193 protein-coding genes, 6 pseudogenes and 2 riboswitches (2 of these 201 running past the window's edge) are annotated in these 227,122 nt (G+C 63.4%); of the genes and pseudogenes, 91 read left to right on the top strand and 108 right to left on the bottom strand.

The window, feature by feature from the left end; all coding sequences use genetic code 11:
- Nucleotides 1-624: the 3' portion of an endonuclease gene (locus ACNQP3_RS12800; RefSeq protein ID WP_012272209.1), read on the top strand. Its footprint begins 342 nt before the window's first position; 624 of the gene's 966 nt are visible here — the last part of the coding sequence; its start codon lies beyond the left edge, outside the window; its stop codon occupies nucleotides 622-624.
- 58 nt (nucleotides 625-682) lie between these two features.
- Here ACNQP3_RS12800 and ACNQP3_RS12795 read toward each other — a convergent pair whose 3' ends face one another.
- The 8 genes from ACNQP3_RS12795 to ACNQP3_RS12760 all read right to left on the bottom strand — a co-directional run bounded on the left by ACNQP3_RS12795 (nucleotide 683) and on the right by ACNQP3_RS12760 (nucleotide 9,831).
- The gene (locus tag ACNQP3_RS12795) at nucleotides 683-1,645 is read right to left on the bottom strand and encodes a 2-hydroxyacid dehydrogenase (RefSeq protein WP_264317116.1); all 963 of its coding nucleotides are present in this window, start codon (nucleotides 1,643-1,645) and stop codon (nucleotides 683-685) included.
- Between the two features lie 10 nt (nucleotides 1,646-1,655).
- Nucleotides 1,656-2,948 (bottom strand): MFS transporter, encoded by a 1,293-nt coding sequence (locus tag ACNQP3_RS12790; RefSeq protein WP_060514756.1) that lies wholly within the window; start codon nucleotides 2,946-2,948, stop codon nucleotides 1,656-1,658.
- A gap of 59 nt (nucleotides 2,949-3,007) precedes the next feature.
- Nucleotides 3,008-3,958 carry a sugar kinase gene (locus tag ACNQP3_RS12785; RefSeq protein WP_060514757.1) on the bottom strand — a complete coding sequence of 317 codons (951 nt, stop codon included), beginning with the start codon at nucleotides 3,956-3,958 and terminating at the stop codon, nucleotides 3,008-3,010.
- Nucleotides 3,951-4,730: a sugar phosphate isomerase/epimerase family protein gene (locus ACNQP3_RS12780; protein WP_264317115.1), complete on the bottom strand. Its 780-nt coding sequence runs from the start codon at nucleotides 4,728-4,730 to the stop codon at nucleotides 3,951-3,953. The genes ACNQP3_RS12785 and ACNQP3_RS12780 overlap by 8 nt, the downstream gene beginning before the upstream one ends.
- 66 nt (nucleotides 4,731-4,796) lie before the next feature.
- Nucleotides 4,797-5,816, bottom strand: a complete 1,020-nt coding sequence (gene ptxS / locus ACNQP3_RS12775) for a transcriptional regulator PtxS (protein WP_264317114.1) — start codon at nucleotides 5,814-5,816, stop codon at nucleotides 4,797-4,799.
- A gap of 220 nt (nucleotides 5,817-6,036) precedes the next feature.
- On the bottom strand, nucleotides 6,037-7,284 hold the full coding sequence (locus tag ACNQP3_RS12770) for a cytochrome c (RefSeq protein WP_264317113.1): 1,248 nt from the start codon (nucleotides 7,282-7,284) through the stop codon (nucleotides 6,037-6,039).
- Between the two features lie 12 nt (nucleotides 7,285-7,296).
- Nucleotides 7,297-9,081, bottom strand: a complete 1,785-nt coding sequence (locus ACNQP3_RS12765) for a GMC family oxidoreductase (RefSeq protein WP_264317112.1) — start codon at nucleotides 9,079-9,081, stop codon at nucleotides 7,297-7,299.
- Nucleotides 9,082-9,084: 3 nt separating this feature from the next.
- Nucleotides 9,085-9,831, bottom strand: a complete 747-nt coding sequence (locus ACNQP3_RS12760; protein ID WP_264317111.1) for a gluconate 2-dehydrogenase subunit 3 family protein — start codon at nucleotides 9,829-9,831, stop codon at nucleotides 9,085-9,087.
- Between the two features lie 273 nt (nucleotides 9,832-10,104).
- Between ACNQP3_RS12760 and ACNQP3_RS12755 the strand changes: the two genes are divergently transcribed.
- The 9 genes from ACNQP3_RS12755 (at nucleotide 10,105) to ACNQP3_RS12715 (ending at nucleotide 19,462) form a co-directional block, all read left to right on the top strand.
- Entirely contained in the window at nucleotides 10,105-10,794 is a 690-nt protein-coding gene (locus tag ACNQP3_RS12755) for a histidine phosphatase family protein (protein ID WP_012272200.1), read from the top strand.
- Between the two features lie 2 nt (nucleotides 10,795-10,796).
- A complete protein-coding gene (locus ACNQP3_RS12750) occupies nucleotides 10,797-11,615 on the top strand; it encodes a phosphatase PAP2 family protein (RefSeq protein WP_060494085.1) in 819 nt (272 codons plus the stop codon).
- A 310-nt stretch (nucleotides 11,616-11,925) separates the two neighbouring features.
- Entirely contained in the window at nucleotides 11,926-13,254 is a 1,329-nt protein-coding gene (locus ACNQP3_RS12745) for a hypothetical protein (RefSeq protein ID WP_012272193.1), read from the top strand.
- A 32-nt stretch (nucleotides 13,255-13,286) separates the two neighbouring features.
- Nucleotides 13,287-15,518, top strand: a complete 2,232-nt coding sequence (locus tag ACNQP3_RS12740; RefSeq protein WP_012272192.1) for an Ig-like domain-containing protein — start codon at nucleotides 13,287-13,289, stop codon at nucleotides 15,516-15,518.
- Nucleotides 15,519-15,534: 16 nt separating this feature from the next.
- The gene (locus ACNQP3_RS12735) at nucleotides 15,535-16,008 is read left to right on the top strand and encodes a curlin (protein WP_060514763.1); all 474 of its coding nucleotides are present in this window, start codon (nucleotides 15,535-15,537) and stop codon (nucleotides 16,006-16,008) included.
- A 16-nt stretch (nucleotides 16,009-16,024) separates the two neighbouring features.
- The gene (locus ACNQP3_RS12730) at nucleotides 16,025-17,470 is read left to right on the top strand and encodes a curlin (RefSeq protein WP_012272190.1); all 1,446 of its coding nucleotides are present in this window, start codon (nucleotides 16,025-16,027) and stop codon (nucleotides 17,468-17,470) included.
- A gap of 188 nt (nucleotides 17,471-17,658) precedes the next feature.
- On the top strand, nucleotides 17,659-18,306 hold the full coding sequence (gene alkB / locus ACNQP3_RS12725; RefSeq protein WP_041166487.1) for a DNA oxidative demethylase AlkB: 648 nt from the start codon (nucleotides 17,659-17,661) through the stop codon (nucleotides 18,304-18,306).
- Nucleotides 18,307-18,473: 167 nt separating this feature from the next.
- Nucleotides 18,474-18,761, top strand: a complete 288-nt coding sequence (locus ACNQP3_RS12720; RefSeq protein WP_012272188.1) for a hypothetical protein — start codon at nucleotides 18,474-18,476, stop codon at nucleotides 18,759-18,761.
- Nucleotides 18,762-18,847: 86 nt separating this feature from the next.
- A complete protein-coding gene (locus ACNQP3_RS12715; protein ID WP_012272187.1) occupies nucleotides 18,848-19,462 on the top strand; it encodes a Yip1 family protein in 615 nt (204 codons plus the stop codon).
- Nucleotides 19,463-19,482: 20 nt separating this feature from the next.
- Here the strand turns inward: ACNQP3_RS12715 and ACNQP3_RS12710 are convergent, their stop codons facing one another.
- From ACNQP3_RS12710 to ACNQP3_RS12685, 6 genes are all read right to left on the bottom strand, one after another.
- A complete protein-coding gene (locus tag ACNQP3_RS12710; RefSeq protein WP_060494088.1) occupies nucleotides 19,483-19,743 on the bottom strand; it encodes a DUF1652 domain-containing protein in 261 nt (86 codons plus the stop codon).
- 186 nt (nucleotides 19,744-19,929) lie between these two features.
- Nucleotides 19,930-20,859 (bottom strand): DNA-3-methyladenine glycosylase family protein, encoded by a 930-nt coding sequence (locus tag ACNQP3_RS12705; RefSeq protein WP_264317110.1) that lies wholly within the window; start codon nucleotides 20,857-20,859, stop codon nucleotides 19,930-19,932.
- 88 nt (nucleotides 20,860-20,947) lie between these two features.
- Nucleotides 20,948-21,835: a pirin family protein gene (locus tag ACNQP3_RS12700; protein WP_071984396.1), complete on the bottom strand. Its 888-nt coding sequence runs from the start codon at nucleotides 21,833-21,835 to the stop codon at nucleotides 20,948-20,950.
- 105 nt (nucleotides 21,836-21,940) lie between these two features.
- A complete protein-coding gene (locus tag ACNQP3_RS12695) occupies nucleotides 21,941-22,915 on the bottom strand; it encodes a nucleotidyltransferase domain-containing protein (RefSeq protein WP_264317109.1) in 975 nt (324 codons plus the stop codon).
- A gap of 62 nt (nucleotides 22,916-22,977) precedes the next feature.
- Entirely contained in the window at nucleotides 22,978-23,862 is an 885-nt protein-coding gene (locus ACNQP3_RS12690) for an alpha/beta fold hydrolase (RefSeq protein ID WP_264317108.1), read from the bottom strand.
- Nucleotides 23,863-23,883: 21 nt separating this feature from the next.
- Nucleotides 23,884-24,513 (bottom strand): LysE family translocator, encoded by a 630-nt coding sequence (locus ACNQP3_RS12685; protein ID WP_012272181.1) that lies wholly within the window; start codon nucleotides 24,511-24,513, stop codon nucleotides 23,884-23,886.
- Nucleotides 24,514-24,637: 124 nt separating this feature from the next.
- Between ACNQP3_RS12685 and ACNQP3_RS12680 the strand changes: the two genes are divergently transcribed.
- The 14 genes from ACNQP3_RS12680 (at nucleotide 24,638) to ACNQP3_RS12615 (ending at nucleotide 38,682) form a co-directional block, all read left to right on the top strand.
- Nucleotides 24,638-25,117, top strand: coding sequence for a GNAT family N-acetyltransferase (locus tag ACNQP3_RS12680; protein WP_012272180.1), 480 nt, complete (start codon nucleotides 24,638-24,640; stop codon nucleotides 25,115-25,117).
- 95 nt (nucleotides 25,118-25,212) lie between these two features.
- Nucleotides 25,213-26,103, top strand: coding sequence for a LysR family transcriptional regulator (locus tag ACNQP3_RS12675; protein WP_012272179.1), 891 nt, complete (start codon nucleotides 25,213-25,215; stop codon nucleotides 26,101-26,103).
- 210 nt (nucleotides 26,104-26,313) lie between these two features.
- Nucleotides 26,314-27,450 carry an acyl-CoA dehydrogenase family protein gene (locus ACNQP3_RS12670; protein ID WP_264317107.1) on the top strand — a complete coding sequence of 379 codons (1,137 nt, stop codon included), beginning with the start codon at nucleotides 26,314-26,316 and terminating at the stop codon, nucleotides 27,448-27,450.
- Nucleotides 27,447-28,391, top strand: a complete 945-nt coding sequence (locus ACNQP3_RS12665; protein WP_264317106.1) for a D-isomer specific 2-hydroxyacid dehydrogenase family protein — start codon at nucleotides 27,447-27,449, stop codon at nucleotides 28,389-28,391. Before ACNQP3_RS12670 ends, ACNQP3_RS12665 begins: the two co-directional genes overlap by 4 nt.
- Before the next feature lie 23 nt (nucleotides 28,392-28,414).
- Complete coding sequence (locus ACNQP3_RS12660) at nucleotides 28,415-29,209, top strand: class II aldolase/adducin family protein (RefSeq protein WP_012272176.1); 795 nt, start codon at nucleotides 28,415-28,417, stop codon at nucleotides 29,207-29,209.
- 90 nt (nucleotides 29,210-29,299) lie between these two features.
- Nucleotides 29,300-30,634 carry an LLM class flavin-dependent oxidoreductase gene (locus ACNQP3_RS12655; RefSeq protein WP_264317105.1) on the top strand — a complete coding sequence of 445 codons (1,335 nt, stop codon included), beginning with the start codon at nucleotides 29,300-29,302 and terminating at the stop codon, nucleotides 30,632-30,634.
- A 27-nt stretch (nucleotides 30,635-30,661) separates the two neighbouring features.
- Nucleotides 30,662-31,762, top strand: coding sequence for an LLM class flavin-dependent oxidoreductase (locus ACNQP3_RS12650; protein ID WP_264317104.1), 1,101 nt, complete (start codon nucleotides 30,662-30,664; stop codon nucleotides 31,760-31,762).
- Nucleotides 31,763-31,875: 113 nt separating this feature from the next.
- Nucleotides 31,876-32,100, top strand: a riboswitch (cobalamin riboswitch).
- Nucleotides 32,101-32,193: 93 nt separating this feature from the next.
- The gene (locus ACNQP3_RS12645) at nucleotides 32,194-32,382 is read left to right on the top strand and encodes a CbtB domain-containing protein (protein WP_012272173.1); all 189 of its coding nucleotides are present in this window, start codon (nucleotides 32,194-32,196) and stop codon (nucleotides 32,380-32,382) included.
- Nucleotides 32,383-32,391: 9 nt separating this feature from the next.
- Nucleotides 32,392-33,078: a CbtA family protein gene (locus tag ACNQP3_RS12640; protein WP_012272172.1), complete on the top strand. Its 687-nt coding sequence runs from the start codon at nucleotides 32,392-32,394 to the stop codon at nucleotides 33,076-33,078.
- The gene (locus ACNQP3_RS12635) at nucleotides 33,078-33,464 is read left to right on the top strand and encodes a cobalamin biosynthesis protein (RefSeq protein WP_060494094.1); all 387 of its coding nucleotides are present in this window, start codon (nucleotides 33,078-33,080) and stop codon (nucleotides 33,462-33,464) included. Before ACNQP3_RS12640 ends, ACNQP3_RS12635 begins: the two co-directional genes overlap by 1 nt.
- Before the next feature lie 33 nt (nucleotides 33,465-33,497).
- Nucleotides 33,498-34,250, top strand: coding sequence for a precorrin-4 C(11)-methyltransferase (gene cobM, locus ACNQP3_RS12630; RefSeq protein ID WP_012272170.1), 753 nt, complete (start codon nucleotides 33,498-33,500; stop codon nucleotides 34,248-34,250).
- 66 nt (nucleotides 34,251-34,316) lie between these two features.
- Nucleotides 34,317-34,559: a DUF1272 domain-containing protein gene (locus ACNQP3_RS12625; RefSeq protein WP_012272169.1), complete on the top strand. Its 243-nt coding sequence runs from the start codon at nucleotides 34,317-34,319 to the stop codon at nucleotides 34,557-34,559.
- A gap of 222 nt (nucleotides 34,560-34,781) precedes the next feature.
- Nucleotides 34,782-35,396: a response regulator transcription factor gene (locus ACNQP3_RS12620; protein ID WP_012272168.1), complete on the top strand. Its 615-nt coding sequence runs from the start codon at nucleotides 34,782-34,784 to the stop codon at nucleotides 35,394-35,396.
- A gap of 13 nt (nucleotides 35,397-35,409) precedes the next feature.
- A complete protein-coding gene (locus tag ACNQP3_RS12615; RefSeq protein WP_264317103.1) occupies nucleotides 35,410-38,682 on the top strand; it encodes a transporter substrate-binding domain-containing protein in 3,273 nt (1,090 codons plus the stop codon).
- On the opposite strand, the pseudogene ACNQP3_RS12610 reads toward ACNQP3_RS12615, so the two are convergent.
- The 3 genes and pseudogenes from ACNQP3_RS12610 to ACNQP3_RS12600 form a co-directional block, all read right to left on the bottom strand.
- Nucleotides 38,657-39,088, bottom strand: a pseudogene (locus ACNQP3_RS12610) (methyl-accepting chemotaxis protein); the annotation flags it as partial. The gene ACNQP3_RS12615 and the pseudogene ACNQP3_RS12610 overlap by 26 nt on opposite strands.
- Nucleotides 39,089-39,193: 105 nt before the next feature.
- A pseudogene (locus tag ACNQP3_RS12605) lies at nucleotides 39,194-39,976 on the bottom strand (PAS domain-containing protein); the annotation flags it as partial.
- 158 nt (nucleotides 39,977-40,134) lie between these two features.
- A complete protein-coding gene (locus ACNQP3_RS12600) occupies nucleotides 40,135-41,154 on the bottom strand; it encodes a LacI family DNA-binding transcriptional regulator (protein WP_012272165.1) in 1,020 nt (339 codons plus the stop codon).
- 207 nt (nucleotides 41,155-41,361) lie between these two features.
- Here ACNQP3_RS12600 and ACNQP3_RS12595 point away from each other — a divergent pair, with 207 nt between their 5' ends.
- The 3 genes from ACNQP3_RS12595 to ACNQP3_RS12585 all read left to right on the top strand — a co-directional run bounded on the left by ACNQP3_RS12595 (nucleotide 41,362) and on the right by ACNQP3_RS12585 (nucleotide 43,752).
- Nucleotides 41,362-41,901 carry a gluconokinase gene (locus ACNQP3_RS12595; RefSeq protein ID WP_264317102.1) on the top strand — a complete coding sequence of 180 codons (540 nt, stop codon included), beginning with the start codon at nucleotides 41,362-41,364 and terminating at the stop codon, nucleotides 41,899-41,901.
- A gap of 111 nt (nucleotides 41,902-42,012) precedes the next feature.
- The gene (locus tag ACNQP3_RS12590; RefSeq protein WP_264317101.1) at nucleotides 42,013-43,365 is read left to right on the top strand and encodes a GntP family permease; all 1,353 of its coding nucleotides are present in this window, start codon (nucleotides 42,013-42,015) and stop codon (nucleotides 43,363-43,365) included.
- A gap of 84 nt (nucleotides 43,366-43,449) precedes the next feature.
- Complete coding sequence (locus tag ACNQP3_RS12585) at nucleotides 43,450-43,752, top strand: hypothetical protein (RefSeq protein ID WP_012272163.1); 303 nt, start codon at nucleotides 43,450-43,452, stop codon at nucleotides 43,750-43,752.
- Nucleotides 43,753-43,836: 84 nt separating this feature from the next.
- Here the strand turns inward: ACNQP3_RS12585 and ACNQP3_RS12580 are convergent.
- The 6 genes and pseudogenes from ACNQP3_RS12580 to ACNQP3_RS12555 all read right to left on the bottom strand — a co-directional run.
- A pseudogene (locus ACNQP3_RS12580) lies at nucleotides 43,837-44,784 on the bottom strand (sigma-54 interaction domain-containing protein); the annotation flags it as partial.
- Nucleotides 44,781-45,500, bottom strand: a complete 720-nt coding sequence (locus tag ACNQP3_RS12575; RefSeq protein ID WP_015877499.1) for an autoinducer binding domain-containing protein — start codon at nucleotides 45,498-45,500, stop codon at nucleotides 44,781-44,783. The pseudogene ACNQP3_RS12580 and the gene ACNQP3_RS12575, both read right to left, overlap by 4 nt.
- Nucleotides 45,451-45,984 (bottom strand): annotated as a pseudogene (locus tag ACNQP3_RS12570) (sigma-54-dependent transcriptional regulator); the annotation flags it as partial. The pseudogene ACNQP3_RS12570 and the gene ACNQP3_RS12575, both read right to left, overlap by 50 nt.
- On the bottom strand, nucleotides 45,953-47,446 hold the full coding sequence (locus tag ACNQP3_RS12565) for a sensor histidine kinase (RefSeq protein ID WP_012272161.1): 1,494 nt from the start codon (nucleotides 47,444-47,446) through the stop codon (nucleotides 45,953-45,955). The pseudogene ACNQP3_RS12570 and the gene ACNQP3_RS12565, both read right to left, overlap by 32 nt.
- Nucleotides 47,447-47,743: 297 nt before the next feature.
- The gene (locus tag ACNQP3_RS12560; protein ID WP_264317100.1) at nucleotides 47,744-49,204 is read right to left on the bottom strand and encodes a sensor histidine kinase; all 1,461 of its coding nucleotides are present in this window, start codon (nucleotides 49,202-49,204) and stop codon (nucleotides 47,744-47,746) included.
- Nucleotides 49,205-49,322: 118 nt separating this feature from the next.
- The gene (locus ACNQP3_RS12555; protein WP_041166486.1) at nucleotides 49,323-49,916 is read right to left on the bottom strand and encodes a lytic transglycosylase domain-containing protein; all 594 of its coding nucleotides are present in this window, start codon (nucleotides 49,914-49,916) and stop codon (nucleotides 49,323-49,325) included.
- Nucleotides 49,917-50,101: 185 nt separating this feature from the next.
- Here ACNQP3_RS12555 and gspG point away from each other — a divergent pair, with 185 nt between their 5' ends.
- Together gspG and ACNQP3_RS12545 are read left to right on the top strand one after the other, a co-directional pair.
- A complete protein-coding gene (gspG, locus tag ACNQP3_RS12550; RefSeq protein ID WP_012272158.1) occupies nucleotides 50,102-50,527 on the top strand; it encodes a type II secretion system major pseudopilin GspG in 426 nt (141 codons plus the stop codon).
- A gap of 11 nt (nucleotides 50,528-50,538) precedes the next feature.
- Nucleotides 50,539-51,729 carry a type II secretion system F family protein gene (locus ACNQP3_RS12545; protein ID WP_264317099.1) on the top strand — a complete coding sequence of 397 codons (1,191 nt, stop codon included), beginning with the start codon at nucleotides 50,539-50,541 and terminating at the stop codon, nucleotides 51,727-51,729.
- On the opposite strand, the gene ACNQP3_RS12540 is transcribed toward ACNQP3_RS12545, so the two are convergent.
- Nucleotides 51,723-53,030, bottom strand: coding sequence for an LLM class flavin-dependent oxidoreductase (locus ACNQP3_RS12540; RefSeq protein WP_060494569.1), 1,308 nt, complete (start codon nucleotides 53,028-53,030; stop codon nucleotides 51,723-51,725). The two genes, ACNQP3_RS12545 and ACNQP3_RS12540, sit on opposite strands and share 7 nt — an antisense overlap.
- A gap of 27 nt (nucleotides 53,031-53,057) precedes the next feature.
- On the bottom strand, nucleotides 53,058-53,993 hold the full coding sequence (locus ACNQP3_RS12535; protein WP_012272155.1) for an ABC transporter substrate-binding protein: 936 nt from the start codon (nucleotides 53,991-53,993) through the stop codon (nucleotides 53,058-53,060).
- Nucleotides 53,994-54,187: 194 nt separating this feature from the next.
- On the opposite strand from ACNQP3_RS12535, the gene ACNQP3_RS12530 reads away from it, so the two are divergent.
- The 5 genes from ACNQP3_RS12530 (at nucleotide 54,188) to ACNQP3_RS12510 (ending at nucleotide 62,382) form a co-directional block, all read left to right on the top strand.
- Nucleotides 54,188-54,796, top strand: coding sequence for a cysteine dioxygenase (locus tag ACNQP3_RS12530; RefSeq protein WP_012272154.1), 609 nt, complete (start codon nucleotides 54,188-54,190; stop codon nucleotides 54,794-54,796).
- Nucleotides 54,793-56,379 carry a rhodanese-related sulfurtransferase gene (locus tag ACNQP3_RS12525; RefSeq protein WP_012272153.1) on the top strand — a complete coding sequence of 529 codons (1,587 nt, stop codon included), beginning with the start codon at nucleotides 54,793-54,795 and terminating at the stop codon, nucleotides 56,377-56,379. Before ACNQP3_RS12530 ends, ACNQP3_RS12525 begins: the two co-directional genes overlap by 4 nt.
- A 157-nt stretch (nucleotides 56,380-56,536) precedes the next feature.
- Nucleotides 56,537-57,778, top strand: coding sequence for a multidrug efflux RND transporter periplasmic adaptor subunit MexE (mexE, locus tag ACNQP3_RS12520; protein WP_012272152.1), 1,242 nt, complete (start codon nucleotides 56,537-56,539; stop codon nucleotides 57,776-57,778).
- Between the two features lie 12 nt (nucleotides 57,779-57,790).
- Nucleotides 57,791-60,970 (top strand): efflux RND transporter permease subunit, encoded by a 3,180-nt coding sequence (locus ACNQP3_RS12515; protein WP_012272151.1) that lies wholly within the window; start codon nucleotides 57,791-57,793, stop codon nucleotides 60,968-60,970.
- Nucleotides 60,967-62,382: an efflux transporter outer membrane subunit gene (locus ACNQP3_RS12510; protein ID WP_264317098.1), complete on the top strand. Its 1,416-nt coding sequence runs from the start codon at nucleotides 60,967-60,969 to the stop codon at nucleotides 62,380-62,382. Before ACNQP3_RS12515 ends, ACNQP3_RS12510 begins: the two co-directional genes overlap by 4 nt.
- A gap of 119 nt (nucleotides 62,383-62,501) precedes the next feature.
- On the opposite strand, the gene ACNQP3_RS12505 is transcribed toward ACNQP3_RS12510, so the two are convergent.
- Entirely contained in the window at nucleotides 62,502-63,089 is a 588-nt protein-coding gene (locus ACNQP3_RS12505; protein ID WP_012272149.1) for a TetR/AcrR family transcriptional regulator, read from the bottom strand.
- A 136-nt stretch (nucleotides 63,090-63,225) separates the two neighbouring features.
- Between ACNQP3_RS12505 and ACNQP3_RS12500 the strand changes: the two genes are divergently transcribed.
- The gene (locus tag ACNQP3_RS12500) at nucleotides 63,226-64,281 is read left to right on the top strand and encodes a HEAT repeat domain-containing protein (RefSeq protein WP_060493474.1); all 1,056 of its coding nucleotides are present in this window, start codon (nucleotides 63,226-63,228) and stop codon (nucleotides 64,279-64,281) included.
- Nucleotides 64,282-64,361: 80 nt separating this feature from the next.
- A complete protein-coding gene (locus ACNQP3_RS12495) occupies nucleotides 64,362-65,978 on the top strand; it encodes a response regulator (protein WP_060493475.1) in 1,617 nt (538 codons plus the stop codon).
- Nucleotides 65,979-65,984: 6 nt separating this feature from the next.
- Here the strand turns inward: ACNQP3_RS12495 and ACNQP3_RS12490 are convergent, their stop codons facing one another.
- Nucleotides 65,985-68,108 carry a hybrid sensor histidine kinase/response regulator gene (locus tag ACNQP3_RS12490; RefSeq protein WP_264317290.1) on the bottom strand — a complete coding sequence of 708 codons (2,124 nt, stop codon included), beginning with the start codon at nucleotides 68,106-68,108 and terminating at the stop codon, nucleotides 65,985-65,987.
- 90 nt (nucleotides 68,109-68,198) lie between these two features.
- On the opposite strand from ACNQP3_RS12490, the gene ACNQP3_RS12485 reads away from it, so the two are divergent.
- Entirely contained in the window at nucleotides 68,199-68,885 is a 687-nt protein-coding gene (locus ACNQP3_RS12485) for a type 1 glutamine amidotransferase domain-containing protein (RefSeq protein ID WP_012272145.1), read from the top strand.
- A gap of 133 nt (nucleotides 68,886-69,018) precedes the next feature.
- A complete protein-coding gene (locus ACNQP3_RS12480) occupies nucleotides 69,019-69,825 on the top strand; it encodes a CSS-motif domain-containing protein (protein ID WP_264317097.1) in 807 nt (268 codons plus the stop codon).
- A 24-nt stretch (nucleotides 69,826-69,849) separates the two neighbouring features.
- On the opposite strand, the gene hppD is transcribed toward ACNQP3_RS12480, so the two are convergent.
- On the bottom strand, nucleotides 69,850-70,926 hold the full coding sequence (gene hppD, locus ACNQP3_RS12475; RefSeq protein ID WP_012272143.1) for a 4-hydroxyphenylpyruvate dioxygenase: 1,077 nt from the start codon (nucleotides 70,924-70,926) through the stop codon (nucleotides 69,850-69,852).
- A gap of 300 nt (nucleotides 70,927-71,226) precedes the next feature.
- On the opposite strand from hppD, the gene ACNQP3_RS12470 reads away from it, so the two are divergent.
- Nucleotides 71,227-72,813: a cyclic diguanylate phosphodiesterase gene (locus tag ACNQP3_RS12470; RefSeq protein ID WP_012272142.1), complete on the top strand. Its 1,587-nt coding sequence runs from the start codon at nucleotides 71,227-71,229 to the stop codon at nucleotides 72,811-72,813.
- Nucleotides 72,814-72,846: 33 nt separating this feature from the next.
- A complete protein-coding gene (rarD, locus tag ACNQP3_RS12465; RefSeq protein ID WP_041166484.1) occupies nucleotides 72,847-73,734 on the top strand; it encodes an EamA family transporter RarD in 888 nt (295 codons plus the stop codon).
- Here rarD and ACNQP3_RS12460 read toward each other — a convergent pair.
- Nucleotides 73,697-75,268 carry a TerC family protein gene (locus ACNQP3_RS12460; protein WP_012272140.1) on the bottom strand — a complete coding sequence of 524 codons (1,572 nt, stop codon included), beginning with the start codon at nucleotides 75,266-75,268 and terminating at the stop codon, nucleotides 73,697-73,699. The two genes, rarD and ACNQP3_RS12460, sit on opposite strands and share 38 nt — an antisense overlap.
- Nucleotides 75,269-75,550: 282 nt before the next feature.
- Between ACNQP3_RS12460 and ACNQP3_RS12455 the strand changes: the two genes are divergently transcribed.
- On the top strand, nucleotides 75,551-76,150 hold the full coding sequence (locus tag ACNQP3_RS12455) for a LysE family translocator (protein ID WP_012272139.1): 600 nt from the start codon (nucleotides 75,551-75,553) through the stop codon (nucleotides 76,148-76,150).
- Here ACNQP3_RS12455 and ACNQP3_RS12450 read toward each other — a convergent pair.
- The 3 genes from ACNQP3_RS12450 to ACNQP3_RS12440 form a co-directional block, all read right to left on the bottom strand.
- Nucleotides 76,129-76,911: an AraC family transcriptional regulator gene (locus ACNQP3_RS12450; RefSeq protein ID WP_060493479.1), complete on the bottom strand. Its 783-nt coding sequence runs from the start codon at nucleotides 76,909-76,911 to the stop codon at nucleotides 76,129-76,131. The two genes, ACNQP3_RS12455 and ACNQP3_RS12450, sit on opposite strands and share 22 nt — an antisense overlap.
- Before the next feature lie 44 nt (nucleotides 76,912-76,955).
- Nucleotides 76,956-78,074: a glycosyltransferase 61 family protein gene (locus ACNQP3_RS12445; protein ID WP_012272137.1), complete on the bottom strand. Its 1,119-nt coding sequence runs from the start codon at nucleotides 78,072-78,074 to the stop codon at nucleotides 76,956-76,958.
- 73 nt (nucleotides 78,075-78,147) lie between these two features.
- The gene (locus tag ACNQP3_RS12440) at nucleotides 78,148-79,302 is read right to left on the bottom strand and encodes a hypothetical protein (RefSeq protein WP_060493481.1); all 1,155 of its coding nucleotides are present in this window, start codon (nucleotides 79,300-79,302) and stop codon (nucleotides 78,148-78,150) included.
- A gap of 323 nt (nucleotides 79,303-79,625) precedes the next feature.
- Between ACNQP3_RS12440 and ACNQP3_RS12435 the strand changes: the two genes are divergently transcribed.
- The 4 genes from ACNQP3_RS12435 to ACNQP3_RS12420 all read left to right on the top strand — a co-directional run bounded on the left by ACNQP3_RS12435 (nucleotide 79,626) and on the right by ACNQP3_RS12420 (nucleotide 87,043).
- On the top strand, nucleotides 79,626-83,453 hold the full coding sequence (locus tag ACNQP3_RS12435; protein WP_264317096.1) for a dermonecrotic toxin domain-containing protein: 3,828 nt from the start codon (nucleotides 79,626-79,628) through the stop codon (nucleotides 83,451-83,453).
- A 147-nt stretch (nucleotides 83,454-83,600) separates the two neighbouring features.
- Nucleotides 83,601-85,220 carry an NADP-dependent glyceraldehyde-3-phosphate dehydrogenase gene (locus ACNQP3_RS12430; RefSeq protein ID WP_264317095.1) on the top strand — a complete coding sequence of 540 codons (1,620 nt, stop codon included), beginning with the start codon at nucleotides 83,601-83,603 and terminating at the stop codon, nucleotides 85,218-85,220.
- A gap of 110 nt (nucleotides 85,221-85,330) precedes the next feature.
- A complete protein-coding gene (locus tag ACNQP3_RS12425) occupies nucleotides 85,331-85,798 on the top strand; it encodes a VOC family protein (RefSeq protein ID WP_012272133.1) in 468 nt (155 codons plus the stop codon).
- 63 nt (nucleotides 85,799-85,861) lie between these two features.
- Nucleotides 85,862-87,043 carry a hypothetical protein gene (locus ACNQP3_RS12420; protein WP_264317094.1) on the top strand — a complete coding sequence of 394 codons (1,182 nt, stop codon included), beginning with the start codon at nucleotides 85,862-85,864 and terminating at the stop codon, nucleotides 87,041-87,043.
- Nucleotides 87,044-87,208: 165 nt separating this feature from the next.
- Here ACNQP3_RS12420 and ilvA read toward each other — a convergent pair whose 3' ends face one another.
- Together ilvA and ACNQP3_RS12410 are read right to left on the bottom strand one after the other, a co-directional pair.
- A complete protein-coding gene (ilvA, locus tag ACNQP3_RS12415; protein WP_081337009.1) occupies nucleotides 87,209-88,768 on the bottom strand; it encodes a threonine ammonia-lyase, biosynthetic in 1,560 nt (519 codons plus the stop codon).
- Between the two features lie 181 nt (nucleotides 88,769-88,949).
- The gene (locus ACNQP3_RS12410; protein ID WP_003253887.1) at nucleotides 88,950-89,381 is read right to left on the bottom strand and encodes a PACE efflux transporter; all 432 of its coding nucleotides are present in this window, start codon (nucleotides 89,379-89,381) and stop codon (nucleotides 88,950-88,952) included.
- 193 nt (nucleotides 89,382-89,574) lie between these two features.
- Between ACNQP3_RS12410 and nrfB the strand changes: the two genes are divergently transcribed.
- The 4 genes from nrfB to ACNQP3_RS12390 are packed head-to-tail and all read left to right on the top strand — an operon-like array spanning nucleotide 89,575 to nucleotide 96,723.
- Nucleotides 89,575-91,749, top strand: a complete 2,175-nt coding sequence (gene nrfB / locus ACNQP3_RS12405; protein WP_012272130.1) for a cyclic di-3',5'-guanylate-activated glycosyltransferase NrfB — start codon at nucleotides 89,575-89,577, stop codon at nucleotides 91,747-91,749.
- Nucleotides 91,746-94,751 (top strand): phage receptor, encoded by a 3,006-nt coding sequence (locus ACNQP3_RS12400; RefSeq protein WP_264317093.1) that lies wholly within the window; start codon nucleotides 91,746-91,748, stop codon nucleotides 94,749-94,751. The genes nrfB and ACNQP3_RS12400 overlap by 4 nt, the downstream gene beginning before the upstream one ends.
- Nucleotides 94,751-95,590, top strand: a complete 840-nt coding sequence (locus ACNQP3_RS12395) for a DUF4434 family protein (protein ID WP_012272128.1) — start codon at nucleotides 94,751-94,753, stop codon at nucleotides 95,588-95,590. Before ACNQP3_RS12400 ends, ACNQP3_RS12395 begins: the two co-directional genes overlap by 1 nt.
- A 41-nt stretch (nucleotides 95,591-95,631) precedes the next feature.
- The gene (locus ACNQP3_RS12390) at nucleotides 95,632-96,723 is read left to right on the top strand and encodes a sensor domain-containing diguanylate cyclase (RefSeq protein WP_012272127.1); all 1,092 of its coding nucleotides are present in this window, start codon (nucleotides 95,632-95,634) and stop codon (nucleotides 96,721-96,723) included.
- Here the strand turns inward: ACNQP3_RS12390 and ACNQP3_RS12385 are convergent.
- Both ACNQP3_RS12385 and ACNQP3_RS12380 read right to left on the bottom strand, forming a co-directional pair.
- Nucleotides 96,698-97,996: an ATP-binding protein gene (locus tag ACNQP3_RS12385; RefSeq protein WP_012272126.1), complete on the bottom strand. Its 1,299-nt coding sequence runs from the start codon at nucleotides 97,994-97,996 to the stop codon at nucleotides 96,698-96,700. The two genes, ACNQP3_RS12390 and ACNQP3_RS12385, sit on opposite strands and share 26 nt — an antisense overlap.
- 6 nt (nucleotides 97,997-98,002) lie before the next feature.
- Nucleotides 98,003-98,704: a response regulator transcription factor gene (locus ACNQP3_RS12380; RefSeq protein WP_012272125.1), complete on the bottom strand. Its 702-nt coding sequence runs from the start codon at nucleotides 98,702-98,704 to the stop codon at nucleotides 98,003-98,005.
- 191 nt (nucleotides 98,705-98,895) lie between these two features.
- Between ACNQP3_RS12380 and ACNQP3_RS12375 the strand changes: the two genes are divergently transcribed.
- The 3 genes from ACNQP3_RS12375 (at nucleotide 98,896) to mobA (ending at nucleotide 103,848) form a co-directional block, all read left to right on the top strand.
- Complete coding sequence (locus ACNQP3_RS12375) at nucleotides 98,896-100,071, top strand: efflux RND transporter periplasmic adaptor subunit (RefSeq protein WP_012272124.1); 1,176 nt, start codon at nucleotides 98,896-98,898, stop codon at nucleotides 100,069-100,071.
- Between the two features lie 11 nt (nucleotides 100,072-100,082).
- Nucleotides 100,083-103,211 (top strand): efflux RND transporter permease subunit, encoded by a 3,129-nt coding sequence (locus tag ACNQP3_RS12370; protein ID WP_069943134.1) that lies wholly within the window; start codon nucleotides 100,083-100,085, stop codon nucleotides 103,209-103,211.
- A gap of 61 nt (nucleotides 103,212-103,272) precedes the next feature.
- Nucleotides 103,273-103,848 carry a molybdenum cofactor guanylyltransferase MobA gene (gene mobA, locus ACNQP3_RS12365; RefSeq protein ID WP_012272122.1) on the top strand — a complete coding sequence of 192 codons (576 nt, stop codon included), beginning with the start codon at nucleotides 103,273-103,275 and terminating at the stop codon, nucleotides 103,846-103,848.
- 30 nt (nucleotides 103,849-103,878) lie between these two features.
- On the opposite strand, the gene ACNQP3_RS12360 is transcribed toward mobA, so the two are convergent.
- From ACNQP3_RS12360 to peaA, 5 genes are all read right to left on the bottom strand, one after another.
- Nucleotides 103,879-105,552 carry a fatty acid CoA ligase family protein gene (locus tag ACNQP3_RS12360; RefSeq protein ID WP_060515635.1) on the bottom strand — a complete coding sequence of 558 codons (1,674 nt, stop codon included), beginning with the start codon at nucleotides 105,550-105,552 and terminating at the stop codon, nucleotides 103,879-103,881.
- A gap of 76 nt (nucleotides 105,553-105,628) precedes the next feature.
- Nucleotides 105,629-106,750, bottom strand: coding sequence for a quinohemoprotein amine dehydrogenase subunit beta (gene peaD / locus ACNQP3_RS12355; protein ID WP_264317092.1), 1,122 nt, complete (start codon nucleotides 106,748-106,750; stop codon nucleotides 105,629-105,631).
- A 31-nt stretch (nucleotides 106,751-106,781) separates the two neighbouring features.
- Entirely contained in the window at nucleotides 106,782-107,105 is a 324-nt protein-coding gene (gene qhpC, locus ACNQP3_RS12350) for a quinohemoprotein amine dehydrogenase subunit gamma (protein ID WP_012272119.1), read from the bottom strand.
- A 1-nt stretch (nucleotide 107,106) separates the two neighbouring features.
- Nucleotides 107,107-108,537 (bottom strand): quinohemoprotein amine dehydrogenase maturation protein, encoded by a 1,431-nt coding sequence (gene peaB, locus ACNQP3_RS12345; protein ID WP_264317091.1) that lies wholly within the window; start codon nucleotides 108,535-108,537, stop codon nucleotides 107,107-107,109.
- A 48-nt stretch (nucleotides 108,538-108,585) separates the two neighbouring features.
- Nucleotides 108,586-110,151, bottom strand: a complete 1,566-nt coding sequence (gene peaA, locus ACNQP3_RS12340; protein ID WP_264317090.1) for a quinohemoprotein amine dehydrogenase subunit alpha — start codon at nucleotides 110,149-110,151, stop codon at nucleotides 108,586-108,588.
- Between the two features lie 412 nt (nucleotides 110,152-110,563).
- On the opposite strand from peaA, the gene ACNQP3_RS12335 reads away from it, so the two are divergent.
- Together ACNQP3_RS12335 and ACNQP3_RS12330 are read left to right on the top strand one after the other, a co-directional pair.
- Nucleotides 110,564-112,057 carry an aldehyde dehydrogenase family protein gene (locus ACNQP3_RS12335; protein ID WP_012272116.1) on the top strand — a complete coding sequence of 498 codons (1,494 nt, stop codon included), beginning with the start codon at nucleotides 110,564-110,566 and terminating at the stop codon, nucleotides 112,055-112,057.
- Between the two features lie 153 nt (nucleotides 112,058-112,210).
- Nucleotides 112,211-113,524 carry an alginate export family protein gene (locus ACNQP3_RS12330; RefSeq protein WP_264317089.1) on the top strand — a complete coding sequence of 438 codons (1,314 nt, stop codon included), beginning with the start codon at nucleotides 112,211-112,213 and terminating at the stop codon, nucleotides 113,522-113,524.
- A 143-nt stretch (nucleotides 113,525-113,667) separates the two neighbouring features.
- Here ACNQP3_RS12330 and ACNQP3_RS12325 read toward each other — a convergent pair whose 3' ends face one another.
- From ACNQP3_RS12325 to mdcA, 35 genes and pseudogenes are all read right to left on the bottom strand, one after another.
- Nucleotides 113,668-114,960: an NAD(P)/FAD-dependent oxidoreductase gene (locus ACNQP3_RS12325; RefSeq protein WP_179027289.1), complete on the bottom strand. Its 1,293-nt coding sequence runs from the start codon at nucleotides 114,958-114,960 to the stop codon at nucleotides 113,668-113,670.
- Complete coding sequence (locus ACNQP3_RS12320) at nucleotides 114,953-115,630, bottom strand: peptidase S8 and S53 subtilisin kexin sedolisin (RefSeq protein ID WP_264317088.1); 678 nt, start codon at nucleotides 115,628-115,630, stop codon at nucleotides 114,953-114,955. Before ACNQP3_RS12320 ends, ACNQP3_RS12325 begins: the two co-directional genes overlap by 8 nt.
- On the bottom strand, nucleotides 115,620-117,353 hold the full coding sequence (locus tag ACNQP3_RS12315; RefSeq protein ID WP_264317087.1) for an ABC transporter ATP-binding protein: 1,734 nt from the start codon (nucleotides 117,351-117,353) through the stop codon (nucleotides 115,620-115,622). Before ACNQP3_RS12315 ends, ACNQP3_RS12320 begins: the two co-directional genes overlap by 11 nt.
- Nucleotides 117,354-117,356: 3 nt before the next feature.
- Nucleotides 117,357-119,267: a sigma-54-dependent Fis family transcriptional regulator gene (locus ACNQP3_RS12310; protein ID WP_264317086.1), complete on the bottom strand. Its 1,911-nt coding sequence runs from the start codon at nucleotides 119,265-119,267 to the stop codon at nucleotides 117,357-117,359.
- A 433-nt stretch (nucleotides 119,268-119,700) separates the two neighbouring features.
- Nucleotides 119,701-119,946 (bottom strand): annotated as a pseudogene (locus tag ACNQP3_RS12305) (hypothetical protein).
- A gap of 356 nt (nucleotides 119,947-120,302) precedes the next feature.
- The gene (locus tag ACNQP3_RS12300; RefSeq protein ID WP_012272109.1) at nucleotides 120,303-120,485 is read right to left on the bottom strand and encodes a hypothetical protein; all 183 of its coding nucleotides are present in this window, start codon (nucleotides 120,483-120,485) and stop codon (nucleotides 120,303-120,305) included.
- Between the two features lie 90 nt (nucleotides 120,486-120,575).
- The gene (locus ACNQP3_RS12295; RefSeq protein ID WP_264317084.1) at nucleotides 120,576-121,451 is read right to left on the bottom strand and encodes an RHS repeat-associated core domain-containing protein; all 876 of its coding nucleotides are present in this window, start codon (nucleotides 121,449-121,451) and stop codon (nucleotides 120,576-120,578) included.
- 192 nt (nucleotides 121,452-121,643) lie between these two features.
- On the bottom strand, nucleotides 121,644-122,495 hold the full coding sequence (locus tag ACNQP3_RS12290) for a CsgG/HfaB family protein (RefSeq protein WP_264317083.1): 852 nt from the start codon (nucleotides 122,493-122,495) through the stop codon (nucleotides 121,644-121,646).
- Between the two features lie 34 nt (nucleotides 122,496-122,529).
- Nucleotides 122,530-122,943 (bottom strand): curli assembly protein CsgF, encoded by a 414-nt coding sequence (locus tag ACNQP3_RS12285; protein ID WP_012272106.1) that lies wholly within the window; start codon nucleotides 122,941-122,943, stop codon nucleotides 122,530-122,532.
- Nucleotides 122,940-123,332: a curli production assembly/transport protein CsgE gene (gene csgE / locus ACNQP3_RS12280; RefSeq protein ID WP_012272105.1), complete on the bottom strand. Its 393-nt coding sequence runs from the start codon at nucleotides 123,330-123,332 to the stop codon at nucleotides 122,940-122,942. The genes ACNQP3_RS12285 and csgE overlap by 4 nt, the downstream gene beginning before the upstream one ends.
- Nucleotides 123,329-123,856 carry a type II secretion system protein gene (locus tag ACNQP3_RS12275; protein WP_012272104.1) on the bottom strand — a complete coding sequence of 176 codons (528 nt, stop codon included), beginning with the start codon at nucleotides 123,854-123,856 and terminating at the stop codon, nucleotides 123,329-123,331. Before ACNQP3_RS12275 ends, csgE begins: the two co-directional genes overlap by 4 nt.
- Nucleotides 123,831-124,205 carry a type II secretion system protein gene (locus tag ACNQP3_RS12270; RefSeq protein ID WP_012272103.1) on the bottom strand — a complete coding sequence of 125 codons (375 nt, stop codon included), beginning with the start codon at nucleotides 124,203-124,205 and terminating at the stop codon, nucleotides 123,831-123,833. Before ACNQP3_RS12270 ends, ACNQP3_RS12275 begins: the two co-directional genes overlap by 26 nt.
- A gap of 5 nt (nucleotides 124,206-124,210) precedes the next feature.
- Entirely contained in the window at nucleotides 124,211-124,690 is a 480-nt protein-coding gene (locus tag ACNQP3_RS12265; RefSeq protein ID WP_012272102.1) for a type II secretion system protein, read from the bottom strand.
- A complete protein-coding gene (locus ACNQP3_RS12260) occupies nucleotides 124,687-126,552 on the bottom strand; it encodes a secretin N-terminal domain-containing protein (protein WP_012272101.1) in 1,866 nt (621 codons plus the stop codon). Before ACNQP3_RS12260 ends, ACNQP3_RS12265 begins: the two co-directional genes overlap by 4 nt.
- A complete protein-coding gene (locus ACNQP3_RS12255) occupies nucleotides 126,549-127,058 on the bottom strand; it encodes a hypothetical protein (RefSeq protein ID WP_012272100.1) in 510 nt (169 codons plus the stop codon). Before ACNQP3_RS12255 ends, ACNQP3_RS12260 begins: the two co-directional genes overlap by 4 nt.
- A complete protein-coding gene (gene pilO / locus ACNQP3_RS12250) occupies nucleotides 127,058-127,621 on the bottom strand; it encodes a type 4a pilus biogenesis protein PilO (protein WP_179027293.1) in 564 nt (187 codons plus the stop codon). The genes ACNQP3_RS12255 and pilO overlap by 1 nt, the downstream gene beginning before the upstream one ends.
- Nucleotides 127,608-128,150, bottom strand: a complete 543-nt coding sequence (locus ACNQP3_RS12245; protein WP_179027294.1) for a pilus assembly protein — start codon at nucleotides 128,148-128,150, stop codon at nucleotides 127,608-127,610. The genes pilO and ACNQP3_RS12245 overlap by 14 nt, the downstream gene beginning before the upstream one ends.
- Before the next feature lies 1 nt (nucleotide 128,151).
- Nucleotides 128,152-128,931: a hypothetical protein gene (locus ACNQP3_RS12240; RefSeq protein WP_012272097.1), complete on the bottom strand. Its 780-nt coding sequence runs from the start codon at nucleotides 128,929-128,931 to the stop codon at nucleotides 128,152-128,154.
- Nucleotides 128,915-130,588 (bottom strand): GspE/PulE family protein, encoded by a 1,674-nt coding sequence (locus ACNQP3_RS12235; protein ID WP_060494026.1) that lies wholly within the window; start codon nucleotides 130,586-130,588, stop codon nucleotides 128,915-128,917. The genes ACNQP3_RS12240 and ACNQP3_RS12235 overlap by 17 nt, the downstream gene beginning before the upstream one ends.
- 60 nt (nucleotides 130,589-130,648) lie before the next feature.
- The gene (locus ACNQP3_RS12230; protein ID WP_041166482.1) at nucleotides 130,649-131,182 is read right to left on the bottom strand and encodes a response regulator; all 534 of its coding nucleotides are present in this window, start codon (nucleotides 131,180-131,182) and stop codon (nucleotides 130,649-130,651) included.
- Nucleotides 131,183-131,431: 249 nt separating this feature from the next.
- Nucleotides 131,432-132,073 carry a SurA N-terminal domain-containing protein gene (locus ACNQP3_RS12225; protein WP_012272094.1) on the bottom strand — a complete coding sequence of 214 codons (642 nt, stop codon included), beginning with the start codon at nucleotides 132,071-132,073 and terminating at the stop codon, nucleotides 131,432-131,434.
- A 12-nt stretch (nucleotides 132,074-132,085) separates the two neighbouring features.
- Entirely contained in the window at nucleotides 132,086-133,570 is a 1,485-nt protein-coding gene (locus ACNQP3_RS12220) for an ABC transporter substrate-binding protein (RefSeq protein ID WP_081337014.1), read from the bottom strand.
- 197 nt (nucleotides 133,571-133,767) lie between these two features.
- A complete protein-coding gene (locus tag ACNQP3_RS12215; protein WP_012272092.1) occupies nucleotides 133,768-134,433 on the bottom strand; it encodes an SCO family protein in 666 nt (221 codons plus the stop codon).
- Complete coding sequence (locus ACNQP3_RS12210; RefSeq protein WP_264317082.1) at nucleotides 134,430-135,086, bottom strand: SCO family protein; 657 nt, start codon at nucleotides 135,084-135,086, stop codon at nucleotides 134,430-134,432. Before ACNQP3_RS12210 ends, ACNQP3_RS12215 begins: the two co-directional genes overlap by 4 nt.
- On the bottom strand, nucleotides 135,083-137,059 hold the full coding sequence (locus tag ACNQP3_RS12205; protein WP_012272090.1) for a cytochrome D1 domain-containing protein: 1,977 nt from the start codon (nucleotides 137,057-137,059) through the stop codon (nucleotides 135,083-135,085). Before ACNQP3_RS12205 ends, ACNQP3_RS12210 begins: the two co-directional genes overlap by 4 nt.
- A gap of 18 nt (nucleotides 137,060-137,077) precedes the next feature.
- Nucleotides 137,078-142,912 (bottom strand): manganese-oxidizing multicopper oxidase MnxG, encoded by a 5,835-nt coding sequence (mnxG, locus tag ACNQP3_RS12200; protein WP_012272089.1) that lies wholly within the window; start codon nucleotides 142,910-142,912, stop codon nucleotides 137,078-137,080.
- 196 nt (nucleotides 142,913-143,108) lie between these two features.
- Nucleotides 143,109-143,873 carry a malonate transporter subunit MadM gene (gene madM, locus ACNQP3_RS12195; protein WP_012272088.1) on the bottom strand — a complete coding sequence of 255 codons (765 nt, stop codon included), beginning with the start codon at nucleotides 143,871-143,873 and terminating at the stop codon, nucleotides 143,109-143,111.
- A gap of 2 nt (nucleotides 143,874-143,875) precedes the next feature.
- A complete protein-coding gene (gene madL / locus ACNQP3_RS12190; RefSeq protein ID WP_012272087.1) occupies nucleotides 143,876-144,298 on the bottom strand; it encodes a malonate transporter subunit MadL in 423 nt (140 codons plus the stop codon).
- Nucleotides 144,299-144,398: 100 nt separating this feature from the next.
- The gene (gene mdcH, locus ACNQP3_RS12185; protein ID WP_264317081.1) at nucleotides 144,399-145,319 is read right to left on the bottom strand and encodes a malonate decarboxylase subunit epsilon; all 921 of its coding nucleotides are present in this window, start codon (nucleotides 145,317-145,319) and stop codon (nucleotides 144,399-144,401) included.
- Nucleotides 145,316-145,930 carry a malonate decarboxylase holo-ACP synthase gene (locus ACNQP3_RS12180; RefSeq protein ID WP_012272085.1) on the bottom strand — a complete coding sequence of 205 codons (615 nt, stop codon included), beginning with the start codon at nucleotides 145,928-145,930 and terminating at the stop codon, nucleotides 145,316-145,318. The genes mdcH and ACNQP3_RS12180 overlap by 4 nt, the downstream gene beginning before the upstream one ends.
- A gap of 1 nt (nucleotide 145,931) precedes the next feature.
- Nucleotides 145,932-146,723 carry a biotin-independent malonate decarboxylase subunit gamma gene (gene mdcE / locus ACNQP3_RS12175; protein ID WP_264317080.1) on the bottom strand — a complete coding sequence of 264 codons (792 nt, stop codon included), beginning with the start codon at nucleotides 146,721-146,723 and terminating at the stop codon, nucleotides 145,932-145,934.
- On the bottom strand, nucleotides 146,720-147,568 hold the full coding sequence (locus ACNQP3_RS12170) for a biotin-independent malonate decarboxylase subunit beta (RefSeq protein WP_060514171.1): 849 nt from the start codon (nucleotides 147,566-147,568) through the stop codon (nucleotides 146,720-146,722). Before ACNQP3_RS12170 ends, mdcE begins: the two co-directional genes overlap by 4 nt.
- Nucleotides 147,561-147,860, bottom strand: coding sequence for a malonate decarboxylase subunit delta (locus ACNQP3_RS12165; protein ID WP_012272082.1), 300 nt, complete (start codon nucleotides 147,858-147,860; stop codon nucleotides 147,561-147,563). The genes ACNQP3_RS12170 and ACNQP3_RS12165 overlap by 8 nt, the downstream gene beginning before the upstream one ends.
- A gap of 1 nt (nucleotide 147,861) precedes the next feature.
- Nucleotides 147,862-148,767, bottom strand: coding sequence for a triphosphoribosyl-dephospho-CoA synthase (locus ACNQP3_RS12160; protein ID WP_060514172.1), 906 nt, complete (start codon nucleotides 148,765-148,767; stop codon nucleotides 147,862-147,864).
- Nucleotides 148,767-150,428, bottom strand: a complete 1,662-nt coding sequence (mdcA, locus tag ACNQP3_RS12155; RefSeq protein WP_012272080.1) for a malonate decarboxylase subunit alpha — start codon at nucleotides 150,426-150,428, stop codon at nucleotides 148,767-148,769. The genes ACNQP3_RS12160 and mdcA overlap by 1 nt, the downstream gene beginning before the upstream one ends.
- A 255-nt stretch (nucleotides 150,429-150,683) precedes the next feature.
- Here mdcA and ACNQP3_RS12150 point away from each other — a divergent pair, with 255 nt between their 5' ends.
- Both ACNQP3_RS12150 and ACNQP3_RS12145 read left to right on the top strand, forming a co-directional pair.
- Nucleotides 150,684-151,754: an enoyl-CoA hydratase/isomerase family protein gene (locus tag ACNQP3_RS12150; protein ID WP_012272079.1), complete on the top strand. Its 1,071-nt coding sequence runs from the start codon at nucleotides 150,684-150,686 to the stop codon at nucleotides 151,752-151,754.
- Between the two features lie 16 nt (nucleotides 151,755-151,770).
- Entirely contained in the window at nucleotides 151,771-152,922 is a 1,152-nt protein-coding gene (locus tag ACNQP3_RS12145) for an acyl-CoA dehydrogenase family protein (RefSeq protein ID WP_012272078.1), read from the top strand.
- A 144-nt stretch (nucleotides 152,923-153,066) separates the two neighbouring features.
- Here ACNQP3_RS12145 and ACNQP3_RS12140 read toward each other — a convergent pair whose 3' ends face one another.
- On the bottom strand, nucleotides 153,067-153,999 hold the full coding sequence (locus ACNQP3_RS12140) for a LysR family transcriptional regulator (protein WP_179027299.1): 933 nt from the start codon (nucleotides 153,997-153,999) through the stop codon (nucleotides 153,067-153,069).
- A gap of 124 nt (nucleotides 154,000-154,123) precedes the next feature.
- On the opposite strand from ACNQP3_RS12140, the gene ACNQP3_RS12135 reads away from it, so the two are divergent.
- Entirely contained in the window at nucleotides 154,124-154,384 is a 261-nt protein-coding gene (locus ACNQP3_RS12135) for a DUF2790 domain-containing protein (RefSeq protein ID WP_012272076.1), read from the top strand.
- Between the two features lies 1 nt (nucleotide 154,385).
- On the opposite strand, the gene ACNQP3_RS12130 is transcribed toward ACNQP3_RS12135, so the two are convergent.
- Nucleotides 154,386-155,078 carry a tRNA (adenine(22)-N(1))-methyltransferase gene (locus tag ACNQP3_RS12130; protein ID WP_041166481.1) on the bottom strand — a complete coding sequence of 231 codons (693 nt, stop codon included), beginning with the start codon at nucleotides 155,076-155,078 and terminating at the stop codon, nucleotides 154,386-154,388.
- 137 nt (nucleotides 155,079-155,215) lie between these two features.
- On the opposite strand from ACNQP3_RS12130, the gene ACNQP3_RS12125 reads away from it, so the two are divergent.
- The 3 genes from ACNQP3_RS12125 (at nucleotide 155,216) to ACNQP3_RS12115 (ending at nucleotide 158,461) form a co-directional block, all read left to right on the top strand.
- Nucleotides 155,216-155,596: a RidA family protein gene (locus ACNQP3_RS12125; protein WP_004577524.1), complete on the top strand. Its 381-nt coding sequence runs from the start codon at nucleotides 155,216-155,218 to the stop codon at nucleotides 155,594-155,596.
- A 127-nt stretch (nucleotides 155,597-155,723) separates the two neighbouring features.
- The gene (locus tag ACNQP3_RS12120) at nucleotides 155,724-157,724 is read left to right on the top strand and encodes a peptidase U32 family protein (protein ID WP_060494046.1); all 2,001 of its coding nucleotides are present in this window, start codon (nucleotides 155,724-155,726) and stop codon (nucleotides 157,722-157,724) included.
- 179 nt (nucleotides 157,725-157,903) lie between these two features.
- Nucleotides 157,904-158,461 carry a TetR/AcrR family transcriptional regulator gene (locus ACNQP3_RS12115; protein WP_012272073.1) on the top strand — a complete coding sequence of 186 codons (558 nt, stop codon included), beginning with the start codon at nucleotides 157,904-157,906 and terminating at the stop codon, nucleotides 158,459-158,461.
- An 88-nt stretch (nucleotides 158,462-158,549) separates the two neighbouring features.
- Here the strand turns inward: ACNQP3_RS12115 and ACNQP3_RS12110 are convergent, their stop codons facing one another.
- The 4 genes from ACNQP3_RS12110 to ACNQP3_RS12095 form a co-directional block, all read right to left on the bottom strand.
- Nucleotides 158,550-159,953 (bottom strand): efflux transporter outer membrane subunit, encoded by a 1,404-nt coding sequence (locus ACNQP3_RS12110; protein ID WP_176729476.1) that lies wholly within the window; start codon nucleotides 159,951-159,953, stop codon nucleotides 158,550-158,552.
- Complete coding sequence (locus ACNQP3_RS12105) at nucleotides 159,953-163,084, bottom strand: efflux RND transporter permease subunit (protein WP_060494047.1); 3,132 nt, start codon at nucleotides 163,082-163,084, stop codon at nucleotides 159,953-159,955. The genes ACNQP3_RS12110 and ACNQP3_RS12105 overlap by 1 nt, the downstream gene beginning before the upstream one ends.
- Nucleotides 163,085-163,099: 15 nt before the next feature.
- The gene (locus tag ACNQP3_RS12100) at nucleotides 163,100-164,242 is read right to left on the bottom strand and encodes a MexC family multidrug efflux RND transporter periplasmic adaptor subunit (RefSeq protein WP_012272070.1); all 1,143 of its coding nucleotides are present in this window, start codon (nucleotides 164,240-164,242) and stop codon (nucleotides 163,100-163,102) included.
- A gap of 156 nt (nucleotides 164,243-164,398) precedes the next feature.
- Nucleotides 164,399-165,724 (bottom strand): sigma-54 dependent transcriptional regulator, encoded by a 1,326-nt coding sequence (locus ACNQP3_RS12095; protein ID WP_012272069.1) that lies wholly within the window; start codon nucleotides 165,722-165,724, stop codon nucleotides 164,399-164,401.
- Nucleotides 165,725-166,066: 342 nt separating this feature from the next.
- On the opposite strand from ACNQP3_RS12095, the gene ACNQP3_RS12090 reads away from it, so the two are divergent.
- The gene (locus ACNQP3_RS12090; RefSeq protein ID WP_003247923.1) at nucleotides 166,067-166,333 is read left to right on the top strand and encodes a hypothetical protein; all 267 of its coding nucleotides are present in this window, start codon (nucleotides 166,067-166,069) and stop codon (nucleotides 166,331-166,333) included.
- Nucleotides 166,334-166,439: 106 nt separating this feature from the next.
- On the opposite strand, the gene ACNQP3_RS12085 is transcribed toward ACNQP3_RS12090, so the two are convergent.
- From ACNQP3_RS12085 to cobW, 4 genes are all read right to left on the bottom strand, one after another.
- Nucleotides 166,440-167,006, bottom strand: a complete 567-nt coding sequence (locus tag ACNQP3_RS12085; protein ID WP_060494048.1) for a vWA domain-containing protein — start codon at nucleotides 167,004-167,006, stop codon at nucleotides 166,440-166,442.
- A 101-nt stretch (nucleotides 167,007-167,107) separates the two neighbouring features.
- Nucleotides 167,108-168,130 carry an ATP-binding protein gene (locus tag ACNQP3_RS12080; RefSeq protein ID WP_264317078.1) on the bottom strand — a complete coding sequence of 341 codons (1,023 nt, stop codon included), beginning with the start codon at nucleotides 168,128-168,130 and terminating at the stop codon, nucleotides 167,108-167,110.
- A gap of 1 nt (nucleotide 168,131) precedes the next feature.
- Nucleotides 168,132-171,893, bottom strand: a complete 3,762-nt coding sequence (cobN, locus tag ACNQP3_RS12075; RefSeq protein WP_264317077.1) for a cobaltochelatase subunit CobN — start codon at nucleotides 171,891-171,893, stop codon at nucleotides 168,132-168,134.
- 3 nt (nucleotides 171,894-171,896) lie between these two features.
- Nucleotides 171,897-172,964, bottom strand: a complete 1,068-nt coding sequence (gene cobW, locus ACNQP3_RS12070) for a cobalamin biosynthesis protein CobW (RefSeq protein WP_012272065.1) — start codon at nucleotides 172,962-172,964, stop codon at nucleotides 171,897-171,899.
- 101 nt (nucleotides 172,965-173,065) lie between these two features.
- Nucleotides 173,066-173,283: riboswitch (cobalamin riboswitch) on the bottom strand.
- Nucleotides 173,284-173,383: 100 nt separating this feature from the next.
- Between cobW and ACNQP3_RS12065 the strand changes: the two genes are divergently transcribed.
- From ACNQP3_RS12065 to ACNQP3_RS12050, 4 genes are all read left to right on the top strand, one after another.
- Nucleotides 173,384-173,761 carry a glyoxalase superfamily protein gene (locus tag ACNQP3_RS12065; RefSeq protein ID WP_012272064.1) on the top strand — a complete coding sequence of 126 codons (378 nt, stop codon included), beginning with the start codon at nucleotides 173,384-173,386 and terminating at the stop codon, nucleotides 173,759-173,761.
- Complete coding sequence (locus tag ACNQP3_RS12060; protein WP_012272063.1) at nucleotides 173,758-174,120, top strand: hypothetical protein; 363 nt, start codon at nucleotides 173,758-173,760, stop codon at nucleotides 174,118-174,120. Before ACNQP3_RS12065 ends, ACNQP3_RS12060 begins: the two co-directional genes overlap by 4 nt.
- A 171-nt stretch (nucleotides 174,121-174,291) precedes the next feature.
- Nucleotides 174,292-175,869 carry an ATP-binding cassette domain-containing protein gene (locus ACNQP3_RS12055; RefSeq protein ID WP_264317076.1) on the top strand — a complete coding sequence of 526 codons (1,578 nt, stop codon included), beginning with the start codon at nucleotides 174,292-174,294 and terminating at the stop codon, nucleotides 175,867-175,869.
- A 146-nt stretch (nucleotides 175,870-176,015) separates the two neighbouring features.
- Nucleotides 176,016-177,035, top strand: a complete 1,020-nt coding sequence (locus ACNQP3_RS12050; RefSeq protein ID WP_060494052.1) for a branched-chain amino acid aminotransferase — start codon at nucleotides 176,016-176,018, stop codon at nucleotides 177,033-177,035.
- 73 nt (nucleotides 177,036-177,108) lie between these two features.
- On the opposite strand, the gene ACNQP3_RS12045 is transcribed toward ACNQP3_RS12050, so the two are convergent.
- Nucleotides 177,109-177,537, bottom strand: a complete 429-nt coding sequence (locus ACNQP3_RS12045; protein WP_012272060.1) for a multidrug/biocide efflux PACE transporter — start codon at nucleotides 177,535-177,537, stop codon at nucleotides 177,109-177,111.
- 92 nt (nucleotides 177,538-177,629) lie between these two features.
- Between ACNQP3_RS12045 and ACNQP3_RS12040 the strand changes: the two genes are divergently transcribed.
- The 4 genes from ACNQP3_RS12040 (at nucleotide 177,630) to ACNQP3_RS12025 (ending at nucleotide 183,622) form a co-directional block, all read left to right on the top strand.
- Nucleotides 177,630-178,484, top strand: a complete 855-nt coding sequence (locus ACNQP3_RS12040; protein WP_060494053.1) for a LysR family transcriptional regulator — start codon at nucleotides 177,630-177,632, stop codon at nucleotides 178,482-178,484.
- Between the two features lie 189 nt (nucleotides 178,485-178,673).
- The gene (locus ACNQP3_RS12035) at nucleotides 178,674-180,419 is read left to right on the top strand and encodes a hydantoinase B/oxoprolinase family protein (RefSeq protein WP_060494054.1); all 1,746 of its coding nucleotides are present in this window, start codon (nucleotides 178,674-178,676) and stop codon (nucleotides 180,417-180,419) included.
- Nucleotides 180,420-180,432: 13 nt separating this feature from the next.
- Entirely contained in the window at nucleotides 180,433-182,517 is a 2,085-nt protein-coding gene (locus ACNQP3_RS12030; RefSeq protein WP_060494055.1) for a hydantoinase/oxoprolinase family protein, read from the top strand.
- Between the two features lie 148 nt (nucleotides 182,518-182,665).
- Entirely contained in the window at nucleotides 182,666-183,622 is a 957-nt protein-coding gene (locus ACNQP3_RS12025; protein ID WP_060494056.1) for a helix-turn-helix domain-containing protein, read from the top strand.
- Between the two features lie 81 nt (nucleotides 183,623-183,703).
- On the opposite strand, the gene ACNQP3_RS12020 is transcribed toward ACNQP3_RS12025, so the two are convergent.
- Nucleotides 183,704-184,597, bottom strand: a complete 894-nt coding sequence (locus tag ACNQP3_RS12020) for a DUF2950 domain-containing protein (protein ID WP_012272055.1) — start codon at nucleotides 184,595-184,597, stop codon at nucleotides 183,704-183,706.
- A pseudogene (locus ACNQP3_RS12015) lies at nucleotides 184,594-186,064 on the bottom strand (DUF3300 domain-containing protein). Before ACNQP3_RS12015 ends, ACNQP3_RS12020 begins: the two are co-directional and overlap by 4 nt.
- Nucleotides 186,065-186,298: 234 nt before the next feature.
- Here ACNQP3_RS12015 and ACNQP3_RS12010 point away from each other — a divergent pair.
- On the top strand, nucleotides 186,299-186,544 hold the full coding sequence (locus tag ACNQP3_RS12010) for a hypothetical protein (protein ID WP_375774315.1): 246 nt from the start codon (nucleotides 186,299-186,301) through the stop codon (nucleotides 186,542-186,544).
- A gap of 11 nt (nucleotides 186,545-186,555) precedes the next feature.
- On the opposite strand, the gene ACNQP3_RS12005 is transcribed toward ACNQP3_RS12010, so the two are convergent.
- Nucleotides 186,556-187,215, bottom strand: coding sequence for a hypothetical protein (locus ACNQP3_RS12005; RefSeq protein WP_264317075.1), 660 nt, complete (start codon nucleotides 187,213-187,215; stop codon nucleotides 186,556-186,558).
- Nucleotides 187,216-187,345: 130 nt separating this feature from the next.
- Here ACNQP3_RS12005 and ACNQP3_RS12000 point away from each other — a divergent pair, with 130 nt between their 5' ends.
- Nucleotides 187,346-187,597 (top strand): hypothetical protein, encoded by a 252-nt coding sequence (locus ACNQP3_RS12000; RefSeq protein WP_264317074.1) that lies wholly within the window; start codon nucleotides 187,346-187,348, stop codon nucleotides 187,595-187,597.
- An 81-nt stretch (nucleotides 187,598-187,678) separates the two neighbouring features.
- The gene (locus ACNQP3_RS11995) at nucleotides 187,679-188,398 is read left to right on the top strand and encodes a TorF family putative porin (protein ID WP_264317073.1); all 720 of its coding nucleotides are present in this window, start codon (nucleotides 187,679-187,681) and stop codon (nucleotides 188,396-188,398) included.
- Here ACNQP3_RS11995 and ACNQP3_RS11990 read toward each other — a convergent pair.
- Together ACNQP3_RS11990 and ACNQP3_RS11985 are read right to left on the bottom strand one after the other, a co-directional pair.
- Entirely contained in the window at nucleotides 188,395-189,267 is an 873-nt protein-coding gene (locus ACNQP3_RS11990) for a DMT family transporter (RefSeq protein WP_012272050.1), read from the bottom strand. The genes ACNQP3_RS11995 and ACNQP3_RS11990 overlap by 4 nt on opposite strands.
- 109 nt (nucleotides 189,268-189,376) lie before the next feature.
- On the bottom strand, nucleotides 189,377-189,787 hold the full coding sequence (locus ACNQP3_RS11985; protein ID WP_060493442.1) for a RidA family protein: 411 nt from the start codon (nucleotides 189,785-189,787) through the stop codon (nucleotides 189,377-189,379).
- A gap of 189 nt (nucleotides 189,788-189,976) precedes the next feature.
- Between ACNQP3_RS11985 and ACNQP3_RS11980 the strand changes: the two genes are divergently transcribed.
- On the top strand, nucleotides 189,977-190,303 hold the full coding sequence (locus tag ACNQP3_RS11980; RefSeq protein WP_012272048.1) for a hypothetical protein: 327 nt from the start codon (nucleotides 189,977-189,979) through the stop codon (nucleotides 190,301-190,303).
- 44 nt (nucleotides 190,304-190,347) lie between these two features.
- Here the strand turns inward: ACNQP3_RS11980 and ACNQP3_RS11975 are convergent, their stop codons facing one another.
- Nucleotides 190,348-190,560, bottom strand: coding sequence for a PLDc N-terminal domain-containing protein (locus tag ACNQP3_RS11975; protein WP_012272047.1), 213 nt, complete (start codon nucleotides 190,558-190,560; stop codon nucleotides 190,348-190,350).
- A 221-nt stretch (nucleotides 190,561-190,781) separates the two neighbouring features.
- Here ACNQP3_RS11975 and ACNQP3_RS11970 point away from each other — a divergent pair, with 221 nt between their 5' ends.
- Nucleotides 190,782-191,789, top strand: coding sequence for a GlxA family transcriptional regulator (locus ACNQP3_RS11970; protein WP_041166479.1), 1,008 nt, complete (start codon nucleotides 190,782-190,784; stop codon nucleotides 191,787-191,789).
- Between the two features lie 7 nt (nucleotides 191,790-191,796).
- Here ACNQP3_RS11970 and ACNQP3_RS11965 read toward each other — a convergent pair whose 3' ends face one another.
- On the bottom strand, nucleotides 191,797-192,468 hold the full coding sequence (locus ACNQP3_RS11965) for a TetR/AcrR family transcriptional regulator (RefSeq protein ID WP_012272045.1): 672 nt from the start codon (nucleotides 192,466-192,468) through the stop codon (nucleotides 191,797-191,799).
- Nucleotides 192,469-192,639: 171 nt separating this feature from the next.
- On the opposite strand from ACNQP3_RS11965, the gene ACNQP3_RS11960 reads away from it, so the two are divergent.
- Entirely contained in the window at nucleotides 192,640-193,524 is an 885-nt protein-coding gene (locus ACNQP3_RS11960) for a DMT family transporter (RefSeq protein ID WP_012272044.1), read from the top strand.
- 7 nt (nucleotides 193,525-193,531) lie between these two features.
- On the opposite strand, the gene ACNQP3_RS11955 is transcribed toward ACNQP3_RS11960, so the two are convergent.
- Nucleotides 193,532-194,416 (bottom strand): hypothetical protein, encoded by an 885-nt coding sequence (locus ACNQP3_RS11955; protein WP_060493443.1) that lies wholly within the window; start codon nucleotides 194,414-194,416, stop codon nucleotides 193,532-193,534.
- Nucleotides 194,417-194,613: 197 nt separating this feature from the next.
- Here ACNQP3_RS11955 and ACNQP3_RS11950 point away from each other — a divergent pair, with 197 nt between their 5' ends.
- The 4 genes from ACNQP3_RS11950 to ACNQP3_RS11935 all read left to right on the top strand — a co-directional run bounded on the left by ACNQP3_RS11950 (nucleotide 194,614) and on the right by ACNQP3_RS11935 (nucleotide 198,635).
- Nucleotides 194,614-195,594 carry an aliphatic sulfonate ABC transporter substrate-binding protein gene (locus tag ACNQP3_RS11950; RefSeq protein WP_012272042.1) on the top strand — a complete coding sequence of 327 codons (981 nt, stop codon included), beginning with the start codon at nucleotides 194,614-194,616 and terminating at the stop codon, nucleotides 195,592-195,594.
- A gap of 16 nt (nucleotides 195,595-195,610) precedes the next feature.
- Nucleotides 195,611-197,002, top strand: coding sequence for an LLM class flavin-dependent oxidoreductase (locus ACNQP3_RS11945; RefSeq protein WP_264317072.1), 1,392 nt, complete (start codon nucleotides 195,611-195,613; stop codon nucleotides 197,000-197,002).
- Between the two features lie 106 nt (nucleotides 197,003-197,108).
- Nucleotides 197,109-197,945 carry a bifunctional allantoicase/(S)-ureidoglycine aminohydrolase gene (locus tag ACNQP3_RS11940; RefSeq protein ID WP_016499386.1) on the top strand — a complete coding sequence of 279 codons (837 nt, stop codon included), beginning with the start codon at nucleotides 197,109-197,111 and terminating at the stop codon, nucleotides 197,943-197,945.
- A 90-nt stretch (nucleotides 197,946-198,035) separates the two neighbouring features.
- Nucleotides 198,036-198,635 (top strand): START domain-containing protein, encoded by a 600-nt coding sequence (locus tag ACNQP3_RS11935; RefSeq protein ID WP_012272039.1) that lies wholly within the window; start codon nucleotides 198,036-198,038, stop codon nucleotides 198,633-198,635.
- Nucleotides 198,636-198,670: 35 nt separating this feature from the next.
- On the opposite strand, the gene ACNQP3_RS11930 is transcribed toward ACNQP3_RS11935, so the two are convergent.
- Nucleotides 198,671-200,089, bottom strand: a complete 1,419-nt coding sequence (locus ACNQP3_RS11930) for an amino acid permease (RefSeq protein ID WP_264317071.1) — start codon at nucleotides 200,087-200,089, stop codon at nucleotides 198,671-198,673.
- Nucleotides 200,090-200,432: 343 nt separating this feature from the next.
- Nucleotides 200,433-200,855: an Lrp/AsnC family transcriptional regulator gene (locus ACNQP3_RS11925; RefSeq protein WP_012272037.1), complete on the bottom strand. Its 423-nt coding sequence runs from the start codon at nucleotides 200,853-200,855 to the stop codon at nucleotides 200,433-200,435.
- Nucleotides 200,856-201,038: 183 nt separating this feature from the next.
- Between ACNQP3_RS11925 and ACNQP3_RS11920 the strand changes: the two genes are divergently transcribed.
- Both ACNQP3_RS11920 and ctlX read left to right on the top strand, forming a co-directional pair.
- Complete coding sequence (locus ACNQP3_RS11920; protein WP_264317070.1) at nucleotides 201,039-202,091, top strand: ornithine cyclodeaminase; 1,053 nt, start codon at nucleotides 201,039-201,041, stop codon at nucleotides 202,089-202,091.
- A 26-nt stretch (nucleotides 202,092-202,117) separates the two neighbouring features.
- Complete coding sequence (gene ctlX / locus ACNQP3_RS11915; RefSeq protein ID WP_171577261.1) at nucleotides 202,118-203,080, top strand: citrulline utilization hydrolase CtlX; 963 nt, start codon at nucleotides 202,118-202,120, stop codon at nucleotides 203,078-203,080.
- A gap of 176 nt (nucleotides 203,081-203,256) precedes the next feature.
- Here ctlX and ACNQP3_RS11910 read toward each other — a convergent pair whose 3' ends face one another.
- Nucleotides 203,257-204,138: a LysR substrate-binding domain-containing protein gene (locus tag ACNQP3_RS11910; protein ID WP_012272034.1), complete on the bottom strand. Its 882-nt coding sequence runs from the start codon at nucleotides 204,136-204,138 to the stop codon at nucleotides 203,257-203,259.
- Between the two features lie 44 nt (nucleotides 204,139-204,182).
- Nucleotides 204,183-205,973: a gamma-glutamyltransferase gene (gene ggt, locus ACNQP3_RS11905; protein ID WP_264317069.1), complete on the bottom strand. Its 1,791-nt coding sequence runs from the start codon at nucleotides 205,971-205,973 to the stop codon at nucleotides 204,183-204,185.
- A gap of 116 nt (nucleotides 205,974-206,089) precedes the next feature.
- On the opposite strand from ggt, the gene ACNQP3_RS11900 reads away from it, so the two are divergent.
- Nucleotides 206,090-206,743, top strand: coding sequence for an ankyrin repeat domain-containing protein (locus ACNQP3_RS11900; protein WP_264317068.1), 654 nt, complete (start codon nucleotides 206,090-206,092; stop codon nucleotides 206,741-206,743).
- A 43-nt stretch (nucleotides 206,744-206,786) separates the two neighbouring features.
- On the opposite strand, the gene pobA is transcribed toward ACNQP3_RS11900, so the two are convergent.
- Entirely contained in the window at nucleotides 206,787-207,974 is a 1,188-nt protein-coding gene (gene pobA, locus ACNQP3_RS11895; protein ID WP_264317067.1) for a 4-hydroxybenzoate 3-monooxygenase, read from the bottom strand.
- A 173-nt stretch (nucleotides 207,975-208,147) separates the two neighbouring features.
- Between pobA and ACNQP3_RS11890 the strand changes: the two genes are divergently transcribed.
- The 3 genes from ACNQP3_RS11890 (at nucleotide 208,148) to ACNQP3_RS11880 (ending at nucleotide 210,417) form a co-directional block, all read left to right on the top strand.
- The gene (locus ACNQP3_RS11890) at nucleotides 208,148-209,026 is read left to right on the top strand and encodes a helix-turn-helix domain-containing protein (protein WP_060493451.1); all 879 of its coding nucleotides are present in this window, start codon (nucleotides 208,148-208,150) and stop codon (nucleotides 209,024-209,026) included.
- 73 nt (nucleotides 209,027-209,099) lie between these two features.
- Entirely contained in the window at nucleotides 209,100-209,498 is a 399-nt protein-coding gene (locus ACNQP3_RS11885; RefSeq protein ID WP_003247847.1) for a MerR family transcriptional regulator, read from the top strand.
- A 19-nt stretch (nucleotides 209,499-209,517) separates the two neighbouring features.
- On the top strand, nucleotides 209,518-210,417 hold the full coding sequence (locus ACNQP3_RS11880; protein ID WP_264317066.1) for a hydroxymethylglutaryl-CoA lyase: 900 nt from the start codon (nucleotides 209,518-209,520) through the stop codon (nucleotides 210,415-210,417).
- Between the two features lie 532 nt (nucleotides 210,418-210,949).
- Here the strand turns inward: ACNQP3_RS11880 and ACNQP3_RS11875 are convergent.
- Nucleotides 210,950-211,468, bottom strand: a complete 519-nt coding sequence (locus ACNQP3_RS11875) for an MgtC/SapB family protein (RefSeq protein ID WP_003247836.1) — start codon at nucleotides 211,466-211,468, stop codon at nucleotides 210,950-210,952.
- Nucleotides 211,469-211,606: 138 nt separating this feature from the next.
- Here ACNQP3_RS11875 and ACNQP3_RS11870 point away from each other — a divergent pair, with 138 nt between their 5' ends.
- From ACNQP3_RS11870 to ACNQP3_RS11850, 5 genes are all read left to right on the top strand, one after another.
- On the top strand, nucleotides 211,607-211,846 hold the full coding sequence (locus ACNQP3_RS11870; RefSeq protein WP_012272027.1) for a DUF3203 family protein: 240 nt from the start codon (nucleotides 211,607-211,609) through the stop codon (nucleotides 211,844-211,846).
- Between the two features lie 121 nt (nucleotides 211,847-211,967).
- On the top strand, nucleotides 211,968-213,371 hold the full coding sequence (gene ccoG, locus ACNQP3_RS11865; protein ID WP_012272026.1) for a cytochrome c oxidase accessory protein CcoG: 1,404 nt from the start codon (nucleotides 211,968-211,970) through the stop codon (nucleotides 213,369-213,371).
- Nucleotides 213,372-213,421: 50 nt separating this feature from the next.
- Nucleotides 213,422-214,831: a GntR family transcriptional regulator MpaR gene (mapR, locus tag ACNQP3_RS11860; RefSeq protein WP_012272025.1), complete on the top strand. Its 1,410-nt coding sequence runs from the start codon at nucleotides 213,422-213,424 to the stop codon at nucleotides 214,829-214,831.
- A gap of 57 nt (nucleotides 214,832-214,888) precedes the next feature.
- Entirely contained in the window at nucleotides 214,889-216,544 is a 1,656-nt protein-coding gene (locus tag ACNQP3_RS11855; protein WP_060514194.1) for a PAS domain-containing sensor histidine kinase, read from the top strand.
- A gap of 64 nt (nucleotides 216,545-216,608) precedes the next feature.
- Entirely contained in the window at nucleotides 216,609-218,675 is a 2,067-nt protein-coding gene (locus ACNQP3_RS11850) for a PAS domain-containing protein (protein ID WP_060493454.1), read from the top strand.
- A 9-nt stretch (nucleotides 218,676-218,684) separates the two neighbouring features.
- On the opposite strand, the gene ACNQP3_RS11845 is transcribed toward ACNQP3_RS11850, so the two are convergent.
- From ACNQP3_RS11845 to ACNQP3_RS11815, 7 genes are all read right to left on the bottom strand, one after another.
- Nucleotides 218,685-219,431 (bottom strand): SDR family oxidoreductase, encoded by a 747-nt coding sequence (locus ACNQP3_RS11845; protein WP_264317065.1) that lies wholly within the window; start codon nucleotides 219,429-219,431, stop codon nucleotides 218,685-218,687.
- A gap of 71 nt (nucleotides 219,432-219,502) precedes the next feature.
- Complete coding sequence (locus ACNQP3_RS11840; RefSeq protein WP_264317064.1) at nucleotides 219,503-219,700, bottom strand: hypothetical protein; 198 nt, start codon at nucleotides 219,698-219,700, stop codon at nucleotides 219,503-219,505.
- 436 nt (nucleotides 219,701-220,136) lie between these two features.
- Nucleotides 220,137-221,672 carry a DHA2 family efflux MFS transporter permease subunit gene (locus tag ACNQP3_RS11835; protein ID WP_012272020.1) on the bottom strand — a complete coding sequence of 512 codons (1,536 nt, stop codon included), beginning with the start codon at nucleotides 221,670-221,672 and terminating at the stop codon, nucleotides 220,137-220,139.
- Nucleotides 221,669-222,856, bottom strand: coding sequence for an HlyD family efflux transporter periplasmic adaptor subunit (locus tag ACNQP3_RS11830; protein ID WP_012272019.1), 1,188 nt, complete (start codon nucleotides 222,854-222,856; stop codon nucleotides 221,669-221,671). The genes ACNQP3_RS11835 and ACNQP3_RS11830 overlap by 4 nt, the downstream gene beginning before the upstream one ends.
- A gap of 30 nt (nucleotides 222,857-222,886) precedes the next feature.
- A complete protein-coding gene (locus ACNQP3_RS11825; protein WP_012272018.1) occupies nucleotides 222,887-223,360 on the bottom strand; it encodes a MarR family winged helix-turn-helix transcriptional regulator in 474 nt (157 codons plus the stop codon).
- Nucleotides 223,361-223,495: 135 nt separating this feature from the next.
- Nucleotides 223,496-224,125, bottom strand: a complete 630-nt coding sequence (locus tag ACNQP3_RS11820; protein ID WP_264317063.1) for a response regulator transcription factor — start codon at nucleotides 224,123-224,125, stop codon at nucleotides 223,496-223,498.
- 12 nt (nucleotides 224,126-224,137) lie between these two features.
- Nucleotides 224,138-225,544: a sensor histidine kinase gene (locus tag ACNQP3_RS11815; RefSeq protein WP_060514198.1), complete on the bottom strand. Its 1,407-nt coding sequence runs from the start codon at nucleotides 225,542-225,544 to the stop codon at nucleotides 224,138-224,140.
- Nucleotides 225,545-225,738: 194 nt separating this feature from the next.
- On the opposite strand from ACNQP3_RS11815, the gene ACNQP3_RS11810 reads away from it, so the two are divergent.
- On the top strand, nucleotides 225,739-227,122 hold the 5' portion of the coding sequence (locus ACNQP3_RS11810; RefSeq protein ID WP_012272015.1) for an acyl-CoA synthetase. Its footprint extends 239 nt past the window's final position; the window shows 1,384 of its 1,623 coding nt (coding positions 1-1,384); its start codon is at nucleotides 225,739-225,741; its stop codon lies off the right edge, out of view.

The following is a 227,122-nucleotide window of genomic DNA, read 5'->3' as shown; positions in this document are numbered from 1 at the left end:
CCGGTATTCCGCGCCATGGAGGCCGACCTGTTCAACCTGTACCCGGCCGTGGGCGAGGTCAACGGTGACCGCAGCAACTTCAACTACGGCATGGTGGCTGGCAATGCTGGTGAATACGGCCAATGCAGCACCAAGGTCGATTTCGTCCAGCGCGCCGCCGAACCGCGCGATGAAGTCAAAGGCCTGGTGGCCCGCACCACGTTCTACATGTTCGACCGCTACCAGCTGAGCATGTCGCGCCAGCAGCAACAGCTGCTGATGGCCTGGGACAAGCAACACCCGGTGTCGGCCTGGGAGAAAGAACGCGACCGGCGCATTGCCGCGATCATGGGGCATGCCAACCCGTTTGTAAGCGGGGAACGCAAGTGGACGGCCGACTACAAGCCGGTTGGCAGTGGCGTGGTGCAAGCGGTGCCGGTAAAAGCCGCCAAGGCAGAGGCCAAACCGAGCCTGGCCAGCGCCGAGTCGGTCGGGGCTGTGCTAGGCAACCGCAACAGCCATGTCTATCACCTGTCGGTTGGCTGCCCGGGCTACAACCAGGTGGCGGCGAAAAACCAGGTTACGTTCGCCACCGAAGGTGAAGCGCAGGCAGCGGGCTACCGCAAGGCGGGTAACTGCCGATGACTTGACTTGCGGGGCCTTCACTTGGGTGAGCGGCCTTGTGCAAGTACCAGGGTTCGCGCTAGCCGTTGACCAGGTTCAACGGCCGCTCACCGGCCAGCGCGCTGAGCAGGTTGTCCACCGCGCAACGCGCCATGGCCTGGCGGGTTTCCTCGGTCGCTGAGCCGATATGCGGGGTCGCTACGACGTTATCGAGCTGCAATAGCGGCGAGTCTGTCGCCAGCGGCTCCTGCACGAACACATCAAGCCCCGCGCCGCGAATGCGCCGGTTCCGCAGCGCTTCGATCAGCGCTTGTTCATCCACCACACGCCCACGCGAGATGTTCACCAGGATTGCTTCGGGCTTCATCAACGCCAGTTCCCGTGTGCCAATCAGGCCTTCGGTGCTGGCGTTCAGCGGCACCGTCAGGCAAACGAAATCCGCCTGCTGCAACAAGGCATCCAGGCTGCATTTGCGTGCGCCATAGCGTGTCTCCACCTCGGGCTTGGGGCGCTGGCTGTGGTACAGCACACGCATGCCAAAGCCGGCGGATGCGCGCCGGGCCAAGGCCTCGCCGATGCGACCCATGCCGACGATGCCCAGCGTCTTGCCGTGCACATCACTGCCAAAATGTGCAGGCCCCAGGTTGGCCTGCCAATGGCCATCACGCACCCAGTTCGCCAGCTCCACCACCCGCCTGGCGGTGGCCAGGAGCAGGGCAAAGCCGGTGTCGGCGGTGGTTTCGGTCAACACGTCGGGCGTGTTGGTCAGCTTCACACCACGGCGGCTGAGTTCGGCAACATCGTAGTTGTCCACGCCCACCGAAACGCTGGACACCACTTCCAGCTGTGGCGCCAGGTCAAGCAGGCTGGCATCCAGGCGCACACTGGCCCCGAGCAACCCGTGCGCGCCCGGCAACGCATCGCGCAAGCGGGCCAGGCCATCGGGCTGGGCCGTATCTACCCAGGTCACCTCAACGCGCGCTTGCAGGCGTGCCATCAAGTCAGCGGGCAGGCGTTTATACAGAACAATTCGCTTCTTCATTGCAAGTGTCCTAAGGGTTCACGGCCAGTTGCGCGCTATCGCGCTTTGCCCGGCCAGACATTTGGGAAGTATTGAGTGCAGCGGTAAGCGCCACTGCGCTCAGCAGCGCACCGCACATGAACAGGTAAGAGGCGCCAGGCCCACCTGTTGCACCATTGAGGTAGCCCACCAGCCACGAGCCACCGAACGAGCCCAGCGCGCCCATGCTGTTGATCAGCGCCATGGCACCGCCTGCGACGTTGGCCGGCAGGATCTCGGGCACGATCGCGAAGAACGGGCCATAGGGTGCGTACATGCAGGCGCCGGCGACCACCAGCAACGTATACGACAGCCAGAAGTGCTCAGTGCCCAAGGCATACGAGCCATAGAACGCCACGGCGGCAATCAGCAGTGGCGGCCAGACGAAACGCTTGCGTTTTTGCAGGCGGTCGGACGCCCAGGACACGCCCACCATCGCCAGCACCGCTGCCAGGTACGGCACCGAGGCCAGCCAGCCGGCCTGCACGATATCGACGTTCGCCGCTTGCTTGAGAATCGACGGCAGCCACAGCACGAAGCCATACACGCCAATACTCCAGCAGAAGTACTGCAGCGCCAGGATGATCACCTGCGGCGAGCGGAACGCCTCGCGGTAGTTTTTCACTGGCTTGATGCCCTGCTGCTCGGCGGCCAGTGCTTGCGCAAGGGCGGCCTTTTCCTGTGCGCTCAGCCAGTTGACCTGGGCCGGGCGGTCATCCACCAGGCGCCACCAGAAGAACGCCCAGATCACAGCTGGCAGGCCTTCGATGATGAACATCCAGCGCCAGTCGTAATGTTTGATCAGGTACCCCGACACCACCGACATCCACAAGATGGTCACCGGGTTGCCGAGCATCAGAAAGGTATTGGCACGCGAGCGCTCAGCACGGGTGAACCAATGGCACAGGTACACCAGCATTGCCGGCATGACCGCCGCCTCCACCACCCCAAGCAGGAAGCGGATTCCGATCAGCATGTAGACGTTGCTGACCATGCCGGTAAGCGTGGCAAGGCCGCCCCAAAGGATCAGGCAGACGAAGATCAGCTTCTTCACACTGCGCTTTTCGGCGTAGATGGCACCGGGTACCTGGAAGAAGAAGTAACCGAGAAAGAACAGCGCACCCAGCAGCGAAGACAGCACGGGAGTGATTTGCAGGTCGTCGGCCATGCCAGAGGCGGCGGCGAAACCGTAATTGGCGCGGTCCAGGTACGCCAGGCTATAAGTGAAGAACACGATTGGGATGATGTACCACCAACGGCGAGGTGCCAGGCTTGGGCTTTGCATGGTTTGTTTCTCCTGAGCTTGTTGTTTTTGTTGCAACAGGTGATTCGGGGTTGGTTGGGTCAAGCGCTTCTGCGCAGGTTGTGGGCCTCCAGCTCGTGGCGCAGCGGCAACCCTTCCATGTCGCCCCGCGATTGCACGGCACGGCTGCCGCACCAGTTACCACGCGCCACGGCCTCAGCCACTGCACGGCCCTCCAGCAGCGCACTGAGCACGCCGACGGCAAAGGCATCGCCGGCACCAACGGTATCCACCACATGGCTGACCGGCACCGCCGCTACCTGCCCTTCTCCCTTGGCGCTGCGAAAGTAGGCGCCGGCCTCGCCCAGTTTGATGACGACCAGCTCAACCCCTTGGTCAAGGTAGAATGCGGCGATGTCCGCCGGTGTTTGCTGGCCAGTCAGCAACCGCCCCTCTTCCAGGCCCGGTAGAACCCAGTCGGCCTTGGTCGCCAGGGCATTGATTTCGCGCACCATGCTGCTTTGATCAGGCCACAGCGAGGGGCGCAGGTTGGGGTCGAACGAAATACTGCGCCCCGCTGCGCGCATGGCGTCCAGCAGCGCGTGGGACAGCGCCCGGCAACTGTCCGACAGCGCCGGCGGAATGCCGGTGGCGTGCAGATGGCGTGCTTGCAGCACGTCTGAATGAATCAGCGCTGGCGACAGCCGACGGGCTGCCGAGCCACGGCGGAAGTACTCCACCGACGGGTCGCTGCCATCATCGCAGCGGGCCTTGAGCTGAAAACCGGTGGGGTAGCTGGCGTCCACCTCCACGCCGGAACAGTCCAGTCCTTCGCGGCGCAAGCTGTCGAGCACGAAACGGCCCAGCGAATCGTCACCTACCCGGCTCAGCCAGCGCACGTTGAAACCCAGCCGCGCCAGGCCGATGGCCACGTTGCTGTCCGCACCGGCGATGCGTTTGCCAAACTGCTCGACACTGGCCAGGTCGCCGGTTTGCTCGGCAACGAACATGGCCATGGTCTCGCCGAAACACAGCACGTCATGCTCATGCATGGGCCACCTCCTGCTCCGCGCCCAGCGCAGACAGGCTACGCACCTGGGCGCGGGTCAGCGCCAGCAGGTCTTCGCCAACCAAGGGGTACTCGACGGCGCGTACCACGCCAGGCGCGAACTCGGCCAGCAGCGTTGCCCACTCGTGTAGGTCCGCCGCCTGGGGCGGTATGGCAACCAGGCGGCCATCGGCCCGGCGCTGCACAGCCTTGCAGTGCACGTACTGCACCCAACGGCCAAGTTGCCGTGCGGCTTGCCCCGCAGCCTCACCCTGCCACTGCCAGTTACCGATATCGAACGTCATCCCCAGGCGCAGCCTTAACTGCTCGGCCCACTGGAAAAACTCCACCAGGGGTTCGATCCTGCCTCCATGGGTGGTCTGATCGTTTTCAACCAGCAGCAGCGGCCCATGTGCCGGCAGCAGTGCCGCCAGGGCCGTCATATCGCAGCGCTCATTGAAATGGCCCAGGGAAACCTTCAGCGCCACCGCGCCAAGCGCTCGGGCGATTTCGAGCTTGTGGACCAGGAGTGGATCGGGCATGCCTTGCGTGGTCCACAGTTCAAGGGGTGTCGAATACAGGCACTCCAGGTGCAATGCGGCAATGACCGCACCCAGGGCGGATGCGTCAGGTGCACTGGCGAACAGTTCTTCGCGCAATTCCACTCGGCTAACGCCAGCGGCTGCCAGCAAGTCCAGGAACTGCTCTTGGCCACGTTGCCGTACAAAGTCGGCACCGTAGCTGGAAAGGCTGATGGAAACGGGGTTCGGGTGCATTGTTCTTATCCTTATGAAACCGGTTTCATTTTTGATCGGCAGCGGCGGACACAGGCCTGCCGTTGCTTACTGGGGTTGGGTTGAGCCGCGGATGATCAGGTCGGCCTTGAAGTCGATGCGCCGCGCTGCCCCGCTGTCGCCGCGAAGGCGGCCGAGCAGGCTTTCGAAAGCCGCCTCACCGATGCGTTCGGTAGGCTGGGCCAGTGCAGTGATGCCTTTGCCAACCAAGGGGTACCAGTCCAGGTCGTCGAGGGCGATCAACCCGACGTCGGCAAACAAGTTGCACCCGGCCTCTTGCAAGGCCCGGGTTACCGCCAAGGTCGCTACGCCGTTGAAGGTGAAGATGGCTTGTGGGCCATGGCTATGGCGGGCGAGAAACGAAGCCAGCTGGCCCTGCAGCCCCGTGCTGGTTTCCAGTACTTGCTGACGCATGCCGGGCCGGCGGCTGACCGACGCGCCGAACGCCTGCACCCGCTCCAGGCGTGAGCTGGTGCCATCGAGGGGTTCACTGACTGCCAGGATATCGCGGTAGCCTTGGGCCTGCAGGTGGTCGAGGGCCTGCTCGACCGCGTCGGCATTGTCCAGGCCGACCAGGTCCACGTTCAGTTCGGGCAACTGGCGGTCGACCAACACCATGGGGATGTCACGCTGCAGGTTGAGCAGTTCACCGGGGTGATGACCCAGGGTGTTCACGATCAACCCTTCGACGTTGTAGCTCTGCAGGGCCTCCAAGTGGTGACGTTCCTGCTCGTCGTCACGGTTGGTGTTGCACACCACCAGGCTGTAACCGTGCTGACGGCAGGCGGTTTCCACACCATGCATCACGGCCACTGAATAGGGGTTGAGAATATCGGCTACCAGCATGCCGATCAGTCGCGTCTGGCCGCGCTTGAGGCCGCGGGCCATCTGGTTGGGGCGGTAGCCGAGGCGTTCGATGACCTCTTCCAGGCGCTTGGCGGTAGCGTCGGCCAGCAATTGACGATCGCCACCGATGTAACGGGAGACGGTGGCTTTGGAAACGCCAGCGACACGCGCTACTTCGCTGATGGTGACCCGTTCGCGGGCATGGGCAGGCGCGTCGGTCATGGGTTGTCCTTGTGATTATTGTGATTGCGATGAAACCGGTTTCAATACAGCAAATCTGTGGCAATTCGTCAACATACCGTTAGTCAGTAATGTTGAAGCCGATATGGTATTCGAGATTATATAAGCTACTTAAGATACTGATATAACAGTAATTTTAAGACGCCGAATAAGGGAGCGGGTTAACCCCGCCCCCCCAATGCATCAGGATGCACGTAAGAGGTCAGCGAAGCGACTTCACATCACTGGCCGTAACGGCGCCGCCCTGGTTACCCCAGCTGCTGCGAATGAAATTCACCACCTCGGCAACCTCCTGGTCACTCAGGCGCCAGCCGAACGCTGGCATGGTGAAGGTCGACGGCGCGGTATGCGTTGCCGGTACCGTGCCCCCCGCCAACACCACATGGATCAACGATGTGGCATCCGTGGTTTGCACCACAGGGTTACCGGCCAGCGCTGGGAACACTCGGGTGTAGCCCCGGCCATCGGTGCGGTGGCAGGCCGCGCAATTGTCGATGTACACCGCCGCCCCAGGCTTGCTGTCATCACCGTTCCACAGCGCCTGCGCCACCTGCTTGTCGTAGACGTGCGGCTGGTCGTCGGGGTTGCTCGGCGGCAAGGTCTTCAGGTAGCGGGCGATCGCGGTCAGGTCGGCATCCGTCATGTGCTGCATGCTGTGCTCGACCACGTCGCTCATGCCGCCGAACACGGCGCTGCGATCGCTGCGCCCAGTCTTGAGGAACTGCACCAGCTGCGCCTCGCTCCAGCTGCCCAGCCCGTCCTGGTGATCGCCACGCAGGTTCTTGGCGATCCAGCCGTCCAGCGGAGCGCTGCCGGCCAGAAACTGCTCGCCATCCGCAGGGCTCAGCGCTTTTTCCTGCATGGTCAGCGCTCGTGGCGTATGGCAGGCGCCACAATGCCCAAGCCCTTCGACCAGGTACGCACCACGGTTGACCACCGGGTCGGCTGCCGCCGAGGCCTGCCAAGGCTTGGCCTCTGGTGCGAACAGGCCACGCCAGATTGCCAGCGGCCAACGCATGCTCAGTGGCCAGGGAATGTCGGTGGCCTTGTTCGGCTGCTCGACCGGCTCCACGCCCTTCATGAAGTAGGCGTACAGCGCCTGCATGTCCTGCTCGCTGACCCGTGCATATGACGGATACGGCATGGCCGGGTACAGGGTGGTGCCGTCCTTGCCGATACCCTTGCGCACCGCCTGGTCGAAGTCCTCGAAGCTGTACTGGCCAATGCCGCTGGCTGCCGGGGTGATGTTGGTGGAATACACCGTGCCGATTGGCGTTTCCATCGGCAAGCCACCGGCAAAAGGCTTGCCGCCCTTGGCGGTGTGGCAGGCCACACAGTCACCGGCGCGGGCCAGGTATGCACCTTGGCGCACCTGCGCATCGTCATGGGTGGCCGCCTGCGCAGCCGTACCGGCACCCAGCAGCAGGGTTGCGATCAACATTGTCTTCATGCTCATCGCTCCTCAGGCCTGAACCAGCGGTCCGGGGGTTTTCAGGTACTGCTCGCGGATGGCGCGGGCCGACCAATAGGTCAGCGCGGCCACCAGCCCGGTCGGGTTGTACCCCAACCCCTGCGGGAACGCCGAAGCGCCCGGGACGAACACGTTGTGCACATCCCAGCTTTGCAGGTAGCGGTTCAGTGCACTGGTTTTCGGGTCGGTGCCCATGATCGCGCCGCCATTCAGGTGGGTGGTCTGGTAACTGGCGGTGTTGAAGTGATCCTTCACCTGCTTGCCCAGCACGGCAATGGCCTTGGGGTTCATCGCCTGGGCGATCTTGCTCAGCTTGCCGACCATGAACTGGTTCATCTTGATGTCGTTCTCCTGCCAGTCGAAGGTCATGCGCAACAGCGGCTGGCCGTAGGCGTCGCGGTACGTGGGGTCGAGGTCCAGGTAGTTGCCACGGTAGGACTGGTGAGCGCCGTGGGCGTCCATCGACACCTGGTGGGTGTAGTAGTCCGCTGTGGCTTTCTTCCAGGCACTGCCCCAGGCCGGCGTGCCCGGCGGGTTGGAGATGCCGGCAATCGGCCGGCTGCCGGCCTGGTTCACCCACATCGGCGAGCCGCCGACAAAGCCGTGCGGGCCATGGTCGAAGTTGTCGGCATTGAAGTCGTCAATGGCAATGCCATTGCCACCCGCGCCGATAAAGTTGTTGGTGTAGGTGCTCTTGTCGAAGAACGCCTTGACCGTCCCCATGTTCTGGTACGCGAAGTTACGCCCGACCACACCTTCGTTCTTCACCGGGTCGTAAGGCTTGCCAATGCCGGAAAGCAGCATCAGGCGAACGTTGTTGAACTGGAACGCCGCCAGGATCACCAGCTCCGCTGGCTGCTCTACCTCGCGCCCCTGGGCATCGATATAGGTCACACCGGTAGCCTTGCGCTTGCTATCGTCCAGGTTCACCCGCAGCACGTGGGCATTGGGCCGCAACTCGAAGTTGGGCACCTGGCGCAGCGCCGGCAGAATGTTCACGTTGGGCGAGGCCTTGGAGTACATGTAGCACACGTAGCCGCTGCAAAAACCACAGAAGTTGCACGGCCCCATTTGCGCACCGTAGGGGTTGGTGTAGGAGCCGGAGGTGTTTGCCGAGGGCAAGTTGTAGGGTTTATAGCCCAGGCCCGTGGCGGCCTTTTCGAACAACCTGGCCGATACAACGTTCTTCTGCGCAGGCAGTGGGAACGGGTTGGAACGGTCCGGTGCATAGGGGTTGCCGCCCTTCCCTTCACCGACCACCTTGCCTTTGACGGTCCACGCCTGGCCTGAAGTGCCGAAAACCTTTTCGGCAAAGTCGAAATACGGCTCCAGTTCTTCGTAACTGACGCCGAAGTCCTGGATGGTCATGCCTTCGGGGATGAACGTGCGCCCGTAGCGCTCTTCGTAGTGGCTGCGCAGGCGCAACTCGACCGGGTCGACCCGAAAGTGCACGCCCGACCAGTGCAGGCCTGCACCGCCAACGCCCTTACCTGGCAGGAAGGCACCGAGCTGGCGGTTGGGCAGCGCCACGTCGTTCACGCTATGGCGGACAGTGACAGTTTCTTTCGATACATCGACGAACAGCTTCTTGCGCACGCTGTAGGTCAGCTCATCGATCACCTGCGGGTAGCTGCCTTCCGGGTAGGTGTCCTGCATCGGCCCACGCTCCAGGGCTACCACGTGCAGACCCGCTTCAGTCAGCTCCTTGGCCATGATCGCGCCGGCCCAGCCGAAGCCGACGATCACGGCATCCACTTTGTTCAACACAGTCGCCATGCTTCAAGCCCTCTTGCCGCGAATCGATACAGCCGGAAACGGGTAAGGCTCGTTGCGCTCGACCCAGTCCATGAAGTCGGCGCGGGCGCCGGGGAAACCAATCTGGGTCCAGCCGACCATGCCTTTGTTGCCACCATGGATCGGGTCGCAGAAGAACCCTTCACGGGTGTTTTGCACCAGCAAGCTGAAGAACACCTTGGCCGGAACGGTATCGAACACCAGCTCACCTGCCTCGACCTTGCTGAGAATACGGTCTCGGGTAGCGCTATCTTGCGCAGCAAAAGGCTGCCCGCCGTTGGTTTTGCACCAGCCGTCCACGGCAGCGATGCCCAGGCGGTAGATCTGTTGTGGGCTGAGCTGTAGCTGATAGCCCAGCTCGGGCGCCGCGTCGGCGTTGAACGGGCCTTGCATGTACCACTGTGCACCCGTCGCATAGGGAGTGTTCATCTGCCGGTCGATGAATTCGGCGGCGCCGGCTTCGAGTGCGCCGGGGCCAAGTTCATCGGCCGGGATGATGCGCGACACGGCAGCTTGGACAAAAGCCCACTCTTCGGCGCTGAAGAACGTCGGCTGATAGTCGCCCGCGGGTGGCGTGGCCGGCACGTTGGGTTGCTGATGCGCTTGCGGGGCCGCAAGCAGCTGGCTGGCGCCCACGCCCAGCCCTGTGCTGGCCACGGTAACGACAGGGATCAGGGTCAAGGTCTTGCGCAGAAAATCCCTGCGCGGGTTGTCTGGGGCATGCTCAGGCATTGGAAGTCCTCATTCGGCTGTGCGGCGGCCTTGGAAAGCGCCATCTGATTTCTTTAGGGGGTGATCTTGATAGGCCATCAAGAAGACAGCCGAATAATCTAGCGCGTTCAGAAATGTTTTGAAACCGGTTTCATACTTGACTTATCACAGCTCAAGCCACCCCCGTACGGCTGTCCGATAAGGCTTTTTTCACACCTGCCTCACTCTCTGCCGACATTCCACCGCCTACAGTGCCGACGCTCTCGTATGGAGCGAGCTGACTGGAGTGGCAATATGCTGCAAGGCGTTATCGACAAATCCCCCGCCTCACGGCTTGCGCAGGTATACCGACTGCCTTGGGGTGCGGCGCAATTGGCAGTCCTGTGCATGCTGTTCGTGCTGGGCGCGGCAGCAGCCTGGGCGCATGCCCACATGGCCATCCCAAACCTGGGCAACCCGCATCACCTGCAACGCAGCGGGCTCGAGGCCGCCTGGGCGAAAGGCTCGGTGATTGTGGTGCTGCGCCATGCTGAACGCTGCGACCGCTCCAGCGGTGCCTGCCTGGGTGACCCCAGCGGTATCACGGTCGCGGGCAGCCAGGTGGCGGCCAATGTAGGCCTCGGCCTGCAACACCTCGGCCTGAGCGCAGCCGATGTCTGGGCCAGCCCGGAGGTGCGCACCCGGCAGACCGCACACGCCATGTTCGGTAAAACCATTGCCACGCAAGACTGGCTTAATCAGTGTGACGGCGACTTTGCCGAAAACGCCCTGGCGCTCAAGCGAAACGGCCACAACCTCGTGCTGGTCAGCCACAGCGGCTGCATGGAGCGGCTGGAACAGGCGCTAGAAGTGCCCTCAAGCGCGATGTCCAACAGCTATGCCAGCGCCCTGTTCATTACCCAGGGCAGCGATGGCAAGGCGAAAATGCTGGGCCAGATAGCAGCCAGTGAATGGCGCAAACTCGTTGAAGCCAAGGAACTCTGAACATGCCCTCCCGCGCCACCTTCTACCGCAACAACCTGCTGCTGCCGCTGTTGCTGGCCGCCATCGTGTTCATGGCATTCGACCTCACGGAGCTCGATCGCTGGATCAGCAACCTGCTGCTCGACCCGGCCACTGGGCAGTTCCCGCTGCTGCACAACCAGTGGTTCGAGAAAGCCACGCACAAATGGCCGCGCATCCTGCCGGACTGGACGGGTGAGCTGGCCGTCATCGGCAGCCTGCTGTCGTTCATCTGGCCGCGCCTGGCCAACCGCCCTCAAGGGGGCCTGACCCGGGTGTTGGAAAAGGCCCGAATCGCCCCGGTGCTGCGTTTTACCACCCAACACCGCCGCGACTTGCTGTTTATTGTGGTGGCGTTTGCGCTGAGCACAACCGTGATTCATTACCTGAAAAGCCACACCAGCGTGTATTGCCCCGTGGAAACCACGCTGTATGGCGGCTCGCACGCCCGGGTCGAATGGTTCGAAAACTTTTCCTTGTGGAGCAAGGCCGGCGATGGCCGTTGCTGGCCGGGTGGCCATGCTTCCAGCGGGTTTACCTTGTTGGCGCTGTATTTCGTTGCACTTCGTCACCGCTGGGCGCATGCACGCAAGTTGCTGGTGGCTATTTTGTTGATCGGGTTCGTGTACGGCACTACCCGGGTGCTGCAGGGTTGGCACTATATGTCCCATACCTTCTGGGCTGGGATCTTTGTCTGGCTGACAACCTGGGCAACGGCATTGTTTTTCTATGGACGCATCGCGTTGCAGGCGCCTGAACACAGTCCTGAAGCCGTTAGTACCCAGACGGCAGACTTCGCGTAGTACCTGTGGCAGCGGCGGGTTTGCACCATCACCCAAGCTAGCCCTGGAGCAGCCTTGTGCTGCTCACACAGGTCCGGTGCTCGCCTTGGCATGGCGGGGGTGCGAAAACTGGGTTGGAATTACTTGCCCCCAATCCCCAACCTTGGGGGAACGCTGCCCACCGCCGGCCGCTTGTGAACCCTCCTGCTGAAAACCTCCACCCCCTGCGCCACAAGGCCTGCAACGCAATATTCAACTGTTGGCACAGCTCTTGCCGATCTCCTCCCAGACGCCCCAAGTCCATGGGCCCGTTTGCAGGAGGAATTGACTCATGCACCGACCGATACCCCACCCGCTGGCAGTGGCGATTTTCGCCGGCATGCTCCAGCTTCCGGCGCAGGCTGCACTGAATGCTGTCGATCCAGGCGCCTACGTCCCCGCCAACGGCGGCTTCCCTGCCTGGTACCAGGACAGCCACGGTCGTACCCTCGACCTGTGTCTGACCAAAGCCGTCAGCTCTCGGGTCGCCGGCGCACCCGGCGCACCGTCGTACATGTGCACGTTGCTGCCTACGCCCGGTGTGTTCGACGATACCCAACCCATCGTCTTCCCCACCAACTTCCCTGACGAGGCATTCTGGTTCACTGCCGACGCCGCCATCGCCGACGCCGCCCGCGGCATCAACCTCAGCTACGGCACGGCAATCGAAGCGGCATTCGCCGCCGAAGAGCCGGTAGAGGGTGACCAAGTCAGCTTCGCCCGGGTGCGTATCCGGGTTGATGTCCCTACCGCCGGCACCTACGTGGTCACCCACCCCTACGGCGTTGAAGTGTTCGATGTCCCCGCCGCAGGGCGCCGTGCGATCAACATGACCCGCGACATCGGCATTGCCGGCGCAGGCGACTTCACCGGTGCGCTGAAGGGCGATGTCGGGCCGTTCCTGCGCAGTGTCAACGGCCCCTACACCGAAGGTAACGAACGCTTCATCGGCGACCCGAACCTGGAAGAACGGGTAACCGGCAGCCCGTTCAACACCAACTTCGTCCGCATCGAAGGCCCTGGCGGCATCGACCTGCGTACCGAACTTTTCGCAATCTCCGGCAAGCTCTCGACTGTCGCCCTGCCTACCCCGCTGATGCCACAGCGCAGCACCTACTCGCGGCATACCGAGAATGGCGACCTGCGTGCCCAGCAGGACATCTTCGTGATGGCCCCGCCGCCGCCTGCCAGCGTAACCCTGACCAGCCAGACCCCCAACCTGAGCCTCACCGAGGCCAACGGCACCGGCGCCTGGTACGCCCAATCGGCGCTGAACCCGGCGGCCGGCACCCTCCTGACACTCACCGCCGACAACAGCGTGGCGATTCCGACCAGCAGCCTGACCACCCATAACGTGCCGCTGACCGACCTGGTCACCATCACCCAGGCCCAGTACCGGCTGTCCACCGGCGAGCTGACCTTGGTGGCCAGCACCAGCGACGAAACCACCCCACCCGTGCTCACCGCCCATACCGGCAACGGTACGTTGATCGGCAACCTTGGCGGCAACGGCGCGGTGAAGACGTTGAGCATGACCGTCTCACCCATCCCGCCGGCCAAGGTGCAGGTCACCAGCGCCAATGGGGGTAGCGATACCGAAGACGTGGTGCTGGTGCCATGAACAGACAAAGGCTCAGCCTTCAAGGAGGCAGCATGAACACTTGGTCGCGCCGTGCGCTGTTCGCCGCCGGTTTTTCCCTCACCGTTACCAGCGCTGCCTTTGCCGCGTTGTCTGAAGTGGACCCAGGGCCCTACACCTTCGCCACCGGTGGCTACCCGATGTGGTACAAGGACGGCCTGAACCAGTCCCTGGAGCTGTGCCAGTCACGTGCCACCAGTACCCGCGTACCCGGCACCCCGGCCGCACCGTCCTACATGTGCACCCTGCTGCCGGAACCCGGCATCTACGACGATGCGCTGCCGCTGGTGTTCCCGGACAACTGGCCGCCTGAGATGTTCTGGTTCCTGGCCGAGGCCACCATCCCTGCCGTGGGTAACAGCGGCTATGAACTGGATGCCTATGTCGCAGGCCTGGAAGCGGCCTTTGCCGCCGAAAACCCGGTGGACGGCGACCAGCAGAGCTTCGCCCGCATCCGTATTCGTGTATCGGTACCCCGCGCAGGTGTGTACACCATTACGCACCCTTACGGTGTCGAAACCGTCAACGTCACCTCGCCCGGTCGGCGAGCGATCAACATTACCCGCGACATCGGTATCGGTGCGCCGGGGAACTTCACCGGGGCGCTCAACGGCGCACTCGGGCCATGGCTGCGAGGGGTTGGCGGGCCTTACACCGAAGTCAACCCGGACACCGGCGCCACCGAAACCTTCATTGGTGACCCGAACCGCCCAGAAGCCGTGGTGGGCAGCCCGTTCAATACCAACTTCATCCGCATCGACGGCCCGCCCGGTCGCATCGAGACTGCGTTGTTCACTGTCTCGGGCAAGGTGCTGGACCAACGCGCGCAAACCCCGGTCACCCTGGAGCGCGCCACCTACTCGCGCAACGGCAGCGGCACCCGCGTGGAAGTGTTCGCCAAGGCCCCGAAAGAGGCCAGCCTGTGCATGCGCAATGGCCTGGCGCTTATCGGCACGCCGCCTTCGCCCTGCCAGTTCAACCTGACGGCGGACAACAATGGCCTGTTCTTCAGCCAGCAGCTCAGCCAGGCCGTGCCGCCGGCGGTAGTGGTGGTCACCGCCAGCAACAGTGCCGCCGGCACCCAGCCGACCGCGCTGTCAAGCAAGCTCACCGACGTGGTCAAGGTCAGCACCGCGCGCTATGACTGGGCCAACAAGCGCCTGCTGATCGAGGCCAGGTCGAGTGACGAGGTCACCATCCCCGACATGCTCGCCCAAGGCTATGGCCGCCTGTCCAAATCGGGCACGCTGCAAAGCCTCACGGTCAACGATGTGGCGCAACCGCCAGCCACCGTTACGGTCAAGTCTGCCCATGGGGGTAGCGACGTGGAGCCGGTGATCGTGGTCGGCAACGCACCGGTCGAGGCGGCCAACCAGCCACCGCTGGCCCAGGCCGACGTTGGCAGCACCAGTGTCGGTGTGCCGATTACCCTGAACCTGCTGCAAAACGACAGCGACCCGGACGGTAACGTTCCGCTGACCATCAGCGACCTGACCCAGCCTGGAACCGGCCTTGGCGGCGTGGTGCTCAACGGTACCACCTCGGTGACCTACACCCCGCCAGCCGGGGCCACGCAACCGCTGGTGGCCACCTTCAGTTACCGGGCGGTGGACGCCAAGGGGCTGAAGTCGGAACCGGCCACGGTCACCATCAACGTCGCGCCTAACCAGGCACCGACTGCCAACCCGGAAACCGTTGCCACCCTGGGCGTGCCATTGACCATCAACGTGCTGGCCAACGACACCGATCCAGAAGGCAACGTACCGCTGGCCGTTGCTGGCGTCACCCAACCGGCTGCCGGCCGAGGCACAGTCAGCACCGACGGCACCACGGTCACCTACACCCCACCGGCCACGGTGACCACGGCCTTCACCACCACCTTCACCTACCAGGCCCGTGACTCTCTGGGGGCGCTGTCTACCCCAGGCACGGTCACCGTCAACGTATCGCCACGGCCTGCCGCCGAAACCTTCGCGGTCACGGCAGCCACCGTCACGGCGCGCTCCAACAACCGGTACAACTGGGATATCAGCGGTACCTCGTCGGTAACCACGGGCAACGTTGTCACCGTCCGGGTCACCACCACCACCGGCGTACAGACGCTGGGTACCGCCACGGTGCCGGTGAACGGCCGCTGGCGTCTGGCAGTGAGCAACAGCACCACGATCATCCCGACCGCCGCGCCGACGGCAACCATCACCACCAGCCCGGGTACCACCCGCACCGTCAACGTGGTTGTGCAGTAAAGGCGGGGGAAACGCCATGAAACGCCTGTATCCACTGCTGTTCAGCCTGGCCCTGGCGGGCCAGGCCAGCTGGGCCGATGACCTGATGGACAATGCCGACCTTGCGCCCGGCAACGACCTAGGTGACCCGGTGATCATCCGCCTGCTACCGGTCGGTGCCGGTCAGGCTGCGGTGATCGAACAGCAAGGGTCGGGCAACCGCGCCGCCCTCGACCAGAACGGTCAGGCCCTGTTGGGCCGCATCGTCCAGGCCGGTGGTGCGCAAGAAGCGTACATCCTGCAAGAAGGTAGTGACCTGATGGCCAGCATCAGCCAACAGGGAAATGGCAACAGCGCGTCGATCCGCCAAAGCGGCAGCAGCAACAGCGCTGCCATCGAGCAGATCGGCAACGACAACAGCGCCAGCATCGTGCAGTCCGGCTCGGGCCTCAACAGCTCCGTGACCCAGGCCGGCAATGGCCAGCATGTTCAGATCACCCAATACCGATAGACCTGGAGGCACCACCATGTACAAGCTCGCTCCGTTAAGTGCCGCTATCGTCCTGGCCCTCGCAGGTCAGGCCATGGCTGCTGACAGCACCTCGTCCCAGACTCAGGACGGCAAGGAAAACATCGCCGAAGTCACCCAGACCCAGGCTTCCTTTGCCTCGGCCACCCAGAACCAGACCGGCAAGGGCCACAACCACCTGGCGGTGCAGACCGAAAGCACCAGCGATATCCAGCAGAGCGCCACTGGCCAGTACAATGCCGGCTACGCCGAGCAGTTGTTCGAAAATGGCAGCCAGATCAAACAGCAGGCTTCAGGCAGCTACAACGACGCCTTCGCCAGCCAGTCGGTTGGGCTGAACAACGAGTCGCTGCAAACCCAGCAAGGCGTAGGCAACAAATCCACGGTGTGGCAGGACAGCCAGGAAGGCAGCAAAGCTACCACCTGGCAATCTGGCCAGCGCAACGAGGCCTTCATCGAGCAAACCTTCGGTGGCCTCAACAACCGCAGCACCGTCAACCAGACCGGCCAGGACAACTACGCCGCCGCCGAGCACCTGAACCATGTCGATGGCGACATTCAGGTCTACCAGGATGGCCACGACAACTGGGCCTATGGCGACCAGCGTGAAGGCACCGGTGGCACCATCGGCATTGGCCAGTACGGTGGCGGCAACTCGGTGGAGGTGTGGCAGGACAACCAGATCGGTAGCCAGGCCTCCGTGACCCAGACCGGCCAGGCGAACGAAGGCTATATCGACCAGAGCTTCGGTACCGGCAACAAGGTCAGCCTGTCGCAGCAAGGCAATGCCAACGCCAGCTGGTCGGATCAGTTCGAGACCAACAACGCGACCGCCACCATCACCCAGACCGGCAACAACAACCTGCACTTCACCTACCAAAATGGTGAAAACCTCAACCTGACCATCAACACCAAAGGCAATGGCAACAGCATCACCGCCAGCAACTGGAAAGGCGCCAAGATGGGCGGCCAGTTCGGCACCAACCAGAACGCCACCATCAACCAGACGGGCAATGGCAACGGCGTCAACCTGACCCAGAAGGGCGCTGACCAAATGGCCACGCTGACCCAGACGGGTAAAGGCAACCAGATGCAGACCAAGCAGGATGACGTCAACAACGAGCTGTACTTCGAGCAGAACGGCACCGACAACATCCTGATCGCCGACCAACGCGGTACCGACAACTATGCCTACGGCAACAGCCAGGGCACCGGCAACTCCATCACCCTCGACCAGTCCGGCTACGCCAACCAAAGCTACACCAACCAGCTGTACGGTAGCGGCAACGAAGCCACCATCAAACAGACTGACAGCATCAACGTCGCCTACGTGACCCAGGGAGGCCAGGGCAACAAGGCGTTCGTCGACCAGAGCGGTATCGCCCAAACCGCCACCATCACCCAGCTGGGCAGCGCGAACCTGGCCACTGTGACCCAGAAGTAAACCTCTCCCCCTTGAACCGCGGTGCTCCTCTCCCTGGTGCCGCGGTTCCTTTTTTGATACCCCAACCCTTGGCATACTTTCGCTCCGCCTGGGGAGCTATGCCGGCCTCTTCGCAGCACAAGGCCGGTCCTACAGCAATTGCATCCATCGGGATACACTGGCTACACATCACACATATGCAGCCCCTCATGATCCAGTCCGACCTCGACCTGTTCGGCCCCCAGCCACAACGCCTGGCCAGCCACACCGTGCTGCTGCCTGGCTTCGCCCTGGCCGAAACCGAGGCGCTGCTCGACGCCCTGCGCCCAGTGCTGCGTGCCGCGCCGTTCCGGCACATGCACACCCCGGGGGGCCTGCGCATGGCGGTAGGCCTGACCAATTGCGGCTCGCTGGGCTGGGTGAGTGACGAAGGCGGCTACCGCTACAGCCCCAGCGACCCACTCAGCGGCAAGCCCTGGCCCGCCCTGCCCCCGGTTTTGCTCGCCCTGGCTGCCCGTGCTGCAGCCTTGGCTGGGTTCGAGGGTTTCGTGCCAGATGCCTGCCTGGTCAACCACTACTTGCCGGGCACCCGCCTGAGCCTGCACCAAGACCGCGATGAGCAGGATTTCGGCCAACCGATCGTGTCGGTGTCACTGGGCTTGCCGGCGGTGTTCCTGTTCGGCGGTCTGCAGCGCGCCGACAAAACCCAGCGCATCCCGCTGAGCCACGGCGATGTGTTGGTGTGGGGGGGCATAGACCGCTTGCGCTTCCATGGTGTGCTACCGATCAAGCCCGGCACGCACCCGCGTCTGGGTGAGCGGCGTATCAACCTGACTTTGCGCAAGGCGGGTGCCTGAAGGGTCTGCCCTCTCTCATCGACGTCGAACAAGATGAACGTACATGAAACACATTGAACATCTTGGCCAGGCAAGCTTCAAACGTTAAGCCGCTCTCTCTTCAGTCTGGAGCTCGCCATGCCCTACCCGCTCAATCCTTCAAGCCTGTGCAACGGAGCCACGCACCCATGAAGATGCCTGGCCGTGCACCCAATGCCTCGCTGCAGCTCGACTACGTACGCGACACCCTGTTCGGCCCGGTGGCGCAGAGCGTGGAATGCCAATGCCAGCTCGCCGCCCTCAACCTGCAAGGCCGCCCTGGGCTGCGCCTGCACATTTGCCCACCGCTGCCTGACAAGGTGGACCGTGCGCATAGCGTGGCCTTCGTCTGGGATGGGCGAAGTTACCGTGGTGTGGTCCGCGACCAGGGCAAATGCGGTGACGGCGGCCTGAACTTGCTGCTGGAATTGCAGTAAGCCGATCAACGGCGGCCAACCCGGCTGAACCGCCTGGCCGCAGCGTGTCTCCATAGCTAAAAGGCCCGTGCCTGCTGGAGAACGCCATGAACAGCCCGTTGCTCAAGCTATTCACCCACCCCGCCGACGCCTGGCTGGATATCCGCCGTGCCGAGGAGGACCACCCACAGCAATACCTGCCGCGCCTGTTGGCCCTGGCACTGGTCCCTGCAGTGTGCCTGTTTGTCGGCACCACCACCTTCGGCTGGAGCCTGGCGGCTGAGGAGCGAGTACGCCTGAGCATGGGCAGCGCCGCGCAACTGGCGGGGCTGCTGTATGCCACCACCGTCGTGGGGGTGATGCTGATGGGGGTGATGATCCGCTGGATGTCGCGCGGGTTCGATGCACAGCCCAGCCTGAACCAGTGCATTGGTTTTGCCGCCTACTGCGCCACGCCGTGGTTCTTTGCCGGGGTGGTCGGCCTGGTGCCTATTCGCTGGCTGGCTTTCGCCGCGCTGCTGGCTGCCTCTGCCTATGCCAGCGTGTTGCTCTATGGCGGGTTGCAGACATTCCTGCGGCTGAAGAAGGAACAGGCGATGCTGTTTGCAACCTGTGTCTGGGGTGTAGGGTTGTTGCTGCTGGTGAGCATGCTGGTGGCGATGATCCTGTTCTGGTTCAACGGCCTGATGCCAGAGTACGTACGCCCGGCCAGCTTGGGCTGACCGGGGCACGGCGGGCGCCCTCAGGCCATCGACCTGAGAGGTGCCGGGTGGTTGTCACGTAGCGCATGAAGCTGCCCCACCAGGTTGACCAGGTCACGGCAACTGTTCAGGTTGTGCAGCGAGACCCCGCTAAGGGTCACACTTTGATCGAGACTCTGGCCCTGACCCAGGCGGATGGTCAGGTGGGCGCCATCCAGGCAGCTGACTTCACAGCGATCCGGCAGGCACGCCTGCTCGATCATCTGCCGCATCTCTAGCATCGAAACTCCTATCAACGACATGGTACGACCCTCTCTGTGCGATGGCCTGTTGTGTGGAATTACGCCTTTGTCGGGCGGGGCGCCAATTGATATTGCGCATGCCCGGGCAGGCGTCCATGCGCCGGGGCAATGATGATGCGGGGAATCCTCTAGCACCTTAGTGGAAGATCCTGCGCATAGGCCGTGCGTTCGAATGCAATGACCGACTTAACGACGAGTGGTCCCTGCCGGCCCCAGCGAGGCCCACAAGTGCTGCGCCGCATAAGCCCGCCACGGGCGCCAGTCCAGTGCCCTTTCGGCCAGTTGCACCTCGTCGCCCTCAAGCAACCGCAACGCCTTGATCAAGGCTACGTCACCCAGCGGCAAGGCATCAGCGGCGCCGGCCTGACGCAGCGCCAGGTAGTGGGCGCTCCACGGCCCGATACCCTTTAGCCGGCACAGGTTGCGCAATAGCTCATCCAGCACTTGCCCGCGACGCAGCAAGCCGGGGTCGGCCAGCAAGGCGTTGGCCAGGGTGGCGAGGGTGGTGGCGCGCGCGCTCGGCATGCCCATGTTTTCGAACTGTGCATTTGCCAATGTCGCTAGAGCCGGGAACAGGTGGCTCAAGCCCGGTGCCGACAGACGCAGCGGGGCGCCGTGGCGTTGCACCAGCCGGCCCGCCAGGGTCATGGCGCCGGCCACGCTGATTTGCTGGCCAAGTACGGTACGCATGGCTTGCTCGCAGGCGTCCCAGCCTTGCGGCACACGCAGCCCCGGGCGCGCCTTGAGCAGGCTTGCCATCAAAGGGTCGCAAGACAGCTCGGCGCTGATGCGTGCAGGGTCGGCGTCAAGGTCGAAAACCCGCCTCAGCCTGGCGATCAGGCCGGGCAGCGCGTGTGAAGGCGCGCCTTCAAGGCGAACGCGCAGGTGTTGGTTGGTCATTGGCGTCGCGTGCAGGACGGCGTGGTGGCCAGCAACGATCAGGGTGCGGCTGTAGGTGCCGTCGTGGCAGGTTTCGATGCCGGGGATACAGCGGGCGGCTAGGAAGCCCAGGGTCGAGGGCCAATGATAGGGGGCACGGTAGCGCAGCCACAGGGTGTGGTGGCCGGGGGTGGGCAATGATCGGCGCACGGCGTGCTGTCGAGTGAGGGTGGGCATGGGTGGATCATGCCAGAAAACCTTGAGGGTCAAGCCATGTACAAGCATGCCGGGGCTGCTTTGCAACCCCGGCTTTTTCAGGCAAGGCTCAGTGCCGAGCCCCTTCCCGCTCATCCTGCATCTGCCCAAACCGCCCGGCATGGAAGTCATCGAAAGATTCGGCGATCTCCGCCTGGCTGTTCATCACGAACGGGCCATAGCCGACGATCGGCTCATCGATCGGCTCACCGCTGAGCAGTAGCACACTGGCACCTTCCAACGCCTCGACACTGACATCCTCACCCTCCCGGTCAAGCAACACCAGGCTGGCCGGGCCTGCCTCGCGCTCGCCGTTGATTCGCACGTTACCACGCAGCACCACCAGCGCCGCGTTGCGGCCGGCAGCGACCGGCAGTTGCAAGGCCGCGCCAGCATTCAACCGCAGGTCCCACACATCCATCGCGGTAAAGGTCCGAGCTGGCCCCAGGTGCCCACGGTAGTCGCCCGCAACCACCCGCAAGCTGCCAGCGTCACCGTCCAGCGTGACCACCGGGATGTCGCTGGCCAGCAGGGTCTGGTACCCAGCCGCCGCGCGTTTGTCCCGCGCCGGCAGGTTGACCCACAGCTGGACCATTTCCAGCGTGCCGCCACTGTGGGCGAAGGCCGGAGAATGGAACTCTTCATGGATGATGCCATTGGCAGCCGTCATCCACTGTACGTCACCTGGGCCGATCAAGCCGCCAGCACCGGTGGAATCACGGTGCTCCAGTTCACCCTGGTAGACGATGGTCACGGTCTCGAAACCACGGTGCGGGTGCTGGCCCACCCCACGCCGTGCAGTGGTGGGGATGAAATCATGCGGGCCGGCGTAGTCCAGCAGCAGGAACGGGCTGATCCGGCTGGCCAGGTTGTCGTAGGTGAACAGGCTGCGCACCGGAAAACCATCACCCACCCAATGGGCGTGGGGGCTGCGGTGGATACCCAGAATCTTTTTCATGAGAAGGCTCCTCTCTTGGCTGGGATAACCTTATCAATGATGCCAATGCGGCGGTAGCTGGCTCATATGGCATACATCGTTCCACCAATAGGACACTGAGCCTGTTCAGAAAAGCATTGCGTGCAGGATTGGATGGCCTGGATACTGGGCTGCGAGCCATTGCTCAAGCCCCTCGGAAAATGCCTTGCCTACGATGGAAATTTCTCGGTAGAGAGGATCTGTCCGTGCGTATTCTGGGCTCAGTGAGTCCAAGCGACGACGATTTTCCAGTGAAGATATCAAGTCCAGGAACAAGGCATACTGCTCTAGCAACTGCCCAGTATGGGGGTTTGACTGTCCCAGCATCGCAACGCGTTGTAGCGGTGTGAATGAAAGCCAATGGTCGAGGCGTTTAATCTTTTCACTGGCCGGTAGACCATGGACCTCGGCAATCACCACGATCCCTCCCAGGTAAAGCAGCTTGCGAGAGAACTTCAGCTTGATGTTGCGCACGCCCCAAGCCTTGCCTTCAGCCCGCTTTTCCTCGAAGTTCGCCATCATGCTGCGGTAATACCGAACCACATCATTAAGCATGAACCTGGGCAACCCTGTTCCTTGGTCGCTTGCCACATACCGGCACAGCAACTCGGTTCGCCACCGAGTGAAACTCTCATCGCCAAACAGTGGGCGGCCTTCCAGCAGGAGCAGCATTCGTCGGGTGAGCGCCGTATTGCTTTCCTGCTTCCATCCAATGTGGTTGCTCAACTCCGAATAGAGTGAAAGCGCGCCCTGACCAAACTTGGACTCATCGCTCTCACCCGGCCAGCTGAGCGGTCGAACCAGGTTTTTGACTTGATGCAGTACGTCGAGCAGCCGGGCCTCAGACATGCTGCCGTCATGCACGATGAAAAAATCGATGTCCGAAATACGCGAGACCTCGCACCGCCCGTAAGACCCCACGACAACAACAGAAACGGGGGCTTGCCTGACCAGCGGAGCGAGGGCGTACTGCATGGCCTGGCGCAGCGAATTGTTTGCCTGCCAAGAATGATCGAAGTGCTTTTGCAAACAAGGGTGTTGTGAAAAGGTCGTGGTAATCATCGTTGCAGGCTCAAAAAAGCATCACCTTACTGATGACATTTCTCCGCTACTGCGTGGAAAAGTTATCCTGCAAACCCCTCCAGTAGGAACCTTTTCACTTCGCTGGAACAAAGCTCGGGGTCCTCTTGCATGAAGCAGTGCCCACCGGGTACCTGGTGGCCGGTCACCTGCGGGTTGATTGCCAGCAGCCGCTGTACCGAGTGCGGTACGAAGGGGTAGGTACGTTCGCCATACATCACCCGCGTGGGGGTATTGATCGCCGCCAGGCTTGCCCACATGCGCTTGGGGAACGAACTGAAAATTTCCACTTCACGGCTGGGCCGGCACTTGAGCACCACTGCCTCGCCACAATCGCCGATGGCATGCTCGACATAGGCCTGCAACGCCGCATCGGTCCAGCCTTTGAAAATGCCACGCCCCTGCAGCGAAGCCAGCGCGGCTTCGCGATCGGGCCAGTGGCTGCGGCGGCTGGCAGCCTTGCGCGCAAGCGCATGGCGCTGATGCAGACCAACCAGGGCTGCCGCCCCCATCACGCCAATCATGCGTCGGCTGAACAGCACCGGGTCGAGCAGCACGGCACGTGCAAACAGTTGCGGCTCGCTGGCCAGGATCAGCCCGGTAAGTACGCCACCGAAGCTGTGCCCTACAGCAAATCGAGGTACGTCGCCGTACTCGCCACGCCCTTCCTCAAACGCTTCAACGGCTAGCGCAGCGGTACGGTTCCAACCACGAAACACCCCTCCGTGGTCACTGTCACCATGCCCTTGGACATCGCAAAGCCACAGGTCGAAATGCTCACTCAAGCGCATCAACAACGGCTGGTAGGCCAGGCAACAGAAGCCATTGCCGTGCAGGAAATGCAGCAACGGCTTGCCGCTGGCCGGGGTACGCCAGCCACGCAGGGTGAAGCCTTCGGCACATTCGTGGGACCAGGGGATCAACTCCATCAGTTGGCTGTACTCGCGAGGCTAGGAAAACGCTGATTCTACAAACAGCAGTGGGTACAGTGAAATCACCAGCAACACGGCCATCAGGACATTGAACAGCATCAGCCAGCGCGGGTTCTGCAACAAGTTGCGCAACGCGCTGCCGAACATCACCCACACACCGACGCTGGGCAGGTTGACCAATGCAAACAAGGCGGCGATGACGATCACGTTGGTCACATAGCCTTGCGCCGGCGTGTAGGTGGTAATCGCCCCTACCGCCATCACCCAGGCCTTGGGATTGACCCACTGGAACGCCGCCGCGCCCCAGAAGCCCAGCGGTTTGCGGGCACTGGAAGAGGCCGTCCCGACCGGCCCGGAGGTGGCAATCTTCCAGGCCAGGAACAGCAAGTAGGCCGCGCCTGTATAGCGCAGCACCGTGTACAACGGCGGCCAGGCCTTGAACACCTCGCCCAGGCCCAGGCCTACGGCCAGCACCATGACCATGAACCCGACGCTGATGCCCAGGGCATGGGGGATCGAGCGGCGCACGCCGAAGTTCACCCCCGACGCCAGCAACATCGTGTTGTTGGGCCCAGGGGTGATGGAAGACACGAAAGCAAATAGCACGAAGGCAGTCAGCAGGTCGGCAGAGGCAAGCATGGCGGGCATTCCACTTTCTTCTTAGGTACTGTCACACTACCGGAGTCGCCCTACCCTGCGACCGATACAGTTACATTAAATTATTTAGATACACACCACTGTACCTCTAACCCGGATCAAGGAAGCCGTCACCATGAGCCTCATCATTCGCCCTGCCGTTCGCACCGATGCCGAGCAGATCCTGGCCTTCATCACTGAACTTGCCGATTACGAGCGCGCACGCCACGAGGTGGTCGCCACCTTGGCGGATATCGAGCACAGCCTGTTCGATGAGGGCAGCACAGTGCACAGCCTGATCTGCGAGCGTGATGGCCGGGCGATTGGTTTTGCCGTGTATTTCTACAGCTACTCGACCTGGCTCGGGCGCAATGGCATTTACCTGGAAGACTTGTATGTGACACCCGAGCAACGTGGCGATGGCGCCGGGCGGCAACTGCTGCAGCACATTGCCCGCGAGGCGGTGGCGAACCAGTGCGGGCGCCTGGAATGGAGCGTGCTGGACTGGAACGAGCCTGCGATCGGTTTCTATCAGAAGCTGGGGGCCGAGGCGCAGGATGAGTGGGTGCGCTACCGCTTGGACGGGGAGAAGCTGGCGGCATTCGCCCAAGGTTGATCACGCGGGTTACCCGGACGGTGCTGTGACAATCCTGCCAATGAGGATTATTCTTCCAAGGTATGTCCCACCGCCCCAATATGTGAGCGCCGAATATGAAAATCGATGACATGGACGCCTTCGTGGCGGTCATCCGTTGCCAGTCGACCAACCTCGCCGCCGAGGCCCTGCAGCTGACTCAACCGGCCATCACCCGCCGCGTACAGAACTTCGAAGAAGACCTGGGCGCCACCCTGCTCGACCGCAACACCAAGCCTCTCAAACCGACCCCCATGGGGCTGCGCGTGTACGAACAGTGCAAAGCCATTTTGCGCGAGATCGACTCGCTGCGCGAGCTGGTGGCCAACGACGGAGCGCCTTCCGGGACCCTGCGGCTGGGCGTGCCGCAAACCCTGGGTGATGTGGTGCTGCTCGATGCCCTGGCGCAAATCCGCGAAACCTACCCGGACCTGCGCACCCAGGTCACCAGCGGCTGGGGCAGCAGCCTGATCGCGCGCATGGAAAATGGCGAACTCGACGCTGCCGCTGCGCTGTTCCCGCCGGGCAAGATCTTCCCCGAGGGCATCGCCAGCCAGTCGATCGCACGCATGCCACTGCGGGTAGTTGCAGCCAAAGGCAGCACCGGCAAGCGCAGCCTCAAGCTCAAGGACTGCTACACCCGTGGCTGGGTGCTCAACCCCGATGGCTGCGGCTTCCGCGCGGGGCTGCAGCGCGCCCTGAGTGAACAGGGGCTGAGCTTGTCGATCAACCTGGAGACCTTTGGTACCGAGTTGCAATTGGGGCTGGTGGCCAATGGGCAGGGGCTTGGCCTCGTGCCTGAGCCGTTGTTGCAGAACAGCCGCCATCGGGACGCGCTGGATGTGGTCAATGTAACGGACTTCAAGCCCCAGGTGGATTTGTGGCTGTTCCACCCGCGCTACCTGGGCAACCTGCAGGAGCCGGTGGAGCTGTTTGGCCGGGTGGCCGGGCAACAGTTGTGTGGGTGAGCGTAAAAACGTGGCGCAGTTCACTGCCTAGGAGACGCCTCATGTTCCCGATGGGCTGCAATGCAGCCCCATTAAATACCAGTCTTGCATAACAACTAACAACTTTAATTCAGACAACTGATAATTAGCATAGAACAAAAAAGACTTTTACAGCCTTCACCCATACGAATACGGTCTTAGAAACCCACCGTGTTCCAGGGATGAATACCCATGAGTCCCCCCCCTTCCGCCAGCGCACTAGCCGAACTCACCCAGGCCCTGGCCAGCAATGCCGAGCGCTACGACCGCAGCGGCCAGTTCCCCGTCGACAACTTCACCCTGCTGCACCGCCACGGCCTGCTGAGTTTCACCGTGCCGCGCGCCCTGGGCGGTGGCGGGGCCGACCTGGCCAGCGCACGCCTGGTGATCACCGCCGTCGGCAAAGGCTGCCCGTCCACCGCATTGATCCTGGTGATGCAGTACCTGCAGCACTTGCGCCTACAGGACGAAGATCGCTGGCCCGAGCACCTGCGCCTGCAAGTGGCACGCGACGCGGTGGCCAACGGCGCGCTGATCAACGCCTTTCGCGTCGAGCCGGAACTGGGCACACCGGCACGCGGTGGCTTGCCGGCGACCACCGCTCGGCGCACCGCCGAGGGCTGGCGGTTGTCCGGGCGCAAAATCTACTCCACCGGCAGCCATGGCCTGAGCTGGTACCTGGTGTGGGCCCGCAGCGACGACCAGGACCCCCTCGTAGGCGGCTTCCTGGTACACAAGGACACCCCTGGCATCCGTATCGTCGAAGACTGGGACCACCTGGGCATGCGTGCCACCTGCAGCCATGAAGTGCAGTTCGACGAGGTGCTGATCCCGTTGGAGCATGCCGTCAGCGTCAGCCCGGCCAGCGCACCACGCCCCGAACTCGACAGCACCGGCCTGCTGTGGATGGCAGTGTTGCTGCCTGCACTGTACGACGGTGTGGCCCAGGCCGCACGTGACTGGCTGGTGCAGTTCCTGAACCAGCGGGCGCCGTCCAACCTGGGGGCACCGCTGGCCAGCCTGGCGCGTTTCCAGGACGTGGTCGGACGCATCGACACGCTGCTGTTCGCCAACCAGAGCCTGCTGAACGCCGCCGTCAGCGGGCAGACCGAGCCGCGCCATGCCGGGCAACTCAAGCACCTGGTCAGCCGCAATGCCATCCAGGCTGTGGAGCTGGCCATCGAGGCTGCCGGTAACCCTGGCCTGTCACGGCGCAACCCGTTGGAGCGGCACTATCGCGATGTGCTGTGCAGCCGCATCCACACCCCCCAGGATGACGTAGTACTTGGCCAGGTCGGCCGTGCAGCCTTGGCGGAGGTGGCAGCATGAGCCACTCGATCATCGCCAGCCAGCTGGACGCCCAGGCTAACCAGTACCTGCGCGATCAGTTGCCTGACCACGAGGTGGTCGATATCGCACCCACCCAGTTGCAGCTGGACATCCCTGCCGACGTCTTCATCCTGCGCCCGGTCAATGTACGCGGTAACCGAGTGGATTCCCCGCCCGCCGGCTGGCCGTGGCAATTGCGCTGGGTGCAGGTGGTGTCCTCGGGCATCGACTTCTACCCCGACTGGGTGTTCCAGGGCCCGCCGGTCACCAGTGGACGCGGCGCCAATGCCGAGCAGGTGGCCGAGTTTGCCTTGGCTCTGGTGCTCGCTGCCGCCAAGCAGCTACCGGGCCTGTGGGTCAAAGACGCCGACTGGCGCCTGACCCCGCTGGCCCCGGTACGTGGCCGTACCCTGGGCATATTCGGCTTCGGCAGCATCGGCCAGAGCCTGGCGCGCAAGGCAAATGCCCTGGGCATGCAGGTACTGGCGCTGAATCGCCCAGGCCAACCCATTGCCGAGGTGCCGGGCGTACAGCGCGTCGACAACCTGCAGCAGCTGTTTGCCGGCAGCGATCACCTGGTCATCGCCGCCCCGCTCACCCCTGCCACCCGTGGCCTGATCGACCACCAGGTACTGGCCCAGGCCAAGCCCGGCCTGCACCTGATCAACATCGCCCGTGGCGGGCTGCTGAACCAGCAAGCCCTGCTCGATGCCCTGGACAGTGGCCTGATCGCCCGCGCCAGCCTGGATGTCACCGAACCGGAGCCGCTACCGACGGGGCACCCGCTGTACCAGCACCCGCGAGTATTCCTGTCGCCGCATACCTCGGCGATTTCCGAGGACGGCTACCCGGCCTTGCTCGACGCATTTCTCGACAACTTCGCCCGCTACCGCGAACAGGCACCGCTGCACAACCTGGTCGATACCCAGCGCGGCTACTGAACCGACACTTTTTGGAGAACACCATGACTGCATTGTCTGTCATCGCCCCCCAGGAAAACACCGTGCGCCAACGGGTCAGCGCCGAAGAATGGGAGGTGCGAGTAAAGCTGGCTGCGGCCTATCGCCTGGCTGCCCTGTTCCGCTGGACCGACCATATCTACACACACTTCTCGGCACGCGTGCCTGGGCCCGACGAACACTTTCTGATCAACGCCTTCGGCCTGCTGTTCGACGAGATCACCGCCTCCAACCTGGTGAAGGTCGATGTAGATGGCACGATCATCGATGATCCCCTGGGCCTGGGCATCAACCAGGCCGGCTATGTGATTCACAGCGCCATTCACCGTGCGCGGCCCGACCTCAAGGCCGTGCTGCACACCCACACGCGTGATGGCGCAGCAGTGTCGGCACAACGCGATGGCCTGCTGCCAATCTCGCAGCATGCCCTGGCCTACTACAGCCGCGTGGTGTACCACGACTACGAAGGCGTCGCCCTGGACCTGGACGAGCAGCAGCGGCTGGTGGCCAACCTGGGCGACAGCAATATCCTGATCCTGCGCAACCATGGCCTGCTGACCGGGGGAATCAGCGTCGAGCATGCCTTCCGCGAGCTGCACGGGCTGGAGCGGGCCTGCAACATCCAGGTGGCGGCGCAGGCAGGGGGCAACGACCAACTGCTGTACGCGGCGCCGGCAGCAATTGCCAAGGTGCATGAGCAGTCGAAGCGGTTTTCCGATGGGCTGGGGGAAGGGATCCAGCGGCATTGGGATGCGCTGATACGCCAGCTGGATCGGGAGGGACTGGATTACCAGAACTGACCGCGTTCTTGTGGCCTGTACCGACCTCCGCCGCGGCTGAGTTTCAAGGCCGTATCGACTCCATTTGCAGCACAACCCGCAGGTATTCCGATGAGCAAACGACAGATCCGCCTGGGCGCCATGATCCATGGCGTCGGCCACGGCTGGGGCGAATGGCGCCACCCCGATGCATTGGCCGATGCCAGTGTCAATTTCGGTTTCTACAAACATCAGGCAAAACTGGCGGAGGCGGCAACGTTCGACTTCGCCTTCATTGCCGACAGCCTGCACATCCACGCCCGCTCCAGCCCTCACTACCTCAACCGTTTCGAGCCGCTGACCATCCTCTCGGCGCTGGCTACGGTAACCGAACACATCGGCCTGGTGGCCACGGTCACGGTCAGCTACACCGAGCCCTTCCAGGTAGCACGTCAGTTCGCCTCGCTGGACCTGATCAGCGGTGGGCGCGCGGGCTGGAACGTGGTGACTTCCTGGCTTTCCGGTACTGCTGACAACTTCGGCAAGGCTGAACACCCGCCGCATGCCGTGCGCTACCGAATTGCGCGCGAGCACGTAGAGGTGGTCAAAGGGCTGTGGGACTCCTGGGAAGACGACGCCTTTACCCGCGACAAGCAAAGCGGACAGTTCTTCGACCCGGCCAAACTGCACACCCTCGGCCACCAGGGTGAGTTCTTCAAGGTCAAGGGCCCGCTGAACATCCAGCGCTCGCCCCAGGGCCAGCCACTGATCTTCCAGGCAGGCGTGTCGGAAGAGGGTCGCAACTTCGCCGCGCAAAACGCCGACGCCATCTTCGTCAACCCGGAATCGTTCGACGATGCCCACGCTTACTATCAGGACCTCAAGCAGCGTGCCGCGCGCCATGGCCGTGATCCGGATGCATTGTTCATCCTGCCCGGCATACGCCCGATCGTCGGCCGCGACGCCGAGGAGGTCGAACAGCGTTATCAGCAAGCCGTGGACCTGGTAAGCATCGAAGATGCCCTGGTTGCGCTTGGCCGGCCGTTCAACGACTACGACTTCAGCCACCATGACTTGGACGCGCCCTTCCCCGACCTCGGCACGCTGGGCAATGACAGCCACAAGGGCACCTCGGACCAACTCAAGCAGCTGGCCCGTGATGAAGGCCTGACCTTGCGCGAGCTGGCGCTGCGTTTCTCGCGTCCACGCCGGGACTTCGTCGGTACCCCGGAACAGGTTGGCGATGCCCTGCAGCACTGGTTCGAAAACGGCGCGGCCGACGGTTTCATCATCAACTCGCTGCTACCCGACGGCCTGCAGTATTTCACCGAGCAGGTGGTGCCGCTGCTGCAAGCGCGAGGCCTGGTACGCCAGACGTATGCCGGTACAACCCTGCGAGACCATTTCGGCCTCGACGTGCCGGAAAACCGCAACACACTGCGCCGCACCCAGACAGCGGTTGCCTGAGCCCATCACGACAAGGAGTTCTGTTCCATGAGCCTCGAATTCATCGGCCTCATCGGCCCGCAGGAAAGCAGCGAGTCACAGGCAGCACGCGGCCCGCTGGTCGACCTGGAGTTCATCAAAGCCTTCTCCCAGGCCCAAGAGTATGGTGGCTTTGACAAAGCGCTGCTGGCAGTCAATACCAGCGCGCCGGATTCGTTGATTCTGGCCAGCTATGTGGCCGCCCTCACCGAGCGCATCGGCCTGCTGGTAGCCCACCGCCCTGGCTTCCAGGCCCCGACCTTCGCCGCCCGCCAGTTCGCCACCCTTGACCAGCTGAGCCATGGCCGTGCCTCGATCAACGTCATTACCGGCGGCGACAGCGGCGACCTGCAGCGCGATGGCGACTTCCTGGACAAGGATGCCCGTTATGCGCGCACCGACGAATACCTGCAGGTACTGCGTGACACCTGGACTCGCCATGAACCGTTCGACCACCAGGGCACACATTACCGCGTCGAAGACAACCTGACCCTGGTCAAGCCAGTGCAGCATTTGCCGATCTATTTCTCTGGCGCCTCTGATGCGGCCGTCGAAGTGGCCGCCAAACACGCCGATGTGTACATGATGTGGGGCGAACCGCTGGAACAGGTACGCGAACGCATCGCCAAAGTGCGCAAGGCCGCCGCCCGCTACGGACGCGAAAAGCATATTCGCTTCAGCCTGTCGTTGCGGCCGATTCTGGGCGCTACCGAGGCCGAGGCCTGGGGCCGTGCCGAGCGCATTCTGGCCGACGCCCAGGCGCGGATCGGCATCCACCAGGGCAACCGCCGCGAGAAGAACTTCGGCAAGAGCAATGCCGGCTCTGAGCGTCTGGTGCAGCTGGCCAGCCAGCGCAAAGTGCATGACACCCGGCTGTGGACCGAGATTGCCGCGCTGGGTGGCGGTGCCGGTAACTCTACGTCGCTGGTGGGGACTGCAGAGCAGGTGGCAGAGGCCGCATTGGCTTACTACAAGCTTGGGGTGAGCACTTTCCTGTTCCGCGGTTTTGACCAATTGCGTGATGCGGTCGAGTACGGGCAGGACCTGATCCCGCGCATTCGCGCGCTGGTAGCCCAGCGTGAGTCTGGCCGCGATGTTCGAACTGCGTAGATTTCTGCGGTACGGCTGCAGGGATAGCGCCGTCCGGCAGGAACCCGCGCAAGCCTGAAATGGGTGGAAGGCAGATGCACCCACAGATTGACGCCAAGCCCGCCCCATGCTCTCCTTATGCCTCACGTTCAGGTGCCCCCGTAGGGGGTGAAACGGGAAACCGGTGCGTCGCAGGCCCTCCAGCAGGGCCGGACAATGCCGGTGCTGCCCCCGCAACGGTAAGCGAGTGAAGCGTCTGTACCACTGTGCCTCGTAGTACGGCATGGGAAGGTGACGTGTTCCAGGAGCCCTGCTCTTCCTCGCAAGCCCGGAGACCGGCCTGGCGTTCATGAACACCCCGCGGTGGGCGGGCGCTGTTGCATTCCCCTGGGCGACCCCGCCCGGGGCTGCCGCGCTCGCCCGTTGCTCACTAAAAAGCAGAGGAACGCGTCATGCCCGTCACCAGCGCCAAGCAGCACAGCCTTGCCACACCCGTCACCCTCAGCCAGCGCGTAGTCATCGCCGTCGGCGCCAGCCTGTTGGGCCTGTGCCTGGTGTACTTCGCCGGCTTCTCGCACATCGAGGCCGTGCACAACGCCGCCCACGACACCCGCCACAGCGCCGCCTTCCCCTGCCACTGAGTACGCCTGATGATCACGCGCATTGCCCGTACTGCGGGTTTCAGCGGGTTGCTTGCGGCCCTGTTGCTGACCTTGCTGCAAAGCTTTTGGGTCGCCCCGCTGATTCTCGAAGCGGAAACCTACGAGTCCTCGGCCCCGGCCGCCCAACACGAACATGGCGGCAATGAGGGCGCTCATGAACACAGCGCCGAAGCCTGGTCACCAGAAGACGGCTGGCAGCGCGTGCTGTCCACCACCGGTGGCAACCTGGTGGTGGCGGTGGGCTTTGCCCTGATCCTCGCCGCACTGTATGGCCTGCGCGAGCCGAAGCGCGTCAGCACTGGCGCCTTGTGGGGCCTGGCCGGTTTCGCCGTGTTCTGTCTGGCCCCAACGTTGGGGTTGCCACCGGAACTGCCCGGCACTGCTGCCGCCGACCTGGGGCAACGCCAGGCCTGGTGGATTGGCACGGCCAGCGCCACCGCCCTTGGCCTGGCCTTGCTGGTGTTCGCCCGCCACTGGCTGCTGAAGGCGCTGGGCGCCGTGCTGCTGGTTATCCCCCATGTGATCGGTGCGCCACAGCCTGAAGTCCATGAAAGCCTGGCCCCCGAAGCACTGGAGACGCAGTTCAAGATGGCCTCCTGGCTGACCAACGCTGCCTTCTGGGTGGCGTTGGGCCTGCTCAGTGCGTGGCTGTTCCGCCGCTCCAGCGAGGCCTGATGCCGGCTTTCTACGCTGGCTTCGGCTGCCGCCGGGGTTGCCCGGCGGATACCCTGCAAACCCTGCTGCACCAAGCCCTGGCTAGCCAGGGCCTGGCGCTTTCCGACCTGCGCGGCATTGCCAGCATCAACCTCAAGGCCGACGAAGCCGGCCTGCAGCAACTGGCCGCACGCCTGGCCTTGCCCTTGGTGCTGTACCATAGCGCGCAACTCCAAGCCTATGAGCCGTTGCTCAGCCACCGCTCGGCCACCGCCTATGCCCACAGCGGCTGTTGGGGCGTGGCCGAGAGTGCGGCACTGGCCCTGGCCAGCCAACAACTGGGCACGGCTAGGTTGCTGCTGCCACGCAAGGTACTAGGCCCGGCGACCCTCGCCCTGGCCGGCTGACGTTTCATACCCTATTTCTTGCAAGGACTTTCCATGACCGTCTACTTCATCGGCGCCGGCCCTGGCGACCCAGAACTGATCACGGTCAAGGGCCAACGGCTGATTCGCCAATGCCCGGTGATCATTTATGCCGGCTCACTGGTGCCCGCTGCCGTGCTCGAAGGCCATCAGGCCGAGGCCGTGATCAACAGCGCCGAACTGCATCTGGAGCAGATTATCGCGGCCATGCAAAGCGCACACGAACGGGGGCTGGATGTAGCCCGCGTACATAGCGGCGACCCCAGCTTGTACGGCGCCATCGGCGAGCAGATCCGCCACCTGCAAGCACTGGGCATCGATTACCAGATCATCCCGGGAGTGACTGCCACGGCGGCCAGCGCTGCCCTGCTCGGCTGCGAACTGACTTTGCCTCAAGTGGCGCAGACCGTGATCCTCACCCGCTATGGCGACAGCTCGCCCATGCCGCCTGGCGAGCAACTGGGCGACCTGGCGCGCCACGGCAGCACGCTGGCGATTCACCTGGGGGTCAAACACCTTTCGCGCATTGTCGATGAGCTGCTGCCGCACTACGGCGCACACTGCCCGGTAGCGGTGGTGCATCGCGCCACCTGGCCAGACCAGGACTGGGTACGCGGCAACCTCGGCGATATCGTCGAACGCGTGGCAAGCAAGGGCTTTCGGCGCACGGCGCTGATCCTGGTAGGCCACGTTCTGGGGGATACGCCATTCGCCGAATCGGCCTTGTACCGTGCCGGGCACGCCCACCTGTATCGCCCTGGCGACTGAACATTGCCAGCCTTGCCTCGGGCATAGCAGACTGCCGGTTCCCGCCTGCGAACAGGAGCCCTGCCCATGCTGGAATTACGCCCCAACTGCGAGTGCTGCGATACCGACCTGAGGGGTGACAACCCCGACGTTATGATCTGCTCTTTCGAATGCACATTCTGCCGTAGCTGTGCCGAAACCCGCTTCCAAGGCCGTTGCCCAAATTGCACCGGTCAGCTGGTGGCCCGCCCGACGCGGGTCGGCCAGGCATTGACCAACAACCCCGCTTCCACCCTGCGCGTAAACAAATCGCACGCTGCCTGCGCCTGAACCACCGCAAATAACCGACATCACTGCCTTGTCAGCAGTGATGTCTTTCTTGTTTTTTGTAGGGTTTTTCAACAGCAGGCACGGGAAATCTCAACACTTCTATACTCGGCATTACCAAACTTCGGGAATGGTCGTATCGTGCAGCGCTTCCGACAACCCCACTTGCAGACGTATTCCTGAGTGATCCAGGAAGCGGACCACATCCCTACAGGAGTTTTCCACATGACAACCGTGCTGATCGTCGACGACCACCCCATCGTCCGGCTGTCGCTGCGCCTACTGCTCGAACGCGAGCGCTTCCATGTAGTCGGCGAAGTTGGCGATGGCAGTGAAGTGGCGCAGGAGGCTCGCAGGCTGCGCCCGGACGTGGTCATTCTCGATATCGGCCTGCCTGGCCTGGACGGCATGGAAGTCATCAAGCGCCTGCAGTGTCTGGAGCCGGCGCCGAAGATCATGGTGCTGACTGGCCAGGCCACCGACCTGTATGTGCGCCGCTGCCTGGATGCCGGGATCGGCGCCTTCGTCACCAAGGAAGAGGACCACGAAGCGCTGCTGTTTGCCCTCAAGGCCCTGGTCAAGGGCTATTCAACCTTTCCACAGATGTCGGTCAACAGCAATTCGCTGGAAAGCGAGCCAGTACGCCTGGCCAGCCTCTCCAACCGCGAAATGGAAGTATTGCGGCGCCTGGCGCGCGGTGAAAACAACAAGAATATCGGCACCTGCATGAACCTCAGCGCCAAGACCATCAGCACGTATCGGGGCCGAATCATGGAAAAGCTCAAGACTGAATCACTGGTTGAAATGGTCGACCTGGCCAAGCGTAACAGCGTCCTTTGAGCACCCGACTACCATGAAGCAGCTGCTGGCGAGCGCCCTTTTGGCCATCGGCCTGGCCAACGCTAGTGCGCTGCTGGCCAGCAGCGAACCCCGCCAACTGCTGGCCCGCTCGGTCAGCGCCGCCGCCCCGCTAACGCTGTCCGCCGACGACCGCCACTGGCTACAACAACGTCAACGCCTGGTACTGGGCACTTCGCGCCCCGACTACCCGCCGTTTGAAATCAATGTCAGCCAACAAGACTATGAGGGCCTGAGCGCCGACTACGCCGGCATCATCGGCGAACAGCTTGGCATAGCCATCGAAGTACGTCGCTTCGACAGCCGCCACGAGGCAATCACCGCCTTGCGTGATGGCCGCATCGACCTGCTCGGCAGCTCCAACGGCTTCGAGGCGGCAGATGCTCAGCTCAGCCTCAGTACCCCCTACGCTGACGACCTGCCGGTGATCGTCACCCGAGAAGGGCGCAGCTTGAAAAGCACGCCCGACCTCGCCGGCATGCGCCTGGCCATGGTTGATCACTACTTGCCAGCCAGCAGCGTACGCAGCCTCTACCCCAAGGCACAGTTGAGCCTGTACCGTTCCACGCTGGCCGGGCTTGCGGCGGTCGAGCTGGGTGAGGCAGACGCCTACCTGGGCGATGCCCTCAGCACCGATTTCAGTATCGGGAAAAGCTTTCAGGGCGCGTTGAAAGTCGACCATTTTTCCCATGTACCCCCCGAGGTCTTCGCCTTCGCCGTGGCCAACGACCACTCGCGCTTGCTGCAACTGGTCGACAAGGCGCTGGCGCGCATCAGCGAAAGCGAGCGCCTGAACATTCTGCGCCCCTGGAGCAGCGGCAACACCAGCCTGCTACTGCAGCGTCACCTGAGCGCCCTCAGTGCCGAAGAACAAGCCTGGATCGCCGAGCACCCCACCGTTAACGTGTTGATCAATACTTCGCTGGCGCCACTGACTTTCAACGACGCCCAGCATCACCCCAGCGGCATTACTCTCGACCTGCTCAAGCAGATCGGGTTGCGTACAGGGCTGCACTTCAACCCCATCGAAAGCACGTCGGCCTACGCCATGGTTGAACGCCTGAAGCGAGGCGATGCACTGATGATCGGTGCCCTCGGCTATGGCGCGGAGCGCGTGAAGCAACTGCGCTTTACCCGCCCCTACCTGGTCAGCCCACGGGTGCTGGTCACCCGCAGCGACCAGGCATCGCCTGTACAGGCCATGGCCTCGAACGGCCAGCGCATTGCCCTGGTGCGCGGCTCACCGCAGCGGGCCATGTTGCAGCAACGCTACCCGCAGGCCAGCCTGATCGAAGTGGACAACCCGCTCGGCCTGATGGAGGCGGTGGTCAATGGCAACGCCGACGCGGCACTGAGCAACCAAATCAATGCGGCCTACTACATCAGCCACGTGTTCAAGGGCCGCTTGCGCATCGCCAGCGTGCTCGACGACCAACCGGCCATTGCCGCATTCGCCGTCGCCGCCGACCAGCCCCAGCTTCAAGCCATCCTCGACAAGGCACTGCTGAGCATTCCGCCCGAAGAGCTTGACCAACTGATCAACCGCTGGCGCACCAGCACCCTGGTCAGTGACAGCCCATGGCGCGACTACCGCACCCTGGCCTTGCAGGTGCTGGTGTTGTCGGCCCTGCTGCTGGCCGGGGTGGTGTTCTGGAACAGCTACCTGCGCAAACTGATCAACCAGCGTACCGATGCTCAGCACGCGCTGCAGGCACAGCTGGCGCTGAGCCGCGGGCTGCTTGAACAGCTGCGCCAGGCCAAGGATGACGCCGAACAGGCCAGCCAGACCAAAAGCACCTTCCTGGCCACCATGAGCCATGAAATCCGTACCCCGATGAATGCCGTGATCGGTCTGCTGGAAATGGCGTTGGTGGACAGCCGCGGCGGCCGGTGTGACACCCAGACCTTGCAAACCGCACACGATTCGGCCATTGGCCTGCTCGAGCTGATTGGCGATGTCCTCGACATTTCCCGTATCGAATCCGGGCATATCAGCCTGCAGCCAGTGCCCACCGACCTCGTGGAGCTGGTGCGCTCCACGCTGCGGGTGTTCGAAGGCAATGCACGGGCCAAAAGCCTGCATCTGCACGGCGAAATGCCCGCAGAACCGGTCTGGGTGCTGGCTGATCCGCTGCGGCTCAAGCAGATTCTGTCCAACCTTATCAGCAACGCCATCAAGTTCACCAACCGTGGTGAAGTGCAGGCGAGCCTGCTGTTGCCCAACGTTGCCGACCACGGCATGCTGGCCATCACACTGAATGTGCGCGACACAGGCATCGGCATCAGCCCCGCCGACCAGGCCCGGCTGTTCAATGCCTTCGTTCAGGCCGAGGGCCCAAGAACCCGCCAGGGTGCAGGCCTGGGGTTGGTCATCAGCCGTACCCTGGTCGAATTGATGGGCGGCGCCTTGACCCTGCAGAGCGTCGAGGGCGTCGGTACCCGGGTCCAAGTCAACCTGCAACTGCCCACCTGCACTGCACCGACACAGGCCGAACGGGACCTGCCGGCACAAGAGAGCAGCAGTGGCCCGCTGAATATTCTGGTGGTCGACGACTACCCTGCCAACTTGTTGTTGCTGGAGCGACAACTGAATACCTTGGGCCATCGCGTGACCTTGGCGGAGAATGGCGAAATCGCCCTGGCACACTGGCAGGCCGCGCGCTTCGACCTGGTGATTACCGATTGCAGCATGCCGGTCATGGACGGCCACGAACTCACCCGGCGCATTCGCGCCCTGGAGGGTGAACGCGACCTGCCTGCAAGCCGGATTATTGGCGTGACCGCCAACGCCCAGGCCGAGGAGCGTGCCCGCTGCCTGGCCAGCGGCATGGACGAATGCCTGTTCAAACCGATTGGCCTGCGTGCACTCAAGAACCATCTCCCACAAGTCCACCCTCAACAGCAGTCGCCGACACCACGCCACACCGGGTTCGACCTGGCCGAATTGCGCCACCTGACCCAGGGCGACGAACAGTTGACGCGGCATTTGCTCGAACAACTGTCGATCAGCGTGGGAGAAGACCTGGCCGCCTTGAGCGCACTGGCTGACGACGCACCTGATGAGGCTGTGCACACCCTGGCCCATCGCATCAAGGGCGGCGCCAAGATGATCAGGGTGCGCACCGTAGTCAACGACTGCGAAGCCATCGAACGCGCCCACGCACAGGGCTTACCGACTGTCGAACAGCGCGCGCAACTGCAAACCAGCCTGCAGGCATTGCTTGACGAGATGCGCGATGCGCTCAATGCAATTGCAGCGTCGAGCTGATCTGGCTGATGGCATCCACGACGTGCCGCGAGCCTTGCTGAATTTCCATGATTACCGTACCGGCCTCATTGGCCAATGCCACGCCGTGACCGGTGCGGTTCAGGCTCGACTGCATGCTGGCCACGGCCAATAGCGACAGGTCGTGGTTCTGCCGAACCACATCGACAATTTCCAGGGTGGCCTTGCTGGTTCGCGCGGCCAGGCTTCGCACCTCGTCCGCCACCACGGCAAAGCCGCGCCCGTGCTCGCCGGCACGGGCTGCCTCGATCGCTGCATTAAGGGCCAACAGGTTGGTCTGATCGGCAATGCCGCGAATGGTCAGCACGATCTGCCCGATCACATCCGACTGCTTGCTCACCGCATCGATGCTGCGCGCGGCGTCGTTCAGTTCCTGGGAAATCTGCTCGATCACCTGCACCGTCTGCTGCACCACTTCGGTACCCTTGCGCGCGCAGGCGTCGGTCTGCACCGAACTGGCATGGGCAGCGTCTGCAGCGCTTTGCTGGGTGCAGACCTGGTGGGTGATGTCGCTGGCGAACTTGACCACTTTGTACAGGCGGCCCTTGCTGTCGAAGATCGGGTTGTAGGACGCTTCGAGGTACACGGTCTGGCCTTGCTTGTTGACGCGCTCGAAGCGGTGCGAGTGGTACTCGCCACGGTTCAGCGAAGCCCAGAACCCACGGTACTCGGCCGACTCACGTTCATGCGCCAGGCAGAACAGCCCATGGTGGCGGCCAACCACTTCGTCGAGGCGGTAGCCCATGGTGTCGAGGAAGTTCTGGTTGGCCTTGATCACCCGGCCTTGCGGGGTGAACTCGATCACTGCCATGGAACGGCTGATGGCCTTGAGCAGGCTTTCGCTTTCGTGCTCCAGCACCACCCGCTGGCTGATGTCGGATGCCACCTTGATCACGCTGGTGACTTGGCGCTGCTCATCCAGTACCGGCATGTAGCTGGCTTCCAGCCAGACCTCGCGGCCGGCCTTGTCGATGCGCTCAAAAGTACCGCTGATGGCTTTGCCCTGCCCGAGTTCGCGCCACAGTTGCTGGTACTCGGCGCTTTTGGCGTAGTCCGGCTCACAGAACAGCCGGTGGTGCTTGCCCCGCAGTTCATCGACGCTGTAGCCCATGGCCTGACAGAAACGCTCGTTGGCATCAAGGATGGTGCCATCGGGGGCGAACTCGATCATCGCCATCGACCGGCTGATTGCCGCCAGTTTGGCTTGTGCATTGGCCAATGCCTGTTGGCTGCGCTGGATTTCTACCAAATCAGATTTGCGATGGAAATCGAACATGACGCCGGGCTCCTTTTTGCGCGGTGTCCTGAGCATAGATCGCCGTTAGCGCCGTGCAAGCACAGTGCTATCACTTTGTGATTACTACATTCTCATGACTTGGCAGTTGATTCAGAGGCTGGCGGGTTCCCGTCGGAGCCGCCTTGCCAGCTCTTGAATCAGGAGCTTTCCCGCACCATCAGCTCGAAGCCCAGGTCCTGCTGTGCATGCGTCACCCGCTTGCCATCGAGCAACGCCAACAGCGCCTGCGCCGCGCCCCGACCAACGGCAGCCCGTGGTGTGCGAATCGAGGTCAGCCGCGGCACCATGTGCGCCGAAGCTGGCAGGTCGTTGAACCCCACCATCGCCACCTGGCGTGGCACCTCCACCCCTTGGCGCAAGGCCTGTAGCACCGCGCCCTGGGCCAAGTCGTCATTACAGAAGAAGATACCGTCGACATCCGGCGCCTGTTGCATCAGCTGACTGAACAGCGCGCTGCCCAAGGCAATCGATGAAGGCTCCGGCGCCAACACTTCCAGCTCGGCGGCCTGCAGGCCGGCTTCGGCCAACGCTTGGCGGAAGCCCTCGGCACGCTGCATCACCCGAGGGTCGAGCTGCGCAGCAATGAATCCCAGGCGCTTGCACCCACGCTCGATCAAGTGCCGGGCCGCAGCGCGCCCGGCCTGCTGCTGCGAGAAACCGACCGACAACGCGCCTGGCTCACCGTTAAGCTCCATCATGTGCACGCACGGCACGCCGCTGGCAGCCAGCATCTGCCGTGCGGCATCGCTACGCTCGAAACCGGTCAGCAGCATGCCGCAGGGCTGGTACGCCAAGTAATTGCGGATCAGGTTCTCTTCTTCGGCAAGGTCGTAGTGATAGTTGCCGATCAGCACCTCGAGCCCACGCGGGCGCATGACCTCGTGGATGGCCTCCAGGGTGTCGATGAACAGCTGGTTTGACAGTGACGGGATCAACACCACCACCGACTGGCTGCGCGCCGAGGCCAGCGCCCGGGCCGCCGGGTTGGCCACATAGCCGAGGTTCGCTGCTGCGGCGACGACCTTTTCCACCAGTTCTGGCGCAACCGTGCTGACCCCGCGCAACGCGCGCGAAGCGGTAATCGGGGAAACCCCGGAAAGCCTGGCAACTTCAGCCAGGGTGGGACGACCTGTAGTGCGGGAGCCGATGCGGGACATGGATGTTGTAATTTTACTACTTGCAAGGATAGGGAACGGCCACTAAGGTAGCGCTGTCTCAGGACGCAGGCAATGTAATCTTTGGTAGCAGCCACCACGCGTGTGCCGCCAGGCGTCCATACTGCGTAAGGACAAGACCAATAACACCGGGGAGGTGGCTGCTCGTCAACAGCGAGACAGCGCTATCTCACCCCGCAGGAGGTACTGATGAATTCTCCCCTGTCCGCCATTGTGGTGATGGGCGTGGCCGGTTGCGGCAAGAGCTGCATCGGCGCCGCCATCGCTGCCAGAAGCGGCGGCCGCCTGATAGAAGGCGACGCTTTCCACCCTGCCGAAAACATCCGCAAGATGAGCGCTGGCATCCCGCTGGACGACAGCGATCGTGCCGGATGGCTGGTGCGCCTTGGCGAAGAGCTGCAAACCACCACCCAGGCGGGTGAGCGCCCGATCCTGACGTGCTCGGCACTCAAGCGCCGCTACCGCGACACCCTGCGCGATGCCATGCCTGGGCTGGTGTTCGTGTTCCTCGAACTGACGCCTGCCGAGGCCGAAAAACGCGTGCTGGCCCGCCCCGGGCACTTCATGCCGGCCAGCCTCATCGACAGCCAGTTCGCTACCCTGGAGTCGCCACGCGGCGAGCCACTGACGCTGGCACTGGACGCCACCCAACCCATCGAAGCATTGGCCGAAGCGGTGGACCGCTGGCTAAAGCGCTGCGGTGAGCCGGGCCTGGCGCAGACCGCCTGACCCTGGCGGTTTTTCCGTCTCACCCAAGACAGCGCTACCCTGCCCCGTGAATGCGGGAAAAGATCCAAAAAGCTACGCCCAAAACAACGATAAGACCGAGGCCTTCACACCATGTTCGGACTGGCTACTGATACCTTCCTGCTGCTCGACGCGCTGGTTACCATCGTCGGGCTGATCCTGCTGATCACCCACTTCAAGGTCCACCCCTTCGTCGCCCTCACCCTCGCGGCTGGCTTCCTTGGCTTGACCTCCGGCATGCCCGTGGCCAAGGTCATGAAATCGTTCCAGGACGGCTTTGGCGGCGTGCTCGGCTTTGTCGGTATCGTGCTCGCCCTGGGCACCATGCTCGGCAAGCTGATGGCCGACTCCGGGGGCGCCGACCAGATCGCGCAAACCCTCATCCGCGCCTTCGGCAAGAAGAACGTGCACTGGGCGATGATGTTCGCCGCGTTCCTGGTGGGCATCCCGCTGTTCTTCGAAATCGGCTTCGTGCTGCTGATCCCACTGGTGTTCATCGTCGCCAGGCGCTCCGGGGTGTCGCTGGTGAAAATCGGCATTCCGCTACTGGCCGGCCTGTCGGTTGTGCACGGCCTGGTGCCGCCGCACCCAGGCCCATTGCTGGCGATCGGCATTTTCCACGCCGATATCGGCAAAACCATCTTCTATGGCCTGATCGTTGCGTTGCCCACCGCGATCATCGCCGGTCCGCTGTTCGGTAACTTCATTTCCCGCTACATACCGGGTAGCCCGTCGCAGGAGCTGATGGACCAGATCGCCAAGGAGTCCGACCAGGGCAACCTGCCAAGCTTCAGCATCACCCTGATCACCGTACTGCTGCCGGTGGCGCTGATGTTGCTGAAAACCTTTGCCGACGTGGTGCTACCCGCCGAGCACATCGTGCGCCAGTGGATGGACCTGATCGGCCACCCGATCACCGCCCTGCTCGCCGCCCTGCTGCTGGCCTTCTATACCTTCGGCTCAGCCCGCGGTTTCAACCGCCAGCAGATCATGAAAATGCTCGACCAGAGCCTGGCACCGACCGCCGCCATCGTACTGATCGTAGGCGCTGGCGGTGGGTTCAAGCAGATGCTGGTGGACACCGGCGTGGGCAATGTAATCGGGCAAATGGCCGTGCAGGCAGAAATTTCACCGATCATGCTGGCTTGGCTGGTAGCCGCGGTGATCCGCATCGCCACAGGCTCCGCTACCGTCGCCACCATCACCGGTGCAGGTATCGTCGCACCGGTGATCGACCTGGTACCTGGGGTGAACCGTGAGCTGTTGGTACTGGCTACCGGTGCTGGCTCGCTGATTTTGTCGCATGTGAACGACGCCGGCTTCTGGCTGGTGAAGCAATACTTCAACATGACCGTGGCAGAAACCTTCAAGACCTGGAGCATGATGGAGACGATCCTGTCCATCGTCGGCATCATCTTCATCATGTTGCTGTCGCTGGTGGTGTAACCGTTGATCGGGGCCATGGCACTAGGATGCTTTGGGTAGGGCCGAAGGAAAACATGAGACCCACCCGAAGCAAAGGAGCCTGCCATGCCCCGTTCAAGCATCCTGCTGATTGCCCTGCTCGCCTCGCCATTGGCCCTGGCCGCCGGCACTGGCCCGACTTACCCCGACGACCCGCACAACCCGGCGCCACGGCCGGGCGTGGACAGCACCCTCAACCCGATCGAGAAACCCATGCCACGGGATACCGACCCGCGCATTCAGGGTAACGACCCGCAAAGCCCGCCGGCGAAGCAGAACGACAACCGCGACCTCCCGGGTATGGATGGGAGTGGTTCGGAGGGGACCGGTCATCAGGGCAATAGCGGCACGAGCACAGGTAACCCCTGATGACGCGGGCCGGTTGAAATCTGGGCCTTGCGCGGCCCTTTCGCCGCACAAGGCCGCTCTCACCAGTGCCTCGCATGGCCATGATTACCACTGACGCTTGTCAGGCCGGGTCAATCCCAGTTTCTCGATCCGGTAACGCAGCATGTCCCGCGACAGCCCAAGCATTCGTGCTGACTTGGTCACATTCCAGTCAGTGCGGTCCAGGGTCTTGCACACCAGGTCACGTTCCATGTCCGGCAGGCTGGTACCGGGCTCCGGCTCGTGTCGCGGCATTTCGAACATCACCGGCGCTGGCTGCTGCACCAATGGCTCGTCAATCAACGTCATGCACAGGTTCAGCTGATGCGCCTGCACCACCTCGTTCGGCGCCAGCAACACGGTCTGCTCCAGCATGTTGCGCAATTCGCGCACATTACCGGGCCAGCTGTAACCAAGCATCAAGCTTTCTGCTTCGGCAGAAAAACGCAGGTTCGGCTTGCCATACCGCCGGCCATGGTGGGCCAGAAAATGCCTTGCCAGTAACAGAATGTCCTGCCCACGGGCATACAGGCGCGGCACCTTCAGGGCGATGATACGCAGACGGAAGAACAGGTCGCGGCGAAACTTGCCCTGCTGCACCATCTGCTCCAGGTTGCAGTTGGTAGCGCTGATCACCCGCAGGTCGACCTTGCGCTCCTTCACTGCACCAATCCGTCGGATGCTTCGATCTTCCAGCAACTTGAGCAGCTTGGCCTGCAGCACCAGGTCCATCTCGCCGATCTCGTCAAGGAACAAGGTGCCGCCATCGGCAGCCTCTACCAGGCCCACCCGGCGCTCCTTGGCATCGGTGAACGCGCCCTTCTCGTGGCCGAACAGTTCAGCCTCCAGCAGGTTGGCAGGGATCGAGGCGCAATTGAACTCGATGAACGGCCCTTTGCTGCGCGAGCCGTCAAAATGCAGGGCACGGGCCACCAGCTCCTTGCCGGTGCCGGTCTCGCCTTCGACCAGCACTGGTGGCAGGTCGTCGCTGGCCATGCGCCGTTCGGCATCTACGGCGCCTGGATCAGCCCCATGCCGATCGCCTTGACGACCGCCTGCACCTTGTTGGCCGCGCCGAGCTTGGCGAGGATGTTGTTGATGTGGAACGTGACGGTGCGCTCGGAGATGTTGAGCTGTTCGCCGATCTCGCTGGCGGTGCGGCCTTCGCTGGTCCAGCTCAGCACCTCGCGTTCGCGCTTGGTGAGCGAGATGCTCGCGGCCGGCGACAGCTTCGGCACGAGGAACCGGCCCATCAGCGAATGCGAGAGATTGGCGAGCCAGTTGGCCTGCAGCGTCAGGCTGTTGATCTCGGCCGGCGTGAGGCGGTCCGAGCGCCGCGCGATGGTCAACAGTCCGAACACGCCGCGCGCGGCCCAGCTCGACTGCGCGACGCCGACCGACATGCCGAAGTCGCGCGCGTCGCGCCAGAGCGACGGTTGCTCCGCCGCATCGGCGTCGGGCCAGATGATCATGTTCGGGCTCGCCGCCCCGTCGCGCACGGTCGGATCGATCTCGATGTAGTTGCGCGCCTGATAGTGCGCCATCCAGCCCGGCGGATAGGTGTCGAAGATCTCGACCAAGGGCTGCGATCCCGGCTGCGGCACGCGGATTCCATAGCAGCAGTACTCGAAGCCGAGACGCTTCGAGTATGCGGAAACCTGGTGAAAGAGCTGCTGCTCGTTTTCCGCCGTATTGAACTGGTGGTAGGCATCCTGCCAGCGTAGTTCCATCGAGCACCTGGCGCAGGGTGTGCTTGAGCGTGAGCATCACCGGCGACTCGCCAATCAGCGCCTGCAGCCCGGACTTCTGCGCCTCGCGTTCCTGGTAGAACGACAGCGTGCGCTCCATGCGCTCGGCGGCCAGGGCCTTGTCCAGGGTCAGCTTGAGCTCGGCCAGTACCACAGGCTTGGTCAGGTAATGGAACGCGCCCTCCTTCATCGCCTGCACGGCATCTTCGACATTGCCGTAGCCGGTCATCATGATCACTTTCAAGTCCGCCACCTGTGCCACCAGGGTACGCAGCAGGTCATGCCCGCTCATGCCCGGCAGCGAGTTGTCGGTCAGCACCGCATCGGGCTGGGCCCGCTTGATCTGCTCCAGCGCCAGCTCCGCGCTGTGGCAAACGGTAACCTCGTAGCCCTTGAGGCTGAGGTAGGTGCGAATGTTGTCGGCGAGGATTTCATCATCCTCGACTACCAGGATGCTGTGCTCCATGGTCCCCTCCCGCTGCGATATTGAATGTAAGGCTGACGCGGGTTCCTTCCTCTTCGCGGCTGCTCAGGCTGACCGAGCCGCCAAAACGTTCCATGATGCGCTTGACCAGGGCCAGGCCTACACCGAGGCCACCCTGCTTGGTGGTGAAGAACGGCTTGAACACCATCCGTTCCTGTTGTTGGCTCATGCCCTTGCCAGTGTCGGTGAGCACGAACTCGGCACGCTGGCCCTCCTGCACATTGACCTGCGCAGTCAGCATGCCACCCGCTGGCATGGCCTCCAGGGCATTGGAGAACAGGCTATTGAGAATCTGCGTGAGCTGTAGCGGCTGGCTGGCCACCCACTGCGCGTCAGGCCCTTCGAAATGGAACCGCACACCATTGCGCTCGATCTGCTGGACGAATGCCAGATGGGTATCCTCGATGGCCGCTACGAGGTCCACAGCCTCGGCCTCGTCGCTGACCGGGCGCAACGACACCAGCAGGTCACGCACCCAGCGCGACATGCGGTCCACCTGGCTGATGATGTCGGTGATGTTCTTCTGCGCTGCGGGGTTGGCGATTTCCTGGGCCAGCTCGGCGCTGGAACGGATATTGGCCAGCGGGTTGCGCAAGCTGTGGGCCACCGCCGAGGACATCTCGCCCAACGCCACGTAGGTTTCGCTGGCCACCAGCCGGTCTTGCTGCAGGTGCAGCATCTGCGCCGCTCGGCGCACGATCCAGAACAGCCCGAAATAGATCAGCGCCCCGCCCACCAGGGTCGAGGCCCAGATCAGCACATAGCCGCGCTGGATGCGCCGAATCAGGTCCTGCGGCTCCTTGTAGATTTCCACCATGGCCAGCACCTGCTCGCCCTGGCTGTCGAACAGCGGGATGTAGTTCTCGATAAACAGGTAGCGCGGTTCACGCTGAAACTTCTGCTCTTCGCGATCATCCTCGGCCTTGTGGTAGCTGGCCGACACGGCCTTGCGTGAGCGGAATGCACGGTCGAGGTCGCCATCGGCTTCTATCCGCTTGCCGATCAGCTCGACATTGGTGGACCAGACAATGGTGCGGTCGCGGGCATAGACATTGGCCAGCAAGGTGTCCGGTAGGTGCTCGACATGGTCAAGGAACTCGACCCGGGTCGCTTCGGCCAGCGCCGGGGTGAATTGCAGGTGCTGCAAGTCCAGGCGCGGGTCCAGCAACTCGCCCATGGTAGTACCCGGCGGTAGTTGCGAATGGCGCACCTCGGCTTGTGCCATGGCCTGAATGAACTGCGCGGTCAGCATGGCATCGCGTTGCACGCTGTCGCGCACCACGAAGCGCGTCGAAACGTAGCCCAGCCCACCCGCCACCGAGGCAATGATGAGCAGGCTGATGACCGAAAACCAGCGCAGCAGGTTGAATTCACGCAAAGGAACGGCCAGACCGCTGGCGGTCGCATTGGCCTTGTCGGGCGCTTCGTTTTCCAGCATCTGCATCGCGTGGTTCCCGCGCAGGGCGTCCGTTCAGAATTGCATCAAGGCCAATGACCGTAGTCACCGATTTGCAATCCACCTGGGCAGCCGCAGCTGCCATTTGTCGCGTGTTGCGCTCCACAGATCACGTAGCAAAAACTTGGCCAGCGAAATAAGAAATAATCTTTTACTTATCTTTCAATAATTTACGTTAGCTTTATGAACCAAAATGGAGAAAGCTCTCCCCACATTTGGGTAATTTCCACCCAAAAAGCATATTCTTTTATAAATCAATGAATTACCAGAATTTCTTAATGTAATTCAGAGCGTATTAGCCAAGCGAAAACTTAACGAAACCCGGGTGCCATGACCTTCGCTGCTGCTGAGTCGAACCGTTCCGCCGAAACGTTCCATGATGCGTTTCACCAGTACCAGCCCCACCCCCAGCCCACCCTGCTTGGTGGTGAAAAACGGCCGGAAGGCCATACGCTGCTGCGCTTCGTTCATGCCCTTGCCATTGTCGGACAAGCGCAGGGTCAGGCAGCGCCGGTTCTGGCGCACCACCTCGATACGCAGCCGCCCGCCCTGCTCCATCGACTCCAGGGCATTGGCAATCAGGCTGCTGAATACCTGACGCAGTAGCGCCGGGTGCCCCAACACCTGCACTGCCGGTAACGGTTGCACGTCCAGGCTGACCCCATCGCGTGCCAGCGGCACGGCGTAGGTTTGCAGGCTTTCCAGCAATGCCTGGGGCAAATCCACCGCCACCGCCTCGTCGTTCAACGGGCGCAGTGACTGCAGCATCTGGCGAATCCACTGCGACATACGATCGACCTGGTTGATGATGTCGTTGACCTGGCGTTGCGCCGGGCCTTCATCGAACGCCTGGGCCAGTTCGGCACTTGAGCGGATACTGGCCAACGGGTTGCGCAGGCTGTGGGCCACCGCCGAAGACACTTCGCCCAGTGCCACGTAGGTTTCGCTGCTGATCAGCCGTTTCTGCTGCACCGCCAGCAACTTTGCGGCGCGGTGCATGATGCCGTACAGGCCAACATAGACCAGCGCGGCGCCGACGGTGATCGCCAACCAGATCAGGATCAAGCCATGCTCGATGCGCACGATCAGGTCATGGGGCTCTTTGTATATCTCGACCATTGCCGTGACCTGTTCGCCATCGGCATCGAACAGCGGTATGTAGTTTTCGATGAACAGCTGCTCGGGTGGGGTAATGAACTTTTGCTCGGCGCGGGCCTGCTCGAAGTTGTGATAGCTGGCCGAGACACGCATCTTGTACTCGAATGCCCGCTCCAGGTCGTCGTCGGCGTCGATCAGCTTGCCGATAAGGGCCGGGTTGCTGGACCAGATCACCGTGCGGTCCGGGGCGTAGATATTGGCCAGCAGCATATCGGGCAGGTGGGCGATATGGTCAAGGAATTCACCGCGCGCTTTGCGCCGGGCATCCGGGTCGACATCGGGCAAGTTGCTGCGGTCGGTGCGCGGGTCGAGCAGTTCGCCCATGGTGCGCACATTGGGGATAGACACATGGCGCACTTCGGCATCGGCGATGGAGGTGATGAACTGCGCGGTTAGCAATGCATCGCGCTCGACGCTCTCGTCGATGATGAAACGGCTTGAAATCAGCCCCAGCCCAGCGGCCACCGACAGGATGATGGCCAGGCTGACCCAGGCGTACCAGCGCAGCAAATTGAATGGCTTGTGCGGGGCAGCCAGTTCGCTACCGGCGGGCACGTCAAGAGCGTCGGAACGAGGGGCGAGGTCCATGGTGGACTCCACTGCTGGGCACCTTCAGAAGGTTATAGCCCAGACTTGGGGAAACTATAGTATTAAATTAATAGCATCTGCCGAAGGGTAGTTGGGAGGTGCGTACTGTGCAGGCTAACTACAAAGGCGAATCAGCTGCCAACCCCTGCAACTTGCGGTATTCCCGCAGTACTGTGGGCACATAACGCCGTGTCTCGGCGAACGGCGGCACGGCCCCCCTTCGCAATACGGCATCCGGTCCGGCGTTGTAGGCCGCCACGGCCAAAGTGATGTCGTTGTCGAACAGCGTGAGCATCTGCTTGATGTAGCGTGCCCCGCCCTGCACGTTGTCTTCCGGGTCCAGGCGGTCTTCCACACCCATTTCTCGGGCGGTATCCGGCATCAATTGCATCAACCCCACCGCCCCCGCCCGCGATCGGGCCTTGGGGTTGTACCCGGACTCGGCCTTGATCAGTGCATGCAGCAGCGCCGGCGGCACATTGTGAATGCGCGCCGCCGTCGCCACCACCTCGGCGTAAGGGCGACCCGTGATCATCTGCGCATTGGCCGGCCCGCCCTGGGCCAACGGCTCGGCGATTACCTTCTCATAGTGGCGCCCTGGTCGATGGACGTTGGTCAGTACATAGCCACCCTTGGCATCGATTGAGATGTACATATCGGCCTGGGCAGCACCTGCCGCCAGCCAGATCAAACCGAGGATGAGTCCACGCATGTCGGTCGCCTCTTCGTCGTGGCCCCCAATGTGGGGAAAATGCCCCGGAAAACCCGTGGACGATGACCACGACGCAAGCACTGTGCCGCTTCCTGTGCCGCATGGCGCAAGGCCCCGAGGCAGACGTGCACGGCTGTTGCATGGTGCCTGCCAACACGTGTCCCCATGCAGTGGAGGGCTTCACCATGCAGCGCAGAACCAACCCGCAACGTGGCTTCACCCTGCTTGAACTCCTGGTGGTACTGGTGGTGCTCGGCCTGCTGGCCGGCATTGTCGCGCCCAAATACTTCAGCCAACTGGGCCGCTCCGAAGCCAAAGTGGCGCGAGCGCAGATCGAGGGGCTGAGCAAAGCCCTGGACCTGTACCGTCTGGAGGTCGGCCACTACCCCAACAGTGAGCAAGGCTTGCAGGCACTGGTGGTTGCCCCCAGTGGCGAGACGCGCTGGACCGGCCCCTACCTGCAGAAGGCTGTGCCGCAAGACCCGTGGGGCCGCCCCTACATCTACCGGCAACCCGGCGAGAATGGCGGTGAGTACGACCTGCTGTCGATGGGCAAGGACGGCCAGCCGGGTGGCGATGGGGAAAATGCCGAAATCACCAGTTGGCAGTGAGGAGAACAACCATGCGCTACAGCCTCAAGGCCCTGGGCAGGCAGGGCGTGGTGCAGTTGCAGATCGACGCCGAAGACGCCGAGCAGGCTCGCCGCCAGGCCGAAGACCAGGGCCTGCGCGTGCTCAGCCTGCGCGGCAGCGGCGGCTCCTTGCGTGGTATGGCCTGGCGCCGCGAAGCGGCGTTTGACCTGGTGCTGTTCAGCCAGGAATTGTCGACCCTGCTCAATGCCGGCCTGCCGCTGATCGACGCACTGGAAAGCCTGGCAGAGAAGGCCCCTTCGCCTGCAACGCGCAAGGTGCTGGCCGAACTGGTACGCCAGTTGTACGAAGGCCGCTCGCTGTCCCAGGCCCTGGGCCAGCAACCCCGTGTATTCCCGCCGCTGTATGTAGCGCTGGTGCAGTCCAGCGAGCGCACCGGCGCGCTGGGTGACGCCCTCGCCCGCTACATCAGCTACCGCCAACGCCTGGACCTTGTGCGGCAGAAACTGGTCGGTGCCTCGGTCTACCCGTTGTTGCTGTTGCTGGTGGGAGGCGGCGTGGTGCTGTTCCTGCTCGGCTACGTGGTGCCGCGCTTCAGCCAGGTATTCGAAGGCATGGGCACCGAGCTGCCCTGGCTATCACGGGTGCTGATGCAGATCGGCCTGTTCCTGCATGCCCAGCAATTGCCCCTGGCGCTGGGCACCGTCGGCGGGGTCACGGCGTTTTGGCTGTTGCGGCGTCATCCGCGTGTACGGCATTGGGCCTCCTGCCAGTTACGGCGCCTGCCAGCACTGCACCAGCGTCTGATGATGTACGAGCTGGCGCGCTTCTATCGCTCGCTGGGCATACTGCTGCAAGGCGGTATTCCCATCCTCACCGCCATGGGGATGGCCCGCGGCCTGCTCGGCAGCGCAGCAGCGCAGGGCCTGGCGCAAGCCAGCCAGCGGGTGGGCGAAGGGCTGCCCCTGTCCGATGCACTGGAGGCCGGGCACCTGGTTACACCGGTATCGCTGCGCCTGCTGCGGGCCGGCGAGCAGTCGGGCAACCTGGGCGAGATGCTGGAACGCTGCGCCGACTTCCATGACCAGGAAATCGGCCGCTGGGTGGAATGGTTCGTCAAACTGTTCGAACCCCTGCTGATGACCTTCATCGGCTTGCTGATCGGCCTGATCGTGATCCTCATGTACATGCCGATCTTCGAGCTGGCCTCGAGCATTCACTGAAGCGCCAGGCCTAGGCTTTCGCGCAGTGTGGTGCCTTCATAAGCAGTGCGGTATACCCCGCGTTCTTGCAGCAAGGGCACTACTTCCTGGGTAAGCCGGCGGAACTGCCCTGGGTGGCCGATGTAGATGTTGAAGCCATCCAGCGCCCGCGCCTCGAACCATTCGGCCATCTTTGCCGCGACTGTTTCAGCCGAGCCGACGAAAGCGCCCGGGCGCAGCTTACGCCCGTACTCCACCGCCTGTCGCAGGCTAAAGCCCTGCTCCCGTGCCTGGTCGGCGATGCGCTTGGCGTTGGTGAAAAAGCTGCTGCGCGCCTGTTCCAGGCTTTCTTGTGGGAAGGGTGCGTCAAGGTCGTACTGGCTGAAGTCATGCCAACCAAAATTGCGCCCGAACTCCTTGAGGGCCAGTTCGAAGCTGTGATCCTGCTGGTGGTAATGACGCTCGATCTCGCGGGCGTGTTCGTCGGTGTCGCCCACGTAGACCTCGGCGCCGGGCAAAACCAGCAATTGCTCCGGGTCGCGGCCTAACCGCGCCGCACGGCCTTTCACATCGCGGTAAAACGCCTGCCCCTGCTCGATGCTGGCGGCATGGGTGAAGATGACATCCGCCGTGGCGGCCCCCAGCTCGCGGCCTTGCTGCGAGTCGCCGGCCTGGAAGATCACCGGCTGGCCTTGGGGTGAACGCTGGATATTCAAAGGCCCAACGACCGAGAAGTGCTCGCCCTTGTGGTTCAGCGCGTGCATACGGCCAGGGTCGAGAAACTGCCCGGTTGCGCGGTTGCGCGGGAACGCGCCGTCCTCATAGGACCGCCACAGGCCCTGCACCACCGCTACATGCTCCTGAGCCCGGGCGTAACGGGTGTCGTAGTCGTAATGCTCGTCTCGGCCATAGTTGCCAGCAGTGCCGGCGTCACCGCTGGTCACCACGTTCCAGCCGGCGCGGCCTTTGCTGATCAGGTCCAGCGAGGCCAGGCGGCGGGCGACGTTGAAGGGTTCGTTGTAGGAAGTGGTCAGGGTGCCGACCAGGCCGATATTGCGGGTGGTCACCGCCAGTGCCGAGAGCAGGGTCAGCGGCTCCAGGCGGTTGAGGTAGTGGGACGGTGAGCCGGGGGTGATGTACTGGCTGTCGACGATGAACATCAGGTCGAACAACGCCGCCTCGGCCTGGCGGGCGATATCGATGTACCAGTCGATATTGACGCTGGCATCGGCCGGAAGCTCCGGGTCCAGCCACAGGTTGTGCCGGCCGGGGCCGCCACAGCCCATGGTCAGGGCGCCGAGTTTGATTTTGCGGGTGGTCATGGTCATTCCTCGCAAGCGCAGGTGAAATCAATGCTCGAACGCTGGCGCGAACGAGGTATCGAACAGGCTCGCCGCCGGGTATCCCTTGATCAGCCCCAGCCCGGCAAAGAAGTCCACGGTTTTCTGCGCATCCACGATCACCTGCGGGTTCAGCGGTGCCACATCGGTGCGCGCACGGGCAAACCAGGCACGGGCAATATCGCGGTCGGCGCGGGTGCGCTTGGCCCAGGCATCGGCATAGGCTTCGGTATGCGCCGGGTCGCTCAAGGTCCAGTCACGGGCCTTTTTCAGGCGCTGGAGAAAATCGCTGATCTGCGCCCGCTTGGCCTCTACCGCCTTGGCGTTGGCCACCACGAAGCTCTGTGCCGGGATCAGCCCTTCGGCCGTGGCCAGCACCCGCGCCCCTTGGCGCTCCTGTTGGGTGACATAAGGCTCCCAGGTGGCGATTACGTCCACCGAGCCACCATCCAGGGCATGCGAGGCGTCCAGGGCACTGAGGTAGCGCAGCTCCAGGGCATCACGCGGCACGGCAGCCTTGTCCAGCGCGCTGAACAGCAACTGCTGGCTCCACGAGCCCTTCCAGATCGCTGCGCGCTTGCCGCGCAAGTCTTCGAGGCTGTGAATGTTCGAGTCCTTGCGTGCCAGGATGGCCACGCCATCGAGGTTCTGCCGGCTGACCGCGATCACCTTGATCGGCGCGCCCAATGCCCCGAGGAACAACGGCGGCGCATCGCCCAGCAAGCCGATGTCCAGGCTGCCCACATTCAGCGCCTCGGCCACCGGCGAACCGGCGGTAAATTGCTTCCATTCGAGGGTATACGGCAGGTCTTCGAGCACACCGGCTGCTTCCATCACGGCACGGGCATTGAAGCTCTGGTCGCCGACCACCAGGGTTTGTGCAGCGGCGGCCAGGCTTAGGGAGCTGGCCAGCACACCGGCGGCCAATTGCTTGAGGTATCGCACGTTCGTCTCCAGGTACCGTCGGGTACATAAGGCCGATCCGCGCGTGCGGTCTCGTAGGTTGTACGTTCATTTGAAAACAGATCGGGGCAATCTGTAAATGCATTTTATGCATATTAGCTTATGCATATTTTTACTTTTGAGAATATTTAGCGCATTTGCTAGGGTTAAGCAAAACCGCCAGCCGAGCCTGAACCATGAGCCAACCCCTACGCTTCGAGCGCTTGCGACACTTCATCGACGCCCTTTCGCAACTGCTGGACCGGGAAACCGACGAAGCCACACTCCTCGACCAAGGTCAGGGCCTGCTGCGCAGCCTGGTCGCGCATGATGACTGGCTACCAGAGGCATTGGCGCAGCCAGATCCAGCCCGCTATCAGCAATATCTGCTGCACTGCGATTCGCGCCAGCGCTTTTCCATCGTCAGTTTCGTCTGGGGGCCCGGCCAGCAGACGCCGATTCACGACCACCGGGTATGGGGCCTGATCGGCATGCTGCGTGGCGCCGAATACTCGCAAGGCTTCACCCGTAGCGAACAGGGCGCCTTGCTGCCGGCGGGCGAGCCTGTGCGTATCGATCCCGGCCACGTCGAGGCTGTTTCGCCCCGCATCGGCGATATCCACCAGGTCAGCAATGCCTTCGGTGACCGGGTGTCGATCAGTATTCACGTGTACGGCGCCAACATTGGCGCCGTCAGCCGGGCGGTTTACCTGCCCGATGGCACCGAAAAAGCGTTCATTTCCGGCTACTCCAACCACCTTCTGCCCAACATCTGGGACTTGTCCAAAGAGAACCCTGCCCCATGAGCACCGTTGCCACCCGTTCCTATCACGCCATTCGCCAAGCCCTGCTGGCCCATGAAGAACTGGCACTGATCGATGTGCGCGAGGAAGACCCGTTCGCCCAAGCACACCCACTGTTCGCCGCCAACCTCCCATTGTCGAAACTGGAGCTGGAAATTTTCGCCCGCGTGCCCCGCCGTGACACCCCCCTCACGGTGTATGACGACGGCGAAGGGCTGGTTGCTCTGGCGGCCGAACGCCTGGTGGCACTGGGCTACAGCGATGTTGCAGTGCTCGAAGGTGGCCTGGCCGGCTGGCGCGCAGCCGGTGGCGAGCTGTTCCGTGACGTCAATGTGCCGAGCAAGGCCTTTGGCGAGCTGGTCGAAAGCGTGCGCCACACCCCATCGCTGGCGGCCGAACACGTGCAAGCGCTGCTGGACGCCAAAGCCGATGTGGTGGTGCTCGACGCCCGCCGCTTCGACGAATACCAGACCATGAGCATTCCTGGAGGCATCAGCGTGCCGGGCGCCGAGCTGGTGCTACGGGTTGCCGAACTGGCGCCCAGCCCCGCCACCCAAGTCATCGTCAACTGCGCCGGGCGCACCCGCAGCATCATCGGCACCCAGTCGCTGGTCAACGCCGGCATCCCCAACCCCGTGGCCGCCCTGCGCAACGGCACCATCGGCTGGACCCTGGCCGGGCAAACCCTGGCTCACGGCCAGGAGCGCCGTTTTGCAGCGGTCAGCGATACCACCCGCATCGACGCCGCTCAGCGTGCACGCCATGTAGCCGACCGTGCCGGTGTGCTGCGCCTGACGCGCGAAACGCTGGCCACCTGGCAGGCCGATAGCCGCCGTACTACCTACCTGTTCGATGTGCGCACGCCTGAGGAATACGCCCATGGCCACCTACCGGCCAGCCGCAGTGTGCCAGGCGGGCAACTGGTGCAGGAAACCGACCATGTCGCCAGCGTGCGCGGGGCGCGCATCGTGCTGGTGGATGACGATGGCGTACGGGCCAACATGAGCGCCTCGTGGCTGGCGCAAATGGGCTGGCAGGTAGGGGTGCTCGATGGTCTGTCGGTGGCGGACTTCAGCGAGACCGGCGATTGGCAGGCACCGCAGCCTGCACTACCCGCAGTCACCGAAATCGGCGTCGAGCAACTGCATGACTGGCTGCAAGCGCCAGGCACCGTGCTGCTGGACTTCACCAGCAGTGCCAACTACGTCAAACGTCACATTCCAGGCGCCCATTGGGCGATCCGTGCGCAATTACCGCAGGTGCTGGAGCAGTTGCCGGTTGCCGAGCGCTATGTGCTGACCTGCGGCAGCAGCCTGCTGGCACGCTTTGCGGCGGTAGACTTGCAAGCACTTACGCAAACCCCGGTGTATGTACTGGACGGCGGTACTGCGCGCTGGATTGCGGCAGGCAAACCCTTGGACAGTGGCGAAACCCACCTGGCGGTTGCGCGAACCGACCGCTATCGCCGGCCTTATGAAGGCACTGATAACCCACGCGAAGCCATGCAGGGATATCTGGATTGGGAGTTCGGCTTGATTGCCCAACTGGAGCGCGATGGCACCCATGGGTTCAGCGTATTGAGCTGAGATTGCCGGGGCGCTCTGCGCCCCAACCATGCCCGCCATCGATGATTGATCCGCACATATCATTCAGCGTGATAATAACCTTCGTCTCGTTCGATTCGTGCCTCACGCGCAACACACTCACACTCCGCCCACTACTAATACATTGGCGGAGTTCTCCATGGAACAATCACTCAAACCCTTGCGCTTTCCCCTCGCTGCCCTGGCAGTGGTGGTGATCAGCGCTTGCGGTCGAACCCCCGACGCCGTGCAGGCTCCCGCCGCGCCGAAAGTCACCGTTGCCAAGGTGATCGAACAACCGATCAACGAATGGGACGAGTTCACCGGCCGCCTCGAAGCACCGGAAACCGTAGAGGTGCGCCCACGGGTCTCCGGCCAGATCGACCAGGTAGCCTTCACTGAAGGCGCCCAGGTCAAGAAAGGCGACCTGCTGTTCCAGATCGACCCGCGCCCGTTCCAGGCAGAAGTCCGCCGCCTCGAAGCGCAGTTGCAACAAGCTAAGGCCACCGCCATCCGCAGCGCCAACGAGGCCCGCCGTGGCGAGCGTCTGCGTGACAGCAATGCCATTTCCGCCGAACTGGCCGAATCGCGCAGCAGCGCCGCCGCCGAAGCCCGCGCCGGGGTCGATGCGATCCAGGCTCAACTCGACCTGGCACGCCTGAACCTCAGCTTCACCCGCGTCACCGCACCCATCAGCGGCCGCGTCAGCCGCGCCCAGTTCACCGCAGGCAACATCGTCAGCGCCGATGTCACCCCGCTGACCAGCGTGGTGTCCACCGACAAGGTCTATGCCTACTTCGACGCCGACGAGCGCGTTTACCTCAAGTACACCCAGCTGGCCCGCGAAGGCCAGCGTGGCCAGAGCACCCCGGTGTACCTGGGCCTGACCAGCGAAACCGGCAACCCGCACTTGGGCCAGATGAACTTCGTCGACAACCAGGTCAACCCGCGCACCGGCACCATCCGTGGCCGTGCGGTGTTCGACAACAGCGACGGCCAGTTCACCCCTGGGCTGTATGCGCGTCTGAAGCTGGTCGGCAGCGCCCAGTACGACGCCGTACTGATCAACGACGAAGCCGTAGGCACCGACCTTGGCAAGAAGTTCGTACTGGTCATGGACAAGGACAACAAGGCCGCCTACCGCGCCGTGGAGCTGGGGCCGAAGCTGGAAGGCCTGCGCATCGTGCGCAGCGGCCTTGGCAAGGACGACCGCATCGTGGTCAAGGGCCTGCAGCGCGTGCGCCCTGGCTCGCCGGTCACCCCAGAAGAAACGCCAATGGCCAGCGAACAGACCCTCGCCGCCCTCGCCCAGCAGCGCCAGGCCCTGGAGGCCAGCAACCCGGCGCCGAAGGTGGCGGGCAACAACGTGAAAGTCGCCAGCGCCCAGGCGCCACGCGGTTAAGGGAACCTACCGATGAACTTCTCGAAATTCTTCATTACCCGGCCGATCTTCGCCGCGGTGCTGTCGCTGGTGCTGCTGATTGCGGGTTCCATCTCGCTGTTCCAGCTGCCGATCAGCGAATACCCCGAAGTGGTGCCACCCACCGTGGTGGTGCGCGCCAACTTCCCCGGTGCCAACCCCAAGGTCATTGGCGAAACCGTTGCCGCGCCGCTGGAGCAGGCCATTACCGGTGTGGAGAACATGCTGTACATGTCCTCCCAGTCCACTGCTGACGGCAAGCTGACGCTGACCATCACCTTCGCCCTGGGGACCGACCTGGACAACGCTCAGGTGCAGGTGCAGAACCGCGTCACGCGTACCCAGCCCAAACTGCCCGAGGAAGTGACCCGTATCGGTATCACCGTCGACAAGGCCTCGCCCGACCTGACCATGGTCGTGCACCTGACCTCGCCGGATAACCGCTACGACATGCTTTACCTGTCCAACTACGCCATCCTCAACATCAAGGACGAGTTGGCGCGTCTGGGTGGTGTAGGCGACGTGCAGCTGTTTGGCATGGGCGACTACTCGCTACGCGTGTGGCTGGACCCGAACAAGACCGCTTCGCGCAACCTGACTGCCAGTGATGTAGTGGCCGCGATCCGCGAGCAGAACCGCCAGGTAGCCGCTGGCCAGCTGGGCGCCCCGCCCGCCCCCGGCTCCACCAGCTTCCAGCTGTCGATCAACACCCAGGGCCGTCTGGTCAATGAGGAAGAGTTCGAAAACATCATCATCCGCGCCGGTGCCGATGGCGAAATTACCCGCCTCAAAGACATCGCCCGGGTCGAACTTGGCTCCAGCCAGTACGCCTTGCGCTCGCTGCTGAACAACCAGCCGGCGGTGGCCATCCCGATCTTCCAGCGCCCAGGCTCCAACGCCATCGAAATCTCCGACGAAGTACGGGCGAAAATGGCCGAGCTGAAGAAGGACTTCCCGGAAGGGATGGACTACAGCATCGTCTATGACCCGACCATCTTCGTGCGCGGCTCCATCGAAGCGGTGGTGCACACCCTGTTCGAAGCCCTGGTGCTGGTCGTGCTGGTGGTGATCCTGTTCCTGCAGACCTGGCGCGCTTCGATCATCCCGCTGCTGGCAGTACCGGTGTCGCTGATCGGTACGTTTGCGGTGATGCACCTGTTCGGCTTCTCGCTCAATGCGCTGTCGTTATTCGGGCTGGTGCTCGCCATCGGTATTGTGGTGGACGACGCCATCGTCGTGGTGGAGAACGTCGAGCGTAATATCGGGCTCGGCCTGAAACCGCTGGAAGCCACGCAAAAGGCCATGAGCGAAGTGACTGGGCCGATCATCGCCACCGCGCTGGTGTTGTGCGCGGTGTTCGTGCCGGCCGCGTTCATCTCTGGCCTTACCGGGCAGTTCTACAAGCAGTTCGCCTTGACTATCGCCATTTCCACTGTGATCTCGGCGTTCAACTCGCTGACCTTGTCGCCGGCCCTGGCTGCCGTGCTGCTGAAGGACCACCATGCACCCAAGGACCGTTTCTCGCGGTTCCTCGACAAACTGCTGGGCAGTTGGCTGTTCGCCCCGTTCAACCGTTTCTTCGACCGTGCCAGCCACCGCTACGTCGGCGGCGTGCGCCGAGTCATTCGCTCCAGCGGCATCGCCCTGTTCGTGTATGCCGGCCTGATGGGCCTGACCTACCTCGGCTTCTCGTCCACCCCGACCGGTTTCGTGCCAGCCCAGGACAAGCAGTACCTGGTAGCCTTCGCCCAACTGCCGGACGCCGCCAGCCTCGACCGTACCGAGGCGGTGATCAAGCGCATGAGCGAAATCGCCCTGAAACAACCTGGCGTTGCCGACTCGGTGGCGTTCCCAGGCTTGTCGATCAACGGTTTCACCAACAGCCCGAACAGCGGCATCGTGTTCACCCCGCTCAAGCCGTTTGATGAGCGCAAGGACCCGAGCCAGTCGGCGGCAGCCATTGCAGCCGCGCTGAATGCCCAATTCGCCGACATCCAGGACGCTTACATCGCCATCTTCCCACCGCCGCCGGTACAGGGCCTGGGCACGATTGGCGGCTTCCGCCTGCAAATCGAAGACCGTGGCAACCTGGGCTACGAAGCGCTGTACAAGGAAACCCAGAACATCATCGCCAAGAGCCACAACGTACCCGAGCTGGCAGGCCTGTTCACCAGCTACCAGGTCAACGTGCCGCAGGTCGATGCCGCCATCGACCGGGAAAAGGCCAAGACCCACGGTGTGGCGATCACAGACATCTTCGACACCCTGCAGGTTTACCTGGGCTCGCTGTACACCAACGACTTCAACCGTTTTGGCCGCACCTATCAGGTCAACGTCCAGGCCGAGCAACAGTTCCGCCTCGATGCCGAGCAGATCGGCCAGTTGAAGGTGCGCAACAACCTGGGCGAGATGATCCCGCTGGCGACCTTCCTCAAGGTCAGCGATACCTCCGGGCCAGACCGCGTCATGCACTACAACGGTTTCATCACAGCCGAAATCAACGGGGCCGCAGCGCCAGGCTACAGCTCTGGCCAGGCCGAAGCCGCCATCGAGAAGCTGCTGAAAGAGGAACTGCCCAACGGCATGACCTTCGAGTGGACCGACCTGACTTACCAGCAGATTCTCTCGGGCAATACTGCACTGCTGGTGTTCCCGCTGTGCGTACTGCTGGCGTTCCTGGTACTGGCTGCCCAGTACGAAAGCTGGAGCTTGCCGCTGGCGGTGATCCTGATCGTACCGATGACCCTGCTGTCGGCCATCACCGGTGTGATCGTGTCGGGTGGCGACAACAACATCTTCACCCAGATCGGCCTGATCGTACTGGTGGGCCTGGCGTGCAAGAACGCGATTCTGATCGTCGAGTTCGCCAAGGATGAACAGGCCAAGGGCCTCGACCCGCTGGCTGCGGTGCTGGAAGCCTGCCGCCTGCGCCTGCGGCCGATCCTCATGACGTCGATCGCCTTCATCATGGGTGTGGTGCCGCTGGTGTTCAGCTCCGGTGCAGGTTCCGAAATGCGCCATGCCATGGGTGTGGCGGTGTTCTCGGGGATGATCGGGGTGACCGTGTTCGGCCTGTTCCTGACCCCGGTGTTCTTCTTCCTGATCCGCCGTTTCGTCGAGCGTCGCCAGGCCCGCAAGGCCGAACGCGTTCAAGTGCTGGAGAACCATGCATGAACCTGCTCAAACCCCTGACCCCAAGCCTGCTGGCACTGGCCCTGGCGGCCTGTGCGGTAGGCCCGGACTACCAGGCCCCCGCTACCGAGCCTGCGCAGCTGGCCAGCGATGTGCAGGCCAAGGCCTACGACCGAAGCCGCTTCGAGAGCCTGTGGTGGAAGCAGTTCGACGACCCGGTGCTGAACCAGCTGGTGCAGGCTTCGCTGGACGGCAACCGTGATTTGCGCGTGGCCTTCGCCCGCCTGAAGTCGGCCCGCTCGATCCGTGAAGACGCTGAGAACGATCAGTTCCCGGTGGTCACCAGCCGCGCCAGCAGCGACATCGGCAAGGGCCAGATCCCAGGCCAGACCACCCAGCGGGTGAACAGCGAGCGCTACGACCTGGGCCTGGACATGGCCTGGGAGCTTGACCTGTTCGGCCGCATCCAGCGCCAGATCGAAGCCAGCGAAGCCCAGGAAGCGGTAGCCGCCGCCGACCTGCAGCAGTTGCAAGTCAGCCTGATCGCCGAACTGGTCGATGCCTACGGGCAATTGCGCGGTGCCCAGTTACGCGAAAAAATCGCCCTGGCCAACCTCAAGACCCAGCAGGAATCGCGCACTATCACCGAAACCCTGCGCGATGCCGGCGTGGGCAACGACCTTGACGTGGTGCGTGCCGATGCGCGCCTGGCCGGGGTCGAAGCCACCGTGCCGCAACTGCAGGCCGAACAGGCACGGGCGCGGCACCGCATCGCCACCCTGCTCGGCCAACGCCCTGACGCGCTCAGCGTAGACCTGTCGCCCAAAGCCCTGCCGGCCATCGCCAAGGCGCTGCCGGTGGGTGACCCGGGTGAGTTGCTGCGCCGCCGCCCGGACATCCGCAGCGCCGAACGCCAGCTGGCGGCAGCCACCGCCAACGTGGGCGTGGCCACCGCCGACCTGTTCCCGCGGGTCAGCCTCAGCGGCTTCCTCGGCTTTACCGCCGCGCGCGGCTCGCAGATCGGCTCCTCGGCGGCCAACGCCTGGGCGCTGGGCCCGAGCATTACCTGGGCGGCCTTCGACCTGGGCAGCGTGCGGGCCCGCCTGCGCGGCGCCAAGGCCGATGCCGAAGGGGCATTGGCCAACTACGAGCAGCAAGTACTGCTGGCCCTGGAAGAGTCGGCCAACGCCTTCAGCGATTACGACAAAACCCAGCAACGGCTGTTGTCGCTGATGCATCAGAGCGACGCCAGCCGCAAGGCGGCGGAGCTGGCCTCGATTCGCTATCGCGAGGGTACGGTGGATTACCTGGTACTGCTCGATGCCGAGCGCGAACGGCTGAGCGCTGAAGATGCACAGGCCCAGGGTGAGGTTGAGCTCTACCGCGGCATCGTCTCGATCTACAAGGCCCTGGGCGGTGGCTGGCAACCGGAGACCGTTGCCAGCGCCCGCTGACCCCCGTTTCAACGACTCCTTTGGTTGGTTCCTCCCCCAACCGTTTGCCCCGCAGGCCTTGGCCCGCGGGGCTTTTTTATGCCCGACAGCATCGGGGGCCGAGGCTCGGTACGCAGCGCTCAGGCCTTGTTCAACACGCCCCGCAACAGCAACTCCAGTGCGTTCAAACCCTTCAACAGCCGGCCTTGGCCGTCTTCCCCCTGTGCAATCCAGCAGGCGGCTTCCGCCAGGCTCCCGTAAATCAACGATGCCAACGCCTGTGGGTCGGCTTCGGCAATGACGCCCTGCTGCATGAGGTCTGCGATCAACCGTTGCATCGACGCAATGCACTGCCGTTGCGAACCCGGCGAAGCCCCGCCGAGCACCGCTTTGGCGTCACGCAACACAATGCGCTGAATCTCCGGCTCCAAGGCCATTTCCAGGTAAACCCGACAACGTTGGCGAAAGCCCTCCCAGGCATCTTCGGCCGCCTCCGAAATTGCTTGCAGGCGCTGGTCCATCTCGGCGTCGATCTGCTCCACCACCGCAGTCAACAAGCCTTGCTTGTCACCAAAATGATGATAAAGCGCCCCTCGAGTCAGCCCCGCCTGTGCGGTGAGGTCATCCATGGAGGTGTCCGCATAACCCAGCGCAGTGAAGCACTGGCGGGCGGTTGCCAACAGCGTGGCGCGGGTTTCTTCCATCTCGGCACGGGTGCGGCGAACCATGTGTCTCTCCTTACATACGCAATGCATGTAATGTCACCACGCAGGCCTGGCCCGTGGCAAGCAGCCTGTTCGGTTCGGTTGCAATTACCCCCCAGCTGGCCCAAGCTCTGCCCTTCCCGCCGCCACGGATCGTCAGATGCCCAGACGCAACCGCTACCTGATCGCCCTACTGTCGTCGATTGTGGTATTGGCCCTGTTCGGCTACCTGTGGCGTGATGCCCCACCCGCGCAGCCTACCTTGCCGGCACACAGCTACACCAAGGCGCTACGCCAGGCACACGACGGTCAGCCTGGAGCAGCACGGGTGCTGTACCAGCAATTGCAACGTAACGACCTGCCCGCCATCCGCCGTGCGGCGCTGTACACAGAGTTGCCCAACTACCCCTCGCCGCAGGCATTGAAACTCGCCAGCCAGGACCTGGAGCATGGCGACCCGCTGGTGCGTCGTGCGGCCATTGCGGGTATCCGTCGCCTGCTGCCGGCGGCGCAGCGCAGCCTGGTACTCGGCCCGCTGCTGGACGACGACGACCAAAGCGTGCGCTTTGCCGCCGTGGATGCCCTGCTAGGCCTCGATCCCGACGCCATCGGCCTGTACTTCGGCCCGCTTCAGGCAGCCCTTGAGCAATACCAGCAAGCCCTGGAACAGCAACCCGAGGATGCCGACGCGCAGGTGCACCTGGCGCGCCTGTACCTGCATGAAAACGACTACACCCAGGCCTCCACAGCACTGCAACGCGCGCTGGCGGTTGACCCCGGCAACCTCGACGCGCTGGCCACTCAAGTGCGCCTGCTGGAACGCCAGGGCCATCACGACGCCTCACGCCAAGTACTGGGCAAAGCCTTGGCGTTGAGCCCTGACTCGGCCTTTCTGCAGTACGAACTCGGGCTTTGGCTGAACCGCCACGAGCAGCGCGAATATGCCTTGCTGGCCCTTTCCCGCGCCGTCGAACTTGACCCGGACAACACAGACTATCGCTATACGCTGGCGGTTACCCTGCACGAACTGGAGCAACTCGATGCCGCGCAGAAGCAACTGGAAACCGTGCTCAATCGGCAACCCGCCAATCGTCGGGCGCGGGTATTGCTGATTCAGTACTGGAAAGAATCCGGCCAACTGCAGAATGTGCAGGTACTGCTGGCCGAACTGGAACGCCAGAACCCGGACGATCCCGTATTGCAACAGGGCCTGTAGGCCATTCCTGATTTATTGTTGAACCCCGTGCCAGTGCCCGGGGTCCAGTGGATAACAGGCCACCCTACAGGAGAGCCGTTTTGGCCAGTTCGTTGACGCTGGATCAACGTGCGTTGATTCTGGCACCCCCGCCGTTGGCGGCGGACACCTCGAACCTGCTCGCTCGCGCCGGCATCGCAAGCCTGTGTGCGGTCGACATGGCCAACCTGCAGGCGCGCCTGGCCGAAGGCGCAGGTTTGGCGATCATTGCCGAACAAGTGTTCAGCCATGGCCCATGCGAGTCGCTGCAAGCCTATATTGACCAGCAACCAAGCTGGTCGGACCTGCCCATCGTACTGGTGACCCAGGGCGCCTGGTCAGCCACTGGCGCGACTAATCACCCCGTGGGCAACCTGGCATTGCTGATTGCGCCCTTCGAACACGCCCAGCTGTTGCACATGACCCAGTCCGCACTGCGCAACCGCCGCAGGCAATACCTGATACGTGACCAGCTCCATGGCCTGCAGCAGCGCCTGGACACCCAGCTTGAGCCGCCAAACGAAGAACAGCAGCACAGCGAATTCTCCCGTTACCAAGTACGCAAGATGGAAGCCATCGGCCAATTGGCCGGCGGCGTCGCCCATGACTTCAACAATTTGCTCACCAGCATTGGTGGCAGCTTCGAACTGATCGAGCGGCGCCTGCACCAAGGCCGCAGCGACGGCCTGGACGGCGTGCTGAGCATGGGCCGCGAGGCTGTAGCACGCGCCGCCCGCCTGACACACCGCCTGCTGGCATTCTCTTCCCGACAATCGCTGCATAACGAACGAATCGACCTGCATACACTTCTGCAGGCAAAGCGCCTCAAGGCTCGGGTGAGCCCGGCGGTAGCCCTGCAGGTGCAGGTTGCCAAAGGGCTCTGGCCTGTGGAGGCAGACGACGAGCAGCTGCACGAAGCCCTGGACAACCTGCTGCTCAATGCCTGCGAGGCCATGCCCAGTGGTGGTCTACTGCGCATCGAGGCGAGCAATCAATACATCGCCACCGAGCAATTCGCCGACGGCGCTCTGCGCGAGGGCGATTATGTGCGCCTGCGGATCATCGACGACGGCCAGGGCATGGCACAAAGCACACTGGAGCACGCCTTCGAGCCGTTCTTCAGCACCAAGGCGACCGGCCAGGGGATCGGGCTCGGCTTGTCGATGGTGTACGGCTTCAGCAAGCAATCCCACGGGCATGTCACGCTGCACAGCGAGCTTGGCCAAGGCACCCAGGTAGAACTGTACCTGCCCCGCCATCGCGGTGAAGCTCGGCGAGTGTCCAGCCCAACGCCTCCCAAACAAGGCGATTGTAGCCGGCATGTCTTGGTGGTCGAAGATGACCCTGATGTGCGCCATCTGCTGTGCCAGGCTCTGCGCGACGACGGCTTCCCCTGCCACAGCGCCGCCAATGCCAACGAGGGTTTGAAAGTTTTACGCTCGGCACAAGCGGTAGACTTGCTGGTCAGCGATGTTGGCTTGCCCGGCATGAATGGCCGGCAACTGGCCGAAATTGCTCGCAGCCTGCGACCGCACTTGCCAGTGCTATTCATCACCGGCTATGCGGAGACAGCCATGGCCCGTGAGGGCTTCCTGGGCACGGGCATGCACCTGATCTGCAAACCGTTCGAACTGAAGCAGTTGCAGGCCCAAGTGACGCAGATTCTTGGCAAGCCCTGAAGCGCCCTACTCATCAAGCATGCGTATCGCTTCGTCGGCAAGGTCCGCCAACGAGAACGGTTTGTTCATTAACGCCGTGCCCGGCTGGCCGAGCAGTTGCGCTTCAATCGGCTGATCCGCATAGCCTGTGATAAACAGAATCTTCTGCTGTTCAAGTTGCATGCGCATGGCCTTGGCCACTTGCCGGCCACTGAAACCACCCGGCAGGCCGATGTCGGTGATTACCAAATCGAAGGGGCCGCCATGGCGGAAGCGGTCCAGCGCAGTATTGGCATCGCCCACGTCGGTCACGTTGAAACCACGCTCAGTCAGGTATTCGCGCATCACCGCGCGCAAGTTAAGCTCATCATCGACCAACAGCAGGCGCTCGCCTCTTGCCATACGCTGCGGACGCGGTGCCGGCGTGACTTCGTCCGGTACCGGCTCATGGCACCGAGGGAAAAGCATGGAAACCTTGGTGCCCTTTCCCTGGGTCGACTCGATCCAGGCATACCCGCCCGACTGGCCGACAAAGCCATAAACCATCGACAAACCAAGGCCGGACCCACGCCCGACGGGTTTGGTGGTGAAGAACGGTTCAAATGCCCTGGGGATATCTACCGCCGCCATGCCATGGCCATCGTCCTCGACATGCAAAGCCACGTAGTCGCCTGGGGGCAAGCCACCCTCATCCGGGAAAAAGGCAATCAGCCGTTCGTTGACGCTGCTGATGGTGACATTGCCTTGCGCCAGGCATGCCTCACGGGCATTGGCGCACAAATTGATCAGCGCATTTTCAAGCTGGCGCACGTCCAAGTTCACCGCCCAGTGCGCAACATCCAGTTGCCAGTGCAAACGCATCTCTGCCCCCAGCGCCTGCAATAACAGCGGCTCGCTCTGACGTAACTGCCGATTGAAATTCAGCGGTCCAGGTGCCAACGGCTGATGGCGAGAAAACGCAAGCAAGCGATGAGTCAGTTCCATCGCACGCTGCACTGAGTCACGCGCGACCTCCACATAGGCCTCCACTCGCTCCAGGCGCCCGTCCTGCAGGCGCCGCTGCAGCAATTCGAGGCTGCCACCAATACCGGACAGCAAGTTGTTCATTTCATGGCCCATGCCGCCCGCCAACTGGCCTACCACCTCCATACGCTCGCTGCTGCGCATCAGCGCCTCGGACTGACGTGCAGCCTCTTCGCGCTCTGCGGTAATGTCCCGGCCAACCACGTTCAGAAGGCTGCCATCAAACCGCGCACTCCAGCAAAACCAGTGGTAGTGACCATCGCGGTGGCGCAGACGGGTCTCGATCTGTTCCGCATGACTGTCTTGCAGTAGCCCCGACACTGCCACTTGCACTTCGACACGATCGGCGGGGTGAACCAGCTCCAGTATCGGTATGTCCTGCACCTGTTCTTGAGGCCATCCCAAAATGCGGTGCCAGGCCGGGTTGGCGGCATGCAGTTTCAGTTCCGGGGTAATCGTCATTATGGCGTCGCGCGACAGCTGCCAGAACTGCTCGCGCTCGGCCACATGGCGCTCGACCTGCCGTTCAAATCCCTGCGCCTGCTCACGCCAGTGACGGTGCGCCTCGACGCTGGCCGTGGTTTCGATCACCGTATGCAGAAACCCGGCCACGTTACCGAGTTCATCATGCAGGGGGGCATAACCGAACGCGCACCATAGCGGCTCGGCGCCTTCGCCCCGGACGATTCGCAGGGGTGGGTCCTCGACGAAACTCGAGCGCCCCTCAAGTACGTTGAACACCCAAGGCCCCACTGCTGGCCAGACATCATGCCAAAGGGCATCGAACGTCTTACCCAGCGCATCATGGGTAACAGCCCGCAGCGCCCGATAGCCATCGTTGTGCACCACACAGAGGTCAGGCCCCCAGACCACCGCACACGGGAACGGCGACAAGTGCATCATGTCTACAGCAATGCGCAATGAAGCCGGCCAGCGCGGCAATGGCCCGAGCGAGGTATGCCCCCACTCGAACTGGGCGATGCGTTCCCCCATCGGCTTGATCGATGACGAAACAAGCGACTGCCGTATAGCCTGCGGTACAGGCTCGCGTGGCGTACCGTTTGCGATCAATGTCGTGGCTCCAGCTGTGAATTCATTCAACTTAGCACAGCATGCATCGCACACCATGACGCCCTGGCTGGTGGCAGCTATGCTCATTAGGTTTTTCCTCGGGCCAGGGAGCAACGGCCCATTCAGGTTGCCGACGGGAGCGTGGTCATGAGCAAGAAAATACTGGTAGTACTGACCAATACAGCCAAGTATCCGACGCTGAGTCGGGCGACCGGGCTGTGGCTGGGCGAAGCGGTGCACTTTGTCGAGAAGGTCGAAAAGGCCGGCTACACGGTCGATTATGTCAGCCCACAGGGCGGCTACATCCCCATCGACCCACACAGCCTGCAGATGGCCCCCGACCTGGACTGGCAATGGTATGACGACAAGGGCTTCATGAATCGCCTGGGCAGCACCTTTAGCCCTGGCCAGGTAAAGGCCGAAGAATACAGCGTCATCTACTACACAGGCGGGCACGGAGTGATGTATGACTTTGCCGAAAACCAACCGCTGCAGGAGCTGGCACGCAAGGTCTACGAAAATGGCGGCATTGTTGCCGCAGTGTGCCACGGTGTGGTCGGCCTGCTGAACATCAAGCTCAGCGACAATAGCCTGCTGCTGAAAGATCGGAAGGTAACCGGCTTTTCCAATATCGAGGAAAAACTGGTCGAGTTGGACAACGTGGTGCCATTCCTGACAGAAAACGAGTTGGGTGGCCGTGGCGGCGTGTACAGCAAGCATGACGATCCATGGAAGCCATACGTGGTCGATGATGGTCGACTGATCACCGGGCAGAACCCTGCCTCTACCGCGCTGCTCGCCGAAAAAGTCCTCGCGAAACTCCAGGGCAAGTAAAACCTTACATTAACCTTGTTGGTTTCCTATCGAGCAGACTGCACGCGGACTACAGCAGGCAGCTCATTGAAAACATAGGCTCAAGGCTCAGCTGTTCAACGCGAACAGCTTCGGGCCGGAGAACCCTTGTCCTATGTTGAAAATCTTGCACGCCGGGCGCCGCATGCGGGAGCTGCTGCTACTCACCACTGTGGGCCTTGTACCTGTGATTTCCGGTTTGCTGGTAATGATTGTTCAACTGGAAATGAAACTTGCGGAAAACGCGAACATCTCGGTTCGGGAAGCGGTGTTCAGCATCGATCAGGCGCTGAACAGGCTGAGCGAGGCTGCCCATCGCGCATTGCCACTTGCCGGCAAGCCCTGCGAAAACGTCAGAAGCGTTTTACAGGACCAGGTTGTCAGCCGCTCCATGCTCAGGTCATTGACCTTGGTGGAGGACAATGAAGCTTACTGCAGCAGCGCTTCAGGCTCAATGGACTACTTGTCGTCCTTGACGCTGTCGGGCCAACAGGTCGAACTGTCTTATGGGCAACCCGACAACCGCCGCAAACTGCTGGTCAACTTCTACCTGCAAAGCAATGGCGTCGGCGTAATCGTGACCGCGTATGCCTCACAGCTGCGCAATGAACTGGATGCTTTTCAGGATGGGCTGACACTGGTAGTGGAGTTCGACGATCGCTATATCTGGAGCAAGGGTGATAGCCGTGACGCACAGCCCCCCTCGCAGTCCGAGTTCTTGGCCAACGCCTTGTCGGCCAAGTATGGATACAGAATCAAAGGCGGCTATGCACAGGGTTTCACCGCCCAGGAAATACGCCAGTCCATGCTGCAGATCCTGCCTTCGTTGATGTTGGTGGGGATCGCGACCAGCTTGATCGTGTATCTGGGCCTGTTCAGGACCCGCTCCTGCAAGCCTGAGAGCGCCGCCAACAACCCATGAAGGCAGGCGCTACCCAGAGCGGCATCAGTCGGTGCTCAGTACACCACGGCGAACTTGGTCCCGTTCGATGGATTCGAACAACGCCTTGAAGTTGCCTTCACCAAAGCCGTCGTCACCTTTGCGCTGGATGAACTCGAAGAACACCGGCCCAAGCAAGGTTTCCGAGAAAATCTGCAGCAGCAGGCGCTTGTCGCCGGGCTGCGAGGCGCCATCGAGAAGGATGCCACGCGCTTGCAGTTGATCGACCGGCTCGCCATGGCCAGGCAGGCGCTCTTCCAGCATTTCGTAGTAGGTTTGCGGTGGCGCGGTCATGAAGCGCATACCGAAGCCCTTCAGGGCATCCCAGGTCTTGAGCAGGTCATCAGTCAGGAAGGCCACGTGCTGGATGCCTTCGCCGTTGAACTGCATCAGGAACTCTTCGATCTGCCCGGCACCCTTGGAGGACTCTTCGTTGAGCGGGATGCGGATCATGCCATCAGGAGCGGTCATGGCCTTGGACGTCAGGCCGGTGTACTCACCCTTGATATCGAAGTAACGGATTTCACGGAAGTTGAACAGCTTCTCGTAGAAGCCGGCCCAGTAGGCCATGCGTCCGCGGTAGACGTTGTGGGTGAGGTGGTCGATGATTTTCAGGCCGGCACCCACCGGGTTGCGGTCCACGCCTTCGATGAAGTTGAAGTCGATGTCGTAGATCGAGCTGCCTTCCTCGAAACGGTCGATCAGGTAAAGCGGTGCGCCACCAATACCCTTGATCGCTGGCAGACGCAGTTCCATCGGGCCGGTTTCGATTTCCACCGGCTGGGCGCCCAATTCGAGGGCACGGGCATAGGCTTCATGGGCATTGCGTACACGGAATGCCATACCACAGACAGACGGGCCGTGCTCAGCCGCGAAATACGAGGCGATGCTTTTGGGCTCGTTGTTCAAAATCAGATTGATGCCACCCTGACGGTAGAGGTGCACATCTTTGGAGCGGTGGGTAGCCACCTTGGTGAAACCCAGTATCTGGAAGACCGGCTCAAGTACGCCAGGGGTCGGCGAAGCCAGTTCGATGAATTCGAAGCCCATCAGGCCCATTGGATTGTCGAAGATATCAGCCATGTTCGTGTCCTCATCTGCAGCGAAATATTATTGATTGCGTGGGATGCGGAACAAAAACGGCGGTGAGCACGGGATGCCCCGCACGCTGCGAGCGAGGAAGCCACCTATGATCAGCTTGAACCCATGGTATGTCATATGGACCCATTCTCGGCGGGCTTGATCCTTCGGAAATGAAGGACCTTATTGTTGTATTCGTAAACCGATTCTACATTGCGTAAAAATTTTTGTCGCGTTTTAGTTGCTCGCACGGTCAGGCAAACGGCTATCCTCTCGTTTATCCCTCATAGTAGTCAGGTCAGCATGCCCCTCACCACCAAACGCCGCGCCGCGCTCAGCTGGCGTACCCTGTTGCCCTGGGTCGTCGGCGTACTGCCGGTAATGTGCGGCCTGGGCGTGATGAACTGGCAGATCGAGCGCGAAATGCAAGCCAGTAGCCAGGCCACCACCCGGCAGGCGGTGGAGCACGTCGAGCGCATCCTCGACAACCTGTCCGCTGCTGCCAATGCGCTGCTGCCCCTGGCTGGCAGCGCTTGCGATCAAGCCCAGCTCACGTTGCGGGCCCAGGTTACCCGCAATGCCTTCGTGCGCTCGACCAACCTGTTCAGGCACAACAACCTTTATTGCACCTCGTTGTTCGGCGAGTTCGAGGAACCGGTCAATGCAGCCGACTACGTAGACGGCAAGCTATGGCTGATGGACGGCAATTCGGTTACGCCTGGCCACCCGCTACTGGTATACCGTGCCAGCGATGGTGACCACGGTGCAATCACCACGGTGGATGGCGACCACCTGCTGACGGCATTGCGCCTGATCGGCCCCGATGAAGAACTGCAAATCCGCGTCGGCGACGCCTGGATGGGCAAAGACGGAGTGGTGCACAAAGGCGTACCACCTGCCGCCTCCAGCGCCAACGTGTTGCTAGGCTCCACGCGATACCCGTTTAGCGTGCAGGGCGGCTACAGCGCCAACAAGCAAGGCCAACTGTTACGCAGCCACTACCCGGCCCTGCTCAGCCTGCTGCTGGTGCTGGGGGTTGTGGCGGCGCTGGCATGCCGCTGGCAGATTCGTCGCGTCACCTCCCCCCGTGCCGAACTGGATCGCGCCCTGCAGGCCGATGAGTTTCTGCCGTACTTCCAGCCGGTGGTACGCAAAGGCGATTACCGCTGGGCCGGCGCCGAAGTGCTGATGCGCTGGAATCATCCACGAGAAGGCCTGGTTCGCCCTGACCTGTTCATCCCATATGCAGAACACAGCGGGCAGATTGTCGCCATGACCCGGGCGCTGATGACGCATACCGCGCAAAGCCTGGCACCTTATGCCGGGCTGATGGAGGACGGCTTTCATGTTGGTATCAACATCACCGCGGACCATTGCCGCGATCTCAGGTTGCTGGATGACTGCCGTACGTTCCTGCAACACTTTCCGCCCGGCCGGGTGGTACTCACCCTGGAGCTGACCGAGCGCAAACTGATCGAACCCACGCCCGTGGCCCTCGAACTGTTCGAAAAACTGCATGCCATGGGCGTAATGATTGCCCTCGACGACTTCGGCACCGGCCAGTCGAGCCTCAACTACCTTCGGCAATTCAAGGTCGACTACCTGAAGATCGACCAGAGTTTCGTCGCCATGATAGGTGCCGATGCGCTGTCGGTGCACATTCTCGAAAGCATCATCGAGCTGTCGGCCAAGCTGGGCCTGGGCATCGTAGCCGAGGGTGTCGAAACCGACATTCAGCGCGACTACCTGGCCGAGCATGGGGTGGACTTCCAGCAGGGTTACCTGTTCGCCAGGCCCATGCCAGCTGCCCAGTTCCTTGAAGCCCTGGCCACACGCCCGGGCGCTGCGCAGTTGCCGCAAGGCGCTGCCCCTGAGATCATGCGCGGCTGATTCACTCGCTCAACTCCCGTATTCGAGGCATTCGTGTCAAAAGGCATTGTTTCATCGGTCATGGCGTCTTGTCTGTTCGCCGTGATGTACTTCTATACCTCGCTGCTCAAGCCACTCGATGGCGAAGAAATCTTTGGCTGGCGCACCCTGTTGACGCTGCCCTGCCTCACCTTGTTCATGCTTGTCTCGAAGGACTGGAAACGGGTCGGCGAGCTGTTGGGCCGGGTAAAGCGCACGCCGGTGCTGTTGCTCGGCATGGTCGGTACTTCGTGGCTGATGGGCGTGCAGCTGTGGCTGTTTCTCTGGGCGCCCCTGCACGGGCGTAGCCTGGAAGTGTCGATGGGCTACTTCTTGCTCCCGCTGGCCATGGTCCTGACCGGGCGACTGGTGTATGGCGAGCGCCTGTCGCGCCTGCAGAAGGTGGCGGTGGCTTGCGCCGCGCTGGGCGTGGGCCACGAGCTGTACCAAAATGGCAGCTTTGCCTGGGAAACCCTGTTGGTGACGATCGGTTACCCGATCTACTTCGTGCTGCGCCGGCGTTGCCGCACCGACCACCTGGGTGGCCTGTGGTGCGACATGTGCCTGCTGCTGCCGTGGGCCCTGTACTTCGTTATCCAGGGCCCGCTATCCAATGCCGACCTGCAAGCACACCCTGGGCTGTATGCGCTGATCCCGATACTTGGGGCGATCAGCGCCTCGGCCCTGATCGCTTACGTACTGGCCAGCCGCATGTTGCCATTCAGCCTGTTCGGCCTGCTCAGCTACGTCGAACCCGTGCTGCTGGTGGGGGTGGCATTACTGCTGGGCGAAACCATCGGCCCGGATCAGTGGTTGACCTACCTGCCAATCTGGGCCGCAGTGCTGGTGCTGGTGCTCGAAGGCTTCAAGCACCTGTTGCGTCAGCGCCGCCGTTCGGTGTAAGCCGAACCTGGCGCACCCGCCGCTCTTCAACCGCCTCCACGGTCAGCATCCAGCCGTTCCAGGCCAACTGATCACCCACCATCGGCAGGCGGTCGAGCAAGCTCATCACCAGGCCCGCGAGGGTCTGGTAATCTTCGGTAGCACGGGCACTGAAGCCTGTACGGGCCTGCACCTGGCTCAAGTTCAGTGCACCACTGACCACAAAGGCTTCACCCTCCTGAACGATGCCGGGGCCTTCTACCTCGCTCGCATCCGGCAATTCACCGGCAATCGACTCAAGGATGTCGGTCATGGTCAGCAGGCCGGTAAAGTCGCCGAACTCGTTGACCACGAATGCGATGTGGGTCGACTGGCCACGCATCTGCTCCAGGGCATTGAGGATGCTGAAACTCTCCAGCAGGTTCAACGGCGCCCGGGCCATGCTTTCCAGATCGGGTTGGTCGCCCGACAGTAGCTCTTTGAGCAATTCCTTCTTGTGCACAAAACCCAAGGGTTCGTCCACACGGCCATCGCGGATCAACGGCAGGCGCGAGTACGGCGAGTTGACCAAGGCCTGGGTAATGGCCTCGGCCGGCTGTGCCAGGTCGATCACATCGACCTCGGCACGCGCGGTCATCACCGTACGGATCGGCCGCTCTGCCAGGTTCAGCACACCACTGATCATTACCCGCTCACGGCGGTCGAACAGCACCTGTTCCTCGCCACCTTCGACCAGATCGGCGATTTCCTCACCCACCTCGTCAGCTTCGATCCGGCGGCCGCCCAGCAGGCGCAGCACCGCATGGGCAGTACGTTCGCGTAGCGGTCGATGCTGCTGCAAGCTGCGCTTGCGGCGGGCACGGGCCAGCTGGTTGAACAGCTCGATCAGGATCGAGAAGCCAATCGCCGCATACAGGTAGCCTTTCGGGATATGGAAGCCCAGGCCTTCTGCAGTGAGGCTGAAACCGATCATCATCAGGAAGCCCAGGCACAGCATGATTACCGTGGGGTGGGCGTTGACGAAACGGGTCAGCGGCTTGCTGGCAACGATCATGATACCGATCGAGAAGATCACCGCGATCATCATCACCGACAGCTCATCGACCATGCCCACCGCCGTGATCACGGCGTCCAGCGAGAACACTGCGTCCAGTACCACGATCTGGGCGACGATCGGCCAGAACGCGGCATGGCGCAATGTGCCACTGGCCTGTGTCACGTGGCCCTCCAGGCGTTCATGCAGCTCCATGGTGGCCTTGAACAGCAGGAATACACCACCGAACAGCATGATCAGGTCACGGCCAGAGAAGCTCTTGCCGAATACGTCGATCAGCGGCGCGGTAAGTGTGACCATCCACGAAATACTGGCCAACAGGCCCAGACGCATGATCAACGCCAGGCCAAGGCCAATGACCCGTGCGCGATCACGCTGGTGAGGCGGCAACTTGTCGGCGAGGATGGCGATGAACACCAGGTTGTCGATACCCAGCACCAGCTCAAGGACGATAAGCGTCAACAGGCCTAGCCAGGCCGTTGGGTCGGCTAGCCATTCCATTAGCGGGTACTCACGAGGAAGGCGTCACAAGGACAGGGAAAGGATGGCCGAAACGGCCGAAAACTGGGGGGCTCCGCGAAGGTGCTCATATAGACCTTGATAACAAATTGGGAGGATGATGCTACAAGCACAGCAGGTTTCTCTAGTAGCGCAAAACTATTACAAAACCTGTAACACCTCTGCACTGCACGCTTCCAGTTGTGGAGAGGGTACTTTTGTTCAATACCTCTGCAAGCGGATGCCCGAGGATGAAGCCCTCCTTCAGCCATTCGGATTTCCCTCATGAGCCTGTCCTTGTCAATGGCCGCCTTCGCCTTGGCGGCCTCGATTTCCCCCGGCCCGGTCAACATCGTCGCACTAGGCAGCGGTGCCCGCCACGGCCTGCGCGCCAGCCTGGCACATGTGGCCGGCGCCACGCTGGGCTTTTGCCTGCTGCTGGTGCTGGTCGGGCTGGGCGTGCATCAGCTGATGTTGCGCTGGCCTTTGCTGGGCCTGCTGTTGCACTGGAGCGGTGTGGCATTTCTGCTGTACATGGCGTGGAAACTGGCCAGTGACGATGGCAACCTGGGCAGCGAACACCCGACCATGGCCCCTTCAGCCTGGCAGGGCGCGGTAATGCAGTGGCTCAACCCCAAAGCCTGGTTGGCAGCAGTCGCCGGCGTGGGCGCCTACACCGGCGGTGAACAGCACCTGCTGTGGCTGTTCGCCTGGATCTATGGGCCAATCTGTTTCATCTCGGTGGCCTGCTGGGCGTGGGCCGGGAGCGTGATTCGGCGGTATCTGGGCAATCCACGGCATATGCGCCTGCTGAACCGAGGGTTGGCCGTGTTGCTGATTGCCAGTGCGGTTTACCTGATCATTCAGCCAAGCGCATTGCGATAATGCCCTGGTGTCGCCGCCAGTTGCTGCTTGAATGCCCGCTGCAAATGCGCCTGGTCGGCAAACCCGGCCTCCTGTGCCACTTCGGCAATCGCCCGGCCTTGCCGCAGCCGCGCCCTGGCCAGCTGCACGCGCTGGTCGAGCAGATAGCCATGCGGGGTCAGGCCGAAATGTTGGCGGAACGCACGAATCAGGTAGGAGCGTGACAGGCCGCAGGCCGCGCAGATGTCCTCGAGGCTCAACGCGTCACTGCGGTGGGCGCGTATGAATGCTGCCGCCGCCTGCAGTCGAGGGTTGCCCTCGTCACTCACAGGGGCACTGCCACCCAGTAATTCCGGCAATCCGCTGAAGAAAGCCGCCAGGCGCGCTTCGCGATCTGGCAGACGGGTATCGAACAGGTCGGCGAAGGTTTGCAAAAGCCGCTGGTACAACAGCGGCGAACGGCTCCAGGTCTGCGCCGGCAAGGCAAACCCCAAGGCCTGCAACCAAGGCTGGTCGACGAACAGCATCAGGTAGGACCACGGCTCCCCGGCAACAGGGTTGCAGGTATGCACCACACCCGGGTTCATCAGCACCGTGGTCCCCGCCGTCACCTCGACACCCTGACCGGCGTTAAGGTAGGTGCTGCGCCCACCCGTGATCACCCCGATGGAGAAGCTTTCGTGGGCGTGCGCGGCGTAACACACCTTGCGCCCGTCCCCTACCCTTCGGGCTTCGACGAACGGCAGCGCCGGGTCGCGCCAGAACCGTGATACCTCGATCATCCTTCGCCTCGCCCGCCGCAGCCATGTGCCCGAATACTACACACTTAGCGTGGGAACAGGTCCAGTGTGCGCTCTACCTCGCCGATATCGATCCGAAAACCGTCACCTTCGGGTATGCCGACCACGAAACCGAAATGCTGGTGGTCGCGGTCCGTCAGGTACTTGTAGTAACTGACAAAGCGGTTAGGTGGCTGCAAGGTCAGCAGGCAACCGCCTGCCTGCAGCACATTCACGCCGTGCACCAACTGGCTGCCCTCTACCCCGATCACCACTTGGGCACCGGCGCAGGCAGCGACAATACTCGGCAGGTCGGACTTCAGCGGGTTGACGATGCGAAAACCACGGGTAACGCGCAAGTGCTCGGCAAGCTCAAGCTCGTTGCGCAAGAGGCGCAGGTCGCCATCACCACCGCGCAGCAGGAACACCCCAGGATGTTGCGCATGCGGCACATGCGAAAGCAGCTTGTCGCCCATCGCACGATAGCGGGCATGCCGGCTGCGGTTGTTGCTCTGGTCATCGAACAGCACCAGCTCACGGAAGAACGCACTGCGCAAACGCAGCGGTTTCATACCCAGCAACTCCTCATAGGCCGGTGCCTGAGTAAACAGTGGAAACCGGGCAGAAGGTGCGGTGGTCACCGGGATACCTTCGTTACAAGCCAGCGCATAGGTCGGGCAATCTTCCATCAGCCAGGTGCCGAACCACGAGTTGCCGTTTTGCGTGCAGTAGATAGCCGCGCGGTCGATCTCATTGTCGACGATGATGGTCGGGAAGGTGCTTGGCTTCAGTGACAACCAATGGCTGGCCTTGCCCTTGTACAACGCCCCGTCGATTAGCCACACATCCTTGATCAGGTAGCCGCGGGTTGGCCCTTGCAGCGTATTGACGCCGCCTTCCATGGTGCGTGCCGGGTGCACGTAGGGGTAGAAGCGCTTGCCTTCCCAGCCTGTCACCCGTTCCAGCTGGCCGGGCAGAAAAATGGCTGGCGGCGAAACCGTGGCTTCGCCAGGGGCTATGTCCCAGCTCTTGGTGGCGATGCTTTTAAGGTCGATGGCCGTGTTCTTGCCCAAGCGTTTGCGCGCCATGTAGCGATAGGCGGCCAAGGTCCAGGTGTGATGCTTGGCTGCGGGCGATGCACTGAACTGCGAGATATCGCCTCCCATGAAGCGTCCTCCCTTGATGACGAAGTCTGAAGCCTGGCGCAAGGCGCCCTATCAATGCCTCCCTGGCAGCCACTCAGTTGCATGTGACCCTTTCCATGGTGGGCGGTGACTGCTGGCTTGCGTAACGGCTGCGCAACGTTTCCACGAACGGCTCACCTGCACCGTTGCCACCGTAGAGATAAATCTTATGCAGGCCGCCAAACACCATTTCGTGGTAACGGCTGGCAACTTCCTCATCGCTAGGCCCATCCGGCAACCCCAGATGCAGCGTGAGCTTGTCGCCTTCGACGGCGAACATCGGCGTGTCCCACAAAAACTTCGCCGTGCCGGTCTTTGGCAGGCGGACAAACAGGTACGCATGGTTACCCAGTGAGTCGATATCACCACCCCGGCGGCGCTTCCATTTCAACAGGCCGTCGTCCGGGCGTGCCAGGCACAGGCCGATGTCGTAGTAATCGAAGCCCTGCTCCAGTGCCCATTCAAGCGCCATGAAGGTGGTGATCGAATTCACCTCGCGCAGTTTCTTCGCATCGGAAAACACCGCCTCGCAATAGCCAAAGCGCAAGGTGCTCCAGTAACGCTTGCCGCCGCGTACCACTTCACACCCCAGGTGGCAGCCGATCACTTCATCGCCCAGCATGATCAAGTCGAGCCGGCCGACGCTCTTGGCAATTCGGAACACCTCTTCGGTAGGGAACTGCGCGGCGTGGATGCCTTGCCTGGCCGTGGCATAAGGGCGCAGCAGGTCCCGGTCGGCCATGCTGATTTCGTCGTCCGAGAGGGCTTGGCGCATGTGATACAGCGGCCGGTTCTTGCGAATGCTGCGGCGCAGTTCGCTGTCGTAGCGGGCCGTGATGTCATCCAGTGGTCGCCCCAGCGGCACCACGGCGCTCAGGTAATGCGGCACGGACAGCGCCCCCGAGGTCGGCATTTCGCTGATGACCACCACATGGTTGGCAGCCGCCGTGGCATTTGCACCCTCCACGATCGATGCGCTGCCCTGGCCTTTGCCGCCGATCAGCAGCTTGGCCATTTCCCGTTGCTGCTTGCGGCCGATGTAGAGGATTTCGTACGGGCTCTCCTGCTGCGGCCGAAACCTGGCAACCTCCCACCGCCAGAAACAGGCACGCGCCATCATTTCTCGCGTTTTGCTGGCCAGCAGCCTCATTTCGTAGCGCGTGGAGGGCGACAGGAGCTTTCGCGCCACAGCTGTCAAGGTCTCTTTCATTTCTTCTTCGACGTCCTTTGAAGTGCTCTATGGCCATGCGTAAAGAGAGAAAAATGCAGCAAAAACACTTAACGCTTTGATTTTTATAGTTTGCCCTACAACTTTATTATCACATTCAGTAACAATTTAAGATGCCCCGAAAGGCTTTGGCAAGCGGCTCTTCGCTGACTTTAGATCAAGTTTCATGGCGTCAAATTTTCTGCTCTAAAAGCCTCCATCAGCGAAACTTTGCTATAAGCGTGCCGATAAGCACGATACTCCGTTACCACTTGGCTATTGATAATTAGCGTTTGATGCCTTCTTTGCATAAAAGGAGCATCACCATGCCTGATTACCTTCCGCATCAAGCCCTGCTGAAGGCGCAACTACCCCATTGGGCCCACCGGGCAACACCCAAACAGTGGGCCGCGTTGCAGCAAACCCAGGCTAATGCCTGGCAAGAGCAGGACTGGTTCGCCAATGCCGCCCCAGACCTGCGCCAGGCAGTGCACGCCAGCCAGGCACGCCGGGTTCGCTCACAAGCCGCCTTGGCCCGCTCACTCAAGGGCCTCGCACAGATCACCGAATTCGCCGAACCGTTGCTGCAAGGCCGCCTTGCGGCACATGGTTTTCACGCGCCACTGCGCAACAGCCAGTTGCTGCGGGTTGAAAGCAACTGGCACTGGGTCGGCTTACGCTATCTCTACAGCCATCGTCGCGACAATTTGTTACAAGCGGCCCTGCAGAACTTTGCCGATGACGAAGTATTTACCTCCCAGAGCGCGATTGCGCTGAAGGACAACATTCATGTCACGGCAATTCAGGTTCAAGGGTACGCTCCCCTTGGCATGCAGGTGCCGGCTGCGCAGTTTCCACTGAAGTCCGAACACTACCAGGTAGATCGTTTGCCGCTTAGTCCCGAAGCCTTCGCCACACTGTGTCGAGAACTGGACTTGGGTGGCACCTACCAGGCCCATCTGACACACCATTTAGGGCAACCCGGCGTTCGCGCGCAAGCCATGCACGTGCAACAAGACAGCCTGCGGCTGGCGGCCGACCTGGCCTACCTGCGACACCTGCTTGGCGGCAACGCTCGTGACGAAATAGAGCGACTGTTGCAAGGTGACAACGTGACGTGCTGGCAGCTGGCGCTGTTCGGCAGCATCCTGCACGAAGTGATGCTGATCGATGTCGGCAACGCGGGGCTTGCGCTGTTCTTGCCTGGCCATGACCCAGCGCTGCGCCAGTGCCATGACCTTGAAGCGGTGCATGAAGCGTTGGCGACGTTGTTGCTGGAGCCCGCAGCGCGCCAGGCATTTACCGCCTACATCAGGCTGGATGAGCGCGCGCACTTTCTCGACCTGCTGCAACAGAACCTCGACGCCTCCGGCAACGCTGCCTTCGACCGCCCCTGGCTGCGTGCAGCGCACGTGGACTTGCGCCCGACGCACCAGGTGATCGCGGCAGAGCCGTTCGGCTACTACCAGGACCAGCACCTGGCCCGCCTCAAGCATGAAGCCAGCCAGCTTGCGGTACCGACCGCAACGGCCGATGCCAACGCTCGAACCAAACGCCTGGAAGAATGGGAAAGCCTTGGCTGGGATGCACTGAACGTTGCCGGCTTCTTCATACCAGGGGCAGGCCCCTTGATGCTGGCCGTCACCGCTTGCCAGTTGCTCGGCGAGGTATTCGAAGGCTACGAGGCTTGGGAGGAAGGCGACCGCCACCTTGCCCTGCGCCATCTGGAAGCCGTCGGCCTGAACCTGGGCCTCATAGGCGGCCTTGCCGTGGCAGGCCGCGTGGTCCCCAAACTGTTCGGCAGCCCGCTGCTGGAAAACCTCCAGGAAGTGCCCGGCAACAACGGGGGCTACAAGCTCTGGAATCAGGACCTGACCCCTTACCGCAGTAGCATCGAGCTGCCAGAGCATCTGCAACCCAATGCGCAAGGCCAGTACCTGCACGAGGGCCAGCAATTCATCCGCCTGGACGGCCATCTTTTCCAGCAGCACTTCGACAACACGCTGCAGCAATGGCGCATCATTCACCCGGACACAGCGGATGCCTGGCAGCCACCGTTGGAACACAATGGGCAAGGTGCCTGGCGCGGCCAGCATGAACAGCCCGCCCAGTGGCCTTTCGCAACACTCGTGCGGCGCCTGGGTGAGCCATTCGCAGCGTTCACACCCCAGCAACTGGAGCAGGCCGGACGCATCTGCGGCATCGACGCAGAACGCTTGCGCCAGGTGCACCTGCAAGGCCAGCCAACCCCGCCGCTATTGCTCGACACCCTGCAACGCATGGCGGCACGGACCGAAGTGCGAGGCATGGGTGCAAACGCAGCGCCGGGTCTGTTCGACCAGCTCTACAACGGCGACGCGGCAGTCGCCCCCGCAACGCAGCAGCTGCTTACGGCCTACCCACGCCTGTCTCCCGCCTTGGCCAGGCGGTTGCTGGCACGGCTGGACGATACTGAATCACTCACCTGGCAAGAGCACGGCGAGCTCCCCAAAGCGATTGGCCAACAGATCCAACGGGCACACAGCGAGCTGCCGCTGGTACGTGCGTTGGAAGACTTGTTGCATCCTGCGCAGTGCAGCGCTGACAGTGAGCGCCTGCTGTTCAGCGCACTGGACGCCCTGCCCGAATGGCCTGCTGACCTACGCCTTGAGTTGCGCGCTGCAAGCCCGCAAGGCCCAACGTTGAACTACGTCGGCAGTGAGCAGGCCACCACCCTGTGCCGGGTGATCAAAACGGCCGAAGGCTATGAGGCCGATCTGGGAGAGCGCCCGGCGCCCGCGCTGCGTGATGAGGACCTGTGCCGTGCCGTGGAGCAGGCGCTGCCACGCGTGCAGCGCGAAGCCCTCGGCATTGCACGAAGCGACGGCAGCGTAGTGCGCCAGCGCGTACTGGCGTGGGTCGATAGAAACAGGCCCGTGCTGGCGCAGCGACTCTGGGGAGCGCCTCTGCAGCGGCGCTCGACACAAGGCTGGCTACGCGGCGGCCGCCCCCTGGAGCCGTTGCCAGCGCCCCCGCTTCAGGCCGGTTCTCTGGCAGCGGCTTACCGCCGCATTTTCCCCGATGCCACCGATGCGGAATTCGCCGACTGGCTGGGCGATGAACAGGAAGACCACGACCTGTATGACATGCGTACACCCACCGAGCGACTGCGAGACCTCCAGCAGCACCTGAGCGCTCTGCGGCAAAACCTGCAGCAATGGGCAAGGCCCGACCCATCAAGCCCGCACCAGCGGCACCTGGCAGTGCGCCCGATCATCAACGCCTGGCGCCGCCTTTCCTGGCTGCCATTCGGAAGCACTGGCCGACTCTTCAGCCTTGACCTTTCCGGCCTCGACCTGCGCAACGAGGACCTGGCGACACTCTACCTGCCCGATCAATTCACCCACATCGAACACATCACACTTAACGACAACCCGATGCTCAGCCACCTCCCAGCTGATTTTCACGAACGTTTCCCCAACCTCAAGCGCCTGTTTCTCACCAATTGCCGCTTCCAGCGCCTACCTGAACTGACCAGCCCCGAGCATCTACTCTGGCTGGACCTGGACAGCAATCGCATTACCTGGGATAGCCAGGCTCAACGAACGCTAAACCAGTTCAGCCAACTAGGCATACTCGATCTGACTGACAACCCCCTGCTTCAGGCACCCGACCTGCGTCGGCTTTCCGGGCTCAGGACCGTGTTCCTGTCCGGTTGTGCGCTCACCGAATTGCCGCGGGGCCTGCAGCTCATCAGTGAACCTGTGGTGCTGGACCTTACATCCAACCAGTTCCAGCAACTGCCTGCCGCGTTCAATGTTCCACACCCGGTAGCTGAATCCCTGAGCCTTGAAAGCGAGTGGCTGGGCCAGACTGCATTGGCACAAATCGATGCCTACAACACCGCCCACGGTGTCGATCTGATGGTAAACGAAGATGATTACCTGGACTTCTTCGAGAACACAGGCCCTGCAGAAGCCGAATTGTGGCAACGCTTGCCACTGCAATTTCGCCGTGACCTTCGGCCATTGCTCGACCAAGAGCCCTTCCTGTCGCAGCCGAATCAGGCCCGCAGGGAATTCTGGAGACGTTTGACAGTGATCGATACGACTCAAGCCCTGCGCGAGGAGTGGCTCACCCACCCGCCACGCGACCTTTTCAATCTGCCGCTTTAGTCATGTTCGCGGTGCCTGTCGGCGCATCGGCAGGCATTTGCTCTGCGGGTGAGCCAGACTGGTGTTTTTTCCGCAGCCGGTGCATGCTCGAGGCTGAAGCGATCCACCTGGCTTGAAACCCGCCCTGTAATGTGAGGTGCAGTACCCATGGACCGTCTGCTCGATTCACTCTTCCCCAGCGCCGATAACATTCCGGAAGCCTGGCGCCTGGGAGCCCCCCTGGAACAACGCGACTACCTGGTCAACGGTGAACTCAGGCGCTGGGACGGCCCCCTGGCCACGGTGCGCAGCCCGGTGTGGCTCAAGCAAGGCGACACCGAGCATCAGGTCATTCTGGGCAGCGCCCCGCTGCTCGATGCCGACACCGCGCTCACCGCCCTCGACGCCGCCGTACAGGCCTACGACAAAGGCCGTGGTGCCTGGCCGAACATGCGCGTGGCCGAGCGTATCCAGCATGTCGAAACCTTCCTCGCACGCATGCGTGAACAGCGCCAGGCCGTGGTCAAGTTGCTGATGTGGGAAATCGGCAAGAACCTCAAGGACTCGGAAAAGGAATTCGACCGCACCTGCGACTACATCGTCGACACCATCAACGCCCTCAAGGACCTTGACCGCCGCTCCAGCCGCTTCGAACTGGAACAGGGCACCCTCGGCCAGATCCGCCGTGCGCCACTGGGCGTCGCACTGTGCATGGGGCCGTACAACTACCCACTGAACGAAACCTTCACCACGCTGATCCCGGCGCTGATCATGGGCAACACCGTGGTGTTCAAGCCGGCCAAGTTCGGTGTGCTGCTGATTCGCCCACTGCTCGAGGCGTTCCGCGACAGCTTCCCGCCGGGGGTGATCAATGTCATCTATGGCCGCGGCCGGGAAACGGTGAGCGCGCTGATGGCCAGCGGCAAGGTGGATGTGTTCGCCTTCATTGGCACCCACAAGGCCGCCAGCGACCTGAAGAAGCTGCACCCACGCCCCCACCGCCTGCGCGCCGCACTGGGCCTGGATGCCAAGAACCCAGGCATCGTGCTGCCCCAGGTAGACCTCGACAATGCCGTCGAAGAGGCCGTCACCGGGGCGCTGTCGTTCAATGGGCAGCGCTGCACGGCACTGAAGATCCTGTTCGTTCACGAGGACGTGGTCGACGCCTTCCTCGACAAGTTCCAACGCAAACTGGCAGCGCTCAAACCCGGCATGCCGTGGGAGCCTGGCGTGGCGCTGACACCGCTGCCCGAGCCTGGCAAGGTCGACTACCTCGATGGCCTGGTCGCCGATGCCACGGCCAAAGGCGCACGCGTGCTCAACGAAGGTGGCGGGCACAGCCGCGGCTCGTTCTTCTACCCCGCCTTGCTGTACCCGGTCAGCCAGCAAATGCGCGTGTACCACGAGGAGCAGTTCGGCCCGCTGGTGCCGGTGGTACCCTACCGCGACCTGCAAACGGTGATCGACTATGTGCTGGACTCCGACTACGGCCAGCAACTGAGCCTGTTCGGCAACGACCCGGCCACCATTGGCAGCCTGGTCGACATTTTCGCCAACCAGGTCGGGCGCATCAACATCAACGCACAATGCCAGCGTGGCCCGGACACCTACCCGTTCAACGGCCGCAAGAACAGCGCCGAAGGCACACTGTCGGTGCATGACGCCTTGCGCGTGTTCTCGATCCGTACCCTGGTCGCCACGCGCTTCCAGGAGGCCAACAAGGAACTGATCAGCGACATCATCCGCAACCGCCAGTCGAGCTTCCTGACCACCGACTACATCTTCTGACGGCCGCGCTTATAGACAATCGATCTAGCGTCACTGTCGATTTTCCATCTGTGCAAACGACTCTAAGCAACAGGGCGTCCTCCGGCGCCCCTTGCACAGGAGCGTCCAACATGGCAGTCAAACCCATCCCCGAAGGCCAGCACAGCATCACCCCCTACCTGGCCATCAACGACGCCGCCAAGGCCATCGAGTTCTACAAGCAGGCCTTTGGCGCGGTTGAAATGTTCCGCCTCGATGCCCCAGGTGGCCGCGTTGGCCATGCCGAGCTGAAGATTGGTGATTCGTCGCTGATGCTGGGCGACCCCTGCGACATGGAAGGCGGCCTCACCGCCAGCCAGAAGCTCAGCGGCGCAGGCGTGGGCCTGCACCTGTATGTCGAAGACTGCGACAAAGTCTATGCCCAGGCCCTGGCCGCTGGCGGCACCCAACTGCACCCCTTGACCGACCAGTTCTACGGTGACCGCAGCGGCACCCTGAAAGACCCGTTCGGCAACATCTGGTTCGTCTCCACTCACAAAGAGGACCTGACACCCGACGAGATTCGCGCCCGCGCCGCGAAGATGTTCGGCGGTAACTGAGCGGCAAGTTGAAAGCGGCGCGACTTTGCTTGAAGCTTGAGGCTCGTAGCTTGGAGCCGCTTCATGCGAATCATCGACAAAACCGCCGTTCAGGTGCGCAGCCTGACCCCTGCCGAAGAAGAGCTGCTGGTCGGCTTTGCCACCGGCAGCCTCGCCGGCCCGCGCCTGCTGCAAGCCAACCAGCTGCTGATGAAGGTGCGCAATGCCAACCAGTGGCTGGCCTGCGATTGCCGCAACGACGCCTTGCCGGTGCTCAATGTCACCCTTAACGGCAACACTGGCACGCTGTTCCTCAAGAACAACCCAGGCACCGCCGAGCACGCGCCCGGCTGCCCGTTCACCAAAGACGAGCAGGAAGCCGCCGAGCGCGAAAACGACCCCGCGCCACCCGCCGCCTGGCTGCCGCCAGACACCCCCTTGCGCCTGATCGGCGACTTGCGCGCAGGCACAGCCGGTGCAGGCAGCGATGGCAGCGATCGGCGCGAACAACAGCGCCTGCTGTCACTGCTGCTGACCTGGCTCGAAACCAGTGGCCTCAACCTTTACGCCACCCACCTGAAAAAGGACCTGACCGGCCAGTTCGCCGAACTGCGCAGCGTGGCCAGCCGCTACCCGCTGCTGGAACGGGTGCCTGCCAGCAACTACCTGGAAACACGCCTGGACATGAAGCACATGATGATGCTCAAGTCCCGCCTGCGCGAAGCCTCGGTGTTCGGCAACCACCGCCGCCACGGCCTGCTGCTGGACTGCGTCGACCAGATCAAAGGGCGCAAACTGTTCAACAACCGCAGTGAAGACGGCTTCGACTTCCAGGGGCACCACCTGTACTGGGGCGGCAGCCGTACCACCGGGCCGTTGCTGGCACTGATGATCTACTCGCCGACCAGCGCCGGTAGCCATTACTACGAGCTGATTCATGTGGCCAGCGTGCCCGTGCTTTCACGCGCGCACCTGTTCCCGGTGTACCGCAATGAAGAACGCGAGCCGCTCAAGGCGCTGGTGTCGCTGATCGACTGGATGGCCAGCAAGGGCGTGAAAGTGCAGATGCGCCGGCCGGTAATTGGCGGGCAGGTCATGGATGAGCTGGTGATGACCTCGGACCAGGACCGGGTGCTGTCGGTGTCACTGCTGGAACAGCCGATCGGGCCCGAGCCGGATGCTGAAAACTTCAAGCGCTACGCCGACTTCAAAAGTTTGGAAACCTTCCGCAAGTTCGTCGCCGGCTTTTTTATGCGCGAGCGTTGATACCCGCCCTTGCACGAACCCTTGTAGGAGCGGCCTTGTGTCGCGATCGGGCTGCAAAGCAGCCCCTCGATTTTTGCGGCGGCAATGATATTCAGGGGCCGCTTTGCGGCCCATCGCGACACAAGGCCGCTCCTACACGAGATTGCATTGTTCAACGATTGCGTGTCAGCCCAAAAACAGCGTGTACGCCGGGTTATCCGTCTCATCCCAATACCGATACCCCATCTCATCCAGCGCCAACGGCAACCCCGCCAGCTCATCCACCGGCACTTCCAAAGCCGCAAACACGCGCGCCTCCGCTGCCCCATGGTTACGGTAATGGAACAAGCTGATGTTCCAACGCTTGCCCAACCGCTCCAAAAAGCCCAGCAACGCCCCAGGCCGCTCGGGGAATTCGAACCGCAGCACCCGTTCATCCGCGCCCGGTGCGGCATGCCCGCCCACGGTATGGCGCACATGCAGCTTGGCCAGCTCGTTGTCGGTCAAATCCAGCACGTTGTAACCCTGCTCGCGCAAGTTGGCCAGCAACTGCTCGCGTGGGTCGTGCACGGGGTGGGTTTGCACACCCACGAACAGGCGCGCTTCCTTGCCGGGGTAGTAGCGGTAGTTGAATTCGGTGATTTGCCGCTTGCCCAGCGCCTGGCAGAAGGCGCGGAAGCTGCCCGGTTGCTCCGGGATGGTGACGGCGATGATCGCCTCGCGCTGCTCGCCCAGTTCAGCCCGCTCGGCCACATGGCGCAAACGATCGAAGTTGACATTGGCCCCGGAGTCGATTGCTACCAGGGTCTGCCCCTGCACGCCTTCGCGCGCCACGTACTTCTTGATCCCGGCCACGGCCAGGGCCCCGGAAGGCTCGGTGATCGAGCGGGTGTCATCGTAGATGTCCTTGATTGCCGCGCACAGTTCGTCGCTGCTTACCGTTACCACCTCATCGACGAAGTGCCGGCACAGTTCGAAGCAATGGGCACCGATCTGCGCCACCGCCACGCCATCGGCGAAGGTGCCGACCTGCGGCAAGATCACCCGCTCGCCAGCTGCCATGGCAGCCTGCAGACAGTTGGAGTCTTCCGGCTCCACGCCGATCACCTTCACCTCTGGGCGCAGGTACTTCACATACGCGGCGATACCAGCGATCAAGCCGCCTCCGCCCACCGGTACAAAGATGGCGTCCAGGGCACCTGGGCGCTGACGGAGGATTTCCATGGCCACGGTGCCCTGCCCGGCAATCACGTCCGGGTCATCGAACGGTGGTACGAAGGTGGCGCCTTCGCTGTCGGCCAGTTTCAATGCGTGGGCCAGGGCATGAGGGAAGCTCTCGCCGTGCAGCACCACATGCCCGCCGCGCGACCGCACCCCTTCCACTTTCAACGACGGGGTGGTGGTCGGCATGACGATGGTGGCCTTCATGCCCAGGTGCGATGCCGCCAGGGCCACACCCTGGGCGTGGTTGCCCGCCGAAGCGGTGATCACCCCGCACTCGCGCTGCGTGGGGGTAAGACGCGACAGGCGAGTGTAGGCCCCACGAATCTTGAACGAGAACGTAGGCTGCAGGTCTTCGCGCTTGAGCAGTACTTGGTTACCCAGGCTGGCGGACAAGGCAGGCGCGGCCTGCAGGGGCGTTTCGATGGCCAGGTCGTACACCGGCGCGGCAAGAATGCGCCGCACCTGCTCCGACAGCAGTTGCTGGGGGGTGACGGTGGTACGAAGGACACTGAAGCTGGTCATCGATGACTCCTTGGCTGTTTTCACGTTGCCCAGGAGTCAGAGAGAAAAAACCCGCCTCCAGGGCGGGTTCGGTGCACGTACGCGCTAGCCCGCCAAGCTGATAATGGCGGTAATAATAATGGCGTTCACGTACGGGAATGTGTTCATGGGATAGGAACTTAGCCTGCCGCCCGGCCGCAAGTCAACACTTGGCTTGCTGCGCCGAAAGCGGCACATCGAACACCTTGTCGAAGCCCCACTGGAAGACGAAGGCGTAAACGAAGAAGAACACGAACAACGCCAGGTTGGTCAGCAGTGCCGCCCACAGGCTCACGTCCAGCCAGTACGCCACCAACGGCAGCAGAATCACCACCAACCCGCCCTCGAAGCCCAGCGCATGCAACAGGCGCCGCAAGAAAGTGCGCTCCCGCTTGTGCTGGCGCGCTTCCCAACGCTCGAACACCCAGTTGTAGCCCATGTTCCAGCTCATCGCGATGCCCGACATCAGCACCGACAACACGGTCGACTGCGCCATCCCGGCACCGAACGCCAGTTCCAGCGCGGGCGCCACGCAGGCGACGGCGATGGCCTCATAGAGAATGGCCTGGACGATCTTGCGGGCCTTGCCTTGCATGTTCAACTCCCTGAATAAACGACCTGTAAAACTACAAGATGTAGCCTGTAAGAAAAAGCCCGAAATTTGGACAACATCGCGTTCGGCTGCTTGTATCTATCCCGTACAAATAGTGACATCTCGTACAACTTCGTCGAAGGAACCGAGCGAGGATAATGACGATGGCCCCCTCTACCCTTTCGGTGGCTGCCACATGAGTTTGGCATTCATCGATTTTCTCACCTATGTGCTGTTCGGCCTGAAAATTCTGGCAATCACCCTTGCCTCGCTGATGTTCCTGTTGGGCCTGGACGACCTTTTCATCGACCTGTGCTATTGGGGGCGAAAGCTGATCCGGCGTTTTCGCATTTACGACAAGTTCGAAAAAGCCGATGAAAAGCGCTTGTTCGAGGTGCCGGAAAAACCCCTGGCCATCATGGTCCCGGCCTGGAACGAAGTAGGCGTGGTCGGTGAGATGGCGCGCCTGGCAGCCTCGACGATCGACTACGAGAATTACCAGATTTTCGTCGGCACCTACCCCAACGACCCGCAAACCCAGGCCGACGTCGACGCGGTGTGCCTGCACTACCCCAACGTGCACAAGGTGGTCTGCGCGCGCCCTGGCCCCACCAGCAAGGCCGACTGCCTGAACAACATCATCGACGCGTTGCTGCGCTTCCAGCAGGACGCGGGCATCGAGTTTGCCGGCTTCATCCTGCATGACGCCGAAGACGTGATCTCGCCCATGGAGTTGCGCCTGTTCAACTACCTGCTGCCAAGCAAGGACATGATCCAGATCCCGGTGTACCCCTACGCACCGGAATGGAAGGGCTTTACTGCCGGCCACTATGTCGACGAGTTCGCCGAAAACCACGGCAAGGACGTGATCGTGCGTGAAGCGCTGACGGGCCAGGTGCCCAGCGCCGGCGTCGGCACCTGCTTCAGCCGCCGCGCCATCAGCGCGCTGCTCGAGGACGGTGACGGCATCGCCTTCGACGTACAGAGCCTGACCGAAGACTACGACATCGGTTTTCGCCTGAAGCAAAAAGGCATGAAGTGCATTTTCGCCCGCTATTCCATCACCGACCCGGCACTGACCCTGAAGCAGGACTGGCGCCCGGGCATGAGCCGCGAGTTCTCCCAGGTAATCTGCGTACGCGAGCACTTCCCACGTGACTGGCAGCATGCCATCCGGCAGAAGTCGCGCTGGATTGTCGGCATCGTGTTCCAGGGCACCAGCAACCTCGGGTGGAGCCGCAAAGGCGCACTCAACTATTTCCTCTGGCGTGACCGCCGTGGGCTGTTCGCCTACCTGCTGAGCTTTCTGGTCAACCTGTTGCTGCTGGTATTGCTGGCCATGTGGCTGGTCACGGTGGTCGCGCCGAATTCGTGGCGTTTCATGTCGATCCTAAGCGACAGCTGGCTGCTGTCGACCCTGCTGTGGCTGAACGGCCTGATGCTGTTCAACCGGCTGTTCCAGCGCGCCTGGTTCGTCACCCGCTTCTATGGCATCGGCGAGGGCCTGCTGTCGGCACCGCGGATGATGTGGAGCAACTTCGTCAATTTTTTCGCCAACCTGCGCGCCCTGCGCCAGGTCATGGAAATGGGCGATTCGCGGCGCGTGGCCTGGGACAAGACCACCCACGAGTTCCCCGCCATCGCCGCACCTGCCCGCATACCACTGGGCCAGCGCCTGGTGGCCAAGGGCCTGATCAGCGACGAACAGCTGCAGCAGGCCATCACCAGCCCGGTTCGCCGGCGCCTGGGCCGCGAACTGCTACTGCGCGGCTGGTTGAACAGCGAGCAGTTGGTGGCCACCCTGGCCGAACAGTTGGACTTGCCCTGGGCACCGCTGAACCCGTTCAAGCTCGACCCGCAGTTGATCGCCAAACTGCCGCGCAAGCTGGCCACGCATTATGGCGTGCTGCCGGTGGATGAAGACGGCGACACGCTGATCCTGGCCAGCGAAAGCCCGGTCAGCCAGGTGTCGCTTGGGGTTATCAGCCGCCAGCTGAAACGCCCGGTCAAGGCCCGCCTGGCACCCCAGGGCCGGGTCACGCTGGGCCTGCGCTACCACTACCCAAGCCCCTGGCAGAAGCCAGAAACCCGCGACATGCTGGCCGTCCTTGAACGCCACCAGGACAACGAAGCGCTGCTGGAGCGGGTCAGCCATCACCAGGTCATGCTCGGCGCACTGCTGCAGGTGCGGGGCATGGTCCCGGTCACCCTGTTCAACCAGGCGCTGATCGACTTCGACCCTGAACACCAGAGCCTGGGCGAGCACCTGATCGCCCGAGGCATCATCACCGAACAGGTGCTGGAGCAGGCCCTGATCGAACAGGCCAGCGAACAGCAGGCCGCCTTTGACCTGACCCGGGAGGTGGCATGAAGCCGCGCTTTTCCCTGACTTTCACTGGACTGTTGCTGTTCTGCGCTGCCCTGCCCGCCGCTGCTTCGGCGCCGATGACCGACTTTCAGCGGTTCACCAGCTTTCCGTTCATGGACCGCAGCTACCGCGAGGCCAAGAAGGACAATTGGGCGGAAGTCGAGCGCCTGACTCGCCACGTGCTGGGGCGGGTGCCGAACAACGACGAGGCGCGTGCCCTGCTGGTCGAGGCCCTGGCCCACCAACGCCGTTACAAAGAGGCCCAGGCGCAGGCCGAGCAGCTGGGCGACAGCCCCGAGTATGCCGACGCCCTGCTGGCGCTACGCTTGACCTGGATCGAACAGGACCCACCGGCGGCCAGCCAGGTGGAACAATGGCTGGCCGCCAGCGACGGCAACCAGCGGGTGCGCCTGTGGCAGGCCTACAGCCTGAGCCTGGCCAAGTTTGGTGGCGCGGCCAAGGCGCTGGACTGGCTCAACCAGCTACCGCCCGGCAACGACGGCCAGGTACTGCGCCTGGCTCGGGCCAACTTCGCCGAGCAACTGCGCAACTGGAAAGAAACCATCGAACAGCTGCAGCCGCTGGCCGACAAAGGCCAGTTGCCCGCCGAAGACTGGCAACGCCTGGCCAATGCCTATATCCAGAAAGTCGACGAAAAAGGCCTGAATGCGCTGTTACCCAGCGCGCCATCCGCCACAGCGGCCAACCAGGCGCGCCTGGCCATGGCCAACCGCGCCATTGCCGTTGGCCACCACCAGCAAGCCCAACGCTGGCTGCAGTCGCTACCGCCCGAGCAACTGCAGCACCCCGAACAGCGCCAGCAACTTTGGCAGTTGGCCCGCGAAGGCGACGACGCTGCACTGGTGCAGCGCCTGAGCAACGACCTGCAACGCCCTTGCCTGGAAACGGTCGACTGGTTGTCACACCAAGACCCGGATCTGGCCCGTGAACAGTTCAAAGGCTGCACCGCCAGTACCGACCCGCGGGCCTACGCGGTGCTCAAGCAACGCCTGTACGGCGACCCACCACAACCTGCGCAGCCGCGCACCGCTGCCGAATGGGAGAAACGCTACCGGCAGAGCGGCGACCTCGCCGCACTGGAGCAAGCCACCTTCCTGCTGACCGAACAGGGCCACGGTGATCGCGCCCGGCAACTGCTGGAGCAGGCCTACGACCGTCGCCAGGGCCGCCTCACCCCCTCGCTGCTGCAGCGCCTGGGCAACCTGTATGCCCGCAACGACGGCCCACTGGACAGCCGACGCATGCTCAGCCTGATCCCCCGGGTCGACGCCAATACCCGCGCCCAGTTGCTTGGCCGGCTGGCCGAGGCCGGCCTGTGCGATGCCGTGCGCCAGGCCGTGCCAGCTACCCCAAGCGAGCCCGGCCAGTACCGCGCCCTTGGGCGTTGCGCCATGCCCGAGCAGCCGGGCGAAGCGGTGGTCTACTACCAGGCCGCCGAACGCCTGGGCGACAATGGCAACCGTCTGCCACTGGCCTACGCACTTGAAGCGGCCGGCGACTCCGAAGCCGCCCTGCCCATCTGGCGCAGCCTGCCGGACAGCGCCTGGACCGACAACGCCCGCCTCACCGCCGCCCGTGGCGCGCTGAATGCAGGCGACGCGGATGCCGCCCGCCGCTACTGGGACGCCGCCGCACACCGCAGCGCCGATGACTGGGCGCTGGGCGCCGCCATCGCCCAGCGCCAAGGCGACCCGCAGACCGCGCTGGGCTTTCAGCGCCAGGCTCTGGCGCACAACCCGCGCGCCGATCACTACTACGCCGCATCCAGTACTGCGCAACTGGCTGGCGACAGCGCGCAAAGCACCGCCTGGCTGGCCGAAGCCGTGCGCATGGCCCCCGATCAGCCGCGCTATCGAGCCGATTACGGCATGCGCCTGGCCGGTTCGACAGACAAGGCCCAGCGCATTCAGTCGATCCCCTACCTTGAGCGCGCCACCCACGACTTCCCCGAAGACTACCGCCTGGGCGAAACACTGGCCCTGCGCTACGACGAGCATGAAGACAGCGCTGCGGCACGCCGCGAACTGCGGCGCATCCTCGACGTAGAGCAGAACCTGGTCGACGCTGATGACGAGTACGGTAGCCTCGAAGCCCGCAAGTACCGTCAGCGCCGCGCCCACGAGAGCCTGTCACGTCGCGACACCATTACCCTGGCCAGCACCTGGTCACCAGCCGGCACCTCCACCAACGACAAGTTCCTCGACAATGGCCAGCGCAGCGGCAGCTCGCGCCGGGCGCAATCGCAGAACGTACAACTGGCCATGTGGGACCACGCTCTGGGCGAGGAGCCCAGCCGCAACGGCAGCACCCTGTCGGTGTATGGCCGGGTATTGTTCGGCGGCCAGAGCCGCACCGACTATGCACAAAGCATGGGTACCGGGGTCGGCCTGCGCTACAAGCCGCTCGGCCAGGCCAACCTCAACCTGTATGCCGAGTTGTACCACCAGCGCCAGATCGACGAAGAACACTACCGTGGCCTCAGCCTTGGCCAATTGCTGAGCCCGGCCAAGGTCGGCGGCAACTGGGGCGATTTACGTCACCACGCCGAATCGAGCAACGACTTGCTGCTGCGCGCCACCGCCTCGTTCCTTGACCAGGGTGACTGGCGCAACGACTGGCGTGTCGATGAGGACGATTGGAACGAGCGTTTCCTCTACCTCGACGCCGCCTGGTGGACCCGTGCCGGCGACCACGCCTGGCTGTCACGCTTCCAGCAGGGCCACGCCTGGAAACTGCCGGGCAGCTCCCCGCAAACCCTCATGCCTTACGGTTTTGTCGAATTTTCCAGCCAGGACCCAAGCAACGACTGGCGCCAGGATGCCCGCGCCGGGGTCGGCGTGCGCTGGCAATGGTGGTTCGACGACGACCGCTACAACGCCTACCGCGGCTCGCTGAAAGTGCGTGCCGAATACCAGCAATCGCTGGGCGGCAACCTCTACGAGCGCGCCAACGGTGTGCTGGTCGGTGCGGAGATGACTTTCTGATGCGTACGATCATCGCCTATTGCCTGCTGGTCCTGTGCCTACAGGCCTCCGCCGACCAGCGCCTGTTCTACCAACCGCTGAACCGTGATGCCAGCGTCACCCCCGCCCAATGGCAGCAACTGTGGCATGCCACCGCTGCCCAAGGTGGCAACACCCTGATCGTGCAATGGAGCGCCTATGGCGACAGCGATTTCGGTGGCGCCCAGGGCTGGCTGGCCAACAGCCTGCGCACGGCGCGTGCCGAGGGCCTGCAGCTGGTTATGGGGCTGTACATGGACCCGGCCTATTACCAGCGCCTCGAGCAACTGGATGGCGAGGGCCTGAACAGCTACTGGAAGGCGCAATTGGGCCGTTCGCTCAGCCAGTACCAACACCTTCGTCAGGTGTGGCAGTTGCCGGTGGATGGCTGGTACCTGCCCATGGAACTGGACGACCAGCATTTTCGTGATGCCGAACGACGCGATGCGCTCTACAGCCAACTGCAGGCGTTCAACCGCCAGCTGGACAAACCGTTGCACATCAGTGCATTCAGTGCTGGCAAGCTGTCGCCGCGCGTCCATGCCAGCTGGCTGGATCAACTGGTCGGGTTGGGCTTGACCGTGTGGTGGCAGGATGGCGCCGGTACAGAGCGTTTGCCGCCGTTGGTGCGCCAGAGCTACGAGCAGGCCTTGCCATGCCGGGTAGGCGTGGTGCGCGAGGCGTTCCGCCAGGTGAGCGCGCCTGGGCAGCCATTCAGGGCCGAACCTGCCGAGCCCAAGCTGGGCAGCGGGTGCCATGCCGAGGCGGTGTTTGCCTTGCGCTACCGGCCTTGGGCCACAGGTGTCTTGCCACAAAATTGAGTTGTTTGGCCTGGCAAAGCAGTACTCCGAGGAGCCCACCGATGTTCAAGACCATCGAAGAACACGTGCGCAAGCAGGTCGCCCCCGCCGCCTTGCGCGCCGAGTTCCGACAACACGAATTCGAGTCCATGCGCCCGTTCTGCCTGCTGGTGTTCTGCATCAGCATCCTGATCTGGCTGGTCTTCGACCTGATCGTCAGTTTTCTCGGCGGTCAGGGTTTCACCTGGCTGTCCTACCTGTTCATCGCCGCGCTCGGCAGCCTTTGCGTAGTACTGCATTTCACCCGCCGCAGCCATCACTTCGATGTACTCAACCTGCTGTTCATCACCATCATCACCTTGGGCATGCGCCTGCTGATCGAAGGCATCCCGGTGGCCCTGCGCCCGGTGTGGCTGGTACTTGGCGTATCCACCGTGCTGTACGCCGTGTCGGTGCTGCCGGTGCGACGCTGGTCGTTCTTCAGCGCCATGGTCATCACCTGGGTGATGCTCAACCCGTTCTACCACACCCGTATCGAGCCCGACGCGCTCGAAGGCGCCATGCTGGTCAGTTACGCCGTGTTTCTCAGCGGCCTGATCACCTACAGCTACCTGCAGACGCGCAAGGCCAAACTGCACAATTTCTACCTGTCCAGGGTGCTGCTTGAACAAGCTTACGTCGACGCCCTGACCGAAATCCCCAACCGCCGCTCGTTCATGGCCAAAACGGAGCAACAACTGAAACTGGCAACGCCCGGGCAATACCTGGCGATGGTCGACATAGACAACTTCAAGAAAGTGAATGACCGTTTCGGCCACGACATTGGTGATGAAGTGCTAAGACGCGTGGCACTGCATATCAAGGCCGCCATGGTCGATTCCGAGTTCGCCCGACTGGGCGGCGAGGAGTTTGCCATTTTTCTTGAAGGGCTGGACCAGCAAGGTGCCGAGCAGCAGATGGAGGCATTGGTACGCAGGGTACGCGAGGATGCGGGCACACACCCGGTGACCATCAGTATCGGGCTGGCCCAGGTGAGCGCGGGCGATACATTGACCATGGCGTTGATCAAGGCCGACCAGGCGCTGTATGAAGCCAAGCACACCGGCAAGGACCGGTTCGTGCTGTGGACTACCCGGCTGGCAAGCGAATCCTGAACTGCGCCCCACCCAGCGCCGACTGTGCCACGGTCAAGGTACCACCCTGCCCCTCGATGGCCCGCCGGCTGATCGCCAGCCCCAGGCCAAACCCACCGGTATTTCGGTCGCGGCTTCGGTCTAGCCGGTAGAACGGCTGGAAAATGCGCTCGCGCTCCTCCACCGGAATGCCAATCCCGTCATCCTCCACCGTCAGCAGGCAGGCGCCATCCTCTTCCAGGCGCAAGCGCAACAACAGGCTTTCGTCGCAATAGCGCATGGCATTGCGCACCAGGTTCTGCACCGCGCGCGCCGTCAGCCGAGGGTCCAGCACAAAGCGCGGCAGGTCACCTTCGGCCCGCACTTCCCACTGGATACCACGGCCATCAAGCTCCTCGGCAAAGCTGCCAAGCACACTGTCGACCAGCTCCAGCAGCGACACTTCGACCCGTTCGCGAGCCTGGTCAGCGTTGTACAAGCGGCTATAGGACAGCAACTCCAGTACCAGCTCGTCCAGTTCGCGCACATGCCCGACCAGTTCCAGCAGGCGCTTGCGGCTGGCCGGCGGCACTTCGTCGAACAACAGCACCAGGCCGAAATCCAGCCGGGTCAGCGGCGTGCGCAACTCGTGCGATACCGCATTGAGCAGCTCGCGCTGCTGGTTGACGTGGCGCTCCAGGTCACTGGCCATGGTGTCGAACACCCCGGCCAGCTCACCGATGTTGGAGTGTGGTGAAATGTGCGTGCGCTCGGCCATCTGCCCTTGGCCCAGGCGCCGAGCGGTCTCCTTGAGGCGCTCCAGGTCGCGCCAGTGCGGCCAGACCCACAGCAGCAGGCACCCGAGCATGGCCGCACCGATCAGCACCGTCACGCCCCACGACAGCACGTTGATGTCCAGCGGGTCTGGCGGCGAATGCAGCCGCACCAGCCATTGCTTGTCCAGCGGCGCCAGCACCGTTTCGTAGTAGCCCCACTCGGCAATACGCACCGCGTACAGGCCATGCTCCAGGCGTGCCTGTTCTTCCTCGCTCAAACCCGCCTGGTCCATGCGCAGCAGTTTCAGCTCCAGCGGCGCAAAATCACCGGCCAGTTCCTGCTCCACCGCCGGCCACTGCTCACGCGGGGCCTGGCGGAACTGGCGTACGATCAACGCCTGCACACCCTTTGCCTGGTCCAGGTTGTAGGCCATGAAGCGCTCGCGGAACAGGCCAACGATGGTGTCGGGGATGAACAGCAACGCGCCGGCGTAGGCGACGATGATCACCAGGTACAGCCGCACCAGGATCTTGAGCATGGCCGATCAGCACTCCCACTCGACGCGGCTGAACAGGTACCCCTTGCCCCACACGGTCTTGATCTTGCGTGCTTCGCCAGCGTTGTCGTCGAACTTGCGCCGCAGTTTGGAGATGGCCACGTCCACCGAGCGGTCGGTGCCATTGAACTCGATGCCACGCAGTTGTTGCAGGATACGGTCGCGGTTCATCACCTCGCCGGCATTGCGCGCCAGCACCACCAGCAGGTTGTACTCGCCGCTGGACAGCTCCACCTCTTCGCCGCGCCAACTGACCGTGCGCTCGGCCAGGTCGATGCGCAGGCCGCCGATCAGGATCAGGTCGTTGTCCAGCCGCGGCTCGTTGACACTGCTGCGGCGCAGCAGCGTACGCACGCGCGCCAGCAGCACGCGTGGCTCGCAGGGTTTGGTCACGTAGTCGTCGGCACCCATTTCCAGGCCCAGTACCTGATCATGGCTGTCGTCGCGGGCGGTCAGCATGAGAATTGGCAGGCTCTGCGACTCCTGGCGCAGCAGGCGGCACAGCTGCAGGCCATCGATGCCTGGCAGCATCAAGTCGAGTATGACCAGGTCGGGCTTTTGCCGGCGGTACTCGTCCAGCACATGATCGCCCCGGGCGATCACCTGGACATGGAAGTCGTTGCGTTGCAGGTAGCTGGCGATCAACTCGGACAGGGCGCTGTCGTCTTCGACCAGTAAAATATTCGGCATAGGTGCTTGGGAGTCTGGGTTGAGGTATACCTGTGCCCGCGAAGAAGCCGGCACAGGAACACTCAGGATATAGAACACTACCGCGCCACAGGCTTGTTCTTCACACTTTTTCACACTCGCCCTACAGGTATTAACAGCCGCCCAGGCAGCACCTGCCTTAGCATAGACACGGTCATCATCGGAAGATCCGCATGCCTACTACCCTCTCCCCGCGCCTGCGCCCATTGGCGCTCCTGGCGTTCCTGAGCCTGTCCCTGGCCGGCTGCGGCGACAGCGCCGAGCAAGACGAAAAAGCCCCCACCCCGCAAGTGCGGGTGGAAACCTTGCAACTGCAACCCCTGGCCATCAGCAGTGAGCTAAGCGGCCGTATCCTGGCCCCGCGCACCGCCGAAGTGCGCGCGCGGGTCGCTGGCGTGGTGCTCAAGCGGGTGTACCGCGAAGGCAGCGACGTCAAACAGGGCGATGTACTGTTCTTGATCGACCCGGCGCCGTTCAAGGCCGACCATGACAGCGCCCGCGCCACCCTGGCCAAGGCCGAGGCGACCCTGTACCAGGCGCGCTTGCAAGAGCAGCGCTACCGCGAGCTGGTCGATGACAAGGCCGTCAGCCGCCAGGAATACGACAACGCCAAAGCCAGCTTCCTGCAGGCCGACGCTGCAGTGGCCGAAGCCAAAGCAGCCCTGGAGCGGGCTCGCCTGAACCTCGGTTACGCCACTGTGACCGCGCCGATCTCCGGCCGTATCGGCCGCGCCCAGGTCACCGAAGGCGCGCTGGTCGGGCAAAACGAGACCACCCCGCTGGCGACCATCCAGCAACTGGACCCGATCCATGCCGATGTCACTCAGTCGACCCGTGAGCTGAACGCCTTGCGCCGCGCCCTGCGTGCTGGCGAGCTGCAACAGGTAGGCGACAGCCAGGCCCGCGCCACCCTGATCCAGGACGACGGCAGCGCCTACCCGCTGCCGGGCAAGCTGCTGTTTTCCGACATCAGCGTCGACCCCAGCACCAACCAGATCACCCTGCGCAGCGAGTTCCCCAACCCGGACCTCGACCTGCTGCCCGGCAGCTACGTGCGCGTACGCCTGGAGCAGGCGGTGCAAGCCAAGGGCCTGAGCGTGCCGCAACGCGCCATCCTGCGCGACAGCGCCGGCGTGCCGAAGGTGCTGGTGGTCGACCAGCAGGCCCGCGTCAGCGACCGTCAGGTAGTCCTGGGCAGCGCCCAGGGCGACCGCTGGATCGTCAGCGAGGGCCTGGCCGCCGGCGAGCGGGTGGTGATCGAGGGCCTGCAGCACGTCAAGGCCGGCGACCAGGTGCAGGTCGACACCACACCCGGTGCCCCTCCCATCGCTCAGCACATCGGCCAGTGAGGGCCTGATCAATGCCGCAATTCTTCATCGATCGCCCGGTATTCGCCTGGGTGGTCGCACTGTTCATCCTGCTGGCCGGTGCGCTGGCCATCCCGCAACTGCCGGTGGCCCAGTACCCCAACGTGGCACCGCCACAGGTGGAGATCTACGCCGTGTACCCAGGCGCCTCGGCGGCGACCATGGACGAAAGCGTGGTCAGCCTGATCGAGCAGGAACTCAACGGCGCCGACAACCTGCTGTACTTCGAGTCGCAGAGCAGCCTGGGCAGCGCCACCATCACCGCCACCTTCGCCCCAGGCACCAACCCGGACCTGGCCCAGGTCGACGTGCAAAACCGCCTGAAGGTGGTCGAATCGCGCCTGCCACGCCCAGTCACCCAGCAGGGCCTGCAAGTGGAGAAGGTGTCTACGGGCTTCCTGCTGTTGGCCACCCTCACCTCCGAAGACGGCAAGCTCGACGAAACCGCGCTGTCGGACATCCTTGCCCGTAACGTGATGGACGAAATCCGCCGCCTCAAAGGCGTCGGCAAGGCTCAGTTGTACGGCTCCGAGCGCGCCATGCGCATCTGGATCGACCCACGCAAGCTGATCGGCTTCAACCTCACGCCCAACGACGTGGCCGAGGCCATCGCGGCGCAGAACGCCCAGGTCGCCCCTGGCAGCATTGGCGACCTGCCCAGCCGCGACACCCAGGAAATCACCGCCAACGTAGTGGTCAAGGGCCAGCTGAGCACGCCTGAAGAATTCGCCGCCATTGTCCTGCGCGCCAACCTGGATGGCTCCACGGTGACCATCGGGGATGTCGCCCGGGTCGAGATCGGCGCCCAGGAATACCAGTACGGCACGCGCCTGAACGGCAAGCCGGCCACCGCCTTCAGCGTGCAGCTGTCGCCGGGGGCCAACGCCATGGAAACCGCCACCCTGGTACGGGCGAAGATGCAGGACCTGGCCCGCTACTTCCCGGAAGGCGTCAAGTACGACATCCCCTACGACACCTCGCCGTTCGTCAAAGTGTCGATCGAGCAGGTCATCAACACCCTGTTCGAAGCCATGCTGCTGGTGTTCGCAGTGATGTTCCTGTTCCTGCAGAACCTGCGCTACACGCTGATCCCGACCCTGGTGGTGCCCGTGGCATTGATGGGCACCTTCGCCGTGATGCTGGCCATGGGCTTCTCGGTCAATGTGCTGACCCTGTTTGGCATGGTGCTGGCCATCGGCATCCTGGTCGACGATGCCATCGTGGTGGTGGAAAACGTCGAGCGCATCATGGCCGAAGAAGGCCTGCCGCCCAAAGAGGCCACGCGCAAAGCCATGGGCCAGATCAGCGGGGCGATCATCGGTATCACCCTGGTACTGGTGGCGGTGTTCCTGCCCATGGCCTTCATGCAAGGCTCGGTGGGGGTGATCTACCAGCAGTTCTCGCTGTCGATGGCGGTATCGATCCTGTTCTCGGCGTTTCTTGCCCTCAGCCTGACCCCGGCATTGTGCGCCACCCTGCTCAAGCCCGTGGCCAAAGGTGAGCACCACGCACGCAAAGGCTTCTTCGGCTGGTTCAACCGCCGCTTCGAAAGCATGAGCAACGGCTACCAACGCTGGGTGGTACAGGCGCTCAAGCGCAGTGGCCGCTACCTGGCGGTGTACGCAGTGCTGCTGGCGGTGCTGGGCTACGGGTTCAGCCAGTTGCCCACGGCGTTTCTGCCCACCGAAGACCAGGGTTACACCATTACCGACATCCAACTGCCGCCCGGTGCCAGCCGCATGCGCACCGAACAGGTAGCCGCGCAGATCGAGGCGCACAACGCCGAGGAACCGGGGGTGGGCAACACCACCTTGATTCTCGGTTTCAGCTTCTCCGGCAGCGGGCAGAACGCGGCGCTGGCCTTCACCACGCTCAAGGACTGGTCCGAGCGCGGCACCGATGACAGCGCCCAGTCGATCGCCGACCGCGCGACCATGGCCTTCAGCCAGCTCAAGGACGCCATCGCCTTCTCGGTACTGCCACCCCCAATCGACGGCCTGGGCGAATCGACCGGCTTCGAGTTCCGCCTGCAGGACCGTGGCGGCATGGGCCACGCCGAACTGATGGCGGCCCGTGACCAGTTGCTGGCAAGCGCCGGCAAAAGCAAGGTATTGACCAACGTGCGTGAAGCCTCGCTGGCGGAAAGCCCGCAAGTGCAGCTGGAAATCGACCGCCGCCAGGCCAATGCCCTGGGCGTATCGTTTGCCGATATCGGCACGGTGCTGGACGTGGCTGTGGGCTCCAGCTACGTCAACGACTTCCCCAACCAGGGCCGCATGCAGCGGGTGGTGGTGCAGGCCGAAGGCAACCAGCGCAGCCAGGTCGAGGATTTGCTGAAAATCCACGTACGCAACACTAGCGGCAAGATGGTGCCACTGGGCGCGTTCGTCCAGGCCAAATGGGTCAGCGGCCCGGTGCAGCTGACCCGCTACAACGGCTACCCGGCGGTGTCGATTTCCGGCGAACCGGCGGCCGGCTACAGCTCCGGTGAGGCCATGGCCGAAGTCGAGCGCCTGGTGGCGCAGCTTCCAGCCGGTGCCGGCCTGGAATGGACCGGCCTGTCCCTGCAGGAACGCCTTTCCGGCAGCCAGGCACCGATGCTGATGGCGCTGTCGTTGCTGGTGGTGTTCCTGTGCCTGGCGGCGCTGTACGAAAGCTGGTCGATCCCGACTGCGGTACTGCTGGTGGTACCACTCGGCGTGCTGGGTGCAGTGCTGGCCGTGACCCTGCGCGGCATGCCCAACGATGTATTCTTCAAAGTTGGCCTGATTACTCTGATCGGCCTGTCGGCGAAGAATGCCATCCTGATCATCGAGTTCGCCAAGCACCTGGTCGATCAGGGCGTGGACGCCGTCGACGCTGCCGTACAAGCCGCCCGCCTGCGCCTGCGGCCGATCGTGATGACCTCGCTGGCGTTCATCCTCGGCGTGGTGCCACTGGCCATCGCCAGCGGCGCAAGTTCCGCCAGCCAGCAAGCGATCGGCACCGGGGTGATCGGCGGCATGCTCAGCGCCACCCTGGCGGTGGTGTTCGTGCCGGTGTTCTTCGTGGTGGTGATGCGCCTGTCCGGGCGGCGCCAGACGCAAAACGCTGCCACGCATCCGGTGGCCGGTGAAAGCTGACTGGACAAGCCCCGCGTGAAATGGGAGGGTTCCCGGCAATGACTGCCCGGAACCCTTTTTCATGCCTGATGCATTTCCCCCCTGCTCCATCCTCATCCTTGCCGGCGGTCGCGGGCAGCGTATGGGCGGCCGCGACAAGGGTTTGATCGACTGGCAGGGCGAACCCTTGGTGGCGCATGTACAGCGAGTGGTGCGCCCGCTGAGCGACGACCTGGTGATTTCCTGCAACCGTAACCAGGAGGCCTACCGGGCGTATGCCGACCAGGTGGTGGGCGATGCCGAGGCGGACTTCCCCGGGCCTTTGGCGGGAGTGATTGCCGGGCTCAAGGTGGCACGGCATGAATGGGTTGTGCTGCTGGCCTGCGATGCACCACGTGTCGATCAGGTGTTGATCGAAGACCTGCTGCGGCTGGCGAAGGCCAATGACAGTGCGGCGATGGTGCGTCAGGGTGAGTATTGGCAGCCGATGTTCAGCGTGCTGCCAAAACGGGTGTTGCCGGTGCTGGAACAAGCCTGGGCGGCGGGTGAGCGGAGCTTGCAGAAGGCCTTGCTGCGCGAGGCGGTGCAAGGGCTGGCGTGTGCCGACGATGATTGTCGGCTAAGCAACTTCAACAGCCCGGAACTGCTGCAAGGCTGAGATCCTCTGCTGCCTGTGCCGGCCCCTACATCAATTGGCAGTCAGTTCCTCGACGCTGATCTCGCGCATCCTGAACTTCTGCACCTTGCCGGTCACCGTCATCGGGAACTCGTCGACAAAGCGGAAGTACCGGGGCACCTTGAAGTGCGCAATTCGCGCCTTGGCCCACTCTCGCAGTTCTTCTTCACTGGCAGCATGCCCTGGGTGCAGCCGCACCCAGGCGACGATCTCTTCGCCATACTTGCTGCACGGCACGCCAATCACCTGCACATCGGCCACCGCTGGGTGGGTGAAGAAGAACTCTTCCAGCTCACGCGGGTAGATGTTCTCACCGCCGCGAATGATCATGTCCTTGCTGCGCCCGACAATCCGCACATAGCCTTGTTCGTCCATCACTGCCAGGTCGCCGGTGTGCATCCAGCCGTCTTCATCGATGCTCTCGGCCGTGGCCTTGGGGTTGTTCCAGTAACCCAGCATCACGCTGTAGCCACGCGTGCACAGCTCGCCAATCTCACCGCGCGGCACTGTGCCGCCGTCGTTGTCGATCACTTTGTTCTCCAGCCGTGGCTGGGTGCGCCCCACGCTGGTCACGCGGCGCTCCAGGTCGTCAGTGGCGCCGGTCTGTAGCGACACCGGGCTGGTCTCGGTCATGCCGTAGGCAATCTGCACCTCGGCCATGTGCATCTCGCCAATCACCCGGCGCATCACCTCGATCGGGCACGTAGCGCCGGCCATGATCCCCGTGCGCAGGCTCGACAGGTCGAACTCGCCGCGCTGCGGGTGGTCCAGCTCGGCAATGAACATGGTCGGCACGCCATACAACGCCGTGGCTTTCTCCTCCGCCACCGCGCGCAGGGTAGCCAAAGGGTCGAAGGCATCGTTGGGATAAATCAAGGTGCTGCCGTGGGTCATGCAGCCAAGGTTGGCCATGACCATACCGAAGCAGTGGTACAGCGGCACCGGCACTACCAACCGATCATGTTCGGTCAGGCCCAGGCTTTCACCCACCATGTAGCCGTTGTTGAGAATGTTGCTGTGGCTGAGGGTGGCGCCCTTTGGGAAGCCGGTAGTCCCCGAGGTGTACTGGATGTTGATCGGATCGTCGCAGCGCAGTTGTGCCTGCCGCTGGGCCAGGGCCTCGCGGCTGACGGCCTCGGCGCGGGACTGCAGGTCGTGCCAGGCGAGGAACCCAGGTGGGGGCGCAACGGCCAGACTGACCACGCCACGCAGTTCGGGAAAACGCTCGCAGATCAGCGCGCCCGCTTGACCGCTGGCCAGGCCAGGTACAAGGCCCTGCAGCATGGCGTGGTAATCGGAGGTCTTGAACGCATCGGCACAGATCACCCAACGGCAGCCGGACTGGCCGAGCGCATAGTCCAGCTCGCTGGAGCGGTAGGCCGGATTGATGTTGACCAGGATTGCGCCAACCTTGGCGCTGGCGAACTGGGTAATGCACCACTCGGCGCAATTGGGCGCCCAGATACCCAGGCGGTCACCGGGCTGCACGCCCAGGGCCATCAGCGCGCGAGCATGCTGGTCGACGGCCTCGGCCAGTTGCCGCCAGGTGTAGCGAAGGGCCTGGTGGCGCACCACCAGCGCCTCGCGCTCGGGAAAGCGAGCGACAGTGGCGTCGAAGGCGTCGCCGATGCACTGGGTAAGCAGGGCCTTGTCCTGGTTGCCCTGGGAGTAGCTTGGCTGGGGCATGGGCGTTCTCTTGTTGTTCTTGTGTTTTTTGTACCGGCCTGTTCGCGGGTAAACCCGCGAACAGGCCCACACCGATCTAGCGGATGAACACCTGGGGCGTCGTGGTAGACATGTCACCACCCGGCAACTTGATGTTCTTCACTTTCTCCAACGTTTCCGGGTTGAACACCGCCAGGTCGTTGAAGGTGCCGCCCAGGTACAGTTTGTCGCCCTTCTTGTCGAAGGTGACGCAGTAGTAAGTGTGCTCCAGGTTAGCCGCCTTGATCAGCTTGCGCTGTTTGATGTCGAACTTGGCCAGGCGGTTGAGCACGCCGTAGATCTGGTTCGGGTCCTTGGGCGAGCGCAGGCCGGTGAAGTACAACTCAGTCAGGTCGGCGAACTCCTGGGTGTGGGTCTTGCCGGTCTTCAGGTCGACGCTCAGGTAGCCATACAGCGGCTCGGCGGTGGCCGGGTCCTGCTTGTCGTCCTTGAACTTGGCAATGGTGTACAGCATGGTGAACTCGTGGCGCGGACTCTGGTGCGGCCAGAAGTACAGCACGTCCGGGGCGCTGTAGCCCTTGCGGTTCCAGTTGCGCAACGGCAGGGCCACTGTGTATTTGCCGGTCTTCACGTCCATCTTGTAGATGTCCGGCCCTGCGACGAACAGGCTGCCATCGTCAGCGGCGCGCATCAGGTACACCTGGCGCGGCATCGGGAAGGTACGCACCGGCTTGGCCTGCAGGCCATCGGCGGTGCTGAACACCTCCAGCCGCGGCGGTTTGACCACGTAATGGTCGTTCAGCATCTGGGTCGGGTTGACCGTGGCGTACACTTCCTTGCCATCGGGGCTGATGGCGAACGAGTACATCGACCGGCCGACTTCGCCTGCCACGCTGGACAGGTTGGCGCGGAAGGTGTTCTTGCAGGTGTCCAGGTCGATACCGTAGATGTCGCCGTAGTGGTTGTTGAGCACGTAGGCGGTGCGGTTGTCCGGCGCCATCATTGCGGTGCCAGGGCCGAACTTGTCGGGCATCTGGCAGCTTTTGTAGACCGTGTCACTGGCCACATCGACCACATGCAGGTTGTTCGGGTAGTTGGTCACGATCATGTATTCGTGGCCAGCCTTCAGTGCCGGCCCGGTGTCGTCGGCCTGTACCAGCCCGGCGCAGGCCGTGGCGGCGATGGTGAGCGCAAGTTGCGCGCAGCGTCCAGCTTTCATGCGGTTTCCCCTTGTCATTCTTGTTGGGCCGTCACTTGTCTTTCGGGAACACGGTGCCGAGGTTGCGCCAGTCGTCCGCCGAGTTGGTCGCCTGGGCGTTCCAGTCCTGGTAGGTGCTCATCATGTCCGGCACCTGGGCTGGCCACCAGCAAGGGTCGGAGCAGCCATACAGGTCGGCCTCCATCGGTTGGCACAACGAGCTGACGCCGCCAAAGGCATCCACTTCCCAGCCCGGGTCGGTGGTGGCCGTGCAGCCTGCCACCGCGCTCATGGCCATCACTTCTTCGACACGGTCTTCGGCGGCGGCCTGCTCCAGGATGCGCGCCTTGTTGTTCAGGGGCTTCAAGTGCTTCATGTCAGTGCGCCTTCCGCGGGGTGATGTAGCGATCGATGAAGGCCGGGTTGGCGGCCATGATGCGGCTGTAGACTTCGATGCCGAAGTCCACCCAGTCGCGCATCAGTTCGCAATAGTGGTAGGTCGGGTGCTGCGGGTCGCCGTAGCGTGCATAGCTTTCGTGGTAGCAGCCGCCCGAGCACAGGTTGCGGATGCGGCAGCTTTCACAGCCGGTGTTGCTACGGTCCAGGCGTTGTGACAGGAAGTCGTTGAGCTGCGCCTGCTTCACCCCTTGGTGCACATTGCCGAAGGTCGGCAGGCTGGAGCCGGTGAAGCGGTGGCACAAGTTCAGCTCGCCCTCGTGGTCAACCGCCAGCATCTTCAGCCCGGCGCCACACGGCAGGGCCTTCTTGTGGCCTTCGTGGATGTCGGTGATCAACTGGTGCAGGTTGGAGAAACCGATGTTGCGGTGCTCCAGCGCCGCCTCCAGGTAACGCCGGCCGAGGGCCTTCATGTTGGCGAACACCTGCACCAGCTCTTCGCTCGTGAGGTTGAAATCGGCCATGTCGCCCGAGGTCACCGGGGCAAAGCCGACTTCGGCGAAGCCCATTTCATTGAACAAGTGGTTCCAGATGGTTTCGACATCGGTAATGCCACGGGTCAGCGTGACCCGCGCGCCCACCGGGCGGCTGGTGTAGCGCGACAGCAGCAGGTCGGCCTTGCGCCGCACCACGTCATAGGTGCCCTGCCCACCCACGGTGATGCGGTTACGGTCGTGCACGGTCTTGGGGCCGTCGATGCTGATCGACAGGCCGAAACGGTGGACGTTGAGCCAGTCGATGATTTCTTCGGTCAGCAAGGTGGCGTTGGTGGTCATGATGAACTCCACCTGCTTGCCCGCCTCGGCGAAACGCCGTTCGCAGTAAGCCACCATGTGCTCGATCAACGGCCGGTTGGACAGTGGCTCGCCACCGAAGAACACCACGCTGTAGCGCTCCTCGTTGGGCGATTCCTTGAGCAGCATCTCCACCGAGGCCTCGGCGGTGGCGGTGCTCATCTTCTTGCCGGCGGAAGGCTTGTCCAGGTCTTCCTTGTAGCAATAAGTGCAGCTGAGGTTGCAGCCAGTGTTGACGTTCAGAACCACGGTGTTAAGCGCGGTGCGTTCGACCTGCTTCAGGGCGATTTCCGGGGTCAGCGGCGAGCCGTCGCTGACCAGCTCCAGCGCGATCAGCTCGCGCAGGGTGTCCTGGATATCGTCGCCGGCAAACTGCTGGCCAAGGCGCTGCATCAGCTCCTCGGCCGAGCAGCCTTGCTGGCGCAAAGCGTCGATGATGCTGCCGGTCACCGCATCGGTGGCAAACAGCGAGCTGCTGGGAATATGGAACAGCATGCGGTCGGCATCGACCTGCACTTCGTGCAGGTTACGCTCGACCAGGTTCAGTAGTACGCCCATGGCGACCTCCCGATAATCGATCCGTTGGAAAACCGTTGCGCCCTGCCGTTATGGCAGCGGCGGGTTGTTCCAGCGCTGTACGGTGACGATCATGTGCCCTTCGCCGGTCTGGCCACCGTCGGCCAGCGTGGCGATGACTTTCAAGTTACCGGCGTTGTTGGTCATCATCTTGCGCTCGGGGTTGGGCCCGGCACCGCCTGGTACGAACACGCCATCAGCCTGCATCTGCCCGGCGAACTTGACGTCTTCGTCCTCGACCGCACGCTCGTTGAACGGCTCGACCTTCCAGGTGGCCGGCAGGTAGCCGATGCGCAGCGGTTGTCCGCTGGCGTCTTTACCCCAGGCTTCGGCCTCGAAGCGGCCCTGCACTTTCGGCACCGAAGCGCCGTTCTCGCCAATGCGGGCGATGGAGAACGCCGGCACCACCTTCACTTCGTCGACCTTGTCGTAGACCGCCAGGTTGACACCTTTGAGCGCGCCCACCGCAACCTCGCGCTGGCCAGGCTTGGCGTCTGCCGCGGCGCGGGCCTTGACCCGTACCAGGGTCGGGGTTTGCTCCAGCACCTCGGTCACTTCCACCCCTGCACCCAAGTCGGGCTTGCCGTCCAGGCCGCTACCCACCAGGGTGATCTCGCTTTCGCCGCCGGCCTTGATGAATGCCGGCTGAACCGCCAGCAGGCGCGCCTTGCCTTCCTTCGCCGCAGTGAAGTCCAGGCCGCGTTCATCGTGTTCGGCTTCGAACATACGGCCTTTCATCTCGCCATCCAGCGCGGCGAACACCTGGCGCAGGTTGGCATCGCCGACCTTGACGTTGCCACGCCACTCATAGCCGTTGTAGAGGATCGCCGTGCCGCTGCCGTTGAACGGCGTGCCGTCGGCGTAAGCGCCCTTGACCTCGACCTTGAAGGTATCGCCCTCCCCAGCCGTGACGCTCATCACCCCACGTACGTCGCCCTTGGCAAGCATATGGCCGCTGAATGCCCACTGCCCCGGCAGTGCGTCTGCCTTGGGTTTGGCCTTCTGCCATTCGGCCCAGGCTGCGCTTTCCATCGGGAAGCGCTTGGCAAGCTCCGGCACCACTTGTTGCAGGGCAATCGGCAGCCAATCGCGGTCACGCGCCTGGGCCTGGTACTCAAGGGACGGCCATTGGCCAAGGTGGAAGTTGACCAGGTGTTCCCACTCCTTGGCCGGGCGCCGTTGCAAGGCGACGCGGGCACCGGAGTGGCAACGGCCACAGGTCTCGCTGAGCTGGGTGTCGAAGTGCTCGACGGTATTGAGCCGGCGCTCCATGGCGTAACGCACGCCATCGGTTTCGCTGGGCGCCAGGCCCTGCTTGTCGGCCAGGTACTTGACCAGCGTGCGACGGTCGTCGTCACTGATCTGCAGGCCGTGCATCATCTGCATGCGGGCAATGCTCATCAGCCAGCCTTCCGGCGTCTTGCGCTGGTGGCTGATGCGGCTATAGGTGTCGTTGCCTTCGGGGATATGGCACCCCATGCACTTGTTCTGCAACAGGCTCGGGCCCTGCTCGGCCGCCATGGCCTGGGTGCTCAGCAGCGCGGCGGCGACCAGCGCCAGTTTGCCCGCATGCCGCCGGAGTCGAGTCGTCTTCAAGGTCAGACCTCCACGGTTGTTGTTCTTATCGTTTTCGCACGCTTTGGTACAGCAGGTGTGCATGTGACGGTTGTGATACAGGAACTGTGCCAGGTGCTGTAAAAGTGTTGCCTTTCAACCTTTTAGGCAGTTTCCGGGGCTTGGCCAGCAGCACGGATGGCCAATTGCAGCGTGCCATTTCGCGACAGTGTGTTTCAGGTTGAGACAACACCTGACATGTCGGCTGCTGGCCCTGAGAGCCGCTGTTTCACCACCGTCTCACACCGTCTCATTGTGCAACAGCGCACCTTTGCAAACCGAACCTTGCGTCACGGCAAAACCCAGTCAGCTCAAGGCCTTGCCGCCATCTGCCCAGGTTGGCACGGCCATTGCGCCGGTGCCCGCCACATCCAATGACAAGAGGCACCGTCCCATGCTTTCCGAACTGCCCATCCTGCCCGCCACCCGCGCCTTTCTCGAACGCAAGCTGAAGATGCGCATCGGCGCCGAGTGGCAGGACGCCGCCAGCGGTCGCACCCTGTCGTTCCGCAACCCGGCCACCGGCGAAGTACTGGGTGAAGTGCCCGCCGCCGAGGCCGAGGATGTCGATCGCGCCGTGCGCGCGGCACGTCAAGCCTTCGATGATTCGCCCTGGAGCCGCCTGCGTCCGCGCGAGCGGCAAAACCTGTTGTGGCGCCTGGCCGACCTGATGGAGCGCGACGCCCGCCAGCTGGCCGAACTGGAGTGCCTGAACAACGGCAAGAGCGCCGCCGTCGCCCAGGTGATGGACGTGCAACTGGCCATCGACTTCCTGCGCTACATGGCCGGCTGGGCCACCAAGATCGAGGGTAGCACCGTCGAAGCCTCCATGCCGTTGATGCCCAACGACCAGTTCCATGGTTTCGTGCGCCGCGAGGCGGTGGGCGTGGTCGGCGCCATCGTCGCCTGGAACTTCCCGCTGCTGCTGGCCTGCTGGAAACTCGGCCCAGCCCTGGCCACCGGTTGCACCGTGGTGCTCAAGCCCGCCGATGAAACCCCACTGAGCGTGCTCAAGCTGGCAGAACTGGTAGACGAAGCCGGCTACCCGGCAGGCGTTTTCAACGTAATCACCGGTACAGGCCTGAACGCGGGCGCTGCGCTCAGTCGCCACCCTGGGGTGGACAAGCTGACCTTCACCGGCTCGACCGAAGTCGGCAAGCTGATCGGCAAGGCGGCCATGGACAACATGACCCGCGTCACCCTGGAGCTGGGCGGCAAGTCGCCGACCATCGTCATGCCCGACGCCAACCTGCAGGAAGCCGCAGCCGGTGCGGCCACGGCAATCTTCTTCAACCAGGGCCAGGTGTGCTGCGCGGGCTCGCGGCTGTATGTGCACCGCAAGCACTTCGACAACGTGGTGGCCGACATCGCCGGCATCGCCAATGGCATGAAACTGGGCAACGGGCTGGACCCAGCGGTGCAGATGGGCCCGCTGATCTCGGCCAAGCAGCAGGACCGCGTCACCGGCTACATCGAGCTTGGCCGCGAACTGGGCGCGACCATCGCCTGTGGCGGTGAAGGCTTCGGGCCGGGTTACTTCGTCAAGCCGACGGTGATTGTCGATGTCGACCAGCGCCACCGCCTGGTACAAGAAGAAATCTTCGGGCCGGTGCTGGTGGCAATGCCGTTCGATGACATCGACGAAGTGATCGGCATGGCCAACGACAACCCCTATGGCCTGGGCGCAAGCATCTGGTCCAACGACCTGGCCGCCGTGCACCGCATGATCCCGCGCATCAAGTCGGGTTCGGTATGGGTCAACTGCCACAGCGCACTGGACCCGGCACTGCCGTTTGGTGGCTACAAGATGTCTGGCGTTGGTCGCGAGATGGGCGCAGCAGCCATCGAGCATTACACCGAGCTCAAATCGGTGCTGATCAAGCTCTGATCATTTACCTGTAGCGGCCTCTTCGCGGGCTCGTCCGCTCCCACAGGATCACCACAAGCCGGAAAACTGTGGGGTCCCTGTGGGAGCGGGTTTACCCGCGAAAGGGCCGGCCCAGGCAACTAAAAACAACAATAAAAACCATGGAGCAAACCCATGAGGCACACACTCGCCTGCACTTTGGCCCTGCTGGTGGCCGCACCCGCCAGCCAAGCCTACGAGCTCTACAACCACAACGGCACCACCCTCAACGCCGACCTCGAAGCCCTGTTCGGTGTGTTCCACAGCGACGAAAGCTTCAACCAGGCCGGCAACCGCCAGCCCGGCAGCACCGCCTGGCAAGAAGGCTACGTCAAATATGGCCTTAGCGGCAGCCAGGCCCTGGCCGACAGCGGCGCCCTCTACGGGGCCGTCAACCTGCTCAGTTCCGCCACCTGGGGCGATGGCGATGCCGCCGGCCTGACCCTGGGCGACGAACGCCGCACAGCCATCGAAGACCTGTACCTGGGCTGGCGCTCGGCCAACCTGTTCCCGGCCCTGGGCGAAGACGGCGTGGACATTTCAGGCGGTCGCCAGGTAGTGACATTGGGCGATGGTTTTCTGATCCAGGGCGACCCGGTGAACCTGGGCAAGGTCGACCTGGGCGCCAACTTCGATCGCGGCGGCGCCTACTACCTGGCCGCCCGTAAAGCCTTCGACCGCACCGCCGTGCTGCGCCTGGGCGGCAAGCAGGGCTGGCGCGGCGACCTGATGTGGCTGAAGTCCGACAACCACTACCAGGCCGATACCTCGCTGGCGGTAGCCAATTTGGAACACGTCGCCGACGCCGGCACCGTGGGCCTCAGCTGGATCCGCGGCCTGGACGTGGACCAACGCTACGCGCAAATCATGGGCCTGGAACACCGCGACGGCATGGACACCGCCAGCCTGCGCGGGCGCGGCAATGTGGGCGTGAAGGACCTGGAACTGGCCGCCGAGTACGTGAGCCAGGACAAGACCGGTGGGCGCGAGAATGCCTGGTACCTGGAGGGCAACTGGACCTTCTCCGAATTGCCCTGGTCACCGACTGCCACCTACCGCTACAGCCGCTTCTCCGAAGGCTTCGACCCACTGTTCTATGGCCTGAGCCGAGGCTATGGCACCTGGTTCCAGGGTGAAGTAGCGGCCAACTATGCCGGGCCGTTCAACAAGAACAGCCAGGTGCACCATGTGGCGCTGAAAGGCAAGCCACGGGACAACCTGACCGTCGGCGCGCTGTACTTCGACTTCGATACGCTGGACACGGATCAGGGCAACCTCGGCGGGCGTGAGCTGGACCTGTACGTGGAATGGATGGTCAACGAGCACCTGCTGATCAGCCCGTTGGTAGGGTTCTATAAGCCGGAGCGCAGTGCGAACAACGGCGGCACGCAATTGGGTGGGCGGGATACGGGGGCCTACATGCAACTGATTGTCGGGACCTTTTTTTGACTCTGCAGCCTGGGGCTGCTTCGCAGCCCTTTCGCGACGCAAGGCCGCTCCTACACAAGTACAGCGCAAGCATCACAGGCGATGTTGTACCTGTGTAGGAGCGGCCTTGTGTCGCGATGGGCCGCAAAGCGGCCCCGGCCATCTCAAGCCAACCCCTGCTCCACCAGCCACCGCCGCACCATCATCTGCTGCTCACCCGGTAAGCCCGACAAAACCGCCCCAATTGCCAGGCCACCCAGCAACGCCCGTACCACAGGCGCCAACTCCACCCCCTGCAAATGCCACACCCCCAACGGCTGGTCCGCCGTCACCACCACCTCGGCCTCGTCCACCAGACCGTCGCGCAACACAGGCCGCCGTTCAACCCGCACGGCGCTCCAATCCGCGGCCGTATGCAAGGGCTGCGCATCCGGCCAGCCTTGGCGCCGAGCCCAAAATGGCTGCCCTACCCGCCCTTGCTCCTGCCCATAGAAATCCCGCCCAATGCGGGCAAATCGCAAAAACAGCTGTTCGACCCGCTGCTGGTGAAACTGCCACGCCAACACCGCCCGCTCGGGCCGGCGCAGCAAGGTGTTGATCACCACCGGCGCCTGCAACGCCGAAGACAGTGACTGGAAAATCCCGTTACCCGACAGCGGGTCAACGGCCATCGCCGCATCACCCACCCGTATCCAGTCATGCCCGACGCATTCGCCCGCCAGAATGGCAGTACTGCTGCGTGCATGCACCTGTGCCGGCACCAACGCCTGATCGTCGAACAGCTCCGCGACCAACCCGCTGCGTGCCCGCAGCGTCGCGCAATAATCGGCCAACCCGGCCTTACCCGGCAGGCCTGCAGCGTCCTGGGTGACTTGCCAGTAGCAACGGCCATCTGCCAGCCGCGCCATCCACGCCCAGCCATCCTCCAGGCTTTCCACTGCCGACGCAGGCGCGCCAGGGCTACCCTGCCAGACATTCAGCAGGCTGACTGTTTCCGGCCCGCGCAGGCGGTCTGCGGCCAGCGGTGCCTGGCGGCCTCGGGCCTCGACGAGAAAATCAGCCGTCAGCACTTGCCCATCGTCAAGACGCACATGATGACCGCCCTCGTGCACCACCTCGCGTACCCGCCCCTCGACCACGCTTACACCGGCACGCTGAAGATCGTTGCGCAGCGCCCGATCAAACCGTTGCCGATCCAGCAAGAACTCCTGGTTCATTCGCAGGTGCTGGCCATTCCAGTGCACCTGCCGGGTAGCCGGCGTGGCCGCCTGGCTCAAAGCACCGCCGAGGCCCGCATGCCGCAAGCCCTCCAGCACCCGTTGCGAAACCCCTTCAACAGCCGCGAAACGGCGCCACTGCGACACCACCGTCACGGTATAACCCAGCCGCCGCAGGCCTATGGCCGTGGCCGCACCCGCAGGGCCGGCACCCAACACCACAATGTGCGGTTCAGGCATGGCTCGCCCCCCGTCGCTCTGGGCCTGAGAACGTCGCATGCTGACGCAACCACTCATGGATTCGCTGGCGATCCATGCCCGGCTCGGCACGCAGCAACGCCGCAATCCTACCGCTCAATGCCGCACAACCCAGGCTAGCGCCCGCTCTGCCGCCCGTCCCTACATAACCGCCAAAGTCCGCCTGCCGGGTGCCCAGCCACGACCACTGGCCGGGCGCGCAACGTGCATCACCGGTCACCCGAATCACGCCTGGGTAGCTGGCTGGGAATACGGGCCCGCCCTGTGCCGGGCTGGATGCACACAACACCACGCCCGCAGCCAAGGCCTCAGCGCAGGCCTGATGCAAAACCGGTCGGTCCTGCTGCAGGCCAAGGCTCAGGTTAACCAGCGTAGCCCCCGCTTCCACCAGCCACAGCAGCGCTGCCGCCACCTGCAAGGCACTGGTGCTGGCCTGGCCGCCGAACACCTGGGCCACCAGCAACGGCACAGGGCCAGCCTCCCGTTGCAAGCTGGCCAGCACGGCACCGCCATGCCCTAGCTCGTCGGGCAGCATTGCGCCTTCACGTAACTGGCCGTCTTCCAGCCAGAAACGGCGGGCATCGAGCAAGCCGTTGGTTTGCTCCCGCGAGCAGCCACTGTCGATGACCCCAACGCGCACGTCAGCGCCCATGTTTGACCGTCTCCTGCGGCAGTACCTGCAACTGGCCGTCATGCAACTGCAAGTGCAGGTCGGCATCAGCCAAAGTCGACGCGCGGTGGCTGATGAGGATCCGCGTGCGGCTGGCAAACAGCTGGTCGATAGCTGCGATCACCTCACGTTCGGTGGCTTCGTCCACCGCCGAGGTGGCCTCGTCCAGCACCAGAATCGCCGGGGCCTGCAACACCGCACGGGCGATGGCGATGCGTTGCTTCTGGCCGCCGGACAACTGCTGGCCACGTTCGCCCAGCAAGCCGTCCAGGCCCAGCGGCAGGCTGTCGACCAGGCCGTCCAGCCGCGCCAGGCGCACCACACGCTCAAGCTCTGCGCGGCTGGCCTCGGGCACGCCGTAGGCCAGGTTCTGCGCCAGAGTGCCACGGAACAGCACGATGTCCTGGCTGACGACGGCGATACGCCTACGCAGCGCTGCCAAGTCCAGCTCGCGCAGGTCGGTCCCGTCCAGCAGGATGCGCCCAGCGTCCGGGTCGTAGAAGCGCTGCAACAGGTCGATCAGGGTCGACTTGCCCACCCCCGAAGCGCCGCTGATGGCCACCTTCAGCCCGCCTGGTACACACACCTGTACGTTATTCAGCACCGCACCCTGGCGCCCTTCATGGGCAAAGCTCAGTGCTTCGAGGCGCAATTCGCCTGGCCCATCGGGTATGGGTTGCGGGTTGGCTGCCGGGCGTACGGCCACGGTTTCCCGTTTCAGCTCCATCACCCGCCCAAGGCTCACGGCCATGCGCTGCACCGCCACGTACAGGCCCAGCAGGCTCTGCACCGGCCCTACCGCCATGCCCATGTAGGTGGAAAAGGCGATCAACGCGCCCAACTGCCAGGTCCCCTGAATCACCCACCAGCCGCCGACCAAAAACGCGCAAGCGCGGCACCATGAGGTGAGCGTACCGGGAATGGCCTGGGTGAAGAATTCGGTCACCTGCACCTTCAGCAACTGGCGCATGTAGCCTTGGCCCAGCTGATCCAGCCGCCCTGCCTCGCGGCCTTGCTGGCCGGCCGCCTGGATGAACTTCATCGCCGGCAAGGTCTCTACCAGAAACGACGACACATCCGCCGAACGCTCACGCAGGTTTCGCACCTCGTGCTCTACCTTGCGCCGCATCCAGCGCAGCCACAGCACCTCGATCGGTACCAGCAGCGCCAGCAACAGCGACAACTGCCACGACAGCATCAGCATCAACGCCACCGCGCCCACCAGGCCGATCACCGCCGACACCGCCGAGAACAGCGAATCCACGGCAAAGCGCTGGATCTCCGCCACATCGCCGTCCAGCCGCGAAAGAATGTCGCCCATGCGCCGCCGCCCATAGAACGTAGGCGACAACTGCTGCAGGTGGCGGTACAGGTCATCGCGCAGGGCGAACAGAATGCGCCCAGACAAGCGCGTGTGCAGGTAGCGGTTGACGCCGGCCAGCACCGTGCCCAGCAGGCCTGCGCCGATCATGATCGCTGCCATGTGCCAGAGGGTCTGGTAGTCCTTGGCCAGCAGCCCCTCGTCGATCAGCGTCTTGACCAGCCAAGGTTGCGCCAGGGCCAGCAACGAGGCGCCCAGCGACAAACCCAGCAGCAGGCCGATGGCGCGCCGGTGCGGGCGCACGAAACCATACAGCCAGGCCAACGCCTGGCGCATGAGTACAGGGTCGCTGGACTCCACCAGCTTTGCGAACAATGGGCCCATGGTTCAGCCGCGCAACTGTTTGAGCTTGCGGTACAGCGTCGCCCTGCTGATGCCCAGTGCTTCGGCGGCAGCCGACACATTGCCCTGGTGGCGCGCAAGGGCGCCACGGATCAGCTCCAGCTCGTTGTCCTTGAGGCTGCCGGAGGGCGCCGAGCCGCTGGCCAACTCGTCCAGTAGGCAATCGGTGAGGTGGTCCAGCGTCAGCACCTGCTCGCCGTTCTCGCGCATGGCCAGTGCCGTGCGCACCACCATTTCCAGCTGGCGGATGTTGCCTGGCCAGTCGAAGCCTTCGAGCAATGCCGCCAACGCCGGGTCTAGCGTGACGCCACGGGCATCGGACTTGTCCAGCAGGCCTTGAATGATCGCCGCCAGGTCGTCACGCTCGCGCAGCGCCGGCAGGCGCAGCGACACGCCGTTGACCCGGTAGTACAGGTCTTCGCGGAAGTGCTGCTCCTGCACTAAACGCTTGAGGTCGCGGTGGGTGGCGCAAATCAACGCCACGTCGATGTCCTGCTCGTCGCCGGCACCCAGCGGCGCCACACGGCGCTCTTGCAATACCCGCAATAGGCGCGCCTGCAAGGCCAGCGGCATGTCGCCGATTTCGTCGAGGAACAGTGTGCCACCATGGGCCTGCATCAGCCGCCCGACCATGCCGCCCCGGCGGGAGCCTGTGAAAGCACCCTCGCGGTAGCCGAACAGCTCGGACTCGATCAGCCCTTCGGGGATGGCCGCGCAGTTGACGGCCACGAACGGTTTGTCGGCACGCGGGCTGGCCTGGTGCAAGGCTCGGGCGACCACTTCCTTACCGGTACCGGTCTCGCCCAGCAGCAGCACCGGCAGGCCATTGCCCAACCCTTGGCGGGCCATGCGCAGGTTGCGCGCCAGCCGTGGGTCACCACCGGCCAGCGCGTCGAGCGCGGGCGACTGCTTGCTCAGCGTCGGCTTGCTTGCCGGCGTACTGCCATTGACCCGGCCATGGCGCGGCAGCTGCAGGGCACGGAAGTAGAACTCGCCCTTGGCGGTTTGCACGCTGCTCACGCCGCCCTGCCACAGGCGTGCAATAAACGCAGGTGAACGCTCACCGAGCAGGTCCGTGCTGCGCCGGCCAATCAGCTCCTGGCGCGCCACCTGCAGCAACTGGCAGGCACTGTCGTTGGCGGCCAGCACTTCACCGTCCAGGCTCAGCGCCAGCAGGCCATGCCAGGCACTGTTGAGGTACTGCGGACGGCTGTGGAAGGCCAACACCAGTTGGTCCGGGTGGCACAGGCCGAACATGCGGCTTTCGATGTTGCCAGCGGCCAGCATGAGTGTCGACAGGCTGTCCTGCGGCTGCGCCATCACCCCTTCGCGGGTAATGTCGAGCACACCGATCACCTCGCCACGCGGATCGCGCAGAGGCACGGAAGTGCAGGAGAACGGGCTGAGGCGGTCGAGGTAGTGTTCACCGCAGTTGATCAACGTCGGCCGGCCTTCCACCACGGCGGTGCCGATGGCATTGGTGCCGCGCAGCGATTCGCTCCAGCAACTGCCGGGATGCAGGTCGCGCAGGCCCTCGCGGCTGAGTACGTGCGTCTGGCCTTCGATGGCCAGGACGTTGGCCTGGGCGTCGCCGAGGATGACGATACCGGCCTTGCCCTGGCGGGCGACCAGGTAGTCCAATTCGGGGGTGACGGCGTCGACCAGCAAGCGGTTGCGCTCCAGCAGCATGCGCAGGTCGTGGCCCTGTTCCAGGCCCAGGCCGACTTGTTCGCCTTGCAGGCAATCCAGGCCATGGCCTAGGCTGCGCCGCCAAGAAGCGTCGATTTCGTCGCGCAGCATGCCCAGCGGCAACTCGCCTTCGCTGGCCAGTTTCAGGCGGGCCTGGCGGGATTCGTGCAGCGGGTCGTGGGCGTTTGTTATTAGTTGTCGCGCCATTTTCTACTCCGGCTGTGCCCCGCAAGGTGGCGGGGTACGGGCTTGGGAATTTTCCGCAGTGTGCGGGAGAAATGGCTGGGCGTCATCTGGTTGATGGGTTGGGGGATGGCTGGGGGTGTATGGCTTGGGTTTTCGGGTGGGGCGGATATCGAGCGCCGCCCGCGCGGCGCATCGCGAGCTACGCTCGCTCCTACGTTTGTTTTTGGCCAGTAACGCCTGTGCCAGGTGCGCGCGACCGCCTTGTTTGTTCGACGCGATATTGAGCCGTGTGCCAAGGCATTCGCGCGCAAATCCCACAGACATAATTGGCCCGAAACAAACGTAGGAGCGAGCGTAGCTCGCGATGCGCCGCGCGGGCGGCGCTCGATCTCACAGGCGCCAAACCTGTATAGGCGTGCACCTGGAGGCCCATACGCAGGCCCCGAGCCAGCCCTCAAAAACCCTGCATCTGTACCGCCTTCCCTCGCCCGGTCAGCTGCTGCCTTTCAACCCCATCCAGCAAAGCCTCCACCACCGCCTTTGCCGAATCCAGCCCATGGTCATTGCTCAACAACAGATCACGACAAGTCCCCTTGGCCAACTCCAACGCCTTGAGGTTGGTCGCAAACGCCCCCTAGAGCAGCGTGGACAGATGCACCAGCGCATCTTCGTAGTCCACCCCTGCACGCACGGCAAACAACGGCGGATGGCTGCATTCACAAGTCGAAAAACTGGAGGACGCCGTGGTGGCGCGTACGGGAGGATCAGGTAAGCCTTTTGTCATTGTGTCGCTCCTTGATTCACTGGAGCCGCCACAGATCGCTACCAAACGAAGTGGTGACGGCTGTACGCAGGTTGGTAGACCGGGAATCAAGGAAACCGGCGCGCACGGAGGCGCCCTACGCACAGCCGCCATAAAACGAAACAGCCGGGCACAAAAAAGCGCCAACTGTATCGCAGAGCGGGCGCTTGTGCGCCTTGATTGATCGCGGGCTACCAAACCCGGCTGCTGGATTGACAGCAGCGGGCAAAGACTACCGAGGTCAGGGAAGGGTTTCAAGCTGAGGGCATTTGTCGTAACACTTCTGTCAACCGCATTGGCCTCTTCGCGGGCAAGCCCGCGAAAAGGCCCTCAAGATAGATCACGGCTGGAGGTGTCGATACCCAGGTGGTGTCGTCGGCGATGATGCCACCCTCCAGCTTCAGGTTGGCGGACTGCAGCGGTGGCAGCTCGACCATGATGTCCCTCCGACATTAGGCTTTTTCTGTGAGGCGGGGATGAAACGGATTGTTATTGCTTACTCCCAGAGCGTACCGGCCTTTTTTCTGCTACTGAGGGTACTGAAAGTTGTGAAAGCCCCGAAAGTTCTGATTTCCACGAATATCCTGCATATTCTGGAAGCCCTGAAAACTCTGGAAGTTCTGAAAACCCTGGAAGCTCTGAAAACTCTGATTACCCTGAAAACTCTGATAACCCTGATAACCCTGATAACCCTGAAAAGTCTGGAAGCTCTGAAAGCCCTGAGATCCCTGAGATCCTTGATAGCGCTGCGAATGAGACCCCGGATTTTTGACAAACGAATTTCTACGAACAAGATGGCCGTAAGTTGTTTCCAGCACTTTTACTTTATTAAATACTGATTCACGAATCCGGTAGCTTTCTTTGACGCGTCTATCAGTGCCACGCCAGAGGTTAACGACTTCCGCTCCCGCCTTCAGTTCTTTGAAATTTTTTACATATACTCCAAACACGTGCGGAGTTGACCCATCCCGTTCACGACTACTTGTTCTCCTTGCATAATGCCAAGCCAATTTTCTGTCTTGCGTAAAGTAAAACCCCTTGCCATGATGAACCGTAGGACGTGACTTGAGCTGAACGCCACTTAACAACGAGCTTTGATGTTTTAGCGTACTACCATGATACCCTACAAAATCATAGCCTGGGGGCACTGGGCCATGCCCGCTGGGATCTTTTAAATTTATTGGATCCCCTTGGCAATATCCATATGAATTCAATCCACCGTACCCGAACGGACTTACACTGTCCGGAGAACCAAATCGCATCAGAGCAGGGTTAAATAATCGATAACCGCTCCCAAGCAGATAACTACAGGTACACGGGTCTAGTCGCTCGCCGTTAAAACCGAGCAAACTCGTTGACCGAGGAACGAAACCATAAGGCGAATAAGGAAAAGCACCAGACATCGGTCTGCCACGTGACGTGTCAAATAACGTTCCTAGCGTAGGTGTCACGATGATTCCCCACCTCCAGCTTTACACAAGATAATCATGGCTAATGGTAAAAATTTCTACTGGCAAAAATGTTAGGCTCAGGAGCGGCCTTGTGTCGCAAAATGCCTCACCCACGTCGACCGCACCGGTGCCGTTCAACCTGTTTCACGGCTGCTGATTCTGGCTCAAATACTTGTCCACCGTGGCCTTGCCATCCCCCGCATCCCCGGCCACCTGCCACAACCGCCGCTCGATCCCCTGCGCCAGCAAATGCCCCACCGCCGCCTCGATCGCCGACAGCACGCACAGCTGCGCCGGTTCGTTGGTGGTGTAGCCCACCTCGGCTTCCAGCAGTTTCTTGAACTCGATGAACTTGAACACCCCGGCGCTGCGGCCAACCGAGTAGATGGTCTTGCTGGTCATCACGTTGGCCAACACCTGCCCGGTGCGCACGTCAACGGCACGCAGGTTCACGGTCACCTGGTCCACCCGATACTCGCGGGAGATGTCTATCCCCAGGTAACGAGCCCCCTCCCCGCCGCTGCGTACGTTGGTGTCGTAGGCAATGATGCCGCCTTCGAGCATCAGATTAGCGGCCTGCAGCGGTGGCAACTCGCCCATGATGTTTTCCGCCACATCAGGCTTTTTCTGCGAAGCCCGGATGATCTTGCGTTCGGTCAGCAGGTTCTGCAGGCCTTCACGCTCCAGCACCACGAACCAGCCGCTGGCGCTCAGGGCGTCCATCAGCATGCTGGCAGCACCCTGGGTGACACTGGTGGAGAACGAGCTGGCCGGGGTCGGCTTGTACTGCCCGGTCTGGTCGCGGAAGCCGTAAACCACGGCCATCAGCCGGCCTTTGGGGCGTGGCATGTTGATCAGGTCGTAGTAAGTCGAGGCCCGCGGGGTCAGGGTCGGGGTTTCCGAGTCCTGTTCGGCCGACATGGGTTCGCGCAGGCTGCAACCCGTTTGCAGGCCAAGGGCGGTGAGGATCAGCAGCGTGCTCAGCAGACGATTCATGGTGTTCTCTCCCCAACATAAAAGCCCTTCCCTCTCAGGGGTTCAGGCCGCTGACCTCAATGATCGAAATTTCTCCTGTGGCGCGATCGGTGACCTTGATGCTCAAGGCCCCGGAATCGTCGATGACGTCGATGAGAAACGCATCGGTCGCCATGCTGCCGGTGCTGCCGTTGCTGATGTTGTCCAGCAACTGCGACAACATCCGCGACTCCAGCTGGTTGCTGAAGCGCTCCAGGGCTGTGGTGCCGGTAAAGGCCGAGGCACGGTCCTTGAGATCGGGGTCGTCGTAGTCGTTCTGCGCCTGGGCGTTGTTCAGCAGCCAGGTGCCGTTCAATGGGTTGCCGCCAAACGCCGGGTTGACCGGGGTGTACACCAGCTCGGTGGCCTGGGCAGCAAAAGCGCTGGCCAGCAGGCAGGCGGCGATGCAACGTGGAATGCGGTGGTTCATAGCTCGTCCCTCTCCAAGTCGGTGGTGTCCTGCAGCAGGCGTTGCAGCTTGCGTTGAATGATTTGCTGCTTGACCAGGTCGGCGGCGGCAACGGCCTCGTCTTTCAGTTCGGTGGTGTTTGGTGGCAGGAAGCGGCGGTACATCACCTCACGCTCGAATTCCACCGTCACCAGGCTGCCCCAGCGGGCATCGGGGCGTTCGCGTACCACCAGGTTGAAGTCCAGGCGGCTGGTGGCGCGCAGGCGGTCGGCGAAGTAGTAATAAAAGTCGTGGCCGATGTGCGAGATGGTGTTGTCGACGATAAAGCCTTGCATCTCGTCTTCATTACCGGCCTTGGCCGAGGTGGCCAGCAACAGCAGGCTCAGGCACAGCGCTGCCAGGCTGTTCATGGCGTGTCTCCCGGGCCGCTGTGGGTCTGCACACCGCCGGCACTTTCGCTGAAGGCCTGCTCGGCGACGAACTGCCAGTCGCTGTAATGCTCCAACCCCTCGAAGCCTGTCCATTCGGCGCTGAAGCCACTGCGTTTGAATGGGGTGGCGTCCGAACGGCTGTGCACGCCGGTGATGCGGCCGTCGATCGAGCGCAGCAGGCCCCACTCGTCGCTGTTGGTGATGGGGTCGGGGTACAGCCTGCGAATGTGCCGCCTGGCCTGGGGGAAACGGTTGTCCTGCAACAGGTCGGCCAAGTCCTGCGGGTACTGGGCCAAACCCGGCGAGGCGCGATAGTAGCTGCGCAAGGCCTGGGCGTACTGGCTGCCCACCCACAGCAGTTGGCGTTCGCGGTCACGCTGGGCGGCGCTGGCCCAGATCGTGCCGGTAGCGGCCAGTGCCACGCTGCTGACCGCAATCAGCAGCAGCACGCCCAGGTAGGTGAAGCCGCTTTGGGCCTTACCATTCAGCGAAGAGGCTGCCATCACGCGCCCTCCCTGTGGCACCGCTCTTGATATCGGCCACGCCGCCGGCCACGCCTTCGGGTGGTGGCACCAACTGCCAGGCATCGCTGCGTTCGGTAATAGGGTCGACCGGGGTGTTGCGCAGGTAGCGTTGCTCCACCAGTTGCTCCAGCGAGTCCGGGTAATGGCCGGTGTCGCCGTAGTAGTGGTCCAATGACTCGCGCAGCACCGCCAGGCTCTGGCGCAGGGTGGCCTCGCGGGAGCTTTCCAGGCTGTTGAAATAGCGCGGCATGGCGATGGTCATCAGCGTGGCGATGATCGCCATGACCACCAGCAGTTCGATCAGGGTGAAGCCTTTGCTGCGTTTCATGGCTGTCACCATTGCCCGTAAGGGATGCTGTTGAGGCCTTTGCCTCGAGCCCTGGAGTACACGTCGAACACGTCTTCGCCTTCGCGCGGGTTGTCGGGGCTGCTGTCGTAGGCGCGCAGGCCCCAGCCGCCTTCGTCTTCATCCTTGGCCGCCACCAGCGGGTCGTGCGGGATGCGCCGCAGGAAGTAGAACTTGGCGCCCTTGGCACTGCGCACATCGCGCACGCCATCCACCAGTACCTGCAAGTTCGGCGGGTAGCCGCTGGCATCCAGGCGTTTCTCGATGTAGCCGGCGTCGAAGGCCCGCTTGTAGGCGTCGATGGCATCGCGAATCTGGTACAGCGCCTCGCGCAGTTGCTGCTCCTTGCCACGGCGCACCACGGTTTCGGTCAGCGGCGCGGCCATGCTGGCCAGCAGCCCGAGCAGTGCCAGGGTCAGCACCACCTCGATCAGGCTGAAGCCGTGCATACGGCGCCGGGTTTTCATGGCCGTGGGCTCCCGTTGACCGGGGCGACCGCCATTTGGCTGTCCACGACCGGTGCGTCGGTGGTTGGCGCATTGCCAGGCACGTCCATTGGTGGCAGCGGGGCCATCTGGCGTACCTGCATGGCCGACTCGGTGCCGGTGGAGAACTCCATGTCCGACGGGCTCTGGTACGGCAGGTTGCGCACGATGCGCGGGGTGATCGCCAGCACCAGCTCGCTCTTGCTCATGTCGTCCTTGTTGCTGCCGAACAGCCGGCCCAGGCCGGGGATGTCGCCAAGCCCGGGGATTTTGTTGCCGCTGGCGTTGTGGTCATTGCGCACCAGGCCTGCCAGTACCTGGGTTTCGCCATCGTGCAGGCGCAGGCTGGTCTGCGCGTTGCGGGTGTCGACCTGGACCGGAATGGTGCCCTGGCGGGTGGCTTCCAACGGCGTGGCGTTGCTCACTTCCAGCGCCACCTTGATCGCCACTTCGTTGTTCAAGTGCACGGTGGGCTGTACTTCAAGCTTCAAACCGACGTCCAGGTAGGTGACGCTTTCGGTGATCACCGGGCCCTGGGTGGACGGCACCGAGGTGGCGCTTATGATCGGCACCCGCTGGCCGATGTGGATGCGTGCCTGCTCGCGGTTACTGACGCGGATCACCGGGCTGGCCAGGGTGTTGATGTCCTTGTCCGAAGCGTTGATCTTGGCCTGCGGCGCCGGCGAGATGCTGATGCGGCTGGAGTCGATGCCCTTGAGCTGGTCGAGCACGCTGACCGGTTTGCCGTCGTTGCTCAGCACGCCGAAGGTGTTGGGCCATTGCAGGCCGAGGTCGAGGATGCGCGAGGTGGCCACTTCCATCACCTCCACCTCCAGCACCACCTCGGGGTTGGACTGGTCCTGCGATTGCAGCAGCTTCTCGGCCATGCGCACGGCATCCGGGGTGTCGCGCATGGTCAGGGTATTGAGGCGCTCGTCGACGAACACGTCGCGGGTCTTGAGCATGGTCTTGACCATGTTCAGCGCGGTGTTGGCGTCGATGCTGGTCAGGTAGAACGTGCGCATGACCAGTTCCTGGTAGTCCTTGGTCTTCTGTGGCGAGTCGGGGTAGACCATCACGGTGTTGTCGTTGACGATCTTCTGGCGCAGCTGGTTCTGCTCCAGCAGCAGGGCCACGGCGTCTTCGATGCGCACTTCACGCACGAAGATGGTGGCTTTCATGTCCGGGCGCAGGTCCTTGTCGAAAATGAAGTTGATGCCGGCGACCTGCGACAGCACCTCGAAGATGGTCTTCAGGTTGGCATCGCGAAACTCCAGGGTCACCGGCCGCTCCAGCTTGCTGCGCAACTGCGGGTATGGCTGTGCTGTGCGCGCCTGGACGTTTTCGATGTCGCTGCGCAGGGTCATGCCCTTCTGGTTCTGCGGGTCCAGGCGCAGCACTTCGCGCATGTAGCGCTCGGCACCGAACAGGTCGCCCTGGCGCAGCGCGGCCTGGCCCAGCGCCACGCGCTCGTCGAGGGTGCGGATCAGTTCCAGCTGGCGGATGCCTTCCTGGGCGCGGCGGTTGTTCGGCTCCAGGGTCAGCACCCGGCCATAGCCCATGCGGGCATTGGCGAAGTCGTGGCGGATGCGGTCGGCGTCGGCCTGGGTGATCAGCGCCTCGACTGCCGCCTGACGGCTGTGGGCCAGGGCGATGTTCAGCTCGGTGTCGCGTGGGTCATCGCGCAGGGCTTCTTCCAGGCGAGCAATGCCGGCCTCGTACTGGCCCTCTTTCATCAACTGGTCGCTGTCCTTGCGTACCGCGCTGGTACCGCAGCCGGCAATGGCCACGCACAGCGCCACGAGCAGGAACGGAGCAGGCTTGCACAGCTTCGACGACTTCATGGTGCGCTCCCGACAGACAAGGTCTGCGACTGGTGCAAAGGCAGGTAGACCAGGCTCAGCTCACTGGCCGAAACCCGATCGAGGCGATAGGTGTCTTCGATCACGTCGCCTTGGCGCACGACGTAGAGTTTTTCGCCGCTCTGCAAGAAGATCTGCAGGTCGTCGCGGTCACCCATGCGGCCGATGAATTCGAATGGCAGTGCCGGAGCGGTTGGCGCTGGCACTACTGCTGGCGCGGCAACCACGGGTTGTTCGGTGACGGTGGCCAGGGCTTTGGGCTTGGTCCACTGCTGGGTGGGGAACAGGTCTCTGGAGGCCTGGTCCGGCCCTTTCGCGGCCAAAGCCGCACCCGCAGAAGCGGCGCTGCCCGCAGTCTCTGTGGGAGCTGGCTTGCCGGCGACCGGGGCCAGCGCGTCTTCTTGGCCGAACCAATGGCCGGGTGCCCAGGCCAGCGCTGCGCTCACGCCGAGGAAACCGGCCCAGATGACTGCACGTTGAGTGTTCATCACGACCTCGACAGGTAAAGGGTCATGCGCAGGCGGGCATTGAGCTCGCTGTCGCCAATGCGTTTGCGTTGCAGCTCGAGGTCTTCCAGCACCAGGGTCGGCAGTTGCTTGAGCAGGCCCTTGAGGAAGCCGCGAATCTGCGGATAGCTGCCGCGCACCGGCAGCACGATCTGGTAGCGCGCCAGCTGGGTCTTGGGGTCGATGCCCAGGGCGTACTCACCACGGGCCAGGCTGATGTGCTCGGCGCTGGCCAGGTGATACAGGCGCTCGATCAGCTCGCTGGCCTGGGGCTGCCCCGGCAGTTGCTGACGCAGGCTGTCCAGGGCCTGCTGTTCGGGTTTGACGGCAATTTTCAGCTCTCCCCGCTTGACCCGCCCTACCTGCACGCTGGCGTCCGCTTCGGTGGCGCGCAGTTCGCGCACGTCCTGCCATTGCGGCAGCACCCCGGCACAGGCCACACCAATGGCCAGCAGGCCTACGGCCACCGCCGCCAGGCCGACCGGGCCGACACTGCGCAGGCGCTCCTGGAGGATCAGGCTGTTCAGCGATTCAAGGGCGCGCATGGCCGGTCTCCCAAGTGGCGGTGAGGGTGAAGCGCACGGGGTGCTCAGGCTGTGCGGCCAGCACCTCGTGGTTGAGCAGCGATACATCGCTTAGCTCGTCACTGGCTTCCAGGCGCTGGTGGTACTGCAGCATCGCTTCGAGGTTGCGTGCCTCGGCGGCAATGCGCACCTGGCCCTTGCGTGCATCCGGGGTCAGGCCAAGCAACGCGACATCGTCCTGGGGCATGGCTTCGAGCATGGCGAACAGCTGCTGCCAGGGGCGTTGCAGTTGCTGCGACACACTGCGCATCTGTGCCAGACGCTCGGCTTGCTCGCGGCTGGCAGCGCTGTTTTGTGGCGCTACGGTGGCCGGACGGCGGCCCAGTTGCAGCTCAAGGCTGTGCACGCTGGCCTCCAGGTCGACCTGCTCGGCCTGCAAGCTGTGTTGCAGCAGCACCAGGCCTACGACCACGGCGCTGCCCAGAGCAAGCAGCGACCAGGCCAAAGGGCTGGTGCGCCGGGGCTGGAATTCCAGGTCGAGGCGGCGCATGTCAGGCCACCGCCCGCCACATGGCGCACAGCGGGTCGGCTTCGCTGGCCGGCTGGCACAGCTGCACCGCCGCCAGTTGCGGCACGTCGCCCCGGCCTGGGGCATGCAGGTACACCCGTGGCAGGTGCTCGCCGTACAGCTCGCAGGTGCGCTCGATCAGCGCTTGCAGGGCCTGGTCACTGTCGGCACAACCTTGCGCCAGCACTTGCTGCCAGGCCCCACCTGCAGCCAGCAGCAGCACGCTGCGGCGCGGTTCGGCCAGCACGAACAGGAAGTCGCCTTGCTCCAGCTGCGGCGAGCAACGGTTGTAGGCGGCCATCAGGTACGGCTGCACCGAACGCAGGTTCAGGCGGCTTTCCCGGCCCAGCGCCTGAAGCCGTTGCAGCAGGGCTTCGGGCAGCGCCGTGGCGATGCGGGCAGCACCGGCAGGCTCAGGCGACAGCACGATGCGCCAGTCGTCCAAGGGCTGCCCGTAGAGGTTTTCGAAGCAGGCCCGGGCATAGGCATCCAGTTCGCGGGGGTGGCCGATGGCATCGCTCCAGGGCACCAGGCAGAAGCGGCTGTAGCGGGCCGACAGCAATACCCGCAACTGGGCGCCACGTACGGCATGCTCGGCCAGCAGCGCGGCCAGTGCATCGACGGCGGCTGCCCAGGCCGGTTGGGCGGCATCGCAGCTGAACTCACGGCTACCCAGCCATTGGTGGTGGTTATTGTGCCAGCGACCCAGGCCGACACCCTCGGCGCCCAATACAGCGCAGAAACGATCAGATGAATGTGACACGGTTGATCTCCTCAAGGGTGGTACGGCCATCGCGGACCAGGTCCAGGGCCGAGGCCCGCAGCAGGCGCAGGCCGCGCTGGCAGGCAAGCGTCTTGATTTGCGCCAGGGGGCGGCGCTCCACGATCATTTGCCGCAGGTCGTCGTCCAGGTGCAGCAGTTCGGCAATGGCGCTGCGGCCGCGGTAGCCACTGCCCCGGCATTGGCCGCAGCCCTGGGCGCGCACGAAGGTCCAACCGGCTACGGCCTCGCGGGTCAGGCCCGAGCCATACAGGGTGTCGTCATCGTGTTCGCAGGCCGTGGCGCAGTGCGGGCAGGCCAGGCGAATCAAGCGCTGGGCCAGCACTGCATTGAGCGCGGAAACGAAGCTGTAGGGGTCGACCTGCATCTGGCTGAAGCGGCCGATCACGTCGAATACGTTGTTGGCGTGGATGGTGGTGAACACCAGGTGGCCGGTGAGCGCCGACTGCACGGCAATCTGGGCGGTGTCGGGGTCGCGGATTTCGCCAACCAGGATCTTGTCCGGGTCATGGCGCAGGATCGAGCGCAGGCCACGGGCGAAGGTCAGGCCCTTCTTCTCGTTGACCGGGATCTGCAGCACGCCGGGCAGTTGGTACTCGACCGGGTCTTCGATGGTGATGATCTTGTCCACGCCGTGGTTGATCTCGCTGATCATGGCGTACAGGGTGGTGGTCTTGCCGCTGCCGGTGGGGCCGGTCACCAGGATCATGCCGTAAGGTTCGGCGGCCAGCCGGCGCAGGGCGCGCAGGGTTTCGTCGGCAAAGCCCAGGGCTTGCAACTGCACGCCGCTGACCCGGTCGGACAAGTCCTGCTTGTCGAGCACCCGCAGTACGGCGTCCTCACCGAAGATGCTGGGCATGATCGACACCCGAAAGTCGATTTGCCGATCGCCCACGGCGACCTTGAAGCGCCCGTCCTGAGGTACGCGCTTTTCGCCGATGTCCAGCTCGGCCATGACCTTGATCCGCGAAATCACCTGGTCGGCAAAGGCGCTGCCGCTGGCTTTGCCGGCACCGTTGAGCACGCCGTCGATACGGTACTTGATGGTCAGGCCCTGGCCGGTCATGCCCAGGTGGATGTCGCTGGCGTGCAGCTTGAGCGCATCGTACAGGGTGGAGTTGACCAGTTTGACCACGCGGCTTTGGTCTTCGCTGATACTGGCCAGTGACAGGCGTTGCAGCGGGTCGCTTTCGCTGCTGGCCTCGGGGTCGTGGTCCAGGGCATCGACTGCATGGAAGCTTTCTTCGTGCCGGGCCAGAAAGGTGGCCAGTTCGGCGGCGTGGGCCAGGTACAGCGGCGCGCCTTGCAGCACATCGTCGATCCAGGCCAGGCGGGTGTGGTCGAAGGGGTCGGCGAACACGCCCAGCAACTGGCCGTTTTGCTCGATCAGCACGAATTCGCGCTTCAGGCACTGGGCCAGGGACACCTTGTCGAAGCGTGGGTTGCTGGCCAGCAGGGTGTGGCTGTCCAGTACCGGGTAGTGCAGGGTCAGGCCCAGGCGGCGGGTGAAGGTATCGGGGGTGTCGCAGGCCAGGCGTTCCAGGCAATTGAGCAGGCGCTCATCACTGGCTTGCAGGCGGGCTTGGGCCAACAGGTCGCGGGGGTAGGCTGATACTGCTGCATCGAATGCTTCTGACATGGCCTGCGACTCCGCTCAGGGGCGCGTCGCAGGCTGGCTCGGCCAGGGGTGCGGGCGCCGCTATTCCCCTGTGAGCAGTTGATCGTCGTCGGGCCCTGGCGGCTTGACGCCATTACGGCGGCGGTCGGCCAATACCCAGCTTCCATCGTACAACTGCAGGGGGAACGATTCGTTCCTGTTCTGGCGTCGTTCGACGAACCCTTCTGCCGGGTTGTCCGTGGCCCTGCGCCGGCGCTCGATGCCCATCAGGTCGAAGATTGCACGGGCCAGTTCCACCAGTGGGAACGGCTTGAACAGGACATGACTCACACCCAGTTCGGCGGCCCGCTCACGCACCTCGACGGTGGGATGGGCGGTAATCAGCACGAAGTGGCATTGCCTGTTCTTGCGTACAGCCTCCAGAACCTGAAAACCCTCCATGTCGGGCAAGCGGTAATCCAGCACAACTACTTGCGGTGCCAGGCTTTCAGCCTGTTCGATACCACTGGCACCGTCGTGGGCAACATGAACTTCCAGGCCTTGCGCCTGCAGGTACGCTTGCAGGTTCTGCGCAAGAGTCTGTTCGTCATCGACTACCAATACTCTGTTCACCAAGGTCGACTCCTAAAAACTGCCCGGTTACCCGGTCTGCGAAGTGCGCCCTTAACAAGGCTTGAGCAGGCTTCGTGCCAGGCGTGAATAGTCATGTTGCACCGCTGTAAGTCACTGATTTGCCAAGGGTGCCGGCCAGCACCCGAAATACGCTGAGCACGCGCACCCAACCGGTTCCCCACAAGCGGGGGGAATGATGGCACATTGCCAAACCTTAATTCCCCAGCATTGGGGGAAACGCCATCGTGGGCCTCAGTCGGCGATCTCCACTTTAGCGGATTCGCGCAAACGTTGGCGCACGGATTGGCGCGCCTGCGCCTCGCGTTGACCGATGAGCGTAGCCCTGGCCAAGACCAGGCCCTGTTCGCGTATGACCGAAGGGTTATCACTTTGGTTCTGCGCTCCTTGCAGTCTTTCTTTGTTGGCATCATAGAATGCCTCCACTTCGCCCTGGCTCGGCGCGTCGACTGCGCTGAGCTGGGCATACACCTGCTGGGCTGCCATGTCCTGCCGGGTGTATTCAGTGTACTGTGCCCTATCGAAGCCTGCCTCTGCCAGCCGCCGTTCGAAAACCGCCGGGCTGCCAAAGGCTGCTTCCACTTCACCGACGTGCGCCGACACCCGTTCATCGCTGACGGCAATGCCTTGGCGTTGCGCTTCCTGCCACAACAGCTCCTTGTCGATCAGTTCGTCCAGCGCCTGGTCACGCAGGCGCTTGTACAGGCCTGGGTTGCGGATACTGGTCACCGCACGGCCCTGGGCGTCCAGGTACTCGCTGAAGTAGCGCTCCAGGCGCAACAGCTCGATCTCCACACCATTGACCCGCGCCGCCGGCACATCGGCCCAGCTCGCCCTGGCCAGCACCAGCAACAGGCACAACAATACGATACGCATGGCAACCTCCGCTCAGGGGGTGTCCGGCACAGGCCGGTACGGTGTGACCGCAGTAAAGCGTGGCCCCGGCAGGGCCACCGCCACCACATGGGCCCCGGCCATGCCCTGGCGGCGGCCGGGGCCGAAGCCCAGCGCCGGGGTCAGGCCGGTAGGCACATCGTGCAGGCCTTCCAGCGCAGCAATCAGCTGCTCGCGGCTGGCATCACGGCCAATCTGTTTCAGCGCTTCACTCAACAGCTGCAACGCGCACAACGTGTTGACCTGCAACGACGCCTGGCGTGGGTCCAGGCCCTGGCGCTGCTGCAGCCCGGCGAGGGTTGCCAGGCCTTGCTCGGTCCAATCCTCCGGCACGTAGGGGTAGGCCAGAAACAGCCGTTGCGACCACTGCTCGGGCACGCGTGCCACCGCACCGGCCACTTGGCTGGAAGCGGCGAACAGATAAGGCTGGCGGCCCGCCGCCTGCAACGCCGCCGCCAACTCGGCGAAGGCCTGGGCGCGGCCAAGGAAGACGATGCCCTGCCCGTCCACCGCCTGGCCGTCGAACGCCTGGATGGCCGGTGGCGCCCAGCCTTGCTGCAGCAAACGCTCGCGCACCTGCTCGGCCAACGCGGCCTGTTCGTTGCCGGCATACACCACGCGCAGCTCATCCGCGGCCAGCCCCAGCGTTGTACGGGCATGGCCTGCCAGGCTCAGCAGTTGCTCGGGCAGGCCGGGTAGCGGGTCGAAGATTTGTGCGCTGCCGCCGCTGCGTGGGGTGCTGCCAATCAGCGGTACGTTCTGTGGCGCCAACAAGGTCGTCAGGCGCTGGTCGAGCATCGGTGCCAATGGCGTGACCAGGGCGAACACCCGCTCTTGCTCCAGCAACTGGTGCAAGGCGCGTTCGGCGCTGGCGGGATCGAAACCTGGGTCAAGCACTACCAGTTCCAAGCGCCGGCCGTGGATGCCGCCTTGCTGGTTGAGCTGCGCCAGGCCATCTTCCAGCACGGCCTGTATCACTTGCCCGGCTTCGGCCAGCGGGCCGCTCGCGGGCAGCAAGGTGCCCAGGCGCAGCACACCCTCCTCCACACCTGGGTCGCGTTCCTGGGCTAGCCGCTTCAGATAGGCGGTGAGGTTGCGCTGGTCGGCCAGGGTCAGTTCGAAGCGTGGCATGGCCGGGTCCAGGCGGTTGCCTGCCGGGTCGACGCCATGCTGGATGGCGCGGGCCAGGCTGCTGTCGGTATAGGCAGGGTAGCTGCGGCCGTTGGCCTCGCGTGTGCCCTGGCCGAGTGCCAGGCGTTGCCAGTCGAGGCTGGGCGGGCGCACACCGCCTTCGGCGCGGCCACGGCCGTCGTTGCCATGGCAGCTGGCGCAGGGCAGTACGCTGGCGGGCACCGCCATATCGCTGGCGCCGACCCGCGCTTGCAGCTGGGCGTCGCTGCTGGAGACACCTTCGCGGTACAGGCGTTTGCCGGCTTGCTCGTGGTCGGTGAGGTCCAGTGCAGAGGCAAAAGGCGACATGCCCAGCAAGCATGCCAAGCAGATCGCAAGCCCTGTGGGAGCGGCCTTGCGTCGCAAAAGGAGCGCGCAACGCTCCCCACTTTCGGGGTCAAGGCTGCCAGTGCTGGGGCTGCTGCGCAGCCCTTTGGCGACGCAAGGCCGCTCCCACAAAGGCTGCCCCCTCAGAGGTTGACTCCACAGGGAACGCACCATGGCAATCACCGGCCTGCCAGTGGCTGAGCCAACAGCTGCATGCGCTGGGCAATCGCCGCCGGTGGCGCATCCGGGCGGATCTTGCTCCAGCGTTTGCCGGCCACGTCACCGGCAATCAGCTGAGTCGAATGCTGCTCAGGGCTGGGCAGGAACTGCCCTATACGCCCCAGCACCAGGTCGACATTGGCCTTGTCGCCGGTCAAGAACAGCCAGTTCGGCCCATCCACGCCCTGCTTCTCGGCGAACGCCTTCAATGCCTGCGGGGTGTCGTTCAGCGGGTCACTGCTGATCGACACGAAAGTCACCTGGCTGGCCAGCTGCGGCCCCATCGCTTCGCGCACTTCACGCAACTTGCGGGTAATCAGCGGGCACGCGTCGGTGCAGTGGGTGAAGATCACGTTAAGCATCACCACCTTGTCCTTGAGCACGTCGCTGTAAAAGCGCAGCTCGCGGCCATTCTGGTCCTTCAACACCGTGTCGGTGAACCAGGTCTGGGCATCACGGGTGCCGCCACCACTGGTCATCGCCTGCGGCGCCGGCTGCGGCTCGGGGGCCTGTGGCGCATGGCCTTCGTGGGCGAAGGCCACCGAGGCCAGAATCCACAGGCAACCACCCAGCACCAGCCAGTCGAACCCGCGCATGCTTGCGCGGCGGGAGCTTGCAGTGCTCATGGTTGCACCTCGTGACGGTCGGCAATGGCAGTGCTCTTGGCATGCACCCGGCGGGCGCTGAGGCGGTTGATCTCTTCGATCAGTACCGCCGGGTCGGTGAAGCCGTAGTAACGTGTCCAGTGCCCACTGCGCCCGTCACCCACCAGGATCAGCGGCGGGTGCTGGCTGAGGTCGGCACTGAAGCTACCCAGGCCCTTGAGGGTCTCGGTGACGGCGTACGGGGTGCCGGTCAGCCAGCTCCAGCCCGGCCCCTTCTGGAAGGCCTTGGCGTAGTCTTGCAGGCGCTTGGCATCGTCACGCTGAGGGTCGACGCTGATCGACACCATGTGGATCTCCTCGCCTACCCGGCCACCCAGCTGCTGCTGGACCTTGCCCATGATCGACGACACCACCGGGCACACCGTGGTGCAGCTGGTGTAGATGAAGCCCATGACCACCAGGTGGTCGCTTACCAGGTCTTTCTCCAGGCGTACCGGCATGCCGTCCTGGTTAAGCAGCGAAACATCGGCAAAGCGCACGCTGGTCTTTTCCTGGCGAGCCGCTGGCGGTTGCGCGCCATGGCCGTCATGGTCGTGACCGGCGTGGGCAAGGGCCAGGTTGCTGGCAAACGCCAGGCTCAGGGCCAACAGTGTGAAAGCATGCTTGGCGTTCATCGCACATTCCTCACGTCAGTCTGGGAAGCGTTGGTCGCTGCAGCCGGCAGGACGCGCAGGCTGGTGTAGTTTTCTTCGGCAAACTTGCGCCCCAGCGAGGGCGACTGCACATGCAGGTACCAGGCGCCGGCTTCAGGCAGGTTCAGCGCCGCCTGATACACACCCTCGCCCACCTCTTGCAGCTGCAGGTTGCGCGGCATCGACGATGGCGCCAGAAAGTAGCGCAGGCTCAGGTCGTTCAGGCCCAGGCGTGGCTGGCCGTCGTCGCCGACGATACGCACCCGCGCGGTAAAGTCGCTGTGCTGCGGCAAAGGCTGGTCGAGGCCGATGAACTCGGCACGCGCGCCCTTGCGTTTGCTGGCATTGGGCGCTGCGGCCACATCGGTGCTGAAGCAATGGATGATCTGCGGCTGGTTGAGCAGGAAGGCCACGTCGAACTTGCCGGCGGCGGGCAGCTTCACGGTCGAGCCATACACCCCAGGCGCCACTTCACGCAGGCTGCGGTCGACGACGATGGCCGCGCGGGCCTGGTGGCCACGGTTGTTGTAGCCGGACATTGGCGCGTTCATGCCTTCGGCGTAGAAGTAGGTGGTGTTGTCCACCGGGTTGACCACGAACACCGAGTTGTCATCGCGTGACACCGACAGCCCCTGGGCCAGCGGCAGGTCACCTGCCTGGCGCGGCGCTGCCGGGCCGGCCTCGAAACCTTGCACGATCGGTGCACGCCCCTCGCCCAGGCTGGACAGGTTGATCATGGTGACCTTGGGCGAAGCCAGGCCACGTATGTAGGCATAGCCCTTGGTGAAGGTCAGCTGGTACGGTTCGGCCGCCACCGGGATGTGGTGGATCAGCTTGTCGGTACTGGCATCTATGACCAGCGCCTGGTTCTCCAGGGTATTGAGCACGATGCCGTAGCGGCCATCGCTGCTGAAGCGCATCGGCCCCAGGCCCTGCTCGGCCTTGACCGTGTGGCGCAGCTGATGGCTGCGGGCGTCGAAGACCCGCACGCTGCCCTCCTCGCCATCGACCACGTAGACGGCCTGGGACAGCGCCGAATAGCTGACCGAGAGCGGGTGCGGGCCAACCTTGATGGTCTTGGCCAGGCGCATTTCCGGGATGTCGATGACGCTCAGGGTGCCGCTGTCGCGGTTGCTGACGTAGGCATAGCGCGAGTCAGCGCTGAAGGCGATTTCGTGGTGCCCGGTGCCGGTATTGAAGCTTTTCAGGGTGTTGCGCCCCGGCACGTCGATCACGGTTACCCCGCCTTTGGCCGGGTCGCTGCTGTTGTTGCCAACCCACAGCCGGTGTTGGTCCGGCTGCAAGGCCACGCGCAGCGGCTGGTCGCCGGCGTCCAGATCGGCGACACGGGTGAAGGTTTCGGTGTCGATCACCGCCACCTTGCCGCGCTCGGGGATCGACACGAACACCTGCTTGTCGTCGCTGGTGGCCACCCAGTCCATGGGCCGTCCGGGCAGGTCGATGCGGGCCATGGTGCTGGTCACGCCGCCCACCGACACAGTCGGGTCGATCACGGTCAGGCTGGCGTCCTTGTTCAGCATCAGCAGGAAGTAGCTGTTCAGGTCGAGCAGCGGCCGGGCCCCGATGCTGCTCTTGAGAAACAGCGCGACCCGCGCCTTGCAGCTTTGCTCGCGGTCACCCAACGGGGCCGACTGCGCGGGGTCGATCCACGCCCCTGGGGCCATGCCCGACAGCGGCTGGCCACTGCTCTGGTCGCTGAGCTTGAAACGGATGTTGGCGAAGCTGCCTTCCTTCAGCTCCCCGCCGGCCAACGGTCGGGCTTCGAACTCCACGGTGACGCCGTCCCGGCTGAGCCGGTGCAGGGCCTGCGGGTCGGCAGGTTCCTGCAACAGCTCGCGCGGGTCGCACCAGAGCTTTTCATACGCCACGCCCAGGCCAATCAGCGCCACACCCAACATTACCCCCAAGTAAGCAGGGCGAGTCTTTTTGTTCATGCTCGCGCTCCTTTTCCGTCACTGCGCCGGGGCCGTTGCCGGCGGCGCTTCGTTGGTCACCCGCAAGATTCCCCACAGCCCCGAAAGGTTGCCGTAGGCGGCGTAGTCGCGGAACAGGTAGTCACCCGCCACCGCGTTGGCACCGCCGGCACTGGGCAGCATGAAGCTGAAGTGCGCCGCTGGCAGTACGCTTTCCTGCGCGCCGATGTACATGGCCATCGGGTTGTTGCCGAAGCGCACCGAACCGATACCCGGCAGACTCATCGGGTAGCCGTCCACATCACTCTTCTCGGCTTGGTAGTTGTGCAGTGGCCATATGTGCCCGTCCAGCTGGTAGACCATGCCGCGGCTGCCCCCACTGGGCATCACGATATGGTTGCGCACGGGCTGACCAGGCTTGGCGTACAGCACCGGGGTCTGCGGGTCGCCACCGACCAAGGCGTTGGCGTACGCCATGTGGGCGTTGGGCACATCACCAAAGCCCAGGCCATTGGCGCGGCCGAATGGCGAGTCGGGGGCCATGCCGAAGCGCAGCCACAACGGCTCGGTCTTGTAGTTGACCGCCATGTTGCCGTTGTCCTGCGGGTCACCGGCAGCGCCGTTGCCTTCGGTATTGATGCCTTCTACCGGGCGACCATCGGCCCAGCGCATGTTCAGCGCACGTTGCCACACCGTGACGAAGTCGCGGTAATCTGGCTGGCCGCTGACCTTCACCGTGGCCTGGGCACGGGTGGCGGTGTCTTCGGTCCAGGTGGCGGTTTGCGGCAGAATGCTCATGGCGCCCACCAGGCCTTTTTGCGGCTGCTTGATGAAGTCCGACGGGGTCAGGTTGAGGCCGCCGAACTCGATGGCCGTGGTGTTGATGTTGTCCACGGTGCGGCCAAGTTGCGACACCGGTTTGCCTTCACGCTCCAGGTGGCCGGCGTAGTACTGGTACACCTTGGTTGGGTAGGCGCCGCTGGTGCCGGCACGGGGTGGCACGGTCTGCACCGGGTTCAGGCCAACGTTGGCACCGTCTGACTTGGTGATGTCGTAGGCCAGCAACTGGGCATGCAGGCCCACGTGGCTGGACGGCCGCATCAGGTTGTTGGCGAAGGCGGTGGAGCCCTCGCTACCGAAGCGGTCACGCTTGACCACGTTGTGCATCACGGCGGTACTTGGCAGGTCTGGCATCACCAGTGGCAGGCGGTTTTCCAGGGTGATGCTGATGCAGTCGCCAGCGTTGGCGCGCAGTACCAGCGGCTCTACCGGGACACCTGCCTTGAGCTTGCCAGTGCTGGCATCGAGGTCGGCCTTGCGCACATACAGGATCGCGGTCGGGTCATGCAGCGGTGCACTGTGACCACCGATGGTGAAAGGTTCCCCATCTTCGGGGTCTACCCCACTCACCAGCGGGATGGCGGTTCTACGGCTGTTGAACACCAGGGTGCCGCCGTTGGCCTTGAGCGCGCCACCCACGTGCTGGCCGATGCCCGCCGGGTCGTTGATGCTGACGCCGTTGCGGTTTTCGAGAATGTCGTTGGCCAGGGCCGCGACAATCTCATAGTTGCGCTTGACCGTGGTGCGGGTGCCGATGCCGTTGGGGTTGGCCGTGGTTTTCGGGCAGATGCCGTCAAAGTTCACGGTGTTGCGCATGGCCACCGGTTGCGGGTTGTTAGGCAGCGCAAACAGGTCGGCACGTTGCACGGTGTAGTTGCGCATGATGCCCCATATACCGTTCCAATAGCCTTCCAGGGCGGCGTCCAGCGAATACAGGTAGTCGCCGTTGGTGGCTGCGGAACTCGAGATCATCGACACCGGCGCCATGAAGCCCAGTTGCTCGGAAATGCCGATCATCTGTGATGACTTCCAGCCCGAGTTGGAGCTATTGCCGAAGCCGGTACCGTTCTGCAGCCATTTCACGCCATGCAGGGTGACGTTGTGCTCTTCTTCGTGGCCCCCGGCGTGCATGCGCAGACGCACGTTGTCACCGGAGTAGGTGCGCAGCAACGGGGTGAATGGGTCGCCCGGTTCGGCGCCAGCCTTGTTGATGTGCGGCGGGAACAGCGTGGTGCCGCCGGTAGGGCCAACCGCCGAGGTGATCGCTGAAGGCGACAGGTTCATCGCCGGGATGGCGCGGTCGGTACGGGTTTGCAGGGCATAGCTGAGGTCGCCGGCCAGACCGTCGGCCTGCATGCCACGCTTGCCGTCCGGGCCGACCTTGTTCGGGTCGTACACGCGCAGCGCCAACGGTTCGTTACGGTAGTTGACGACGAACATGCCTGGGTCGTCCACCGAGATCGCCTGCGGGCATGGCCGGCTTGGGCAGCCAGGGTTGATACCGCCACGTTCTTCGACGATGGCTTCAAGCAGGTTCGACGCCTTGCCGCGCACTGGGGGGTTGATGGCGTAGCGGAAGCTGTCAGCGGTGGCAGGGTACGACTGGGCATTGGGGATGCCGTCTGGCCCTGCGCCCACGTAAACACCCGCTTCATAAGCATGCTGGAAGTCGCTGTACTCCAGGAAGAACTCGCGGTAGCTATCGTTCTTGCCATCGCCATCGTGGTCGCCGGTCTGGATCACTGCCTGCCACGAGGTCGGGCCGCCATCCTGGCGCGTGGCCGGGTTGTACAGCTGCTCACCGGTTTCGGCGTGGTACCAGGTGGAGCCAGCGGGTTCGGCCAGCACCGTGGCATACAGGCCCAGTTGCTGGTGGGTCGATGGGCCAAGGTGGTCATGGGTGAAGATGGTACCCAGGCCACGGTCGACGTTGTACACGTTCACCAGCGGGTCGGCGAACCAGCGCTGCATGGCAGTGCGTGCGCCCAGCCAGTCGGCGCGGCCGAAGCGGCCGAAGTACGGGTGCTGCTTGGCTTTCGGGCAGGCAGCGGTACCGTCGCGGCTATCGCCCTCGGTGCAGCCGTTGTAGGCACGGATGGCATGTACGCGCTCGACCACGCTGCCGGGCGAGAGAATGCCGTCTTCGTAGTTCCAGCCGTTGGCCGAGCCATCGGCAGCGGTCAGGTCCCATTTAGGCAGGTGGATGTGCTGGCCGATCACGTCGGTCGGGGTGCGCACCTGGTAGTCGTCCATCTCGTAGATGTTCGGGATCAGGTTGGTGTGCTGGTACATGGTGCAGTCGAAGGTGTTCATGCGCATCACCAGTGGCTCTGGTGGGCGCTGCTTGGTAATCACCGGCCAGGCGTCTTCCCATAGGGCAATGATGCGTGCCTGTGGGAAGTGGTAGCCGACCTTGTTGTACACCGCGTCGAATTGAATATTGGCACCTTTGTAGATACGTGGGCGGTCGGCGGTAAAGGCCGAAGCGCCACGGAAGTTCAGGCCGGTAGGGCTCTCGCCGCTAAAGAACTCGCCCACGCCCGAAGACTGGGTCAAGCGTTTGCCACGGTCATCCATGCACGGTTCGTAGTACGGTGCGCCGGCGGTGGGCAAGGCACCGTTGGTGCGGAATGCCTTGGCCACGGGTTGGCTGCCAGGGATCAGGGCATAGCTGGGGTGTTCGGCCATGGCGTGGAACTGCATGGCAGCCTGCTCGACATCGGTGCCCTCTTCCGGTAGGTAGATGGGCTTGGCCTTGTGCACGACCTTGGTGAAGTCCAGCTTGGTGGTGGTGGTCTCGGCTTCGCCGCCGGCCGAAACGCCGTCCAGCGCGTGGCGACCAAGGCCACCGTCCCAGCCATCGACCTGGTTCGCATCCAGGTTGGCCCACAGGGCTTTGCCGCTGTCTTTCAGCTGCCGGGCCAGGGCCGGGTCGAGCATGTCCAGCGGCGGGGTGGGTGGGCGGTTGCCGACGCTGCTTTCCATGCCGCCGATCCAGAATGGGTAACCTGGGTTTTTCAGGGTGCCGTCGGCATTTCGGTTGGCTTCGGTACGATCGACCAATGCCAGCGAGCCGACAGCCTTGCGCACGGGGGGTTGGTTGGCGTGGTCGTCATCGCCCTCCTCATCGTCGTCATCATCGTCATTGGCAGCGACCAGCGTTTCGGAGAGTTTGGGTACCACCACCACTTTTCCAGGCATCGGTGCCATGGCTTTGCCCGGCAGCGGCACGATGGCCGGGATCGGCGTGCCGGCGACGATCTCGCCATCGGGTAGCGCCCGAGCGCCCGCTGCCGGTTTGCCGCTACGCAAGGCGAATGGCGTACTGTGGAAGCCATTCTCGCCCTGCCCACTCACCTCCAGGCGGGTGCCTTCTTCGAACACATCGTGTACCCGCCACATGGCCCACATGCCTTGGGCGAAATGCGGGTAGAAGTGGCAGTGGTAGATGGCATCGCCGGCCACCCGGTTGCGGTTGCCCGAACCACCGTTGGCGATCTCGTAGGTGTAGCCGACACCGGCGCCGATACCTTGGGCATCGATGTAGTCAGAGTTGTCGTCATTGGGGTTGAACAGCCACTGGTGGCCGTGCAGGTGGAAGATGTGCTGCTCATGCCCGTTGTGGGTGTTGCGGAACTTGGTGAAGTCGCCGATGTAGCTGTGGTGCACGTTGGCAGGTTCCGAGGGGTACAGGGCCATGCTGGCTTTGACCCCAACGGCACTGGCCGGCGGGACTTCGCCTGGGCGGATGTGCTCCAGGCCGACGTTGGCCGGCACATCCACCAGGGTGCCGATGTCGCCGACGGTATGGGCGCTGAGGAAGAACTCTTCGTAAGCGCACGACAGGCAGTCGTGCATCGGGCCCACCCCCAGGCGGTTGGCCACCACTTCGGCGCCCATGCCACCGGAGCCATAGTTGATCATGAAGGAGTCACGCGTCGGCTCCAGTACATGGCCCATCACAGGGTCCGCCCAGTAGCCGGGGAACGCCTGAGTGCCCGCGACCTCGTCGGCGAACTGCGAGGCGAAGTCGCGGAACGCCTCCAGGCGGTTGGGCAGCGCCGGGTTGCGCTTGCCCATGCTTTCCAGTGGGTAGGTCGACTTGGGGAAGCTGCCGTCGGGGTTTGGGCCCATGACGATGGCATCGGTTTCGCTGTTGATGATCTCGTTACCGTTGACCATGGCTATGATCGGCTTGCCGGCCTTGCCTTCAGCGATCCATGGTTCTACTTGCGGGTAACGCGCTTCGTAGTCGATCACCGGCTGGCCGGTGGCAGTACGGCCAGTGGTGGCCAGGCGCATTTCTTCTTCGGTGAGGGTGTTGCGGTAGGTGCGGCCAAGCTTGGGCACCACCACCACCTGGCCGAACAGGCCATTGGCAACGTTGCCCGCCGTGCCTTCACCGCCAAACGTGGCGGCTTTGCTGGTAGCGGCAAAGGCACCTTCGCGCTCGGCATACAAGGTGTAGCTGCGGGTGCTGCCGGGGCTGACGAAGAAGTTGCCATTGCGCCCGGTGTAGGCAGAAATGTCGGCGATGCTATTGACCGCCTGCATACCGTTGACCTGGAAGCCGACCATGCGCTCGGCCACCTGTTCGTCGGCAACGAAGCCTTCATCCGCTTCGTTTTCCACCTCTTCACCCTCGGGCCCCTCTGCCTCGATGCCGTGCTTGTTGGGGTTGGCCCGGTAATCGAGCAGGTTGGTCAGGTTGACCGTGAGGCAGTCACCGGCAGCCACGCGCAGCACGATCGGCCGTGGGCGCTTGTCCGGGCGCAGCGTAACCTTGCCGGGTACCGCAGCCCCGCCTTTGCTCAGCGGCACCTGCTTGTCGTCCACCACATCCTCGCGGAGCGCGAACAGCATGCCGTTGGCGTTTTGCGCACCAAGGCGGTTGAACATCAGGGGTTGGTCCAGTGCCACCACGTTGGCGACCAAGGTGCGCTGGCACTGCACGGCCGCCTCGCTGGTCGATTCCCAACCCAGCAGGGCCAGAACGAGTGATGACAGAAGGGGGCCTTTGCGTGGCGTAGTCATGCTGCACCTCCGGGACACAGGAACTCTGCGGGGAGCTGCAGCAAGGTGTATGCCAGAAGATAATGTTCTTCCTTATCAATAAGTTATGAGATCAACCGAAACAGATTGGGGAGGATCCCCCAACGGATTTCCCAGAATCGGGGGGTGCCGCATCGCAGGGTTTAATGTCGATGCGGCGGCTCCCACGAATTCGCTGTCAGCCGACCAGACCGCGAACACAAAAGTACAAGATCGACGGGCCCATCAGGCAACCCAGTCCAGTATGGAAAGTGGCCGTCAAAGCCCCATACGGCACCAACCGCCGATCCGTCGCGGCCAGCCCGGCCGTCACCCCCGACACCGTCCCCGCCAACCCACCGAACACCATCGCCGAGCGTGGGTTGTCCAGCGCCAGCAGGCGCGCCGATACAGGGGTGAACACCATCACCAGAATCGCCTTGATCAACCCGGTGGCAATCGACAGGGCCATCACATCCGAACTGGCCCCCAGCGCCGCCCCGGTCACGGGCCCGACGATATAGGTCACCGCACCCGCACCGATGGTGGTCATGCTCACCGCATCGCGGTAACCGAAGGCGTAAGCCACCGCTGCGCCAACAATGAACGGCAACACAGTGCCCAGCAACAGCGCCACCGCGCCGATCATGCCGGCTTTGCGCGCCTCGGTGGCCTGCACCTCGAAAGCCGTGGCGACAATGGCGAAGTCACGCAGCATGGCCCCGCCCATCAGGCCGATACCGGAAAACAGCGCCATGTCGGCCAGGCCTTTCTGGCCGCCGGTGAGGGTGCCGCCGACCCAGGCCAGGACCAGGCCAATGACGATGGCGATGGCCGAGCCGTGCACGCGGCCGAAGGTCAGGTACTTCGACAGCACGACCGACAACCACATGATTGCGCCTACCGCCGCGAAGGCAGTGATCAGGCCGTTGTGTTCCAAGGCACTTTCAATGATGGGCCACATGTTCAACGACCTCCTGCAGGGGCAACCTGCGCACTGGCTTCAGGGGTGGGGTCAAGCGCGGGCAAAGGCTCGCCGCGATGGCTGCGGCTGATCAGGGCGATGGTCGCGCCGCACACCAGCACCGCGCCCACCGCCGCCAGCAGCGCCACCGGCCCGCCGTGCAGGGCGGTGACCACGTTCTGCTGGGCGGCCATGGCCACCACAACCGGGATGTACATGGCGCCCCAGAAGCCCACGCCAAACTCGCACTCCTTGCTCATGCCACCGTTGCGGTGCATATAAAGGCGTGCGCAGATCAGCAGGATCATGGCGATGCCAACCCCACCCACATTGGATTTGACGCCCAGCAGCACGCCCAGGAAGTCACCGACGATAACGCCGGCCAGCGTGCAGACTGCCAGCAGTGCCACACCATAGATGATCATTGTTGTTGCCCTCAGATAGTGTCGAAGTTGCTTGTTGTTGTTCTTCGTAAACACACTTGCCCGGCTCACGCGATCAATGTGGGAGCGCATCAGCCTGCCATCATCGGTTCTGGGCCACCTCCTGGCGCAGCAGCGCATCCAGGCTGTCCCAACGGGTACCCTCCACAGCCACCACCCTGCCCTGTTCGAACACCGGGCGGGCCAGCCCGCTGAGCACGCTACCGGGCGGTAGCTCAAGGTGCAGGCGTACGCCGCGCTCATAGGCGTTGCGCAACGTAGCACGCCAGTCGACCACCCGCGCCATGTTGCCGGCCAGGTCGTCGCGCAGGCGCTGTGGGTCGAATATCGGCCGTGCGCTGCTGCCACTTAGGTACGTGATACGTGGCCGTTGCAGCACGACCGTGGCGAAAGCACTGGCCAGTTCCGCCGCCGGGCCGGCCAGTAGCGGGCAATGCGACGGCACGCTGACTGCCAGGCGCCGGGCCGCACCTTGGCCAAGGCGACGCGCCCTGGCTGCGACCGCAGCCATCGCAGTATCGCTACCGGCAATAACGATCTGGTTTTCACTGTTGAGGTTGGCGACGTACACCTCTCCCGGCGCCTCGCTCAGCAGGCGCTCGACGCTGGCCAGGTCCAGGCCGCTGAGTGCAGTCATGCCATACCCCTGTGGGTAGGCGCGCTGCATCAGCTCGCCACGCAGGGCAACCAGGCGCACAGCGTCGGCAAACCCCAAGGCGCCCGCTACCACCGCAGCCGGATAGGCACCAATCGACAAGCCCGCCACGTAGTCCGGCGCAGGGCTGCGCTGCATCAGCCAGCGCGCCCAGGCCACACCGAACAACAGCAGGCACAGCTGCACGGCACGGGTCGCTTGCAGTGCATGCTGGCTGTCCAGTGCCAGCGCCGGCTGGCCAAGCACATCGCTGGCCTCTTCCAGCAACTGCCCCGAACCTTCAGGCAGGCGCTGCAACATGCCTACCTGCTGGGCGCCTTGACCGGGGAAGGCGAACAGGCTGCTCATGCCGCGCGCTCCTGCGCCGCCCACGGGTCGCCGACCAAGCGTGGCCCATGGTCCGACTTGAGCAGCACGCGGCGAGCGAAACCGGCCCACTCTCGCAGGGCGACAGCCCCCGCTGGGGTTTCCAGCTGCACGTCGATACGGCAAGGCGCGCAGTCGAGGATATCCAACAGCTCCCGCGCCTGGGCACGGGCCAGCGGTTGTGGCGTATGCAGCAGCAAGTCCAGGTCGCTGCCGGTATGGAGCACTTCGATACCGGTAGCGATCTGGTACCCCGCCCCGCCTGTTGGTCCCCAGGCCAGGCCACTGGCATTCAACACCGGGGCGACCGAGGCCAACGCCTGCAGCGCAGGCCACGGGCTTTGCCCAGGCCCGCGCAGCGCTTCGGGGCCTTGCTGGCGCTGAATGTCGACCAGACGCATCAACGCTGCAAAACGCTGTGTCCGGCCCTGACCACGCAGCCCGACCGCCACCCAGCCATGGTCACAAATGGCACGGCGTACCACCACCGGCTGAGCACCGGCCAGCACGTCCAGCGCCCACTGCGGCGCATCGGCAGGCAAGGCCGACACAGGCATCCCCCACAGCAGGTCGTGCGGCCTTGGCGCGTTCATCTCAGGCGCCCTGCCACTGACGACGCAGCTGTTCACGAACCTGGCGCGAGGCACTGCGGTTTTCGCCCGCCAGCCGTGACGTCAGGTCAGTCGAGTTGCCGATGTCATGCACCGCCTCAACCAGGCAAGTACGCACCCGAGCGAGGTCAGCGCTGCTCGGCGTCTCGGCGCTGTCTACCGCCAGGCGGCGCCACAGCAGGCCCAGCGAGGCGTAGCTGCCCAGGTCGTAGGCCATCGGCGGCACCTCGGCGGCCAAGGCTTCCAGTTGCTCGACGCTGCGCAAGGTGATGCGCGCCGCTGCCGCCTTGCCCATGGCGTGCACCATCACCCCGGCATCGTCCAGGGCAATCAGGCGCTGGGCTTGGTAGCCATGGGCCAGGAAGGCGCCTGACATGGCCTTGCCGACCAGTAGGCCGATCACCGGGTGCCCGGCCAGCCGCGCCTGGGCATAGGCCTGCACGGCACCGGCCAACGCCTGGTGGATACCCAGCGCTTCTTCGCGGCGGCCATAGGCCTGGCTGGGCACGTCGATCACCGCGACAATGGCGCGCTTCTGGCCGTTGCGATCAGCTTCCACCGCGTCGCTCACGGCCTTGGCCAAACCCCAGCCTTCCAGCAGGCCGACCTCGCCTGAGCGCGCGCGGGGGAACGGGTTGTCGGCATCCGGCACCACGGCGATGAAGCGTGCCAGGCGGTTGTCCAATTCGCCGTCGATCACCCGCAGCGAGGCAGGATAGCCTGGCAAGGCTTGCCCACCGGCCAGGCCCAGCAGCCAGTTCAAGGCACGGTTCATTGGGTTTCTCCTTGGTAAAGGGCGCGCACGGCGGCGGCATCCAGTTGCGGGCAGTCGTCGCCCAGCTGGGCCAGGTGTGCAAGGAACCAGGCGTGTTGGCTGGCGCGGTCTTTGGAAGGTTGGCCCAGCAGTTGCTGCAAGCGTTCGCGCAGGGCTTCGATGTCGTCGGCCACGTAGGCGTCCACCAGCCCGCTGGCATGGCGTTGCTCGCCACCGCTCAGGCTCCAGATGAAGGGGCGGTCCTTGGCGTCGTATTCGCCAATGCCCGCCTCTTGCTCGATGACCTGCGGGCCATTGAGGCCCAGGCGGGCTTCGCGGGTGACCAGCAAGTGGCTGCACAGGCCGGCGGCGATGGACATGCCGCCAAAGCAGCCGACCGAACCTGCGATCAGCCCGATCACCGGCTGCCAGGCGCGCAGCTCGACGATGGCAGCCTGGATTTCGGCAATCGCCGCCAGGCCCAGGTTGGCTTCCTGCAAGCGCACGCCGCCGGTTTCCAGCAGCAACACGGCGCAGGTGGGGATGCCGTTGCGGTTGTCTTCGATGGCCAGTTCCAAGGCTCCGGCAATCTTGGCGCCGCCCACCTCGCCCATGCTGCCGCCCTGGAACCCCCCTTCAATCGCAGCGACCACGGCATTGCGCCCGTTCAGCAGGCCCTTGGCGATAACCACGCCATCATCGGCCTGTGGCACGATGCCCTGGCGCGGCAACCACGGCGACATCAGGCGGTCGAACGGGCCCAGCAGTTCACGGAAGCTGCCAGGGTCGAGCACAACGCGGGCGCGCTGGCGGGCACCCAGTTCGACAAAGCTGCGGCTGCGCAGCAAGCGTGCGGTGTCAGTCATGGGCGATCTCCTCGAAGCCTTGCTCAAGGCGCAGGCGCACCACGCCTGGGGTGGCGCCGAAGTCATGGATGTCGATGTTCACGGCCGGCCAGGCGCGGCCCTCGAACAGGCGCTGGAACAGTTGCGCCCAGCGGGCTGCACTGCCGTTGACCGAGGTCACCACCTGGATCTGCAGGCTGCCGGCAGTGCCGGGTTCGATCAGCACTTCGAGGTCGCCGGAGCTGACGCAGCCCACCAACGTACGGCCACGCCCAGGTTCGGCGGCGGGAAAATTAAAGGTCAGGGTTTCCATGTCACAGGCTCCCGGCTTTGTCGAGGAACAGGCAGGCGGCAAGCAAGTCGGCGGCGCCGCCCGGTGAGGCATTCAGGTGCAGCAGTTGCTGGTCCAGCCGGCGCAGGTGCCGGCGCCCGGCCAGGGTGGCGCTGCCGCCTTCAGTGAGTACGGCACGCGCCCCGTGCTGCACGGCGGCCAACCCGGCTGGGCCGCTGCGCCACAGCACGCAGGTGTCGCTAAGCACGGCCATGATCGCCAGCAACGCGTCGAGCCGGGCATGCGGCTCGCCGGCCCCGGCAGCGCGGCTGCGCAGCAGTTGCGGCAAGCCATGGCCGATAACCGCGGGGAAGCCTTGCTGTGCCTGCTCGCGGGCGCCGCCGGTGCCGTAACGGTGACGCACCTGCTGGCCGTGGCTGTTGTGGTGCGGCATGGCCGGGTCGTCGAACAGGGCGATACGCCCGGCGCGGGCGGCCAGGGTGGCGGCGTCGGCCTGAGGGGCAAGGGCCCTGGCGGCTACCAGCAAGCCCAACGCCCAGATCGCGCCACGGTGGGTGTTTACCCCTTGGGTGGCGGCCAGCATCGCGGTTTCTCCTTCGCGGCCAAGCTGGCCCAGCGTGGCGCGCAGGGGCTGGCCGATCGTACCGATGGACTGGGCGGCAGCTGCCATGTTGCGCAGGCATGGCCACAGGGCCAGTGCCGAGGCGTGCATCAAGGCCAGCGTCATGTCGTGGTGAGCGCCGTTGCTGCGGCGGTCGACCAGGCCGGGTTTGGGGGACAGGTCGGCTTCGTCGATCAGCGCTTCCACAGCCAGGTCGGCGAGGTGGTCTGGCAGTGGGATTGGCGTTGGCTGGGCTGGCCGCTTAACGGGCACACCCGCTCCCACAAGGACCGAAGTGGCTTCAAAATTCAGGTTTTGTGCCTTCATCACCAGCTCCTGAACCGTGCAGGCGGGTTGTAAAGGCCGCCGGACCATTCGACCAGGTCGGCGATGCTGCGCGCGGCCAGCAGCTCACGGCTGGCGTCGGTACGGCGGATGCCGAGATCTTCGGGCAAGGCGATCAGGCCCTGCTGGCGCATGCGCAGGGTGTCCTTCGGGTCGTGCCGCAGGCCGATGGCAGTGACCCCGGCCACGGCCGCGATCATCTGCTGGCGCTCTTCCAGGCTACGGGCCTTGTACAGGTAGGCAATGCCCTCCTCGGTCAGCAGGTGGGTGACGTCGTCGCCGTAGATCATCACTGGTGCCAGCGGCATACCGGCCTTTTTGGCCACCTCCACGGCATCGAGGGTTTCCACGAAGGTGGGCTTGCCGCCTTCCTGGTAGGTCTCGACCATCTGCACCACCAACTTGCGGCCACGCTCCAGCATTGTTTCCGGCACGGTCATGTCGAGCCAGGCCGGGGTCGCGTGGCGCCGGCCACGAGGGTCGTGGCCCATGTTCGGCGCACCGCCGAAGCCGGCCAGGCGGCCACGGGTCACGGTCGAGGAATGGCCATCACCATCCACCTGCAAGGTGGCGCCAATGAACAGATCGACCGCGTACTGCCCGGCCAGCTGGCACATCATGCGGTTGGAACGCAGCGAGCCATCGCGGCCCGTGAAGAACACATCCGGGCGCTGGGCAATGTAGTCCTCCATGCCCAGCTCGGTGCCGAAACAGTGCACGCTTTGCACCCAGCCGGTTTCGATGGCCGGGATCAGTGTCGGGTGCGGGTTGAGCGTCCAGTTGCGGCAGATCTTGCCCTTGAGGCCCAGAGACTCGCCGTAGGTCGGCAGGATCAGCTCGATGGCGGCAGTGTTGAAGCCAATGCCGTGGTTCAACGACTGCACCTGATGTTTCTCGTAGATGCCACGTATGGCCATCATCGCCATCAGCACATGCACCGGCTTGATATGGCGCGGGTCGCGGGTGAACAGAGGCTCGATATAGAAAGGCTGGTCGGCAACCACCACGAAATCGACCCACGACGCGGGGATATCGACCCGTGGCAGGTCATCCACGCGGTCCACCAGTTGGTTGACCTGGGCGATGACGATGCCATCGCTGAACGCGGCCGGCTCCACCAGGGCCGGTGTGTCTTCGGTGCTGGGGCCGGTGTACAGGTTGCCGTCGCGGTCGGCCATGAAGCCCGCTACCAGGGTAACGTTGGGGATCAGGTCGACCAGCAGCCGCGAGTAAAGCTCGATATAGGTGTGGATGGCACCGACTTCGAGCAGGCCATCTTCCAGCAACTGGCCAATGCGCAGGCTCTGCGGGCCAGCGAAGGAAAAGTCGAGCTTGCGCGCGATGCCGCGCTCGAACAGGTCCAGGTGCTCGGCGCGGCTGACACTGGGCATGATCATGTGCAGGTCGTGCAGGCGCCCGGGGTCGACCTTGGCCAGCGAGCGGGAAAGGAAGTCGGCCTGCTTCTGGTTGTTGCCTTCCAGCACTACCCGGTCGCCGGGCGCCAGCAGCAACTCCAGGGCTTCGACGATGCGGTCGGTGGGCAGCACCACGCCATCGGCAAGGTGGCGGACCCGATCGAGGCGGCGCTGCTTTTCGGCGCGCCGTCGCGACCATTGCGGCGGTGGATTCTGAGTTATTGTCATGGTGACTCCACAGGTTCGCTGTCGTGGAGGCCACCTTAGGGTTGGGCCGCTTGGCGGATCAATCAAGCAACTGGCATGTTCGTTACGGTCAGGTTAATGAATCGCCCAGCCCGATGACTGGCTCACAGCAAAAATGCACGATGCCCCTGCATAATTGTCGATTGTGCAAGGCAAATTCGCATGACAGGATCCTCAGATCCTCCAGCGAACTCCAGACTTCACTTGGAAAATCAATAACAAAGCAGGGAGAACGCAATGACTGCGCACGCTAATGCCTCGGCAACCGACACTATCCTGGCCGAAGTCCGCAACCAGATCGGTCACCTGACCCTGAACCGCCCTGCCGGCCTCAATGCCCTGACCCTGGACATGGTACGCAGCCTGCGCCAGCACCTGGACCAGTGGGCCGAAGACCCGCATGTGCATGCCGTGGTGCTGCGCGGCGAAGGCCCCAAGGGGTTCTGTGCCGGTGGCGATATCCGCTCGCTGCACGACAGTTTCAAAGCCGGCGACACGCTGCATGAAACCTTCTTCGTCGAGGAATACGCCCTCGACCTGGTCATCCACCGCTACCGCAAGCCGATACTGGTATTGATGGACGGTTTCACCCTCGGTGGCGGCATGGGCCTGGCCCAGGGCTGCGACCTGCGCGTGGTGACCGAACGTAGCCGCCTGGGCATGCCCGAAGTCGGTATCGGCTACTTCCCTGATGTCGGCGGCAGCTATTTCCTGTCGCGCATCCCCGGCGAGCTGGGCATCTACCTGGGTGTCAGCGGCGCCCAGGTCCAGGCAGCCGACGCCCTGTACTGCGGCCTGGCCGACTGGTACCTGGCCAGCGACCAGCTCGCCGCCCTCGACCAGGGTCTGGACCAGCTGACGTTTGGCGACACCCCGCTCAAAGACCTGCAAAACCTGCTGGCCAAGCTCGGCACCCAGGTGCTGGGCGATGCACCACTGGAAAAACTGCGCCCGGTCATCGACCACTTCTTCGCCCTGCCCGACCTGCCTGCCATTGTCGAACAACTGCGCGCGGTGAGCATTGGCGACAGCCACGCCTGGGCGGTGGCCACCGCCGACCAGCTGGAAACCCGCTCCCCCCTGGCCATGGCGGTTACCCTGGAGATGCTGCGCCGGGGCCGCCAGTTGGGCCTTGACGATTGCTTTGCCATGGAGCTGCACCTGGACCGCCAGTGGTTCCAGCATGGCGACATCATAGAGGGCGTGCGTGCCCTGATCATCGACAAGGACAAGCAGCCCCGCTGGAACCCGCCGACCCTGGCCGCGCTGCAGCGCCAGCGGGTCGACCAATTCTTCGAAGGCCTGTGAGCCCGGGAGTACACAGATGCAAGACCTGGAACTGAGCGAAGAACAAGTCATGATCCGCGACATGGCCCGGGACTTTGCCCGTGGCGAAATCGCCCCGCATGCCCAGGCCTGGGAAAAGGCCGGCTGGATCGATGATGGCGTGGTGCGCAAAATGGGCGAACTGGGCCTGCTGGGCATGGTGGTGCCAGAGGACTTCGGCGGCAGTTACACCGACTACGTGGCCTACGCCCTGGCCGTGGAAGAGATCGCCGCCGGCTGCGGTGCCACCGGGGCAATGATGAGCATCCACAACTCGGTAGGCTGCGGCCCGCTGCTGGCCTATGGCACGGCTGAACAGCAACAGCAATGGCTGCCACGGCTGGCCAGCGGCGAGGTGATCGGTTGCTTCTGCCTGACCGAGCCGCAGGCCGGCTCCGAAGCGCACAACCTGCGCACCCGCGCCGAGCTGGTGGATGGCCAGTGGGTGATCAACGGCGCCAAGCAGTTCGTCAGCAACGCCCGCCGTGCCGGTTTGGCCATCGTTTTCGCAGTGACCGACCCGGAGCTGGGCAAGAAAGGCCTGTCGGCGTTTTTGGTGCCCACCGACAACCCTGGGTTCAAGGTTGACCGCAGCGAGCACAAGATGGGTATCCGCGCTTCCGACACCTGCGCGGTCACCTTCGACAACTGCCGCATCCCTGCCGCCAACCTGCTGGGTGAGCGTGGAAAGGGGCTGGCCATTGCCCTGTCCAACCTCGAAGGCGGCCGTATCGGCATTGCCGCCCAGGCCTTGGGCATTGCCCGCGCTGCATTCGAGGCCGCGCTGGTCTACTCACGTGACCGCGTGCAGTTCGGCAAGCCGATCAACGAACACCAGAGCATCGCCAACCTGCTGGCCGACATGCAGGTACAGGTGAACGCCGCACGTTTGCTGATCCTGCATGCCGCGCGCCTGCGCAGCGCCGGCAAGCCGTGCCTTTCGGAAGCGTCACAGGCCAAGCTGTTCGCTTCGGAAATGGCCGAGCGGGTGTGTTCGATGGCGATCCAGGTACATGGTGGCTATGGCTACCTGGAAGATTACCCGGTGGAGCGCTATTACCGGGATGCGCGGATTACCCAGATCTATGAAGGGTCGAGCGAGATCCAGCGCATGCTGATTGCGCGCGAGCTGAAGCACTATCCCCTGTAACACGGCGGCCTGTAGGAGCGGCCTTGTGTCGCGATTGGGCCGCAACGCGGCCCCACAATCTGCGTCACACGCCGAAATTGCTGGGGCCGCTTTGCGGCCCAATCGCGACGCAAGGCCGCTCCTACAAGAAAGCAGATCAGTATTTCAGCGCCAATACCTCGAATCATCCACCACCCTGGCATGCCCCTCGAACAACGCCGGCAGTTGCTCCTTGAGGTAGTCGATCCAGGTCCGCACCTTGGCATCCAGGTAATGCCGTGACGGGTACATCGCATACAGCGCACTTTCCCGCAGCCGGTACGGCGCCAGCAGCCGGCACAAACGCCCCTGCTCGATCGCCTGGCTGGCCGTATAGAACGGCAGCAGGCCAATCCCCATGCCCAACTCACTGGCCACCAGCATGGCGTCGGCCACGTTGGTGGAGAAGTTGTCGCTCGGTGTGATCACGCACTGGTCCACACCCTGGGGGAATACCCAGTCGCCTTCATACATCGGGTAAGCCATGCGTAGGCAGCGGTGCGCATGCAGGTCCTCGGGGCGCTCGGGCACGCCATGCCGGTTCAGGTAGCTGGGTGCCGCACAAGGGATACTGAAGATGTTGCCCAGCGGCACGGCTATCAACTGCGAATCCGGCAGCGCACCGTCCACGGTGATCACCACGTCATGCCCTTCGGCCAGCGGGTCTGGGTTGCGCTGGGACAGGGTCAATTCGATTACCACTTCCGGGCACAGCGCGTTGTAGCCGGCCACCAGCGGCATCAACAACAGGCCCAGGCCGTGCGGGCAATGCAGGCGCAGATGGCCACGCGGCGTGAGGTGCGCACCTCGGGCCTCGCCCACCGCCTCTTCGGTCAGCAGCATGATCTGCCGCGCACGCTCCAGAAACCGTTCGCCCGCCTCGCTCATGCGCAGGCGCCGGGTGGTGCGGTGCAACAGGCGGGTCTGCAGCTGGTTCTCAAGCTCCGCGACGATGCGCGAAACCTGTGCTGCGGAAATATCCAGGGCATTGGCGGCTGCAGCGAAACTGCCACATTCCACCACACGAGCGAAGGTACGCATGGCATGCAGCATGTCCATGAGGGTGTGCTCCTTGTTCAGTCTTATTCTTGCGTTACAGGCAGGAATCTATCACGAGTTAGCCCATTTATTGTGGATGAGCAATGAATACATCATTAGTCATACATTGAAAAAGGAGCCTGCCATGAAACGTTCGATCGCTGTGTTTGCCGTTGCCGCTGCCCTGGCTTCGTTCGGTGCCTTCGCTGATACGGCCAGCAACCAGCCCGTGAGCAACACCTATGAATACGGCATGCCGCTGGACGTGGCCAAGGTCATCTCCATCACCCCGGCCAGCAACGCCGCCGACTGCCAGGTGGGCACCGCACACATGGTGTACGTCGACCACCAGGGCCAGAAGCGCGAAGTCGACTACCGGGAAATGGGCAACTGCTCGCAGCAGTGAATCAGGCCAGTAGCTGGGTGATCCAACCCACCTGCTGATTGAAGTCGTCGATTTTCGCCTGTGGCACCGCGTCACGGGCCCGCTGGAAATTGGCCAGGGTCTGCTGCTTCTGCCGCAGCATCCGCTGCCACTTGACCCGAAACGCTTCGCTTTTTTCCTGCATCAGTACCGGGCCGAAGTACAGCTGTTCTGCGCTATACACCACCCTGCCCGGCTCGGCGACGATGATTTCGTAGTCGAAGCGGTTTTCCCGCAGCAGCTCTTCGCAGACGATCTGGTAACCATTGCCCGCCAACCACTGGCGCAGCTCGCGCTCACCGCCATTGGGCTGCAGTACCAGGCGCGTGACGCCGCCCAGACACTGCTTGCCGGCCTCGAGAATCTCGCACATGGTGTCGCCGCCCATGCCGCAGATGCTCACCACCGAGATGCGGTCTTGCGGCTCGATCGCTGCCAGGCCATTGGCCAGGCGCACGGTTACCCGCTCCTGCAGGCCGTTTCTGCGCACATTGCGCTGGGCCGAAGCGAACGGCGTCTCGGCCACTTCACCCGCCACGGCGGCCTCGAGCACGCCACGCAGCATCAAGGCCACTGGCAGGTAGCCGTGGTCCGAGCCGATGTCGGCCAGGCGCGCGCCCTGCGGCACATGAGCGGCCACGCGCTCCAGGCGCCTGGACAAAGTCTGTTCGTTCAACGTAAACCCCTGGTTTTGCAATCGGCCGCGATTCTGACGGTGAACGCCGCGTATTTCAAACACCGGGGCACCCTCGACCGGGCTGGTGCGCTCGCGTAGGCTTGCCGTTTTCCTTCCGTAGCAAGGCAAAACACACCATGGCACATGCAGACATCATCTACACCCCGGACCCGGACGCCGAATCGATTTCGTCCGATGTCGCCGAGTACAACGGCGTGCTGGTCACCACGCAGATCCCGACCCACGCCGATGGCAGCCTGGAGCTGGGCGGCATCGTCGAGCAGAGCGAATGCACCCTGCAGGCGCTGAAAGTGGCGCTGGAGAAGGCCGGCAGCGGCATGGACCGCGTGCTGCACCTGACCATCTACCTCACCGACATGGCCGACCGCGCCGCGTTCAACGAGGTGTACCAGCGCTTCTTCAGCAAGCCCTGGCCGGTGCGTGCCGCCGTGGGTGTGGCCTCGCTGGCATTCGAAGGCATGCGCGTCGAAGTGACCGCAATGGCCGCCAAGCGCTGATCGGCGCTTGTGGGAGCGGTCCTCGCTCCCACCTTACCCTGCACCTCCCGGCACCCCGATGATGCCGCCAACCCGTTTCACCGCTACAATGCCCGCCTAAACCGTGACAGCCCGAAAATATAACGACATGTCTCTTCCAAAGAATCACCTGGAACTGCTCAGCCCTGCCCGTGACGTGGCCATCGCCCGTGAAGCGATCCTGCACGGCGCTGACGCCATCTATATCGGCGGCCCAAGCTTCGGCGCGCGCCATAACGCCTGCAACGACGTCAGCGATATTGCCGAACTGGTCGAGTTCGCCCGTCGCTACCATGCACGCGTGTTCACCACGATCAACACCATCCTCCACGACAACGAGCTGGAACCGGCGCGCAAGCTGATCCATCAGCTGTACGACGCCGGCGTCGACGCACTGATCGTGCAGGACCTGGGGGTGATGGAGCTGGACATTCCGCCCATCGAGCTGCACGCCAGTACCCAGACCGACATCCGTACCCTGGAACGGGCCAAGTTCCTCGACCAGGCCGGTTTCTCGCAGCTGGTACTGGCCCGTGAGCTGAACCTGCAGCAGATCCGCGCCATCGCCGCTGAAACCGATGCCGCCATCGAGTTCTTCATCCACGGCGCGCTGTGCGTAGCGTTTTCCGGCCAATGCAACATTTCCCATGCGCAGACCGGCCGCAGTGCCAACCGTGGCGACTGCTCGCAAGCCTGCCGCCTGCCCTACACCCTTAAAGATGACCAGGGCCGCGTGGTGGCGTTCGAGAAGCACCTGCTGTCGATGAAGGACAACAACCAGACCGCCAACCTGGCCGACCTGGTGGATGCCGGCGTGCGTTCGTTCAAGATCGAGGGCCGCTACAAGGACATGGGCTATGTGAAGAACATCACCGCCCACTACCGCAAAGAGCTCGACGCCATTCTTGAAGGCCGCCCGGAATACGCCCGTGCGTCCAGCGGCCGGACCCAGCACTTCTTCCTGCCCGACCCTGACAAAACGTTCCACCGTGGCAGCACCGACTACTTCGTCACCGACCGCAAGGTCGATATCGGCGCCTTCGACTCGCCAACCTTCACCGGCCTGCCGGTGGGTGTGGTGGAAAAGGTCGGCAAGCGTGACATGCAAGTGGTCACCGACGTACCGCTGACCAACGGCGACGGCCTCAATGTGCTGGTCAAACGCGAAGTGGTGGGCTTTCGCGCCAACATCGCCGAACCCCGTGGCGAGTTCGAGGAAGACGGCAGCAAGCGCTACCGCTACCGCGTCGAACCCAACGAAATGCCCGAAGGCCTGTACAAGCTGCGGCCCAACCACCCGCTGTCGCGCAACCTCGACCACAACTGGCAGCAAGCCCTGCAACGCACCTCCTCCGAGCGCCGGGTCGGTGTGGAATGGCACGCAGTACTGCGCGAGCAGCGCCTGATGCTTACCCTTGGCAGTGAAGAAGGTGTGAGCGTGCAGGTAGCCCTGGACGGCCCGTTCGGCGCAGCCAACAAGCCGCAGCAGGCGCTGGAACAACTGCACGACCTGCTCGGCCAACTGGGTACCACGATGTACCATGCCGACAGCATCCAGCTGGATGCCCCGCAGGCGTACTTCATCCCCAACTCACAGCTCAAGGCTCTGCGCCGCGAAGCCATCGAGGCACTGACCGAAGCACGCGTGCAGGCGCACCCGCGCGGCGGGCGCAAGGCCGAGACCACGCCGCCGCCGGTATACCCCGAGTCGCACCTGTCGTTCCTGGCCAACGTGTACAACCAGAAGGCGCGCGATTTCTACCACCGCCACGGTGTGCAACTGATCGACGCGGCCTACGAGGCCCATGAAGAACACGGCGAAGTACCGGTGATGATCACCAAGCACTGCCTGCGCTTCTCCTTCAATTTGTGCCCCAAGCAGGCCAAAGGCGTAACCGGTGTGCGCACCAAGGTGGCACCGATGCAGCTGATTCAGGGTGACGAAGTGCTGACCCTGAAGTTCGACTGCAAGCCGTGCGAGATGCATGTGATCGGCAAGATGAAAAACCACATCATCGACCTGCCGACCCCAGGTAGCGCGGTGGCGCAGGTGGTGGGGCATATCAGCCCGGAAGACCTGTTGAAGACGATTCCGCGCGGGGCGCATTGATCGTTAGCCGGTAACGGCCCTTTCGCCGCACAAAGCTGCTCCTGCACCCTGTGGGAGTAGCCCTGTACGGCGGGGCGGCCAGCCAAGACACAAAAAAGTCTCATATGAGACCTTAAAGCTTGATCCATGCCTCATTTTCTGCACAATAATTGCCCTGCGACCCCACGCGAGGCATGCCGATGACCCCCACTCCCCACGATGAACGCCTGCTCAAGGCCCTGGCCCACGCCATCGTGGTCCACCCGCGCGCCACGCTCAAGGAACTGGCCGAGACCGCCGGCGTCAGCAAAGCTACCCTGCACCGCTTCTGCGGCACCCGCGACAACCTGGTGGCCATGCTCGAAAACCACGGCGAGCAAGTGCTCAACCAGGTGATTGCAAATGCCGCCTTGCACACCGCTGCCCCCTTGGAAGCGGTGCGTCACCTGATTGCCGAACACCTCAAGCACCGCGAAATGCTGGTGTTTCTGATGTTTCAGTACCGCCCCGATACATTGCTCGGCGACAGTGAAGACCGCCGCTGGTTGACCTATACCCGGGCGATGGATGCGTTTTTCCTGCGTGCGCAACAGATGGGCGTGTTGCGCATCGACATCAGCGCAGCGGTGTTTACCGAAGTGTTCATCACCCAGATCTACGCCATGGTCGACGCCGAGCGGCGCGGGCGCGCAGCCAGTGCCAATTCGGCGCAGGCCTTGGAGCAATTGTTCCTGCAGGGGGCGCTGGCCAGGGGATGAGGCCATTGGCCTACGCGCAAAAAAAAGGCCCCTGGGCACAAGTCCCAAGGGCCAAAGCGGTTGGATCATCCAACCAAAGGAGCCTTTTTCAGCCGCGTGCCGGCCAGCCGCCGCCCAAGGCGCGGAACAGGTCCACCAGCGCAAGCTGCCGTTGTGTACTCGCCTCGATGTACGCCGCTTCATTCACAAAATCGCTACGCTGCGCATCCAGGTAACGCAGGTGGCTGTCGATCCCACCCTCATAGCGCGCCTTGGCCAGGGTCAAGGTGGCGCGGCTGGTATCGGCCAGGGCCCGCCGCGCGACTTCCTCACGGCGCAGGGTATCGGTGGCCGCCAGGGCATCCGCTACTTCGCGGAACGCCTGCTGGATCGCCCCTTCATAAGCTGCCACCGCCGAATCCTTGCGCGCCTCGGCCAGGCTCAGCCCAGCCTGATTGCGCCCAGCATCGAATATGGGCAGCGACACCTGGGGCATGAAGCTCCAGCTACGCGAACCGCCCTCGAACAAACCAGACACCTGCGTACTCGACGTACCCAAGCTGCCGGTCAGGCTGATACGCGGGAAGAACGCCGCCCGCGCCGCGCCGATATCGGCATTGCGCGCCCGCAAGCGGTGCTCGGCAGCAAGGATGTCCGGGCGCCGTTCAAGCAGCGCCGACGGGGCACCGGGGGTAATGTCCTGCAGCACGCTGGGTTCTGCCTGGCGTTCGACCGGTAGAGCCTGGGTCGCCTCACTATTGCCTACCAGCAACACCAAGGCGTTGTAGGCCTGCTGGCGCTGGCGCAGGTTGCTTTCTTGCTCGGCGCGCGCTTGCTCGACCAGGCCGAGCGCTTCCTGGTGGTCCAGCGCCGTGGCGGTCCCGGCGGCGCGGCGTTGGTCGATCAGCGCCAGCGAGCGCTCGCGGCTGGCCAGGGTCTGCCGGATCAACGCCAGGCGCCGCTCGCTACCGTCCAGGGTCAGGTAGGCCTGGCTCACCTCGGCGATCAAGGCGATGCGCGCCGCACGGCCAGCCTCCTCCGTGGCCAAGTATTGCTCCAGCGCTGCATCGCTCAGGCTTTTCACCCGACCGAACAGGTCGACCTCGTACTCAGGCAACGAAAGGCCAACCTGATAGGTGCTGGCGACGCCCTCGCGGCCATCACTGGACAGCCCGGCAGGCTGGTGCTGTCGATTACCGGAAGCACCAGCGCTCAGCCCCGGCACACGGTCCGCGCGCTGGATGCGGAACTGCGCCCGTGCCTGGTCGATGTCCAGCAGCGTCTGGCGCAGCGAGCGGTTGTCGTCCAGCGCCGTGTTCACCAACTGGCGCAACGTCGGGTCGACGATAAAGGCTTGCCAGCCCAGCTTGTCCACCTGCTGCCCTGTGTGGTTGGTGGCGTCGCTCCACTGGTTCGCCACCGGCGCCTCGGGGCGCTGGTAGGTCGGTGCCAGGGAGCAGCCGCTGGCCAGCAAAGCCATGGCAATCGGCACGAACAGATTACGCATGGCCATCACTCCAGCACCTCGGCAGGTTGGGCCTGCGGCGCTGGCTTGCGCTTGAGCAGCGACAGCACCCAGACAAAACAGATCGGCACGAACAGCACGCCCAGCAACGTGGCGCTGAGCATGCCGCCGATCACCCCGGTACCAATCGCCCGCTGGCTGGCAGCACCGGCACCGCTGGCGATCGCCAGGGGTACCACGCCGAGGATGAACGCCATCGAAGTCATCACGATCGGCCGAAAGCGCAGGCGCGCGGCTTCGATCGCAGCGTCACGCAGGCTATAGCCTTTCTCCCACAGCTCCTTGGCGAACTCGACGATGAGGATGGCGTTCTTCGCCGCCAAGCCGATGATGGTGATCAGGCCAACCTTGAAGTACACATCGTTGGGCATGCCGGTGACCATCACCGCCAGCACCGCGCCCAACGCACCGATCGGCACGATGAGCATCACCGTCAGCGGGATCGCCCAGCTTTCGTACAACGCCACCAGCAGCAGGAACACCACCAGGATGGCCAGGGCGAACAGGCTGCTGGCCTGGCCGCTGGAGACCTTCTCCTGGTAAGAAAGCCCCGTCCAGGCGTAGCCGATCCCCGGCGGCAGTTCACTGACCAGGCGCTCCATTTCGGCCATCGCCTGGCCGGTGCTGTAGCCCGGCGCGGCATCACCGGAAATGCGGATCGACGGGTAGCCGTTGTAACGCACGATCTGTACCGGCCCTTCTTCCCAACGGGTGGTGACGAAGCTGCTGAACGGCACCTGCTGGCCATCGACGTTCGGCGCGTACAGGCGCAGCACGCTTTCCGGGGTCATGCGCTCGCCCTGCTCTGCCTGCACCACCACCCGTTGTTGCCGGCCAGCGTTGGTGAAGTCGTTGATCACTGCCGAGCCAAAGGCGGTGGCCAGGGTGCTGTTGATGGTTTCGAAGGGCACGCCAAGGGCACGGGCCTTTTCCCGATCGATGTCGACCCGCAACTGCGGCGCTTCTGCCAACCCTTCCATCATCGCGTAAAGGATGACTGGGTTGCCGTTGGCTTCGCCCAGGATCTTGTCGCGTGCCGCCAGCAAGGCCTCACGGCCCAGGCCGCCACGGTCGAGCAGGCGCAGGGCGAAGCCACCGGCGTTGCCCAGGCCATCGATCGGCGGCGGGTTGACCGCCATGATCGTGCCATCGCCATGGCTGGCAAATTGCGCATTGATCGCCTGGGTTTCGGCATCCACCGATTGCTCGGCGCTACGTACCGACCAGTCTTTGTAGGTAGGGAATGCCAACGCGGCGTTCTCGCCCATGCCCGAGAAGCTGAAGCCGCTGACCAGGAATGCCGAGGCCAGCGCCTCGCGGGACATCAGGAACTGCTCCAGGGCCTGCCCGGTGGCGTCGGTACGCACGCGGCTGGCGCCCGGCGGCAGCTGCACGTCAACGATCGCATAGCCCTGGTCTTCCACCGGTACGAAGGATTCCGGCAGGCGCAGGTAGAAATAGCCGAGCATCGCCAGAATACCGGCATACAGCAGCATGTAGCGGCCGGCACGGCGCACCAGGGCGTTGTTCATCACCGAGTAGCGCTCGGTCAGCCGCGCAAAGCCACGGTTGAAAGCGCCGAAGAAGCCGCGCTTTTCATGGTGCCCAGGGGCCACCGGCTTGAGCATCGTGGCGCACAGGGCCGGGGTGAAGGTAAGCGCGAGGAAGCCCGAGAACAGGATCGACACCGCCAGCGACAGCGAAAACTGCTGGTAGATCACCCCCACCGAACCCGACATGAACGCCAGTGGCATGAACACGGCCGACAGTACCAGGGTGATGCCGATGATCGCGCCGGACACCTGGCCCATTGCCTTGATGGTGGCGTCGACAGGCGACAGCCCTTCCTCGGCCATGATCCGCTCGACGTTTTCCACCACCACGATGGCGTCGTCGACCAGGATGCCGATCGCCAGCACCATGCCGAACATGGTCATCATGTTCACCGAGAAGCCCAGCAGCTTCATCACCATCAACGTGCCCAGCAGGCACACCGGTACCACGATCGACGGGATCAGCGTGTAGCGGATGTTCTGCAGGAACAGGAACATCACCAGGAATACCAGCACCATGGCTTCGAGCAGGGTGTGAATGACCTTTTCGATGGCCACGTCGACAAAACGCGAGGTGTCATAGGGCACCGAGTACTCGACGCCCTCGGGGAAGAACGCGCTCAGCTCGGCCAGGCGTTCCTTGACCAGATCGGCAGTTTTCAGCGCATTGGCGCCCGGCGCCAGCTGCACCGCACCGGCCACCGCAGGTTTGCCATTCAGGCGCGAAGAAAAGTTGTAGCTTTCCATGCCCACTTCCAGGCGGGCGACATCGGCCAGGCGCACCAGCGAACCGTCCGGGTTGGCGCGCAGTACCACTCGGCCGAACGCCTGAGGGTCGTCCAGGGTGCCTTGCACCGCCAGGGTGGCAGTCAGCTCCTGCTGGCTGCTGCCCGGCGCGCTGCCGAAGCTGCCGGCCGGCACCTGCACGTTCTGCCCACGGATGGCATTGCTCACGTCATCGATCGACAGCCCATAGCCCACCAGTTTCTGTGGGTCGACCCACACGCGCATGGCGGCTTCCGACGAGAAGAACTGCAACTTGCCCACGCCCGGGACCCGGCGCAGCTCATTGTTGATGTTGCGCGCGGCGTAGTCGCCCAGCGCCGTGGTATCGGCCTGGCCTGCGCCCTCCTTGTAGCTGAGGGCGTAGATCAGCAGGAAGCCGGCACTGGTCTGCTCGACCTGGATGCCTTGGGTGATCACCGCCTGCGGCATGCGTGCTTCGGCCTTTTTCAGGCGGTTCTGCACATCCACCTGGGCCAGTTCCGGGTCGGTACCCGGCTCGAAGGTGACCACCACTTCGGCCATGCCGTTGGAGTTGTTGGTCGACTCGAAATACAGCAGGTTCTTGGCGCCGTTGAGCGACTCTTCGATGATGCTGGTAACCGAGTCCACCAGCACCTTGGCCGAAGCCCCTGGGTAGGTAGCGGTGATGGTGATTTGTGGTGGCGCTACGTTAGGGTACTGGGCCACCGGCAGCGTAGGTATGACCAGCAACCCCGCCAGGGAAATGAACAGCGCCACGACCCAGGCGAAGTTCGGCCGTTTGATGAAGAACTTGGACATCTCGTTACCCTCGCCTCAGCGTGCTGCGGCTTGTTGCGCCGGGGCAGTCACCACTGGCATGCCCGCAGCCAGCCCGGCAGGGCTGCCGACGATCACCTGGTCACCTGGGCGCAAGCCCTCGGTGACTTGCCAGCGGGCACCGTGCATGGCACCGGTGCGCACACTGCGCGCCTCGGCAACCCCACCGATGCCCACCAGCATGACCCGCGCCTCGCCGTCGCTGCCGCGCTGGATGGCGCGCTGCGGCACAAGGATGGCCTGGTTATCGGTGCCTTGCGGGGTGCGCACGCGCACATACATGCCCGGCAGCAGGATGCCGTCGGCGTTGTCGAAGCGGCCGCGCAAGGTGACCTGGCCGGTGCCGCGGTCGACCGCGACGTCGGTGAACATCAGCGCCCCCTGGCGCTCGTAGTCGGTGCCTTCCACCTGGGCGGTCAGGGCCTGCTGATCACCGGCTGCCAGCGCACCCTCCTTCAGCGCCTGGCGCAGGCGCAGCGCGTCGGCGGCGGACTGGGTAAAGTCGACGTAAATCGGATCGAGTTGCTGGATGCGCGCCATCAGCGTGGCGTCGCCCTGCCCCACCAGCGCACCTTCGGTGACCAGTGCACGGCCGATACGGCCAGAGATCGGCGCCTTGACCGTGGCGTAGCCCAGGTTCAGGCGCGCGGTCTCGACATCGGCCTGGGCCGAACGCACAGCGGCCTGGCCGCTGCGCAGGTCGGCGCTGGCGGTGTCGAAGTCCTGCTGGCTGACTGCCTCGATCTTCACCAGCGGTTCGTAGCGGCGTACCCGCGCCTGGGCTTCGAACATGACCGACTGGGCCCTGGCCAGGTCGGCCTCGGCGCGTGCCAGCGCGGCCTTGAAGGGTGCCGGGTCTATCTGGAACAGCACATCGCCGGCTTTTACGTCGGCGCCTTCTTCGAAGCGCTTGTGCAGGACGATGCCGGCCACTCGGGCGCGAACCTCGGCCACCCGCATGGGTTCGACCCGGCCCGGCAGCGTTGCCGCCAAGGTCAGGGGTTCGCTGGCGACCGTGACGGTCTGGACCGGAAAGGCACTGTGGGCCGCAGACGGCGGCGCTTCAGCTTCGCCGCAGCCGGCCAGCGCGACTGCCGCCGCCAGGCAGCTGGCCATTCCTATTGCACGCAAGTTGCTCATGATTCACCCGAGCTTCAAATGGAAAAACGGCCCGAATGATATGAGCGAAGACAAAATGAGTCAATTTTGTCTCATTTGATACTTTGTTAAGAATTGTGAAGCTCGGCGTGACATCTTCGCCGCCTGGCAGATGCCACGTCAAACCTACAAGGGGAATCAACGAATCTGATGCTTGTGCAGCAAGCGATAAAAAGTCGGCCGCGAGATACCCAGCACCTTCGCCGCCACACTCAGGTTGTCACTGTGCCGGTTAAGCACATCGCACAGCGCCTGGCGCTCGGCGCGTTGCTTGTACTCCTCCAGCGTGCCCAGCGGCTGTTGCTCCTGGTCGAGTAGCTGCAAACCCAAGTCCTGCGCCTCGATCTGCCGTCCTTCGGCCAGCACCAGCCCGCGACGCACGCGGTTGGCCAGCTCGCGCACATTGCCCGGCCAGTCATGCCGGCCCATCGCGGCCAGGGCATGGTCGCTGAACGAACGCGGCCGGCGCCCGGTTTCCAGGCTGTAGAAATGGGCAAAGTGGCTTGCCAGCATGGACAGGTCACCATGCCGGTCGCGCAACGGCGCGGTCACCACCTGCAGCACGTTCAGGCGGTAATACAAGTCTTCGCGAAAACGCCCTTGCTCGATGGCCCGCTCCAGGTCCACATGGGTGGCCGCCAACACTCGCACATCCACTGGGATCGGCTGGCTGCCGCCCACCCGCTCGATGTGCTTCTCCTGCAGAAAACGCAGCAGGTTGGCCTGCAACTCCAGCGGCAGGTCACCGATTTCATCGAGAAACAGCGTGCCACCATGGGCCGCTTCGATGCGCCCGGCCTTGCGCTGATGCGCCCCGGTGAATGCGCCCTTTTCATGGCCGAACAGTTCGGACTGGATCAGATGCTCGGGGATCGCCCCACAGTTGATGGCGATGAACGGCTGCTCGCTGCGTTGCGACTGACGGTGCAGGGTGCGTGCCACCAGTTCCTTGCCGGTGCCGCTCTCACCACGGATCAGCACGGGCGATTCGGTGGGCGCCAGTTTGCCCAGCAACTTGCGCAGCTCACGGATCGGCCGGCTTTCGCCGAGCAACTCGTGGGTCGCCTCATCGACCTTGACCGCCCCCTTGCCGCGCAAACGGGCCATGCCGAAGGCGCGGCCCAGGGTCACCTGCACGCGGGAGACGTCGAACGGCAAGGTGTGGAAGTCGAAAAACCACTCACAAACAAAATCACCGAACGCCGGCATGCGCAGCTGTTCGGCGCTGAGCACGGCAATCCATTCGGTGTTGCTGCGCTTGATCATGTCCTTGACCGCATCCGGATGCCTCAGGTGCGTGGCCTGCAAGCGCAGCAGGCCTACATCGCAGGGATGGTCCAGCGCGGCCCCGAGCATACAGCTGTCCACATCCCAGCCTGCGTTGCGCAGGCCAGGCAATAAGCGGTGGCAGTCGTCGCAGGGGTCGACGATTAGCAAACGGCGTTGAGCGGCAGGCTGCTGCATGACCGATCCTTGGCGCCAGTTTTTGGTTTTTTGAAGTAAAACAGCAAGTTGTGGCGCCCGTTTAACAGTAGCAACGAAGTTGACAGTGCCCACTACCGTTTGTCTGCGGACGCATTTTTTTACAAAGTGCCCCGGGAATTTTCGCACTTTATCGACATCACATGGCGGCGCAGGCAACAACGAATATGCCTCTGACAAAAAAATTTACAACCAATGTGTGACTTGTCCCCGGACAACGAGCATCAGTACACATAACCCCGCGCTGCACTTCGCGATCATTGAGGCGACTTTGAAGCAACGCGGACTTCACTTCGATGTTTGGGACCATAGAGAGACCGAACCATGAATGCCCCGCTCCGTGTCAACGAAGCACTGCTGATTGCCGACCACGCCTTCGAACCTTTCCAGTGCGTAGCCTGGGATGCACCCAACGGTACTGGTGAGCTGAGCCTGGCAGTGATCGACCGGACCAGCACCCGCATCGGCGCCAAGCAAGTGTCCTCGCGTATCTACTCCGACCCGGCCCAATGGGCCAGCCTGATTGAAGAAGTGCGCGCCGAATTATGTGAAAAGGGTTACGACCTGCAACCGTGGTCGATGCCGAAGTAATATCGCCCGGTAAACCAAGTGCGTGCAGCGCCACGCACTTGTTCGGATGCAAAGTTGCTGTTCTGGCAACTTTTCCTGTTGCGACATAGTGTCGCGCCAGTACGGTTCAATCCACGACCTTGAAGTGTTGCAAGTGCTGATAATCGGCCTGCAACTGTTCTGCCAGGTGCTGCGCGCGGCCAACACGCACCGGCGCCAATTCCATATCCACCAGCAACGTTGCACAGGGCATGGGTTGAACAGTGTCCCAGCGCTGCAGACGACCGTCGGTAAACACCAGGCAGCGCACGGCTTCATCTGGATAGGCGCGCTGTCGTGCCTGTAGCCAGTGTCGGGCCTGCTCCAATGCACAAATCAGCGGCGTGCCGCCACCCGCACCCAACGCCTGCAGCCAGGGTTGCAAAGCCGACGAGGCCTTCAGGCCGTGGCGCTGCCACTGCGGTGTACGCCCGCTGGCGGTCAGCAACGCCAACCGGGCGCGCTGGCGGTAAGCCTGATCGAACAGCGCTGCCAGCAACCCTTTGGTCTGCGCCAGCGCCTGATGGCGACGGGTCGAGGCCGACGCGTCGACGATGACTAGCCACAGTTCTGCGGGCCGAGCCTGGCGCTGTTGCCAACACAGGTCCTGGCGCAGCCGTGGCCGCCCTTTGAGCAATGTCGGTAGCCAGGCCACCCGGCCGGCCGCCGCATTGCGACCGCGGCCACGGCTGGCCTCGCCCTGCTTGCCTGCACCAGGCCTTGCATCCGCCCCTTTGGCAGGTAGCTGGGGGATGCTCAGGGCTTTTTTGCCCAGTTCGGTACCTCGCGGCGTGCGCCGCTGGCCACCGGCTGCGCCGGCAATGCCCCCCAGTCGCCCTGCGCACCCTGTTCACCAGGGTTGCCGCCACCCGGTTGGCCGGGCTGCTGGTCAGGCTGCTGCGGCGCCGACGGCGTTTTGGCCTGGGGCATGACACGGCGGCGATGACGCAAGGCGAACTCGGCCACCGCTTCGACATCCACCTCTTCAATAGCCGCAGCACCGCGCCAGGCACAATGGGCGCGCGCCGCACGCAGCCAGACCAGGTCGGCGCGCAGGCCGTCGACGCCAGCGGCGTAGCAGCGCTCGGTAATCCAGGCCAGCGCCTGATCATCCAGGGCAATCTGGGCCAAGGCCTGGCGCGCCGCCTGGCAGCGCTCACGCAGTTGCGCCTGGGCCGTTGCCCATTGGTCACAGAATGCCTTGGGGTCACTGTCGAACGCCAGGCGCCGGCGAATGATCTGCTGCCGGGCCTCGGGCTCGGGCAAGCCTTCCAGCGCCACGTTCAGGCCAAAACGGTCGAGCAGTTGCGGGCGCAGCTCGCCCTCTTCCGGGTTCATGGTGCCGATCAGCACGAAGCGGGCATTGTGCCGGTGCGAGATGCCGTCGCGCTCGATGCGGTTGGTGCCGCTGGCAGCCACATCGAGCAACAGGTCAACCAACGTGTCCGGCAGCAGGTTGACCTCATCGACATACAGCACGCCACCGTCGGCTTGGGCCAGCACCCCTGGGGAAAACTGCGCCTTGCCCTGCCCCAGCGCGGCATCCAGGTCGAGGGTGCCGACCAGCCGCTCTTCACTGGCGCCCAATGGCAAGGTCACGAACGGGCCTTCGCCAAGCAGGTCAGCCAGGCCACGGGCCAGGGTGCTCTTGGCCATGCCACGCGGCCCTTCGATCAGCACGCCGCCGATCTTCGGGTCGATGGCGGTCAGGCATAGCGCCAGCTTCAGGTCGTCGGCACCGACCACCGCCGCCAGCGGAAATTGTACGGGTTCACTCATTTCAAGCCTGTTCCTCGCCGTCGAGCAGTTGTTCTTCGAGGGCTTCGCGGTAATTGCCCGGCGCCTGCCACAAACCGCGCTGCTGGGCCTCCAGCAGGCGCTCGGTGAGGTCGCGCAAGGCCTCGGGGTTGTGCTCGCGCATGAAATCGCGGGTGGCCGGGTCGAGCACGTAGGCATCGGCCAGCCCCTGATAATGATGGTCGTCGATCAGGTGCGTGGTGGCGTCGAAGGCGAACACGTTATCGACTGTCGCCGCCATCTCGAAGGCGCCCTTGTAGCCGTGACGCTTGACCCCGTCGATCCACTTCGGGTTGAGCGCACGGGCACGGATTACCCGGTTCAGCTCCTCCTTGAGGGTACGGATACGCGGTCGATCGGCCTGGCTGTGGTCGCCGTGGTAGCTGGCCACCGCCGCCCCGGACAGCGTTTCCGACGCTGCCAGCATACCGCCCTGGAACTGGTAGTAATCATTGGAGTCGAGCAGGTCATGCTCGTGGTTGTCCTGGTTTTGCAGCACCGCCTGCACCTTGGCCAGACGCTGGGCGAACTGGGCGCGGGCCGGGGTGCCATCGTCGCTGCCACCGTAGGCATAGCCGCCATGGTTGAGGTAGACCTCAGCCAGGTCGTCACGGCTGTGCCACAGCCGCCCATCAATGGCGTTCTGCACCCCGGCACCGTAAGCGCCGGGTTTGGCACCGAACACCCGCCAACCGGCCTGGCGAGCAGCTTGATCGGCGTCCACGCCTTGCGCCTGCAGCACTGCCCGCTCGCTGCGTACACGGGCAGCCAGGGGGTTGAGGTCGTCGGGCTCGTCCAGCGCGGCCACGGCCTGCACGGCGGCATCGAACAGACGGATCAGGTTACCGAACGCATCGCGGAAGAAGCCGGAAACGCGCAAGGTCACGTCTACACGCGGGCGGTCGAGCAAGCTCAGCGGCAGGATTTCGAAATCGTCCACGCGCTGGCTGCCAGTGGCCCACACCGGCCGCACGCCCATCAGCGCCATGGCCTGAGCAATGTCGTCGCCGCCAGTGCGCATGGTCGCCGTACCCCATACCGACAGGCCGAGCTGGCGCAGGTGATCGCCGTGGTCCTGCAGGTGGCGTTCGAGGATCAGGCTGGCCGAGGCGAAACCCAGGCGCCAGGCCGTGGTGGTGGGCAGGTTGCGCACGTCCACGGTATAGAAGTTGCGGCCGGTGGGCAGCACGTCGAGGCGCCCGCGGCTGGGTGCGCCGCTGGGGCCGGCGGGCACGAAGCGCCCCGCCAATGCCGCCAGCAGGCCATTCATTTCGGCAGTGCCGCAGGCGTCCAGGCTGGGTGCCACCGCGTCACGCAGGGCCTGAAGTACGTCGTGCACCGGCTGCCATTCACTTAGGGCGGGTAACGCTGCAGTGCCTTCCAGCGCCTGCCCGATCACCTGGTGTGCCAACAGTTCGAGGCGCTCGCGGGTATCGCCACACGTGCGCCAAGGGTCATTGCCGATGGCTTGCAGCTGTTCAGGGCGTGTACCCTGCCACGGCTGCCCAAGGTCACAGTCGAGCGGGTCGAAGCCCGGCACCAGTGCTTTGGCCAGCGCCCGCAGGAGGCTGGCATTGCCACCGCGACCGTCGCCACGCTCAACCCGCAACAGCGCCAGCAATGTATCCAGGCGCAGGCGCCCTTCAGGCGACTGCCCGAACACGTGCAGCCCATCGCGAATCTGCGATTCCTTGAGGTCACACAGGTAGGTGTCCAGGCGTGGCAGCCATACGGCGGCATCGTCCAATTGCCCTTCCAGTTGCAACTCGCGGTCGATGTGGTTGGCTTTTACCAGTTCGAGAATATCGCGCTGCAACTCGCGAGCACGCCGTGGGTCGAGCAGCTGCGCTTCGTAGAACTCATCAGCCAACTGTTCCAGGTGGCGCAGCGGCCCATAGGTTTCGGCACGGGTCAGCGGCGGCATCAGGTGATCGATGATCACCGCCTGGGTGCGGCGCTTGGCCTGAGCACCCTCGCCCGGGTCGTTGACGATGAACGGGTAGATGTTCGGCAGCGGGCCGAGCAGCGCATCCGGCCAGCACTGTGCCGACAACCCCACGCCCTTGCCGGGCAGCCACTCAAGGTTGCCGTGCTTGCCGACATGGATCACCGCGTCGGCGGCAAAGGCGTGACGCAGCCAGAAGTGAAACGCCAGGTAGCCGTGCGGCGGCACCAGGTCGGGGTCGTGGTACACCGCGCTCGGGTCCACCTGATACCCCCGCGCCGGCTGGATACCGACGAAAGTCAGGCCAAAGCGCAAGCCGGCGACCATCAGCCGGCCGCTGCGGTACATCGGGTCTTGCTCGGGCGGCCCCCAGCGTTCCAGCACGGCCTGGCGGTTGGCGTCGGGCAGGCGCTCGAATGCAGCCTGGTAGTCGGCCAGGCTCAGGCTCTGGGCGCAGGGGCGTTGGTCCAGGTGGTCAAGGTCGTTGGTCACGCCACCGAGCAGTTGGTGAATCAACTGCGTGCCGCTGCTCGGCAAATCGGCCAGCGGATAGCCTTCGGCCTGTAGCGCCTTGAGGATGTTCAGCGCCGCTGCCGGGGTGTCCAGGCCGACGCCGTTACCAATGCGGCCATCACGGGTCGGGTAATTGGCCAGCACCAGGGCAATACGCTTTTGGGCATTAGGCAGGCGCGCCAGCTCAACCCAGCGGCGGGCCAGCTCGGCGACGAAGTCCATGCGCTCGGGGTGCGCGCGGTAGCACACCACGTCGGACTGGCTGCGCTCGCTGCGCCAGGCCATGTCCTTGAAACTGACCGGACGGGTGATGATGCGCCCGTCCAGCTCCGGCAAGGCGATGTGCATGGCCAGGTCACGCGCGCCCAGGCCCTGCTCGCTGGCTTCCCAGCCGGGCTGGTTGTCTTGCGCGCAAATGGCCTGCAACACCGGGATGTCACGGCGCAACGGCCGCAGGTTGGGGCGCTCTGGGCTGGACAGGGCAAAGCCGGTGGTATTGACCAGCACTTCAGCGCCGACCTCGTCCAGCCAGGCTTCGACCTGCTCCAGGCAGGCGCTTTCCTTGAGGCTGGCCACGGCGATCGGCAACGGGTTCAGCCCGGCTGCTTGCAGGCGCTGGCAGAACACGTCGATGAAGGCGGTGTTGGCCGCCTGCAGGTGCGAGCGGTAGAACAACAGCGGCGTCACCGGGTAATCCGGGTGCCAGTGCGGGTACCAGTCTTCTAGCGCAACGCTCCCCTTGGCCGGGTGATACACGGCGGTGCGTGGCAAAGGCTGTGGCTCGTCCCAGGCGTAGTCACGGCCCAGCCACTGGCTGGCCAGGCAATTGAACAGGTTGATGGCATTGGCCTTGCCGCCCTGGCGCAGGTAGTGCCAGAGGCGTTCGGCCTGTTCGCCACAAACGTTACCCAAGCTGGTCAGTTCCGGGTCCGGGCGATCATCGCCCGGCACCAGAATCAGTTGCACGCCACGGGCGGCCAATTCGACCAGTTGCTCGACGCCGTAGCGCCAGTAGCCAACGCCACCGTGCAGCGACACCAGAATGACCTTGGCGTGGCGCAGCACCTGGTCGACGTACAAGTCGACCGAGGCATGGTTCTGCACCTGCATCGGGTTGGCCAGGCGCAGGCTGGGGAAGTCTTCAGGCAATTGCTCGGCGGTATCGGCGAGCAATGCCAGGTGCGAATCGCCGCTGCAGAGAATCACCAGCTCGGCGGGTGTCTGGCCGAGGTCGGCAATGCTGTCATCCGGCACGAAGCCGCCGGGCTGGGTCCGCAGCAGGTGCATGGGTCAGGCGCCCAGGGCCTGGCGCAGGCGCGCTTCCAGTTGAACAGCGTCAAGGTCCTGACCAATCAGCACCAGGCGGGTGATGCGCGGCTCGTCGTTGCGCCAGGCGCGATCGAAGTGCTTGTCGAAGCGGGTACCCACGCCTTGCACCAGCAGGCGCATCGGCTTGCCCGGGATGGCGGCGAAGCCCTTGGCACGCAGGATGCCGAACTCCACCACCAGTTGCGTCAGTGCGTCGAGCAGCAGGCTTTCGTCGGCCTCGGGCAGGTCGATGGAGATGGAATCGAAGGCGTCGTGGTCATGATCGTCATGGTCGTCGCCGTCGTGGTGCGTGTCGTGGTGGGTGCGGCGGCCATCGATGTGCGCCTCGGACTCGGCACCCACGCCCAACAGCACTTCCAGTGGCAGCTTGCCGCTGCTGGCCTCGATCACCTTGACGGCCGGCGGCAGTTCTTCAGCCACTTCGGCGCGCACCTTGGCCAGGCCTTCGGCGTCGATCAGGTCGGCCTTGTTCAGTACCACCAGGTCGGCGCTGGCCAGCTGGTCGGCGAACAGCTCGTGCAGTGGCGATTCATGGTCCAGGTTAGGGTCGAGTTTGCGCTGGGCATCGACCTGGTCCGGGTAGGCGGCGAAGGTGCCAGCGGCCACGGCCGGGCTGTCGACCACGGTGATGACCGCATCGACGGTGCAGGCGTTGCGGATTTCCGGCCACTGGAACGCTTGTACCAAAGGCTTGGGCAGGGCCAGGCCGCTGGTTTCGATCAGGATGTGGTCGAGGTCGCCACGGCGTGCCACCAGCTCGCGCATCACCGGAAAGAATTCTTCCTGCACGGTGCAGCACAGGCAACCATTGGCCAGTTCGTAGACGCGGCCGCTGGCTTCTTCCTCGGTGCAACCGATGCTGCACTGTTTGAGGATTTCGCCGTCGATGCCCAGCTCGCCGAATTCGTTGACGATAACCGCGATGCGGCGGCCTTGGGCGTTGTCGAGCATGTGGCGCAGCAAGGTGGTCTTGCCCGAGCCGAGGAAGCCGGTGACGATGGTGACGGGGAGCTTGGCCAGTGTTTTCATGTCGCATTGCCCTTGGCAGTGTGGCGCGGGCATGCAGGACGACAGCCACGGGCCAGAGGTTGGCCGAGCTTGTTCGCCACCGGATCACCCCGCCCGGTTGAAAGTCGAAAACGTGACGAGGCAGGTCTCCTGGCTCGCACCGTTCCAGGCCCCCGTTCGGTTGAACAGCGGGCTGGCGGGATGACGCCTTCCCGCGCGCTGGCGCAGTGGCAGTGTCGATCCGTTGTCGGTGCTTACAGTTGCGGGGGCAGCCGCGGCGTGTACCGCGTTCCCATCTTAGCTTCGGCCTGGCCGAAGAACCTCGAACTGGCAAGGCTACGCAGTGGCTGGCGGGTGGTCAACCATTGCGGCGGGCTGGTCGACCACTCTTGGTTCTACTGCGTTACAGTAGCGACTCTGCCCACGGTCAAGGACGTCCCATGCCCCTCGCCCCCGCCATACCCGTACTGCGCATCTTCTCGGTCGACAAGGCCAAGGAGTTCTACCTCGATTTCCTCGGTTTCAGCCTGGACTGGGAGCATCGTTTCAGCCCGGACCTGCCGTTGTACGTACAGATTCACCGCGACGGCCTGATCCTGCACCTTTCCGAGCACCATGGCGATGCATGCCCCGGTTCTACCGTGTTCGCCCGCATCGACGACCTGCGCGCGCTGGAGCGCGAGCTGCAGGACAAACAGTACGGTTACGCCCGGCCAGAGGCCGAGCGCCTGGACTGGGGCCTGCAGATGCAGGTGTGGGACCCGTTCGGCAACCGCCTGCGCTTTTGCCAGCAGATCGATGACGAGGCCAACCCGTGAAGGCACTGGGCAAACGCGAAATGGCCCGCCTGGAGCGGGAGCTGGTGGCGTGCCTGACCGATGCCTGCGAAACCGCCAAGGCGCAGATCGTCGGTTTCAGCTGGCTCACTCACCGCCTCGACCCCGAGGACTTTCCGGGCAGCCTTCGTATTACCTGGGTATTTGAGCAAGAGGCCGACAAAGCCGCTGCCGTCGCGGGCGAAGCGAAGGCGCACATGCTGGCGTTGACCCGCCATGCACTGGAGCAAGCCGGCATACAGCTGGACCATCCGGCCTGGCATGTGCGGTTCGACAGTGAACAAGCCTGCGCGCACGGCCACGCCGGGGACTGGGCTAAACGCTTGCAGGCGCAACGCTGAGGCCCCAACCGGCGGCCGGTGCTTTACCCGGCCCCGGACGGTCCGTTAGGCTACGCGCTCTCTAATTACGAGGTGTTCGTCCAATGCGCCATTGATGCCGCCGTCCGTTCGACGGCCAGTCTTCAGCCTCCGGCTCGCTCCGGAGATGTCGCGGCATTTGTGGAGTTGTGCATGACGAACACGTCGATTCTGACGCTGGACAGCGTCTCCTTGGCCTTGCCTGATGGCAGGCTGCTGTTCAGCAACCTCAACGAAACCTTCGACCAACGCCGCACCGGCCTGGTCGGGCGCAATGGCGTGGGCAAAAGCCTGCTAGGGCAGATTCTTGCCGGCCAGCGTGAACCCAGCAGCGGCCATTGCCGGCGCCTCGGGCCTGTCCATTTGCTGGACCAGCAAGTCATCGAGCGCAGCGCCACGCTTGCCGACCTGGCCCAAGTGGGGCCGGTGATTGCGGCGCTGGAGCGTATCGAGCAAGGCAGCATCCAGCCCCACGATTTCGACACCGTTGGCGAGCGCTGGGATATCCGCGAGCAATTGCAACGCCAGCTTCAGGGCCACGGCCTGGGCCAACTCGACTGGCGCCAGCCCGCACGGAGCCTGAGCGGCGGCCAGGCCATGCGCGTGGCGCTGATTGGCGCGTGGCTCAGCGATGCCGACTACCTGATCCTCGACGAGCCAAGCAATCACCTGGACAGCGACGCCCGTGCCCAACTGCTGAGCATGATCGAAGCCTGGGACCGTGGCTTGCTGGTGATCAGCCACGACCGCAGCCTGCTGGCGCACATGGCACGCATTGTTGAATTATCCAGCCTGGGTTTGCAGGGCTATGGTGGCAACTACAGCATCTATGCAGCGCAAAAAGCCAACCAGACGGCGCAGGCCCAGCAGCACCTTGCCCGGCTGAAGCAGGCGCAGCTACGCCAGGCCCGTGAACTGCAGCGCCAGCGCGAAGACCTGGAGCGCCATCAGGCGCGGGCCGGGCGCCAGGCCAAGCACGCCAACCAGGCCAAGATCCTGGTCGACCGCCAGCAGGAGCGCAGCCAGTCCACTGCTGGCAAGCAGCGCCGCGACCATCGCGATGCCCAGCAAGCGTTGGTGGGTAAAGTACGTGACGCCGCCCGTGAGGTCGAGCAAGAAAGCGCTATTACCTTGCACGCGCCTACACCTCAGCGTCATCCAGGCCGAGAAGTGTTGGCCTTGCAGGCACTTCGCTTGCCCCATGGCACCCGCAAACCGCTTGACCTGCGTGTGTGCCTGGGCCAGCGCGTGGGGCTGATCGGCGCCAATGGCAGTGGCAAGTCCACCCTGCTCAGGCTGCTGAACGGGGAGTTGCCGGCACCGCCCGACAATGTGCGCCTCAGTGGCGAAACCGCCCTGCTCGACCAGCACTGCAACACGCTAGCGGGCCACGGCAGCGTGCTCGAACACCTGCGCCAAGCCAACCCGATGCTGGCCCAGGGCGAGTTGCGCAGCCGCCTGGCGCAATTGGGCCTGGATGCGGCCCGTGTCGAACTGCCCAGCAGCCTGCTCAGCGGCGGCGAGCGGATGAAGGCGGCGCTGGCCGCCGTGCTATACCGCGAACGGCCGCTCGACCTGTTGCTGCTGGACGAACCCGGCAACCACCTGGACCTGCCATCGCTGACAGCCCTGGAACGCATGCTTGGGCAATTTCGCGGGGCGCTGATGGTGGCGTCCCATGATGCGGTATTGCTGGAAAACCTGGCGCTCGATGAATACCTGCACTTGTAGGCGCAGCCATGTGCTGCGAAAAATGCATCGCACGCTATCAATTCGTGACTGGCCGTTCCCGATCCGCCAAGGATGTATTAAGGTGGCATGGTGCGCATATAACAGCAGCCCGAGCGATCGGGCACTTGCAAGACAATGAGGGTGTCATGAGCAACGAAAGCATTAATTGGGACAAGCTGGGTTTCGACTACATCAAGACCGACAAACGCTACCTGTCCGTATGGCGCAATGGCGAGTGGGACAAGGGCACCCTGACCGAAGACAACGTACTGCACATCAGTGAAGGCTCCACGGCCTTGCACTATGGCCAGCAGTGCTTCGAAGGCCTGAAGGCCTACCGTTGCAAGGACGGCTCGATCAACCTGTTCCGCCCAGACCAGAACGCCGCTCGCATGCAGCGCAGCTGCGCTCGCCTGCTGATGCCGCACGTGCCGACCGATGTGTTCATCGAAGCGTGCAAGCAAGTGGTCAAGGCCAACGAAAAATTCGTGCCACCGCACGGCAAAGGCGCCCTGTACCTGCGCCCGTTCGTGATCGGCACCGGCGACAACATTGGCGTGCGCACCGCCCCCGAGTTCATCTTCTCGGTGTTCGCCATCCCGGTTGGTTCGTACTTCAAGGGCGGCATGAAGCCGCACAACTTCCAGATTTCCAGCTTCGACCGTGCCGCCCCGCAAGGCACCGGCGCAGCCAAGGTCGGCGGCAACTACGCTGCCAGCCTGCAACCGGGTGCTGAAGCGAAGAAAGCCAACTTCGCCGACGCCATCTACCTCGACCCGCTGACCCACACCAAAATCGAAGAAGTCGGTTCGGCCAACTTCTTCGGCATCACCGCCAACAACGAGTTCGTCACCCCGAAATCGGCCTCGGTGCTGCCAGGCATTACCCGCCTGTCGCTGATGGAACTGGCGCAATCGCGCCTGGGCCTGACCGTGATCGAAGGCGATGTCGAAATCAGCAAGCTGGACCGCTTCATCGAAGCTGGCGCCTGCGGTACCGCTGCGGTGATCACCCCGATCGGCGGCATCGAGTACAACGGCAAGCTGCACGTGTTCCACGACCTGGAAAAGGTCGGCCCGGTTACCCAGAAGCTCTACAACGAGCTGACCGGCATCCAGAGCGGTGACGTTGAAGCACCGGCTGGCTGGATCGTCAAAGTCGCCTGAGGCGCTTCAGCGATTTGAAAAAGGGCATGCCAGCGATGGCATGCCCTTTTTTTTGTCGACACTGGCAGAATCTTCACGCCAGGCGACGCTGCATCAGCAGATGCCGGGCTTTGTCGAAGGCCCAGTTGTACAGCACGGTGTAGGGCAGAATGATGACGAAGAAGCCCAGCTCCACCATGAACGCCTGCGCCAGCGAAATATCCAGCATCCACGCCGCCACCGGCAAACACCACACCACCAGCCCGGCTTCGAAGCCCAGGCCGTGCACGAAACGCGCACGGGCCTTCCAGTGGATACGCTCGGCCTGCACGTAGCGGTCGACCAGCGCGTTGTAGACCATGTTCCACAACATGGCGATGACCGACAGGGTCACAGCCAGCGCGCCCGCCGTCGCCAGTGACTTGCCCATGATCCAGGACAGCAGCGGCGCACACAGCAACACCGCGAACACTTCGTAGCCAACGGCGTGAACCAGGCGTTCGGTAAAGGACACGTGTTTCATTGCAAATTCCATCCATTGCGTGAGTCGTGCTGTCTATTTTCTTTGATAAAACTGATACTCACGACATAGCTACTATCGGTTTTATCAATACCATGCGCTATTCACCCGAAGCTCTGGTCGCGTTTGTCGAAGCTGCATCGCTGGGTTCGTTCTCTGCTGCAGCGCGCAAACTGCGCAAAAGTCAGTCCACCATCAGCATCGCCATCGCCAATTTCGAGGCTGATATCGGCTGCCCGTTGTTTGATCGCGGTGGCCGCCACCCCACGCTGAATGAAGCGGGCCGGCAGGTACTGAGCCATGTCGAGGCGATTCTCGATGCCAGCGCCCAGCTCGATGCGCTGGCGGTGCGACTGGCACAGAACGTCGAGCCCTTGGTATCGGTGGTGATGTCGGACAGCTACAGCGTCACGTTCCAGGGCGCGGTGATGGCCCGCTTCGCCCAGCAGTACTCACACACTGAATTGCGCTGCGGCCCGGCGGAGGACGCTGATGTGATCGAAATGATCCAACAGGGCCTGGCCCATGTCGGCATTCTTGCCACCCAACCCAGCTACCCCGCCGACGTGGCCGTGGCGCGCTTGCCGGAGCAGGCGGAATTTGGCGTTTACGTGGCCAGCGGGCACCCGTTGGCAAGCCTGGCGCAGGTGCAGGCGCAGCACCTGGAGCATGCACGGCAGCTGTATATCAAGACCTATGCCCCCAGCCTGCACCGCGGCCGCGGCCAGGCCTGGTCGGCACCGGACTACCTCACCCTGCTGGAGTTCGCCGTGCGCGGGTTTGGTTGGGCCGAGCTGCCCAGGGCGCTGGTGGCACGGTTTGGCAATGGGCTGGTGGAGTTGCCGATAGCGGGTTACCCACGCCGAGTGGATATGGATGTGGTCTGGTCTAGCCGGCGGGCATTGGGGCCGGCGGGGCAATGGCTGGTGCGGCAGATGTTGAAACCGTAAGGTTTTCACCTGCAATAAGTTGGCGCTGCTGCGCACCCCACCCTGGGGGAGCTGTCGCCGTGTGCGCCCAAACGCAACAACCAGTACACCCAACGACAATCCTTCCCTCGCCCTGCCCCGTAGCCTGTCACCACGCGCCGCCCCTCTGGCGGCACGCACCCAAAGCACAAGAACAAACGTTGGTGACCTATGCAGACAGTAGATCCGATCACCCTTGCGGTTGTCCGGGGTGCGCTGGAGACAGCGCAACGCGAAATGACCCTGACCCTGGAAAAGACCGGGCGCTCCAGTGTGTTCAACCTGGCCCACGACTATTCCAACTCGCTGTTCGATCACCTGCCGGAAATGATCCTGCAAGGCCAGGACATTCCCATCCACCTGGGTTCGCTGATCCCGGCCATGAAATGCGTGGCCGAGTTCTTCGGCGACGACATCGCAGAAGGCGACGTGATCTACCACAACGACCCGGCCTACAAGGGCAGCCATATTCTCGACTGTTGCATGTACAAGCCGGTGTACTACCAGGGCGAGTTGGTGTTCTGGACCGTGTGCAAAGGCCACCTGACCGACATCGGTGGCCCGGTACCGGCTGGCTACAACCCAGATGCCAAGGAAATCTACGCCGAAGGCCTGCGCATTCCGCCGGTCAAGCTGTGGGAAAAGGGCAAACGCCGTGAGGACGTGATCAACTTCATGCTCACCAACATGCGCGCCCGGCCCTATCAGGAAGGCGACCTCAATGCCCAGTATGGCGCCTGCAAGGTCGGCGAGCGGCACTTGCTGGAACTGCTCGACAAGTACGGCGTGGCGCAGGTGCGGGCCTGCATCGCCGAACTGAAAAACATGGCCGACCGGCACATGCGCGCACTGTTGCGCGATGTGCCGGACGGTGACTACAGCGGCACCGCCGTGCTCGAAGATGCCGGCCATGGCCTGGGCGAACTGGCCATCACCGCCCATGTACAGATACGTGGCGACCAGGCCCACGTGCGCATCGACAGCCCGCCGCAAGTGCCGTACTTCATCAATTCCTACGAGGGCAACTCGGTGTCGGGTGTGTACCTGGGGCTGATGATGTTCGCCCAGGTGGCGCCCCCCTACAACGAAGGGCTGTACCGCTGCGTCACGGTCGATGTCGGGCCCAGAGGCACGCTGTGCAATGCCGAAGAACCCGCACCCCACGTCAACTGCACCACCACGCCGATGGAAACCCTGGCCGATGCCGTGCGCACCGCGCTGGAACAGGCTTCGCCACAGCGGGTAACGGCCTCCTGGGGGCATACCAGCGGCATCAACATCGCCGGCCATGACCCGCGCAACGGCAACAGCGAGTACGTGACCATGGTGCTGGCCTCGATCATTTCCGGTGCCGGCGCCAACAAGGTGATGGATGGCTGGCACGCCTGCGGCCCGTTGTGCTGTTTCGGGGCGCTGATGAGCGGTGACATCGAGCTGCTCGAACACGCCTACCCGGTGCTGATCCACCGCTACAGCCTGATGGCCGACAGTGGTGGTGCCGGTGAATTCCGTGGCGGTTCGGGCACCCGCCTGGAGATCGAACCACTGGACCACGCCATGACCGTGGTCGGCTTTGGCGAGGGCCGCCAACTGCCCACCGCCGGTGCCGCCGGGGCACGCAACGCATTGCTTGAGCCCAAGCTGGGCCGGCTGATCCATCGCCACGCCGACGGCAGCGAAGACCATTACACGCAAAACCCCATGCTCACCCTGCAACCAGGCGAACGCATCATCAACGTCAACCCCGGCGGTGGTGGCTACGGCGACCCGCTGCGTCGCCCGGTCGCAGCCGTGCTGGAGGATGTGCGCAATGGCCTGGTCTCGCCACAAGGGGCAGCCCTGGAGTATGGCGTGGTCCTCGATGACCAAGGCCACCTCGACGAAACCGCCACCCGCCTTGCCCGCGCCCCGCGCTGACCGGAGAACCATCATGCGTAACCAATATCGCCTGGGCATCGACGCCGGCGGCACGTTCACCGATTTCATCCTGGCCGACCGCGACGGCGGCGTGCAGCTGTTCAAGGCCCCTTCCACGCCGCAAGACGGCACCCTGGCCATTCGCGCCGGCCTGGCACAGATCGCCGACGCCACCGGGCGCAGCCCGGCCGAACTCATCGCCAACTGTGACCTGTGCATCAACGGCACCACCGTGGCCCTCAACGCGCTGATCGAGCGCACCGGGGTCAAGGTGGGCCTGCTGTGCACCGAGGGGCACGAGGACAGCCTGGAAATCCGCCTGGGCCACAAGGAAGAAGGCCACCGCTACGACGCCCATTACCCGCCGGCACACATGCTTGCCCCACGCCACCTGCGCCGCCCAATTGGCGGCCGTATCCTTGGCGATGGCCGTGAGCACAGCCCCCTCGACGAAGCCGCTGTCCATGCGGCCATCGATTACTTCCGGGCCGAAGGCGTGCAGGCCGTGGCCATTTCCTTCCTGTGGTCGGTGCGCAACCCCAGCCACGAGCAGCGGGCCGCCGAGCTCGTACGGGCCGCCCTGCCCGACGTGTTCGTCTGCACCGGCTGCGAGGTGTTCCCGCAGATTCGCGAGTACACCCGCACCTCCACCACCGTGGTCAACGCCTACCTCAGCCCGGTAATGGCACGCTACGTGGCGCGCATCGACAACCTGTTCCAGGAACTTGGCGCACAGCAGCCGGTGCGCTACTTCCAGTCCAACGGTGGCCTGGCGCCTGGGTACCTGATGCGTGAGCGCGCTGTCAATGCGATCAACTCCGGCCCGGCCTCGGCGCCACAAGCCGGGCTGGCGGTGGCGAAGCCGTTCGGTATCGACAACGTCATTACCGTGGACATGGGCGGCACTTCGTTCGACATCACCCTGACCAACGCCGGGCGCACCAATTTCAGCAAGGACGTGGACTTTCTGCGCCAGCGCATCGGCGTGCCGATGATTCAAGTGGAGACCCTGGGCGCCGGCGGCGGCTCCATCGCTCATCTGGACGAGTTCGGCATGCTCCAGGTGGGCCCGCGCAGCGCCGGCGCCATGCCTGGGCCCGTGTGCTACGGCAAAGGTGGCTGCGAACCCACGGTCACCGACGCCAACCTGGCCTTGGGCTACCTGCCAGACGGCGCGCTGCTGGGTGGCAGCATTCGCCTGAACCGCCAGGCCGCGCTGGACGCTATCCGCAGCAAGATAGCCGAACCACTGGGTATCAGCGTGGAACGCGCCGCATTCGGCATCACCACCCTGGTCAACTTGAACATGGTCAACGGCATCCGCCGGGTGTCGATCGAGCGCGGCCACGACCCGCGCGACTTCGCCCTGATCGGCGCAGGCGGTGCGGCGGGCATGCACGTGGTACGCCTGGCCGAGGAAATCGGCATGCACACCGTGCTGATCCCCAAGGTGGCGTCGGGCCTGTGCGCGTTCGGCCAGATCCTTTCCGACGTGCGCTACGACCAGCTCACCAGCCTGTCGATGCGCCTGGACTGCGGGCACGTGGACCTGGTGCAGCTCAACCAGGCCCTTGCCGAGCTGCGTCAGCAAGGCCTGGCCAACCTGCGCGAAGACGGCTTTGGCGACCAGGCCAGCAGCTGCCACTACACCTTGGAAATGCGCTACCTGGGGCAGATCCATGAATGCAGCGTGGAGCTGGAACAGCATGCCTTGGATGACACAGGCCTGGCCGCCCTGATCAGCCGCTTCCACAGCCGCCACCAAACCCTGTATTCGTACAGCGAGCCTGAAAGCCCGGTGGAGCTGGTGAACCTGGAGTGCTCGGTGATCGGCCACCTGCCACGCCCGCCGCAACCCGAGCTGCAGGGCCCGGCCGAGCCACCCGCGGCGCAGGCGCAAAGCGTGCGTCCGATGCTGTTCAGCGCCGACGGCCAATGGCAGCCCACACCGGTGTTCAATGGCAACCACCTGCTGCCCGGGCAGACCGTGCATGGTCCCTGCGTGATCGAGGAAGACACCACCAACATCGTGCTGCCGCCTGGCTGGCAGGCACGGCTGGAGCCTTCGGCGACCTACCGGGTGACACGCGGGGCTTGATCTGAAGGCCGGCGCGCGCCGATCATGGGCCTGATAACCGCCTGGCAGCTTTGCGCTGCCAGGCGTTTTGCACAATAACAAGAGCTGCTTGAGTAGCTTGCCTGCAGTTCCTTTTTTCAATGCTGCCCTCTTTGAAAAAGGACCCACCATGCCCACAGAACTCTCGACCCTCGGCTGGCCACAGCCCGAACGCCAGGCGCGCTGGGCCGAAGCCATCAGTGACACCTATTTCCCGCTGAGCCTGGAGTTTGCCGCCGAACAACCGTTCGATGGCCACTTGCAGCGCTGGAGCACGCCAAGTACCCCACTCAGCCTGTCGCGCCTGCGTTCCAGCCAGCTGGGCTACTCGCGCAGCAAGGCGCACATCGGCCAGGACCAAGAAGCGTTCTACCTGGTGACCGTGCCGCATCGCAGCGAGGTGCACTTCGAACAGGACGGTCATCAGATCAGCTGCCGCCCAGGTGGCTTCATCGTCGAGCGCGGCGATGCGCCTTACCGCTTCCATTACGGCACGCTGAATGACCTGTGGGTGCTCAAACTGCCCGAGCGTGCACTCAAGGCCAACCTGCTGGGGCACAGGCGCTATACCCGGCATTGTTTCGATGCCCGCCAGGGCTTGGGGCGCATTTTTGTCGAACAGTTGGACCTGTGCGCCCGCCACTTCGACGCTAGCCCCATCGCGGCCCGGCATCTGCTGCTGGAACAGGCTTCGGCCACCTTGCTGCTGGCCCTGCAACAGGACGAGCGAGTGCTGGGTAGCGAAGGCAGCAACCTCAGCACCCTGCACCTGACGCGGGTGGAACAGTATGTGCAGCAACACCTGAGCGACCCCGAGCTGTCGCCGCAAACCATTGCAAGTGCCTGCGGGCTGTCGCTGCGCTACCTGCACAAGCTGTTCGTGATCACGCCCTACACCCTGAGTGAGTGGATACGCCAGCTACGCCTGGAGGCCGTGTACCGGCAATTGCGTGACCCGCATTGCCACCTGGCCATCGGCGAACTGGCATTGCGCTGGGGCTTTACCGACCAGGCGCAGTTCACCCGCGCGTTTCGCCAGCAGTATGGGTGCACGGCGCGGGAGGTGCGGGCTGCAGGCACCCATTGAGCCGAAAGCGAAGATTCCTACGATGCACACCGACCCGTTGCGCCAGCCTCGCGATTATGGCTACGTGCTGCAGGAACAGGATCAATCCCCCGCCGGCACATCCACCACCTTCCAGCTGTCATCCGGGTCGAAGCGTTTCATCTCCTTGGCCAGCCTGTCACCGTGCGGCCCGAGGTCTTTCTCGAACACCTGGCCGTCATGGCTGATCATGAAGCTCATCACCCCGGTGTCGTCGTACTTGGCCGGCCAGGCGACCATGGCGAAGCCACGGCTCATCTGGTTGCCGATAAGGTAGCTGTAGGCGCCGCCAGGGGCGGATGGGCCTTGTGCGTCGAGGATGCGGAAGTGATAGCCATACCAGTCATCACCGATCACATCCTGGCCGAACAGCGGCCCCAGCGGGCTGACCTGGCCATCGCCGTCGTCATCCCAGTACAAACCGTCATGCTTGCCGGGCTCGCTGAAGATTTTCTGTGCGTACTCCAGCGCACCGTTGCCGTTATGGTCCTGGGTCGCGTAGTCCATTTGCGCATCGTGATAGGCCAGCAGCGACTGCAGCACGCCGAGCTCGTTGCGACCGATGCGCCGGGCGCGGATTTCGGCGCTGCCGGCCTTGAGGTCGAAGCGCCAGCCTTGGCTGCTTTTGGTCAACGGAATGGGCAAGGTCCAGTGATCGCTGCCCACCGCCAGGATGGCCTTGCCCTCGCCTGCCATGTCGATACTGTGCTGCGCACGGTACTGCTCCAGAAAGGTGTCCACGTCGCTGCGTTGCACTCCGCCGCGCGGGATGTAGGTGCGCCAGTCGTCGCCCAGCAACTGGGTCAGCCGGGCCTCATCAGCTTTCTCCGTGCCCAGCGCCGCGACAAAGGATTCAACGGCTTTCTCTGGGGTCGGGAAAGCGTCCTGGGCAGCGGCCAGGGATGCGCAGGCCAAGCCCACTGTAAGCAGCATTGCCGCCAGTGCTGGACGTTTCATCGACGACCTCCTCCGCCACGACGAGCGGGTGCACTGGGCCGAGAGATCTGGTGCCCGGCTGCACGCGATGCACTGGGCCGCTGGGCAAACGCCTGGCTGGTGCGACCACGGTTGGCCTGCGCATTGGTGCGCGATGGCGAGCGTACGCCATCGAAGGCGTTGTTACGGGCACGCCCTGCGGTATTCACAGGACGATTCTGACCGACTTGCCGCGCTTGCCCTTGCCGGCGTTGATCCATCTGGTTGTTCTGCTGCCGGCCCTGAGTGTTGCGTGCCTGCTGTTGACGGTCGGCAACCCTCGGATTGTCGCCACGGGGCTGTACACGGTTGCCCAATGCATTGCCCGACTTCGCTTCACGCATTTGTTGGCGTGCCTGAATGTTGCTGGTGGCTGGGCGTTCGATACCCGCTCGGTCCATGGAGGCACGCGCCTTGTCACGCGCCTGGGCACGTTGTGCGTCATCACCGCGAAATGCGCTGCGCTGGGTGGCACCGTCCAACTGGCGGCCGTACTGCTGACGGCTGCGCGCGTCGCGGTAAGGCACACCGTCACGGTTGACGGCATTGTGCTGCCATTTGTTCTGGTTGTTGGTGATGCGATTGTTGCCGTTGATTGTTGTTGTAGCGGTTGACGTCGATGTCGATGTCATTGTTACCCCAGTCACAGTCGCCCCACAACGAGGCGACGATCGCAACGCCAGTACCGAAGGCCAGGCCTGCCACCAGTGCGGAGCCGGGGTAGTACATCGGTGGTGGTGGGTAGTACACCGGCGGTGAGGCCGGGTAGGCCCAGGTGCCATAGGTGGTGGTCGGGTTGTAGCTGGGGACGTACACCACTTGTGGGTCGGCCGGCTCGATGACGATGGTGGTGGGCGGCGCGCTGGCGGTGACCACCTGGGTGCCGCCGGAAGCGGGTGCGGGTGCAGGGGCCGCTGCAGGGGCCGTGGTGGTTTGCACGGTCACATTCTGGTACTGGTTGCTTTGCAGGTTGCCGGCAGCCTGCGCCTGGTGACGCAAACGCTGCACGCTGCCCATGACATCGTCGGGCTGGGCGAGGAAGGCATCACCCAGGCGCTGTACCCAGACCGGGTCCTGGCCAAGGGTCGCCAGCACCTGCGGGAATGCCACCAAGGCTTGTACGCTCGGGTCCCAGGGCTGCTTGGCTACTTGCTTGACCGCCTCGTCGCCGGTGGCCTTGGGGTTGGCCTTGGACCAGGTCACCGCTTCACTGATCTGCCCTGGGTAGGTCGATGCCATCAAAACCTGGGCCAACAGCGGATCGGGGTACAGCGCGATGGGCGCGGTCATCTGATCGAGTTGTTCCTGGCTGAAGACTGGGTCCTTGGCTGCGGCCGCGGCGCCCGGGGGCGCAGGGTCCGGTGCGGGTACGTCTTCAGCCAGCGCCAGGCCGGGCGCGGCGGTCAGGCACAAGAGTGCCGACAGGACAGCAAACAATAGCGTGCGCATCGCTAATCCCCATGAGGTCAGACCGCGTGGAATAAGGGTAGCAATGGCGGTGGGTTTGGCCAGATGCGAGGGTGCAAACTTTTCGTGCTCTAAGGGTGGGCGTGGTTGCTGCCTTTGAATCTATAGGGTGGCGTGGATGGCATCTGTAATAGACCTGTACCGGCCTTTCGCGGGCTTGCCCGCGAAGAGGCCGGTACAGGCCAGCAAAAGAGGACAAGACAGGAGCCCATCTCGGTGAACACGTCCCGCTTCATCGTCGTCATCATGTTGGCGGCACTGTGCAGTACGGCCTGGGCTGCCACCGACCGCGCCGAGCGTCGGCGTGAAGCCCGTGATGTACGCCAGGAAACTCGGCAGGATGCGCGCCAGACCAAACAAGACTGCCGCCACGCCGACCAGAGGAGCAACGCCGGTTGCCGACAGGACAAACGCCACACCAAACAGCAAGGCCGCGAACGTGCCCGTGACATCAAATACTGACCGGGCGTTGCTCAACCGCCCAGGGCAATGATCGCCAGGATCAGTGACGTTCCGACAGCCACCAGCACCACGCCGGTCAACTGGGTGCGGCCACCGGAATAGCGCGCCAGCAGCCAGCCCGCCAGGTACAACATGGCCAAGGCAACCAAGTTCGATACGCGGATGGCTGTGCCAGTGGTGTCGATCAGCAGGAATGGGATAACCAACGGGAACGTCGCCAGCACCACCAGCAGGAATGTCCCCAGCGCAGCCTTGAAATCATCCAGGCACAGGCGCGCCGGCATCGGGCGGGCGGCATCACGTTGCATCTGGCGACGTAGCACCTCCAACCCTTCGTCATCCAGTGCCAGGCCGATGCGTTCTGGCAGTGCATCAGCAATCAGCCTGCGCCCCTGGCCATCCTCAGCGGCCTGCAGGCGCGCCAGCAAAGTACGTGCGCGGGTGCGCTCGGTCCAGGTGCGCATCAGGTAGATGACCGCATCGGCCAGGCCCCAGGCCAGGTTGCAGCCAAGCGCAGCGACCAGCATCAGCCGAGCGTCTTCGCGCCCTGCCGTGGCCACGCTGAGCGAGCCGATGAAGGTCATAGCCATCAGCAGGCCAAAGATGACTTCGGTAATCCGGTCGATTGGCTCCAGCACACCCCATTTACGCGGTTGTTCGCCTTGCCCCATCACGCCCTCCCGGCCCCTCAGGAACCATCGATAGTCACTATCGAGAATGGCAATTTCTACCGAACGCCGTGGCCACATAACCTAGCGCTATCGACCCGCCGCCCACGACCCCATTCCCTGGAGCTACCTGATGATTATCCTGGCTCGCCTGCTGTCCGCCGCCCTTGCCGTGCTTGCCATCGCCATCAGCAGCGGGTGTGCCAGCCACCCTGAACAGCGCCCGTACACGGCAGAAGAAACCCGCCAGCTGCAGCTGGAGGCACTGCAGCGCCGCAGCCTGTCCCTGGACGAATATGAGCGGCAACGCCGGATGATCCAGCGAGCCGACAACCTGCCTGTGATGACCGAAGCCGCTGACGCTGACCGCTCGACCAAAGGCTGAACAGGCCAGCCAACGGTTCCATCCCTCCCCCTGCGCAGGTATCCTCTACCGCTCAACCGCAAGCCTTCCAGGACGGAGACCATGATCAGGCCCCTTCTGTTGCTGAGTGCTGCAGTGCTTTTCAGCCCCGTGTTGCTGGCCCAGCAGATGAAACGCCAACTGGGCGATTTCGACTTCACACTCGGCACCACGCCTTCGCGCAGCATGGCGCAAGGGCTTATCTCACCCAGCGCCGTCGGCGCATTCCACGGTGGCCTCGATTTCAGCCACACCAGTGGCTGGTACCTGGGCCAGTACGCCCCAAGCATGGGCGTCACCCCCAATTCGACCCTGCGTCTGGACAGCTACCTGGGCTACAAGCATCAGTTTGACAGCAGCCTGGGCTACGAAGTGGGGTTGATCCATTATAGTCAGCCAAACATCGCAGGCCCCGACAGTTACGCCCTGTACGGGGGTATCTCGGTGCTGGGCAGCCGCTTCGGCGGGGCGCTGCGTGACAACCCCGACAACCGCACTGGCACGTTGTTCGCCGACTTCGGCCAACTGCCATTGTTCGACGCAGACTTCACCGTCAAGCTCGCCCACCACCGCCTGGGCACGCCCTTTACCATTGGCGATGGCAGCCAGGTGAATGCCTTTTCCGATTGGTCGTTGGAGCTGTCGCGGCCCTGGCTAGGCATTGACCTCAACTTGATCTACAGCAACTCCAGCCTCAGTGGCGGCGGCTGTGATGCGTACTCGGGCATCAACACCTATTGCGACAGCATGGTCACCCTCAAGGCGCAGCGCAGCTTCTTTTAACGACGCGGTGCCAGCGCCAGGGCAATACCGCCCAGGACCACCACGCAGGCGATCAGCAAGCGCAACGACAACGGCTCACCGATCAGGGCGACCCCACCCAGTGCGGCAATCACCGGCACGCTAAGCTGCAGGGTCGCCGCCTGTTGCGCGCTGACCTGCCTGACCACGCCATACCAAACGGCGTAGCCGGCGCCAGAAGCCAGCACACCGGAGCCCAGGGCATACAACAAGCCAAGTGGCGTAAGGTGCGGGCCGGCGCTCAGCAACAGCATCGGTAGCAGCAGCACCAGGCAAGGCAGGCTGCGAGAAAAATTGCCGGCGGTGTCGGCCAGCGGCCTGGGCGAGCCTTTGCCCAGCAGCGTATACACGCCCCAGGCCACGCCGGACAAGGCCATCAGCAAGGCACTGGCCAACGGCGGCGCCGAGGCACCGGGCAAAAGAAGCACCAGCAGGCCGGCAAAGGCGATCAGCATGCCCAGCAGCATGCGCACCGTGATGTGTTCACCCTTGTACCAGGCAAAGCCGAACATGGTGATCTGCACTGCACCGAACAGCAACAATGCGCCCGCGCCTGCCCCCAATTGCAGATACGCCGCAGAAAACAGGAACGCGTACAGGAACAGGGCCAGGCCGCCCCGCCAACTGCCACCCATGGCCTGCGCCGGCCTGCGCAGGCGGATCAGCAACAACAGAAACAACGCACCACTGGTCAGGCGCACCACGGTGAAGGATGCCGGGTCGATGGCCCCGTCTTTCAGCGCCAGCCGGCAAAACACCGAGTTGGCAGCGAAAGCCACCAGGCTGAACAGTGCAGGCCAAAGCCAGGCCCTGGCCTTGCGGTGGGCAAGCGTGGTGGTGCCGGTGCTCATGGTGTGGTCACCTCTGAGTAAACATTGTTGTCATGGCGGCAATGCTGAAAGGGCCAGCACCGATATACAACAAAGTGATTCCTGGGCGCCACCGGTGAATCGCCCGGCGCTACAGCACAGCTACGGCCTCGATCTCGACCAACATGGCATCCAGCGCCAGCCGGGGCACCGGTATCAGCGTGCAGGTCGGTTTCATGTGCGGGCCCCAGGCCTTGTCGGCCTCGGCCACCCATTGGCGCAGGCGCGCTTCGGAATGCTCGACAATCAGCAGGGTCAACTTGAACACCTGCGCCAGGCTGGCACCTTTCGACGCCAGGGCCAGCTCCAGGTTGGCCAGTGCCTGGCGGGCCTGTTCGGCGAACAATGGCGACAACTGGCCGTTGCTGTCCTCTCCACCCTGGCCGGCGATGAACAGCAGACGGCTGTCGGCGCGCACTTCGGCGACATGGGAATAGGCGTTGCCACTGGGGTCGTACAGGCCTTCGGGGTTGCTTAGCTGGAATGCACTTGATGGGGTCACGACACGCCCTCGCTTGGTTGAAAGAGTGGCGCAGTATCAGACCTTGAGTTAACTCGAGGTCAAGCACAGAGTAGGACGTTTCGCACAAGGCAATGTGCTGCTTGAACCACGCGTCTGTTTGCGCACTGGCGGCCCGGTAGTAGATTGCAGGACCCGGCATGGAGGCCTGTCCATAACAAGGAAATGCTCATGAGCAAGTATGATTTTCAGCTGGCCTATACCATCAAACCGCACAACGCTGCCCACGATGAAGCCGACGCCGCGCAAGCGCGCCTGCACCTGCGCGTGAAGCTCGGCCTGGACACCGTCGAGCATATCGAAACCACTTTGCTCGGGGTCATCACCCTCAAAAGCGCCACTGTCGCAGACCGCAAGCGGGAAGCTGAGAAGCTGCTTCACGATTACATCCATGACGCGCTCAAACAGTTGCGCGTTCTGTCCACCGTAGAATTCTACGGCTGCCTGATGGTGGACGGGTTGGGCCCGGCCGTACGCTTCGACATCCTGCCCAGATGAACCTCGACGGCATCAGGCGCCCCCGCGCCTGATGCCGAGTACCGTCATTTCTCCTGCAGTACCGCCCTGCCTTTCACCGCCCGCGGCCCGCGCCAGGCCCAGAACAGCAACCCGGGGAATGGTGCGTAGACCACGAACACAATCCACAGCATCTTGCGTTCGGCGCGCCGCTCACTGCCGATGATGTGCCAGATGGCCCAGATCTCCAGCAGGATGACCAGGGCCGCGATGATGAGCCAGATCGTACCGATTTCCATGAGCGCTCTCCCAATTGGCATGTTATGGATTGGGTTGCTGCAAGCGCTGAGGGTTCAGATTGATTTTCCCGCCTCAAGGGCCCTCACGCAGTTGCAACCACTGCGCCAGGCTAGACCGGTTGCCTGAACACGACCTGCAATGCGACACAGCCACCGGGGAGATTGTCTTTCCTCCGGGCACCGTCCACACTCTGCGGGCCAGCCAGGAAGCGGAGTCCAGAGTGCCCACGCCACGCCAGTTCAGCAAGAAGACCAGCACCAGCAACATGCTGCGGCTCAAAACCAGCAGCGCCAGTGCCCAGGCTCCCTATCGGGTCGACTTCGTCCTGCTCGAACACTTCTCGATGGCCAGTTTCACCGTGGCCATGGACGTGCTGGTCACAGCCAACCTGTTGCGCGCCGACAGCTTCCAGTTCACCCCGCTGTCGCTGGACGGCGACCGCGTGCTCAGCGACCTGGGGCTGGAACTGGTGGCCACCGAGCTGTCCGCCGAAGCGTTGCGGGAGCTGGACCTGTTGGTGATCTGTGGCGGCTTGCGCACACCGCTGAAGTACCCGGAACTCGACCGCCTGCTGGACGACTGCGCCACCCACGGCATGGCCCTGGGCGGCTTGTGGAACGGTGCCTGGTTTCTTGGCCGCGCCGGGGTGCTGGACGACTATGGCTGCAGCATCCACCCCGAACAGCGCGCCAGCCTGTCCGAACGCAGCCCGCAAACACGTATTACCCCGGCAAGCTTCACCCTCGACCGCGATCGCCTGAGCGCCGCCAGCCCCAACGGCGCCATGGAGCTGATGCTGGGCCTGGTGCGCCGGCTGTATGGTGACGGCCTGGCCGAAGGCGTGGAGGAAATCCTGTCGTTCTCCGGTGCGCGCTACCGCCAGGTTGGCCCGGGGGCGAAGAAGTCCATGAGCCTGCACCTGCGTACCATCGTCGAACTCATGGAAAACAACCTTGAGGAAACCCTCAGCCTCGACCAACTGGCGGCCTACAGCGGGCGCTCGCGGCGGCAGATCGACCGGCTGTTCCAGGCCCAGCTTGGCACGTCGCCACGGCGTTACTACATGGAACTGCGCATCACCAAAAGCCGCCGCCTGCTGCAGTACTCCGACCTGTCGGTGATGGACGTGGCAGTGGCCTGCGGCTTTGTTTCGGTGTCGCACTTCAGCAAGTGCTATGCGGCGTACTTTGGTTACCCGCCGTCACGTGAGCAGCGGCTGGGCGAGTGAGCGGCGTTCAGGCGCGGATGTACCGCAATACGGCGTCACAGATCATGGCCTTGTGGCGCTGCTTGACCTGGTCATCAGACAGATCGATCTGGAAGATCTCGCCAAAGGTGTGGCGGTTCGACACCCGATAGAAACAGAACGAGCTCATCAGCATGTGCAGGTCGATAACCTCGATGCCGGTGCGGAACACGCCTTCCTGCACGCCACGATGCAGGGTGTTGCCCAAGGCTTCGAGCACCAGGCTGCTCATTTCGCGAATGGCCGGCGACTGCTTGACGTATTCCCCGTAGTGGATGTTTTCGGTGCAGATGATGCGCACGAAATCGACATTGCGGTCGTGGTGATCGAAGGTGAACTCCACCAGCCGGCGTATCGCCTGCTCAGCCGGTAACGACTCCAGGTCCAGGCTCTGCTCGGTCTTGCGAATATCCCCGTACAGCTTCACCAGGCACTCGCAGTACAGCTGCTCCTTGCTGCCGAAGTAGTAGTAGATCATGCGCTTGGAGGTAGCGGTACGCTCGGCGATGGCGTCCACGCGTGCGCCGGCCAGCCCTTGCTGGACGAACTCGTTGATGGCGGCCTGGAGGATGTCCTCGCGGGTTTTCTCGGGGTTGTTCTTGCGCGTTTTGCGCCCCCCTTCGGTTTCAGGCTGGCCGAGACTGACTACGGAATCACTCATACCCACTCACAGGCTATTTATTGGAATGTGGGGGGATTATCCGCGAGCGCGGCCACGCAGGGAAGCACGCTGTTGGTCGGGTAGCCATAACGCATTGTGGCTGGCGGGCCTTGATATCGCGCCCCGCAACCCGCTAGCCTGCCTGCCCTTGCCGTGGATGGACCCTGCCTCATGCACCCGCGCGACCTCGCCGCCTACCTGTTCCTGGCCATCGCCTGGGGCTTTTCTTTCCTGGTGCTGCTCAAGGTGGTGCATGCCTTTGGCTGGGTGGGCGCGGTCAGCCTACGGGCACTGATTGCCAGCGGCACCCTGGCGACCCTTGCCGCCCTGTTGGGCCGCAGGCTGCGCCTGCGCTCGCTGCTGGTACCCTTGCTGGTGGTGGGCGCGACCACGGTGGCCGGGCAACTGATCGGCATGTCATACGCCACCCCACGTATTGGTACGGCCATGGCGGCCATTTTTGTCGCCACCATTCCGCTGTTTTCTATGCTGATCGGGCGGGTGTGGGGGCTGGAGAAAATCACCCCGCAAGGCCTGGCCGGGCTGCTGCTGGGTATTGTCGGCATCGTCATACTGGTCGGTTTTCCGGCCCGCCCTGTAGATGACGATTTCATCCACGGCTGCATCGCTTCGCTGCTAGGCGCCATCAGCGCCGCCTACGGCAGCAATTACGCCAGCCTGCACCTGCGCGGCCAGGACCCGTGGACAGTCACCGGCGGCGCGTTCCTGGCTGGCGGGCTGCTGACCCTGCCGCTGCTGCTGGTAGTACCGGTGCCCAGCGTGCCACAGGCGGGCGATTGGCTTTACCTGCTGATTAGCGGCGCAGTGATGAGCGCTACCACCTATGTACTGTATTTTGGCCTGGTAGCCCGCATCGGCGCGACCCGCGCCATCAGCGTGGAGTTCGTGGTCACGCTGGTAGCGGTATTGGTCGGCGCGCTGTTTCTCGATGAAGCCCTCAGCCTGTTGCAGGCAGCAGGTGGCCTGATAATTCTGCTTGGCTGCATGCTGGTGCTGGGCCTGCTGCCAAGGCGCAAGCAGCGGCTGCCCAGCTAGTGCGGGGTCAGTCGCGCTGGGCGGTGTCGCGCGTCGGTGGCGGGGTCAGGTGCAGCACGCGATTGCGCCCGCCCTCGGCGAGCAAGTAGCCGCCCTTGCCGTCTGCCACGATCGACTGCGGCGCCTTGAGGAAGGTCAGCATGGTGTGCTGGACGCCGTCAGCGTCGATGAGCAACAAGCGCGCGCGGTGCGTGTTGTCCTCGCTGATCCACAGGCCACGTTGGTCACAGTACAAGAACGTAGGGTTACGCAGGCCGTCGACCACTACTGGGTCGCGGCCATCGTCGGACAGGGCGCGGACCTTGCCATTGGCCTTTTCGGTATACAGCAGGCGGCCATCACTGCAACGGGTAAGGCCTTCGGTTTCGGTCAGGCCGGAACGCAGCACATCGAGCTGGCCGCTGTTCCAGTCATAGCGCATCAGGCGGCCGTTGCCCTTGCGGTCTTCGATAGCGAACAGATGGTCGCCGTCGTTCCACAGGCCTTGCACGCTCTCGCCATCGAACAGGTGGGTTACCTGGCCATCGCGAGACAGGCTGACGGGAGCCTGACCACCTTCCTGGCTGAACACCCAACCGCCCTGCGCCGCCACCATGCCATCAGGCTTGGACAGGTTGTCGATCACCACCACGCGATCACCGCTAGCGGTGATCTTGAGGATGCTGCCCCGGCCGTCGTCCAGCTCACGGCTGACCAGCAAGCTGCCATCGGCTTGTGGCAGCAACGAGGCGGCCTTGGTCACGTCGCGATGCAACACCTCGACATCCCAACCGGAAGCGGCCTGAACCGGGTAGAAACTTTGCCAGGCGAAGAAGCCCAGGGTGGCCACGAGCAGGCCAGTGGTGGCAGTCAAGGCGATGCGGGTGCTGCGCTTGCGCAGGATGTGCGGCATGTAGGGCTCCTCGGGATTGCTGGGGATCCTAGCAAGCGAATGTGAAAAAAATGTCGAAACCCACCGTACAGTTACAAAACAAAAGGATATAAAAATAACAAAACAATCTAACAAACTGGAATATATAAATTGAAAGCCTAACGCCGGCTCCTTAGTCTGGATGCATCGCCTCTCAGCCGATTCAAGGAACTATGCCCATGCCCGCCCGCACCTTCTCTCCCCTACGCCGTCTGCTGATCGGCGGATTGCTGGCCAGTGTCGCCAGCGCCTTGCTGCCCTGGTCCGAAGCCATTGCCGATGACGCCAAGACCCTGCGCATCGGTTACCAGAAGTTCAACAGCATCAACATCCTCAAAGGCAGCGGCGCGCTGGAGAAGGCCCTGGCACCGCAAGGCGTGAACGTGAGCTGGCACGAGTTTGCCGCCGGCCCGCAGTTGCTCGAAGCGCTGAGCACTGGCGCCATCGACCTCGGCCACGCTGCCGACGCCCCGTCGGTATTCGCCCAAGCCGCAGGCAAGCCGGTGGTGTACCTGGCTGCCGAACAACCGTATCCACGCGGCATCGGCCTGGTGGTGCGCGAGCAGGACCACCTGGCCAGCGTGCAGGACCTCAAAGGCAAGCGCGTGGCTACCGGCCGTGGCTGGAATGCCCAGTACCTGCTGGCCGTCGCGCTGGAACAAGCGGGCCTCAGCTATCAGGACATCACCCCCGCCTACGTCAACAATGCCGCCGATGCCGTGGCCGCGCTGCAATCGGGCAGTGTCCAGGCGGTGACCCTGTGGGACCCGTTCCTCGCCGCCGCAGAAAGCCAACCAGGGCTGAAAAACCTGCGCGACGGCAGCGGCCTGTCCAACAACCGCACCTTCTACCTGTCCACCGCCAGCTATGCCGACCAGCACCGTGCGCTGCTGAAGACCTTCTTTACCGAACTGGGCAAGGTCAGCCAGTGGGCCAACGCCAAGCCAGCCGAAGTCGCCGCGCTGCTGGCTCCGCAGCTGGGTATCAGCGCCAACGTGTTGGAAGTGGCCAGCGAACGGCGCAACTACAACGCCGTGGCCATTACCCCGCAGATCGTTGCCGAACAACAGAAGCTGGCCGATACCTTCCAGGGCCTAGGCCTGATTCCACGCAAGCTGCAGGTGGCCGATGCGGTCTACCCGGCTTCCGTGTTGCCTTGAGCGGAGCGCGCCGACCATGCCTCGCCCGATCCGCTTCAACGCCTTCAGCATGAACGCTGCCAGCCACCAATCCCCCGGCCTGTGGCGCCACCCACGCAACACCAGCGTGGCGTTCAACCGCCTGAACTACTGGACCGACCTGGCCCGCCTGCTTGAACGGGGCCTGTTCGACGCACTCTTCATTGCCGATGTGCTGGGCATCTACGACGTTTACCAGGGCGGCCCTGAAGCCGCCCTGCGCGGCGGCGTGCAGGTGCCGGTCAACGACCCGCTACTGCTGGTGCCGGCGATGGCCGGCGTTACCGAACACCTGGGTTTCGGTGTCACCTTCTCGTTGACCTACGAGCACCCTTACCCCTTCGCCCGGCGCATGTCCACGCTCGATCACCTGAGCAATGGCCGGGTCGGCTGGAACATCGTCACCGGCTACCTGGACAGCGCCGCCCGCAACCTGGGCCTGGCGCGTCAACTGGGCCACGACCAACGCTACGACCTGGCCGAGGAATACCTGCAGGTGTTGTACAAACTGTGGGAAAAAAGCTGGGACGACGATGCCGTGCTGCTGGAACGCGACAGTGGGCGCTATATCGAACCCTCGCGGGTACACCCCATCAACCATGTGGGCGAGCATTTTCAGGTGCCCGGCATGCACCTGTGCCAGCCGTCGCCGCAGCGCACGCCGGTGCTGTTCCAGGCCGGGGCTTCGGCACGCGGCCAGCAGTTTGCCGCACGGCATGCCGAATGCGTGTTCATCAGCGGCCCAACGCCCACGGTGTTGCGCCGCTACGCCGACGGCATTCGCCAGGCCAGCGAGGCAGCTGGGCGTGGCCGTGACGAAGTGCTGATATACGCCCAGGCGCTATTGATCGTCGCCCCCACGAGGGAGCAAGCCGAGGCTCGCTTCGCCGAATACCGGCGCTATGTCGACCTGGACGCCGCCCTGGCACTGTTGTCGGGCTGGACCGGTATCGACTTTGCGGGCCTCGACCCCGACGCGCCGATCGAATACGTCGAAAACGACGCTGGCCGCGCTGCCTTGGCGGCCTTTACGGCAGCCGACCCTGGCCGCCGCTGGACCGTACGCGAGGCCGCCGAGTTCGTTGGCCTGGGGGGCCGAGGCCCGGTGTTGGTGGGTGCCGCCAGCGAGGTGGCCGACCAGCTGGAAAGCTGGCTGGACCAGACCGGCATCGATGGTTTCAACCTGACGTACGCCGTGCAACCGGACGACCTGGCCAATGTGGTCGAGCTATTGGTGCCCGAGCTGCAGCGCCGCGGCCGCTACCCGCTGAACTACACCGAAGGTACCTTGCGCCACAAACTGTTCGGCCAAGGCGACCAGTTACCGGAACAGCATGTTGGGCGTCAGGTAGACATTCAGCAACCAAATACCGGGTATTCCAACATTTAATTTGTGGATGGCGCGCGCTCGACCCTATTCTGTCGCCACATCCCCTGCGCCGCACCGGCCGGTGCGGTTCAAGGCACGGGGAGAGAACAACAAGTCGAGATCGTCCATGTCGAACCATTCGTACTTCGCCCCCCACGGTGGGCACCCGGCTCAAACCGAGCTGCTGACTGACCGTGCCATGTTCACCGAAGCCTACGCTGTCATCCCTAAAGGCGTGATGCGTGACATCGTCACCAGCCACCTGCCGTTCTGGGACAAGATGCGCATGTGGGTCATCGCCCGCCCGCTGACCGGCTTTGCCGAAACCTTCTCCCAGTACATCGTCGAGCTGGCCCCGGAAGGCGGCAGCGAGCGCCCTGAGCTGGACCCGAACGCGGAAGCCGTGGTGTTCATCGTAGAGGGCGAACTGGACATCACCGTCGAAGGCAAGCACCACACCCTGGTACCAGGCGGCTACGCCTTCCTGGCCCCGGGCGCCGAATGGAGCCTGCGCAACAACAGCAAGTCCAACGTCACCTTCCACTGGCTGCGCAAGCACTACCAGAAAGTTGAAGGCCTGGACGTACCAGAATCCTTCGTCACCCACCGTGACAACGCCACCGTCATCGAGATGCCGGGCACCGAAGGCCGCTGGAAAACCACCCGTTTCGTCGACATGGCCGACATGCGCCACGACATGCACGTGAACATCGTCACCTTCCAGCCGGGCGGCGTGATCCCGTTCGCTGAAACCCACGTGATGGAACACGGCCTGTACGTGCTGGAAGGCAAGGCGGTGTATCGCCTGAACCAGGACTGGGTCGAAGTGGAAGCTGGCGACTTCATGTGGCTGCGCGCCTTCTGCCCGCAAGCCTGCTACGCCGGCGGCCCAGGCAACTTCAGCTACTTGCTGTACAAGGACGTGAACCGTCACGTACACCTGACACTGAACCCTAAGCGCTAAGCCCAGGCTGATGCCCGCAAGCCCGCCAACCTGGCGGGCTTTCTGTTTGCCGCGCATACTCAAACACCCATCCCTCGCGCGGTACCAGCCATGAACCGCTGCCTGCTGCTCGCCGCCCTGCTGCTGTGCACCTCTGCCCTGGCTGCCGATGACTGGAACCTGGCCTACGATCGCGAAGGCATTCGCGTGTACCTGAGCGCCGCAGCGGATTCGCCCTACCAGCAATTTCGTGGCGTGAGCACCATGAAAGCCAGCGTACGTACCCTTACCGACCTGCAAGAGAACCTGCGCGTAGCCTGCAAATGGCTGTACGCCTGTGACCAGATGCGTTTGCTGGACGTGGACGGCGCCAATACCTGGGTGTACCTGACCACCAACCTGCCCTGGCCGACGATGCCGCGGGACATCGTGCTGAAGGTGACCAGCGAACGCCTGGACGACGGCACCCTGCTGCGGCACCTGAGTGCCGAGCCCGACAGGATCCCCAAGGTGGACGGGCTGATCCGCGTGCAGCACCTGAGCGGCGAGTGGCGGATGAAGCCGCTGGGTGAGCGCGAAACCGAAGTGACGTATCAGTTGCAAGCCGACCCGGCCGGGGACGTGCCGGGCTGGCTTGCCAATCGGTTCGTGGTGGATGCGCCAGTGGTGACGTTGCGTACGTTGCGGGCGGTGGCTGAGCGCCAGCCTTGAGGTGTGGGCAGCCCTGCGCTTTACGGCCGCGAACGCTAGGCGGCGGTAGCTGCCTGTGGCCGCATACATGCCTTGGCCCGGCGCCGGTAGGACAGCAGCAGGCCCGCGTACCACAACGGCATCACGTACAACGCCGTGCGGGTGTCCGGTTCCAGGGCCAGCAGGCACAGCACGAAGATCAGGAACAGCTGCGCCAGCGCAGCGGTGGCCTTGCCACCTGGCAGCTTGAACCTGGACCGCTCATGGGCCTGCGGATTCTGCCGACGGTAAGCGAAGTAGGACAGCAGGATCAGTGACCAGGTAACGATGATCATCACTGCGGAGATGGTCGACACCAGGGTAAACACGGTCATCACTTCTGGAATCACGAACAGCAGCGTCAAGGCAATCGCCATGCACACCCCCGAGAACACCAGCGCCCGCACGGGCGTACCCGAGCCGGACAGCCGCCCGAACGCCACAGGCGCCTGCTGCTGATGTGACAGGCCGTAGAGCATCCGCGAGCCCGAGTAGACACCGCTGTTGGCCGACGACGCAGCCGACGTCAGCACCACGAAGTTGATGATGCCAGCGGCTGCGGGCAACCCGCCAAGCAGGAACAGTTCAACGAATGGGCTGCGGTTGGCCGGCACATTGGCCCAGGAGACCACACTGATGATGCACACCAGCGAACAGATGTAGAACAACAGGATGCGCACGGGGATGGTGTTGATTGCCTTGGGCAGGGTCTTCTCCGGGTCTTTGGCCTCCGCCGCTGCGGTGCCGATCAGCTCGGTGCCGACAAAGGAGAAGATGGCGATCTGAAACCCGGCGAGAAAGCCCAGGATGCCATGTGGCATGACCACGCCCGGTGCTACCAGGTGGCTGAACGAGGCGGTTACCCCTGCCGGCGAAGTGTAGGAGGTCGCGACCATTACCAGGCCGGTCACCACCAACAGCACGATGGCGACGATCTTGATCAGGCCAAACCAGAACTCCACTTCGCCAAAGGCCTTCACCGCCAGCATGTTCAGCCCCAGCAGCAGGAACATGGTACCGAAGGCCGGTAGCCAGGTGGGCACATCGGGGTACCAGTACTGCACGAACCCCGCGACCACCACCACGTCACCCACCGCTGCCACGACCCAGCTGAGCCAGTACGACCAGCTGAGAATGTAACCGGCCCGTGGGCCCAGGTAGTTGTGCACCAGGTCGGCGAACGATTCCATCTGCAGGTTGGCCAGCAGCATCTCGCCCATGGCGCGCATGATGCAGAACACGAAAAAACCGATGATGGCGTAGACGAGGATGATCGAGGTGCCAGACAGCGCAATGATCTTGCCCGAACCCATGAACAGGCCGGTACCAATCGCACCACTGATGGAAATGAGCTGTATGTGCCGGTTTTCCAGCCGCCGTTTGAGCACACGGCTTTCTTCTGGAACTGCGCTTTGCGCGTTGCACGTTGGTTGCATAGTTGACCTCTTATTCTTTTTTTGTAAAACCCCGCCGCCCCGCGCCGCACCATTTAATTGGTACTAAAGTGCAGGTTCTCGCCATTCAAGTCAGTCGAAACGTGGGTATTAACTCAGATGAAAAAACAGTGCCCGGTGCAACTTCGCAGCGGGTGTATTTGTTTTATTGAAACGCACCCAAGTGGCGCGTCCGATACAGTCCCGCGAAAGCCGTTTCATTCTGCCAGCGGCCCCGGTCAAGCGGAACGCTACAGAATGCACACCACCATCGGGATTTTGTGCAGTGTGAAAAGCCCGGGTGACAGTTTGCACAATGCACCTGCCAGAAGGCTTGACCCGGCAGTCACATCTTGTAGGTCGAAAGCAGAATGCTGGTCTCGGTGTTTTCGATGTGTGGTATCGAGCGAATGGTGTTCAACGCCCGGTCGAAGGCCTCGAGGGTGTCGGCGCGCAGTTCGGCCATCAGGTCCCAGCGGCCATTGGTGGTATGGATGGCCACCACGTTGGGGTGCCCGCGCAGCGCGTGCTTGACCTCTGCGGCGTGGTGGCCGCTGATACCGATGCTGGTGATTGCGCGCACGCCCTGCTCCAGCGCATCGGAGCGCAGGCGTACCGTGTAGCCGATGATCACGCCCTGCTCTTCGAGCCGGGTAATACGGTTTTGCACGGTTGCCCGTGCCACCTTGAGCTTCTTTGCCAGGGTCAGCACGGGGGTGCGTGCATTGTCCCGCAACAGTGCAATCAGTTCCCGATCAATAGTGTCCATAGGCCTGCCAAATAATCAGATTGCTACTTTGGGGTGGCAGATTGTCTAGAAAGTTGACAAAACTGGCAACCTGCATTCTTCCGATTGACGCAACCTTTCATCAAAATGTTCACGCCACTTCAACAATCTCAAGCGTGTACCCGGAAGTACAGGGGTGACCGCGCAATAACAAGGTGCAAGAGCATGACGTATTTCATTGATGTTCCAACCATGTCGGACTTGGTACATGACATTGGCGTAGCGCCCTTCATTGGTGAACTGGCGGCAGCCATTCGCGAAGACTTCAAACGCTGGCAGGAGTTTGACAAGTCTGCGCGAGTTGCCAGCCATTCGGAAGTGGGTGTAATTGAACTGATGCCGGTCGCCGACAACAGCCGCTATGCCTTCAAATACGTCAACGGCCACCCGGCCAACACGGCCCGCGACCTGCATACGGTCATGGCCTTCGGCGTGCTGGCCGATGTCGACACCGGTTACCCGGTGCTGCTGTCCGAGCTGACCATCGCCACCGCCCTGCGCACCGCTGCGACTTCGCTGATGGCAGCCCAGGCACTGGCCCGGCCCAACTCGCGCAAGATGGCGTTGATTGGCAACGGCGCACAAAGCGAGTTCCAGGCACTGGCCTTCCACAAGCACCTGGGCATCGAAGAAATCGTAGCCTACGACACCGACCCGCTGGCCACCGCCAAGCTGATCGCCAACCTCAAGGAATACAGTGGCCTGACCATCCGCCGGGCCGGCTCGGTGGCCGAAGCGGTGAAAGGCGTGGACATCATCACCACGGTGACCGCCGACAAGGCCTACGCCACCATCATCACCCCCGACATGCTCGAACCCGGCATGCACCTGAACGCTGTGGGTGGTGACTGCCCAGGCAAGACCGAGCTGCACGCCGATGTACTGCGCAAGGCCCGAGTGTTCGTCGAGTACGAACCGCAAACCCGTGTCGAAGGTGACATCCAGCAGTTGCCGGCAGACTTCCCGGTGATCGATTTGTGGCGCGTGCTGCGCGGTGAAAGCGAGGGCCGCCAAAGCGTCAGCCAAGTCACCGTGTTCGATTCGGTGGGCTTCGCCCTGGAAGACTACACCGTACTACGGTACGTACTACAGCAAGCTGAAAAGCGCGCCATGGGCGCGAAGATCGACCTGGTGCCATGGGTAGAAGACGACCCGAAAGACCTGTTCAGCCATACCCGCGGCCGCGCGGGCAAAAGCCGCATCCGACGCGTTGCCTGACCCTGCTCCCAACCCGGTATTCCCACATGGCATTTCCAACGCGTTCGATTCAAGCACCTGCAGCCGTGGTCATGGTCCGGCCACATGCCTTCACCCCCAACCCAGAGACCGCAGCCGACAACTCGTTTCAACGCAGCCACCCGAGCCTCGCCGCACAAGCGCTGGCCGAGGTGGCACGTGATGAAGTCACCCAGGCCGTCGGTCGCCTTGAGGCCGAAGGCGTACGGGTACACCTGTTCGATGACTTCGGCGAACTCAATACCCCTGACTCGGTATTCCCCAACAACTGGTTCTCCACCCACCCCGGAGGGCACATCGCGATCTACTCGATGTACTCGCGCAACCGCCGCCGCGAGCGGCGCACCGATGTGATCGAAATGCTCAAGCATGAGTACCGCGTACAGGATGTCATCGACTATTCAGGGCTGGAGCAGGACGAACTGTTCCTCGAAGGGACCGGCGCCATGGTGTTCGACCACCTGTCACGGGTGGCCTACACCGCGCGTTCCAACCGCGCCGACCCGATTGCTCTCGAACGTTTCAGCACACACTTCAACTTTGAACCGATGGTGTTCGACACGGCCGATGAACAAGGCACGCCGATCTACCACACCAATGTGCTGATGTGCGTGGCGACCGAGTTTGCCCTGGTAGGCTTCGGCACCTTCACCAACAAGGCGCGAGCCGAGGAAGTGCGCATGCGCCTGATTGAATCGGGGCGCGATGTGATCGACCTGAGCAACCAGCAAATCAGCCAGTTTGCCGGCAATGCCATCGAACTGTCCGGGCGTGACGGGCGCATTCTGGCGCTGTCACGCAAGGCCTTCGACAGCCTGAACGCCGAGCAACGCCAACGCATCGAACGCTCGGCGCGGCTGGTGCCACTGGACGTGCCGACCATCGAGATGGCCGGCGGCTCGGTGCGCTGCATGATTGCCGGCATTCACCTGTCGCCCCGCCTGGCTGCGGCGTACACCTGCGCCGGATGACTCGCGGCCTTGGTGCTGGTTGACGCGGTCGGTGTAGGAGCGGCCCTGTGTCGCGAAAGGGCCGCCACGCGGCCCCAGCAACTTGTGCACCACCGCTGAAATTCTGGGGCTGCTTTGCAGCCCTTTCGCGACACAAGGCCGCTCCTACAGCGACCGCGTCAGATCGTCAGGCCGCGTCAGATGCCACCACCTGCCAATAGCTGCGTCATCACCTCGGCCAACGCCTTGACCATCACATCTGCCGTCGGCCGGTGGACGATGACGATCTCATAGCTGTCGACCTCCGGCAGCCCTTGCCCTGCCCCCAGCACCCGGTGCTCACCAGTGGCCGCCCTTGGTGGCAGCAGGCTCACGCCCATGCCATCGGCGACCGCGGCCTGGATGCCACTGAGGCTGGAACTGGTGAAGCTGATACGCCAGCGTCGGCCCATGCCTTCGATCGCGTTGATCATGTCTTCGCGGTACAGGCCGCGTGGCGGGAAGGTCACCAGCGGGATCGGGTCGAGCTCGAAGGCGGGCGTACGCGCGCTGTCGATCCATTGCAGGCGCTCTGGCCAGCAGGCCACGCCCTCGCGGGTGTTGCGCCGCTGCTTGAGCAGCACCAGGTCAAGTTCACCATTGTCGTAGGCCTGGCTGAGGTCCCGGCACAAGCCACTGGTCACTTCCAGCTTCACCTGTGGCTGCAGCCGGCTGAAGGCCGACAACGCATTGGTGGTACGCCCGCCAACGAAGTCCTCGGGCACGCCAAGGCGCACGGTGGTACCCACCATCGCCCCGGCCAGGGCCTCGAGCATCTGGTCGTTCAGCGCCAGCATGTGCCGGGCATAGCCGAGCAGGGTTTGCCCGGCATCGGTCGGTAGCACATCACGGTTGCCGCGTACCAGTAGGCGGTGGCCGACCATGTCTTCCAGGCGGCGCACCTTCTGGCTGATCGTCGACTGGGTCGAATGCAGGCGCGCGGCAGCGGTGGTGAAGCTGCCGCAATCGGCCACCACGACAATGGCGCGCAGCAGGTCGAGGTCGAACAGAGCCCTATTCGATTTCACGCTGATAGACATCTTGGTATTCAACTACTGAATGGCGAACCTGCGTTCTATCACGGCTAGTCGCCAAGGGCCACACCTTCCCGCCGAGGGTCGGCACCACCTGACCAACCCTCGCCACTGCGCTGAATGATCTGCATGCCGCTGGTCATGGTCATCGGTGTCACGTCGTGTCCCCAGGCCGCCAACTGGCGGATCAGCGACGGGCTGGCCAGCCCTGCTTCCACTTCGGTACCCGCATTGCGGCTGCCGAAGTTGGGCAGGCCGGCGGCCTGCTGCGGGTCGAGCTGCCAATCCAGCAGGCCGACCAGCGCCTTGTTCACGTAACCAATGATCTGAGAACCGCCCGGCGAGCCGAGGCTGGCCACAAGCTCGCCAGAGGCACGCGAGAACACCAAGGTCGGCGCCATGGCCGACAGTGGCCGCTTGCCCGGCTGCACCCGGTTGGCCACCGGCTTGCCGTGCTCTTGGGGGGTGAAGGAAAAGTCGGTCAGGTGATTGTTGAGCAGGAAGCCTTTGACCATCAGGTGCGAACCGAATGCGGCCTCCACCGAGCTGGTCATGGCCAAGGCCTGCCCACTGTCATCCACGGCACTGAGGTGCGACGTGGAAATGCGCAATGGCGAGCGGTCAGGCGCCAGGGCCAGGTCCGCGCCTTGCGGCCGGCCCGGCAGTGCACGCTTCATGCTGTATTCACCGATCAAGGCGGCGCGGCTGGCCAGGTAGGCGGGATCGGTCAGGGCCTTGACCGGGACCGGCACATAGTCGCTGTCAGCCAGGTACTGGGCGCGGTCGGCATAGGCCAGGCGTTCGGCCTCGGCAATCAGATGCACGGCCAGTGGCGGTGCCTCCAGCCGGGCCGGGGACGAGGTGGCCAGCGGACGCAGCGCTGCCAGGTCGCGCTGGGGCGCAGCGTGTTGCACGGCTTCGAGCATGCCCAAGGTCTGCAGCACCGTCACCCCGCCCGACGATGGCGGCGGCATGCCGCATATTCGCCAGGCTTTGTAAGGGCCACACACCGGCTCGCGCTCCTTGGCCTGATACTGCTGCAAGTCCTGCAGCGACAGGTAACCCGCATTGGCATGGCTGCGCACCTTGGCCACAATGGCTTCGGCAATTTCACCGCTGTAGAACGCCTCGGGGCCTTCTGCCGCGATCCGCTCGAAGGTGTAGGCCAACTCAGGGTTTCGCAGTGTTGTGCCCACTGCCAGCGGCTTGCCCTGTTCATCCAGAAAATAGCGAGCCATTGCGGGTGAACGGCCAATGTAGGGGTCCCCGGCCAGCAACGTGTGCAGGCGCTCGGAAACCGCGAAACCGTTGCGTGCCAGGGCAATGGCCGGGGCGAACAGGTCGCGCCAAGGCAGCTTACCGTGTTGATCGTGGGCCAGTTTCAAGGCACGTAGCACCCCTGGCACGCCGACCGAACGGCCACCAATCTGCGCTGCCCGGAACGGCATCGGTGTACCGTCGGCTTGCAGGAACAGCTTCTCTGTCACCGCCGCCGGCGCAGCCTCGCGACCGTCGAATGCCTGTACGCGCCTGCCGTCCCAATACAAGATGAACGCCCCGCCGCCAATGCCACTGGACTGGGGTTCGACCAGGGTCAGCACCATCTGCATGGCGATGGCAGCGTCAATCGCACTGCCCCCGGCACGCAATATCGCCCGCCCCGCTTCACTGGCCAGCGGGTTGGCGGCAGCGGCCATGTGCCGGCTGGCGTGCACCGGCTGCAGCCCGCTGCGGTAACCAGAGGCCAGCTCCGGTGGTGCGGGCAGCACCTGGTCGGCACAGGCCCAGCCACTGGCAGCCACCAGGCACAGAGCGCTCATCAGCGGCGTAGAAAATTTCATCGTCTTGCTTCCTGCCTTCAACTATTCAGCCAGGCACTGTCGGTCATGCGCAAAGTTAACTTCAAGCCTTGCCGCGATTTTTCTAGGATGTAGCCAGGTCGATAAGGAGCCCGCCCATGCGTTTATCAATTGCCGCGACGCTGTTTGCCCTGTGCACCAGCCTTGCCACCCACGCCGAGACCCGCACTGTGGACAACCGCCTGCACAACGCCGCCCGCCACGATGACGTGCGCACTTTGCAACAATTGCTGGGGCAAGGTGCCCGGCTGGACAGCCGTGATGAGCAAGGGCGCACTGCCCTGCTGGTGGCGACCCACGGCAACCAGCTGGCGGCGGCGAAAGCCCTGATCGAAGCCGGGGCCGATGTGAATGCCAAGGACAACATCGACGACAGCCCCTACCTGTATGCTGGCGCCCGGGGCCTGAACGACATCCTGCGGCTGACCCTGCGCCACGGGGCGGACCTCAAGAGCACCAATCGTTACGGCGGCACCGCGCTGATTCCGGCTGCCGAGCGCGGGCATGTCGAGACCGTGCAAATGTTGATTGATGCCGGCGTTGACGTGAACCACCTTAACCGGCTGCACTGGACCGCGCTTATGGAGGCCGTGGTGCTGGGCGATGGCGGGCCGCGGCATGTGGAGGTCGTGCGGCGGTTGCTGGCGGCCGGGGCGGATCGGCAGATTGCCGACAAGGACGGGGTGACCGCGCTGGAGCATGCGCGGCAGCGGGGGTATCGGCAGATGGAGATGCTGCTGGCCCGCGAGTAAAGCTTGGCGTTGAAATGCTGGGGCGCAAAGCGCCCCTTAGAAATCACACCACTTCTTCGAACGGCAGCCCCACATAGTTCTCGGCAATGTTCACCAGCCCCGCTGGCGAGGTCAGGAAATACTCGCGGTCAGCCTCCTGCATCTTCTGGTCCCAGGCATCCTTGTGGCTACCGAAGTCATGCAGCAGCTGGGTCATGAACCAGCTGAAGCGCTCGCCTTTCCATACCCGGCGCAAGGCCAGCGGCGAGTACTGCTGCAACAGGTCGGTGCGCCCTTCGCGGTATACCTTGAGCAGAATGCGGTACAGGTAGTTGACGTCCGAAGCGGCCAGGTTAAGGCCTTTGGCGCCGGTAGGCGGGACGATGTGCGCGGCGTCACCCACCAGGAACAAGTGGCCATACTGCATCGGCTCCACCACCAGGCTGCGCAGTGGCGCAATGCTTTTTTCCAGGGCTGGGCCCGTAACCAGGTCTGCCGCTACGTCGGCTGGCAAACGGGCTTTCAGCTCGTCCCAGAAACGCTCGTCAGACCATGCTTCGACCCGGTCCTGCAAAGGTACCTGCAGGTAGTAGCGGCTGCGGGTTTGCGAGCGTTGGCTGCACAACGCGAAACCTCGCTCGTGGTGGGCATAGATCAACTCGTGGTTGACCGGTGGGGTGTCCGACAGCAGGCCCAGCCAGCCAAACGGGTAAACCCGCTCGTACTGTTTCAGCACGCCCTCGGGAATGCTTTGCCGAGAGACGCCGTGGAAGCCGTCACAGCCGGCGATATAGTCACAGTCCACCCGATGCACCTGGCCGTCTTTTTCGAAGGTGAGATACGGCTTCTCGCCCTTCAGTTCGTGCGGCTGGACATTGCTGGCTGAATAGATGATTGGCGCGTCGTTGGCTTCACGGGCCTGCATAAGATCACGGGTGACTTCGGTCTGCCCATAGACCATCACCGTCTTGCCACCGGTGAGGGCCTTGAGGTCCAGGCGTTGGCGGCGCCCGCCAACCAGCAGCTCGACACCTTCGTGCACCAGGCCCTCGCGGTCCATGCGTTCTGAGACTCCGGCTTCGCGCAACAGGTCGACAGTACCTTGCTCCAGCACCCCGGCGCGGATGCGACCAAGGACATATTCGGCCGTCTGGCGTTCGAGGATGACGTTATCGATACCGGCCTTGTGCAGCAGCTGGCCCAGCAGCAGGCCCGATGGACCTGCACCAATAATTGCAACCTGAGTTTTCATTGTTGTTGTCTCTTGTTCGGACGATGCCGGCCCAGGACTGGCAGTGGGCCCGCATCTGCTGTTAGGGTTTGCCCTTGCATTTTTACTGGCAAAAAACGCCAGTTAACTGTGCTATTCCATGCAAAACCTGCACTTTTACAAAAAACGTTCGATTAACGGACAGGTCAGCCCAGATGAAATCCACCCTCCCCGGCGTCCCGTTGTTCAAGCTGTATGGCGAAAACCAGGCGTGGCCCGGCACTGACCTGATGCATTGCGAATCGATCCCGGCACGCAGCCGCCTGCATCACTGGGAGATCAAGCCGCACCAGCATGCCGAGCTGTTCCAATTGCTGTATGTGCAGCGCGGCCAGGCCCAGGTGGAGATCGAGGGGGTGCGCAGTGCCATCGATGAGGCGGCGATCCAGGTGGTACCGCCGATGACCGTGCATGGCTTTCGCTTCAGCGCCGATATCCAGGGCTACGTGCTGACCTTCGGCACTGCGCTGGTAGCGAATCTGGAACAACGCCTGGGTGCGCCACTGACCGTGCTGGCACAACCTGCCTGTTACCCGCTGGGGCATGAGCGCGTGCACCTGCGCAGCCTGATCGACACCCTGCATCAGGAGTACCAAGGCAATGCCCCGGCGCGCGCGGCAATGCTTGAAGCATTGGTTACCGCGCTTATGGTATGGATCAGCCGCCGCCAACAGTTGGGGCAAGCGCCACGTAACCGCGATGAGCGTGACCGCCTGTTGCTGGGGCAGTATTTGCGCCTGGTTGAAGCGCATTATCGCGAGCATCTGTCGGTAGAGGATTTTGCCGCGCGGCTGAATGTACCGAGCTTGCAGCTTAACCAGCTGTGCCGGGCGCTCAGTGGCCAGACTGCGCTGCAGGTTGTGCACCAGCGTTTGTTGCTGGAGGCTCGGCGTAACCTGATTTACACGCGGATGAGCATCGGGCAGTTATCGGATAGCCTGGGGTTCACCGACCCGACTTACTTTGCGCGGTGGTTCAAGCGTTTGAGCGGGCAGACGCCCAATGGATATCGGCGATCGGGGCAGCCTGACTGATTTGCAGCCGCCTGCTTGACGTATACGTCAACCTGCCTTCAGGATAGCCGCATACCCCACGCCGAGCCCCAGCATGAGCACCCAGACCTACAGCATCTCCGACCTGTCCCGCGAGCTGGACATCACCACCCGCGCGATTCGCTTCTACGAGGAACAGGGCCTGTTGAGCCCAGAGCGCCGTGGCCTGGAGCGTATCTACTCGCCGCGCGACAAGGTCAGCCTGAAGCTCATCCTGCGCGGCAAGCGCATCGGCTTTTCTTTGGCCGAGTGCCGCGAGCTGATCGAGCTGTACGACCCCACCAGCGGCAACCTCAAGCAGCTCAACAGCATGCTGGCGAAAATCGCCGAGCGTCGCGCCCAGCTGGAGCAGCAGATGCTCGACATTCACCAGATGCAACTGGAACTGGACACCGCCCAGGAGCGCTGCGAACAAGCCCTGGCCGCCACCCTGAACAACAAAGACAACCGCTGAACGCCATAGGAAACCCGCCATGTCCTTGCCCAAACACGTCCGCCTGGTCGAAGTAGGCCCCCGCGACGGCCTGCAGAACGAAGCCCAGCCCATCAGTGTCGCCGACAAGGTGCGACTGGTTGACGACCTCACCGAAGCAGGCCTGGCCTACATCGAAGTGGGCAGTTTCGTCTCGCCCAAGTGGGTGCCGCAGATGGCCGGCTCTGCCGAGGTGTTCGCCGGCATTCAGCAACGCCCAGGCGTGATCTATGCAGCGCTGGCGCCGAACCTGCGCGGCTTCGAGGACGCCCTGGCTGCCGGGGTGAAAGAAGTGGCGGTTTTCGCTGCGGCCTCCGAAGCGTTCTCGCAGCGCAACATCAATTGCTCGATCAGTGACAGCCTCAAACGCTTCGAGCCCATCATGGAGGCTGCGCGCAGCCATGGTGTGCGCGTGCGTGGGTATGTGTCGTGCGTGCTCGGCTGCCCTTATGAGGGCAAGGTCAGTGCCGAGCAGGTGGCCCCGGTGGCTCGCGCCCTGCACGACATGGGCTGCTACGAGGTCTCGCTGGGCGACACCATCGGTACCGGCACCGCCGGCGACACCCGCCGCCTGTTCGAGGTGGTCTCGGCGCAAGTACCGCGCGAGCAACTGGCCGGGCACTTCCATGACACTTATGGTCAGGCCCTGGCCAACGTCTATGCCAGCCTGCTTGAAGGCATCAGCGTGTTCGACAGCTCGGTGGCCGGGTTGGGCGGTTGCCCTTACGCCAAGGGCGCTACCGGCAACATCGCCAGTGAAGACGTGGTGTACCTGCTGCAAGGGCTGGGTATTGAAACCGGCATCGACCTGGGCCGGCTGATCGCCGCCGGCCAGCGCATCAGCAGCGTGCTGGGCCGCGACAACGGGTCGCGGGTAGCACGGGCGCGCAGCGCGCAATAAGTCACACGGGTGTCACATACGTGTGGGTGAAGTGTTACCGCCCCCACGTTTCACAGCAAAAAATCGGGTAACAGGGAAACAAATCGACAAAATTTCAGGCCAAGCGGTTTTGACGAAAAAAGCTAAGTGCTTGATTTTAAAGGGTTTGTAAAAGTTGGCACGCACCCTGCTATATCTTCGGTACAACAACAAAAAAAATGTGACACCCAATAAAAACAACAGGTAACGGCTCTGACATAACAAGAACAACACGGCAGAGGCGTAGCAAGCAGATTTTTTTGGAGTCGACACGCTTTTCAGGGGTACGCCCCGCGGTCTGGCACAGAACAATAAAACTACCTCAAGGTAGCAGCAGCCAGGTTCGGATCAGCCATGATGAAAGCAGGTCAGCGCTCAAAAAAATACGTTTGCTCTTGACCCCGCATGGGGGTCGCCCGCAACACCAGGACAAGCCGACAAAAACAACAATAGGCCGGTCCCAATAATAAAAAAAGAGCAGGCAACAACGCTTTGAGGGGAGCTTCGGCTCCCCTCAGTGCTTCCTGCCCTCTTCCTCCTTCTGCTTCTCCTCATCCTGCCCTTCGACCTTCTCTACCAGTAACGGCATCGTGCCCAGCACCAACAGGGCCAGTACCGTGCTGATCAGTGCCGTGGCTTCGCGGCCCATGCCAGCTGCTGTACCGATGGCTGCTGTCATCCACAACCCGGCAGCAGTAGTCAGGCCTTTCACATGGCTGGTGTCCTGGCCGTTACCCTTGAGGATGGTGCCCGCCCCCAGAAAGCCGATCCCGGCGACGATGCCCTGGATCACCCGGCTCAACGCTTGCTCGTCAGCCCCGGCCATACTGGGTGCCAGCACGAACAAGGCGGCCCCCAGCGAGACCAGCATATGGGTACGCACCCCGGCAGACTTGCCTTTGTGTTCACGCTCGAATCCCAGCACGGCACCAAGTACCGCAGCCATCAGCAGGCGCACAAGGATTTGTGTAACCTCGCGCTCATCGGTGACATCGGCGAACTCGGCCTGGATTGCTTGCCAGATGACGTCCATCGCGGTGGTGCCCCTGCCTGAACATCGTGCTTGCATGGTTGACCTCTGCACACAGGGCAAAGTGCCGCTCAGCCTGCCGATGCAGCAACCAGCCCCAAACCGCGGTCCACCCTGTAACCCCCCCAGGAGGACCACCCCATGCCCATTGAAGTCGACGAAACCACGCGCCGTTGCACACTGATCGGCGAAGACCTGCGCATCGAAGGTGAAGGCCCTGATATCGAAATCATCACCGACGAACAGTTGCATATGTCGGTGGCCCTGCTTGCGGGCCAGCGTGTGCCGATCACTGAAGCCGAGGCCGACGCACTCACCGTGGCGGGTGCGGTGGATAGCCGCAGGCATCTGAAGGCTAGCGTGCCAGGCTCGGTAATCTAAGGCCTGGCGGGGCCAAGCGGTAAATCTGATATGGTTTTTATCGCAAAACCTGAACCTGTGCTGATAACAGGTTCAAGGCCATAGTGCTCATGCCTGATCGAGGCCTGATGAGCACCGAGCCATGAACGATAGAATCCCTTTTACAGAGATCGCCACCGCCCCAGCCAGCCCCCAACCGCGACGCACCGACAGCGGCATCCATACCCGCAGCTTCACCGGGCTGTACCGCAACCTGCGCATCGGCTTTGCCGGCGCCCTGTTCGTGCTGTTCTTCGGCACCGCCTGGCTGAACTGGAACGGCCGCCAGGCCGTGCTGTGGGACCTGGGTAACAGTAAATTCCATATCTTCGGCGCCACGTTCTGGCCACAGGACTTCATCCTGCTGTCAGCGCTGCTGATCATCTGCGCCTTTGGCTTGTTTGCCATCACCGTCTATGCCGGGCGGGTATGGTGCGGTTACAGCTGCCCACAAAGTACCTGGACCTGGCTGTTCATGTGGTGCGAAAAGGTGACCGAGGGTGACCGTAACCAACGCATCAAGCTGGCCGCCGCGCCCTGGAGCCTGAACAAACTGGCGCGCCGCACGCTCAAGCACAGCCTGTGGCTGGCCATTGGCGTAGTCACCGGGCTGACCTTCGTCGGTTACTTCACCCCGATCCGGCCACTGGCTGCAGAGCTGTTCACCCTGCAACTGGGTGGCGTGGCGTTGTTCTGGGTTCTGTTCTTCACGGCCGCCACCTACATCAACGCCGGCCTGCTGCGCGATGCCGTGTGCCTGCATATGTGCCCGTATGCGCGCTTTCAGAGCGTGATGTTCGACAAGGACACCCTGGCAGTCGCCTATGACCCGCGTCGTGGCGAAACCCGTGGCCCCCGCAAGAAAGGCAGTGACGTTCAAGCTCAGGGCTTGGGCGACTGCATCGATTGCACCTTGTGCGTGCAGGTGTGCCCCACCGGCATCGACATTCGCGATGGCTTGCAGATGGCCTGCATCGGTTGCGCCGCGTGCATAGACGCCTGTGACGGGGTGATGGACAAGATGGGTTACGCCCGAGGCCTGATTGGCTACAAGTCCGAGCACAGCCTGCAAGGCGGTACCACTCACTGGCTACGCCCGCGCCTGCTGGGCTACGCCGCTGCACTGGTGGTGATGATCGGGGCGCTGGTGGTGGCCTTGCAGTTGCGCCCGATGGTGTCGCTGGATGTGATCAAGGACCGCGGCCTGTTCCGTGAAAACGCCCTGGGCCAGATCGAGAACATCTACCTGCTCAAGGTCATCAACAAGACCGAACGTACCCAGCATTATGAGCTGCGCCTGGTGGACGCCGACGGCTTTGCCTTGCAGGGCAACACCGCATTGGTCATCCCTGCGGGTGAAATGAGCGAATTGCCGGTGTCGGTGGCGATGCTCGCCGAACGCCCGACCAGCAGCTCGCAGACGCTGAGTTTTGAAATCAGCGAACGTGACGACCCCGCTATCCGTAGCGTGGCGCACAGTCGCTTCGTCGCCCCCATGAACCGTTGATCCCTTACACTGACACCACCTTGCCTGCCAGGCTTCGACAGAAGGCCAGAATGAAACGCTACGAACGCTTCGCCGACGACATTGCCGAACTGATTCGCTCCGGGGTGCTGGGCCCCGGCCAGCGCGTGCCTTCGGTGCGCTACGCCAGCCAGACCCACGGGGTCAGCCCGTCTACTGTGTTCCAGGCCTATTACCTGCTGGAGCGGCGCGGGTTGATTCGCGCCCGGCCGCGCTCCGGGTATTTCGTCAACGCCCACGCTCCGCGCCAGTTCAGCGAGCCGCAGGCGCTGCAGCCGGTCAGCGAGTCTACCGACGTGGACGTCAGCGCGTTGGTGTTCTCCATCCTCGACTCGATCAAAGACCCCAACACCATACCGTTCGGCTCGGCCTTCCCCAGCCCCGAGCTGTTCCCCCTGCAACGCTTGTCGCGCTCGCTGGCCAGCGCCAGCCGCAGCATGGACCCGCGCATGGTGGTGACGGACCTGTCGCCGGGCAACCCGCAGCTGCGCCGGCAAATCGCACTGCGTTACATGGTCGGCGGGCTGATGTTGCCCATGGAAGAGCTGCTGATCACCAACGGTGCGCTGGAAGCCTTGAACCTGTGCCTGCAGGCAGTGACCCAGCCGGGTGACCTGGTCGCGATCGAAGCCCCCGCCTTCTATGCCTGCCTGCAGGTGCTGGAGCGGCTCAAGCTCAAGGCCGTGGAGATTCCGGTGCACCCGCGCGAGGGCATGGACCTGGGGGTACTTGCGCAAACCCTGGAGAAGCACCCGGTTAAAGCCGTGTGGTGCATGACCAACTTCCAGAACCCGGTGGGTGCGAGCATGCCAGAAGCCAAGAAGCAGGCTTTGGTTGAGTTGCTGACACGCCATCAGGTGCCGTTGATCGAAGACGACGTCTATGCCGAGCTGTACTACTCGCAACAGGCGCCCAAGCCAGCCAAGGCTTTCGACACCCAAGGCCTGGTCATGCACTGCGGTTCGTTCGCCAAAAGCCTGGCACCGGGCTATCGCATTGGCTGGGTGGCCGCCGGGCGCTTTGCGCAGAAGATCGAACGGCTGAAACTGATGACTTCGTTGTGTGCCTCGATGCCGGCCCAGGCGGCCATCGCCGACTACCTGCAACACGGCGGCTACGACCGCCACCTGCGCAAACTGCGCTACGCCCTGGAAGGCCAGCAGGCCAACATGCTGGCGGCCATCGCGCGCCACTTCCCGGCGCAGACGCGGGTCAGCCAGCCCTCTGGCGGCTACTTCCTATGGCTGGAACTGCCCGAGCAAATGGACGCCCTCAAGCTGTTCCACATGGCCTTGGCGCAAGGGATCAGTATCGCTCCCGGGCCAATCTTTTCACCCACCCGGCGCTTCGGCAACTGCATCCGCCTGAACTACGGCAGCCCCTGGCACGACGGTGCCGAGCGGGCCATGGAAACCCTTGGGCGGATCATTCGCTCGTTTTGATAGCGACTGGCCCGAGGGGCGACTATAGTTGCTCGATCCGTTCATCGGGCCCTCGCCATGCAACCAGACGCGCCTCCGTCGATTATCCAGTTGCAAGCGCGTGTCGCAGAGCTGGAGGCGCGCCTGGCAGAGCGCGAAGACACCTCACAAGCACACATCAAGCTGCTGGGCGAACTGCTCGACAGCAGCCTGGCCAATGTATTCGCTGCCGACCGCAAGATGCGCCTGGTGGCCATCAACCGTACGGCACGCGAAACCTTCGAACGTTACCGAGGTTTCGTACCGCAGATTGGCGACCACGTATCGCAGTTTCTGACCAACCAACCCGACATCATGGACCGTCTGGCCCCAGTATGGCCGCGCGTAATGGCCGGCGAAGCGTTCATCGACACCATCACCCTCGGGCCCGTTGACGCACCACGCCATTACGAAATCCGTTGCCACCCGTTGCTCGATATTCAGCAACGCATCCAGGGCGGCTACATGTTCGCCTATGACATCACCGAGCGCACGGCCGAACAGCAACGCCTGCGCCAGGCCGAGGAAGCGTTGCGTCAGTCGCAAAAAATGGAAGCGGTCGGCCAGTTGACCGGTGGTATTGCCCACGACTTCAATAACCTGCTGGGCAGCCTGCTAGGTGCGCTGGAACTGGCCGAGCAGCGCTTGCGCGAACAACGCCACGCCGACACCGCGCGCATGCTGGAACTTTGCCGCAACACCACGATACGCGCCGCCACGCAGGTACAGCGCCTACTGGCCTTCTCGCGCCAGCAAACGCTGATGCCGCAACCCATCGATGTGCAGTGCTTGGTTGCCGGTATGCAAGACTTGATCGCCAGTTCTACCGGTCCTCACATTGATTTCCACGACCAGACATTGGCCGGACTGTGGCAGATTCGCATCGATCCGCAGCAACTGGAAAATGCCTTGCTGAACCTGTGCATCAATGCCCGAGATGCCATGCCCTTGGGCGGTATCCTCAGCATCTCGTGTGCAAACAGTGACCTTGCTGTGGCCGAGGCCGGGCAACTGGACCTGCCCGCAGGGCGGTATTTGCACATTCGCGTCACCGATACCGGCATGGGCATGTCCAACGAAGTGATGCAGCGAGCCCTTGAACCCTTCTTCACCACCAAACCGCTCGGACAAGGTACCGGCCTGGGGCTGTCCATGGTCTATGGCTTCGTCCGCCAGTCCGGCGGGCAGTTGCAGATCGAAAGCGTGGCTGGGCAAGGCACGTGCATTCACCTGTATTTTCCTCAGGAAGAGTACATCAGTGCCGACAACCCACCTGTGCCAGCCACAACCTGTGTTGTGCTTTCCGCCCCCCGTGTGCAGCGGGTCATGCTAGTGGAGGACCAGTCCGCCATGCGCTTGGTGCTCGTCGAAGTACTGACTGAACTTGGCCATGAAGTACAGGCTTTCGACGTTGGCCGCCCGGCACTTGAGGCGCTGCATGCGGGCCCGCTACCGGACTTGCTCATCACAGATGTCGGCCTACCCGGAGGTATCGACGGTTATCAGCTGGCAGAGGCGTTTCAAGGGTTTCAGGCCAACGCCCCGGTATTGCTGATCACCGGCTATGACGCTGCCGAGCTCCCGCCCAGTACCCGTCCCGACAGCCGCACCGAGCTGCTGTCCAAACCGTTCGACCTGCAGAGCTTCTGCAGTCGGGTAAACCGCTTGCTGGGTATTGCGCCGCCGCAACGCTGATCGTCTATCCGCCAGCAGGTGAACACGTTAAAGTTTGCTTCTCCTCTTTTTGTCGGACAACGGCATGCCCTCCCGCGACCTGCTCTCCCTGCGTCAACAAGTCGAAGCTCTGCAACGGCAGAACGCACTATTGGAAGCACGTCTTGCCAGCCTTCAAGACCATGATCAGGGCTTTTACCGGTCGTTGTTCGACACCATGGACGAAGGCTTTTGCATCATCGAATTCTTCGACGGCCCGCACGGTCCGTTGAGTGACTATGTGCATGTGCTGGCCAACGCGGCCTACGCCAAGCACGCTGGTATTCCCAACGTGGTCGGGCAGAAGCTGCGCGAGATGGTGCCTGACGAGGCCGATGACTGGGTGGCGCGCTATGGCGCTGTACTTCGTACCGGCGACCCCCTGCACTTCGAGCAGGAGCTGGTCGCCACCGGCCATGTGCTATCAGTAACCACTTTTCGCGTAGAGCCAGCCGAAAAGCGTCAGGTAGCCGTGTTGTTCAAGGACGTGACCGAACGCCGGCGTGCGGAGCAAGCCCTGCAGCGCCTGAACGAAGAGCTCGAGCAACGCGTGAACACGGCACTGGCAGAGCGACGCTTGTTTGCAGAGTTGGTCGACCACAGTGTGGTCAATGTGCATGTGCTCGACAACGACATGCGCTGGCTGGCCATCAACCGCCAGGCCAAGCTTGATTTCCAGCTGCTGTTTGGGAAAACCCCGGAAATCGGCGATTGCCTGACAGATCTGATAGATGATGGGCTTCACGGTCAGGCGCTGAACCTGACCTTGTGGAAGCGCGCCCTGGCGGGTGAGCAGTTCGTAGAAGTCGGCACCTTCGGCAAGGAGCCCCTGGCGCGCCATTACGAGCTGCGCTTCAACGCCCTGCGCGACCATGAAGGAGAAATACAAGGGGCCTTTCTGTTCGCCTACGACATCACTGAGCGGGTGCAAGAGCAGGATCGCTTGGCCAAGGCCGAAGAAGCCCTTCGTCAAGCGCAGAAGATGGAAGCCGTGGGCCAGCTCAGCGGCGGCATCGCCCACGACTTCAACAACTTGCTGGGCGGCATACTCGGCGCTCAGGAACTGATGCGCCAACGCCTGGACCAATCACGCTTCGACGCCCTGGAGCCGTTGCTGGAGCTGTCCAGCGGCTCGGCGCAGCTGGCCTCTTCGCTGGTGCACCGGCTGCTGGCGTTCTCCCGCCAGCAGACCCTGCAACCCTGCTCCACGCAGGTGGCCACATTGGTGGCCGGCATGGAAGAGTTGCTGCGCCGCACCATAGGCCCGGAAATTACCCTGAACAGCCAGTTCGCCAGCCAGCTGTGGCCGACCTTCATCGACCCGCCACAACTGGAAAGTGCCCTGCTCAACATTTGCATCAACGCCCGCGACGCCATGCCTGCGGGTGGTTTGATCGACATCATCGGCGACAACCTGCAAATTGACGAAGCGCAGGCCCAGGCATTGGAGATACCTGCCGGCGAGTACGTGCGGCTAAGCATCGTCGACAACGGTAAAGGCATGTCGGCCGAAGTGGCGGAGCGCGCAGTCGACCCGTTTTTCACCACAAAACCTATCGGCCAGGGCACCGGCCTGGGGTTGTCGATGACTTACGGCTTCGTGCGCCAATCGGGAGGGCAATTGCGCGTGTTGTCCGTACTTGGTGAAGGTACACGAATCGAGCTGCTGTTCCCACGACACCATGAGCAACCCAAAGCCCCAGCGCCCAAGGCCCGCGACACGCGACTTGAAAAAAGCAGCACGGCGGCACGGCGAATCCTGCTGATCGAGGACCAGGCGGCCTTGCGCATGGTGGTCGGCGAAGTGCTGGAGGAGCTGGGCTACCAGGTGGACGCTTTCGAGAATGGCCCGACTGCCCTCGCCCACCTGCAACGTGGCGAACGGCCAGACCTGCTGCTGAGCGATATCGGCCTGCCGGGCGGCCTGAATGGTCGCCAGGTGGCCGAACGCTGCCGTGAGCGCTACCCAGACATCAAAGTGTTGTTCATCACTGGCTACGACGAAAGCGCGGCGCTCAGCGACGGCCAGTTGCTGCAAGGTACATTGGTGCTGACCAAGCCGTTCGAGCTGGAAGTGCTGGCCGAGCGGGTACGAGAACTGCTGGAGGATTGACGGGCGCGTTCAGCGCCCGCCGCTCAGGTCGATGAAACTACCGGTGGAATAGGATGCTTTGTCCGAGAGCAGCCAGAGGATGGCCTCGGCCACTTCCTCGGGGCGTCCACCGCGGCCCATGGGCAAGCCGGGTTCGAGCTTGCTGACGCGATCCGGGTCACCGGACAGCGCATGGAAACCGGTGTGGATATAGCCCGGTCGTACGCCATTGACCCGTACGCCCTCGCCTGCCACCTCTTTGGCCAGGCCGATGGTGAAGGTATCGAGCGCGCCCTTGGAGGCTGCATAGTCGACATATTCATTGGGTGAACCAAGCCGTGCGGCCACCGACGACACGTTGACGATGGCCCCGCCCTGCCCGCCATGCCGGTGCGCCATGCGCAGCAAGGCGTGCTTGGCGCAGAGCATGGGGCCGACGACGTTGGTCTTCATGATCTTGAGCAGGCGGAACTCGGACATTTCCTCAACGCGGCTTTGCTGGCCGATGGTACCGGCGTTGTTGACCAATGCGGTGACCGGGCCGAGTTCTTCGTCGACGCGCTGGAACAGTTGGATGATTTCATCCTCGACGCTGGCGTCGGCGCGCACGGCAATGGCCTCGGCGCCCAGGGCGCGTACCTGGCCGAGGATGTTTTGCGCAGCCTGGTCGTCGGTGTGGTAATTGATGCAGATGCGGTAGCCGTGACGGGCGGCCAGCAACGCCGTGGCGGCGCCGATACCGCGGCTGCCGCCGGTGATGACGATGACGTTCTCCATGAATGTGCCAATCGTTTGGGGAAGGGAGGATCGACAATAGGCGAAAAGGCGACGTAGGGGAATGACCAAGGTCAGCTCCCACCTCCGGTTCCCACCCCACTCCGGCTCTTGATCTTGCTCTTGCTCTTGCTCTTGCTCTTGCTCTTGCTCTTGCTCTTGATCTTGCTCTTGCTCTTGCTCTTGCTCTTGCTCTTGATCTTGATCTTGATCTTGATCTTCGCGACTTCAGGAGGCCGAACGTAGGCCTTGCGGAGGGAGGTGACGGGCATGGATGCCCGTCAAGCGCTGGGCCCCAGGATGGGGCCTGCAGCGCGGTCCTCCCGGGAGCAAGGCCGGAGTGAGGGGACCCCGGAGCGCAGCGTAGGGGCCGGATGATGGGAGCGCAGCGTTTTTTGGTTACTTTTTGTCGCGTTTGACAAAAAGTGACTCGCCGTAAGGGCGAAAAGGTGAGTCAGTGTCGCCATCGCAAACGGACTGTGCGCCGGGTCAAAACAGACAAACTCTGCTTCTTGCTTCTTGGATGTGGGCCTTCACACCGAGTAAACATTCATTCACGCAGATCGTCGCCTGGACTATCACGCGCTTAGAAGCAAACGCCGAAGCAAGAGCAAGAGCAAGAGCAAGAGCAAGAGCAAGAGCAAGAGCAAGAGCAAGAGCAAGAGCAAGAGCAAGAGCAAGAGCGTTTGAATCTAATCGTGTACGTGCTCAATGCCCAGCCGACGCCGGCCCCGCCTTGGCCGTAAACGGTGGCTTGGCAAACCACACCAACAGAATCAACCCAGCAAACACCCAGGTCATCAAAGTGAAGTAGTCCACCGTGGACATCATGTAAGCCTGCCCATTGAGTATCTGCTCCAGTTGCGCATAGCTCTGCGGGCTGGCCCCACCCAACTGCTCAAGTGTATGCCGCGTCGCCGGGTCGAACTGGCTGATGTTCTCGCTCAGGTAGGCATGATGCTGGTCCGCCCGCCGAATCCAGATCCACGTCGTCAACGAAGCCGCAAAACTCCCGCCCAAGGTACGCAGGAACGTCGCCAGCCCAGAACCATCGGCAATCTGGTGCGGCGGCAGGTCGGACAGCAGAATGCTCAAGGTCGGCATGAAGAACAACGCCACCCCAATACCCATGAACAACTGCACCAAGGCCACATGCTGGAAGTCCACTTCACTGGTGAACCCCGCGCGCATGTAACAACTGGTACCGATCGCCAGGAACGCCAGCCCCGCCAGCACCCGCAAGTCGAACCGGTGCGCATACTTGCCCACGAAAGGCGACATGATCACCGGCAGCAAGCCAATCGGCGCCACCGCCAGGCCCGCCCAGGTCGCGGTGTAGCCCATCTGCGTCTGCAACCACTGCGGCAGGATCAGGTTGATACCGAAGAACCCGGCATACCCCCCGACCAGCACGATGGTGCCGACGCGGAAGTTTCGATGCACGAACAAACGTAGATTGACCACCGGGTGGCGGTCGGTCAGCTCCCAGATCACGAACACCGCCAGAAACACCACCGAGATCAGGCTGCCGACGATGATGAAGGATGACTCGAACCAGTCCAGGTCGTTGCCTTTATCCAACACCACCTGCAAGGCGCCGACGCCGATGATCAGCGTGAGCAGGCCGATGTAGTCCATCGGTTGACGACTGGTGACCACCGGCCGCGTACGCATCTGCTGACGCACCACCGCGGCAGCGAACAGGCCGATCGGCACGTTGATGAAGAAGATCCACGGCCAACTGTAGCTATCAGTGATCCAGCCACCCAGAATTGGCCCGGCAATCGGCGCCACCACCGTGACCATCGCCAGTAATGCCAGGGCCATCCCCCGTTTCGCCGGGGGATAAACAGCAATCAGCAGCGTCTGGGTCATCGGGTACAACGGCCCGGCGACCACACCCTGCAGCACACGAAACCCGACCAGCTCGGGCATCGACTGGGCGATACCGCACAGGAACGAAGCCAGCACGAACAGCAGTGTGGCCCAGATGAACAGTTTCACCTCACCAAAGCGGCGGCTCAGCCAGCCAGTCAACGGCAAGGCGATGGCGTTGCTCACCGCGAACGAAGTGATAACCCAGGTACCCTGCTCATAGCTCACCCCCAGGTTGCCGGAAATGGTCGGCAAGGCCACGTTGGCGATGGTGGTGTCGAGCACCTGCATGAACGTCGCCAGCGACAGGCCGATGGTGGTCAGCAGCAGGCTTGGCGGCGTGAACTGGGCAGCGGCGTTGTTGCTCATCGCTGCGCCGTCTTGCCGGGAGCGCTGTTTTCGTGAATCAGCTGAGCAATCAGGTTATCGGCTTCGACCAGCTGGCGGTCATACACCTGGGTGGTGTAACTGGCCTGCTGCGGTGGCTGCTGGGCCAGGGTCGGGCCGCTCTGGTCGTGCAGGTCGACTTCCACCACGGTGGACAGGCCGATCCGCAGCGGGTGGTCCTTGAGCTGGTCGGGGCTGAGGTGGATACGCACGGGTACACGCTGGACGATCTTGATCCAGTTACCGGTGGCGTTCTGCGCCGGCAGCAAGGCAAAGGCACTGCCAGTACCCGCGCCAAGGCTGTCGACCGTGCCGCTGTACTTGACCTCGCTGCCGTACAGGTCAGCGCTGATTTCCACGGGCTGGCCAATGCGCATGTCACGCAGCTGGGTTTCCTTGAAGTTGGCGTCGATCCACACCTGGTCCAGCGGGATTACCGCCATGGTCGCGGTGCCCGGCTGCAGGCGCTGGCCCAGCTGCACGGTGCGCTTGGCGACATAGCCGGTGACCGGCGCAACCAGGGTGGTGCGGGCGTGGTCGAGGTAGGCCTGGCGCAAGTCGGCTGCGGCAGCCATCACCTCGGGGTGCGAGGACACCACGGTGTCGTCGACCAGCGCGCTGCTGGTGCTGAGTTGCTGGCGTGCACTGTTGACGGCGGCCTGGGCCACGCTCAAGTCGTCGCGGGCATGGGACAGCTCTTCTGCGGCAATCGCACCGCTGTCGGCCAGCACCTTGCGCCGGTTGAAGTCCTGCTGCGCCTTGCGCAGTTCGGCCTGGCGCGTTTCCAGCTGGGCCTTGAGCGAGTCGACGTTGCTGTACAGCCCGCGGACCTGGCGCACACTGCGCGCCAGCTTGGCTTCGGCGGACTGCAAGGCCACCTCGCTGTCGGCTGGGTCGAATTGCAGCAACACCTGGCCGGCATGGACCAGGTCGCCGTCATCGGCTCCGATGCTGGTCACAGTGCCGGTGACCAGTGGGGTGATTTCCACGACGTTGCCATTGACGTAGGCATCGTCGGTGCTTTCGTGCCAGCGGCCGACCAGGCTGTACCAGGCCCACGTGCCGATACCACCAAGTATCAGCAGCAACAGCAGGCCAAGCAGCCAGGCCTTGCGCTTGCGCGAGGGCTCGGCGGAGGGAGTCGGGGTGTCTGCGGGAGTGGCCATGACAATACCTTGGATAATTCGTGACAGGGTTCAACGGTCGCCGAAACGGCGGATCGTCAACGGGTCGCCAGCACCGAGCAGCACCTTGGCCAGCAGGCCTTCCAGGGTCTTGAGCTCTTCAGGTGCCAGCACGCCGCACAACTCGTTCATCGCGGCGGCGCCTATTTCTGGCAGGCGGTCGGCCAGACGCTGGCCGTCGGCCGTGAGCGCCAGGCGCACCAAGCGCCGGTCGTCGGCGCAACGGTTGCGCACGATCAGCTCCTTCTGCTCGAGGCGGTCGAGCATGCGGGTCATCGAACCGCTGTCCAGGCCCAAGTAGCGGCACAACTCGGCCGGGGTATCCACCTGGTACTGGGTGACGATGATCAACACCTTGAACTGCGCGGCGGTGACGCCCTCTGATTCGAGGTGCCAGTCGAGAATGCGGTCCTTCAGGATCGCCGCACGGCCAAGCAACATGCCGATGGCGCAGGTCTGGAAGTTTTCGGGAGAGAAATGGGCCATCGAAGACTGCTCGGGTAATTGTGTAAAAATATTACTGCCTAGGCAGTGAATGTCAAAGCTTTGATTAGCTAGCTATGAAAAATTTCATGATTTCTACGGGATACGCCGCTCCAGCAAGGGGCCGTGCAAAAGCGGCTAGCGCGCTTGCAGGCCCAACGCCTCGACCGCCCCGCAGGCAATCGCCATGCCTACCAGCTCCGCCAGGCTAGCCGCCTGCAAGCGTTTCATCACCCGCCCCCGATACAGGTCCACGGTCTTCACGCTGATGCCCAACTGCTCAGCAATCTCGCGGTTGCTCAACCCTTGGACCAGTGGCACGAACACGTCACGCTCACGCGGTGTGAGGCCGTCGATGCGCACCTGCACCATGGCCAGCGCCTGGTCGCCCTGGCGTGCCCGCGCGGCGTGCTCCAGTGCGGCCTGCACACTGTCGAGCAGCAACTGGTCGTTGTAGGGCTTTTCGATGAAGTCGCAGGCACCCGCCTTGAACGCCCGCACCACGATCGGCACATCGGCATGGCCGCTGACGAAGATCACCGGCAACATCAGGCCACGCTCACTCATCGCCTGCTGCACGGCCAACCCGCCCAACCCCGGCATGCGCACGTCCAACAACACACACGCGGGCGCATCGTTCACGCAGGCGTCGAGAAATGCCTGCCCGCTGGCAAACGGCAAGGCTTGCAGGCCCACCGACTGCAGCAGCCACACCGTCGAGTCGCGCATACCCTGGTCGTCATCGACCACATACACTTTCGCTTGCACCCTAGCCTCTCCCTAACCCCTGCTGACCGCCAGCCGGCAGCACAGTACCAAACCGCCGTCGACACCCGCCCGCGCCCACAGGTTGCCACCAAAGCCTTCGATCAGGCTGCGGCTCATACTCAAGCCCAGGCCCAGGCCGTCGGCTTTGCTGGTGGTGAACGGCGTGAAGATTTCATCCAGGCACTCGGGCGATACGCCCGGGCCCTGGTCGGCGACCTCGACGAGCACACCCTCGCCATCGCGGGTGGCGCCGAGCAGGATACGTGACGGTTTTTCCCCGTGCAGCTCGCGGTTGGCATCGATGGCATTGCGCAACAGGTTGAGCAGCACCTGTTCAAGCAACACCCGGTCGGCATACACCGAGGGCAGTTGCGCGCTGATGCGCAGCTCGACCTGCACCTGGTCACGCGCGGCTTCCCAGGCGCACAGGCGCATGGCTTCGCCGGCCACCTCGGCCACGTCCAGTGCCTGCAGGCGTCGCGGTCCCTTGCGTAGAAAGGCGCGCAGGCGGCGGATCACTTCGGCGGCATGAGTGGCCTGCTCGCTGATGCGCTGCAGGCCCTGGCCTACCCGCTCGCGGGCTTGCGGGTCGCGCTCCAGTCCCTGCAAGTAACGCTGGCTGGCGTTGGCGTAGTTAACCACCGCAGCCAGCGGCTGGTTGATCTCATGGGCAATGCCCGAAGCCAGTTCGCCCAGGGTGGCCAGGCGGGCACTGTGTGCCAGGCTTTCCTGCGCTTCGATGCGCAAGGTGATGTCACGGGACACACTGACCACCTCAACCACCGCGCCGGTGTAGGTCTCGCGGATCGCCCGGCTGGCGATTTCGAACCAGCGGTAGCCGCCAGCGGCCTGACGCACCCGGCAGGTCATGGTGTGGTAGCCGTCCTGGTCCAGCGCGGCAGCGGCCTGGCGCAGTACCTGGCGCCGTTCACGCGGGTGCAGCAGGGTGTGCACGGGCATGCCGCGCAGTTGCTCGGGCCACAGGCCGAGCAGGCGAAATGCTGCCGGTGAAGCATCGAGAAAACGGCCATCGGGGCTGTGCCGGGAAATCAGGTCGGTGGTGTTTTCGATGATCAGCCGGTACAGGCGCCGGGCGCGGCTGGCTTCACGTGCACCGTGGCGTTCTTCACTGGCATCACGACAGCGGCCCAGCACCTGTTGGCCCTGGTCATCCGGCATGAACGTCCACAGCACGATGCGCTCGCCGACCTGCACTTCGACATCGCTGATCGCCCGATGCTGGCGCAGGCAGGCACGCACCAGGGCGGCACAGTTGGCCGGCAGCCAATGGACCAGCGCCGGGCCTTCGGCAACCCAGGCCTGCAGGGCTGGGTTGAGCGCCAGCGGGCTGGCATCGCTGGCCAGCAACAGGCTGGGTTGTGGGTCTTTGGCGAGCAAGGGGTAGGCAGTGTTATGCACGATGGGCGGCTCGTTGTTATAGTAGTTTTACTATATTGCTATAGTCGATATTCCTACTACCATAGCGACTCGCGTAAAACTGCGACAGAGGGAGCGGCCCACCGTCCGCCTCCCTGCACCCTGAACAGAGCTAACAATCAGCCATCGGGGGCCAAGCGCACATGCTGCGTCTGCCTCCCTTACAGGATTACCGCATGTCGATCTATGCCCAGGGCCTGATGCCCGCTGCCGTCAACCATGTCGCCCTCACCCCGCTGAGCTTCATCGAACGCACCGCCGCCGTATACGGCAATTACCCGGCCGTCATCCACGGCGCCATCCGCCGCAACTGGCAGGAAACCTACCAACGCTGCCTGCGCCTGGCCAGTGCCCTGGCTGGCCGTGGCATCGGCCGTGGCGACACTGTGGCAGTGATGCTACCCAACACCCCGGCCATGCTTGAGGCGCACTTCGGCGTACCCATGATCGGTGCCGTGCTCAATACCTTGAACGTGCGCCTGGATGCCGAGGCCATCGCCTTCATGCTGCAGCACGGCGAGGCCAAGGTGCTGATCACCGACCGCGAGTTCCATGCCGTCATCGAAGCAGCCCTGGCGCTGCTCGAACACCCGCCGCTGGTGATTGATGTGGATGACCCGGAGTATGGCGAGGGCCGCGCTGTCAGCGAGCTGGACTATGAAGCCCTGCTTGCCGAAGGGGACCCGGACTTTGCCTGGGAATGGCCCGATGACGAGTGGCAGGCCATTTCGCTGAACTACACCTCCGGCACCACCGGCAACCCCAAGGGCGTGGTCTACCACCACCGCGGCGCTTACCTGAACGCACTGGGCAACCAGATGACCTGGGCCATGGGGCACCGCCCGGTTTACCTGTGGACCCTGCCAATGTTCCACTGCAACGGCTGGTGCTACCCCTGGACCATCACCGCGCTGGCCGGCACCCATGTGTTCCTGCGTCGGGTCGACCCGCAGAAAATCCTCACCCTGATCCGCGAGCACCGGGTCAGCCACCTGTGCGGGGCGCCAATCGTGCTCAACGCCCTGGTCAACATGCCCGAAGCCGCCAAGGCAGCCATCGAGCACCCGGTGCAGGCCATGGTCGCCGGTGCCGCGCCGCCGGCCAAGGTGATTGGCGCCGTGGAGGAAATGGGCATCAAGGTCACCCACACCTACGGCCTGACCGAGGTCTACGGCCCGGTGACCGTGTGTGCCTGGCATGACGAATGGGATGCGCTGTCGCTGGACGAGCGTGCGCGGATCAAGTCGCGCCAGGGCGTACGCTACCCAACCCTCGACGGCCTGATGGTCGCCGACCCGCAAACCCTCCAGCCGGTGCCGCGCGACGGCAACACCCTGGGCGAAATTTTCATGCGCGGCAATACCGTGATGAAGGGCTACCTGAAAAACCCTGAAGCCACCGCCGAAGCCTTCCGTGGCGGCTGGTTCCACACCGGCGACCTGGCCGTATGGCATGCCGACGGATATGTCGAAATCAAGGACCGGCTCAAGGACATCATCATTTCCGGTGGCGAGAACATTTCCACCATCGAGGTCGAAGACGCCCTCTACAAGCACCCGG

It is taken from the genome of Pseudomonas sp. LFS074, assembly GCF_047978165.1.
In the GTDB taxonomy this organism is placed as follows: Bacteria; Pseudomonadota; Gammaproteobacteria; order Pseudomonadales; family Pseudomonadaceae; genus Aquipseudomonas; species Aquipseudomonas putida_P.
Note: the sequence above shows the minus strand (reverse complement) of the source record. Positions and strands in the feature narration are given on the sequence as shown.

What these genes read in the sequence shown, in the direction of transcription:
- ACNQP3_RS12795 (WP_264317116.1), bottom strand. Translation starts at nt 1,645, where the DNA reads ATGAAGAAGCGAATTGTTCTGTATAAACGCCTGCCCGCTGACTTGATG.
- ACNQP3_RS12790 (WP_060514756.1), bottom strand. Translation starts at nt 2,948, where the DNA reads ATGCAAAGCCCAAGCCTGGCACCTCGCCGTTGGTGGTACATCATCCCA.
- ACNQP3_RS12785 (WP_060514757.1), bottom strand. Translation starts at nt 3,958, where the DNA reads ATGCATGAGCATGACGTGCTGTGTTTCGGCGAGACCATGGCCATGTTC.
- ACNQP3_RS12780 (WP_264317115.1), bottom strand. Translation starts at nt 4,730, where the DNA reads ATGCACCCGAACCCCGTTTCCATCAGCCTTTCCAGCTACGGTGCCGAC.
- ptxS (WP_264317114.1), bottom strand. Translation starts at nt 5,816, where the DNA reads ATGACCGACGCGCCTGCCCATGCCCGCGAACGGGTCACCATCAGCGAA.
- ACNQP3_RS12770 (WP_264317113.1), bottom strand. Translation starts at nt 7,284, where the DNA reads ATGAAGACAATGTTGATCGCAACCCTGCTGCTGGGTGCCGGTACGGCT.
- ACNQP3_RS12765 (WP_264317112.1), bottom strand. Translation starts at nt 9,081, where the DNA reads ATGGCGACTGTGTTGAACAAAGTGGATGCCGTGATCGTCGGCTTCGGC.
- ACNQP3_RS12760 (WP_264317111.1), bottom strand. Translation starts at nt 9,831, where the DNA reads ATGCCTGAGCATGCCCCAGACAACCCGCGCAGGGATTTTCTGCGCAAG.
- ACNQP3_RS12755 (WP_012272200.1), top strand. Translation starts at nt 10,105, where the DNA reads ATGCTGCAAGGCGTTATCGACAAATCCCCCGCCTCACGGCTTGCGCAG.
- ACNQP3_RS12750 (WP_060494085.1), top strand. Translation starts at nt 10,797, where the DNA reads ATGCCCTCCCGCGCCACCTTCTACCGCAACAACCTGCTGCTGCCGCTG.
- ACNQP3_RS12745 (WP_012272193.1), top strand. Translation starts at nt 11,926, where the DNA reads ATGCACCGACCGATACCCCACCCGCTGGCAGTGGCGATTTTCGCCGGC.
- ACNQP3_RS12740 (WP_012272192.1), top strand. Translation starts at nt 13,287, where the DNA reads ATGAACACTTGGTCGCGCCGTGCGCTGTTCGCCGCCGGTTTTTCCCTC.
- ACNQP3_RS12735 (WP_060514763.1), top strand. Translation starts at nt 15,535, where the DNA reads ATGAAACGCCTGTATCCACTGCTGTTCAGCCTGGCCCTGGCGGGCCAG.
- ACNQP3_RS12730 (WP_012272190.1), top strand. Translation starts at nt 16,025, where the DNA reads ATGTACAAGCTCGCTCCGTTAAGTGCCGCTATCGTCCTGGCCCTCGCA.
- alkB (WP_041166487.1), top strand. Translation starts at nt 17,659, where the DNA reads ATGATCCAGTCCGACCTCGACCTGTTCGGCCCCCAGCCACAACGCCTG.
- ACNQP3_RS12720 (WP_012272188.1), top strand. Translation starts at nt 18,474, where the DNA reads ATGAAGATGCCTGGCCGTGCACCCAATGCCTCGCTGCAGCTCGACTAC.
- ACNQP3_RS12715 (WP_012272187.1), top strand. Translation starts at nt 18,848, where the DNA reads ATGAACAGCCCGTTGCTCAAGCTATTCACCCACCCCGCCGACGCCTGG.
- ACNQP3_RS12710 (WP_060494088.1), bottom strand. Translation starts at nt 19,743, where the DNA reads ATGTCGTTGATAGGAGTTTCGATGCTAGAGATGCGGCAGATGATCGAG.
- ACNQP3_RS12705 (WP_264317110.1), bottom strand. Translation starts at nt 20,859, where the DNA reads ATGCCCACCCTCACTCGACAGCACGCCGTGCGCCGATCATTGCCCACC.
- ACNQP3_RS12700 (WP_071984396.1), bottom strand. Translation starts at nt 21,835, where the DNA reads ATGAAAAAGATTCTGGGTATCCACCGCAGCCCCCACGCCCATTGGGTG.
- ACNQP3_RS12695 (WP_264317109.1), bottom strand. Translation starts at nt 22,915, where the DNA reads ATGATTACCACGACCTTTTCACAACACCCTTGTTTGCAAAAGCACTTC.
- ACNQP3_RS12690 (WP_264317108.1), bottom strand. Translation starts at nt 23,862, where the DNA reads ATGGAGTTGATCCCCTGGTCCCACGAATGTGCCGAAGGCTTCACCCTG.
- ACNQP3_RS12685 (WP_012272181.1), bottom strand. Translation starts at nt 24,513, where the DNA reads ATGCCCGCCATGCTTGCCTCTGCCGACCTGCTGACTGCCTTCGTGCTA.
- ACNQP3_RS12680 (WP_012272180.1), top strand. Translation starts at nt 24,638, where the DNA reads ATGAGCCTCATCATTCGCCCTGCCGTTCGCACCGATGCCGAGCAGATC.
- ACNQP3_RS12675 (WP_012272179.1), top strand. Translation starts at nt 25,213, where the DNA reads ATGAAAATCGATGACATGGACGCCTTCGTGGCGGTCATCCGTTGCCAG.
- ACNQP3_RS12670 (WP_264317107.1), top strand. Translation starts at nt 26,314, where the DNA reads ATGAGTCCCCCCCCTTCCGCCAGCGCACTAGCCGAACTCACCCAGGCC.
- ACNQP3_RS12665 (WP_264317106.1), top strand. Translation starts at nt 27,447, where the DNA reads ATGAGCCACTCGATCATCGCCAGCCAGCTGGACGCCCAGGCTAACCAG.
- ACNQP3_RS12660 (WP_012272176.1), top strand. Translation starts at nt 28,415, where the DNA reads ATGACTGCATTGTCTGTCATCGCCCCCCAGGAAAACACCGTGCGCCAA.
- ACNQP3_RS12655 (WP_264317105.1), top strand. Translation starts at nt 29,300, where the DNA reads ATGAGCAAACGACAGATCCGCCTGGGCGCCATGATCCATGGCGTCGGC.
- ACNQP3_RS12650 (WP_264317104.1), top strand. Translation starts at nt 30,662, where the DNA reads ATGAGCCTCGAATTCATCGGCCTCATCGGCCCGCAGGAAAGCAGCGAG.
- ACNQP3_RS12645 (WP_012272173.1), top strand. Translation starts at nt 32,194, where the DNA reads ATGCCCGTCACCAGCGCCAAGCAGCACAGCCTTGCCACACCCGTCACC.
- ACNQP3_RS12640 (WP_012272172.1), top strand. Translation starts at nt 32,392, where the DNA reads ATGATCACGCGCATTGCCCGTACTGCGGGTTTCAGCGGGTTGCTTGCG.
- ACNQP3_RS12635 (WP_060494094.1), top strand. Translation starts at nt 33,078, where the DNA reads ATGCCGGCTTTCTACGCTGGCTTCGGCTGCCGCCGGGGTTGCCCGGCG.
- cobM (WP_012272170.1), top strand. Translation starts at nt 33,498, where the DNA reads ATGACCGTCTACTTCATCGGCGCCGGCCCTGGCGACCCAGAACTGATC.
- ACNQP3_RS12625 (WP_012272169.1), top strand. Translation starts at nt 34,317, where the DNA reads ATGCTGGAATTACGCCCCAACTGCGAGTGCTGCGATACCGACCTGAGG.
- ACNQP3_RS12620 (WP_012272168.1), top strand. Translation starts at nt 34,782, where the DNA reads ATGACAACCGTGCTGATCGTCGACGACCACCCCATCGTCCGGCTGTCG.
- ACNQP3_RS12615 (WP_264317103.1), top strand. Translation starts at nt 35,410, where the DNA reads ATGAAGCAGCTGCTGGCGAGCGCCCTTTTGGCCATCGGCCTGGCCAAC.
- ACNQP3_RS12600 (WP_012272165.1), bottom strand. Translation starts at nt 41,154, where the DNA reads ATGTCCCGCATCGGCTCCCGCACTACAGGTCGTCCCACCCTGGCTGAA.
- ACNQP3_RS12595 (WP_264317102.1), top strand. Translation starts at nt 41,362, where the DNA reads ATGAATTCTCCCCTGTCCGCCATTGTGGTGATGGGCGTGGCCGGTTGC.
- ACNQP3_RS12590 (WP_264317101.1), top strand. Translation starts at nt 42,013, where the DNA reads ATGTTCGGACTGGCTACTGATACCTTCCTGCTGCTCGACGCGCTGGTT.
- ACNQP3_RS12585 (WP_012272163.1), top strand. Translation starts at nt 43,450, where the DNA reads ATGCCCCGTTCAAGCATCCTGCTGATTGCCCTGCTCGCCTCGCCATTG.
- ACNQP3_RS12575 (WP_015877499.1), bottom strand. Translation starts at nt 45,500, where the DNA reads ATGGAACTACGCTGGCAGGATGCCTACCACCAGTTCAATACGGCGGAA.
- ACNQP3_RS12565 (WP_012272161.1), bottom strand. Translation starts at nt 47,446, where the DNA reads ATGCAGATGCTGGAAAACGAAGCGCCCGACAAGGCCAATGCGACCGCC.
- ACNQP3_RS12560 (WP_264317100.1), bottom strand. Translation starts at nt 49,204, where the DNA reads ATGGACCTCGCCCCTCGTTCCGACGCTCTTGACGTGCCCGCCGGTAGC.
- ACNQP3_RS12555 (WP_041166486.1), bottom strand. Translation starts at nt 49,916, where the DNA reads ATGCGTGGACTCATCCTCGGTTTGATCTGGCTGGCGGCAGGTGCTGCC.
- gspG (WP_012272158.1), top strand. Translation starts at nt 50,102, where the DNA reads ATGCAGCGCAGAACCAACCCGCAACGTGGCTTCACCCTGCTTGAACTC.
- ACNQP3_RS12545 (WP_264317099.1), top strand. Translation starts at nt 50,539, where the DNA reads ATGCGCTACAGCCTCAAGGCCCTGGGCAGGCAGGGCGTGGTGCAGTTG.
- ACNQP3_RS12540 (WP_060494569.1), bottom strand. Translation starts at nt 53,030, where the DNA reads ATGACCACCCGCAAAATCAAACTCGGCGCCCTGACCATGGGCTGTGGC.
- ACNQP3_RS12530 (WP_012272154.1), top strand. Translation starts at nt 54,188, where the DNA reads ATGAGCCAACCCCTACGCTTCGAGCGCTTGCGACACTTCATCGACGCC.
- ACNQP3_RS12525 (WP_012272153.1), top strand. Translation starts at nt 54,793, where the DNA reads ATGAGCACCGTTGCCACCCGTTCCTATCACGCCATTCGCCAAGCCCTG.
- mexE (WP_012272152.1), top strand. Translation starts at nt 56,537, where the DNA reads ATGGAACAATCACTCAAACCCTTGCGCTTTCCCCTCGCTGCCCTGGCA.
- ACNQP3_RS12515 (WP_012272151.1), top strand. Translation starts at nt 57,791, where the DNA reads ATGAACTTCTCGAAATTCTTCATTACCCGGCCGATCTTCGCCGCGGTG.
- ACNQP3_RS12510 (WP_264317098.1), top strand. Translation starts at nt 60,967, where the DNA reads ATGAACCTGCTCAAACCCCTGACCCCAAGCCTGCTGGCACTGGCCCTG.
- ACNQP3_RS12505 (WP_012272149.1), bottom strand. Translation starts at nt 63,089, where the DNA reads ATGGTTCGCCGCACCCGTGCCGAGATGGAAGAAACCCGCGCCACGCTG.
- ACNQP3_RS12500 (WP_060493474.1), top strand. Translation starts at nt 63,226, where the DNA reads ATGCCCAGACGCAACCGCTACCTGATCGCCCTACTGTCGTCGATTGTG.
- ACNQP3_RS12490 (WP_264317290.1), bottom strand. Translation starts at nt 68,108, where the DNA reads ATGGTGTGCGATGCATGCTGTGCTAAGTTGAATGAATTCACAGCTGGA.
- ACNQP3_RS12485 (WP_012272145.1), top strand. Translation starts at nt 68,199, where the DNA reads ATGAGCAAGAAAATACTGGTAGTACTGACCAATACAGCCAAGTATCCG.
- ACNQP3_RS12480 (WP_264317097.1), top strand. Translation starts at nt 69,019, where the DNA reads ATGTTGAAAATCTTGCACGCCGGGCGCCGCATGCGGGAGCTGCTGCTA.
- hppD (WP_012272143.1), bottom strand. Translation starts at nt 70,926, where the DNA reads ATGGCTGATATCTTCGACAATCCAATGGGCCTGATGGGCTTCGAATTC.
- ACNQP3_RS12470 (WP_012272142.1), top strand. Translation starts at nt 71,227, where the DNA reads ATGCCCCTCACCACCAAACGCCGCGCCGCGCTCAGCTGGCGTACCCTG.
- ACNQP3_RS12460 (WP_012272140.1), bottom strand. Translation starts at nt 75,268, where the DNA reads ATGGAATGGCTAGCCGACCCAACGGCCTGGCTAGGCCTGTTGACGCTT.
- ACNQP3_RS12455 (WP_012272139.1), top strand. Translation starts at nt 75,551, where the DNA reads ATGAGCCTGTCCTTGTCAATGGCCGCCTTCGCCTTGGCGGCCTCGATT.
- ACNQP3_RS12450 (WP_060493479.1), bottom strand. Translation starts at nt 76,911, where the DNA reads ATGATCGAGGTATCACGGTTCTGGCGCGACCCGGCGCTGCCGTTCGTC.
- ACNQP3_RS12445 (WP_012272137.1), bottom strand. Translation starts at nt 78,074, where the DNA reads ATGGGAGGCGATATCTCGCAGTTCAGTGCATCGCCCGCAGCCAAGCAT.
- ACNQP3_RS12440 (WP_060493481.1), bottom strand. Translation starts at nt 79,302, where the DNA reads ATGAAAGAGACCTTGACAGCTGTGGCGCGAAAGCTCCTGTCGCCCTCC.
- ACNQP3_RS12435 (WP_264317096.1), top strand. Translation starts at nt 79,626, where the DNA reads ATGCCTGATTACCTTCCGCATCAAGCCCTGCTGAAGGCGCAACTACCC.
- ACNQP3_RS12430 (WP_264317095.1), top strand. Translation starts at nt 83,601, where the DNA reads ATGGACCGTCTGCTCGATTCACTCTTCCCCAGCGCCGATAACATTCCG.
- ACNQP3_RS12425 (WP_012272133.1), top strand. Translation starts at nt 85,331, where the DNA reads ATGGCAGTCAAACCCATCCCCGAAGGCCAGCACAGCATCACCCCCTAC.
- ACNQP3_RS12420 (WP_264317094.1), top strand. Translation starts at nt 85,862, where the DNA reads ATGCGAATCATCGACAAAACCGCCGTTCAGGTGCGCAGCCTGACCCCT.
- ilvA (WP_081337009.1), bottom strand. Translation starts at nt 88,768, where the DNA reads ATGACCAGCTTCAGTGTCCTTCGTACCACCGTCACCCCCCAGCAACTG.
- ACNQP3_RS12410 (WP_003253887.1), bottom strand. Translation starts at nt 89,381, where the DNA reads ATGCAAGGCAAGGCCCGCAAGATCGTCCAGGCCATTCTCTATGAGGCC.
- nrfB (WP_012272130.1), top strand. Translation starts at nt 89,575, where the DNA reads ATGAGTTTGGCATTCATCGATTTTCTCACCTATGTGCTGTTCGGCCTG.
- ACNQP3_RS12400 (WP_264317093.1), top strand. Translation starts at nt 91,746, where the DNA reads ATGAAGCCGCGCTTTTCCCTGACTTTCACTGGACTGTTGCTGTTCTGC.
- ACNQP3_RS12395 (WP_012272128.1), top strand. Translation starts at nt 94,751, where the DNA reads ATGCGTACGATCATCGCCTATTGCCTGCTGGTCCTGTGCCTACAGGCC.
- ACNQP3_RS12390 (WP_012272127.1), top strand. Translation starts at nt 95,632, where the DNA reads ATGTTCAAGACCATCGAAGAACACGTGCGCAAGCAGGTCGCCCCCGCC.
- ACNQP3_RS12385 (WP_012272126.1), bottom strand. Translation starts at nt 97,996, where the DNA reads ATGCTCAAGATCCTGGTGCGGCTGTACCTGGTGATCATCGTCGCCTAC.
- ACNQP3_RS12380 (WP_012272125.1), bottom strand. Translation starts at nt 98,704, where the DNA reads ATGCCGAATATTTTACTGGTCGAAGACGACAGCGCCCTGTCCGAGTTG.
- ACNQP3_RS12375 (WP_012272124.1), top strand. Translation starts at nt 98,896, where the DNA reads ATGCCTACTACCCTCTCCCCGCGCCTGCGCCCATTGGCGCTCCTGGCG.
- ACNQP3_RS12370 (WP_069943134.1), top strand. Translation starts at nt 100,083, where the DNA reads ATGCCGCAATTCTTCATCGATCGCCCGGTATTCGCCTGGGTGGTCGCA.
- mobA (WP_012272122.1), top strand. Translation starts at nt 103,273, where the DNA reads ATGCCTGATGCATTTCCCCCCTGCTCCATCCTCATCCTTGCCGGCGGT.
- ACNQP3_RS12360 (WP_060515635.1), bottom strand. Translation starts at nt 105,552, where the DNA reads ATGCCCCAGCCAAGCTACTCCCAGGGCAACCAGGACAAGGCCCTGCTT.
- peaD (WP_264317092.1), bottom strand. Translation starts at nt 106,750, where the DNA reads ATGAAAGCTGGACGCTGCGCGCAACTTGCGCTCACCATCGCCGCCACG.
- qhpC (WP_012272119.1), bottom strand. Translation starts at nt 107,105, where the DNA reads ATGAAGCACTTGAAGCCCCTGAACAACAAGGCGCGCATCCTGGAGCAG.
- peaB (WP_264317091.1), bottom strand. Translation starts at nt 108,537, where the DNA reads ATGGGCGTACTACTGAACCTGGTCGAGCGTAACCTGCACGAAGTGCAG.
- ACNQP3_RS12335 (WP_012272116.1), top strand. Translation starts at nt 110,564, where the DNA reads ATGCTTTCCGAACTGCCCATCCTGCCCGCCACCCGCGCCTTTCTCGAA.
- ACNQP3_RS12330 (WP_264317089.1), top strand. Translation starts at nt 112,211, where the DNA reads ATGAGGCACACACTCGCCTGCACTTTGGCCCTGCTGGTGGCCGCACCC.
- ACNQP3_RS12325 (WP_179027289.1), bottom strand. Translation starts at nt 114,960, where the DNA reads ATGCCTGAACCGCACATTGTGGTGTTGGGTGCCGGCCCTGCGGGTGCG.
- ACNQP3_RS12320 (WP_264317088.1), bottom strand. Translation starts at nt 115,630, where the DNA reads ATGGGCGCTGACGTGCGCGTTGGGGTCATCGACAGTGGCTGCTCGCGG.
- ACNQP3_RS12315 (WP_264317087.1), bottom strand. Translation starts at nt 117,353, where the DNA reads ATGGGCCCATTGTTCGCAAAGCTGGTGGAGTCCAGCGACCCTGTACTC.
- ACNQP3_RS12310 (WP_264317086.1), bottom strand. Translation starts at nt 119,267, where the DNA reads ATGGCGCGACAACTAATAACAAACGCCCACGACCCGCTGCACGAATCC.
- ACNQP3_RS12300 (WP_012272109.1), bottom strand. Translation starts at nt 120,485, where the DNA reads ATGGTCGAGCTGCCACCGCTGCAGTCCGCCAACCTGAAGCTGGAGGGT.
- ACNQP3_RS12295 (WP_264317084.1), bottom strand. Translation starts at nt 121,451, where the DNA reads ATGTCTGGTGCTTTTCCTTATTCGCCTTATGGTTTCGTTCCTCGGTCA.
- ACNQP3_RS12290 (WP_264317083.1), bottom strand. Translation starts at nt 122,495, where the DNA reads ATGAATCGTCTGCTGAGCACGCTGCTGATCCTCACCGCCCTTGGCCTG.
- ACNQP3_RS12285 (WP_012272106.1), bottom strand. Translation starts at nt 122,943, where the DNA reads ATGAACCACCGCATTCCACGTTGCATCGCCGCCTGCCTGCTGGCCAGC.
- csgE (WP_012272105.1), bottom strand. Translation starts at nt 123,332, where the DNA reads ATGAACAGCCTGGCAGCGCTGTGCCTGAGCCTGCTGTTGCTGGCCACC.
- ACNQP3_RS12275 (WP_012272104.1), bottom strand. Translation starts at nt 123,856, where the DNA reads ATGGCAGCCTCTTCGCTGAATGGTAAGGCCCAAAGCGGCTTCACCTAC.
- ACNQP3_RS12270 (WP_012272103.1), bottom strand. Translation starts at nt 124,205, where the DNA reads ATGAAACGCAGCAAAGGCTTCACCCTGATCGAACTGCTGGTGGTCATG.
- ACNQP3_RS12265 (WP_012272102.1), bottom strand. Translation starts at nt 124,690, where the DNA reads ATGAAAACCCGGCGCCGTATGCACGGCTTCAGCCTGATCGAGGTGGTG.
- ACNQP3_RS12260 (WP_012272101.1), bottom strand. Translation starts at nt 126,552, where the DNA reads ATGAAGTCGTCGAAGCTGTGCAAGCCTGCTCCGTTCCTGCTCGTGGCG.
- ACNQP3_RS12255 (WP_012272100.1), bottom strand. Translation starts at nt 127,058, where the DNA reads ATGAACACTCAACGTGCAGTCATCTGGGCCGGTTTCCTCGGCGTGAGC.
- pilO (WP_179027293.1), bottom strand. Translation starts at nt 127,621, where the DNA reads ATGCGCGCCCTTGAATCGCTGAACAGCCTGATCCTCCAGGAGCGCCTG.
- ACNQP3_RS12245 (WP_179027294.1), bottom strand. Translation starts at nt 128,150, where the DNA reads ATGCGCCGCCTCGACCTGGAATTCCAGCCCCGGCGCACCAGCCCTTTG.
- ACNQP3_RS12235 (WP_060494026.1), bottom strand. Translation starts at nt 130,588, where the DNA reads ATGTCAGAAGCATTCGATGCAGCAGTATCAGCCTACCCCCGCGACCTG.
- ACNQP3_RS12225 (WP_012272094.1), bottom strand. Translation starts at nt 132,073, where the DNA reads ATGCGTATCGTATTGTTGTGCCTGTTGCTGGTGCTGGCCAGGGCGAGC.
- ACNQP3_RS12220 (WP_081337014.1), bottom strand. Translation starts at nt 133,570, where the DNA reads ATGTCGCCTTTTGCCTCTGCACTGGACCTCACCGACCACGAGCAAGCC.
- ACNQP3_RS12215 (WP_012272092.1), bottom strand. Translation starts at nt 134,433, where the DNA reads ATGAGCACTGCAAGCTCCCGCCGCGCAAGCATGCGCGGGTTCGACTGG.
- ACNQP3_RS12210 (WP_264317082.1), bottom strand. Translation starts at nt 135,086, where the DNA reads ATGAACGCCAAGCATGCTTTCACACTGTTGGCCCTGAGCCTGGCGTTT.
- ACNQP3_RS12205 (WP_012272090.1), bottom strand. Translation starts at nt 137,059, where the DNA reads ATGAACAAAAAGACTCGCCCTGCTTACTTGGGGGTAATGTTGGGTGTG.
- mnxG (WP_012272089.1), bottom strand. Translation starts at nt 142,912, where the DNA reads ATGACTACGCCACGCAAAGGCCCCCTTCTGTCATCACTCGTTCTGGCC.
- madM (WP_012272088.1), bottom strand. Translation starts at nt 143,873, where the DNA reads ATGTGGCCCATCATTGAAAGTGCCTTGGAACACAACGGCCTGATCACT.
- madL (WP_012272087.1), bottom strand. Translation starts at nt 144,298, where the DNA reads ATGATCATCTATGGTGTGGCACTGCTGGCAGTCTGCACGCTGGCCGGC.
- mdcH (WP_264317081.1), bottom strand. Translation starts at nt 145,319, where the DNA reads ATGAGCAGCCTGTTCGCCTTCCCCGGTCAAGGCGCCCAGCAGGTAGGC.
- ACNQP3_RS12180 (WP_012272085.1), bottom strand. Translation starts at nt 145,930, where the DNA reads ATGAACGCGCCAAGGCCGCACGACCTGCTGTGGGGGATGCCTGTGTCG.
- mdcE (WP_264317080.1), bottom strand. Translation starts at nt 146,723, where the DNA reads ATGAACCGTGCCTTGAACTGGCTGCTGGGCCTGGCCGGTGGGCAAGCC.
- ACNQP3_RS12170 (WP_060514171.1), bottom strand. Translation starts at nt 147,568, where the DNA reads ATGACTGACACCGCACGCTTGCTGCGCAGCCGCAGCTTTGTCGAACTG.
- ACNQP3_RS12165 (WP_012272082.1), bottom strand. Translation starts at nt 147,860, where the DNA reads ATGGAAACCCTGACCTTTAATTTTCCCGCCGCCGAACCTGGGCGTGGC.
- ACNQP3_RS12160 (WP_060514172.1), bottom strand. Translation starts at nt 148,767, where the DNA reads ATGAAGGCACAAAACCTGAATTTTGAAGCCACTTCGGTCCTTGTGGGA.
- mdcA (WP_012272080.1), bottom strand. Translation starts at nt 150,428, where the DNA reads ATGACAATAACTCAGAATCCACCGCCGCAATGGTCGCGACGGCGCGCC.
- ACNQP3_RS12150 (WP_012272079.1), top strand. Translation starts at nt 150,684, where the DNA reads ATGACTGCGCACGCTAATGCCTCGGCAACCGACACTATCCTGGCCGAA.
- ACNQP3_RS12145 (WP_012272078.1), top strand. Translation starts at nt 151,771, where the DNA reads ATGCAAGACCTGGAACTGAGCGAAGAACAAGTCATGATCCGCGACATG.
- ACNQP3_RS12140 (WP_179027299.1), bottom strand. Translation starts at nt 153,999, where the DNA reads ATGGACATGCTGCATGCCATGCGTACCTTCGCTCGTGTGGTGGAATGT.
- ACNQP3_RS12135 (WP_012272076.1), top strand. Translation starts at nt 154,124, where the DNA reads ATGAAACGTTCGATCGCTGTGTTTGCCGTTGCCGCTGCCCTGGCTTCG.
- ACNQP3_RS12125 (WP_004577524.1), top strand. Translation starts at nt 155,216, where the DNA reads ATGGCACATGCAGACATCATCTACACCCCGGACCCGGACGCCGAATCG.
- ACNQP3_RS12120 (WP_060494046.1), top strand. Translation starts at nt 155,724, where the DNA reads ATGTCTCTTCCAAAGAATCACCTGGAACTGCTCAGCCCTGCCCGTGAC.
- ACNQP3_RS12115 (WP_012272073.1), top strand. Translation starts at nt 157,904, where the DNA reads ATGACCCCCACTCCCCACGATGAACGCCTGCTCAAGGCCCTGGCCCAC.
- ACNQP3_RS12110 (WP_176729476.1), bottom strand. Translation starts at nt 159,953, where the DNA reads ATGGCCATGCGTAATCTGTTCGTGCCGATTGCCATGGCTTTGCTGGCC.
- ACNQP3_RS12105 (WP_060494047.1), bottom strand. Translation starts at nt 163,084, where the DNA reads ATGTCCAAGTTCTTCATCAAACGGCCGAACTTCGCCTGGGTCGTGGCG.
- ACNQP3_RS12100 (WP_012272070.1), bottom strand. Translation starts at nt 164,242, where the DNA reads ATGAGCAACTTGCGTGCAATAGGAATGGCCAGCTGCCTGGCGGCGGCA.
- ACNQP3_RS12095 (WP_012272069.1), bottom strand. Translation starts at nt 165,724, where the DNA reads ATGCAGCAGCCTGCCGCTCAACGCCGTTTGCTAATCGTCGACCCCTGC.
- ACNQP3_RS12090 (WP_003247923.1), top strand. Translation starts at nt 166,067, where the DNA reads ATGAATGCCCCGCTCCGTGTCAACGAAGCACTGCTGATTGCCGACCAC.
- ACNQP3_RS12080 (WP_264317078.1), bottom strand. Translation starts at nt 168,130, where the DNA reads ATGAGTGAACCCGTACAATTTCCGCTGGCGGCGGTGGTCGGTGCCGAC.
- cobN (WP_264317077.1), bottom strand. Translation starts at nt 171,893, where the DNA reads ATGCACCTGCTGCGGACCCAGCCCGGCGGCTTCGTGCCGGATGACAGC.
- cobW (WP_012272065.1), bottom strand. Translation starts at nt 172,964, where the DNA reads ATGAAAACACTGGCCAAGCTCCCCGTCACCATCGTCACCGGCTTCCTC.
- ACNQP3_RS12065 (WP_012272064.1), top strand. Translation starts at nt 173,384, where the DNA reads ATGCCCCTCGCCCCCGCCATACCCGTACTGCGCATCTTCTCGGTCGAC.
- ACNQP3_RS12055 (WP_264317076.1), top strand. Translation starts at nt 174,292, where the DNA reads ATGACGAACACGTCGATTCTGACGCTGGACAGCGTCTCCTTGGCCTTG.
- ACNQP3_RS12050 (WP_060494052.1), top strand. Translation starts at nt 176,016, where the DNA reads ATGAGCAACGAAAGCATTAATTGGGACAAGCTGGGTTTCGACTACATC.
- ACNQP3_RS12045 (WP_012272060.1), bottom strand. Translation starts at nt 177,537, where the DNA reads ATGAAACACGTGTCCTTTACCGAACGCCTGGTTCACGCCGTTGGCTAC.
- ACNQP3_RS12040 (WP_060494053.1), top strand. Translation starts at nt 177,630, where the DNA reads ATGCGCTATTCACCCGAAGCTCTGGTCGCGTTTGTCGAAGCTGCATCG.
- ACNQP3_RS12035 (WP_060494054.1), top strand. Translation starts at nt 178,674, where the DNA reads ATGCAGACAGTAGATCCGATCACCCTTGCGGTTGTCCGGGGTGCGCTG.
- ACNQP3_RS12030 (WP_060494055.1), top strand. Translation starts at nt 180,433, where the DNA reads ATGCGTAACCAATATCGCCTGGGCATCGACGCCGGCGGCACGTTCACC.
- ACNQP3_RS12025 (WP_060494056.1), top strand. Translation starts at nt 182,666, where the DNA reads ATGCCCACAGAACTCTCGACCCTCGGCTGGCCACAGCCCGAACGCCAG.
- ACNQP3_RS12020 (WP_012272055.1), bottom strand. Translation starts at nt 184,597, where the DNA reads ATGAAACGTCCAGCACTGGCGGCAATGCTGCTTACAGTGGGCTTGGCC.
- ACNQP3_RS12005 (WP_264317075.1), bottom strand. Translation starts at nt 187,215, where the DNA reads ATGGGGCAAGGCGAACAACCGCGTAAATGGGGTGTGCTGGAGCCAATC.
- ACNQP3_RS12000 (WP_264317074.1), top strand. Translation starts at nt 187,346, where the DNA reads ATGATTATCCTGGCTCGCCTGCTGTCCGCCGCCCTTGCCGTGCTTGCC.
- ACNQP3_RS11995 (WP_264317073.1), top strand. Translation starts at nt 187,679, where the DNA reads ATGATCAGGCCCCTTCTGTTGCTGAGTGCTGCAGTGCTTTTCAGCCCC.
- ACNQP3_RS11990 (WP_012272050.1), bottom strand. Translation starts at nt 189,267, where the DNA reads ATGAGCACCGGCACCACCACGCTTGCCCACCGCAAGGCCAGGGCCTGG.
- ACNQP3_RS11980 (WP_012272048.1), top strand. Translation starts at nt 189,977, where the DNA reads ATGAGCAAGTATGATTTTCAGCTGGCCTATACCATCAAACCGCACAAC.
- ACNQP3_RS11975 (WP_012272047.1), bottom strand. Translation starts at nt 190,560, where the DNA reads ATGGAAATCGGTACGATCTGGCTCATCATCGCGGCCCTGGTCATCCTG.
- ACNQP3_RS11965 (WP_012272045.1), bottom strand. Translation starts at nt 192,468, where the DNA reads ATGAGTGATTCCGTAGTCAGTCTCGGCCAGCCTGAAACCGAAGGGGGG.
- ACNQP3_RS11960 (WP_012272044.1), top strand. Translation starts at nt 192,640, where the DNA reads ATGCACCCGCGCGACCTCGCCGCCTACCTGTTCCTGGCCATCGCCTGG.
- ACNQP3_RS11955 (WP_060493443.1), bottom strand. Translation starts at nt 194,416, where the DNA reads ATGCCGCACATCCTGCGCAAGCGCAGCACCCGCATCGCCTTGACTGCC.
- ACNQP3_RS11950 (WP_012272042.1), top strand. Translation starts at nt 194,614, where the DNA reads ATGCCCGCCCGCACCTTCTCTCCCCTACGCCGTCTGCTGATCGGCGGA.
- ACNQP3_RS11945 (WP_264317072.1), top strand. Translation starts at nt 195,611, where the DNA reads ATGCCTCGCCCGATCCGCTTCAACGCCTTCAGCATGAACGCTGCCAGC.
- ACNQP3_RS11940 (WP_016499386.1), top strand. Translation starts at nt 197,109, where the DNA reads ATGTCGAACCATTCGTACTTCGCCCCCCACGGTGGGCACCCGGCTCAA.
- ACNQP3_RS11935 (WP_012272039.1), top strand. Translation starts at nt 198,036, where the DNA reads ATGAACCGCTGCCTGCTGCTCGCCGCCCTGCTGCTGTGCACCTCTGCC.
- ACNQP3_RS11930 (WP_264317071.1), bottom strand. Translation starts at nt 200,089, where the DNA reads ATGCAACCAACGTGCAACGCGCAAAGCGCAGTTCCAGAAGAAAGCCGT.
- ACNQP3_RS11925 (WP_012272037.1), bottom strand. Translation starts at nt 200,855, where the DNA reads ATGGACACTATTGATCGGGAACTGATTGCACTGTTGCGGGACAATGCA.
- ACNQP3_RS11920 (WP_264317070.1), top strand. Translation starts at nt 201,039, where the DNA reads ATGACGTATTTCATTGATGTTCCAACCATGTCGGACTTGGTACATGAC.
- ctlX (WP_171577261.1), top strand. Translation starts at nt 202,118, where the DNA reads ATGGCATTTCCAACGCGTTCGATTCAAGCACCTGCAGCCGTGGTCATG.
- ACNQP3_RS11910 (WP_012272034.1), bottom strand. Translation starts at nt 204,138, where the DNA reads ATGTCTATCAGCGTGAAATCGAATAGGGCTCTGTTCGACCTCGACCTG.
- ggt (WP_264317069.1), bottom strand. Translation starts at nt 205,973, where the DNA reads ATGAAATTTTCTACGCCGCTGATGAGCGCTCTGTGCCTGGTGGCTGCC.
- ACNQP3_RS11900 (WP_264317068.1), top strand. Translation starts at nt 206,090, where the DNA reads ATGCGTTTATCAATTGCCGCGACGCTGTTTGCCCTGTGCACCAGCCTT.
- pobA (WP_264317067.1), bottom strand. Translation starts at nt 207,974, where the DNA reads ATGAAAACTCAGGTTGCAATTATTGGTGCAGGTCCATCGGGCCTGCTG.
- ACNQP3_RS11890 (WP_060493451.1), top strand. Translation starts at nt 208,148, where the DNA reads ATGAAATCCACCCTCCCCGGCGTCCCGTTGTTCAAGCTGTATGGCGAA.
- ACNQP3_RS11885 (WP_003247847.1), top strand. Translation starts at nt 209,100, where the DNA reads ATGAGCACCCAGACCTACAGCATCTCCGACCTGTCCCGCGAGCTGGAC.
- ACNQP3_RS11880 (WP_264317066.1), top strand. Translation starts at nt 209,518, where the DNA reads ATGTCCTTGCCCAAACACGTCCGCCTGGTCGAAGTAGGCCCCCGCGAC.
- ACNQP3_RS11875 (WP_003247836.1), bottom strand. Translation starts at nt 211,468, where the DNA reads ATGGACGTCATCTGGCAAGCAATCCAGGCCGAGTTCGCCGATGTCACC.
- ACNQP3_RS11870 (WP_012272027.1), top strand. Translation starts at nt 211,607, where the DNA reads ATGCCCATTGAAGTCGACGAAACCACGCGCCGTTGCACACTGATCGGC.
- ccoG (WP_012272026.1), top strand. Translation starts at nt 211,968, where the DNA reads ATGAACGATAGAATCCCTTTTACAGAGATCGCCACCGCCCCAGCCAGC.
- mapR (WP_012272025.1), top strand. Translation starts at nt 213,422, where the DNA reads ATGAAACGCTACGAACGCTTCGCCGACGACATTGCCGAACTGATTCGC.
- ACNQP3_RS11855 (WP_060514194.1), top strand. Translation starts at nt 214,889, where the DNA reads ATGCAACCAGACGCGCCTCCGTCGATTATCCAGTTGCAAGCGCGTGTC.
- ACNQP3_RS11850 (WP_060493454.1), top strand. Translation starts at nt 216,609, where the DNA reads ATGCCCTCCCGCGACCTGCTCTCCCTGCGTCAACAAGTCGAAGCTCTG.
- ACNQP3_RS11845 (WP_264317065.1), bottom strand. Translation starts at nt 219,431, where the DNA reads ATGGAGAACGTCATCGTCATCACCGGCGGCAGCCGCGGTATCGGCGCC.
- ACNQP3_RS11840 (WP_264317064.1), bottom strand. Translation starts at nt 219,700, where the DNA reads ATGCCCGTCACCTCCCTCCGCAAGGCCTACGTTCGGCCTCCTGAAGTC.
- ACNQP3_RS11835 (WP_012272020.1), bottom strand. Translation starts at nt 221,672, where the DNA reads ATGAGCAACAACGCCGCTGCCCAGTTCACGCCGCCAAGCCTGCTGCTG.
- ACNQP3_RS11830 (WP_012272019.1), bottom strand. Translation starts at nt 222,856, where the DNA reads ATGGCCACTCCCGCAGACACCCCGACTCCCTCCGCCGAGCCCTCGCGC.
- ACNQP3_RS11825 (WP_012272018.1), bottom strand. Translation starts at nt 223,360, where the DNA reads ATGGCCCATTTCTCTCCCGAAAACTTCCAGACCTGCGCCATCGGCATG.